The sequence below is a fragment of the Microbacterium sediminis genome (genome assembly GCF_004564075.1).
In the GTDB taxonomy this organism is placed as follows: Bacteria; Actinomycetota; Actinomycetes; order Actinomycetales; family Microbacteriaceae; genus Microbacterium; species Microbacterium sediminis.
In genome coordinates, this window is sequence record NZ_CP038256.1 from 848,013 (window position 1) to 1,073,900 (window position 225,888).

The window sequence follows — 225,888 nt, forward strand, 5'->3', positions numbered from 1 at the left end:
GCCTCCTCGGACGACGCCGAGGACGAGGCGGATGAGGGCGCGGCCGAGGACGACGAAGCGGCCTGACGCCGGTGCGCGGCGGGGCCGGATTGCGGTCCTCGCGCCGCGTGCGGTCCCTGCCCCTCGCTCACAGGGCCCGATGGGCGTGTCGGCGTCCACAGATCGGCCCGATGTCCCCCGCCGGCGGCGCCGGCGCGCTGGGCTGGGAGGGTGACCGACACCGCCTTCCCGCGCACCGCCGCCCCGATCGAGCTGCCCTCGCCCGCCCCGCCCACGCGACGCGGACCGCTGCCCCTCATCGCGTCGATCGTGCCGATCGTCGGAGCCGTCGTGATGTGGCTCGTCACGGGATCGGCGTTCATGCTGCTGTTCGCCGCGCTGGGGCCCCTCATGGCCGTCGCCGCCCTCGCCGACGCCGCGCGGGTGCGCCGACGCGAGCGCCGAGCCGCGGCGCGCGAGCTCGACGAGGCGTGCGAGCGCGCGGAGGGCGAGATCGCCCGCCGCCACGAGGCCGAGCGCCGCCTGCTCGAGGCCGCGCGGCCCGATGTCGTGACGCTGGCCGACGAGCGGGCGCCCTGGACGCGCGGGCCCGACGAGCTGGTGCTCGGGCTCGGCCGGGTGGCGAGCGCCGTGCGCGTCAGCGGCGGCGAGGGGGAGCGCGCCGAGCGCCTGCGCGCCCGTGCCGAGCGGATCGACCATGCCCCGGTCGCGGTGCCGGCGGTCGGCGGCGTGTGCGTGCAGGGGGAGCCGATCGCGGCCCGGGCGGTCGCGCGGGCGCTGCTGATGCAGCTGTGCCTGCGCGCGGGACCGGGCGAGTTGTCGGTCGTCGCCGTCCCGGCGGAGGAGGATGCGGCGTTCGCCGCCCTGCCGCATCGCCGCTCGCAGGCGCCGCTGCGCGCGGCCCTGACATGGGGCGCGGCACCGGCCGGCGCCGCCGACATCGTCATCGCGGCGGTCAGCCCGCGCGAGCCGGTGCCGGTCGGCTGCGCGCGGGTGCTCGAGCTCGAACCGGACCGGCCCCTGGCGGGGCGCGTGCTCGACGCGACGGCCGCCGCCGCGGGCGAGCCGGTCGAGCTCGTCGCCGAGGCCCTGTCTGCGGGGCAGGCCCGCGAGCTGTGCGAGGCGCTGGCGGGGCGGGTGAGCGGCGGCGTGCCCGCGCCGCTGGCGCTCGGCGAGCTCGCCGACCCGCCGGCCTCCGACCGCGGGCTCGCCGCCGTGATCGGGCGCGGGGTCGGCGGCGACGTCGTGGTGGATCTCGTCGCCGACGGCCCCCACGCGGTCGTGGTCGGCATGACCGGCGCGGGGAAGAGCGAGCTGCTGACCACGTGGGTCGCGTCGCTGTCGCGCCGGCTCGGGCCCGATCGCGTGACCTTCCTGCTGGCCGACTTCAAGGGCGGCACGGCGTTCGAGGCCCTCGCGGGCCTGCCGCACGTCGCCGGTGTCGTCACCGACCTCGACGGCGCCGGTGCGCGGCGGGCGGTCGAGAGCCTGCGGGCGGAGCTGCGCCGCCGCGAGGGCGAGCTCGCCCGGATCGGTGCGCGCGACGTCGCCGATCCGCGCGTCGCGATGCCGCGCCTCGTGATCGTCGTCGACGAGTTCGCCGCGCTGCTGCAGGATCACGGCGACCTCTCGGCGCTGTTCACCGACATCGCCGCGCGCGGACGGGCCCTCGGCATGCACCTCATCCTGGGCACGCAGCGGGCGGCCGGGGTGTTCCGCGACTCGCTGCTGGCGAACTGCCCGCTGCGGGTGGCGCTGCGGGTGACCGACGCGTCCGACAGTCGCCTGGTGATCGGCACGGACGGCGCCGCCACGCTCCCCGGCGACGCCGCATCGCGCGGCATCGCGCTGGTGCGCCGGGCGGGCGACGCCGCGCCGGTGACGTGCCGGATCGCCCGCACCGGCGTGGCCGATCTCGCCGCGATCGGCCCGGGCTCCGCGGCCCCCGACGCGCCCTGGCTGCCGCCCCTGCCGGGACTGCTGCCGCTGGCCGAGTTGCGGGCGCAGTCCGACGCGCCGCCCGGGATCCTCCTGGGGCTCGCCGATGAGCCCGATCGCCAGCGGCAGGAGCCGGTCCTGCTCCGCCACGGCGTGGATCGCGGCGTCGCGGTGATCGGCGCGGGCGGCACGGGCAAGAGCGCGGCGGTGCGGCTCATCGCCGACCAGACGAGACCGGGCGAGAGCCTGATCGTGCCGCCCGACGCGGAGGCGGCCTGGGACGCCGTCGAGCTGGCGCTGCGTGCCGCCCCGGCGGTCGTCGCGATCGACGACGTCGACGCCCTCCTGGGACGCTATCCCGCCGAGTACGCCGGCGAGCTTCTCGCGCGCCTCGAGACCCTCGCGCGCGACGCGGGAGCGCGCCGCTCGATGCTCGTGTGCACCGCGGCCCGCGCGTCCGGGCCGGTGGCGCGGCTGCTCGACCTGCTGCCGCGCCGGGTGATCCTGCCGCTGCCGTCGCGCGCCGATCACGTGGCTGCCGGTGGTGAGGGGGCCGAGTTCGCCCCGGGTCGCGGGCCCGGGCGCGCGGTGATCGACGGGCGCGAGGTGCAGCTCGCCTGGCCGGGCGAGCCTCGCGCCGACGGGGCGCCGGCGCCGGCGGACGCGATCTGGCACCCGGCCGCGCCCGTCACCGGGCTCATCGTGCGCGGGGCGGCATCGCGGGCCGCCGGATTCGCGCAGTCCTGGGGCCGCGGCGTCCGCGTGGTGGCGCTGGACGGGCTGGAGCCCGGCGCCCGGCTCGACGAGCTGACGGCCGGGTCGGCCCGCGTGGCGATCGCGGGCGACGGCGACACCTGGCTGCGCCACGCCACGCTGCTGCGCGACGTGCGCCGCACCGGCGAGCTGGTGTTCGGCGCCGAGTGCGCCGCCGAGCTGCGCACGATCGCGGGGGAGCGGGATCTCCCGCCCTACGCCCGTCCCCGCGCCTCGCGCGCGTGGCGGGTCGTCGAGGGCGCCGCGCCCGAGCGGGTGGTGCTGCCGTGAGTGCTCAGACGGTGGCGCGGATGCGGCCCACCGGCTCGCCGCCGCCGAGCACCGCGAACAGCGGGTCGGACGCGAGAGCGGCCTCCACCTCGACCGCGGGCAGCGCGCCCGCCTGCGCCAGCAGCGTGAGCGCGATCGCGCACGTGGCGCGGGCCCCGCCGTCGAGCACCTTGAGCGCGACCGTCGTGCCGTCGGGGGCGACCATGATCTGCACGGCCTCGGCGCCGATCTTCGAGAACACGCCGAACCGCTCGATGGCGAAGGTGTCGGTCAGGCCTGGGCCGGCGATCGCCCAGGGGTGCTCGCGCACCGTGCGCACGAGCGCGCCGGCGACGCGGTGCAGCCCGAACGGCGAGCGCTCCGACGCCGTGCCGATGCGGTGCATGCCGCGCGCGAGCGCCGAGAGCGGGAGGGCGTGGACGGGGGCGCCGCAGCCGTCGATCACGGTGGCCGCCACCTTCGTGCCGCCGCACAGGCGCTCCACCGTCTCGCGGATGTGCGCCTGCAGCGGGTGATCCGGGTGGAGGTAGCCCTCGGTGTCCCAGCCGGTGGCCACGCAAGCGGCGAGCATGGCGGCGTGCTTGCCCGAGCAGTTCATGCGGATGCGGCTCTTGCCCACGTGATCGCGGACGAGATCGTCGCGCGTGGCCTGATCGCCCGGCCAGGCCTCGGGGCAGCCGAGGTGATCCTCGGTGAGCCCGGCCTCGGCGAGCATGCCGCGGACCACCTCGACGTGCCGATCGGTGCCGCTGTGGCTGGCGGTCGCGAGGGCGAGGCGCTCGCCCTCCAGGGCCGCGCCGGCGGTGACGCTGGCGACCGCCTGGAACGGCTTCAGCGACGAGCGCGGCAGGATCAGCGCCTCGGTGTCGCCGAGCGCGCGGACGACATCGCCCTCCGGCCCCAGCACGATCGCCGCGCCCGCGTGGCGGGACTCGACGAATCCGCCCCGATCGGTCACGGCGAGTTCGACGGAATCGGTCACGGCGAGCGTCTCGAGCATGGACTCCAGCCTAGAACCTGGCGCCCCCGTGCCCCGAGGCGACCGCCGCCGGGCGTTGCGCGCGGCGGCGCGGCGGCCGAGGCCCCGCGCGACCTGCCAGACTGGCGCCATGACGGGCGAGCACTCCTACGCACTCACCACCACGTGGACGGGCAACCGCGGCACGGGCACCTCCGGGTATCGCGACTACGCCCGCGATGTCGAGATCGAGGTCGCGGGCAAGCCGGTGCTGCTGGCATCGGCCGACAAGCCGTTCCGCGGCGATCCCGGTCGCTGGAACCCCGAGGACCTCCTGCTGGCGTCGCTGAGCGAGTGCCACCTGCTGTCGTACCTGCACGCGTGCGTCGAGCGTGGCGTCGTGGTCACGTCGTACGTGGACGAGGCCGTGGGCACCATGCGGCAGGCGGGCAACGGCGGCCGCTTCGAGCGCGTCACGCTGCGGCCGCGGGTCACCGTGGCCGACGCGTCAATGGTCGACGACGCGATCGCCGCCCATCACGACGCGCACGAGTGGTGCTTCATCGCGAGCTCGGTCAACTTCCCCGTCGAGCACGAGGCGACCGTCGAGGTCGGCGAGGCGAGCGGCGCGCCCGAGGTGAGCGACTCGGCCGAGGCGAACGGCGCGGCGGAGGCGAGCGGCGCGGCGGGCTGACGCCGTGCGCGCCGCCGCGCGTCAGCGGCGCTCGTGCGGCAGCGCGCGCTTGATCTTCTCGATCGGCGTCTGCGCCGGCAGCTCGTTGTAGGCGTCGGCGAGCTCCTGCCCCGAGAGGGCGTGGATCGCCGCCATGATCTCGTCCGTCGCGGTGCGCCGCGCGCGACCCGACGAGGCGGGGCCGTGGTGCGACAGGTCGAGCGGCTCGCCGAACTTCACGACGACGCGCTCCTTGAGCGAGGGCATCTTGGCGCCCACCGGCATCACCTTGTCGGTGCCGATGAGGCCGATCGGCACCACGGGCGCGCCCGTCTGCAGCGCGAGGAACGCCACGCCGGTGCGGCCCTTGTAGAGCCGGCCGTCGCGCGAGCGCGTGCCCTCGGGGTGCAGCGCCACCGCCGCGCCCGAGTCGAGGATCTGCCGCTGGCGCTCGAGGGCGTCCAGGGCCGCCTGCCCGGCGCCGCGGTCCACGGGAACGGCGCCGACGGCCGTGAAGAACGCGCGCGAGAACCAGCCCTTCAGGCCGGTTCCGGTGAAGTAGTCCGACTTGGCCAGGAAGTGCACGGGGCGCGGCGCGGCCGCGATCGGGATCGCGATCGAGTCGATGAACGACAGGTGGTTGCTCGCGAAGATCACCGGACCCTCGGGCGGGATGTTCGACTTGCCTTCCACGCGGGGGCGGTAGATGGCGCGCGCGAGCGGGGCGATCGCGATGCGGCCGAAGGTGTAGAGCGCGCTCGGCTTGAGCGGCGTCGCGTCGGTTTCGCCCGGCTCGTTCGGGTTCGGGGCGCCGTCGGAGGTCATCCCTTCAGCCTACCCAGCGAAGATTCCCGGCCAGGAATGCGCGGGTGACGGAGCGCTGTCAGGCGACGCATCGAGAAGATGGGGGAGGATGGGTGCCGTCCCCGAACGAAGAGGTGCCTCCGTGCGACGTCGATCCGCTGCCCTGCTGTCCACCATGACCCTCGCGGTCCTCGCGCTCGCCGGCTGCGCCACCTCCGGGGACTCCACCGCCGAGCCCGAGCCCACGGGCACCCCCGCCGACCTGTGCGCGGCGGCGGCCGACTCGGGCCCCGCCGTCGAGGCGCTCACCGTCTCGGACGCGCCGCTGTCCGACGGCGTGGTCGAGGTCACCTTCGAGGCGCCCCTCACCGTGGACCAGTTCCAGCGCCAGGTCGTGGTCGAGGGCGACGGCGCCCCGCTCGAGGCCGGCCAGTTCGTCGACGTCGCGATCACCGGCTACGACGCCACCACCGGCGAGCTCGTCGGCACCGCCGGCTACAACCCCGGCGAGCAGCTGCCGCAGCAGATCTCGCCGGAGAGCACCCTCGGCATCGTGCTGGGCTGCGCTCCCATCGGGTCGCGCGTCGCGGCCGCCTACGTCGGCGGCACCGCCGAGGACGGCACCGAGGTGCCGCCCGCCGTCTACACCTTCGACGTGCTCGGCGTGACGCCCACGGCCGCCTGGGGCGAGCAGCAGGAGCCGGTCGAGGGCATGCCGACCGTCGAGCTCGCCGACGACGGCGCTCCGACCGTCACGATCCCCGAGGGTCTCGAGACGCCCGACACCACGCAGCTGGCCACGCTCAAGACGGGCGACGGCATCACGGTCGAGGACGGAGATCAGGTGATGGTGCAGTACACCGGCATCCGCGCCTCCAACGGCGAGGAGTTCGACTCCAGCTGGGCGTCGGGACCCATCGACTTCAACACCTCGGGCGTCATCGAGGGCTTCACGAAGGCGCTCGTGGGGCAGACGGTCGGCTCGCAGGTGCTCGCCGTCATCCCGCCGGCCGAGGGCTACGGCGAGGGCGAGATCAACGAGAACGACCTCACGGGCGAGACGCTGATCTTCGTCGTCGACATCCTCGCCACGCAGCACCTGGCCGCCGGCTGATCCACGCCATGCGCCGCATCCTCATCCTCGGATCGACGGGCTCGATCGGCACGCAGGCCCTCGATGTCGTCCGCGCCAACCCGCACCTGTTCGAGGTCGCGGGCCTGGCGGCGGGGCGAAACGGCGAGGCGCTGCGGGCGCAGGCCGAGGAGTTCGGCGTGTCCCGCACGGCGCTCGGGGCCGCGGAGGCCACGCGGCTCGTGCGCGAGGTCCCGGCCGACGTGGTGCTCAACGGCATCACGGGATCGGTCGGGCTCGGTCCCACGCTCGCGGCGCTCGAGGAGGGGCGCACGCTGGCACTGGCGAACAAGGAGTCGCTGATCGTCGGCGGCCCGCTCGTGAAGGAGCGGGCGGCCGAGGGGCAGATCGTGCCCGTCGACTCCGAGCACTCCGCCCTCGCCCAGGCTCTGCGCTCCGGCCGCGCCGACGAGGTGCGCCGGCTCGTGATCACGGCGTCGGGCGGCCCGTTCCGCGGCCGCACCCGCGACGAGCTCACCGACGTCACCCCGGCGCAGGCCCTCGCACACCCCACGTGGGACATGGGGCGGGTCATCACCACGAACTCCGCCACGCTTGTCAACAAGGGCCTCGAGGTGATCGAGGCGCACCTGCTCTTCGACGTGCCGTTCGAGCGGATCGACGTGGTCGTCCACCCGCAGTCGATCGTGCACTCCATGGTGGAGTTCGTCGACGGGTCCACGATCGCCCAGGCCTCGCCGCCCGACATGCGCCTGCCGATCGCCCTCGGCATGGCCTGGCCCGACCGGGTGCCGGGGGTCGGCGCGCCGATCGACTGGACGGCGGCCGCGAGCTGGACGTTCGAGCCCCTCGACGACGACGCGTTCCCGGCCGTCTCGCTCGCCAAGCGCGTCGGCGAGGCCGGGGCGACGTTCCCGGCCGTGTTCAACGCGGCCAACGAGCAGGCGGTTGACGCGTTCCACGAGGGCCGCCTGTCGTTCCTGGGGATCGTCGAGACGGTCACGCGCGTCGTGGAGGCGCACGAGCCCCCGGCGCAGCTGACGCTCGAGACGCTCGCGGCCGCCGAGCGTTGGGCCCGCGACGAGGCGGATCGCGCGATCGCGGGCGCCTGAGTTCAGCGGCCTCATCGGTGCCGCATGCGACGATAGATCACGATGTCGCACACGACCCCCAAGCGCCGGACGCCGCCCACGATGCTGCGTCCCGCCGCCCCGAACCGCCGCCTCCTGTCCGACGTCGCCGCGCATGTCGGCGGCCGCCTCGACGGGGAGGACACCGAGGTCTGCGGCGTCACGCTGTCGTCGACCGACCTGAAGCCGGGGGAGCTGTTCGTCGGCATCCGCGGCGCGAACCGTCACGGCGCGGAGTTCGCCGCCCAGGCGGCCGCGAACGGCGCGGCCGCGGTGCTCACCGATCACGAGGGCGCCGGGATCGCGGCGGCGGCCGGCCTGCCGATCGTGATCGTCGAGGACCCGCGCGGCGTGCTCGGCGACGCTGCGATGTTCGTGCACCGCACCGCGCCGGGCGAGGACCTGCCGCTGCTGTTGGGCACCACGGGCACGAACGGCAAGACGAGCGTCACGCACCTGCTCGAGGGGATCCTCACGCAGATCGGCGTGGTCGCGGGCGCCTCCACTTCGGCCGAGCGCGTCGTCGCCGGCGAGCGCGTGGTGTCGGGCCTGACGAGCCCCGAGGCCACGGAGTTCCACGCGCTCCTCGCGCTCATGCGCGAACGCGGCGTGAAGGCGTTCGCGGTCGAGGTCAGCGCGCAGGCGATCACCCGCCGCCGGCTCGAGGGCGTGATCTTCGACGTCGCCGCCTTCACGAACCTCACGCACGATCACCTCGACGACTACGGCGACATGGAGACGTACTACGCCGCCAAGCGGCCGTTCTTCACCGCCGCGCGGGCGCGCCGCGGCGTGGTCTCGCTCGACTCCGCCCCGGGCGCGCGCATCGTGGCCGACGCCGAGATCCCCGTCACGACGATCGCCACCCGCGGCATCGCGGAGACCGGCGCGATCGACCGCGCCGACTGGATCGTCGAGGTCACCTCCGAGGCGCAGAGCGGCACCGGCTTCGCCCTGGCCCACCGCGACGGCCGCCGCCTGGAGACGACCGTGCCCGTGATCGGCGCCCACATGGCCGCCAACGCGGGGCTCGCGATCGTGATGATGCTCGAGGCCGGCTACGCCTGGGAGCGGATCACGGCCGCGCTGGAGCGCGACGGCGGCATCCGTGCCTGGGTGCCGGGGCGCACGCAGCTCGTCAGCGGCTCCGAGGGCCCGGCCGTCTACGTCGACTTCGGCCACACCCCGGACGCGTTCGAGAAGACGCTCGCGGCCGTGCGCCGGGTCACCCCCGGCAAGGTGCTCATGCTCTTCGGCGCAGATGGCGACCGCGACACCCTCAAGCGCCCCGACATGAGCCGCGCGGCCGTCGCCGGCAGCGACATCACGGTGATCACCGATCACCATCCGCGGTTCGAGAACGCCGCCGACATTCGCCGCGTGCTCGTCGAGAGCGCCCGCGCCGCCGACCCGGATCACGAGATCCACGAGGTCTCGCCGCCGGAGGCCGCGATCGTCAAGGCCGTCTCGCTCGTCGGCCCGGGCGACGCGATCCTGTGGGCCGGTCCCGGGCACCAGAACTACCGCGACATCGAGGGCGTCCAGTACGCCTACTCGGCGCGCGAGCTCGCGCGACAGGCGCTCATCGACGCCGGCTGGCCCACGGGCGAGCGCGTCTGGCCGAACCCGTACGAGGGCTGAGCCGTGGAGGTGCTCTCGTTCATCCTCGGCGTGGTCGTGATCGTGCTCGGTCTCGGCCTGTCGATCGGTCTGCACGAGATCGGCCACCTCATCCCCGCCAAGGCGTTCGGCGTGCGCGTGGGCCAGTACATGATCGGCATGGGGCCGACCGTGTGGTCGCGGCGGTTCGGCGAGACGGAGTACGGGATCAAGTGGCTGCCGATCGGCGGCTACATCTCGATGGCGGGCATGTATCCGCGCAGCCGCGACGACGACGGTGCACGCGGCGGCCTGTTCGCCACGCTCGTGCAGGACGCCCGCGCCGCCAACGACGAGACGCTCGAGGGCACCGACGATTCGCGCGCGTTCTTCACGCTGCCCACGTGGAAGCGGATCGTCATCATGCTCGGTGGCCCCGCGATGAACGCGGTGCTGGCCGTCGTGCTGTTCACGATCCTCGCCACGGGCATCGGGCTGAACCAGAGCACGACGACGGTCGCCTCCGTGTCGGAGTGCGTGCTGCCCGCCGGCACGACGCAGACCGAATGCGGCGCCGACGACCCCGCCTCCCCGGCGGCGGCCGCAGGGCTGGAGCCGGGCGACACGATCGTGTCGATCGACGGCACGCCCGTGTCGACCTTCGCCGAGGCGTCCGCGATCGTCCGCGCTCACCCGGGCGACGAGATCGATGTCGTCGTCACGCGCGACGGCGCCGAGCACACCCTGCGCCTCACGCCGGTCCTCGCCGAGAACTCCTACGTGGGCGAGGACGGCGAGACGGTGGTCGCCGAGGTCGGCTTCGCCGGCTTCAGCCCCACCACGGAGCGCGTGCGGCAGCCGATCTGGAGCGGCGCGGAGACCGCGGTGGAGAACACCGGCGCCGTGCTCGGCATCGTCGCCCAGCTGCCCGTGCGGCTGTGGGACACGGCCGTCGACCTGTTCACGGGTCAGGAGCGCGACCCGAACGGCCCGATCAGCGTGATTGGCGTCGGTCGCATTGCCGGCGAGGTCGCGGCGACCGAGGCGCCGATCCTCGACCGCGTGGGCGTGATGATCGGCCTGCTCGGATCGATCAACATCGCGCTGTTCGTGTTCAACCTCATCCCGCTGCTGCCGCTCGACGGCGGGCACGTGGCCGTCGCGCTGTGGGACGCCCTGAAGCGCGGCTGGGCGCGCGTGTTCCGCCGCCCGCCGCCGCGCCCCGCCGACGCCACGCGACTCGTGCCGCTCACGCTCGTGGTCGTGGTGCTGCTCGTCGGCATGGGCGCGCTGCTGTTCGCCGCCGACATCTTCAACCCCGTGAGCCTCGGCGGCTGACGCCGCGTCAGCTCGTCAGGGCGTGCTCGGCGAGGCGCCCCAGCGTGCGGATCCCGTCGCGCGAGAGGATCGACTCCAGGTGCCCCTGGATGCTCGCGAAGCGCGGTCCGCGCAGCGCGTAGACGTCGCCGGTGGTGGGATCGGCGGCGATCTCGGTCTCGCCGGTGCGCGTGGTGCCGGCCTCGACCCGCGCCGTGAAGGTGTTGTAGAACCCGATCGCGGCGGGCTCGCCGAAGATGTCGACGGTCAGCTGCACGCCCTGGTGCGGGCTGTCCAGGGCGACCAGGTCGATGCCCGCGGCGTCGGCGAGGATCTGGTGGCTCAGGCACACCGCCACCAGCGGCAGCGCGCGCTCGCGGCGGTGGGCCACCACCTGCCGCATGCGGGCGATGCGGGGGTTCGCTGCGTCGCGGGGGTCGCCCGGGCCGGGGCCCGAGACCACGAGCTCGGCGGCGTCGAGCTCGGCGTCGGTCACCTCGGACCAGTGCGCGATCCGCACCTCGAGGCCGAGGTGGCGCAGCTGGTGGGCGAGCATCGTCGTGAAGCGGTCCTCCGCGTCGACCACGAGCGCGGAGTGACCCGCGAGCGGCCCCGCGCCCGGCGCCTGTTCCTCCAGCCAGAACGGCGCGAGGCGCGCGTTGCGCGACGCAAGCAGCTGGGCGATGTCGGGGTCGTCGGCGAGCCGGCGCGGCACCGCGGGCGCGTCGTCGTCGGCGGCCTTCGCGGCGCGCGGCACGGCGCCGATCGCCCCGAGCACGCCGGCGGCCTTGCCGTGCGTCTCGCTCACCTCGCCGTACGGGTCGGAGTGGCGCACGAGCGTCGCCCCGACGGGCACCCGCAGGCGGCCGTGCTCGAGGTAGGCAGTGCGGATGAGGATCGGCGCGTCCAGGTCGTGTCCGCCGTCGGCGTCGGGGGTGAACAGCGCCGCCACTCCGGAGTAGTAGCCGCGCGGGGTGGCCTCATGACGGCGGATCACCGTGTAGGCGTTCTGCATCGGCGATCCCGTGACCGTCGGCGCGAACATCGTCTCGCGCAGGATCTCGCGCGGGTCCAGGCGCGACGTGCCGCGGAGCATGTACTCGGTGTGGGTGAGGCGCGACATCTCCTTGAGGTGCGGCCCGGTGATGCGCCCCCCGTCGCTGCAGACGGCGCTCATCATCTTGAGCTCCTCGTCGACGACCATGAAGAGCTCCTCGGTCTCCTTGGTGTCGCGCAGGAAGGCCGACAGCGTCTCGACCGTGGCGCCTCCCTGCGGGTGGCGGAACGTGCCGGAGATCGGGTTCATCGTCACGGTGCTCGACCCGTCGCCGTTGGCCGTCGCGACCACGTGCGCCTCGGGGCTCGCGCCGACGAGGAGGCGATCGCCCGCCACGATGAGGAACGTCCAGTAGGCCCCGCGCTCGTGCTCGAGCAGCGCGCGGAACCAGGTCAGCGCCGCCGTGCGCGCGTCGGCGTCGACGCCGGCCACGTAGTCGCGGCGGATGACGAAGTTCGCCCCCTCGCCGCGCCCGATCTCGTCGGCGATGACGCGGCGCACGATCGCGGCGTACTCCTCGTCCGACAGATCGAAGCCCGCATCCGTGAGCGGAATGGTCGCGCTCGGCAGCGCCGCGAGCACCTCGTCGGCGCTCACGCGGCCGTGCTCGTCGACGAGGAGACAGCGCAGGGGAGTGCCGTCGTCCTCCGCCTCGAAGCCGCGCTCGCGCACCTGCCGGTACGGCACCAGGGCGAGCACCTCGCGCGGCGCGCCGTCCGGTCCGGTGAGCGGGATGTCGGCGAGCAGCTCGACATCGACGACCGGGCCGGTGAGGATCTCGACCTCGCCGCCGTCGCGGGCGATGAGCGCGAACGACGCATCGGGGTCGCCCGCGAGGCGGAGGGTGCGCTCGGCGGTCGTGGGTGCTGCTTCCATCAGGGGCTCACTTCGATGTGGGGCGGTCTTCCCGGAAAGCAGAACGACCGCCTGCGGTGGGCGGTCGTCTCGTTGTGCGCGAATGCGGCCCGCCTCAGGCGAGCCACCACCAGTTCTGGGTCACGTGCACGAGGTCACCGTATACGCGCCGCCCGTGCGGCGGCAAATCCGGCCGTCAGCTCGTGGCGCGCGCCAGCATCTGCCCCCAGCGCCTCGGGCTCGGCATGTGCTCAGCCCGCGGACAGCCCGCGTGGAACCGCGCGCGCGTAGGCTCTATGACGTGCCAGCTGTGAACCTCGGTATGCCTCGCGTCCCCGAAACCCTCGCTCCCCGCCGCAAGAGCCGGCAGATCCGCGTGGGCAAGGTGCTCGTCGGCGGCGACGCCCCCATCAGCGTGCAGTCGATGACGACGACGCCGACCACCGACATCAACGCGACCCTGCAGCAGATCGCCGAGCTCACGGCGTCGGGCTGCGAGATCGTGCGCGTGGCGGTTCCCAGCCAGGACGACGCCGATGTGCTGCACATCATCGCGAAGAAGTCGCAGATCCCCGTGATCGCCGACATCCACTTCCAGCCGAAGTACGTCTTCCAGGCGATCGATGCGGGATGCGCCGGCGTGCGCGTGAACCCGGGCAACATCCGCAAGTTCGACGACCAGGTCGGCGCGATCGCCAAGGCGGCGCAGGCCGCCGGCGTCTCGCTGCGCATCGGCGTGAACGCCGGCTCGCTCGACCGCCGCCTGCTCGAGAAGTACGGCAAGGCCACCCCCGAGGCGCTCGTCGAGTCGGCCGTCTGGGAGGCGAGCCTGTTCGAGGAGCACGACTTCCACGACTTCAAGATCTCGGTCAAGCACAACGACCCGATCGTCATGGTCAAGGCGTACCGCATGCTCGCCGAGCGGGGCGACTGGCCGCTGCACCTCGGCGTCACCGAGGCCGGTCCCGCCTTCCAGGGCACGATCAAGAGCGCCACGGCGTTCGGCATCCTGCTGTCCGAGGGCATCGGCGACACGATCCGCGTCTCGCTGTCGGCCCCGCCGGCCGAGGAGGTCAAGGTCGGCCACCAGATCCTGCAGTCGCTGAACCTGCGCGAGCGCAAGCTCGAGATCGTCTCGTGCCCGTCGTGCGGCCGCGCCCAGGTGGACGTGTACTCGCTCGCCGAGAACGTGACCGAGGGTCTGAAGGATGTCACCGTGCCGCTGCGCGTGGCCGTGATGGGCTGCGTCGTGAACGGCCCGGGCGAGGCCCGCGAGGCCGACCTGGGCGTGGCCAGCGGCAACGGCAAGGGCCAGATCTTCGTCAAGGGCGAGGTCATCAAGACGGTGCCCGAGGCCGAGATCGTCGAGACCCTCATCCAGGAGGCCCGTCGCATCGCCGACGAGATGGGCCCCGACGCCGGCATCGGCACCGCCCAGGTCGTCACTGCCTGACGTTGAGCGGGCGCGGGAGCCGCGCCCGCGGACGATATCGTGAGAGACATGCGCATTGTCCTCGACGACCTGACGGCGCCGGCGGTGCGCGACCTCATCGCGGAGCACCTCGACGAGATGCACGCCACGAGCCCCGCGGAGAGCGTGCACGCCCTGCCGCTGGCGGCCCTGGAATCGCCCGACGTGACGGTGTGGAGCGCGTGGGACGGCGACGAGGTGCTCGGCTGCGGCGCGCTGAAGGAACTGGACGCGGCGCACGGCGAGATCAAGTCGATGCGCACGCGCGAGGCCGCCCGCGGGCGCGGCGTCGGCGCGTCGATCCTGCAGACGATCCTGGCGGAGGCGGTCGAGCGCGGATACCGTCGCGTGAGCCTCGAGACCGGCAGCGAGGAGCACTTCGCCCCGGCCCGCCGCCTCTACGCCCGTCACGGATTCGTGGAGTGCCCACCGTTCGGCGACTACACCGACGACCCCCTCAGCGTCTTCATGACGCGCGAGCTGACCGGCGCCTGAGTCAGGCGAGGTGGGCGCCGGCGCCCACCGCGTACGCCTCGGCGACCCAACCGGCGAACTCCTCGTCCAGCTGCGCCGGCGACGTGATCGTGAGGTGGTGGACGAAGAGCCGGCTCGTGTAGGGCGCGACGTTCTGGACGCGCGGATCGTCGATCGCCCGCTGCAGATCGAGGTAGACGCGGATCCCCTTCGCCGTGGGGCGGGCGCCCGCGAAGCCGCGGCGCGTGCCCTTGAAGGTGATGGATGACTTCGACGGCGACACGGTGTAGGGCCCGCACGCCGCGACGAGCTCCTCGAAGCGGCGGTAGAGCGCGACGGACGCCTCCGGCTTGTCTCGCAGGTGCTCGTCGACGGTCCACTCGGTCATGAGCACGACCGTAGCGGGTACCGCCGACGGCGTCAGAGTGTCAGCTCGCCGCGGATCGTCGTGAGCGTGTCGCCCGCGACCCACACGGTCTGGCCCTCGCGCGAGACGTGAACGCGGCCACGTCGCTGGAGGGCGGTCCCCTGGGAGGCGACATACGACGAGGGCAGCACGGAGCCGGCGAGCCACTGCCCGAGCGCGGCGTTCAGCGAGCCGGTGACGGGATCCTCGCCGAGGCCCATGTCGGGGCGGCAGAACGCCCGCACCTCGATGGCGCACTCCGAGCCGTCCGGGTACGCGCCCACGACGCCGACGTCGGCCGGCAGCGCCGCGAAGTCCGGCGTGAGGGCCAGCACGGCCCGCGCGTCCGCGAGCCGGATGCCGACCCAGCCCGGTCCGTTATCGCACCAGGCCGCGTCGACGATCGCGTCGCGGGCGATGCCGAGCGCCGCGGCGATCCCGGCGAGGAGCGGTTCCTCGACCGGTCCGGAGCGCCGCAGCGCGGGCGCGGCGAACGCGAGCCGCCCGCCCACCCGGCGCAGCAAGACGAGGCCGACGCCGCACTCCTGCACGATCTCCTCGCCCGCGGGCGCGCCCCCGGCCTCGAGCCAGGCGTGCGCGGAGCCGAGCGTGGGGTGGCCGGCGAAGGGCAGCTCGCCGCCGGGGGTGAAGATCCGCAGCCGGTAGTCCGCGGCGGGGTCGGTCGGGCGCAGCAGGAACGTCGTCTCGGACAGATTGGTCCAGCGGGCGAACGCGGCCATCTGCGCGTCGGTGAGATCGTCGGCGTCGTGCACGACCGCGACGGGGTTGCCGAGCAGCGGCTCGGGGCTGAACACGTCGACCTGGCGGAACGGGAGGCGCATCCCCTCAGCGTGCCACGGAATCGCCGGGGCGGATCTCCACCGCGAACTCCTCGAGATGAGGCAGGTGCGCCCGCGCCTGCTCCTGCGCGGCGAGGCGGATCGCCTCGGCCTCGGCGAGCGTCGTGGCGGTCACCGTGAGGACCGCGTCGCCGTGCAGCCGGTGGCCGACCCACCGCAGGCGGAGGCGGTCGACCGAGCCGATGCCCTCCACGTGCGCGAGGGCGTGCTCGGCGCGGGTGAGCAGCGCCGGATCGATGCCGTCGAGCAGGCGCCGGCCGACGGATCGCACGGTGCCCACGAGAAGCGCGACAATCGCCGCCGCGATGAGGAGACCGACGATCGGATCGGCCAGCGGGAAGCCGAGCAGCACGCCGATGCCGCCGATCACGACGGCGAGCGAGGTGAACCCGTCCGTGCGCGCGTGCACGCCGTCGGCGACGAGAGCGGCGGAGCCGATCCGCCGTCCCACCCGGATCCGGTAGATCGCGACGGCCTCGTTGCCGAGGAAGCCGACGACCCCCGCCGTCATCACCCAGCCGACGTGCGAGATCGGCTGGGGGTCGATGATCCGGTCGATCGCCTGCCAGGCCGCCACGATCGCCGATGCGGCGATCGCGACCACGATCGCGAGTCCGGCCAGATCCTCGGCGCGTCCGAGGCCGTACGAGTAGGTGCGGGTCGGGCGGCGCCGGGCGAGCGAGAACGCGATCCACAGCGGCACGGCCGTGAGTGCGTCCGAGAGGTTGTGGATCGTGTCGGCCAGCAGGGCGACCGATCCGCTGAACGACACGATCACCGCCTGCGCGATCGTCGTGGTGAGCATGATGGCGAGGCTGACCTTGAGCGCGCGGACGCCGGCCGCGTGCGAGATCAGGGGGTCGTCGATCGCGTCCGCCACGTCGTGCGTGTGTGGCACGAAGACCTCGTGGAGGAACCCCCGCAGCCCCGTCGGGTGCGCGTGCTCCCCGTGGTCGTGGTCGTGGGCGGTCATGCCGAGGCCTGGTGGTGATGCCGAGGACGGCCGATCGTGTGCTCGGCCTGCTGGATGGCCTGGGTCACGAGCTGCGAGGCGTGCTCGTCCTCCAGCCGGTAGAACACGCGCTGGCCCTGCTGCCGCGTCGCGACGATGCGCGCCATGCGCAGCTTCGCGAGGTGCTGCGACACGGCGGCGGGGGACTTGTCGACGATGTCGGCGAGGTGATTCACCGACAGCTCGCCCGCCTGCCGCAGCGCGAGGACGATCCGCACGCGCGTCGCGTCGGCGAGCATCTGGAACACCTCGACGGCGAGCTCGACGAACGTGCTGTCGGGATCGATGCCGCATACCTTCGTATCTGCGTCCATACGCAGATACTTGCACATCGAAGCGCTTCCCCGGTGTGCTCTTGCCGGAGATCGCCGTCGGGAGGTGCGTTCGCGTCGCCCGCGCGTCTCCTCGCGGCACCAGCGCACTCGGGAACCGTGCGGTGCCCGGCGTCAGCTCACGTGCGCGGCGACCTCGGCGAGGAACCGATCGCCCAGGTCGTTGATCTTCGCGACGTCGCTGAGCGAGGTCAGCGGCAGGATGAACTCGTCCACGCCGCCGGCGGCGTACGCGGCCATCGTGTCCACGAGCTGCTGCGGGGTGCCGCCGATCGCCGGGCGACCCATGCGCGCGGCCTTCTCGGCGCCGTCGGGCTGCTGGAAGGTGAGCGCCTGGGTGGTGCGCCACAGGCTCTTCGGATCGCGCCCAGCCTTCTCGAGGGCGGCGGTGAAGATCTCGTTCTTCGGGGCGTACTGATCGGGCGTCGACCAGAAGTTCCACTCGTCGGCGTACTCGGCCACGAGCCGCGGCATGACCTTCTCGCCCTTGCCACCGATGAGGATCGGCAGGCTCGGGTGCGGCTTCGGGTTCAGCGACGCGTGCTCGAGCGTGTAGCGCTCGCCGGAGAAGTCCACGAAATTCTCGTCGCGCAGGCCCTTCCAGATCGCGAGGGCCTCGCGGAACCAGCGGATGCGGCTGGGCACGTCGCCGTACTCGATGCCGAACGCGCGGTGCTCGTTCTCCTGCCAGCCCGCGCCGACGCCGAGGACGAACTGGCCCTGGCTGATGTCGCTGATCGCCGCGCCCTGCTTGGCGACGACGCCCGGGTGGCGGTAGGTGTTGCCGAGCACCATCGATCCGATCCGGATCCCGGGCACGGTCGCCGCGAGCGCCGTCAGCTGCGTCAGGCACTCGCCGCGCGCGCCGTCGTTGGGCTCGTCGGTGTTGTCCATGAAGTGGTCCTCGAGCCACACGCCCCGCCAGCCGGCGTCGGCCGCGTGCGTCGCCGCGGCGAGGAGGTCGGACCAGGGCAGATTCGCGGGCAGCCAGAGCGAGAACTTCATGAAGCCCACGCTAGTTGACGGCGGCCCGCTGGCTCCGCCTCCGCTCCCCGGGAAGGCGTCAGCCGGCGAGCCGGAGCGCGACCTCGCCCGTGTCGATGCGGGTCGACTCCACGCGCACGCGGACGCGCGAGCCGGGGTCGGCCTTCTCGCGCACGGTCGCCGTGACGAACGGGTCGGCGATCTGCACGCGCGAGCCGCCCTTCGTCTCAGCGAGCACGATCGCATCCAGCACGTCGCCGATGCGCGCGTGCAGCACGGCGGCCTCGATCCGGTCGACCGCCCCGCCCTCGAGGCGGCTGGCGAGCCCTCCCGACTCCTGCATGATCGACGGCAGCTCGCCGAGCGACGCGCGGGCCCAGTCGGGGATCTCCCGCCCGTTCGCCGCGGCCTGGCAGATCGCCAGCGACCAGCGATCCACGAGCCGGCGCAGGGGAGCGGTGGCGTGCGCGTAGGGGGCGCCGATCGCCGCCTGCTCGACCTGCGCGGGCGGCTCGCCGTCGAACGCGGCGTAGCCGGCGCCGCGGAACAGCGCGGCCGCCGCCTGCAGCACGGCGGGCGTGGCGGGATCGGCCGGGTCGAGGCGCCGCAGGTACTCGCCGTAGTCGATGTCGTCGGGCCATGGCCGATCGAGCAGCGCTACCTTGCGGCGGAACTCCGCGAGGGCGTCGGGCTCCGCCGGCGGCAGCGTCCGCAGGATGCCCACGCGGGCGCCGAGCATGAGATCGGCGGCCGCCATGCCGGTCATGAGCGAGAGCTGCGCGTTCCAGTCCTCGACGACCAGGGGCGTGCGCCGGCGCAGCTCGTACCCGTGCTCGCCCTCCACGACCTCCTCCTCGGGGGAGTTGAGGCTGGCCCCGCCCCGCGCGGCCTCGAGCGCGATGCGCAGCGGCCCGACCGTCTGCAGGAGTGCGACCTCCTCGGGCGCGGAGCCGTCGTCGATGGCGGCCTGCGCCTCGGGGTAGCTCCACTGGCGCACCGAGCGCACCCACGCGCGCGTGAGCGTGGTGGACGCGACCGCGCCCTCGGCGTCGAGGGTGAACTGCCAGACGTAGGCGCGGCGGCGCTCGCCGGGCAGGAGCGACGAGGCGCCGTGTGACAGCACGAGCGGGTGCAGCGGCACCGATCCGTCGGGCGCGTAGAGGGTCTGCCCGCGGCGGCGGGTCTCGGCGTCGATCGCGCCGCCCGGGCGGACGACCGCCGCCAGGTCGGCGATCGCGTAGCGCACGACGAAGCCCTCGCCGGACCGCTCCAGGTGGAGGGCCTGATCGAGGTCTCGCGAGCCCTCCGGGTCGATCGTGTGGAAGGGCAGGTCGGTCAGATCGGGGCGGGCGTCGTCGGAGCCGTCCACCGCCGCGGCGTCGGCGACGGCGGCCGCCTCCGCCTCGGCGTCGGCGGGATACGCCTCCGGCAGCTCCAGCGTGCAGCGCAGCTCGGCGAGCGACTCGGCGAGCGCCCCTTGCACGGCGGACGGGGTCAGGTGCGCGTATCGGCCCGGCATGGGGCCAGCCTACGGGCGGGCGCCGCCCGATGGAGCGGCGCCCGCGCGCGGACGGCTCAGTGGATCGTGCCGGCGGAGTGGGCGTCGTCGCGGTCGACGTCGAGCGCCGTGCGGACCGCGACGCCGAGGGCTCGGGCGATCTCGGCCGCCGGCAGCGAGGGGGCGCCCTCCGGCGCGGTCTCGTCCGACCACGGCACGTGGACGAAGCCGGCCGTCGTGCCGGGGCGCTCCGCCGCGGCGTCGAGCGCGACGTACATCGCGTGGTTGCAGACGAAGGTCCCGGCCGTGTGCGAGACGGCGGCGGGGATGCCGGCCTCCGCGATCGCGCGGGCGATCGCCTTCACCGGGAGCGTGGCGAAGTACGCGGCGGGGCCGCCGGCGACGCTCGGCTCGTCGACGGGCTGGGCGCCGTCGTTGTCGGCGATCCGGGCATCGCGGAGGTTGATCGCCACGCGCTCGGGCGTCACCTGCGTGCGACCCCCGGCCAGCCCGGTGGCGATGACGACGTCGGGGGAGTGCTCGGCGATCAGCCCGCGCAGGGCGTCGCCCGCGGCGTCGTAGGCCACGGGCAGCACCGCGGTGACGAGCCGCTCGGCGCGATCCCACGCCCGCGCGACGTCGGCCACGGCCTCGCCGGACGGGTTGCGGGCGTCGCCGCCGAACGGCTCGAAGCCGGTGAGGAGCACGGTCGCCATCGTCCCAGCCTAGGGTCGCCGGCCGCGCCCGGGTCAGCGCGCGGCGAGGGCGGCCGCCTCCTCTCGGCGCGCGGCGAGGGCGGCCGCCTCCTCTCGGCGCGCGGCGAGGGCGGCCGCCTCCTCCCGGCGCGGGGCGCGGGCGGCATCGCGCTCGGCGTCCGCGGTGATCCGATCGAGCCAGGCCGCACGGCGCGCCTCGTCGGCGTGGCGCACATCGGTGAACCGCGAGGTGCGCACGGGGCGGATGCCGCAGAAGCGCATCGTCTGGTTGCGTACGTGCGTCACGGTGGAGTCGCCCGCGAGCGCGAGGAACCAGCGCGGCGAGTCGCTCGTGACGATCAGCCGCCCCGTGCGGCCGGCGAGGAGGCCCTCGGGCAGGCCGTTGGATCGATAGCGGTAGGTCACCTTCGGCAGCAGCACGCGGTCGAAGAAGCCCTTCAGCAGGGCCGGCACCGACGCCCACCACACGGGCGTGGCGACCACGATGTGCGAGGCCGCGAAGATCGCCTCGAGCGCCTCCTGCAGGTCGGGCTCCAGCTGCTGGTCGGCGTGATAGCCGCGGCGCAGCACGGGGTCGAAGTCGAGGTCGCGGACCGCGATCAGGCGCGCGTCGCCGTGCGCCTCGGCGTAGCGCCGGGCGAGTGAGGCGACGAGGGAGTCGGCGTCGGGGTGGCCGTCGATGACGAGGGTGCTCATGGTTCTCCGATCAATGTGGGCGGTGTCCAGATTCTGGGCACTGTCAGGATCCACTACGATCTTGCGCGTGTCAACTTCCGGTTCGCGCTATCACCACGGCAACCTCGCCGCGGCGCTGCTGGACGCCGCCGACGCGCTGCTGGCCGAGCGCGGATCGGCGGCGCTGAGCCTGCGCGAGGTGGCGCGTCGGGCGGGCGTGAGCCACAACGCGCCGTATCACCACTTCGCCGACCGGACCGCCCTGCTCAACGGCCTCGCCCAGCGCCACCTGCGCCGCATGCTCGACGCCCAGATCGCCGCCGTCGAGGCCGAGACCGATCCCGACGCTCGCGTCCGCGCCCTGGGGCTGGCGTACGTGGCGTACGCGCAGCGGCACCCGCACGGCTTCGCGATCGTGTTCGATCCGGAGATCTGCGATCCCGCCTCCCCGACGCCGGCGATGGCCCCGATGATCCGCGAGAACGAGGAGCTGCTGGCCGCGGCCGTCGCCGCCGTCGCGCCCGACCTCGACGAGGAGCGGCGCCGGCACGCCGAGGCCGGCTACTGGGCGCTCGTCCACGGCCTCGCGCACCTGTCGGTCGCCGGTCACATCCCGCCCGATGCGGCGGCGGCCTTCGACGCGCTCGTCGCGGCGATCCGCACGCGGGCGCCGCGTGCCGGCCGGGCGTAGGGGAGCGACCCGGCCGTAGGGCGATTCCGCGGATCCGGTCCGCAGCGGCGCCGGAACCCTGCGGCCGGCAACGTCGCGCCGGAGCGGGCACCGCGCGGCGGAGCGCGCGGGCGCGGGTGCCTAGACTTGAGCGGTGGTCACACGTCTCTCGCACTACTTCCTCCGCACGCTCCGTGAAGACCCGGCCGACGCCGAGGTCACGAGCCACCGCCTGCTCGTGCGCGCCGGCTACATCCGGCGCCAGGCGCCAGGCGTGTTCGCGTGGCTGCCGCTCGGCCTGCGGGTGAAGGCCAAGCTCGAGACCATCATCCGCGAGGAGATGGCCGCCTCCGGCGCGTACGAGGTGCACTTCCCGGCGCTGCTGCCGCGGGAGCCCTACGAGGCCACCGGCCGCTGGGACGAGTACGGCGACGCGCTGTTCCGCCTGCAGGACCGCAAGGGCGCCGACATGCTCCTGGCTCCGACGCACGAGGAGGTCTTCACCCTGCTCGTGAAGGACCTGTACTCGTCGTACAAGGACCTGCCGCTGACGATCTTCCAGATCCAGGACAAGTACCGCGACGAGGCGCGCCCCCGCGCGGGCCTGCTGCGCGGCCGCGAGTTCACGATGAAGGACGCGTACTCGTTCGACTACACCGACGAGGGGCTCGACGCGTCGTACCAGGCGCAGCGCGACGCCTACGAGCGCATCTTCCAGCGCCTCGGGCTCGAGTACGTGATCGTGCAGGCCGACGCCGGGGCGATGGGCGGCTCGCGCAGCGAGGAGTTCCTGCACCCCACGCCCGTGGGCGAGGACACCTTCGTGCGCAGCGCCGGCGGGTACGCCGCCAACGTCGAGGCGTTCACCACGCTCGCGCCGGAGCCGATCCCGTTCGACGGCAAGCCCGAGCCCGTCGTGTTCGACTCGCCCGGCACCACGACGATCGAGACGCTCGTCGCCCACGCGAACGAGGCCGTCCCCGGCGCCCCGGAGGGCGGCTGGACGGCCGCGCACATGCTCAAGAACGTCGTGCTGGCGCTGACGCACCTCGACGGCACCCGCGAGGTCGTCGTCGTGGGCCTGCCCGGCGACCGCGACGTCGACATGAAGCGCGTCGAGGTGGCCTTCGCGCCCGCCGAGGTGGAGCAGGCCAGCCCCGAGGACTTCGAGCGCAACCCGCTCCTCGTGCGCGGCTTCATCGGCCCGTGGACCGCGACCGGCCCGCTCCTGGGCGAGGACTCCGCCACCGCCATCCGCTACTTCCTCGACCCCCGCGTCGTGGACGGCACGACCTGGATCACCGGTGCCAACGCCGACGACGCGCACGTGTACGGACTCATCGCCGGGCGCGACTTCACCGCCGACGGCTTCCTCGAGGTCGCCACGGTGCGCGACGGCGACCCGGCCCCCGACGGATCGGGTCCGGTCACGCTCGCGCGCGGCATGGAGATCGGGCACGTGTTCCAGCTGGGCCGCAAGTACGCCGAGGCGCTCGGGCTCAAGGTGCTCGACGAGAACGGCAAGCAGGTCACCGTGACCATGGGCTCCTACGGCATCGGCGTGACCCGCATCCTCGCGATCATCGCGGAGCTGTCCAACGACGAGCGCGGCCTCATCTGGCCGGCCTCGGTCGCGCCGTTCGACATCCACGTGGTGGCGACGGGCAAGGGCGACGAGGCATACCAGCTCGCCGAGTCCGTGATCGCGCAGCTCGAGGCCGCGGGCAAGGACGTGCTCTACGACGACCGCCCCAAGGCCTCGCCGGGCGTGAAGTTCGGCGACGCCGAGCTGATCGGCGTGCCGCAGCTGCTCGTCGTCGGCCGCGGCGCGGCCGAGGGCTTGGTGGAGCTGTGGGACCGCCGCACGGGCGAGCGCGAGACCGTCCCGGTTGCCGACGCCGTGGCACGCCTGACCGCTTGATCGCCTGATCCGCCGCCGAAAGCCGTCGCGTGCCACGGGGCCGCGGCGGCTTTCGGCGTCCGAGGGGATCGGCCGCCGGCTGTTCACCGGGATGTCACACGCCCGTGCGAGCATCCAGGGACCTGTCCGATCTCCCGGGAGTGACTCCATGACCCGATCGCCCTTTGCCGCGCGCCGTCGCGCGGCAGCCCTCACCGCCGCGACGCTCGCCACGGGCGGCCTCGTCGCCCTCACGCCCCTCGCCGCCACGGCGGCGCCCGACGCGTCCGATGTCGTGATCAACGAGGTGTACGGAGGCGGCGGCAACAGCGGCGCCGCGTACCAGAACGACTTCGTCGAGCTGTACAACCCGACCGGGTCGGCGATCGACCTCGCCGGGCTCACGATCGACTACAAGTCGGCCGCCGGTGGATCGGGCGGCACCGTCGCGCTGCAGGGCACGATCCCGGCGCAGGGCTTCTTCCTCGTTCAGCTGGCGGCGGGCAACGGCAACGGACAGCCGCTGCCGGCGGCCGACCAGGTCGCCGCCTCGCCCAACCTCTCCGGCTCGACCGGCCGCGTGTACCTCCACGAGGGCACCGGACAGTACGCGGCGACGACGGGCGACCTCGCCGGCGCCGAGGGACTCGTCGACATGATCGGGTGGGGCAGCGGGGCCGTGGCGTTCGAGGGCGCGCCGGCCGCCGGCACCGCCAACGGCACGAGCACGCAGCGGGTGAGCGCGGGCGTCGACACCGACGTGAACGCGGCCGACTTCCAGACCGCGGCGCCCACGCCGCAGGCCGCCGGCACCGCGCCCGACCCGGAGCCCACGCCCGAGCCGACCCCGGAGCCCACGCCCGACCCCGTCGCCGTGCCGATCCGCGAGGTGCAGGGCACCGGCGCCGTCTCGCCGCTGCAGGGCCAGACCGTCACCGTCGAGGGCGTCGTGACCGCCGACTGGCGCGAGGGCGGCTTCAACGGCTTCGTGCTGCAGGACCCCGCGGGTGACCCGGCCGACGGCGCCTCCGACGCGGTGTTCGTCTGGGGCAACCGCGCCCGCGCCGAGATCGGCCAGAGCGTGCGCGTCACCGGCGCCGTGAGCGAGTACAACGGGCTCACCGAGATCACCGTCGACGCGCTCGAGGTGCTGCCGGCCTCGCTGGGCGAGGTCGCGCCGGTCACGGACTGGGCGGCGATCGCCACGCCCGAGGGCAAGGAGGCGCACGAGAGCGAGCTCGTGCTGCTGAACGACCAGCTCACGGTGACCGACAACTACGACGCCAACTACTACGGCACCTTCACGCTGGCCTACGGCGACGAGCCGCTGCGTCAGCCCACGGCCGACATCGACCCGCACGACACGGCGGCGATCGCGGCGGCCACGGCCGACAACACGGCGCGCTCGATCCTGCTCGACGACGCCAAGAGCACGAACTACAACACCGCCAGCAACCGGTCGATCCCGTTCGCGTACCTCACGCCCGAGACGCCGGTCTCGGTCGGCTCGCACGTCGACTTCGTCCAGCCGTTCGTGCTCGACTACCGCTACGACGCGTGGAGCCTGCAGCCCACCACGCCCGTCACCGGTGACGGCTCCGCGCACGTGACCTTCAGCGACGTGCGCGCCGCCAACGCAGCGCGCGAGGATGTCGGCGGCGACCTCGCCATCGCGACCTTCAACGTGCTCAACTACTTCCCGACCACGGCCGAGGAGTACGTCGAGCTCGGGCTGGGCAGCTGCACCACCTACAACGACCGCGACGGCAACCCGATCTCGGCGAACGACTGCGGCGACACCGGCCCGCGCGGCGCGGCGACCACCGAGAGCTTCGAGCGCCAGGAAACCAAGATCGTCAACGCGATCAGCGCACTCGACGCCTCGATCGTCTCGCTGGAGGAGATCGAGAACTCCGCGCACTTCGGCAAGGACCGCGACTTCGCGGTCGCCACGCTCGTCGCCGCCCTGAACGAGAAGGACGGCGCCGGCGTGTGGGCCTACGCCCCGAGCCCCGCGGCCGTTCCGGCCAGCGAGGACGTCATCCGCAACGCGTTCATCTACCGCACCGCGGACGTCGAGCGGGTGGGGGAGTCGGTCATCCTCACCGACGAGCCGGCCTTCTCGAACGCCCGCCAGCCGCTGTTCCAGGCCTTCAAGGCGGTGGGAGCCGACGACGCCGACGCGTTCCTCGTCGCGGCGAACCACTTCAAGTCGAAGGGCTCGGGCACCGATGACGGCACCGGCCAGGGCAACGCCAACCCCGACCGCGTCGCGCAGGCGCACGCGCTGGTGGCCTTCACGGCCGAGGTGCAGGCGGCCACCGGCATCGAGCCGGTGTTCCTCGCCGGCGACTTCAACGCCTACGCGGCCGAGGACCCCGCGCGCGTGATCGAGGCGGGCGGCTACACCAACCTGAACTACGCGCTCAACGGCGGTGAGGCCACGTACAACTACGACGGCCTCAACGGCTCGCTCGACCACGTCTTCGCCAACGCCGAGGCGCTCGAGCTCGTGACCGGTGTGGACGTGTGGCAGATCAACGCGCAGGAGCAGATCGCGTTCGAGTACAGCCGGTACAACTACAACGCGACCCTGCTGTACGACGAGAGCGTGTTCCGCGCGAGCGACCACAACCCGATCGTCGTGGGCCTCGACCTGCCCGAGCAGGAGCAGCCCGAGGAGCCGGGCCAGCCCGGCACCCACCCGGGTCAGGGCCACGGCGTCGACAAGGGCGACGGCCACCCCGGCAAGGGCAAGGGCGTGGACAAGGGCGAGGACCACCCCGGAAAGGGCTGGAAGAAGCGCGTCTGACCGCGATCACGAAGGGCCCGCTCCCGGGAGGAGCGGGCCCTTTCGCGTGCGCGCGGAGATGCGTTCCCGCCGAGAAGGCCTCGCGTTCCGCCGAGAAGGTATGAGAGATGGCGGTGTGGAGCGCGCCTTGGCAGCCATTTCTCATACCTTTCCGGGCCCCGGGCGCGCGTAGGGGGGGCTTGCGCCGCGCCGCGCGAGCCCGCTACGCGCGCGGTGCGTGGTGCAGGTGATCGCGGTGCTTGCGCGCCTGCCGCTGCGCCGCCCGTACGTCGATCGCGCCGGTGACGCTGCGCTCGTCGGTCCAGCACTCGATGCCCTCGACGTCGGGCATGCGGTCTCGCGTGAAGACGGGGTCGTGCCCCGCGCGGCGCTGCGCCGTGTAGTCGCGCAGCAGGCGGAACCCGATGCCCGACAGCAGCGCGAGCGCGACGAGGTTGGTCAGCGCCATGAGGCCCATCACGGCGTCGGCGAACGCCCACACCACCCCGGCCGAGAGCACGGCGCCGACCAGCACGGCGGCGACCACGAGCGCACGGTACGCGGTGAGGATCCGCGGGCTGGTCGAGATGAACTCGAGGTTGGACTCGCCGTAGTAGTAGTTGCCGATCACCGAGCTGAACGCCAGCAGGAAGATGATCGCCGCGAGCGCGACGAGCGAACAGCTGCCGAGTGACCGCTCCAGCGCGAGCTGCGTCAGCTCCAGGCCCCGCGGTGCGCCGCTCAGGTCGGGCACGGCCACCAGCACGGTGAACGCCGTGATGGAGCACACGAGGAAGGTGTCGAAGTACACCCCGAGCGACTGCACGAGGCCCTGCTTCACGGGGTGCGTGACGGCCGCCGCCGCACCGGCGTTCGGCGCCGAGCCGAGCCCGGCCTCGTTCGAGAACATGCCGCGCTTCACGCCGGTCATCACGATGAAGCCGAATGCGGCACCGACCATCTCGTTGAACCCGAACGCCTCGGTGAAGATCGAGGCGAAGGCCGCCGGCAGCTGCTCGAGGTTGACCGCGACGACCGCGAGCCCGATCAGCAGGTAGCCGAGCGCCATGATCGGGACGATCGCCTGCGTGAACGACGCGATCCGGCGCAGCCCGCCGAAGACGATGAGCGACGTCAGCGCCGCGATCACCACGCCGATGGCGAGCGGCACCCACTCCGGGGTGTCGAACCCGCCGCCCATCGTGCCGATCGCGCTGTCGATCGCGATCGTCATGGTGTTCGACTGCAGCGTGTTGAACGCGAACGGGAAGCAGATCAGCAGGAGCACCGAGAAGGTCACGCCGAGCCACCGGGCCTTCAGGCCGCGGGTCATGTAGTAGGCGGGGCCGCCGCGGAAGCCCGCCGCGTCGCGCACCTTGAACAGCTGCGCCAGGGCGGACTCGAAGAACGCCGACGCCGCCCCGATGAAGGCCATCGCCCACATCCAGAACACGGCTCCCGGACCGCCGATCGCGATCGCCGTGCTCACGCCCGCGATGTTCCCGGTGCCCACACGCGAGGCGGCCGAGATCGTGAACGCCTGGAACGACGAGACGGACTGCGGCCTGCCGTCGTCGTCGAGCGGGGTCTTGTCGGTGAGGGTTCGGAACATCTCCGGCAGCAGCCGGAACTGCACCACGCCCGAGCGGATGGTGAGGTAGACGCCGAGGATCGCGACGATGGGCAGCACCACCCACGTCCAGTACGCGTCGCCGACGGAGGCGAACCAGGTCTCCAGGGCCAGCAGGATGTCGTCCATCCCGACAGTCTGCCGGTGCGCGGGCGTCTGCACAGGATGGGGCGCCGGCCGCGCGCTATCTTGGAGGGATGTCGGCGAGCCGGATGCCGACGAGAGCTGAATAGGGAGGCCGCTGTGGACATCGATCTCGGGCTGTTGCGCACCGTCGAACGTGAGAAGGAGATTCCGTTCGACGAGCTCGTGCGGATCATCGAGCAGGCGGTGCTGACCGCGTATGAGAAGCACGTCTCCCAGATGGGCGAGGTGCCCGCCGGCGCCCGCGCCGAGCTGGATCGCAAGACCGGCCACGTGGCGATCCTCGTGCCCGTGACCGACGACGAGGGCGCCGTCATCGGCGAGGAGGAGTCCACGCCCGAGGACTTCGGCCGCATCGCCGCCTATGCCGCGAAGCAGGTCATCAGCCAGCGCCTGCGCGACATCGCCGACGACGCCGTGCTGGGGGAGTTCCGCGGCAAGGAGGGCGACATCGTCGCCGGCATCGTGCAGCAGGGCCCGAATCCCCGCATGATCCATGTTGACCTCGGCTCGGTCGAGGCGATCCTGCCGCCGGAGGAGCAGGTCCCGGGCGAGGACTACAGCCACGGCCAGCGCCTGCGCGTGTACGTCACGAGCGTGGCGAAGGGGCAGAAGGGGCCGCAGATCACCGTGTCGCGCACCCACCCCGGCCTCGTGCGCAAGCTCTTCGCGCTCGAGGTGCCGGAGATCGCGAACGGTCTCGTCGAGATCGCCTCGCTCGCGCGCGAGGCGGGCCATCGCACGAAGATCGCGGTGTTCGCGAAGGACCCGTCGATCAACGCCAAGGGCGCCTGCATCGGCGAGATGGGCCGCCGCGTGCGGGCCGTCACCGAGGAGCTCGGCGGCGAGAAGATCGACATCGTCGACTACGACCAGGAGCTGGCGACGTTCGTCGCCAACGCGCTCTCGCCCGCCAAGGTGACCTCGAGCTTCGTGCTCGACGCGTCCACGAAGGCCGTGCGGGCGCTCGTGCCGGACTACCAGCTGTCGCTGGCGATCGGCAAGGAGGGGCAGAACGCCCGCCTCGCCGCCAAGCTGACGGGCGCGAAGATCGACATCCAGCCCGACAGCATCATGGATTGATGACCGGCGTTCGCATCCGGTCCGAGGTGTAGGATGGAAGCCGTACGAACGTGCGTCGGCTGTCGCACGCGTGCCTCCCGGTCCTCCCTCCTTCGAGTGGTGGCTCGCGACTCCCAGCTCGTCGTGGACGAGCGGAAGTCGATGCCCGGGCGGGGCGCGTGGGTTCATCCCTCGCCCGAGTGCGCGGGGAACGCCATCCGGCGCCGCGCCTTCGTACGAGCTCTGCGCGTGTCGGGCCCGCTCGAGACGCAGACCTTCGAGGAATGGCTGAACAGCTATGGAAACCAAGTGAACGGCTCGAAATGAGACCCGTCCGCCTTTGATGGTCTGCCCCTGTCCGGGCAGGCCGCCCAGACAGGAGAATTGTGGCTAAACCACGCGTACATGAGATCGCAGCCGAGCTCGGCGTCGACAGCAAGGTCGCGCTCGCGAAGCTGAAGGATCTCGGCGAGTTCGTCAAGAGCCCGTCATCCACGATCGAGCCGCCGGTCGCGCGCAAGCTGCGCGCCGCGCTCGAGGCCGACGGCGTCGCGAAGCCGGCCGACGGCGGTGCCAAGCCCGGCGCGCCGCGCAAGACGCCGGCCCGCCCCGGCCCCGCACGTCCCGCCGCCAAGCCCGCGGCCCCCGCCCCGGCTCCGGCGGCGACCCCCGCGACCCCGGCCGCGGCCGCTCCGGCGCCCGCGCCCCAGGCCGAGGCTCCGGCCGCGCCGGCCGAGGCCAAGCCCGCCGCGACCCCGTCGTCGCCGCCGTCGCCCGGCGGATCCGCGCCGGCCCCCGGCCCGCGCCCCGGCGGTCCCCGCCCCGGCAACAACCCCTTCAACTCGGCCCAGGGCATGGGCAAGCGTCCCGCCGGTCCGCGTCCGGGCAACAACCCGTTCGCGTCCGCGCAGGGCATGGGCCAGCGCCCCACCCCGGGCAACATCCCCAAGCCCCAGCCCCCGCGCCCCGGCGCCCCGCGTCCCGGTGCGCCGCGCCCCGGCGGTCCCGGTCGTCCGGGTCGTCCCGGCGGTGCCGGTCGTCCCGGCGCGCCGTTCCAGCAGCGTCCCGGCGGACCCGGTCGCCCCGGTGGCGGCGGCGGCTTCCGTCCGGGCGGCGCCGGCGGTCCCGGTGGCGCGCCCGGTGGCGGTTTCCCCGGTCGTCCCGGCCCCGGTGGCCGCGGACGCGGTGGCACGGCCGGCGCGTTCGGCAAGGGCGGCGGCAAGTCCAAGCAGCGCAAGTCGCGTCGGGCGAAGCGTCAAGAGTTCGAGATGCGGGAGGCGCCGATCGTTGGTGGCGTCAAGGTCCCGCGCGGCGACGGCAACACGATCATCCGCATGCGCCGAGGCGCATCGATCGCGGACTTCGCCGACAAGCTCGAGGTCATCAGCGGCATGAGCGTGCCCCCGGGCAACCTCGTGACCGTGCTCTTCCACCTGGGCGAGATGGCCACGGCCACCGAGTCGCTCGACGAGGCGACCTTCGAGGTCCTCGGCGCCGAGCTCGGCTACAAGGTGCAGATGGTCTCGCCCGAGGACGAGGACAAGGAGCTCCTGGAGGGCTTCGGTCTCGACCTCGAGAAGGAGGAGCTGGAGGAGGACGAGGCCGACCTCGAGATCCGTCCTCCGGTGGTGACCGTCATGGGTCACGTCGACCACGGTAAGACGCGTCTTCTCGACTCGATCCGTCAGACCAACGTGGTCGCGGGTGAGGCCGGTGGCATCACCCAGCACATCGGTGCGTACCAGATCTGGACCGAGCACGAGGGCATCGAGCGCGCGATCACGTTCATCGACACCCCGGGTCACGAGGCCTTCACGGCCATGCGTGCCCGCGGTGCCGAGGTGACCGACATCGCGATCCTCGTGGTCGCCGCCGACGACGGCATCATGCCGCAGACGGTGGAGGCGCTGAACCACGCCCAGGCGGCCGGTGTGCCGATCGTGGTCGCGGTCAACAAGATCGACAAGCCCGAGGCCAACCCGGCCAAGGTGCGCCAGCAGCTGACCGAGTACGGCCTCGTGGCCGAGGAGTACGGCGGCGACGTGATGTTCGTCGACGTGTCGGCGCGCGAGGGCATCGGCATCCAGGACCTCCTGGACGCGGTGCTGCTCACGGCCGACGCGGGCCTGGACCTCACGGCCAACCCGAACAAGGCCGCGCGCGGTGTCGCCATCGAGGCGAAGCTCGACAAGGGCCGCGGATCGGTCGCGACCGTGCTCATCCAGTCGGGAACGCTGCGCGTCGGCGACGCGATCGTCGCGGGTACGGCCTACGGCCGTGTGCGCGCCATGATCGACGAGAACGGCGACGCCGTCACCGAGGCGGCCCCGTCGCGTCCGGTGCAGGTGCAGGGTCTGAACTCGGTGCCGCGAGCGGGCGACATGTTCATCGTCACCGATGAGGACCGCACCGCCCGTCAGATCGCCGAGAAGCGCGAGGCCGTCGAGCGCAACGCCCAGCTGGCCAAGGCCCGCAAGCGCATGTCGCTCGAGGACTTCACCAAGGCGCTCGAAGAGGGCAAGGTCGAGTCGCTCAACCTCATCATCAAGGGCGACGTGTCCGGTGCTGTCGAGGCGCTGGAGGAGTCGCTCCTCAAGATCGAGGTCGACGACTCGGTGCAGCTGCGGATCATCCACCGCGGTGTGGGTGCCATCACGGAGTCCGACGTGAACCTGGCCACGATCGACAACGCGATCGTGATCGGCTTCAACGTCCGCCCCGACACCAAGGCCCGCGAGGCCGCGGCGCGCGAGGGCGTGGACATCCGCTTCTACAACGTCATCTACAACGCGATCGACGACGTCGAGGCATCGCTCAAGGGCATGCTCAAGCCGGAGTACGAGGAGGCCCAGGCGGGTCTCGCGGAGATCCGCGAGGTCTTCCGCTCCTCGAAGTTCGGCAACATCGCCGGTGTCATCGTGCGCAGCGGTACGATCACGCGCAACGCCAAGGCGCGCGTCATCCGCGACGGCGTGGTGCTCGCCGATGGCCTGGCCATCGAGTCGCTGCGTCGCTTCAAGGACGACGTCACCGAGGTCAAGACCGACTACGAGGCCGGTATCGGCCTCGGCAAGTTCAACGACATCCAGGTGGGTGACGAGATCGAGACCATCGAGATGGTCGAGAAGCCTCGCGCCTGATCGGGAGTGAATCGATGATTGTGCCGGGCGGTCCTGCGACTGCCCGGCACAATCGTTCCCAGGGAGGGAATCATGGCTGGTGAACGCGTCGCACGCGTGGCCGACCGCATTCGCGTGGTCCTGTCGGAGCGCCTGCAGAAGGGCCTGCGCGACCCGCGGCTCGGCTTCGTGACGATCACCGACGTGCGCGTGACGGGCGACCTGCAGAACGCCTCGGTGTTCTACACCGTCTACGGCACCGACGAGGAGCGCGAGGGTACCGCGGCGGCGCTCAAGGCCGCCACGGGCATGCTCCGCAGCGAGGTGGGTCGCAAGCTCAACACGCGGCTGACCCCGACGCTCGAGTTCATTCCGGACGCGCTGCCCGAGGAGGCCTCGCACCTCACCGAGCTGTTGCGCCGCGCCCGCGAGCAGGATCAGGCGGTCGCGAGCCTCGCGAAGGACGCCCGGTACGCCGGCGATGCCGACCCGTACCGGCGCGACGAGGACGACGAGGACTGACCCGCGGCGGGCGGCCGTCAGGCGGGCACGTCCCGCCGGCGGAAGCCCCAGAAGGCCAGCGCCGCGAGCGCCGCGGCCACGGCCGACAGTCCCCACAGCGCGGGCGCCGCGGCGACCTGGTCGTCGGCGGCGCCCGTTCCCGTGAGCGGGTCCGGCGTCCACCAGAACGGCGACAGCGCGCGGACGGCGTCGGGCAGATCGAACAGGTCGGCGAACATGCCGACCACGACGCCCCACAGCACGGGCAGCCACGCCAGCCACGCCAGCCGCGGCAGCCACGCGTGCGCCGCCGCGGCCAGGCCGAGCGCCACGGCGGTCGCCGGAAGAAAGGCGGCGCCGAAGGCGAGGAGCTCTCCGGCGCCGGGCAGATCCTCCGCGCCGCTCGCCTCGGCGCCGAGCCACAGCAGCGCGGCGGCCGACATCACGAGCACTGCCGCGCCGGCCGCCGAGAGCGCCAGCTGCCCGCCCAGCCATCGCGCGCGCGAGACGTGCGTCGCGAGCACCGCCTCCGTGCGCCCGCTCGCCTCCTCGGCGCGCAAGCGCCCGATCGAGGCGATGCCCCACGCGGTCGCGCCGAGCGCCGCCAGCAGCACGAGCAGCGCGAAGAAGCCGTTCACGAGATCCGATCCGAGCACGGCGGCGTAGAGCGGGTTCCGCTGCAGCATGTCGTGAAGGTCGCCGAGCGATCCCATCACCGTGCCCGAACCCAGCCAGACCAGGCCCAGCCCGAGCGCGGTCCACATCAGCCCGATGCGCTGGGCGCGCCATGCCAGGCCCAGCGGCGAGGCGAGCAGGATCGAGGCGTGCGCGTGGCCGGGCCGGCTCGGCACGATGCCGGCGCCGAAGTCGCGACGCGTCGCGAGCCCGAACGCCGCGAGCAGCGCGACCGCAGCGGCGGCGACGAGCAGTCCGAGCGGCCACAACCGCAGGTCGACGAAGGCGCGCGTCTGCTGCACCCACGCGATGGGCGACAGCCACGACAGCCACGAGGTCTCGTCGGAGCCGGTCGCCGGGCTCTGCTGCGCGTCGCCGATCGCCCGCAGCGCGAACGCCGCGCCGAATACCGCGAGCGCCAGGCCCGTGGCGGTGCGCGCGTGCTCCACGAGCTGCGCGGCGGCGAGGGCGACCCCCGCGAACACCAGCCCCACCAGGCCCAGGCCGCCCGTCAGGGCGAGCGTGTCGGGCAGCGCCACGCCGCCGACGCCCACGATCACCGCCGTCGACCCGGCCGCGATCGCCGCCTGCACGAGGACCACGAGGAGGAGGGCCGCGGCGGCAGGGGCGTGGCGCCCCACCGGCGCCGCGCGCAGCAGCTCGGCACGGCCCGATTCCTCCTCGGCCCGCGTGTGACGGACGACCTCGAGGATCGACAGCACCGCGAGGGCGGCGGCCACCCACAGCGTCGTCTCCGCGACCAGCGCCACGCCGAGCGTGTAGTCGTCGAGGCCGTAGCCGGGCCCGGTCATCATGATCATCGCCGGGCTGCGCAGGATGAGCGCGCGATCGGCGAGGGTGCCCTCGTCGGCCAGCACCGCGAGCTCGCTCACGAACGCGACCCAGACGATCAGCATGACCGCGAGCCACACGGCCAGCCGGATCCGGTCGCGGCGCAGCGCGAGCCGCAGCAGGCGACCCGTCCCGGCGAAGGCGGTCACCGGGCGCCGCCCTCGCGATCGTAGAACCGCAGGAACAGCTCCTCGAGACTCGGCTCGCTGCCGTCGGCGTAGAGGGCCGAGCCGATGCGCAGCTGCTCGAGCGGGCCGTGCTCGACCGTGCGGCCGTCGCGGATGATCGTGACGGTGTCGCACAGCCGCTCCACCTCCGAGAGGATGTGCGAGCTCAGCAGCACGGCGGCTCCGCGGTCCCGCGCGGCGCGGATCTCGTCCTGGAACACCGCCTCCATGAGCGGATCCAGCCCGCTGGTCGGCTCGTCGAGCACGAGCAGCTCGGCGTCCGAGGCGAAGGCCGCGATGAGCGCCACCTTCTGCCGGTTGCCCTTCGAGTACGTGCGCGCCTTCTTGCGGGGATCGAGCTGGAAGCGTTCCAGCAGCTCCTCGCGCCGCACCCGATACCGGGCCGTCCGGGTCTCGGCGCGACCGTCGCGGAATCGCGCCAGCAGGTCGATCGCCTCGCCGCCCGACAGATTGGGCCACAGCGACACGTCGCCCGGCACGTACGCCAGGCGGCGGTGCAGCGCCACCGCATCGCGCCACGGGTCGCCGCCGAACAGCCTCGCCTCGCCGCCGGAGGCGCGCAGCAGGCCCAGCAGCACGCGGATCGTCGTGGACTTGCCCGATCCGTTCGGCCCGAGGAAGCCGGCCACCTCTCCCGCGCGGACCGTGAGATCCAGCCCGTCGAGCGCGCGCACGCGGCCGAAGCGCTTCACCAGTCCCGACACCTCGATGGGTTCCATGCCCTCATCCTGGCCCCGCGGGACCCGGGGGAGGAAGGCCGGGATCAGCGCGGCAGGTGCACGAGCTCGCCGTCCGACTCGATGAGCCCGTCGGACAGCAGCGAGAGGATCGCCCGGTCGCGCTGGGCGGCGTCGTGCCACCCGGCCAGGAGCGCCGCCTGCGGCACGGGCCCGGTCGCGTCCCGCAGCGCGCGCAGCACCGCGCCCCGGGCCTGCCGGTCGCTGCCCTCGTAGCGCGCCTGCTTGCGGCGCAGGTCGGGCGTCGACGGGGCGCCGGCCGCGCGCCACGCGCACAGGTCGCGGATCGGGCAGGCGTCGCAGCGCGGCGATCGCGCGACGCACACCACCTGGCCGAGCTCCATGGTCGCGGCGTTCATGAGCGCCGCCTCCTCGGCGGCCTCGGGCAGCAGGGCCGCCATGGCGTCGAGGTCGCGACGATGCGGCGGGCCGGGGTGCTCCGTGCCGTCGACCGCACGGGCGAGCACGCGGCGGGTGTTCGTGTCCACCACGGGGTGGCGATCGCCGTAGGCGAAGGCCGCCACGGCCCGGGCGGTGTAGTCGCCGATGCCGGTGAGGGCCAGGAGCGCGTCGACGTCGCGCGGCACGACGCCGTCGTGGCGGTCGCGGATCTCCACGGCCGCGCGGTGCAGCCACAGCGCGCGCCGCGGGTAGCCGAGGTTCGCCCAGGCCTTCACGGCCTCGGCGGGCGCCTCGCCGGCCAGCGCCGACGGCGTCGGCCACCGCGCCAGCCACGCCTCCAGCAGCGGGACGACCCGCGCCACCTGCGTCTGCTGCAGCATGAACTCGCTCACGAGAACGCCCCACGCGCCGAAGCCGGGCTCGCGCCACGGCAGCCGGCGGGCGTGGCGCCGGTACCACGGCACCAGGCGCTCGGCGAGGGCGGGTGACGGCATCCCTCCAGCCTACGATCCGGTCCGTGCGCGGCCCGTGACCGCGCTGCGACACGATCGCGATTCAACCGTGATGCGGACGCGTCCCGACCGTGACATTCGGTCGGTAGCGTCGAACGCATGATCCGGAAGAGCGCAGGTTTCCCGCTGATTCTGGGCGCGATCGTCGTCGCGTCCCTCGCGGGCTGCTCGACGACCTCTGGTGGGTCGACTCCGGCACCGGAGTCGCCGATGTCGTCGGCGCCCGTCGATTCCTCCAGCCCCACGCCCACCGACCCTCCCGTCAGCGCCGAGGACCAGGACCCGGCCGATCCCACCACCTGGGTGATCGACGGCGGCGCGGTCGGGGAGATCTCACTCGGCGACGACTACCTGGCCACGGCCGAGGACCTCGGCGACGGCTGGGACGAGACGTGCGAGGGGCTCACGGCGTGGGGCAACCCCGAGCTGAACGTCTTCTTCGTCGCCGGCTCCGACGGCACCATCGAGACGATCACCGTCGAGGGCCTCATCGGCGACCCGTCCGCCGGCCCGCGGACCCCCGACGGCATCGGGCTGGGCTCGACGCGCGACGAGGTTCGCACGGCGTACCCCACGGTCGAGGAGGTCGCGCCCGCCATCGGCGACGGCGTGTACTTGCGCCAGAGCGACGACGACCCCACCGACGGCGCACGGTTCTTCGAGTTCGCCGCGGGCGATGACCGCGTCTCGTCGATCACGCTGACCACGCGCGACGAGCCGCCGTACGAGCCCTGCGCCTGACCGCGCGGGTTCACGCGGCACGCGCCGCGTAGGCTGGACGTCATGCATGCGGGCGTCCTCCTTGTCGACAAACCCGGGGGGATGACCAGCCACGACGTGGTCTCCCGAGCCCGCAAGGCCCTCGGCACGCGCAAGATCGGCCACGCCGGCACCCTCGACCCGATGGCGACGGGGCTGCTGATCCTGGGCGTCGAGGGCGCCACCCGGCTGCTGACCTACCTCGTGGGCCTCGACAAGACCTATCTCGCGACCATCCGTCTCGGTGCCGAGACGACGACCGACGACGCGGAGGGCGAGATCGTGGCGACCGCCGCACCCGAGCGGATCGCCGCGATCGTCGACGACGCCATCGCGTCCGGGATCGCGGCGCTCACCGGCGAGATCTCGCAGGTGCCCAGCACCGTCTCGGCGATCAAGGTCAACGGGCGTCGCGCCTACGACCTGGCCCGGGCGGGGGAGCAGGTGGAGCTGAAGGCGCGGGAGGTCACGGTCTCGCGCTTCGAGGTGCGCCAGATGCGCCGCGCCGACGACGCGATTGAGCTCGACGTGGTCGTCGACTGCTCCTCGGGCACGTACATCCGCGCCCTCGCCCGCGATCTCGGCGCCGGTCTCGGCATCGGCGGGCACCTCACGGCGCTGCGCCGCACGCGGATCGGCCGCTTCGACGTCGACGACGCGATCGCCCCCGACGAGATCGACGCCTCGCGCCTGCGGGGAGCGGCCGAGGTGGCCGAGCGGGCCGTGGGCCGCATCGACGTGTCGGCCGACGAGGCGCGCGACCTGCGCCACGGCAAGCGTCTCGAGGGCGCGGCCGATCGGCTGCCCGGGACCGTGGCCGCCGCGATCGATCCCGACGGGCGGCTCGTCGGGATCGTCGAGCGCCGGGGCGCGGCGCTCAAGAGCGCCATGAACATGCCGGAGGGGGCCGAATGATCCTGTGGTTCACGATCGTGCAGGTGGCCGTGGCGGTCGTCGCGGGCGCCCTCTGCCTCGTCCTGGGGCTCGCGGGGCGGCGCCCGAGCGACCTCAGCGTCGGCGCGCTCGCGCTCGTCGAGCTGCTGCTGATCGTCCAGGTCGTCGTGGCGATCGTCGCGCCGCTGGCGGGCAACCCGCCCACGGGCGACCTGCTGGAGTACTGGATGTACCTCGTCTCGGCCGTGCTGCTGCCGCTCGCCGCGGTGGGCTGGGCGCTCGTCGAGCGCGGGCGCTGGAGCGTGGTCGTGATGGGCGTCGTCGGCCTGTCGATCGCCGTGATGGTGTGGCGCATGCAGGTGATCTGGACCATCCAGGTCGCGTGACGCACAGCCGGCTCACGACGCCCCGCGGCCTAGAATCGAAGCGCTATGACTGAACCCACGCGCTCCCGTCGCATCAGCGGCATCGGCACGATCCTGGTGTGGGTCTACGGCGTGCTCGCGCTCGCCGCGACCGGCCGATCGGTCTACCAGATGATCGCCCACTTCTCGCAGGCGCCCCTGCCGTACCTCCTCTCGGCGCTGGCCGCCGTGGTCTACGTGCTCGCGACCGCGGCGCTGGTCGTCTCGGGCAGCGCGGCCTGGTACCGCGTGGCGTGGGCGGCCGTGTCGTTCGAGCTGGCCGGTGTGCTCGTCGTGGGCACGCTCAGCGTGATGGCGCCCGACCTGTTCCACGCCGACGACACCGTCTGGTCGGGGTACGGCGCCGGGTACTACTGGATCCCGCTGGTGCTGCCGTTCCTCGGCATCTGGTGGCTCGCCACCCACCGCCCGGCGCCGGAGCGCGCCACCGCCTCGTCGCCCGCCGGGGTCGCGGGATGATCCTGTTCGAAGACGCCGCGGACATCCCGGCGGACTTCGGCGAGTCGATCGTCGCGATCGGCAAGTTCGACGGCGTGCACGCCGGGCACCGCGCCATCATCGAGCGCGTGCTCATCGCCTCGGCCGGCGGCGCGCTGCGCACCGTGGCCGTCACCTTCGACCGCAACCCGCTGGCGGTGCTGCGGCCGGAGAAGTGCCCGCGGCCGCTCGTGGGCAACGCCCAGAAGATCGAGCTGCTGGCCGCCACGGGCCTGGACGCCACGCTCATGCTGCGCTTCGACGAGGCCCAGGCGGCCGAGGAGGCCGGCGACTTCGTGCGCCGGGTGCTCGTGCACGCGCTGCGGGCCCGCCGCGTGCTCGTGGGGCGGGACTTCCGGTTCGGGCGCGGGGGAGCGGGCGACGTGGACCTGCTCCAGCGCCTCGGCCGTGAGCACGGCTTCGAGGTGGACGTGATCGACGACATCGCCAGCACGGGCGACGGCCGCCGGGTGTCGTCCACGTGGATCCGCGAGCTGCTGAGCGAGGGCGACGTGACCACGGCGGCGAAGCTGCTCGGCCGGCTGCCGTCGGTGACGGGCGAGGTCGTCCACGGCCTGCAGCGGGGCCGGGAGCTGGGCTTCCCGACCGCCAACCTCGGGCCCGACGCCGAGGGCTTCGTGCCGGCCGACGGCGTGTACGCGGGGTGGCTCGTGGTGCGCTCGGGCGGCACCGATCTGCGCCGCACAAAGTACCCGGCGGCGATCTCGGTCGGCGTGAACCCCACCTTCGGCGACGTCGACCAGTCGCAGGTGGAGGCCTACGTGCTCGACGAGACGGCGTTGGACCTGTACGGGCGGCGCGTGGACGTGCAGTTCCAGCAGCGCCTGCGCGGCATGGTGGCGTTCGAGGGCGTCGAGAAGCTCATCGCGCAGATGCACGACGACGTCGAGCGCACGCGCGCCCTGCTGCGGGCCTGAGCTCAGTACGAGCTGGTGTCCTCGGCACCCGTGGCGTCGTCGCCGGCCAGCCGCGCCCGCAGCTCGCCGAGGATCGTCGCGCTCGCGCTCGTGCCCAGGCGGGTCGCGCCCGCGTCGAGCATGGCGATCGCGGCGTCGAGGCCGCGCACCCCACCCGAGGCCTTCACCTGCACGGCGGGCGAGACGCTGGCCCGCATGAGGCGCACGTGGTCGACGGTCGCGCCGCCGCCCGCGAATCCGGTCGAGGTCTTCACGAACGTCGCGCCGCCCTCCTCGGTGAGGCGGCTGCCTCGTGCGATCTGCTCCTCGTCGAGATAGCTCGTCTCGAGGATCACCTTGCTGATGAGCCCGCCCGCGGCCTCGACCACGGCCGCGATGTCGTCGCGCACGTACGCGTCCTCGCCCGAGCGCAGCGCGCCGATGTGCACGACCATGTCGAACTCCGTGGCGCCCTCGTCGAACGCGCGGCGCAGCTCGGCGACCTTCGCCGCGGTGGAGGTGGTGCCGTGCGGGAAGCCGATCACCGTGCACACGCGCACGCCGCTGCCTTCGAGCCGCGTCACGGCGTAGCCGACGTCGCTCGGGCGCACGCACGCGCTCCACACGCCCCACTCCGCGGCGATGTCGAGCTCGCGGTCGACCTCGGCGCGCGTGAAATCGGGCTTGAGTACCGCGTGGTCGATGGTGGCGGCGATCTGGGCTTCGGTGTAGGTGCCGGGCATGCCTCCAGCGTACGCCGAGGGTGGACTGGGAATACCCCCGGGGGGTATGCTGTTGTCGATCTCGAAACCGAGAAAGGAGCGACCATGTCGCGCACGTATCTGATCGAGGGCATGACCTGCCAGCACTGCGCCGGTTCGGTGACCCGCGAGGTGTCGGCCGTGGAGGGCGTGGCGGTGGCCGAGGTCGACCTCGCCGCGAACACGCTCACCGTCGAGGGGACGGCCACCGACGAGGCGATCGCCGGAGCCGTGGCGGAGGCGGGCTACGCCGTCGCCGGCCGCCGATGAGCGCCGAGAGTCGCGGCGTCGTCCTCGAGATCGAGGGCATGACGTGCGCCAGCTGCGTCGCGCGGGTCGAGAAGCGGCTGCAGGCCGTGCCGGGAGTGGAGGCGGCGGTCAATCTCGCCACCGAGTCCGCCAAGGTGAGCGCCCCCGCGGCGGTCACCGCCGACGCGCTCGTGGAGGCCGTGCGCTCCGCCGGGTATGACGCGCGCGTCCGCAGCGACGAGAACGCCGCACACGACGCGCACGACCACGGCGCGCACGAGCACGGCGGGCACGTGCACGACGTCGAGGACGCGGCCGGCGCCACGCCGCTGCGCACGCGGCTGATCGTCAGCGCGGTGCTGGCGGTGCCCGTGCTGGCGGTCTCGATGATCATGCCGCTGCAGTTCCCCGGCTGGGAGTGGGCGATGATCGCCCTCGCGGCGCCGATCGTGCTCTGGGGCGGCTGGCCGTTCCACCGCGCGACGTTCGCCAACGCGCGCCACGGCGCGACGACGATGGACACGCTGATCACGCTGGGCACCTTCGCGGCGCTGCTGTGGAGCGCCTGGGCGGCGGCGACCGGCGGCCACGTGTACGTCGAGGTGGCGGCCGTGGTCACCGTCTTCCTGCTGCTGGGCCGGTTCATCGAGCAGCGATCGAAGCGGCGGGCCGGCGCGGCGCTGCGCGCTCTCATGGAGCTGGGCGCCGACGAGGTCACGCGCGCGACGGCGGACGGTCGCGACGGCGAGACGGTTCCCGTCGACGCGCTGCACGACGGCGATCTCTTCGTCGTGCGGCCGGGGGAGCGCATCGCCGCCGACGGCGTGATCGTCTCGGGCGACGCCGCGGTGGACGAGAGCATGATGACCGGCGAATCGGCGCCCGTGCACGCGGCGGCAGGGGATGCCGTCACGGGCGGGACGATCGCGACCGACGGCCGGCTCGTCGTGCGCGCCACGGCGGTCGGCGCGGCCACCCGGCTCGCGCACATGGCGCGACTCGTCGAGGACGCGCAGGCCCGCAAGGGCGCCGTGCAGCGTCTCGCCGACCGCATCTCGGGCGTCTTCGTGCCCGTGGTGATCGCCCTGGCGGCGCTCACCCTCGTCGGCTGGCTCGTGCTGGGCGGCAGCGTGGACCAGGCGCTCACGGCAGCGATCGCCGTGCTCATCATCGCTTGCCCGTGTGCCCTGGGGCTGGCCACGCCCGTCGCGGTGCTCGTGGGCACGGGCCGCGGGGCGCAGCTGGGCGTGCTCGTGACCGGCCCGGAGGCGATCGAGACCGCCGGGCGGCTCGACACCGTGGTGCTCGACAAGACCGGCACGGTCACGACCGGCCGCATGACCCTGCACGAGGTCATCCCGGCCGAAGGCACCACGCGCGAGGAGCTTCTCGCGCTCGCCGCCGCGGCCGAGAGCGGCTCGCAGCACCCGATCGCACGTGCCATCGTCGCGGCCGCGCCCGACGCGCCCGGCGCGAGCAGATTCCGCACCGCGGCCGGCCGCGGCGTGATCGCCGAGGTGGGCGGCCGCGAGGTGTTCGCCGGCAGCCTGGCGTTCGCCCGCGAGCGGGGCGCGCGCGTGCCGGATGCGCTCGTCGCGGCGGCCGAGCAGGCGGCGGGCAGTGTCGTGGTGGTCGGCTGGTCGTCGTTCGCGGGCATGTCGGCCACGGCACGCGGCGTGCTCGTGGTCGCCGACACCGTGCGCGACGACAGCGCCGCGGCCGTGACCGGCCTGCGCGCGCTCGGCCTGGACGTGGTGCTGCTCACGGGCGACAACGAGCGGGTCGCACGCGACATCGCCGCGCAGGTGGGCATCGACACCGTGATCGCGGGGGCGTCGCCCGAGGGCAAGATCGCCGAGATCGCGCGGCTGCGCGAGGCGGGGCATCGCGTCGCGATGGTGGGCGACGGCATCAACGATTCCGCCGCGCTCGCCGCCGCCGACCTCGGCATCGCGATGGGCGGCGGCACCGACGCCGCCCGGCACGCGAGCGACATCACGCTCGTGCGGGAGTCGCTCGGCGCCGTGGGCGACGCCGTGCGCCTGTCGCGCCGCATGATGTCCATCATCCGCGGCAACCTGTTCTGGGCCTTCGGCTACAACGTCGCGGCGATCCCGCTCGCGGCGCTCGGGCTGCTCAACCCCATGATCGCCGGGGCCGCGATGGCGTTCTCGAGCGTGTTCGTGGTGCTCAACAGCCTGCGCCTGCGGGCCTTCCGCTGAGCCCGCATCACGATCCGGCGGCGGCGAGGTCACGAAACCGCGCGCCTGTCCCCGGCGCGGTCCCCGCTCGATACGGTCGCGTCATGGAGATTCGCACGCGCCGCCTCGCCGCCGTCGTCCTGCCGCTCGTGATGCTCGGCGCGCTCGCCGCCTGCGCCCAGTCGCCGGACGGCGCGGCGCCGTCGTCCTCGGCGCCGACGAGCTCGGACCCGACCGCGACCGCGACCACGGAGCCGACGCCGACCGCGACCGCGACCCCGCCGGCCGACCCGGTCGGGTTCGCGGTGCCCGGGGCGTGCGAGGACGTGTGGACACCCGAGAAGTTCCAGGAGCTGTCGGCGTCGACCGTGCTGAACGATCCCGGCGTCACCATGCTCTCGACCGAGGTCGTCGAGGGCCTCGAGGTGCTCGATGTCGTCCCGCACCTGCGCTGCACCTGGGGAGAGCCGAGCGAGTGGGGGATCGCCACCACGGTCGCGGCCGTCGATGCGACGCAGACGGCGACGATCGTCGACGCGCTGTCTCGCGAGGGCTTCGTCTGCACGGAGGCGACCGTGCAGCGCTGCGAGCGCAGCCAGACCACGCCGAGCGACACCTCGGGCGCGCCCGACGTCACCCTGGGCGAGACGCACCTCATCGGCGAGGGCGGCTGGGTGGCCACGCACTGGTTGAACGCCGAGGTCGAGCCCGGCTACTCCGACTCGATCGCCGCGCAGCTCTGGGGCTGACGCGGCGATCGAGCTCCGGTCACCGGGGTGCCCAGAGGTCCGGCTTGCCGTCCTCGTCGGGCGCCAGCGCCCGTCCGTCGTCGGCGACGATCGGCTGCGGGTCCGCGCTCACGTACTCGAGCCGGACGTTGTTCAGATCGCCCTTGTCGGTGAACCAGAGGATCACGTTGCCCGCCTCGTCGACCGCCTGGCCGTTCTGACGGAAGCTGAGCAGGGCGAGCTGGCGCTTGCGCTCCTCGATGTCCGTGACGTTCATGAAGGCGATGTGGTGGAAGCCCTCGCCCTCGGCGGCGGAATGCGTCCCGGCCCCATGGAACTCCATGAGTTCGATCGCCGGCGACCCCTCGCGTGAGAACGAGATGCGCGCATCGTGTGCGTGCGGCTCCGGATCGCTCGCGTCGGTCCACGTCTGCGTGCGATAGCGGGCGATCGGGCTGAACGTGTACCCGGTGGCGAGCGACCATCGCTCGATCGCCTGCTCGAGGTCGGCGACCAGGAAGCCGATGTGATCGATGACCAGCGGCGTTGGGCGCGAGGTCATGACGCCCGCCTCGTCGGCTCGAAGACGGTCTTGATCTGGCTGGAGTCGTGCAGGTTCACGAGGCCGCGGCCGAAGTCGTCGAACCCCACGATGTCGGTCACGATCCCCTCGGTGCGGATCGCGCCCGACCTCAGGATCGCGACCGCCCGCTGCACCGCGTACGCCTGTGCGAAGGACCCCTTGATCGTCAGCTCGCGGGCGAAGATCTCGTAGGGGAACACCTTCGCCGTCGCATCCTCGCCCGCCAGGCCGTACACCAGCACCGTGCCGCCCGTGGCCGTCAGGCGCACCGCGAGCTCGAACACCGCCGTCGACCCGGTCGCCTCCACCACGGCATCGAAGCCCTTGGGGGCCAGCGCGCGAAGTGCGTCCTCGGCGGCGTCGGGGTCGCGGCGATCGATCTGCACCGTCTCGTCGATGCCGAGCCGACGGGCGAGCTCGAGCTTGCTCGCGGTCGGTGCGGCGACCACGACGCGCGCGGCCCCCGAGGCTCGCAGCAGCTGGGCGAGGATGAGCCCGGTCGGTCCGGCGCCGAACACGAGCACGTCCGATCCGGGGCGCAGCGCCAGCACGTCGGCGCCGTGCACGGCGCACGCCGTGGGCTCCGCAAGGCCGGCAGTGGTGACGTCCATGCCGGCGACGTCGATCGTCTTCGCCGCCTGCACGGCCACGTACTCGGCGAAGCCGCCGGCGTCGTTGCAGCCGAGCGAGACGAAGTTCTCGCAGAACAGCGCGCGTCCCGTCAGACACGGCTCGCAGTGCCCGCAGTGGATCGTGTTGTCCACGGCGACCACGGTGCCGATCGGCGGCGAGGTCACCCCGGGTCCGTGCTCGGCCACGCGGCCGAGGATCTCGTGGCCGGGGATCAGCGGCAGCTTGGCGATGAAGCCGCCGTGCAGCAGGTGCTCATCGGTGCCGCACACGCCCGTGCGGATGACCTCGAGCAGCACCTGCCCCTCCTGGGGGGTCGGCCGGGGGACCTCTTCGACCGCCCACTGGGCGCCTTCGCGGAATACGACCGCCTTCATCGGTACTTCCCTTCGTCGGGTACGGGGTACGACGTACGAGCCCCGGAGTATGTGGAGCGGGTGGGCCGGCCGAGTGATCGCGGCGCGGCGGTGTGGTCCGCCGGCGCACCGGCGGGCCGTGCGGTCACGCCGTGACGACGACCTTGATCTCGGTGCCGGTGCTCGCGAGGTCGAAGGCGTCCTGGGTGCGGGTGTACGGGAAGCGGCTCGACAGCATCACCGCGGGATCCACGGCGCCGGAGCGGATGATCTCGATGGCGGCCTCGTAGTCCTCCAGCACATACGTCGCCGAACCGAGGACGGCGATCTGCCGGTCCTGCACCGTCGGCAGGTCGATTTCGACGGGGCGGGACGGCACGCCCACGATGACGATCGTGCCCGCCTTGGCGACGATCGCCGTCGACGCCGACACCGTGCTCTGCACCGAGACGCAGTCGAAGATGACGTCGGCGGTCTCGCCGAGTGCCTCGCGCGCGTCGTCGACGAACGTGGCCGATCCCGCGTCGATCGTCGCGTCGGCGCCGACGCGAGCGGCGATCTCGCGCTTGCTCTCGAGCAGGTCGCTCATCACGATGCGGCGGGCGCCCGCCGCCCGGGCGGCCGCGAGCATGAGAAGGCCGATCGTGCCGCAGCCGTGGATGAGGACCGCCTTGCCGCGGATGTCGCCGGCGAGGCGGGCGGCGTGCACCGGCGTCGCGAGGGGCTCGATGAGCAGGGCCTGGTCGTCGGTGAGATCCTCGGGCACCACGCGCAGGCGGTCGGCGCGGATCGTGAAGGTCTGTGCCATGCCGCCCTCGCGGAAGCCGCAGCCGAAGAACTCGAGGTTCTCGCACACGTTCTCGTGGCCCGCCCGGCACGTCTTGCACGTGCCGCAGGGGAGCGTCGGCTCGGGCGTGACGCGCGTGCCGACGGCCAGTCCGGTGACATCGCTGCCGACCTCTTCGACGATGCCGACGACCTCGTGGCCCGGGTAGTACGGGATCTTCATCTGCGGGTGCCGGCCGTGGAAGGCGTGCGTGTCGGAACCGCACACGCCCGCCAGGCGCATGGCGACGCGCGCCTCGCGGGAGCCGAGCTCGCCGGCCTCCTCCTCGAGGATCTCGATGACTCCGGCGGAGGTGACTTTGGCGCGCCAGCGCTGAGTGTGGGAAGGGGTGGTGGACACGGTGTGCTCCTTTGCGATGGTCCGTCGTACGCGGCGACGTCGCCGAGTATAGGCGTAGCGTAACTATCAAAATAGCGGACAATCTCCGAACGATGGTTGATTAGATCGCCGCTCTCTGTAGTATGACTACGAACTTCGGCTCCGGACCCGGGCCGATCTCTCACAAAGATGTGAAGAAGGAGATTCGCTGATGAATCACATTCCTCGATCGACGAGGCGCCACACCCAGCAGGCAACCACCCGCGCCTTGGCGCTCGGTGTCGCAGCAGTCGCGGCTGTTTCGTTGAGCGCGTGCACTGCCGAACCGACGACGGGAGGAGGCGCCGATCCGGAGGACATCACGATCGGCTTCATCGTCAAGACGAACGCGAACCCGTTCTGGGTCTACATGCAGGAGAAGGCGAAGGAAGCTGCCGATGCGCACGGTGTCACCCTCATGACTGCCGCCGGGGAGGCCGACGGCGACAACGAGGGGCAGGTGGCGGCCATCGAGAACATGATGACGAGTGGGGTGGACGCGATCATCATCGACCCGAACGACAGCACCGCCATCGTGCCGACCCTCGAAGCGGCACAGGAGCGGGGCATCGCAACCTTCGCGGTCGACACGCAGACGGAGAACAACGAGGGTGTGCTCGGCACATGGGCCACCGATAACACCAAGGGCGGTGAGCTGCTGGGTCAGTACATGCGTGCCGTGTTCGATGAGCAGCACTCCGGCGAGGAGCCGCGCGTCGCGCTGCTTGATCTGCAGGAAGGGGTCACGGTCGGCGTGCAGCGCCGCACGGGGTTCCTTGAGGGGTTCGGCATTGAGCTCGATGGGCCGGAAATCGTCGGTCAGCAGTACACCAACGGCGACCAAAGCAAGGCACAGGCCGCGATGGAGAACATGCTCCAAGCCGCTCCGGACATCAATGTCGCGTACAGCATCAACGAGCCCGCGGGAACGGGCGGAGCCGAGGCGATCGCGTCGGCAGGCAAAGCCGACGGCATTCTGCTCGGCTCGATCGACGGGAGCTGCGACGGCGTGGCGATGGTCGAGAACGGCGCGTTCACCGCGACGGTGATGCAGTTCCCCGGACGGATGGCGGAGATGTCCATCGAGGCGGCCATCGAGTACCTCCAAAACGGCACCGAGCCAGAGATGCCCGAGTCGGGCTTTGTCGACACGGGAACGGAGCTCATCACCAACCAGGCGGTCGAAGGCGTTGAGTCCCAGGACACCGAGTGGGGCGCAGACAACTGTTGGGGTGACACGGGTGAGTGACGCCTCTCAGCGGGTGCGTGATGCGCCGAGCGGCAACAACGCCGACACGGTAGGCATGCCCCTGCCACCGCGCCGCGAGGGCCCCGGGCCGGTCGTGCGGACGATCGCGCTCGCCGCCCGGAATCCTTTCGCGGGGCCGCTCGCCGCGCTCGTCGTCCTCATTCTGATCTTCACTCTGGCGACGGACACCTTCTTCAGCGCTCAGAACTTCTCGGTGATCCTGCAACAGTCTGTGGTGATTGGCACCCTTGCATTGGGGCAGACCCTCATCATCCTCACCTCGGGTATTGACCTCGCGAACGGCTCCATTCTCGTCGTCAGCACGCTCGTGATGGCACAGCTGGCGCAGGGGCAACCTCCGGGGATCCAGATTCTTATCCTGCTTGTCGGCTTCGCGCTGAGTGCAGCGCTCGCAGCAGTCGCGGGCCTTCTGATCTCCCGGTTCCTGCTCCCGGCGTTCATCGTGACGCTCGGCATGTTCACGATGCTCACGGCGGGTGCCAGGCTTTACTCGCAGCGCACGCTCGTCGTGCCGGAGGGTGGGGTCCTGACGGTGCTCGGCTCAGGGGGGTACCTGTTCGGGGTATTCCAGGTCACGATCGGCGTATTTGTCGTGATCGCGTCGGTCGCGGTGCTGCACTACATGCTCACCCGCACAGCGTGGGGGCGTCACGTCTACGCCGTCGGCGGTAATCCGACGGCCGCCAGGCGCACAGGCATCAATGTGAGCCGCGTGCTGCTGGTCGTGTACATCCTCGCGGGGCTGCTGTACGCCCTAGCGGCGTGGCAGGCCTTCGGGCGTAGCCCCGCGACGTCGGCGAACGTATTCGCGAACGCCAACCTCGACACGATCAGTGCGGTGGTGATTGGCGGCACGTCGTTGTTCGGGGGTCGCGGCACGGTGGTCGGCAGCTACTTCGGCACACTCATCGTGCTCGTGCTGCAGTCCGGTCTGACTCAGATGGGGTTCGACGCGCTGTACCAGCAGGTCCTCACTGGTGCGCTCGTGATCGCGGCGGTCGCGCTTGATCAATTCACGCGGAAGGTGGAGCGGCTTGGCTGAGACAACGAAGAATCTGCAGGCCGTTGAGGCAGACCACGACGTCGTCCTACAGGCGAAGAACATTCGCAAGCAGTACGGGCACGTCGTTGCCATTCGCGACAGTGACTTCGAGCTGCGTCGTGGCGAGATTCTGTCGGTCATCGGCGACAATGGGGCTGGAAAGTCATCGCTCATCAAGGTGCTGTCCGGCGATGTCGTTCCGGACTCGGGACAGTTGTTCCTGAACGGTTCCGAGGTGGCGTTCCGTACTCCGAAAGACGCGCAGGCCGCCGGCATCGAAACGGTCTATCAGGACCTGGCGATGGTGCCGGAACTCGACATTGCTTCGAACCTCTTCCTCGGGCGTGAGGTGCGGCGTTCAGGACCGCTCGGGACGCTCCTGCGCACGCTCGACAGCAAGGCGATGCAGCGGCGCGCGCAGGAGAGCCTCGATGATCTCGGGATCTCGACCCTGCAGTCGATCACACAGAGGGTCGAGACTCTCTCTGGCGGCCAGCGCCAAACGGTCGCGGTCGCTCGCGCGGCGATCTTCGGCAGGAACGTCGTGATTATGGATGAGCCCACCGCAGCGCTCGGTGTCCGCGAGACGCAAGCTGTGCTCGACCTCATCCGCGCGATTCGCGATGCCGGTCGGTCTGTCGTGCTTATCAGTCATGACATCCCCTCCGTGTACGAGATCTCTGACCACATCCACATCCATCGGCTCGGCCGACGCATTGCGCTACGCAAGCCGTCGGATCAGCCGATGAACGATCTCGTCGGCATCATGACGGGGGCGTTGCCGCCCGAGTAAGTGAGCCCCGGAAACCCGGAAGGGCGGTGGCGGATCCTCGATCCTCCACCGCCCTTCTCGTGCGGCGCGATGCGCTCAGACGGTGCGCTCCTTCTTGCCGGTGACGATCTGCAGCAGCACCGCGGCGATGATGATGACGCCCTTGATGATGTCCTGCGGGTACGAGGGCACGGCCATGAGGTTCATGATGTTGCCGATCAGCCCGAGGATGAGCGCGCCCGCGACGGTGGGCAGCACGAAGCCGCGTCCGCCGGCGAGGCTCGCCCCGCCGATCACGACGGCGGCGATGGCGTCGAGCTCCTGACCGCTGCCGACGGTGGCGGCGCCGGTCGAGGCCCGTGCGGCGACGAACACACCTGCGAGCGCGGCGAGGCCGCCGGAGATCGCGTACGCCGACATCGTGTAGCGCTTCGTCGGCACGCCGGCCAGGCGCAGCGCGGTCTCGTTGCTGCCGATGGCGATGATCTTGCGCCCGAAGCCCGTGTAGCGGTGCACGACGAGGGCGCCGGCGACCAGCAGCAGCGTGATCCACAGGATCGGGTAGAACGTCGCCTTGCCCACGAGCAGGTCGAGGGTGCCGAACTCCGTCTTCACCGGCCGGCCGTTGGTGAGCACGAACGCCACACCGCGCGCGATGGTCATGGTCGCCAGCGTCGCGACGAAGCCCTGGATGCCGGCGTAGGCGACGAGCACGCCCGAGAACGCGCCGAAGGCGATGCCCACGACCACCGCGACGCCCGTGGCCACGGCGAAGTTCATGCTGAGATCGGTTACGAGGATCGCGGCCAGCGACGCGCCCAGCGCCATGATCGAGCCGACCGACAGATCGATGCCGCCGGTGAGGATCACGAAGAGCATGCCGACGGCCACGAGGATCGGTGCGGCCTGCTGCAACAGGATGTTGCGGAGGTTGACCTCCGTCAGGAAGGTGTCCGACAGGATCGCGCTGATCACGATCAGCAGGATCAGGATGATGAACGTGTTCCCGTTGATCAGGACGTTCTTCCAGTTGATTCGGTTCGTCATGCTCCCACTCACGCTTCCATCGCCAAGGCGATCAGGTTCTCTTCCCGAAGGTCTTCTCTGCCCAGCTCGCCGGTCACCCGGCCTTCACGCATGACGATCGCGCGATCGCACATGCCGATGATCTCCGTCATCTCGGAGGAGACCATGATGATTCCGATGCCACGCGCCGCCAGGGCGTTGATGATCGCGTAGATCTCGGTCTTCGCACCCACGTCGACGCCACGCGTGGGCTCGTCGAGGATGAGCACCTTCGTGTCGATGTCGAGCCACTTCGCGAGCACGATCTTCTGCTGATTGCCGCCGCTGAGGCTGCTGACGTGATCCTCGGTCGACCCGTACTTCGTGGAGACCCGCTTGAGCAGGTCGATCACGTGCTGGCGCTCGCGCTTGGGGTTGATGAAGCCGTTGCGCCGCTCCGAGACGAGGGTCGAGTTCATCCGGATGGACTGCTCGAGCACGAGGCCCTGGTTCTTGCGGTCCTCCGGCACGAAACCGATGCCGCGGCGGATCGCCTGCTTCGGATCGCGGAAGCTCACCTGCTCGCCGTCCAGCACGACCCGACCCTGGGCCGTGCGATCGAGGCCGAACAGCGCGCGCATCGTCTCGGTGCGGCCCGCACCCACCAGGCCGCTGAAGCCCAGCACCTCGCCCGGGTAGAGCCGGAACGACACGTCCTCCACGAAGCCCGCCGCCGAGAGCCCGTCCACCTCGAGCAGGGGAGCGCCCGTGCGGTCGACCTCCACGTCGCGGGTCGGGAACAGCTGCGAGATGCTGCGGCCGACCATCTTGGTGATCAGCTCGTCCTGCGTGATCGAGGCGGTCTCGAACACACCGACGCTGCGGCCGTCCTTCAGCACCGTGATGCGGTCGCTGATGCGGAACAGCTCGTCGAGGCGGTGCGAGACGTACACGATCGTGACGCCGCCGTCGCGCAGGCGCTGGATGACCTCGAGCAGCCGGTCGGTCTCGGCGTGGGTGAGCACGGCGGTCGGCTCGTCGAAGACCATCACGGTCGAGCGGCGGGCGAGCGACTTGCAGATCTCGATGACCTGCTGGTGTGCCACGCTGAGCTCGCTCACCTTGGCGCGCGGGTCGATCTGACCGAAGCCGACGCGCTCCAGCTCCTCGGCGGCGCGCGCGTAGAGGCTCTTCCAGTTGATGAAGGGGCCGGATGCGTCGTGGAAGTTGTCGATGAAGATGTTCTCGGCGACCGTCAGATCCGGGGCCAGCATGAACTCCTGATAGATGACGGAGACGCCGTGCTGGATCATCACGCGCGGGCTGACGTGATCGATCGTCGTGCCGTTCACACTGATCGTGCCGGCGTCCTTGCTGTAGGCGCCGGCGAGGAGCTTGAGCAGCGTCGACTTGCCGGCTCCGTTCTCGCCGATGAGCGCGTGGATCTCGCCGCGTCGGATGTCGAGCGACACGTCCTCGAGGGCGTGGACGCCGCCGAACGACTTGGTGATGTCGCGCATTTCGATGATGTGGTCAGACGTCATGTCGTCCCTCGCGTCGTGCGGTATGGGTGCCGCGGAAGAAGGAGGGCGGGGCAGCCGTCGCGGTCGCGATCGCTGCCCCGCCCGAGTGGATCAGAAGCCGAGGTCGTAGAACTCGTCCACGTTGTCGGCGGTGATCGCCTGCGGCTCCGTGAGCGTGATCTCGTCGAACGACTCCGGGTCGGCGCCGTCGACGAGGATCTGCTCGGCGATGTCGTACCCGCCCTCGGCGACGAGCGTCGGGCTGTTCAGACCCGTTGCGAAGTACTCGCCGGCCTTGATGCGGTCGAACGCCTCCTTCGCGCCGTCGGCGGCGGCGACGAGGTCGACGTCGCCGAGGCCGGCGTTGTCGAGCGCGGTCTTCGCGCCGAACAGCATCGAGTCGTTCTCGCCCAGCACCGTGGTGATGTCGGAGTTGGCCGTGATGAGGTCCTCCGACGACGTGAGCCCGAGCTCCTCGGTCCAGTTGCCCCAGCCCTGGCCCAGCACGCTGAAGCCGGCCTCCTCGTTGGTGGCGCTGCCCTTGCTGCTCAGCTGCGCCTCGAACTCGTCGGCCAGGTCCCACGCCTCGTCCTCGGACACGCCCAGGCGCGTCTCGAGGATGCCGGCGAACAGCCCCGTGCGGCGCTCCAGGCCCGCGACGTTGCCCTTCGCCCCGCTGATGATGATCGACCGGATCTCCTCGTCGCCCATCGCCTCGGCATAGGCCTTGCCGACCAAGCGGCCGTTCTGCTTGTTGTCCGAGTACACGGTCGTGACGTTCTGCGCGTCGTCGCTGATCCCGGAGTCGAGGTTGATGACCGGGATGCCGGCCTCCGCGGCGCGGTTGATCGCGGGGATCGCGGAGTCGTTGTCGACGGTGTCGGCGAAGATGAGGTCCTTGCCCTGCGAGATGAAGGTGTCGATATTGGTCGACTCCTGCTGTGCGTCGCCGTTCGCGTCGAGGACGGTCACCTCCCAGCCGCGCTCCTGGCCGAGGCTCTCGACGGCCTCTGCGAGCGCGACGAAGTACGGGGCGTCCTGCGCCTTGAGCGCGAAGCCGACCTCGATGGTGTCGTCGCCGCCGCCGGCCGTCGCGCAGCCGGTCATGGCGCCCACCGTCGCCGTGGCGAGAGCGAGTCCGAGCGCGATTCTCGTGTTCCGTTTCATGAAACACACCTCCTTGTGTTGAGTCACGCAGCGCGCGCGTCATCGCGCTGGGCGTTCCTGGTGTCGGGACCTGCGTCATCCGGCCGCCTCATCGGGACGGGAGTCTGCCGCGGGTAGTGATACTACCTCAGCGTGCGAGAAGCGCCTACGACTTGGCCATCTGATCCGCAAGCAGCGCCATTTTACGTAGTTCTGCTACCTCAGATGAGGCTGGATCCGCCATCCATGAGGAGCTCGGCGCCCGTGAAGTAGTCCGAGTCGTCGCCGAGGAGGAAGGCCACGGCGTGCGCGACCTCGAGCGGCGTCGCGAATCGGCCGAGCACCGTCTCGCTCTTCCACCGCTCGTGCATGTGCGCCTTGAGGTGGTTCAGCGGTGTGTCGACGTACCCGGGCGAGACGGCGTTGACCTTGACGCCGCGCGGCCCCCACTCGACCGCCAGTGACTTGGTGAGCCCGACGACGCCGGCCTTGGACGTGTTGTACACGCTCTGGCGCTGCGGGGTGTTGACGATGTGGTTGCCCGACATCGAGGCGATGTTGACGATCGCGCCGGTGCCGTGCCGCAGCAGCTCTCGGCCGAAGGCCTGGCAGCTGAGGAAGACCGAGCGCAGGTTCACGCCCATCACGCGGTCGTACAGGTCGACGGGGATGTCCTCCGCCGCGACGTCGTCCTCGACGATTCCGGCGCTGGTCACGAGGCTGACCGGGGTGTCCTCGTGCGCGTAGATCTCCCGGGCGGCCGCCTCGATCTGTGCGGCGTCCAGCAGGTCGAGCTGCCGGAACTCCACGCCGTCCGGAAGCGTCTCGGGGCGACGCGCGTCGAGTGCGATGACGCGTGCCCCCTGCGAGACGAGATGCGTGGCGATCGCCAGGCCGATGCCGCCGGCGCCGCCGGTGATCGCGATCCGCCGTCCGGTGAGTCCGCTCATGGAAGTGCCCTCTCGTGCCTGCGGGCGCCGCCGCAGACATCGGCATCGGCGCCCGGAATCGATTTGGAAGCAATACTACATTCAGCGCGCTCAGGGCGCGCGTTTCGTGGTGCTCCAGGGTGCATTTGCGCGATTCCCTGTAGTATCACTACTCGTACTTGACTCGAACTGACGAAATGGGATGCGTTCATGGGTGATCCGCAGCCGACCATCGACCAGCCTGTGCGCCTGGAGATCGATCCGAACGGTGAGATGACCGGCGGCTCCCGCCGGTACGACAAGCTCCTCGGCGATCTGGAGGGCCTCTACCGTGACGAGGACGCGTATCGGGCGCTGCTCGCGGAGCGCGGTGCGGACGCCCTCATGTACTACGTGTACGACCAGCGGTACCAGGAGGGCCCCGGCGCTCTCATCGTCGGCACGAGCACGCTCCTTCCCGGGACGGTGGGCGACGAGTACGCCATGACGCGCGGTCATCTCCACGCCATCAGCGATCGCGCGGAGCTCTACTACTGCCTCTCGGGGCATGGCGTCATGCTGCTGGACACGATCGATGGTCGCAGCGAGGCCGTGGAGCTCACGCCGGGCGCGGCGGTCAACGTGCCGGGGGAGTGGATCCACCGCAGCGTGAACGTGGGCGATGAGCCGTTCGTGACGCTGTTCAGCTACGCCGCCGATGCCGGCCAGGATTACGGCATCATCGCCGACGCCGGTGGCATGCGGACCCGCATCGTCACCGACGGAGACGGATGGAAGCAGGTCCCCAACCCGACGCACGTCGGTTACGCCCGGGAGCGCTGATCGTGTCGTCGATCGACCTGACCCGGCTCTCTCCGTCGCGGCTCATCCCCGTCATCGAGATCTCCGATGTCGCGGCGGCCGTGCCCCTGGCCGAGGCGCTGACCGAGGGCGGGATCCCGGTGGCCGAGATCACCCTGCGCACCCCGCAGGCCGTCGAGAGCATCGAGCGCATCCGCGCGGCGCTGCCCGACTTCCGCGTGGGCGCCGGCAGCCTCCTCAACGCGGCGCAGGTGCGTCGCGCCGCGGACGCGGGCGCGTCGTTCGGCGTCTCGCCCGGGCTGACGCCGCAGCTGATCGAGGCCGCGCGTGCCAGCGACCTCCCCTTCATCCCCGGCATCGCCACGATCGGCGAGGTGCTGCAGGGCCTGGAGCTGGGCGTGGAGCGCTTCAAGTTCTTCCCCGCGGGCAATCTCGGCGGCGTCGCGACCCTGAAGGCCTTCGCCGCCCCGCTCGCGCAGACCTCGGCGGCGTTCATGCCCACCGGCGGCATCACGCTCGACACCCTGGCCGACTACCTCGCCGTGCCGCAGGTGTTCGCCGTGGGCGGCTCGTGGATCGCGACCCGGGACCAGATCGCCGCCGGCGACTTCGCCGGGATCACCGAACGCGCCGCGCAGGCGGTCTCCCACGTCGCGCGGCTCGCCGCGGCCTGACCCAGCCGGACCCAGAGCACCAGGCGGCAGCACCGCCACATCCCAGAAGGACAGGACCTCATCCATGTATCCGACCCTCACCCCGAGGACGCTCACGCCGGCAGCGAAGCCGACGTTCTACTTCATCGGCGTCACAACCGGTCACTCCTCGATCCGCCGCGTCTTCCCCGCCTGGGCCGACGCGCTCGGCCTCGGCGACGTCGAGATGATGGGCATCGACGTGGCGATCCACGCGGATGCCGCCGACTACCGATCCGTCGTCACGTTCATCAAGAACGACCCGCTGAGCCTCGGCGCCCTCGTGACCACCCACAAGATCGACATCTTCGACGCGGCGCACGACCTCTTCGACGAGATCGACCCGCTCGCGACCCTCATGCACGAGATCAGCTGCATCTCCAAGTCGGACGGCCGGCTGTGCGCGAGCGCGAAGGACCCCATCTCCAGCGGCCACGCGCTCGACGCCTTCATCCCCGAGGGTCATTTCGCCCGCACGGGCGCGGAGCTGTGCGTCTTCGGCGCGGGCGGATCGGCGATCGCCATCGACTGGTACCTCTCGCAGCCGGCGCGCGGCGCCGACCGGCCCGCCCGGGTGACCGTGACGAACCGGTCGCAGCCGCGGCTGGACGCGCTGCGGGCGATCCACGAGCAGAGCGCGCCCGACGTGCCGCTGCGGCTGGTCCTCGCGGGCAGCGCGAGCGACAACGACGCCGTCCTGGCCGAGCTGCCGCCGCAATCGGTGGTCATCAACGCCACGGGCCTCGGCAAGGACGCACCGGGCTCGCCGCTCAGCGACGAGGCGCTGTTCCCCGAGGGGGCGCTGGCGTGGGACCTCAACTACCGCGGCGATCTCGTGTTCCTCGACCAGGCCGAGGCACAGCGTGCGGGCCGCGGCGTGGAGCCGGTGGACGGATGGATCTACTTCATCCACGGCTGGACCCAGGTGATCGCGGAGGTCTTCCACATCGACATCCCGCCCTCGGGCGAGCGCTTCGACGAGCTCGTCGCCATCGCGGCCGCGAGCCGGTGACCCCCATGGGCGCGGATCGCATCCTCGTCACGCCCCGCTCGCTGACCTCCGTGGACCCGAGCGGCATCCCCGAGCTCGCGCCGCTGCGGGAGCGCGGCTACACGATCGTCATCACCCCGGCCGGGCTTGTTCCCACCGCCGACGACCTCCGCGAGGCGCTGCCGGGCGTGGTCGGCTGGCTGGCCGGGATCGAGCCGATCACCGCCGACGTCCTGGCGGCGGCGCCCGATCTGCGGGTGATCAGCCGCAACGGCACGGGGAGCGAGAACATCGATCACGCGGCCGCGGAGGCCCGGGGCGTCGCCGTGCGCACCGCCCGCGGCGCGAACGCGCAGGGGGTCGCCGAGCTCGCGCTCGCGCACGTCATGAACGCCGTGCGCGAGCTGTCGTGGGCGAACGCCGCGCTGCACGAGGGCGGCTGGACGCGTGTGCGCGGGCGGGAGATCGCCGAGCTGAGCGTGGGGCTGGTGGGCCTCGGGGCGATCGGCGCGAAGGTCGCCGGCATGTTCGCCGCGCTCGGCGCGCGGATCCACTTCTTCGACCCCTTCGTGGCGGAGGCCGCCGGCTACGAGCGGCACGAGCGCCTGGCCGATCTGCTCGCGGCGTGCGACGTGGTGAGCCTGCACGTGCCGCCCACGGGCGACGGGCCGCTGATCTCGGTGTCTGAGGTCGACGCGATGCGCCGCGGCGCGATCCTCGTGAACACCGCGCGCTCGGCCCTGATCGACGAGGACGCCGTGCTTGCCGGGCTGGAGACCGGGCGCATCGGCTGCTACGCCGTCGACGCGTTCGACCAGGAGCCGCCGGCGCTCACGCCGCTGCTGCGCCACGAGCGCACGGTGATGACGCCGCACGCGGGAGGGTTCACCGGCGCGAGCGTGCGCCGCGCGACCGAACAGGCCGTCGCTCATATAATCGACTCACTCGAGACGGTGTGATCGTGCTTCCCCGGGAGGGAGCTCAGGCGGGAGTGTCAGCGGTGAGCTACGACCATCGTCTGCCCCTGCTCGAATACGTCGACAAGGCCAGCGAGCGGCTGAGCCGCTCGGAGCTCAAGGTCGCCGAGCTCGTGCTCGCCGATCCTCGGTTCGTGAGCCAGTCGACGATGGCGGTGGTCTCCGCCGCGTGCAAGGTGAGCGAGCCGACGGTCATGCGGTTCTGCACCTCGCTGGGGTTCGAGGGCTTCCAGCAGTTCAAGTTCGCGCTCATCGAGTCGCTCGCGCTCGGCCTGCCCTCGACGCTGTCGAGCATCACGCCCGACGATTCGGTCGAGACGATCACGACGAAGGTCTTCGACCACTCGATCAGCAGCGTCGACCGCGCGCGCCGCTTCATTTCGGTGGACGAGCTCACGCGCGCCGCGGATCTCATCATCGCCGCGCGCTCGATGCTGCTCGTCGGCCACGGCGCCTCGGGCATCATCGCGGCCGACATGGAGCAGAAGGCCGCGGTCCTGGGGCTGCCGTGCTCGGCGCCGTTCGACCCGCACCAGCAGTTCATGCTCGCGTCGACGGCGGGGGAGTCGACCGTCGTGATGGCGATCTCCAACACCGGCGAGACGCGATCGGTGATCGAGATCGCGCGCCTGGCGAAGGAGCGCGGCGCGAAGGTGATTGCGATGACGGGGAGCGACTCGACCCTCTCGTCGCTCGCCGATGTGGTGCTGGCCGTGAAGACCTTCGAGGACACCGACCTGTATACGCCCACCGTCAGCCGGCTCGCCGGCCTCGTCGTCGTCGACGTCCTCACCGCCGCAGTGTCGCTGCGACGCGGCACCGAGCATCTCGCGCACATCGGCGAGATGAAGGAGGGCCTGTCGCGCTACCGGCGCGAGTAGGCCCGCCGCGGTTCACGCCCGCGGCGAGAACGCCAGAACGCTCGCGGGGTTCGCGCGGAGGATGCGGTCGACCGCGGCGTCGCCGACCCGCTCCGCCAGGCGCGGCACGAAGCGGGCCGCCAGGTAGGCCAGCCCCGGCATGCCGCCGTAGGCCGCGTAGCGGGAGCGCCGCGCGACGTCGCCGCCCAGCAGCAGCCGGTCCCCGTGGCCGTCGACCACGCGGGCGGCGCACTCGATGATGGCCTCGTCGGAGTGGTACTGATGGCGCGCCGGGCCGTCGTAGCCGAGGTACGCCCCGGCGGCGGCGAGCTCGCGGTGCAGGCCGGAGTCGAGGTTGCGGTCCATGTGCGCCAGGATCACGCGATCCGCCGGCACGCCGAGGCTGTCCAGGAGCGCGAGCACCTCGAGGGTCGCCGAGCCGTGCTCGGTGTGGACCATGATCGCGACGCCGGTGCGCGCGTGGGCGCTCGCCGCCGCCGCGAGCACGCGGCGCTCGAAGTCGCCGATGTTCCAGAACCGGATGCCGGTCTTGACGATGCCCGCCCGCGGCGCGGGGCCGGCAACCGGGGCGGCCGGCTGCTCCCACGCGGGCTGGGTGAACCCCTCCGTGATCTCGCGGGTGAACAGCTCGGCGAGCGCCGATTCGTCGAGGGCGCGCACGGGGTGATCGTCGGGGTAGTGCCCGCCGTGGTGCGCGCCCGTGGCGTGCACCACGCGCAGGCCGGTGCGCCGGGAGATCTCGACGGCGTCGGAGACGCGCCGGCCGAGGCCGAGCGGGGTCGCGTCGACCATCGCGTCGATCCCGCTGGCCACGAACAGCTCCGCCTCGCGCCGCGAGCGCGCCGGATCGTCGAGCTCCTCGCCGCGCAGCAGCGGCGTCACCTGGAAGAGGTGCTCGTGGTAGTCGACGGCCCCGAGCGCGGCGGGGTCGATGTCGCCGAGGAGGGTGCGGACGATCGCGCTCACGGCAGCATCTCGAACCACGGCTCGACCCGGCGATACAGGTCCATGAACAGCTCGTACTGCTCGAGATACGCCGCCGCGGTCTGCGGCTGCGGCTCGACCGACTCGAGGCGGCCGCTCAGCGTGCGGGCGACGGCGAAGTCCGGGAAGATCCCCACGCCGACGCCGGCCACGACGGCGGCGCCCATCGAGGTGGCCTCGTCGACCAGATCACGCTTCGTCACGCGGCGGCCCCACACGTTGCTGAGGATCTCGAGCGTGAGGGCTCCGTTGGCGGCGCCGCCGATGGCATCGACGTTGTCGATCGTCCTGCCGTTCTCGAGGAACGCGAGCAGCCCCGTGCGGAGGTTGAACGCCACGCCCTCGAGCACCGCGCGCGTCAGATGCGCCGGCCCGTGGTGGCGCGCCAGGCCCGCGAACACGGCGCGTGCCCGCGGGTTCCAGTACGGCGAGCGCTCGCCGAGCAGGTGCGGCAGGAAGTAGAGGCCGTCCGCCGCGGCGCCGACGCCCGCGGCGCCGGCGAGCAGCTCCTCGTAGCGCGCCTCGCCGCCGGGGCGGAGGGTGTCGACGATCCATTGCAGCGACGCCCCGCCGGCCTGCATGGTGGCGGTCGGCACGAACCGGCCGGGAATGACGTGGTTGAACGTCATGCTGCGCATCTGCGGGTCGTGCAGGGGCTCCGGCGCGCTGAGCGAGACCCAGGACGAGGAGCCGAGGTAGGCGTAGGCGCCGTCGGACTCGTCGACGATGCCGGCGCCGAGCGCGCCCATCGGGCCGTCGCCGCCGCCCATCACGACCGGGATCCCGGCGATCAGGCCGGCCTCGGCCGCCGCCTCGCGCGTGACGGTGCCGATCACCGTCGTGGAGGGCACGATCTCCGGCAGCAGGCCGTCGACCCCGGCGGCCTCGACGAGCTCCGCCGACCAGGCCCCGTCAGCCTGGCTGTAGGCGTCGGTGCCCGAGGCGTCGGAGGGATCGGTCGCGAGGACGCCGGTCAGCCGGTACGCGACGTAGTCCTTCGCCTGCACGACCGTGACGGTGCGAGCGAAGCTCTCCGGCTCGTGCGCGCGGAGCCACATCAGCTTCGGCAGGGAGTACGTCGGATTGAGGCGGTGACCCGTGATCGTGTAGCCGCGCTCCATTCCGACCGCCTCGATGAGCGTCGCCGTCTCCGCGGAGGACCGGGTGTCGGCCCAGATGATCGCGGGTCGGACGACCTCGCCGCCGGCGTCGAGGGGGACCACGCCCATCATCTGCCCGGAGAAGGAGATGACATCGATGTCATCGGCGCGGACGCCCGCCCGCTCGAGCAGGCGCCGCGTGGCCTCGCAGGAGGCGCGCCACCAGTCGCCGGGGTCCTGTTCCGCCTTGCCGCCGGGCCCGAAATCGGTGTCGTAGGCGACGGTCACGCTGGTGATCAGCGTTCCCTCATTGCTCACCAGCGTCGCCTTGTTGCCGGTGGTCCCGAGGTCGTGGGCGAGGATCAACGCGAACTCCTTTGCGAGCGGAATCTCCGTGCGACGTCGCCACGGATGTAGTAACACTACCAACCTCACGTCCTCGGGCACCGTCGGCAGGCTCGCGACGCGAACGATTCTGCGGTTCCGGACCCCGATGCCCTAGACTTGAGGTGGCTCGCCGCCATCCGATCGACGCACAGCGCCGGGTGAGCGAGCCGAGCGCCTCACCGGTCGGATCCCGTCCCGGGTCATCCGGGCCGTTCTGCACGTGGGGCGCGCAGGTCTCTCGACGGCCGGCGGGACCGGTCGCATCCAGCTCAGGAGGAGCATGCCGACCACGGCACCCGCGCGACAGCGCAAGCGGCCCTCGTCCGCACGACGCGACGATGAAGCACCGCTGATCCCGATCCTCGCCCGCAAGGTGCGCGAGGTCGAGGCCAAGGCCCAGCGGAACAAGCTGGGCCCGACGAACCGCGTCAAGTTCCAGGTGATCGCGTTCCTCGTTCGCGAGGAGCGCGCCCGCGTCAAGGCGGACGCGGAGCTCACCGACGCCGCCCGCGCCGAGCTGCTCAAGCGCCTCGACGGCGTGGCGACGATCCTCGCCAAGACCGCGGCGCGCGACACGTCGCTCATCCAGCTGCTCGAGGCCGATCACGCCACCTCGCCCGTGGCTCAGCGCCTGCGCCGCGACTGGCTGCTCGACTCCGGGGCGGAGCTGCCGCCGGAGGAGCTCGTCATCTCCGACGCCAAGCCGGCCGCCGGCCCGGTTCCGCCCGTGGCCGCCGAGCGGGCGGTCACGCCGCCGCAGATCGAGTCGCGCATCGAGGCGAACCCGTTCCTTGCGCCCGACCTGACGAGCAAGCCCGCGTCGCAGCCGCGCCGTCGCCTGGACGGCTGGGAGCTGATGGGCCCGCTGTACAAGGCGTTCGAGACCGGTGCCGGCGGCGGCTCGGCCGTCATGGACCTTCCGCCCGTGCCGGAGTTCGACCACCTCTCGCCCAAGGGGCTCGAGGTCATGGTGCACCAGGCCCGCTTCCTCGAGGCCGTGCGGGCCGGGCACCGCTCGTTCCTGCTCGCCGACGAGCCCGGCCTCGGCAAGACCGCCGAGTCCGTACTGGCCGCCTCCGTGGCGAACGCCTATCCGCTCGTGGTCGTCGTGCCGAACGTCGTGAAGATGAACTGGGCGCGCGAGGTCGAGCGCTGGACGCCCCAGCGCCGCGCCACCGTCATCATGGGCGACGGGCAGGACGTCGACGCCTTCGCCGACGTCTTCATCGTCAACTACGAGATCCTCGATCGCCACCTCGGCTGGCTCGCCCGGATCGGGCTGCGCGGCATGGTCGTCGACGAGGCGCACTTCATCAAGAACCTCTCGTCGCAGCGCTCGCAGAACGTGCTCGCCCTCGCGCAGCGCATCCGCGAGACCACGCCCGGTGGCGACTCGCTGCTCATGGCCCTCACCGGCACCCCGCTGATCAACGACGTCGAGGACTTCGACGCGATCTGGCGCTTCCTCGGCTGGACCAACGGCGAGAAGCCGGGCCCGGAGCTCATGGACAAGCTCGAGGCGACCGGGCTCACGCCGGCCGACAAGGCGTTCTACCCCGCGGCGCGCGACGCGGTGATCTCGATGGGCATCGTGCGCCGCCGCAAGAAGGACGTCGCCGCCGACCTCCCCGACAAGCTCATCGCCGACATGCCGGTGCAGCTCGACGACGAGTTCGGACGCAGCATCCGCGAGGCCGAGCGCCAGCTCGCCGAGCGACTCGCGGCACGCTACCGCCGCATCGTCGAGGCGCGCGGCGACCGCGGGCTCGCCGAGGGCGAGATCGACGCCGACATCGTGCGCCTGGTCGCCCAGGGCGAGCTCGACGAGTCGAAGGCGGCCGGCACCGACGGCGACAACGTCTTCGCCATGGTGCGCCGCATCGGCCAGGCCAAGGCCGGGCTTGCGGCCGACTACGCGGCCCAGCTGCAGCGCTCGGTCGGCAAGGTCGTCTTCTTCGCCAAGCACATTGACGTCATGGACCAGGCCGAGGCCCTCTTCGCGGCCAACGGCATCCGCGCGGTGTCGATCCGCGGCGATCAGACGAGCGCGGCCCGCCAGGAGGCGATCGACGCGTTCACGAACGACCCCGAGGTCGGCATCATCGTCTGCTCGCTCACGGCGGCGGGCGTCGGCGTGAACCTGCAGGTCGCCTCGAACGTCGTGCTGGCGGAGCTGAGCTGGACCGCGGCCGAGCAGACGCAGGCGATCGACCGCGTCCACCGCATCGGCCAGGACGAGCCCGTCACGGCGTGGCGGATCATCGCCGCCCACACGATCGACACGAAGATCGCCGAGCTCATCGACCAGAAGCAGGGCCTCGCGGCCCGCGCCCTGGACGGCGAGGCGGTCGACCCGACGTCGAGCGATTCCGTGCAGCTGGCGGCCCTCATGCACCTCACGCGCGAGGCACTCGGCGGGGAGTGATGCGCCGGCTCGCGGGTCGCCCGTGAGGCCGCGCCCGCGGCGGCGATCCAGGCTCTAGGCTGGCGCCATGAAGATCGGAAACGTCACCTGCGTGCGGCAGTCGACCCGAACGGCTGTGGGGCGCGCATGAAGATCGGAATCTTGACCTCCGGCGGCGACTGCCCCGGCCTGAACGCCGTCATCCGCGGCGCGGTGCTGAAGGGCACCGAGACCTACGACATCGAGTTCGTCGGCATCCGCGACGGCTGGCGCGGGCTGGTGGACGCGGACTTCTTCCCGCTCACCCGCCACGAGGTGAAGGGCCTGTCGAAGGTCGGCGGCACCATCCTGGGCACCAGCCGCACCAACCCGTACGAGGGGGAGCGGGGCGGCCCCGAGAACATCGCCAAGACGATGTACGGCCACCGCCTGGACGGCATCATCGCGATCGGCGGCGAGGGCACCCTGGCGGCCGCGCAGCGCCTCTACAACGACGGCATCAACGTGCTGGGCGTGCCGAAGACCATCGACAACGACCTGCGCGCCACCGACTACTCGTTCGGCTTCGACACGGCCGTCAACATCGCCACCGAGGCGATGGACCGCCTGCGCACCACGGGCGACTCGCACCAGCGGTGCATGGTCGCCGAGGTGATGGGGCGCCACGTCGGCTGGATCGCGCTGCACTCCGGCATGGCCGCGGGCGCGCACATCATCTGCATCCCCGAGGTCCCGCTCTCGCTCGACGAGATCTGCGAGCAGGTGATCTCGGCCCACGATCGCGGCCGCGCACCGCTCGTCGTGGTGGCCGAGGGCTTCATCATGAAGGGCCAGGAGGAGGCCTACAGCGACAAGGGCCTCGACGCGTTCAACCGGCCGCGACTGGGCGGCATCGGCGAGCTGCTGGCCCCGCTGATCGAGCAGAAGACCGGCATCGAGACCCGCGCGACCGTGCTCGGCCACATCCAGCGCGGCGGCGCCCCCTCGGGCTTCGACCGCGTGCTCGCGACCCGGCTGGGCCTGCACGCGATCGACGCGCTCGTGGACGGCGCGTGGGGGCAGATGGTCGCCATGCAGGGGACGGAGATCGTGCGGGTCCCGTTCCAGGACGCCCTCGGCGAGCTCAACACCGTGCCGCTCTCGCGATACCAGGAAGCCGCCGCGCTGTTCGGCTGAGTCACCCGCCCGCGACACACGCGCCCGCGCCGAGACAGCGGCCAGACATCGCTGCCTCGGCGCGGGCGCGTCGTGCGTGTCGGTGCGTCAAGCGGCGACGAGACCGGCCGCGTCCCGGTCCTCGTCCTCGTACAGCTCCACCGGCTCGAGCAGGGAGCGGTAGACGCGCTCGTACCCCTCCGCCATCACGGCGAGATCGAAGCGCTGCTCGGCGTGCCGACGGCACTCCCGCGGGTCCAGCTCCTCGGCGGCCGCGATCGCCGCGGCCAGCTCACGCGGCCCGGCGTCGGGATCGACGACGACGCCCGTGTGACCGTGCGCCACGACCTCGGGCACGCTGCCGCGCCGGGTGGCGACCACGGGCGTGCCGCACGCCATCGCCTCCACCATCACCATGCCGAACGGCTCCTCCCACTGGATCGGGAAGACGAGGGCGCGCGCGGCCGCGAACAGCTCCCGCTTGAGCGCCGCGTCGGCCTCCCCGACGTACTCGGCATCGCGGCCGAGGCGCGGGCGGACCTCCGCGTCGAAGTACGCGTGCTCGGCGCGCTCGTTGAGCTTGCCGGCGAGCACGATCCGCCGCCCCGCCGCCCGGGCGGCATCGATCGCGAGGTGGGGCGCCTTGTCGGGGCTGAAGCGCCCGATCCACAGGAGGAGGTCGTCCTTGCGCTCGCGCAGGGGGAACGACGCCACATCGATCGCGTTGTGCACGGTCCCGCACCAGTTGATGCGCGGGTTCGCGCGCCGCTGCGCGTCGGAGATCGCGACCACCGACACGCTGCGGCCGAGCAGCTCGTGGTAGCGGCCGTTCTCTCCCGCGACCGGACCGTGCATCGTGACGACGGTCGGCGCGGCGCGGCCGCCGGCCAGCAGCGGGCCGCACAGCGTGTTGTCGTGGACGATGTCCACGCCGGCCTCCTCGAGCGCGCGCCGCGCGAACGCCGCGGCGATCGCCTCGGGCACCGGCTCGCCGAGGCGGGCGGTGGGCGGGGCGTCGTACGCGGCGTGGAACTCCTGGGCGCGCGTGCCGTTGGTGCCCGCGCCCACGAGCACGACCTCGTGTCCGCGAGCCACGAGCGCGTCGACGAGGCCCGCCACCACGGCCTCGGTGCCGCCATAGCCGGCGGGTGGCAGCGCGAACCACGGCGGGGCCACCATCCCGATGCGCAGCGGCGTGCGGGGCGACGCGTCGGCCCCCGGGGCCGGTGCCGTGATCGCGGACGGGGTCGTGAACGACATGGAACCTCCCTGCGTGGGGAGGCCGGCCGCAGCGGGCACAGCGAGGACCGCACTGGGCGGCGCCGCGGATGATCGTGCAGGCCGGCCTCCGAATCGGAGCGAAGCAAACCTGCAAATGCAGTTATAAGATACCTGCGACGAACGCGCAAGAAACGGCGAAGGGATCGCCGATGACCGAGGAACGAGGACGCACCGTGGGCGAGGACGCCGCGCGAGGCGACGGCAGGGCGACGGACCGGATCCTCTCGGACGAGCCGTTCTACACGATCGGGCAGGTCGCCGCCCTGCTGGGGGTTCCGGCCGCCCAGCTGCGCCGTCTCGACGCGCTCGAGATCGTGCAGCCCGACCGGTCCCAGGGCAATCAGCGCCGCTATTCGGCGGACGAGATCGAGCGCCTGCGCGAGGTGCTCGCACTGGGGGAGGAGGGGGTCACGCTGCCCGGCGTGCGGAGGATCCTGGAGCTGCGCCGGCGCGTCGACGAGCTGGAGGATCGGCTCGCGCGCCAGTCCGACGAGCTGGCGCGGGCACGTCGGTCGGCCGACGCGTCCTGACGCGGGGTCAGAGGATCGCGAGGGACGTGGCGCGCCAGCGGCGGTCCATGCCCTCCAGGCGCATCGCGATCGCGCGCGTGCGGCCCGGCATCGTCACCACGACGACCGCCTCGACGACCCCGTCCGCGGGCTCCGTGGAGCGGATGGATCGGATCGCGTAGCTCGGGTGGCGGGCCGGCTGGCGGCGCGCGCTGCGCGAGCGCTTGGCGAGGTTGGACCGCGTCAGCAGCGATCGGTACGGCTCCTCGTCCAGCCAGCGGGCCAGCTGCTCGGCCTCGCGCACGCCGGCCAGCACCTCGAGCACGCCGCGCGAGAGGCCCTCGAGCAGGGGCCGGGGATCCGGCAGGTCGCGCGTGCTGGTGCGCTGTCGCGCGAACATCTCGTCGACGTCGAGCGACGTGCGCGCGCGGCGCCTCGCGGGGTGGGGCAGGGGAACGGACATCGGGGCTCCTCTCTGTGTCCCTGCGCAGGGCGCCGGCGCGATCAGAAGTTAGTCGACCGTAGCGCGATGGCATTTATGCCTGTGAGCATCGCGCCTGTGGAGAACTACCCATTGCCAAACGCGATGGTCTACGGTCGTCGCGTGCGGTGGGACAGCTTCTTCCAGGACCTCGAGGACCAGCTCTCGGCGGAGTGGGACGCCGAGCGCGCCGCGCTGGACTCCGAGGCCGAGCGGCTGCGGATCGCGCGGCTCGGCCTGCGCGATCGCCTCCGCGCGCTCGCGGGCGGCGACGATCCGCTGGCCGTGGAGGTCGCCGACGGCACGCGCCACGAGCTGTCCGTCGCGGCGGTGGGGGCCGACTGGATCGCGGCCCGATCGCGCACGGCCCCCGGCGGCGTGCTGCTCGTGCCCCTGGCCGCGCTCACCGCCGTCGGCGCGGCCGAGCCCGTCCTGCTGCGCAGCGCGCGGGCGGTCGCGGCGCCCGACCGGATGGCCGATCGCATCACCTTCGGTTTCGCGCTGCGCGACCTCGCCCGCCGTCGCGTCCCCGTCACGCTCGGCGTGATCGGCGGGCGCGCGATCACCGGCACCCTCGATCGCGTCGGCGCCGACCACCTCGACCTCGCACTGCACGCGCTCGACGAGCCCCGGCGGCCGGCCGACGTCGCCGGTTTCCGCATCGTGCCGACGACGGCGATCGCGTGGGTGCGCGCCGATGCCGACACCGGCTCGGTGCTCGGCTGAGGCCGACGGGCGTCAGGGCCGCGGTCCGGTGCTGCCCCACAGCTCGGGGAAGCTGGCGATGCGCGACTCGTTCCACAGCGCCATCCGACGGGCCTCCTCGGCCTGCTCCTCCAGGTAGCGCTCGACGCTCGTCTGATCGATCCGCCAGACCGCGGGCGACCCCACGCGCAGGCCGCGCAGCCGGCCCTCGTGCACGAGGGCCATCACCGCGCTCACGTCGACGTCGAGGAGCTCGGCGACCTGTGCCGGCGCGAGGTGACGCGAGGGCACGGCTGCGTCGCCGTCTCCGAGTTCCGCCATGCCATCGATTATCCGCGCCGCACCTGAGACGCCGCGCAACTGTGGATAACTTCCGCGATCGGCGCGTCGCTTTTGCCACCATGGGCGCATGATCCGCAAACGCGCCTTCTGGAGCGACGCCCGGTTCTTCGTCGGCATCGCCCTGATCGTCGTCTCGGTCGCCGGCGTGTGGGGCGTCGTGGCCGCCTCGCGGCACACCGTGCCCGTGCTCGCCGCCTCCGCCACGATCGTGCCGGGGCAGACCGTCACCGCGTCCGACCTGCACGTCGTCGACGTGGGGCTCGGGCAGGTGGAGGGCCTGTACCTGACGCCGGAGCAGCTGGACGAGGGCGTGGTGGCGCAGCGGACGATCGGCGAGGGCGAGCTGGTGCCGGCCGACGCCGTCGGCTCGTCGGCCAGCGTGACCACGGTCGTCGTGCGCAGCGCGGCCGAGGTCCCCGGCGCCGTCGACACCGGCACGGCCGTGGAGCTGTGGGAGGCGCCCGCCACGGAGGAGGGGTTCGACCCGCCACGGGTGCTCGTCGCCGATGCCACCGTGGCGGCGATCGTGCGGGCGGACGGGGTCATGGCGGCCGGGCAGACCAGCGTGGAGCTCGTGGTCGAGCGGGCCGACGTCGGCGCCGTGCTCGCCGCGGTCGCGGCCGGCTCCGCGCTCTCGGTCGTGCCGACGGGCGGTGCCGGATGAGGATCGTGCTGGCGCTGGACGAGCCGCACGGCCCGCGGATCGCCGCCGAGCTGGAGGCCGACGGGCATCAGGTGCTCATCGCCGGCCCCGCGCTCGCGGTCGTGGCCGAGGCGATCGCGCCCGGCACCCGCGTGCACGAGGCGCTCGCCCCCGCGGAGCTCATGATCGTCGGCGCCGCGCGCGGCGTGCTGACGCCGGAGCTCGTGGCCGCGTGCGATCGACAGGCCGTGCGCATCGTCGCGCTCGCCTCGCGCCCCGCCGACGCGCGCCTGGCGGTGTCGTTCGGCCTCTCGGCGCCGCTGCCGCTCGAGTCGTACGCGCGCAGCATCGTCGCGGCCGCACAGGCGGGGATCGCGCCGGTCGCGGCGCCGCCGACGGGCCGCATCATCGCCGTGTGGGGGCCGCAGGGGGCGCCCGGCCGCACCACGGTCGCGGTCGAGCTCGCGGCGGCGCTGGGCTCGCGCGGACGGCGGGCGGCGCTCATCGACGCCGACACGCACGCGCCGTCGATCGCCGTCGGGCTGGGCCTGCCGGAGGAGAGCCCGGGCGTGGCCGCGGCGTGCCGGCGGGCGGCCACCGGTGCGCTCGACGCCGCCGAGCTCACGCGCATCGCCGTGCCGCTGGGCGGGGCGGGCACCGACGTCGACGTGCTCACCGGCCTGAACCGCCCGTCGCGCTGGCCGGAGCTCTCGGCCGGGCGCCTCGGTGCCGTGCTGGAGGCCGCCCGGACGTGGTCGCCGCAGACGATCGTCGATGTGGGCGCGCCGCTGGAGCGCGACGAGGAGATCGTGAGCGACCTGGAGGGGCCTCGGCGCAACGCGGCCACGCTGGCCGCGCTCGAGCACGCCGATCACGTGATCGCGGTGGCGACGGCAGATCCCGTCGGCATCGCCCGCTTCATCCGCGCGCACGCCGAGCTGCGGGCCCTCGTGGGGCAGACGCCGGTGCACGTGGTCGTGAACCGGCTGCGCACCGGCGCGCTCGGCGCCGACGCGCGCGGGCAGGTGCGGCGCGCCCTGGAGCGGTTCGCGGGCGTCGCCGACGTGGCGTTCCTGCCGCACGATCCCCGCGCCGCCGATGCCGCGCTGCTGGCCGCACGACCGGTCGCCCAGACCTCGCCGCGGTCCGCGCTGGCCCAGGCCGTGCGCCGGTTCGCCGCGCCCTTCGAGGCACCACTGGCGGCGGCCCCGGCCGACGGCGGGCGGGGCAGGGCCGGTGAGCGGCGGGGTGCCGAGGCCCGGCGGCGGCGCGAGCCCGGTGCCGACCGGCGGCGCGATGCGCGTCGGCAGGCGGCGTGACGCGCGGCCCCGTCGCGGCGGGGCGGCGAGCCTAGACTGAAGCGGTGTCGACCCTCAGTGATCTCGTCTCGGCCCAGGGCATCCAGAGCGAATCCGATATCGAATGGCTGCACAAGGTGGCCGCCGACGGACAGCTGCTGGCGGACCTGTCGTTCGCCGACATCGTGATCTGGGCGCCCACCGCCGACGACTCCTACCTGGCCGTGGCGCACGTGCGCCCCAGCAGCGCCGCCACCCTCTTCTACCGCGACATCGTGGGGGAGCGGATCCGGCCGCAGTGGCAGAGCCAGGTGCGCGAGGCCGTCGCCACGCTGAGGATCGTCGACTCGACCTCTCCCGAGTGGTTCGAGGAGACGCCGACGCGCGTGCGCGCGGTGCCGATCGTGCGCCGCGTCGACGACGAGCCGCGCGTGATCGGCGCGCTCACCCGCCACAGCAACCTCGGCGAGGTGCGGGCCCCCTCGCGCCAGCAGATCACGTTCAACGAGTGCGCCGACGAGCTGTTCGGCATGATCGCCACGGGCGGCTTCCCCGACCCGGACGCTCCCACCGGTGCCCGCCGCGGCGCGCCGCGCGCGAACGACGGCCTCATCCGGCTCGACGCGGACGGCGTTGTCACGTTCGCCAACCCGAATGCGCTGTCCGCGTTCAGCCGCCTCGGCTTCGGCGACGAGCTGGAGGGCGAGTCGCTCGCCGAGGTCACCGCCGCGCTCTCGGACGCCTCGATCGACGCCGACGAGTCGCTGCCCGTGGTGGCGTCGGGGCGCGCGCCGTGGCGCACCGACATCCAGGCGCGCGGCGTCACCGTCGCGCTGCGGACCATCCCGCTGCGCGAGAGCGGCCAGCGCGTCGGTGCCATCGTGCTCTCCCGCGACGTGACGGAGCTGCGCAGCCAGGAGCAGGAGATCCTCACCAAGGACGCCACGATCCGCGAGATCCACCACCGCGTCAAGAACAACCTGCAGACGGTCGCGTCGCTGCTGCGCATCCAGGCGCGGCGCACGCCATCCGAGGAGGCGCGCGACGCCCTCGGCCAGGCCATGCGCCGGGTCGCCTCGATCGCCGTCGTGCACGACACGCTCTCCGAGGGGCTCAGCCAGAACGTCGACTTCGACGTCGTGTTCGACCGGGTGCTGCGCCTCGTCGCCGAGGTCGCGGCCGCGCCGAACACCCTCGCGCGCACGCACCGCCGCGGCGACTTCGGCGTGCTGCCGAGCAAGTACGCCACCCCGCTGGCGCTCGCGCTGACCGAGATCGTCACCAACGCGGTCGAGCACGGCCTCAAGGACAGCGACGGCGATGTCGAGATCACCGCCGATCGCAGCGACGAGCGCCTCGTCGTCCGCGTGCGCGACACGGGCGCGGGCCTGCCGGCCGGGCAGGTCGGTCGGGGATTGGGCACCCAGATCGTGCGCACGCTCATCCAGGGCGAGCTCGGGGGATCGATCGACTGGACTTCGCCGGAGGGCGGCGGCACCGAGGTGATCGTCGACATCCCGATGCGCTGGATCGCGCGCTGACGAACGCGAAACGGCCCCTCCGGGGAGAGGCCGTTTCGAGGAAGCCTGTGGTCAGCTGGCGCGACGGGCGCGCGCGGCGCGGCGCTTCAGGGCGCGGCGCTCGTCCTCGCTGAGGCCGCCCCACACGCCCGAGTCCTGACCGGTCTCGAGGGCGTACTGCAGGCAGACCTCCGTGACGGTGCAGCGCGCGCACACCGACTTGGCCTTCTCGATCTGATCGATCGCCGGACCGGTGTTGCCCACCGGGAAGAAGAGCTCGGGGTCGACGGTGAGGCAGGCGGCCTTGTCACGCCAGTCCATGGGAATGCTCCTAGATATGGTGGTGGGAATCGGTTGATCCAGCGTGAACTCGGGTGGGGATTACGCTGAGATATGCCGCGAGCGTGGCTCGCTCCCACCACGCTGTGGGGAAACATACCGTTAACAAGTCTCTTACAGATGGAGACCTGAGTCAACGGTTTTCTGAATGAATCAAGAATCGGATTCCCGCATGAGCACTGCCTCCGCAGCCCCCGTCGTCGCGCGCCTGGCGGCCGCGATCCTCGCCCTCGAGGCGCTCGCCCTGCTGGCGCTGGCGGGCTGGCAGATCGTCGCGATGGCGGGCGGCGACACCGCCGAGCTGCCCACGGCGATCGCGCTGCTCGTCTTCACGATCGTCGCCGCGGTGGGGGTGGGCGCGTTCGCCGTCGCCGTGCTCACCGATCGCTCGTGGGGACGATCGGGCGGCATCGTGGCGCAGCTGCTGCTGCTCGCGGTGGCACTCGGCGCGCTCACGGGGCAGTACGCCCACCCGCTCGTCGCCCTCGCCCTCGCGGTGCCGGGCGCGATCGGCCTGATCCTGCTCATGCGCGCCGCGAAGGCGGCGCATCAGGCATCGGCGGAGTAGCCGCCGCGAGCTCCTGGGCCAGCAGCGTCGCGCCGGCGACGGCCGCCGGCATGACGGCGATCGCCCCGCCCGGCACGAGGAAGCACAGGTGCGTCGCCACGCCGAAGCCGAGCACCCGCGCCCGGGCGCCGCGCCGCAGCCGCCGGCGGTCCCGCGCCGTGAGCCCGCGGGCGGTGAGTCCGCGCTGGGTGAGCTCGTCGGCCAGTGTCCAGCCGCCCAGGGCGATGCCGACGACCGCGGCGAGCACCGCGCCCACGACCGGGATGAGGCCCACGAGCAGCGACAGCACGCCGATCCCGATGCCGCGGACCACGAGCGAGACGCCGTCGCCCGCCGCGCTGGCGAGCGAGTAGCGCGCATCGGGCACCGCGCCGCCGGTGGCCTGCTCCACCGATCGCCAGACGCGGTGGTACACCGGCTCGCCCACGAGGAGCGTCACGGCCGTGAAGGCGAGGACGGCCAGTGCGCCCGCACCGACGATCACCGCCAGCGCCACCACCACGCGCAGCGCCGTCGCCCAGAAGGGGTCCCAGGCGTCGGCGAACGGCGTGGCCCACTGCGCGATGCCCGGCAGCGCGAAGCCCAGCGTGATGAGCGCGGCGCTGAAGAGCACGGCCACCACGGCGGCCGGGATGAGTCCCGCCGCCATCAACCGGGGCGCGCGACGCCACCACCCGAACCCGCGGCCGAGGGTGGTGACGCCGCGCCAGAACTCCCGCATGCGGTCAGTCTAGGAACCGCTCACGCGAACCCGAAGAGGAACGGGAAGGCCAGCGCGACGACCGCCGCCCAGATCGCGTACACCGGCAGGAACGACGTCTGCCAGCGCTCGAGCGCGGCGAAACCGCCGCGGCGGCGCAGGAACCGCAGCGTCAGCCAGGCCTGCCACGCGAGGTGGACGAGCAGCAGCACGTTCAACCCCACGGCGGCGGTCTTGTTCGCACTGAGTCCCCACTCGGCGATCCGGGTGACCATGGCGGCGAGGGCCAGCAGGTCGACCGCGATCGCCACCGCGAGCATGCCGAGCTGCAGGGCGTCGAACGATGCCGGCGGGGCGAGGGCGTCGCGCGCCGAGATCGTGTACAGCGTCAGGGCCAGGACGAGGATGAGCACGCCGTCCATGAGGATGAGCAGGTCGCGATCGACGAGCGCCAGCGATCCGGCGGTGGCGAGGACGACGAGCATCCACAGCAGCGCGAGCGTCGACAGCGGCGTGAAGACCCGGGTGAGCACCGGCACGATGTTCTCGATCACGTTCTGCTTGGCCTCGACGAGCCATGCGGCCACGAGCACGGCGCCGGGGATGCAGATCCGCAGGATCCAGCCGACGGCGACGCTCGGATCCGTGCCGGCCAGCGAGAGCACGGCCCCGGTGAGCCCGATCAGCACCCCGCCGCCCAGGGCGAGGAGCACGTAGTACACGGCGAACTCGCCGGTGAAGCGCACCAGATCCATGCGCGCCGCGTGATCGCGCCAGCGGCCGCCCGCGTACGCGAGCCCGACCAGGCCCCAGGCCGCGACCGGGAGGTGGATGACCGTGAGCACCTCGGTCGTGCCGAGGGACTCGGGGAACGGCATGAGGACCTGGGCGGCCAGGAGCAGGGCGAACACCGCACCGAGGGCCAGGACGGTGCGCGCGGCGGCGTGGCGCTTCCACGCGAAGTACGCCGCGAGGAAGGCGAACACCACAGTCGGCAGGGTGCGGAAGAGGGCGTTGTTCGCGGCGATGCTGCCGAAGGGGCCGCCCCACGAGAACAGCAGGATGAGCACGACCACCGAGATCCCGGCTCCCGCGCCCAGCCCGATCGCGACGGCCGGCTCCCAGCGGCGCGCCGCGGGCTCGTCCTCGGTGACGGTGAGCTGCTTCCACATGCGCTCGGTGTGCTCGCGGGCGAACTCGCGCGAGATCGCGTCGCTGCCGCCCATGCGCTTGATCGCGACGAGGAAGGCCTCGTCGTCGGCCAGTCCCGCCGCCGCGAGGTCGTCGATCTGCGCGCGCAGGTGATCCTCGAGCTCGTCGAGATCGGCCGCGGCGATCGCCTGATGACGCTGCAGATAGCCGCGCCACTGGGCGACCTGCGCCTCCACCTCGGCGCGCATCACGCCCACGCCTCCGTCGCGCCGCCCGGCAGCGCGGGGCGCGAGTGCCAGACCTGCGTCATGACGTCGGCGACGACCTCCCACTGCGCGCGTCGCTCGGCCAGCTGCGCCCGCCCCGCGTCGGTGATGGCATAGTGCTTGCGGCGCCGGCCGGAATCCGAGGTGCCCCACGTGGCGCGCAGCAGACCGCCGCGCTCCAGCCGGTGCAGCAGGGGGTAAAGCATGCCGTCGGTCCACTCCATGCGCCCGCCCGACAGCTCGCTGACGCGCTTGAGGATCGCGTAGCCGTAGAGCTCGCCGTCCGCGAGGATCGCGAGCACGAGTGGGGTGGCGGAGGCCGCCACCAGGTCCTTGTCGATGCGCATCGCGCGCCTCCGATCATCCCTTGTGGTTCTAGGTAAAAGAAACCTAGCGCCTCTAGGTATCAACGCGAGCCTCGCGGCGCTGGGAATAGGCCGTGACGTGTGGCCGTTCAACTTGATACACCTGCACTCAACTTCTAAAGTTGATGATGCACCGCTCAAGTTTGGAGGACGAAGAATGCCCGACTTCCCTCAGGACGGTCTCGGAGCGTTCGACGAGTTTCTCGCCCGCTATCTGCAGGGCGAGCGTGCCCGCTCCGCGCGTTCCATCGACCTCAGCCGCTTCCTCAGCGCCCGCACCCAGGAGCTGCTGCAGCGCGCCGGCGCCTTCGCGCACGGGCGCGGCCAGGTCGAGATGGACGTGCTGCACGTGCTGCGCGTCCTGCTCGACGACGACACGGTGATGCAGGCCGTGCGCCGCGTGGGCGCCGACCCCGCCGCCCTGCGCGACGAGACGGAGCAGCGCCTGCCGCAGGCGGGCGCCCCTGTGCAGACGGCCGAGACGGTGATCACCGCCGCGGTGCAGCGCGCGATGTTCCACGCCTACCAGGTCGCCCGCTCCGCGGGGGCCACCTACATCGACCCCGAGCACGTGTTCTTCGCGCTCGTGCTGGCGCAGGACTCGCCCGCCGGACACGTCCTCGCCCAGTCGGGCGTGACGCCCGAGGCCCTCACGCAGGGCGCGCGCGAGACGGTGGCGGCGGAGGGCGCCGGCGAACCGGAGCCGCAGGGCGGGTCGATGCTCGAGAGGTACGGCACCGACCTCACGGCCCGCGCGCGCGACGGGCTGCTGGACCCCGTGATCGGCCGCGCCGACGAGATCGAGCAGACCATCGAGATCCTCTCGCGTCGCACCAAGAACAACCCCGTCCTCGTGGGTGAGGCGGGCGTCGGCAAGACGGCGATCGTCGAGGGACTGGCGCGCGCGATCGTGGCCGGCGAGGTGCCCGACCAGCTCAAGGACAAGCGCGTCGTCGCCCTCGACCTGCCCGCCATGCTCGCGGGGACCCGCTACCGCGGCGACTTCGAGGAGCGCCTGACGAAGACGATCGACGAGGTCGTCGAGCAGCGGGGCGAGCTGATCCTCTTCCTCGACGAGATCCACACCGTGGTCGGCGCCGGTGGCGGCGGCGACGGATCGATGGACGCGGGCAACATCCTCAAGCCCCGGCTGGCTCGCGGCGAGCTGCACCTCGTGGGCGCCACGACCCTCAAGGAGTACCGCACGATCGAGAAGGACGCCGCGCTCGAGCGCCGCTTCCAGCCCGTGCGGGTGGGGGAGCCCTCGATCGCCGACGCCGTGGAGATCCTGCGCGGCCTGCGGCCGGCGTACGAGGAGCACCACGGCGTGCGATTCACCGACGACGCCCTGCGCGCCGCGGTCGAGCTCGGCGACCGCTACCTGACCGAGCGCGTGCTGCCCGACAAGGCCATCGACCTCATCGACCAGGCCGGCGCCCGGCTGCGGCTCCGGCTGGGGGCGCCGGTGGACACGACGGCCCTGATGGAGCGGCTGGCCGCCCTGGAGTCGGAGAAGAACGCCGCGGTGGCGGCGGAGCGCTACGAGGAGGCCTCGCGCCTGCGCGACGAGATCGTCGAGACGCAGCGGCGGATCGACGAGGCCACCGCCTCGGGCACGCCCGCCGAGGCCGTGGTCGACGAGCCGGAGATCGCGGCGGTCGTCAGCCGCGCCACCGGCATCCCGGTGAACCGCCTGACCGAGAGCGAGCGCGAGCGCCTGGCGACCCTCGAGGACGAGCTGCACGCGCGCGTCATCGGGCAGGACGACGCCGTGCGGGCGGTCGCCCGGGCCGTGCGCCGCAGCCGCACCGGGATGGGCGATGCGCGCCGCCCGGTCGGCTCGTTCCTCTTCCTCGGCCCCACCGGCGTGGGCAAGACCGAGCTCGCCAAGGCGCTCGCCCAGAGCCTGTTCGACGACGAGGGCGCGATCGTGCGCTTCGACATGAGCGAGTTCGGCGAGCGTCACACGGTCGCGCGGCTGGTCGGCGCCCCTCCGGGATACGTCGGCTACGACGAGGCCGGACAGCTCACCGAGCGCGTGCGCCGCAACCCGTACTCGATCGTGCTCTTCGACGAGATCGAGAAGGCCCACCCCGACGTGTTCAACCTGCTGCTGCAGGTGCTCGACGACGGGCGCCTGACCGACGGCCAGGGCCGCACCGTCGACTTCCGCAACACCGTGGTGGTGATGACCTCGAACCTCGGTTCGGAGTTCCTCGCCGCGCGCGGGGGTGCGATCGGGTTCTCGGCGAGCGGCTCCGAGTACGACGAGAAGGACCTGCACGACCGCGTGATGGGGCGGCTGCGTGAGGCGATGCGCCCCGAGTTCCTGAACCGGATCGACGAGATCGTGCTGTTCCGCAAGCTCGACCGCGAGCAGCTGCGCCGCATCGTGGACCTGCTGCTCGGCGCCACGCGGAACCGGCTGTCCGCGCGCGAGGTGTCGCTCGAGGTATCGGACGCGGCGATCGAGTGGCTGGCCCAGCACGGCTACGAGCCCGAGTACGGCGCCCGGCCGCTGCGCCGGCTCATCCAGCGCGAGGTCGACGACCGCATCGCCGATCTGTTCGTGTCGGGCGAGCTGACCGACGGCGGCCGCGTGCGGCTCGACGCGCGGGACGGCGCGCTCGTCGTCACGGCCGACGCGCTCGTCCCGGCCTGACGGGCCAGCGAGACGGCAATCCCGCGCCGAGACAGCAACATCGCGCCGAGACGGTGGCCGGACGCCACCGTCTCGGCGCGAACATGCTGTCTCGCGGAAACTAGACTCTCCCGGTGACCACCAGCATCATCCTCGACGTCGACACCGGGGTGGACGACGCCCTCGCCATCCTCACCGCCGCGCTCTCGCCCGAGATCGAGCTCGTCGCGTGTACCACCACGTGGGGCAACGTGGACGTCGACACGGCGGCGCGCAACACCGCGTTCGTGCTCGACATGGCCGGGCGCTCGGATGTGCCCGTGGCGCGCGGCGCCGAGGGACCGTCGGACGGACGCACCGCCACCTTCTCGACCGAGGTGCACGGCGAGGACGGCCAGGGCGGTCACGCCGACACCTCGTTCGTGCCGGCCCTCGCCGACGAGACCGCCGTGGAGCTGATCCTGCGCCTGAGCCACGAGCGCCCCGGCGGGCTGCACCTCGTCGCGGTCGGCCCGCTCACGAACCTCGCCGCCGCGCTCGAGGCCGACCCCACCCTGCCCGAGCGGATCCGCGAGGTCACGATCATGGGCGGCAACTTCCTCGCGCCCGGCAACATCACCGCGGCGGCGGAGGCGAACATCTGGCACGATCCCGAGGCCGCCCAGCGCGTGGTCGAGGCCGCGTGGACCTGCACGTTCGTCGGGCTCGACGTGACGATGCGCGACATGCTCGAGGAGCACCACCTCGGCGCGCTCGCGGCCGGGGGAGAGATCGGGCGCTACTGCGCGCGCATCCTCGACTTCTACTACGACTTCTATCGCGGCGAGACCGGCCGCCGCTGCGCCGGCAACCACGATGCGCTCGCCGTGGGCATCGCGGCGGGCCTCGCGACCGTGTCGCTCGCGCCGGTGGTGCCGATCGAGATCGACACGACGCACGGCCCGAACCGCGGGCGCACGAGCGCCGACCTGCGCTCGATGCACCGGGGCTGGCCCGCGGTGGACGGCGCGCGCCACCGTGTGGTGCTGGCGACCGAGCCGGGCTTCACCGACCGGATGGTCGGGCTGCTCGCCGACGCCGCGGTGCCCGCGGTCGCCCGCTGACGGCACCCGCGGGTCACGCGGCCTGACCCTCGAGCTCTTCGTTGGTGAGGGGTGCGCCGATCAGCAGGCGCTTGGCGAGCGGCGAATCCTCCGCCGGCTCTCGACTGTCAGAAGCCACGGCGGGCGACATGACGCCTCCGGAGCGCGCCGTGCAACACGGCGTCGAGCCCTGGCGCGCACACCGCGCGGGGCCTAGCATCGGCATCAACCGGACAACGTCGTCCGGAAGAGGAGGATCCGATGGAATCGCAGGAGTTCGACGTCGTCGTGGTCGGCTCGGGGGCCGCCGGGCTCGCGACCGCGCTGGGAGCGATCGACGAGGGCCTGAGCGTGCTCGTCATCGAGAGCACGGAGCGTTGGGCGGGCAGCACGGGCATGTCGGGAGGCGGCCTGTGGCTGCCGAACAACCCGCTGATGCGGCGGGATGGGGTCGGTGACTCGCGCGAGGAGGCGCTGGAGTACCTCGCTCGCACGGTCGGCGACGGCGAGCGATCGGCATCGCCGGAGCGGCGCGCCGCGTTCGTGGACGGCGTCGATGACTACGTCACCACGGCCGAGCGGTACGGCGTGCGGTTCCTGCGTTCGAAGGACTACCCCGACTACTACCCGGAGCTCCCCGGCGGCAAGATCGGTCGGGCGCTCGAGTCACGGCCGTTCGACGCCAAGCGCCTCGGCGAGCTCGCCCGGACGCAGCGCGTGTCGATGCCGCTGCCGATGCTCACCGACGACCTGTGGCAGCTGCAGCGCTCGTGGGTGACGTTCGACGGGTTCCTCCGCGGCGTGCGGTTCGCCTTCCGCGTGCTCGGCGGCCTCGTGCGGGGCAAGCGGCTGACGGGGATCGGCGGATCGCTCACGGCGTCGCTCGGCCACGCGGTGTTCGTGCAGGGGAAGGTGCCGCTGTGGCTCTCGAGCCCGGCGCGGCGGCTGATCACCGAGGGCGACCGGGTGGTCGGCGTGGAGGTGGAGCGCGAGGGCGCGACGGTGATCGTGCGGGCGCGGCGCGGGGTCATGCTCGCCTCGGGCGGCTTCGATCACCACAGGGAGTGGCGCTTGCGCTACCACGGCATCGCGGGCAACCCGGCGGGCAACCCCGGCGGGCTCGGGCAAGGGCACGAGCTGGCGCGCGAGGTCGGCGCCGCGTTCGAGCTCATGGACGACGCGTGGTGGGGCGCCGCGGTGAAGCCGATCCGGGGCGGGTCGGCCGGGTTCATGGTGGGCGAGCGCGCGCTGCCGTACCAGCTCATCGTCGATGCGCAGGGCCGGCGGTTCGCGAACGAGGCGGAGTCGTACGTCGACCTCGGCCACCACATGCTCGAGCATGACCGCGGCGGCCGGTTCTGGCAGATCGGCGATGCGCGCTATGCCCGCCGCTACCTGCGCACCTTCGCCGTGGATCCGCGGGTGAACAAGGCGATGACGGCCGAGGGGATCCGCGTCACCGCCGACACGATCGAGGAGCTGGCGCCGCGGATCGGCATGGATACCGCGGTGCTGCGCGAGACGGTGGACCGCTTCAACGGCTTCGCGCGATCGGGCAAGGACCAGGACTTCCACCGCGGCGACTCGGCGTACGACCGGTACTACGGCGACCCCACGGTGCGGCCGAACCCCTGCCTGGGGCCGCTGGAGAAGGGGCCGTTCACGGCGTACGAGATGGTGGTGGGCGACCTCGGCACGAAGGGCGGCGTGGTCACCGACACCCACGCCCGGGCACTGCGCGAGGACGGCACGGTGATCGAGGGGCTCTACGCCGCCGGCAACGTCTCGGCCGCGGTGATGGGACGCACCTACCCGGGGCCGGGGTCGACGATCGGACCTGCGTCGGTGTTCGGGCTCATCGCCGCCCGCACGATGGCGCGCGGCTGATCAGTCCTTCAGGCGCACGAGGCGCTCGTGGCCGGTCTCCTCGAGCTCGGCGATGTCGCCGCGCGACTTCACGAAGTCGTTGAACGACCGGAACCCCAGCGCCTTCTCGCTGAACGACGGATCCATGCGGCGCATGTGCTGCTTCACCGCCGAGCTGTGCAGCCACTCGGCGTCGTCGCTCTTGCCCTGGCCCAGCTCGAGCGCGCGGCGCAGCAGGTGGGTGGCGGCATCCTGCGGGTCGACCTCGGGCTCGGCCTCCGGATCCTCCTCGACGGCCTTCTTGCGGCGCCGGCGGGGCTTGCTGGGCGCGGTCGGCTCGACGTCGGCGGGGACCTCGGGCTCCGCGGCGACGGCGGGCTTGGGCCGCTCCGGGCGCGTCACGCCGGGCAGGGAGTCGTAGGCCTCGAACTCGTCGCACGCGGCCGCGAGCGACTTCGCGGTCGATCCGGCCACGCCCACGCCGATCACGTAGCGGCCGAGGCGGCGGCAGCGCTGGGCGAGGGGGACGTAGTCGCTGTCGCCGCCGACGATCACCACGTGGGTGAGATCGGGCAGGCGGAACATGTCCTCCACCGTGTCGACGGCCAGGCGGATGTCCGCGCCGTTCTTGGCGTACGCGGCCGCCGGGAACAGCTGCACGAGGTCGACCGCGCGGGCGACGAGCTGCTGCCGGTACACGGCGTTGACCGGCGAGGACCAGTCCGCGTAGGCGCGCGTGAGCACGAGCGTGCCGAACGAGGCGGCGTAGTCGATGATCGCGCCGACGTCGATGGTCGCCAGCCGCAGCTTCTCGGCGACCTCCGGATCGGTCGGATCCTCGGCGATGCGCGCGCGGTCCTTGGAGTACGCGTTGCGCCCGTGGACGCGGTCGTACCAGCTCATCACGATGTTGTCGAAGTCCAGGTAGACCGCGACGCGGGAGTCGCTCACTTCGACTCCCCTCGGTCGCTCCGTGCATCGCGTGCGGGGATCCCGTCCGGCTCGGTGGGGTAGACGAGGCCGATCTGCCGGCGGATCTCGTCGAGGGCGCCCATGATCTCGACCGTCTGGTCGATCGGCAGGATGTCGCCGGCGAGGTTGCCCTCCGCCACCAGCTTCTCGGCGGCCAGCGCCTCGTACTGCATGCCGCGGCCCTGCACGCGCGACTCGTAGGTCTCGAGCACCGTGCCGTCGGGGGCGCGCAGCCGGAAGGTGGTCGGGCGGTAGAAGGCGCGGTCGATGTCGATGCGCGCCTCGGTGCCGATGATGTGCGCGGTCGTCGGGCCGGCCGCGCGCGAGGACGACAGCGTTGTGGAGAGCGCGCCGTCGCCGTGGGTCATGATCGTCGCGACCTCGGTGTCGGCACCGGTCTCGCCCAGGCGTGCGGTCGCGGTGATGCGCGTGGGGGCGCCGAGCACGTCCCACACGAACGAGATGGGGTAGATGCCCAGGTCCAGCAGCGCGCCGCCGCCGAGCGCGAGCGCGTTGAGGCGGTGCGCGGGGTCGGAGGGCAGCTTCTGGGTGTGGTCGGCGTGCACGGCGCGAATGTCGCCGAGGGCGCCGGCGGCGAGCAGCTCGCGGACGCGCACCATGTGCGGCAGCCAGCGCGTCCACATCGCCTCCATGACCAGCAGGCCCTTCTCGGCCGCCAGATCGCGCAGGGCGGCGGCCTCGGCGCGGTTGACAGTGAAGGCCTTCTCGACGAGCGCGTGCTTGCCGTTCTCGAGGGCGAGCTTGGCCGCCTCGAAGTGCATCGGGTGCGGCGTGCCGACGTAGATGATGTCGACGTCCGGATCGCCCACGAGCGCCTCGTACGAGGCGTGCACGTTGTCCACCTCGAAGTCGCGCGCGAACGCGTCGGCGCTCGCCGCGGTGCGCGAGCCGACGGCGCGCAGATCGAGGCCGGCCTGTCGCAGATCGCCCGCGAACGCCCGCGAGATGCCGCCCGTGGCGAGGATTCCCCAGCGAAGTCCAGTCATGCCCCGAGCCTACGCGGTCGCGCGGTGCGTCAGAGGGCGTCGAGGGCCCGGGCGAGGTCGGCGATGAGCTCGGACGGGTCCTCGAGGCCGATCGACAGGCGGATCGTCGCGAAGGAGATGCCGGCGGCCGTGAGCTGATCGCGCGTCATGTGGTTGTGCGTCATCGTGGCGGGATGACAGGCGAGCGACCGGGCGTCGCCGATGTTGGCCACGAGTCGGATCACGCGCAGCGCGTCGATGACCTTCTCGGCGCGCGCGTAGTCCGCCTCGTCGTCGCCGGTGGCGGCGAGGTCGAAGGCGAACACCGACGGCACGCCGCGGGGGAGGTACCGCTCGGCGAGCCCGTGCCAGCGGTTGGACGCCAGGCCGGGGTGGTGCACGGCGGCGACCGCCGGGTGGCTCTCGAGGAACGCGGCGACGGCGAGGCCGGAGGCGGCGTGGCGATCGACGCGGAGGTTGAGCGTCTCGACACCCTCGATGATCTGGAACGCGTTGAACGGGGACAGGGCCGGGCCGAGGTCGCCGACGTACTTCGACTTGATGAGCGTGATGAACGCCGCCTCGCGGCCGAACGCGTCCCACAGCGGCACCCCGCCGAAGCGGTGATGCGGCTCGCTGAGGGCGGGCCACTTCTCGGGCGAGGCCGAGAAGTCGAACGTGCCGAGATCCACGACGACGCCGCCGAGCGAGGTGCCGTGGCCGCCGAGGAACTTCGTGGCGGAGTGCACCACGATGTCGGCGCCGAACTCCCGCGGGCGCAGCAGCGCCGGGGTGGCCACGGTGTTGTCGATGACGAGGGGCACGCCGGCCTCGTGTGCGATGTCGGCGACGGCGCGCATGTCGAGCACCTGGGCCACCGGGTTGGCGACGCTCTCCGCGAAGAAGGCGCGCGTGGTGGGGCGCACCGCCGCGCGCCAGGCGTCGAGGTCGTCCTGATCGACGAAGGTCACGTCGATCCCGAGGTCGGCGAAGGTGTCGTGGAACAGATCGACGGTGCCGCCGTAGAGCTGGTGGGCGGCGACGATGTGGCCGCCGCGCCCCGCCAGGGCGAGCGTCGCCACGGCCGTCGCGGCCTGGCCGGAGCCGACCGCCGCCGCCGCAACGCCGCCCTCGAGCGCGGCCACCCGCTGCTCGAGCACGGCCTGGGTCGGGTGCGCGTTGCGGCTGTAGATGAAGCCCTTCTCGCGCAGGGCGAAGCGCTCGCGCGCCTCGCGGAGCGAGCGGAACTGGTAGGCCGACGACTGATGGATCGGCACCGCGACCGTCTGCTGCGCGACGGCGCCCGGCTCGTACCCGGCGCCGAGCTGGGCGGTGACGAAGCCTTCGGGCAGGGCGGGCGAGTCGTGCGTCATCCCTCCATCTTGAGGGATCGCCGCGCGCCGGCCGAACGCTCCGTCACACGGCGAAACGGGGCCCGGCATGCGCCGGACCCCGTTTCGCGACGGCTCACACCAGCGGCGGCACCTCGTAGCGGCGCGGGTTGCCGAACCGGTGCGCGGTGATCGACACCGCCTGCTCGCGCAGGAAGGTCAGCATCTCCACGCGGCCGGCCGAGACGACGGGGCCGTCGTAGACCGCGACGTTGGGGGCGCCGTCCGTCGCCTCGGCCACGGCCGCGCGCGAGGCGCCGAGCAGGCGCACGCGTCCCCCCGTGGCGGTCAGCCCGCGCAGGCGCTCCGCCCAGGCGACGGCGTCCTCCACCATCGCGGCGGCGCCGACGGAGGCGAGGTAGGCGGCAACGGCGGGCTCGAGCGCGGCGGCCGAGCTGACCGTGAGGGCCGAGCCGGCGCGGGCGCCGGCGGCGGCCACGCGGACGATCTCACGTGCGGGCGCGTCCTCGACCCGGATCGTGACCGGCACGGGCGCGTAGCGGAGCACGTTCTGCTCGAGCGCGAGGCCCTGCACGTCGCGCGCGACGCCGAACTCGTCGGCGAACGCCGCGACATCGGCGGCCAGCGCGGCCGCGAGCCACGCGTCGTCGCAGGCGGCCAGCGCCGCGCGCGCGGCGGCGTCGAGCGCGCCCGCCGCGGTCACGGGGGCGTCACGCCAGGTGCCCAGGCCGAACAGGTAGCTCGGACCGCCCGCCTTCGTGCCGGCGCCGACCGCCGACCTCTTCCAGCCGCCGAACGGCTGGCGCTGCACGATCGCACCGGTGGTGCCGCGGTTGACGTAGGCGTTGCCGGCCTCGATCCGCTCGAGCCAGCGGGCGACCTCGGCCTCGTCGAGCGAATGCAGGCCCGAGGTGAGGCCGTACTCGATGGCGTTGACGAGGTCGATCGCCTCGTCGAGCGTCGCCGCCGTCATGATCCCGAGTACGGGGCCGAAGTACTCCGTGAGATGGAACTCCGAGCCGGGGCGCACGCCGTCGCGGATGCCGGGGCGCCACATCGCACCGGCCTCGTCGAGCCTCTCGGGCTCGAGCAGCCAGCTCTGCCCGGGCTCGAGGGCCGTGAGCGCACGGAGGAGCTTGCCCTCGGCGGGGCCGATGAGCGGGCCGATGCGCGACGGACCCTCCCACGGGGCGCCGACCTCGTAGCCGCTGACCGCGTCGAGCAGCTGACGCCGGAAGCGCTCGCTCGTGCCGGCGGTGCCCACGAGGATCACGAGCGACGCGGCCGAGCACTTCTGGCCCGCGTGGCCGAACGCCGAGTACGCGACGTCCTTCGCCGCGAGGTCGAGATCGGCCGACGGGGTGACGATGATCGCGTTCTTGCCGCTCGTCTCGGCCAGCAGCGGCAGGTCGCGGCGGAAGGATCGGAACAGCTCGGCGGTCTCGTAGCCGCCGGTGAGGATGACGCGGCCCACCCGCTCGTCGGCGACGAGCTGCGCGCCGAGGGCGCGGTCGGCGAGGGTCACCAGGCGCAGCACCTCGCGCGGCACGCCGGCCTCCCACAGCGCCTCGGCGAGCACGGCACCGCAGCGGGCGGACTGGCTCGCGGGCTTGAGGATCACGGCGGAGCCAGCCGCCAGGGCGGCGAGCGTGGATCCCGCGGGGATCGCGACGGGGAAGTTCCACGGCGGCGTCACCACCGTGAGGTCGACCGGCTCGAACGCGGCGCCGTCCACGCCCGCCAGCGCCCGGGCGCTCTCGGCGTAGTAGTGCGCGAAGTCGATCGCCTCCGACACCTCGGGGTCGCCCTGCTCGATGACCTTGCCGGCCTCCGCGCCCATCACCTCCAGCAGCTCCGCCCGGCGCGCCTCGAGCACGTCGCCGGCGCGGTGCAGGATCGCGGCGCGTCCGTCGGAGCCGAGGTCGCGCCAGGCGGCCGCCGCGCTCACGGCGCCCGCGATCGTCTCGTCGAGTTCGGTGGCGGTGCCGATCCGGCGCGCCGCGAGGGTGTCGACGCCGAGGGTCGACGACGCCATGCGCGCGCGGATGCCCGCGGCCCACTCGCGGTTGGGCGCCAGCGCCGGATCGGTGTCCGGCGTGTTCTCGAACCGATCCGTGGGCGCCGCCGGAGCCGGCAGCTGCCGGTTCTGCACACGGCGGGGTGCCGGCACCTCGGTGGGGATCGCCGCTACCGAGCGCAGGAAGCGGTCCTTCTCGCGCTCGAACAGCGCGGGGTTCGTGTCGAGGTCGAAGACGGCCGACATGAAGTTGTCCTGGCTCGCGCCCTCCTCGAGGCGGCGGATCAGGTACGCGATCGCCACGTCGAACTCGTCGGGGTGCACGACGGGCGTGTACAGCAGCAGCGAGCCGACGTGGCGGCGCACGACCGCGGCCTGCGCGGTGGCCATGCCGAGCAGCATCTCGAACTCGACGCCCGCGGTGGCGCCGCGGCGCTGGGCGAGCAGGTGCGCGAGGGCGATGTCGAACAGGTTGTGCCCCGCGACGCCGATCTTGACGTGCGCGACGCGCTCCGGGTGCAGGGCGTAGTCGAGCACGGCCTTGTACGAGGCGTCCGTGGCCTGCTTCGACTCCCAGGTCGCCAGCGGCCAGCCGTGGGCCTCGGCGTCGACCTGCTCCATGGGCAGGTTCGCGCCCTTGACCACGCGGACCTTGATGGGCGCGCCGCCGCGGGCCACGCGCGCGGCCGACCACTCCTGCAGGCGCATCATCGCCCCCAGCGCGTCGGGCAGGTAGGCCTGCAGCACGATGCCGGCCTCCAGGCCGAGGAACTCCGGGCGATCGAGGATCGTCGTGAAGACCGCGATCGTCAGGTCGAGGTCCTTGTACTCCTCCATGTCGAGGTTGATGAACTTCCCGCCGCGGCGGGCCGTCTCGTACAGCGGCAGCAGGGCCTCGACGGCATCGGCCACGGCCTCGTCGAACGCCCACGGGCTGTGCGGCGCCACGGTGGACGAGACCTTGATCGACACGTAGTCGACGTCGTCGCGCTCCAGCAGGCGCGCCGTGCTGGCGAGGCGCCGGGCGGCCTCCTCGCGGCCGAGGATCGCCTCGCCGAGCAGGTTGACGTTCAGTCGGGTGCCGTCGCCCTGGATCCGCTCGAGCGCGGCGCCGAGCTTCTCGTCGCGCGCGTCGACGATGAGGTGGCGCACCATGCGGCGCAGCACGGCACGGCTGGCGGGCACGACGACGCCGGGGAGCGCGGGCGCGAACAGGGCGCCCAGGCGGATGAGGGCGCGCAGGGGAGCCGGCAGGAAGCGGGGGATGAGGGGGACGAGCTCGGTGAGGGCGTGGGCGGCCACGCGCGTGTCCTCGGGGCGCACGACGCCGTCGACGAAGCCGACGGTGAAGGCGAGGCCGTTCGGATCGCGCAGCACGCCGGCGAGGTTCCTGGCCGACGCGTCGACCTTCTCGGTGCGGGCCTCCTCGAGCCAGGTGCGCACGAGCGCGATGGCCTCGGCTGCGAGATCCGCGTCGATGCGTGCGGGCGACGACTCGGGCTGCGGGTGGGGGACGGGCGACGCGATCGTCATCCGGGCTCCTCGGTTCGGGCGGAGGGGGACGCTACATCGTCGCGTGCGCGATCGTGTGAAAAAAGCACCACTTGCCGAACGGATCCTTTCGCTACGATCGAACGATGCGCGAGGGCTGGAACATGCGCCGGCTGCAGCTGCTGCGCGAGCTGCAGCTGCGCGAGACGATCACCGCCGTGGCGGCCGCGCTGGGGTACAGCCCGTCGACCGTGTCGCAGCAGCTCGCCCAGCTGGAGCGCGAGGTCGGCACCGCGCTGCTGCAGCCCGAGGGGCGGCGCGTCCGGCTGACCGCGAACGGGGAGCTGATCGCGGCCCACGCGGCCCGGGTGATGGCGCTGGAGGAGGACGTCCGCGGCCGGCTGGAGCCCGAGGTGACGGCGATGACCCGGGTGCGCGTGGCGAGCATCCAGACCGTCGGCCGAGCGATCGTGCCACGCATGCTCGAGATCCTCGCGGCGTCGCACCCCGCGCTGCGCGTGGAGGTGGCGGTCGTGCCGCCCGAGCACGCGCTGTTCGAGCTCGAGGCGCGCGGGTACGATCTCGTGATCGCCGAGCAGTACCCCGGGCACACCCGCGAGCGGCGGGTCGGGCTGGATCGGCAGCTGCTCTGGCACGACGCGATCCGGCTCGCGACCGCTCCCGGCGACGACGTCCGCACCCTCGCCGACGCGCGCGACCGGTCGTGGATCATGGAGCCCGAGGGCACGGCGGCGCGCGCCTGGGCCGTGCAGCAGTGCCGCGCCGCGGGGTTCGAGCCGGACGTGCGCTTCGAGGCCGACGACCTGCTCGCCCACATCCGCTTCATCGCCGCGGGGCACGCGGTGGGGATGCTGCCCGGCCTCGCCCTCGTGGGCGACGAGGACGCGGTGCGCACGCTCGATCTGCCGGGCGCGCCCGATCGCGAGATCTTCACGACGGCGCGCGAGTCGTCGGCGGCGAGCCCCGGCGTGCGCGCGGTGCGCGCCGCGCTGCGCGAGGCGATCGCGGCGCGGTGAGCCCGGGTGCGCTTGAATGAGCGCGTGGATGAGGACGCCGAGCTCGCGCAGCTCCAGGCGCGCGCCTACGGGCCGGACGCCGACATCGATGCGGCCGGGGCCGCGCGGCTGCGGGAGCTGCAGGAGCGGGCCCGGGCCGCACGCTCGGCCGCGCTGGCGACCGCCCCGACCGAGGCGCCCGTGACCGTGGCACCGGTGGCGGCCCCCGCGCCGCCGTCCGAGCCCGAGCCGTCGTCGCCCGGGGCGCCGGCGCGGCCCGAGCCCGCGGGCGACGCCCGGCCGGCGGCGGCGGAGGTGGAGGCCCCCGCGCGGGGCTGGTGGCGTCGTCCGGCGGTGATCGCCGCCGTGGGTGCGCTCGCGGGCGTCGCCCTGGCGGGCGGCGTGGGCGCGGCGATCACGGCCGGCGCCGCGCCCGACGCGATCCTGGCGATCGAGCCCGAGGGGCGCGCGGCGACGGTGTTCGGGGGCTTCGGCGATGCCACGGTGTTCGAGCTCTATCACGGCATCGACGTCAGCTCCACGACGCAGGCCGGATCCACGTGCCTGCACGTGTACTACGACTTCGTCGACGAGGGCGGCGGCACGGCCGCCTTCGGGGACTCGCGCTGCGCCCCCGACGGCGCCGCCGTGATCGCCGAGGTCTGGGTCGGCGAGAGCCCGTACGGATGGTCGTCGGGTGAGCTGGAGGACGTCCGCTCGGGCACGTTCCTGCGGTTCCAGCTCGACGGCGACGTCGTCAAGGTCTGGCGGTTCGACCCGCCCGCGCCGACCGAGACGCCGGCGGGGAGCTGATCAGGGCACGACGACGAGCTTGCCCGGCGCGCCCGCCTCGACGGCGCGGTGGGCGTCGGCGGCCTCGTCGAGTCGGAAGCTGCGTCCGAGCTCGATGCTGAACCGGCCCGCCGCGAGCATCGCCAGAGCGATCGGCACGGCCTCGGCGCGCAGCTGGTTCTGCTGCGGCGTCAGGGGGTGCGGCGACCCGCCGCCGAAGGCGCGGATGCCGAGGTCGCCGGCCTTCGGCCCGGCCACGATCGTGGCGATGCGGGTGCGGTCCGCGAGCAGCTCGAGCGACTGGGCGAGCGCCTCGTCGGTGCCGGCGCAGTCCAGGATCACCGTCACGCCGTCGGGCGCGAGGGAGCGCACCGCGTCGATCAGGCCCGGCCCGTAGGCGAGCGGCTCGGCGCCGAGACCGGCGACGCGATCGGCGCGTTCGGCGCTCGTCGTGGCGATGACGCGAGCCCCCCACAGCGCGGCGAACTGGATCGCGGCCTGACCCACCGAGCCGGAGCCGCCGTGGATGAGCAGCGTGTCGTCGGCGCGCACGGCGAGCGAGCGCAGCGCCTGGTAGGCGGTGCCCCACGGGATCGGGATGCCGGCGCCCTGCGCCGCCGTCACGCCCGCCGGCCGGAAGGTCAGCTTGTCGGCATCGATGGCGATGTCGGTCGCGTAGGCGCCCTCGGCCCCGCGGAAGACGACCGGATCGCCCACGCGGAACCCGTCGACGCCCTCGCCGACGCTCGTGACGTGCCCGGCGCCGTCGGCGCCGGTGCCCCGCGGCTCCGTGAACGGCGGCGAGGGGCGGATCCCCGCCCGCAGCTTGGTGTCGATGGGGTTCACGCCGGCGGCCTCCACGCGGACGGTGACCTGACCGGGGCCGGCGACGGGATCGGGGACCTCCGCCACGCGAAGGACCTCAGGACCGCCGAGTTCGCTGTACTGCACTGCACGAGCCATGAGTCCGAGCTTAGGACGCCCGGACGCGGATCGGCCCGCCCTCGAGACGAGGACGGGCCGATCGGGCGACGGCGCTTACAGCGCGTCGATGGCGGCGTTGAAGGTCGCCGACGGGCGCATCACGGCCGAGGTCTTCTCGGCGTCGGGGCGGTAGTAGCCGCCGATGTCGGCGGGCTTGCCCTGGACGGCGATGAGCTCGTCGACGATCGTCTGCTCCTCGGCGGCGAGCTTCTCGGCCAGCGGCGCGAAGGCCGCGGCCAGCTCGGCGTCGGCGGTCTGCTTCGCCAGCTCCTGCGCCCAGTACAGGGCGAGGTAGAAGTGCGAGCCGCGGTTGTCGATCGTGCCGAGCTTGCGGCCGGGGGAGCGGTCCTGCTCGAGGAACGTGCCCGTGGCGGCGTCGAGGGTGTCGGCGAGGACCTGGGCCTTCGCGTTGCCCTCGCTCTGCGCGAGGTGCTCGAATGAGGCGGCCAGCGCGAAGAACTCGCCGAGCGAGTCCCAGCGCAGGTAGTTCTCCTCGACCAGCTGCTGCACGTGCTTCGGCGCCGATCCGCCGGCGCCCGTCTCGAACAGGCCGCCGCCGGCCATGAGCGGGACGATCGAGAGCATCTTCGCCGACGTGCCGACCTCGAGGATCGGGAACAGGTCGGTGTTGTAGTCGCGCAGCACGTTGCCCGTCACCGAGATGGTGTCGAGGCCCTGGCGCAGGCGGTCCAGCGAGAACTTCGTCGCCTCCGCCGGCGCCATGATCCGGATGTCGAGGCCGTCTGCGTCGAGCTCGGGCAGGTACTCCTTCACCTTGGCGATGAGGTTCGCGTCGTGGGCGCGCTTCTCGTCGAGCCAGAACACCGCGGGGGTGTCCGACAGGCGGGCGCGCGTGACGGCGAGCTTGACCCAGTCCTTGATCGGGGCGTCCTTGGTCTGGCAGGCGCGCCAGATGTCGCCGGTGCTCACCTCGTGGCTGAGCACGACCTCGCCGGCGGCGTTGACGATGCGCACGGTGCCGGGCGCGGCGATCTCGAACGTCTTGTTGTGCGAGCCGTACTCCTCGGCCGCCTGCGCCATGAGGCCGACGTTGGGAACGGTGCCCATGGTCGCCGGGTCGAGGGCGCCGTTGGCCTTGCAGTCGTCGATCACGGTCTGGTAGACGCCGGCGTACGACGAGTCCGGGATCACGGCGAGGGTGTCCGCCTCCTTGCCGTCCGGGCCCCACATGTGCCCGCCCGAGCGGATCATCGCCGGCATCGAGGCGTCGACGATCACGTCGCTGGGCACGTGCAGGTTGGTGATGCCCTTGTCGCTGTTGACCATCGCGAGGGCGGGGCCCTCGGCGAGGCGGTCCTCGAACGCGGCCTTGATGGCGGCGCCGTTGGGCAGCCCGGCGAGGCCCTCGAAGATCGAGCCGAGGCCGTCGTTCGCCGAGAGGCCGGCGGCCTCGAGCTCGGCTCCGAACTTCTCGAACACCGGCGCGAAGTAGGCGCGCACGATGTGGCCGAAGAGGATCGGGTCGCTGACCTTCATCATCGTGGCCTTGAGGTGTGCGGAGAACAGCACGCCCTCGGCCTGAGCCTGGGCGACCGCCTCGGCGAGGAACGCGTCGAGCGCGGCGGCGTTCATGAACGTGGCGTCGATCACCTCGCCCTCGAGGACGGGCAGCGACTCCTTGAGCACGGTGACGGTGCCGTCCTCGGCCACGTGCTCGATGCGCAGCGTGTCGGCGGCGGGCGAGACGAAGGACTTCTCGTTGGAGAAGAAGTCGTCCTTGCCCATGGTCGCGACGCGGGTCTTCGAGTCGGCGCTCCAGGCGCCCATCGAGTGCGGGTGGGCCTTCGCATAGGCCTTCACCGCGCCGGGCGCGCGGCGGTCGCTGTTGCCCTGGCGGAGCACGGGGTTGACGGCCGAGCCCTTGACCTTGTCGTAGCGGGCGGCGATGTCCTTCTCGTCCTCGGTCTGCGGGTCCTCGGGCAGGTCCGGCACGTCGTAGCCGAGGGCCTGCAGCTCCTCGATCGCCGCCTTCAGCTGCGGCACCGATGCCGAGATGTTGGGGAGCTTGATGATGTTGGCGGTCGGCTCGAGGGCCATCTCGCCGAGCTCCGCGAGGGCGTCGCCGACGCGCTGCTCGTCGGAGAGGCGCTCCGGGAACTGCGCCAGGATGCGGCCCGCGAGCGAGATGTCGCGGGTCTCGAACTCCACACCCGCCTTCTTGGCGAAGCCTGCGATGATCGGCAGCAGCGAGTACGTCGCCAGCAGCGGCGCCTCATCGGTGTGGGTGTAGATGATCTTCGACATGCGGTGGCGCTCCAGTGATCGGGAATGTGCCGGGTAATTTATCTCGATATCAAGATACCTGAGGCGGGTCCGCGGACCCTCACCCATCCTTCCGGTCGCCCGCGCGAGGGGCAACTCGCGCGGCTACAGCTGGGCGATCCCGCGCACGATCGCCGATACCGCGCCCGCACCCGCGATCGTGAACGCCGCGGCGCGGGCGACGCGCGGCGGCACCCGGCGGGCGAGCCACGCGCCCAGGCCCACGCCGCACAGCACGGTGGCGACGATGACGGGGAAGATCCACGGCGGCGGCAGCTGGGCGAGCGTCGTGGTGCCGGTGGCCAGCTTCGCGCCGACCGACACGATGCCCATGGTCGCAAACGTCGGCTGCAGGGTGGCGGCGAAACCCGACTGATCCCAGCGCGTCAGGCGCGCGTGGATCGCCATCGCCGGCGCGGCCACGCCGGACGCGGTGTTGAGGAAGCCGCCGACCAGGCCCGTCGCGAGCGAGAGTGCGGGGGTGCGCACGTGCGGCAGCCGGGGCGTCGCCAGCGTGAGCGCGAGCGCCGCGAGCACGACCGAGCCGATGAGGATGCTCAGCCAGGCACCGTCCATCATCCCGACGAGCAGCGCGGCCGGCACCGCCCCGACGATCACGCCGGGGACGAACAGGAGGTACTGCCGCCACTGCACGCGGGCGATCACCGACAGCATGATCAGCACGCCGGAGACGATCGTCGTCGCATTCGTCACGAACACGCCCACCACCGGGCCCAGCGCGATTGCCAGCACGGGGGCGACCACGAGCCCCACGCCCATGCCGGCGACGCGCTGCAGCACCGTGCCCACGAGCACCGCCGCCACGATCGCGACGACGACTCCGGCAGACACCCCGCCAGCCTAGGCGGGTGCAACCGGTCACCGGGCGCGCCGCGGGAAGGTCGTGGTCGCCGGACGAGCCGGGGAGGTCGCCCTGCAGGCAGCGCGGTCGCCGTGCCCGGAGGCCGCGCTGCTGTCACGCCAGCGGAAGGGCCGCCAGGAACGCGTCGAAGTGGCTGTACCAGATCGTGTGGGCCGCGCCCGGGACATCGCGCACGTCGATGCCGGCGGCGCGCAGCCGGGCCGCCTCGTCGTCCGGGATGTCGTCGCTGGGGCAAGGGCGGACCACGACAGCTCCGCGCGGGAGTGGCCACGAGCCACCGGGAGCGGCCGAGGCGGCCGCCGCCGTGTCGGGATCGAACTGCTCCGCTGCGCGCGCCTCGCGCTCGGCATCGTCGGGCGAGTAGTACGACCGCGCCAGGAGGCGTTCCCGCGTGCGCTCCGCTCGTGCGCGTGCGTAGTGCGCGCGGGCGCGCTCGCGATCGGCGCCGCCCGGGAACGACGTCGGCGAGTCCACGATCACGAGCCGATCGGCGGTGAGCCTGGACGCCGCGGCGGAGAGGACCAGGCCTCCGTACGAGTGCCCGATCGCGAGGTCGGGTGCGTCAGCGCCCGCCTCGCCGGCCGTCCGGAGCAGGGCCTCCGCCGCGCGTTCCACGGTGAGCTGCGGGTCTCGAGGGGACTGCCCGTGGCCGGGAAGACCGATCGCGAGGGCCCGGAAGCCTCGAGCCGCCAGCGCCTCTCCGACACGCGTCCAGCTCTCGGAGGACCCGAACATGCCGTGCACGAGCAGCGCCGTGCGATCACCGGAGCCCCACTCTCGCGTGTGCAGCATCAGCCGTTCCGTCCGTCGAGGAAGGAGGGATCCACGCGCCCGATCATCATCGCCACCGCGGGGGACGCGCCCGAAACGTGGAGCGTCACCTCGGGGTGCTCTCGGTGCCAGACGCGGAACAGCTCGTCCGCGAAGCCCTGTCCGATCAGTCCGAGGCCCGTGAAATCGAGCGTGACCTCCGTGAACTTCTCAAGCCCGGCGGCGAAGCGCTTCGCCTCGCTTCGGCTGATGAACTCGCCCTCGGCAGGCGTCAGCCTCACCACGGGGGTCGTGCGGACGAACGCGAGGTCCTCATCGGTGTACGCGGCGAAGACATCGGCGAGGCCCCGCGCGGTGTCCGCGTCCAGAGCGAGGCGCACGACGGTGCCTGTTGCGTGGGAGCTGCCGGTGGCGATGTCGTCGATGCGGTTGTCGACGATGAATCGGAGCCCGTTCGCCGAGAGGTCGAAGAGGTCGACGGCCTTCGAGGTGAAGAAGAGGCCCTCGCCCGCATGTCGCGAGGGCGCCGTCGTCCGTTTGCCCTTCGTGAGCTCGACAAGGCTGTCGAGGACGCTGGGCAGGGCGAAGCCCTCTCTGATCGTCTCGAAGACGCCGACGCCGTCGTCCTGCACGGTGACGCGGATGTTCCGGTCGTCGAGCTCGCAGGAGACGGTCACCTCGCTGCCGCGCGAGTGATCGATGGCGTTGTTCACCGTCTCCGTCACGGCGTACGCCAGGATCGTGCGCGCACTGTCGGGGAGGGGATCGAGGCGATCATCGAGCCAGGTGCGCAACGATCGCCACACCTCGTCCTCTTCCAGCCCGGCCAGGCGGTGCGTCTGTGTCCACTCCGCGCTCGGCGTGGCGCGCGCATCGGTGTACGCATCCCATTCCGCACGAAGTCGTACGGGATCGAATCGTCGGTGGCCGCCCGGGGTCGTCGTGGAGGTCAGGATCCCGCGGTTGGCGAGTTCGCGGACGGTGCTCGTCGAGACACCGAGGATGTCCGCGGCTGCGCCGATCCCGACTCGCGATGACGAAGAGCCCATGGTGCCTCCGTTGATTTCTATAGATTCAACGATGATTCTTCCACGGGCTCGCATGGGAATCTACATAAATCTATATGTCACCGAAGCGCCTTCTGGATGCGCTGCACCGAGACGGCCTCGGCGGTGCCCAGGCGCTGGGCGAACAGGCTCACGCGCAGCTCCTCGAGCAGCCAGCGGGCGGCGACCAGCTGCGGGGGAGCATCGGCGGGGAGCGGGATCGCGCCGCCCGCCTCGGCGAACGCGGCGGCGGCGCGCTCGTACTCCGTCATCCACGCGCGGTCGCGGCCCGGGTTGTCGGGGAGCTGCTCGAGGCGGATCCGCGCGCCCTCGAGGTAGCGCGGCAGGTGGCGGAGGCGATCGAGGCCGGTCGCGAGCACGAATCCGGGGTGCACGAGCCCGGCCAGCTGCCCCCGCACGTCGTTGAGCGCGCCGAGCAGCGTCATCGAGTTGGCGCGCTTCATCGCCTTCTCGACCTCGCGGGCGGCCGTGAGGATCCGCGCCACGAGAGACACCGTCGCGAGCACGTCGTCGACCGATCCGCGACTCACCTCGTCGCGCACCGCCTCGAACTGCGCGCGCGTGCGGACGGGGCCGTGGCGATCCAGCACGGCGTCGGCGACGGCCGCGCGGCAGTCCTCGATCACGGCGCGGGCCGACGCGTACGGCGAGGCGGCGAGGGCGAGCTTCTCGTTCGCGGTGAGGTGCTCCTGGATGTACGACACCGGGCTCGGCACCTGCAGCAGCACGAGGCGGCGCACGCCCGCGCGGCTCACTCGGCGTGCGGCCTCGGCCGTGGCCTCCACGCGGATCTCGACGCTCTCCTTGCGGTCGACGAGCGCGGGATAGCCGCGGACCACGCCGCCGGCCACCTTGGTGTCGACCACCTCGGGCAGCTCGCCGAGGTCCCAGTCGGTGAGGCCGGTGCGCTCGATCGAGGCGTGGATCGTCGTGGCCTCGGCCACGCGGCCCGCGCCCTTCGGAGCGCGCGAGCCGGCGCGATCCAGCTGACGGGCCACGCTGTCGCGGGCCTTGCCGGCCAGCCGCTGCTGCAGGGTCGCCAGGTCGCGATCCGACGCGAGGGCGCGGCCGCGCTGATCCACCGCGCGGAACGACATCTTCAGGTGCTCCGGCACGCGGTCGAGCTCGAAGGCGTCGGCTCCGACCGGCTGATTCGCCTGCCGTCGCACGAGCCGGGCGAGCACGTCCGCGAGCGTCGCGGCCGGGCGTCCGGCGTGATCCTCCGGACCCTGGCCCGCCAGTTCCTCCGAGAACCTCGCGGCCCAGTCGGCCGCCGGCACCACGTGGCGCCGGATGGCCTTCGGCAGCGCCTTGAGCATGGCGGTGATGAGCTCGTCGCGCATGCCCGGAACCTGCCAGTCGAAGCCCGCCGGCTCGATCTGCGCGAGCAGGGGCAGGGGGATCACGACCGTGACGCCGTCGTCCGGGGCGCCCGGCTCGAACCGGTAGGCCAGGCCGAGCGTCTGATCGCCCTGCGTCCACTTCGTGGGGAAATCGCGGGCATCCGACGTGGCGGCGCCGTCGACGAGGTCCTGCTCGCGCATCGTCAGCAGCTTCGGCTGACGGGCCACGCCCTCGCGCCACCACGCCTCGAACGAGCGCACGTCGAACACGTCCTGCGGGATCCGCTCGTCGTAGAACGCGTAGACGGCCTCGTCGCCGGCGAGGATGTCGCGGCGGCGCTCGCGCTCCTCGAGCTTCTCGAGCCGGCGCCGCAGCTCGGCGTTCTGGCGCAGGAACTGGGTGAGGTGCTGCGGCAGGACCGAGGGATCCCAGTCTCCCTCGACGAGGGCGTGACGCAGGAACAGGTCGCGGGCGCCGGGGCGATCCACACGGGCGAACTGGATGCGCCGACGCGGCACGATCTCGACGCCGTACAGCGTGACCTTCTCGTATGCCACCGCCGCCCCGGCGTCCTTCGACCAGTGCGGCTCGCTCACCTGACGCTTGGCGAGGTCGCCGGCCAGCGGCTCCGCCCAGGCCGGATCGATGCGGGCGACGGTGCGCGCGAACAGCCGCGACGTCTCCACGAGCTCGGCGGCCATGACGGCCTGCGGCCGCTGCCGGCGCAGCGCCGAGCCGGGGAAGATCGAAAAGCGGATGCCGCGCGCGCCGCGGTACTCCGCCGGGGCGGGGCGGCGATCCTTGGGGGCGGCCTTGGCGTCGCGCGTATCGAGTGTGCCGATCTGCGAGAGCAGGCCCGCGAGCAGGGCCCGGTGGATCGCCTCGCCCTGGGGGTGGCCGGACTCCGGGGTGCTCCGTGACCTCGACGCGCTCGCTTCGCTCGCTTGCTCGGTCCGTCTCCGCTTCGCGGCTTCGCCGCTCCGGTCGACGAGCGATTCGGACCCGCGCTTCGGCTTGGGGAGCATGCCGCGCAGCTGGCGGTGCACGTCGAACCACTCGCGCACGCGCACGTAGTTGAGGAACTCGCTGCGGCACAGCCGGCGGAACGCGCTCGAGCCCAGGGCGCGCTGCTGCTCGCGCAGGTGGTCCCACAGCTTCAGCAGGCCCAGGAAGTCGCTGGCGGGGTCGGCGAACCGCGCGTGCGCCTGATCCGCCTGCTCGCGCTGATCCTCCGGCCGCTCGCGCACGTCCTGGATCGACAGGCCCGCGACGATCGCGAGCACCTCCTCCTGCACGCCCGTGCGCCCGGCCTCGATGAGCATGCGCGCGAAGCGGGGGTCGATCGGCAGCCGGGCGATGTCGCGGCCGATGCGCGTCAGGCTCGGCTGCCCGCGGCCCAGGCGCACCGCCCCGAGCTCCACGAGCAGGTCGAGCGCCGCCTTCACGCCGCGCGAGTCGGGCGGGGTGAGGAACGGGAACTCCGTGATGTCGCCGAAGCCGAGCGCGAGCATCTGCAGGATGACCGAGGCCAGCGACGTGCGCAGGATCTCGGGCTCGGTGAACTCCGGCCGCTTCTCGAAGTCCTCCTCGGAGTAGAGGCGGATCGCGATGCCGTCGCTCGTGCGGCCGGCGCGGCCCGACCGCTGCTGCGCCGAGGCCTGCGAGATCGGCTCGATGGGCAGGCGCTGCACCTTGGCGCGGTTCGAGTAGCGCGAGATGCGCGCCGTTCCCGTGTCGATCACGTACTTGATGCCCGGCACGGTGAGCGAGGTCTCGGCCACGTTCGTGGCGAGCACGACGCGGCGCCTGACGCCCGCGACGGTGGATCGCTCGAACACCCGGTGCTGCTCGGCGGCGCTCAGGCGGCCGTAGAGCGGGAGCACCTCCGTCGGCGCGGCCTGGTTCGCGAACGCGCCCCGCACCGCATCGGCGGCGTCGCGGATCTCGGCCTCGCCGGGCAGGAACACGAGCACGTCGCCCGGCGCCTCGCGGTCGAGCTCGCGCAGGGCCGCCACGATCGCCGACACCTCGTCCTGCGGCTCGGCGTCTCGCGCCGGTCGTTCCTCGGCCTCGTCCACGAGCGGCCGATAGCGGATCTCCACGGGGAACGTGCGGCCTGAGACCTCGATGATCGGCGCCGGCGTGCCGTCGGCGGCGGCGAAGTGGCGGGCGAACGACTCCGGATCGATCGTCGCCGAGGTGATGACCACCTTCAGGTCCGGCCGCTCGGGCAGGATCCGACGCAGGTAGCCGAGGAGGAAGTCCACGTTGAGCGATCGCTCGTGCGCCTCGTCCACGATGATCGTGTCGTAGCGGCGCAGTAGCCGGTCGCGGTGGATCTCGTTGAGGAGGATCCCGTCGGTCATCAGCGCGATGCGGGTCGCGTCGGAGATCTGATCGGTGAAGCGCACCTTGTAGCCGACGATCCCGCCGAGCTCCACCTGCAGCTCCTCGGCCACGCGCTCCGCGATCGTGCGCGCGGCGAGCCGGCGCGGCTGGGTGTGCGCGATCCGCGTGCGCCCGAGCTCGAGGGCGATCTTCGGCAGCTGCGTCGTCTTGCCCGACCCGGTCGCGCCGGCCACGATCACGACCTGGTTCTCGCGCAGCGCCGCCGCGATCTCGTCCCGCGCGGCGCTGACGGGCAGCTCCGGGGGATAGGTGATGATCGGCTCGGGCATAGCCCTCCAGTCTATGGGCCGATCCACAAGGCTCTGGCGTTCAACAGACGTTCCTGGTTCCGTAACACGCATGACCCACGCGAACCCGCAGACTGTCCGGATGACCCGCCGACTCGTCATCGTCGTCCGAGCCGACCCCGTGATCTGCGGGCATTCCGGCGAAGCCCGCAACCTCGCCGAGGCCGCGCTGCTGCGCGGATTCGACGAGGTGCGGATCGTCACGTGGCCCATCGAGCGCCTCGAATCCGCCGGACTGCCCCTCAAGCCGCTCGACTCCGTGCTGCCGTACAGCGAGGGCATCCACGTGGAGCGTCCCGAGCCGGTCGGCGACTACAAGGTGGTCGACGGGCGCTACATCGGCGGGCTCATCGGGCGCCTCGTGGAGCTGTTCACCGACGGCGTTCCGACCGTCGCGATGTCGCTGTACCTGTCGCCGCACACCACGGCCGTCACCGACGCCGTCGAGGTCGCGCGCCGCACGGGGCTGCCGGTCAACGTGATCACCGTGGCGGAGGCCGTGGGCTCGGACATCACCAACGTGGTGCGGCAGTGCATCGAGGCCGACCGCTTCGGCGCCGCCGCGCACGTGCTCGAGTCGTACCTCGCCAGCGACGTCTGCGTCGCCGTGAGCCAGTACACCAAGGACCTCATCGTCGAGGAGGCCCGCCACCTCGACACCAAGCACGGCACGAGCTACGCGGCCCGCTGCGAGGAGAAGGTGGCGATCTCGTACCCCGCGATCAACGCGGCGCTGTTCGTCGGCCTCGAGCCCGAGGACGTCGACCGCCACCTCGCCGCCCGCGGGCTCGAACGCGACGGGTACGTGTTCTACCTCTCGCGGCTGGCGCGTGCCAAGGGCGTCGACGACCTCATCGCGGGCTTCGCCGCCGCCGAGGCCGCGACGGACCGGCAGCTGGTGATCGCCGGGCGCGGCCCGGAGGAGATGGAGCTGCGGGCGATCGCCGCCGCGTCGCCGGCCGCCGACCGCATCCGGTTCCTCGTCGACGTGGACGACGCGGAGAAGCCGTTCCTCTTCGCGGGCGCGGCCGCGTACGTGCTGCCGACCAAGCCGCGGCCGGAGTTCATCGAGACCTTCGGCATCGCGCTCGCCGAGAAGGCGCTCTCCGGCGGCGGCCCCGCGATCACGACGCTCACCGGCGGCGTGGGAGAGGCCGTGGGCGACACCGCGATCATCATCGACGTCGACGCCCCCGAGCAGATCGCCGCGGCGATCGACCGGGCGCTGTCGATGGGGTCCGCCGAGCGCGCGGAGTGGGAGGACCGGGCGCGCGAGTACGCGCTCCAGTTCGACCGCGCCAGCGTCTTCGATGCGCTGTTCGAGCGCGTCACCGCCGTCGAGGCGGAGCGCGAGCGGGTGCGCGCGGCGTCGTGAGCGCATGGCCGGGTCCTAGGCTGGGGACATGACCGTTCCCACCGTGAAGCTCAACTCCGGTTACGAGATCCCGCAGCTCGGTTTCGGCGTCTTCCTCGTGCCCCCGGCCGAGGCCGAGAAGGCCGTCAGCGAGGCGCTCGAGGTCGGCTACCGCCACATCGACACCGCCGCCATCTACAAGAACGAGGAGGGCGTGGGCGCCGCGATCGCGAAGAGCGGCATCCCGCGTGAGGAGCTCTTCATCACGACGAAGCTCTGGAACGACCGCCAGTCGGGCGAGCAGCCGCACGACGCGATCCGCGAGAGCCTCGACAAGCTCGGCCTGGAGTACGTCGACCTCTACCTGACGCACTGGCCCACGCCGCAGCGCGACACCTACTCGAACGCCTGGCAGAAGCTCATCGAGATCCGCGACGCGGGCCTGTCGCGCTCGATCGGCGTCTCGAACCACCTGCCCGAGCACCTCGATCGCATCGTGAAGGACACCGGTGTCGTGCCGGCCGTCGACCAGATCGAGCTGCACCCCGCCTACCAGCAGGCCGACGTCCTCGCCTGGGGCGAGGCCAACGGCATGAAGATCGAGTCGTGGGGTCCGCTGGGTCAGGGCAAGTACCCGCTGTTCGAGAACCCCGCCGTCGCCGCGGCCGCCGAGGCGCACGGCAAGACGCCGGCGCAGGTCGTCATCCGCTGGCACCTGCAGCGCGGCTTCATCGTGTTCCCCAAGTCGGTGCGCACCGAGCGCATGGCCGAGAACTTCGACGTCTTCGGCTTCGAGCTCACCGCCGCCGAGATGGACGCGATCACCGCGCTCGACCCGGGCGACGGTTCGGGCCGCGTCGCCTCGCACCCGTCCGAGGTCAACTGATCCGATCGGATCGCACGGGCCGGCTCCCTCGGGGGCCGGCCCTTCGCGTTGCTCGCGGGCGGGTCGCGGTGCTCGGGGTCAGATCCAGCCGGGCAGCCACATGTGCAGCCACCACAGCCGGTACGGCTCGAGGATCCCCGTCGACAGCGGCAGGAAGTACAGCGCCGACGCGAGCGCGATCACGACGAAGCCGGACGAGACCATGCGCCAGGCGCGGGTCTGGCGGGCCGCGTACCGGGCGGCGTCGACCCGCTCGCGCGGCGTCGGGTCGGGCAGCAGCACCGGCTCGCGGTCGCGGCAGAGCCACTGGAGCGCCAGCGCGACCGCCAGGCACACGTACGGCAGCAGGGCGATCGAGTAGAACTGGAACGTCGTGCGCTGCGGGTAGAGCAGCCACGGCACCCACGTGATCGCGAACCCGGCCAGCGGCACCGTGAAGCGGGCGCTGCGCGTGCGCACCGCGACGACGGCGAGGAACACGATCGCCGCGATCCCGGGGTACCACGCGATCGGATTGGGCAGGCTCGTGATCACGCCCATGCAGTCGTCGCTCCACGCGCACGTCGCCTCGCCGACGGCGGGGTGATCCACCCACATCGCGGTGGGGCGCTGCAGCAGCGGCCACTGCCACGCCGGGCTCGCGTAGGGGTGGCCGCTCGTGAGCCCCACGTGGAAGCCGTACACCGACGAGTGGTAGTTCCACAGCGCGATCAGCGGGTTCGGATCGGACTGGCGGTCGTAGCCGCCGGCCGTGAACAGCCATCCCGACCACGAGGCCAGGTACGTCACCGCCGCGATCGGCACGAGCAGCACGAACGACGCCGGCCCCTGCCGGACGATCGCGCTCGGCAGCCAGCCCTCGAAGCCGGCGCGGCGGCGCTCCAGCGCGTCGGTGGCGACGAGCCACAGGCCCACGCCGGCCAGCGCGTACAGGCCCGACCACTTCACCGCCGTCGCCGCGCCCAGCGCGACGCCCGCGGCGAGGACCCACGGGCGCCGCCACAGCACCGGACCGAACACCGAGTCGGGCGCGCTCTCGATCCGCTTGCGCACCTGCGTGCGATCGATCACGACGAACAGCACCGCGATCAGCACGAACAGCGCGAGGAAGTTGTCCAGCAGCGCCACCCGGCTCATCGAGATGCCGAGCCCGTCGACCGCGAGCAGACCGCCCGCGACCGCGCCGACCGCGATCGATCCCGACACCCGCCGCCCGATCGCGTACAGCACGGGCACCGCGGCGATGCCGGCGAGCGCTACGGCGAAGCGCCACCCCCAGCCGCTGTCGGCGCCGAACAGCGCCATGCCCAGCGCGATCAGCCACTTGCCGAGCGGCGGATGCACCACGTACGACGGATCGCTCGAGAACGCGCCGGTCTCGCCCGCGACGAACCGGGCGTCCCCGTCGTCGGGCCACGTGCCCTCGTAACCGAGGTTCCACAGCGACCAGGCGTCCTTGACGTAGTAGGTCTCGTCGAACACGAGCTCGTGGGGGTGCTGCAGGGCGATCAGCCGCGGCAGCGCGGCGATCACCGTCAGCAGCAACGGCGCGAGCCACTCCCACGCGCGCGCCCGGATCCTCACCCCGCCAGCCTATGGGCGCCCCGCCGATGCGTGCGGGATTGCGCGGGGGGTCGGGGGCGGGGCGGGGGTGCGCCTGCGATTCCGCGCAGATCTGCGATTCGGCGCAGATCGCGCGGCTGCGGCTGCGCTGTTGTGCAGATCTGCGCTGCAACGCCGGCGTCCGGGCAGGATCAGGACGCGCGGCGGCGGTGCAGACCGCGCGCGATGGCCGCCGTGATGAGTTCCTGCACGGTGGCCCAGTCGTCCATGACCTGGCGATAGCCGACGCGGATCACGTGGTAGCCGGCCAGACGGAGCCGGGCATGTGGGGTGCCGCTGCGCTGCAACGTAGATCTGCGCTGAAACGCCGGCGCGCACGCGGGGGCGAGCCGAGGCCGCGAACCCCTAGAACACCTCGCGGTGGGTGAGCTGCTCGGTGCCGATGATGCGGTGGCGCACGGCGGCGGAGAGCTGGTCGACGATGATCGTGACCACCACGGTCACCAGCAGGGCGATGCCCGCGCGCGCCCACTCGCGGCCGTTGAACAGCTGGTCGAAGAGGAAGCCGATGCCGCCGAGCCCGAGCATGCCGAGGATCGCGCCGGCGCGGATGTTGACCTCGAACCGGTACAGCCAGAACGACACGATCTCAGGCATCACCTGCGGCAGCATGCCCCAGCGCAGCACCGACAGGCCCGAGGCGCCGGTGGCGCGCAGCGCCTCGACGGGACCGGGGGAGAGGTCCTCGAGCGCCTCGCTCGTGAGCTTGCCCAGGGTGCCGACCGATCCGATGCCGAGCGCGATCGCGCCGGCGGCCGGGTGGAAGCCGAACAGGGGCAGCAGGAACACGATCGCGAGGATGAACTCCGGGATCGCCCGGATCACGTTGAGCAGGGTGCGGGTGATCCACACGAGCCATGCCGGGGCGACGTTGCGCGCGGCGGCGAAGCCCAGCGGCAGCGACAGGATCGCGCCGATGAGGGTGCCGATCCAGGCGATCGAGAGCGAGTCGAGCATGAAGTCGAACGCGACCGCCCACCACTCCCGCTGCGGATCGGCGAACGGGTTGGCCCAGAATCCCTCGGTGAGCAGACGCGCGTAGGTGACGAGCCGCTCGGGCAGGCCGAGCAGGGCCGCCCAGTCGGCACGCAGCGCCACGGCGCAGCCGATGACGACGGCCGCCACGGCGACGAAGGCGATGGTCGCGGGCACCTTGGAGGGCGCGGCGGGGCGGGGCGTGCTCACATCAGCCTCTTCCGCAGGGTCTGCGACGCGACGTCGAGGACGATCACGATGACGATGAACCCGACCACGACGGCCGACACGTTGTCGTAGTTGAACCGGGCCCGCTCGACGTTGAGCACCGAGCCGATGCCGCCCGCGCCCACCATGCCGATGATCGCCGACGCGCGCAGGTTGATCTCGAACACGTACAGCACGTACGAGAAGTACCCGGGCCACACCTGCGGCAGCACGGCCGCGACGATGCGCTGCATCGTGGATGCGCCCGCGGCGTCGGCGGCCTCGAGCGGGCCGCGGTCGACGGCGTCGATCGTCTCGCTCGTGAGCTTGGCGATGATGCCCATGTTGAAGATCACGAGCGCGAGCACGCCCGCCAGCGACCCGATCCCGACCATCGCGACCATGAGGTACGCCCACCCGATCTCGGGCAGCGACCGCAGCACCGACAGGATCGCGCGCACGACGCGGAGGAACCACGGGGAGCGGTTGGACGTGTGCGAGCCCATCAGGGCGAAGACGAGGCCGAGCAGGGCGCCCGCGAAGGTCGCGATCACCGCCATGAGCAGCGTCTCGAGCCACTGCGGCCATACCTGCGCCATGAACGCCCAGTTCGGGGTGAGGTACTGCTGCACGATGCCCCAGGCGCGCGGATTGCCCTCGAAGAACGGCGCGAGGGTGAAGTCGATCTGGATCGCCGACCACACTGTCATCGCGACGGCCACCACGCCGGCGACGACGAAGAACGGGCGCGGCGCGGGCCGCCGCGGGCGGGCCGGGGCCGTCATGCGTCGGGACCGTCGGGGAGATCCACCTGGGCGGCGGCCGAGCCGGGCAGGACGTCGGCCGACGAGAGCGGCCGGCCGTAGATCTGCTCGAACACGGCGTCGTCGGTCTGGGCCGGGGTGCCGTCGAACACGACCCGTCCCGCCCGCATGCCGATGATGCGGTCGGCGTAGCGCGTGGCGAGGTCGAGGAAGTGCAGGTTCACCACCACCGTGATCCCCAGCTCGCGGTTGATGCGCTGCAGGTCGCGCATGACCATGTCGGCGGTGGGCGGGTCGAGCGACGCGACCGGCTCGTCGGCCAGGATCACCGACGGCTCCTGCGCGAGCGCGCGGGCGATCGCGACGCGCTGCTGCTGCCCGCCGGAGAGGGCGGACGCGCGGTTGTACGCCTTCTCCACGATGCCCACCCGTTCGAGGGCCTGGAACGCCCGCTCCGTGTCGGCCTTGCGCCACCAGCCGAACAGCGCGCGCCACCACGGCGTGGCGTGCAGCCGGCCCGTGAGCACGTTGCTCAGCACCGTGGAACGGGGCACGAGGTTGAACGACTGGAAGATCATGCCCACGCGGGCGCGCAGGCGACGCAGGCCCCGGCCCGCGGCGCCGTCCACGCGGAAGCCGTCGACCTCGAGGGTGCCCGAGCTCGTCGGCACGATGCCGTTGATCGTGCGGATGAGCGTGGACTTGCCGGCGCCGGAGAGCCCCACCACGACGACGAACTGGCCGTCGGGGATCTCGAGGCTGACCCCGTCGAGGCCCTTCGTGCCGGTGGGATAGAGGACGGAGACGTCGTCGAAGCGGATCACGTGTGCAGCGCCTTTGGTTCGGTTGCGGGCCCCGCCGCGCCGGGGCCCGCGGGGGATCACTCGCCGAAGTTCGCCTCGACCTGGCGTGCGGCATCGAGCGCCTCGAGATCGGCCGGGACGAGGCCCTCGATGTTGTACACCGCGTCGAGCACGGCGAGACCCTCCTCGGTCTCGGCGACCGCGAGGAAGGCGTCGGTGATCTTCTGCTGCCATTCCTCGGAGAGGTCGGCCGACACCGCGATGCCGTCGTTGGGGATGTTCTGCGACCAGGCGAACACCGTGACGTCCTGCCCGATCGTCGGGCGCTCCGCGACGACCTCCTCGCGGGCGTCGTCGAAGCTGACGCCCACCGTGGCGTCGCCGTCGTCGACCGCGATCACGGCGTTCGGGTGCCCGCCGGCGAAGACCGCGCCGGTGAGGGCGAACGGGTCGAGGCCGGCCACCTCCTGCAGCTGTGTGGCGGGGTAGTAGTAGCCCGAGGCCGACCCCTCGTCCACGAACGCAATCTTCTCGTCCTGCGTGATGAGCTCGAGCGCCTCCTCGCCCTTCGGGCCCTCGACCTCGTCGGCGTCGGTGCCGTTGCAGAACGTGAAGACGCCGTCCTCGGTCTCCTTCTCGACGACCTCGTCGAGGCAGAACCGATCGGTGTCCTTCGTGTACCACTGCGTGACGTAGGTGTCCGATCCGTAGCGGACCGACTGCAGCACGGGGACGGCCCCCGCCACGTCGGCCGCCTGCACGAGCGCGATGGGGCCGAACATGCCGATCTGCGCCTGGCCCGCCTGCATCGCCGTCACGAGCGCGGCATAGTCGGTCGACACGTTCGTGGTCACCGGGATGCCGAGTTCGTCCGAGAGCAGGTCGCCCAGTTCCTGGGCGTCGACGACGAGCTGGTCGACGTCCTGCGAGGGCACGAGGCCGAGGACGAGCTCCTCGGGGGCGTCGCCGTCTCCGCCGCTCGGCGCGTCGCCGCCCGCGCAGCCGGCGAGGGCGAGGGCGAGGGTGGCGGCGGCGGTGACGGCCGCGGCGCGGCGCTTCGTGAACAGACGGTGAGTCAAGATCTCTCCTCGATCGTGGCGCGCAACGGCGCGAGGACGGTGCGCGGGACGCGCGCACTGCGAATCTAGCCGCCGGACCCAGCCGTTCAGGATCCGTTCACAAGGATGTAACCGGCCGTGCCGCGTCGAGTCCGGCCCAGGATCGGATGAACGGGATGAGCTCCTCGAACGAGCGCGCCCGCACGTCGGGATCGCCCTCGACCCGATCGAACGGATCGATGAGCGCCGTGGACGCCCCGCGCTCGAGCGGGACCGACAGGTCGTTGAGGAAGATGTCGCCCACGCTCAGCACGGTGTCCTTGGCGACGGGATGACCCAGACCGTCGAGGATCGCGCCCAGGCCCGCGGGCTTGCCCGCATCGGCGATCACCTCGTCGAACGCGCCGTCGAGGCCCAGGCGCACGAGCATCCGGTCGAGGCCGTGCGGCGGCGCGTTGGTGACGAGCAGCAGGCGCGTGCCGGCGGCGCGCAGCTCGTCGAGCAGCGGGCGCAGACCCTCGGGCGCACGCGTGTCGAGGCCGGTGTCGGCCAGCTGCCGGCGCGCCTCCATGAACGCGGCCTGGAGGGCCGAGATCGGCACGCCCTGTGTGGTCGCGCGGCGCTGCACGGCGATGTAGCCGTCGGGCGCGCCCTCGAACTCCTCCATCGCCTCGCCGCCGCAGTACCGCTCCACCCGCTCGGCGAGGTCGGCGAGGTCCGGGTGCAGCCCCGCGGCCTGGCGCGCGTACACGAGGGCGGGGCCGTGGCCCACGCACACCGTGCCGTCGAAATCCAGGATCAGGGAGCGCTCGGTCACCTCCGAAACGCTACCCGTACGCTGGATCGGTGATCATCCTCGCGGCGACGCCCATCGGCAACCTCGGGGACGCCTCGCGTCGCCTCGTCGAGGTGCTCGAGGCGGCGCCCGTCGTGGCGGCCGAGGACACCCGCACGGCGCACCGGCTGTTCCTCGCGCTGGGGATCGAGAACCGGCCGCGCCTGATCGCCCTGCACGACCACAACGAGAAGCAGGTGTCCGCGGAGCTCGTGGAGCGGGCGCGCGAGGAGGACCTCGTCGTGCTGACCGACGCGGGCATGCCGACCGTCAGCGATCCCGGCTACGGCCTCGTGGCCACCGCCGTGGCCGCGGGCGTCGAGGTCACGGCGATCCCCGGGCCCAGCGCGGTGCTCACCGCGCTCGCCGTCTCCGGGCTGCCGACGGACCGGTTCACCTTCGAGGGCTTCGTGGCCCGCAAGCCGGGGGAGCGATCGCGGGCGCTGGCGGCGCTGGCCGCCGAGCCGCGCACGATGGTGTTCTTCGAGGCCCCGTCGCGCGCGGCGCAGACCCTCGCCGACATGGCGGCGGCGTTCGGCGGCGACCGCCGGGCGGCCGTGGCGCGCGAGCTGACGAAGCTGCACGAGGAGGTCGCCCGGGGCACGCTCGCCGAGCTGACCGCGTGGGCCGAGGCGGGCGTGCGCGGCGAGCTCGTCATCGTCGTCGCCGGCGCCGCACTGCGCGAGATCTCGGGGGACGACGCGCTCGCTCAGGTGCAGGCGCTGGTTGCCGGCGGTGCGCGGCTGAAGGAGGCGGCCCGTGAGGTCGCCGAGGCGACCGGGCTGTCGTCGCGCGAGCTGTACCAGGCCGCGCTCGCCGCGCGGTGAGCGCGCGAATGTGACGATCGCCGGCTCCCGCGAGGCGCCGGGGCGGCCGCGCGAAACACGGAGCGCGCCCGCAACTAGACTTCTCGGGTGACTTCCGGGCGCTCTTTCTACATCACCACGCCGATCTACTACCCGAGCGATGTGCCGCACATCGGGCACGGGTACACGACCGTCGCCGTGGACGCGCTCGCCCGCTGGCACCGCCAGGGCGGCGACGACACGTGGATGCTCACCGGCACCGACGAGCACGGCCAGAAGATGATGCGCGCCGCCGCGGCCAACGGCGTGACGCCGCAGGAGTGGGTCGACAAGCTCGTCACCGAGGCCTGGTTCCCGCTGCTGAAGACCCTCGATGTCGCCAACGACGACTTCATCCGCACCACGCAGGAGCGTCACGAGACCGCGGCCGCGAAGTTCTGGCAGGCGATCTACGATCGCGGCTACGTGTACGCCGGCGAGTACGAGGCCCTCTACTGCGTGGGCTGCGAGGAGTTCAAGCCCGAGAGCGAGATCGTCGACGGCACCGGCCCCTTCGAGGGCCTGAAGGTCTGCGCGATCCACTCCAAGCCGCTCGAGCTGCTGCACGAGAAGAACTACTTCTTCAAGCTCAGCGAGTTCCAGGACCGCCTGCTCGAGCTGTACCGCGAGCGCCCCGACTTCGTGCAGCCGGAATCGGCCCGCAACGAGGTCGTCGCGTTCGTGCAGCAGGGGCTGAAGGACCTGTCGATCTCGCGCTCGGCGTTCGACTGGGGCATCCCGATCCCGTGGGACGCCTCGCACGTGCTCTACGTGTGGATCGACGCGCTGCTGAACTACGCCACGGCCGTCGGCTACGGCGCGGATCAGGAGACCTTCGACCGCCGCTGGCCCGGCTACCACGTGGTCGGCAAGGACATCCTCCGGTTCCACGCCGTGATCTGGCCCGCCATGCTCATGGCCGCGGGGCTGGACGTGCCGCGCGGCGTGTTCGCGCACGGCTGGCTGCTCGTCGGCGGCGAGAAGATGTCGAAGTCCAAGGCCACCGGCATCGCGCCGGAGACCCTCGTCGACACGTTCGGCAGCGACGCGTTCCGCTTCTACTTCCTCTCGGCGATCGCGTTCGGCCAGGACGGCTCGTTCTCGTGGGAGGACATGGCGGCGCGCTACCAGGCGGAGCTCGCCAACGGCTTCGGCAACCTCGCCTCGCGCACCGTCGCCATGATCGGCAAGTACTTCGACGGATCGATCCCCGAGCCGGCCGCGTACACCGACGCCGATCTGCGCATCCAGCAGGTCGTCGCGAAGGCCGCCAGCGAGGCGGACGCCGCGATCGAGAAGTTCCGGATCGACCAGGCGATCGACGCGATCTGGACGATCGTCGACGAACTGAACGGCTACATCACCGACAACGAGCCGTGGGCGCTGGCCAAGGACGAATCGCAGCGCGATCGCCTCGCGACCGTGCTCTACACGTGTGCCGAGGGACTGCGGGCGTTGGCTGTGCTGCTCTCGCCGATCATGCCGCAGTCGACGGCCAAGCTGTGGACCGCGCTCGGGGCCGAGGCCGCGCTCGGCGAGCTCGCCGCGCAGGACGTCCGCGCCGCCGGCGAGTGGGGCCGGCTCCCCGCCGGTGCCGCGGTGGGCAAGCTCGAGCCGCTGTTCCCCCGCATCGAGAGCGAGTGAGGGCCGCGGTGTCGGGCAACGGCGCCGTGGGAGAGGGCGCGCGCGAGACGTACGTCGAGAAGCGATCGACGAAGGGCCGCAAGGATCTGTCGCACCCGGAGGCGCCCGAGCCCCTCGCGGTGCCGGTGTACGACAACCACTGCCACCTCGAGATCGAGGACGGCGACGATCCGCTCTCGCTCGACGAGCAGCTGGAGCGCGCGGTCGCCGTCGGTATCCACGGCGTCGTGCAGGCCTCCGGCGACATCGAGTCTTCGCGCTGGGCAGTGGCCGCCGCCGAGCGGCACCCGCGCGTGCTCGCCGCCGTGGCGATCCACCCCAACGACGCCCCCGCCTACGCGGCGGCCGGGCGCCTGGACGAGGCGATCGCGGTCATCGACGAGCTGGCCGCGCACCCCCGGGTGCGGGCGATCGGGGAGACGGGGCTCGACTTCTTCCGCACCGACGAGGACGGGCGGCCGGCCCAGCAGGCCGCGTTCGAGGCGCACATCGACATCGCGAAGAAGCACGGCATCGCCATGCAGATCCACGATCGCGACGCCCACCGTGCGGTGCTCGACACCCTGCACCGCGTCGGCGCGCCCGAGCGCACGGTGTTCCACTGCTTCTCGGGCGACGCCGAGATGGCACGCGAGGCCACGGAGATGGGCTGCTACCTGTCGTTCGCGGGGAACATCACGTTCAAGAACGCGCAGAACCTCCGCGACGCGCTCGCCGTCACGCCGCGCGACCGCATCCTCGTCGAGACCGACGCCCCGTTCCTCACCCCCGTGCCCTACCGCGGCCGCCCGAACGCGCCGTACCTCGTGCCGCTCACGATGCGGTTCCTCGCTGCCGAGCTCGGCGCCGACCTCGACGAGCTCTGCGCCCAGGTCGCCGCCAACACCCTCGCGGTCTACGGGGAGTTCTGAGCGAGTCGAGGCCTACAGCCCCTGCTCTCGACTCGTCGCTTCGCTCCTCGCTCGAGCAGTCTCCGCTCGCTTCGCTCGGTCGACGGGCCCGGGTGGTTGTGGCTCGTGGTGAGCCGCAGGCACCACGGGCTCGTCGACCGGAGCGGCGCAGCCGCGGAGCGGAGACGGGTCGAGCGAAGGGTGCGCAGCGCCCGGAGTCGAGGCCGAGGGGTTGAGGCTCCGCTGTCCGCTCGGGCTACGGCGCCGAACGGATCTCGGCACGCACCGGCACGGGCTCGTCGACCGGAGCGGCGCAGCCGCGGAGCGGAGACGGGTCGAGCGGAGCGCCGGAGGCGCGGAGTCGAGGCCGAGGGGTTGAGGCCCCTGCTCTCGACTCGTCGCTTTGCTCCTCGCTCGAGCCGTCTCCGCTCGCTTCGCTCGGTCGACGGGCCCGTGGGGCTCTCGCTCGTGATGAGCCGCAAGCACCACGGCTCGTCGACCGGAGCGGCGCAGCCGCGGAGCGGAGACGGGTCGAGCGCAGGGCGCGCAGCGCCCGGAGTCGAGGCCCAGGGGCTGAGGCCCCCGCTCTCGACTCGTCGCTTTGCTCCTCGCTCGAGCCGTCTCCGCTCGCTTCGCTCGGTCGACGAGCCCGGGTGGTTGTGGCTCGTGGTGAGCCGCAGGCACCACGGCTCGTCGACCAGAGCGGCGCAGCCGCGGAGCGGAGACGGGTCGAGCGGAGCGGCGGAGGCGCGGAGTCGAGGCCGAGGGGTTGAGGCCCCGCTCTCGACTCGTCGCTCTGCTCCTCGCTCGAGCCGTCTCCGCTCGCTTCGCTCGGTCGACGGGCCCGTGGGGCTCTCGCTCGTGATGAGCCGCAAGCACCACGGCTCGTCGACCGGAGCGGCGCAGCCGCGGAGCGGAGACGGGTCGAGCGAAGGGCGCGCAGCGCCCGGAGTCGAGGCCGAGGGTTGAGGCCCCCGCTCTCGACTCGTCGCTTTGCTCCTCGCTCGAGCCGTCTCCGCTCGCTTCGCTCGGTCGACGGGCCCGCAGGCTGCACGGCTCGTCGACCGGAGCCGAGGCTACGGGAGCGGCGCCTCGCTCAGCACCCCGCCGCGGAGCTCGAGGGTGAGGTCCGGTTCCAGGCGGCGCAGGAAGGCGTCGTCGTGGCTCACGACGAGCACGGCGCCGCGGAACGCCCGGAGCGCGTCGAGCAGCTGATCGGCGGTCTCGATGTCGAGGTTGTTCGTCGGCTCGTCGAGGATCAGCAGCTGCGGCGGGGGATCGGCGAGCAGCAGCCGCGCGATCGCCACGCGGAAGCGCTCGCCGCCCGACAGCGACGCGATCGGCCGATCCGCCGACGTCCCGCGGATGAGGAAGCGGGCGAGCCGGTTGCGCAGCTGCGCCGCCGGCACACCCGGCGCCGCCGCATGCACGGCGTCGAAGGCCGAGGCGGCGTCGTCGAGGCCGTCGATGCGCTGCGGCAGGTACGCCACGCGGTCGGTGTGCAGCCGCGAGGTGCCCTCGCCGCGCAACAGGGCCTCGAGCAGGGTCGTCTTGCCCGCCCCGTTCGGGCCGATCAGCGCGACGCGCTCGGGACCCTGGACGATCCACTCGCGTTCGCCGTCGGACAGCGTCGCGATCCGGCGCCCCGCGGCGACGGCCGGATCGGGCAGGTCCACGTGGATCGCCTCGTCCTCGCGCACCCGCCGCTCGGCGAGATCGAGCGCGGCGCGCGCCGAGTCCTCCTTCTCGCGTACCTCGCCCCGCAGTCTGCCGGCCGACACCTGGGCCTCGCCGGCCTTCAGCTTCATGATGATCTTCGGCCGGCGCAGGTTCTCGTAGTCCGTCTTGGCGTAGCGCTGCCGCCGCGCGATCTTCGTCTCCGCCTCGATCCGCTGCCGTTTCTCCTTGGCGAGGACCTTCCTCGCATCGACCTCGGCCTGCCGCGCGGCCTCCTGCTCGGCCTCCAGCGCGGCCCGCCACTGCGAGTAGGGGCCGCCGAACACGCTGAGCCCGCCGTCGTACAGCTCGGCGGTCTCGTCCATGAGCTCGAGCAGGTCGAGGTCGTGCGAGACGACGATCAGCGCCCCGCGCCACGCGCGCACGAGGTCGTGCACGCGCCGGCGGGCGTCGCGGTCGAGGTTGTTCGTCGGCTCGTCGAGCAGCGTGATGGCGGCGCCGCGCAGCCGGATCCCCGTGAGCGCCGCGAGCATCGCCTCGCCACCGGAGAGCTCGCCCACGCGGCGGTCGAGCATGTCCGGCGCGAGCCCGGCCTCGGCGAGCGCGGCCTGGGCGCGCGCCTCGATGTCCCAGTCGTCGCCGACCTCGTCGAAGCGCGCGGGGTCGACGTCGCCGGCCTCGATCGCGCGGACGGCGTCGAGCCGCTCGGCCACGCCGAGCAGCTCGGCCACGCGCATCGCCGTGTCGAGCGTGATCTTCTGGGGCAGGTAGGCGACGTCGCCGTCGGCCGTGATGCGGCCCGACGTCGGGGTGAGCTCGCCGGCCGCCAGGCGCAGCAGCGTGGACTTTCCGGCGCCGTTGCGCCCGACGAGGCCGGTGCGCCGGTCGCCGAACGCGCCGGAGAGCTCATGGAGCCCGACGGACCCGTCGGGCCAGGTGAAGGAGAGATGGTCGAGGACAAGAGCAGGCATGAGACCTCCCGGGGTTCAGAGCAGGGGTGCGCTGATACCGGGCAGGGGTGCCTGCGGGGCTCGGAACGAGCATCGACGGATCAGCGCGAGGGGCGCTGCGCGATGCTCCGAAACCGGAGTCGACGATCAGCGCGGATTACGCGAAGACGTCGATGAGCTTCAACGGTTCGTTCCGATCGTCGGGGACAGGTCGCGTCGATTGTACGCGTACGCGCGCGCCGTCCGTCAAGGTCGGGCCTGCGAGGATGGAGGCAATGGATACCTCGCTGCGTGATCGGATCGCCGGCACCGGCAGCGACCCGGACGGCCTGTACGACGCCTTCGTCGGCTGGGCGGCCGACGGCGGCGTGACGCTGTACCCCGCGCAGGACGAGGCGGTGATCGAGCTCGTCAGCGGTGCCAACGTGATCCTCGCCACCCCGACGGGCACGGGCAAGTCGCTCGTCGCCGTCGCGGCGCACGCCGTCAGCATGGCGCGCGGCGGGCGCAGCTACTACACGGCCCCGATCAAGGCGCTCGTGAGCGAGAAGTTCTTCGCCCTCGTGGAGCTGTTCGGCGCGGAGAACGTGGGGATGGTCACGGGCGACTCCTCCGTCAACCCCGACGCGCCGATCGTGTGCTGCACGGCCGAGATCCTCGCGAACATCGCGCTGCGCCGCGGCGCCGACGCCGAGGTGGACCTCGTGGTGATGGACGAGTTCCACTACTACGGCGATCGCGAGCGCGGCTGGGCCTGGCAGGTGCCGCTCCTGCTGCTGCCGCGCGCGCAGTTCCTCCTGATGTCGGCCACGCTGGGCGACACCACGGCGATCGAGGACGACCTCACCCGGCGCACCGGCCGCGCCACGACGCTCGTGGCGGGCGCCGAACGACCCGTGCCGCTGCACTTCTCCTACGAGAAGAAGCCGGCCCACGACGTGGTCGAGCGGCTGCTGGAGGAGGGCGAGGTGCCGGTGTACATCGTCCACTTCTCGCAGGCCGCCGCGATGGAGCGCGCGCAGGCGCTCTCGAGCGTCAAGGTCGTCTCGCGCGAGCAGCGCGACGCGATCGCCGAGGCGATCGGCGACTTCCGCTTCACGACCGCGTTCGGCAAGACCCTCTCCCGGCTCGTGCGTGCCGGGATCGGCGTGCATCACGCCGGCATGCTGCCGCGGTACCGCCGACTCGTCGAGACGCTCGCCCAGCGCGGTCTGCTGCGCGTCATCTGCGGCACCGACACGCTCGGCGTCGGCATCAACGTGCCCATCCGCACCGTGCTCGTCACGGCCCTGTCGAAGTACGACGGCACGCGCATGCGGCGCCTGTCCGCGCGCGAGTTCCACCAGATCGCGGGGCGCGCCGGACGCGCGGGCTTCGACCCGTACGGCAACGTGATCGCCCTCGCCCCCGATCACGAGATCGAGAACGAGCAGGCCCGCCGCAAGGCCGGGGACGACCCGAAGAAGCTCAAGAAGATCACGAAGAAGAAGGCGCCCGACGGCTTCGTGAACTGGAGCGAGGAGACGTTCGAGCGGATCGTGCAGGCGCAGCCCGAGCCGTTGCAGCCGCAGCTGCAGATCACCTCCGCCATGCTCATCAACGTCATCGGGCGCGGCGGCGACGTCTTCGCCCACGTGCGGGCGCTCGTCTTCGACAACCACCAGCCGCCCGCCCAGCGCTATGCCCTCGCCCGGCGGGCGCTGGCGATCTTCCGCACCCTGCGCGAGGCGGGCGTCGTCGAGGTCGTGGACGGCGAGATCCGCCTGGTGGTCGAGCTGCAGCCCAACTTCGCCCTGAACCAGCCGCTGTCGCCGTTCGCGCTCGCCGCGATCGACCTGCTCGATCCCGGCGATGCGCCGGGCGGGGCCGGCACGGGCCACTACGCCCTCGACGTCGTCAGCGTGATCGAGGCGACCCTCGACGACCCGCGCCAGATCCTGTCCCAGCAGGAGTACCGGGCGCGCGGCGAGGCCGTGGCGGCCATGAAGCGCGAGGGCATGGAGTACGACGAGCGCATGGAGGCGCTCGAGGAGGTCACTTATCCGAAGCCGCTCCGGGAGCTGCTGGAGCAGGCCTACGGGGTGTTCGCCTCGAGCCAGCCGTGGATCCGCGACTTCGAGCTCAAGCCCAAGTCGGTCGTGCGCGACATGTACGAGCGGGCCATGAGCTTCGCCGAGTTCGTGAACTGGTACCAGCTCGGCCGCAGCGAGGGCCTCGTGCTGCGCTACCTCAGCGACGCCTACCGCGCGATCCGTCAGACGGTTCCGGCGGACGCCCGCACCGAGGAGCTCGAGGACATCATCGCCTGGCTCGGCGAGCTCGTGCGGCAGGTCGACTCGAGCCTCGTGGACGAGTGGGAGGCGCTCGCGGCCGGTGCCGACGTGAGCACCGAGCCGGATGCGCTGCCGCCCGCACCGCCCTCGCTCGTGGCGAACCGGCGGGCGTTCACCGTGCTCGTGCGCAACGAGCTGTTCCGTCGCGTGCAGCTGGCGGCGCTCGAGCGCGACGAGGAGCTGCAGGAGCTCGACCCGCAGATCGACTGGCCCGCGATTCTCGACGCGTACTACGCCAATCACGACGAACTGCTCACCGGGGGAGCGGCGCGCTCGCCCGCGCTGTGCCGGATCACCGAGGAACCGGGCGTCTGGCGCGTCGAGCAGACGCTGGACGACCCGGCGGGCGACCACGACTGGCGCATCCGCGCCGAGGTCGATCTCGCGGCCAGCGACGAGCAGGGCGCGGCGGTGATCACCGTGACGGAGGTCGTGCGTCTCTGATCGACCGCGCCGCGACCGCGCTCCGATCATCGCATCAGGCGCCGAATGGGATGATGGCGGGATGACCGTGACGCTGCTCGGCCCGTCGGAGATCCGCACCCTGGCCGCCCGACTCGACGTCACCCCCACGAAGAAGCTCGGGCAGAACTTCGTGGTCGACGCGAACACGGTGCGCAAGATCGTGCACGCGGCGCGCGTGACCTCCGACGATCGCGTGGTCGAGGTCGGTCCCGGTCTCGGATCGCTGACGCTCGCGATCCTCGAGACCGGCGCGACCGTGACGGCGGTCGAGATCGATCATCGCCTCGCCGCGGAGCTGCCGGCGACCGCGCGCGCCCACGGCGTCCCGGACGGGGCGTTGACCGTGGTCGACGCCGACGCGCTGCGGGTGACCGAGCTGCCGGGCGACCCTCGCGTGCTCGTGGCGAACCTGCCGTACAACGTCTCGGTGCCGGTGCTGCTGCACTTCATGGAGACCTTCCCCACGATCGACCGCGGCGTCGTCATGGTGCAGGCCGAGGTCGGCGAGCGCCTGGCGGCGGCCCCCGGCAGCAAGGTCTACGGGGCGCCGAGCGCGAAGGCCGCCTGGTACGGCCCGTGGCGCCTGGCCGGCACGGTGTCGCGGCAGGTGTTCTGGCCGGTGCCGAACGTGGACAGCGTGCTCGTCGCGTTCGAGCGCGACCCCGAGCCGCGCGGCACCGAGGCCGAGCGCGAGGCGACGTTCCGCATCGTCGACGCCGCGTTCCAGCAGCGCCGCAAGATGCTGCGGCAGGCGCTCTCCGGCGTGCTGGGCGGCTCCGCGGCGGCCGCCTCGGAGGTGCTCGAGCGGGCGGGCGTCGAGCCGACGGCGCGCGGCGAGGCGCTCACGATCGCCGACTTCCACCGGATCGCCCGGGCGCTCTGAGGCGACACGCCACCGGGCGGATTCGTCCGCGGCCGTCGATAGGCTGACGGAGGGGCCGCACGCTGCGGCCGAAGGGAGCCGACGTGGCCGAGGCGAAGCGATTCCGCACGACCGACGACATCGACGATCTCCACCGCCCGTACGCGGCGGCGCACGATCGCTACGCCCGTAACGATTACCGTCAGGTGGGCGGGACCGGGCTGTACCTGCCCCCGATCTCGCTGGGGCTGTGGTGGAACTTCGGCGACAACGTGCCGATCGACAACCAGCGGCGCCTGCTGCGGCACGCCTTCGATCGCGGCATCACGCACTTCGATCTCGCGAACAACTACGGGCCGCCCTACGGCTCGGCCGAAAAGAACTTCGGCCGCATCTTCGCCGAGGACTTCCGCCCGTACCGCGACGAGCTCATCATCTCGTCCAAGGCCGGGTACGACATGTGGCCCGGGCCGTACGGCGACCGCGGCTCGCGCAAGTACCTCCTCGCCAGCGCCGAGCAGTCGCTCACCCGGATGGGTCTGGAGTACGTCGACATCTTCTACTCCCACCGCGAGGACCCGCAGACGCCGCTCGAGGAGACGATCGGCGCGCTCGACACGCTCGTGCGGCAGGGCAAGGCGCTGTACGCGGGCATCTCGTCGTACTCGGCCGCCGCCACCGCGGAGGCCAAGGCCATCGCCCGGTCCCTGGGCACGCCGCTGGTGATCCACCAGCCGTCGTACAACATCCTCGACCGCTGGATCGAGGACGGCGTGACCGACGTGCTGGCCCGCGAGGGGATGGGCGCGATCGCGTTCGTGCCGCTCGCGCAGGGGCGCCTGACGTCGAAGTACCTCGGCGACGGCACCGCCGAGCGCGCGCAGCAGCGCCGCTCGCTGCCGGCCGGCCGCCTGCCGCAGCGCGCCCTCGAGCTGCTGCGTGGGCTCGACGAGATCGCGCGCGAGCGCGACCAGTCCCTCGCCCAGATGGCCCTCCAGTGGGTGCTGCGCGACCCCGTGGTCGCGTCGGCGCTCATCGGCGCCTCGCGCACCGAGCAGATCGACGAGAACCTCGGAGCGCTCGATGCCCCCGCCCTGACCGCCGAGGAACTGGAGCGCATCGACGCCCTCGTCGACGGCGCCGGCCCCGAGGTGTGGACCGAGCCCGCGAGCACGGAATGAGAACGCGCCCATGAGCCTCGCCGAGACCTTCGCCCCGGTGCGGGTGCGCGCGCCCGGTAAGATCAACGTGTTCCTCGAGGTCGGCTACCTCCAGGACGACGGCTACCACGAGCTCGCGACCGCGTTCCAGGCGGTGTCGCTCTTCGAGGACGTCGTCGCCAGCCCTGCCGAGGGCTTCTCGATGGCCGTGACGGGCTCGGTCGCGCTCGACGGCGTGCCCGTCGACGACCGCAACCTCGCCCTGCGCGCCGCCCGCCTGCTCGCGGCCGAGACCGGCTACGAGGGCGGCGTGCACCTCGACGTGCACAAGCAGGTGCCCGTGGCGGGCGGCATGGGCGGCGGATCGGCCGACGCGGCAGCGGCGCTCGTGGCCTGCGACGCGCTGTGGGAGACGGGCCTGTCGTCGACCGACCTGCAGCGCCTCGCCGCGCGGCTGGGCGCCGACGTGCCGTTCGCGCTCATGGGCGGCACGGCGATCGGCGCCGGCCGCGGCGACCGCCTCAGCCCGGCGCTGGCCCGGGGCCGCTTCGACTGGGTGCTCGTCGTGAGCGACGAGGGCGTCTCGACCCCCGCCGTGTACGGCGAGCTCGACCGTCATCGCGAGCGGCACCGCGTCGACATCGGCCCCATCCGCGACGTTCCCGAGGTCGACGCCGACGTGTTGCACGCGCTGCGCGCCGGGGACGCCCGCATGCTGGCGTCGTCGCTGCGCAACGACCTGCAGGCGGCCACGCTGCACCTGCGGCCGGACCTGGCCCCCGTGCTGGAGCAGGGCGAGGAGTGGGGCGCGCTCGCCGGCATCGTCTCGGGCTCCGGGCCCACGCTGGCGTTCCTGTGCGGATCGCCCCAGGAGGCGCTCGACCTGCAGACGCGACTGAGCGGCGCCGGGCACGAGGCCCTGCACGTGCACGGCCCCGTGCACGGCGCCCGCGTGGTGCCCTGAGGCCCCTCTTCGCGCCGCGCCCGCCCCGATGTCGGTGCACGGCGGTATCGTCGTGACCACGCCCGAAACCGACATGTCAGGAGGGGCGATGAAGGCACTGTGGCGCGACCACGTGGTCGCAGAGGCACCGGACGATGAGCTCGTGAAGGTCGACGGGGCCTGGTATTTCCCGCCGACGGCCGTCGACCGCGATCTGCTCGTCGAGTCGCCGACGCCGTACACGTGCAGCTGGCGCGGCGAGATCCAGTACTACTCGATCGAGGCCGACGGCGAGGTCGAACCGGATGCGGCGTGGTGCTACCCGACCATGCCGCAGGAGGCGATCGACCGGATCGGGCTGGACGCGCGGGAGTACATCGCGTTCTCGCCCGCGGTGACCCTGGTCTGAGCCGCCGATGATCGAGTTCCGATCCGTCCGCAAGGAGTACGCGGACGGGGTCGTCGCCGTGGCCGACGTGAGCCTCGTGGTGCCCTCGCACAAGACCGTCGTGCTCGTCGGCTCGTCCGGCTCGGGCAAGACCACGCTGCTGCGCATGGTGAACCGGATGGTCGATCCGACCAGCGGCGCCGTCCTCATCGACGGCGAGGACGTGCAGGATCGCGACCCGGTGCGGCTGCGGCGCAGCATCGGCTACGTGATGCAGAGCGCCGGCCTGCTGCCGCACGTGCGGGTGATCGACAACATCGCCACGGTACCGCTGCTCAACGGCGTGCCCCGGGCCGAGGCCCGCGAGCGCGCCCTCGAGCTCATGGACACCGTGGGCCTCGACCGCGCGCTCGCGCGGCGCTACCCGGCGCAGCTCTCCGGCGGGCAGCAGCAGCGCGTGGGCGTGGCGCGCGCGCTCGCCTCCGATCCGAACATCCTCCTCATGGACGAGCCCTTCGGCGCGGTCGACCCGATCGTGCGCCGCGAGCTGCAGCAGGAGCTGCTGCGCCTGCAGGCGGAGCTCGGCAAGACGACCGTGTTCGTCACCCACGACGTCGACGAGGCGTTCCTGCTCGGCGACGAGGTCGTGATCCTCGCCGAGCGCGGGCGGATCGTGCAGCAGGGCAGCCCGGCCGAGATCCTCGAGAACCCCGCCGACGACTTCGTGCGGGAGTTCGTGGGGCTGGTCGACGGACGCCGCGAGATGACCCTGCGCGAGAGCGCGCAGGGCACCGTCGTGGTCGACGGGTCCGGGCGGGTGCAGGGCCTGCTGCGCGCCGCATCGCGGGGCGGACCGGGGGAGCGGAGCGGGTCGTGAGCTGGACGATCGCGAACCTCGGACTCATCGCCGAGCTGACGCTGGAGCACCTGCGCCAGAGTCTGCCGCCGATCGCGTACGGCCTGCTGCTGGCCGTGCCGCTCGGGTGGGTCGCACATCGCTTCCGCCGGGTGCGCGGGCTCGTGCTCACGGTGACGGGCGTGCTCTACACGCTGCCGTCGCTCGCCCTGCTGCCGCTGCTGCCCGTGGTGTTCGGCATCAGCGCGCTGAGCCCGCTGAACCTCGTGCTGGCGCTGACGATCTATGCCGTCGCGATCCTCGTGCGCTCGGTGGCCGACGGCTTCGACTCCGTCGACGACGACGTGCGCCGCGCCGCCGTGGCGACCGGCTTCGGGCCGCTGCGCCGGTTCTGGGCCGTGGAGCTGCCGCTGGCCGGCCCCGTGATCCTCGCCGGGCTGCGCGTGGCGGCGGTGAGCACGATCTCGCTCACCACGGTCGGGATCCTCATCGGCGTCACCAACCTCGGCTACCTGTTCACGAACGGCTTCCAGCGCCGCATCGTCGAGGAGCTCCTCGCCGGCGTGGTGGCGGTGGCGCTCGTCGCGCTCGTCGTCGACCTGCTGCTCGTGCTGGCGGGGCGGGTGCTGCTGCCCTGGACGGCCGCCGCGGGCGGGTCGTCGCGCGCCCGCCTCGCGACCACCGGGGGGCACGGATGAACCTCGTGCTCGACGCCCTCGCGTGGCTGTTCTCGCCGGATCGGCTCAGCGGGTCGAACGCCCTGCCCGCCGCCGTGCTGGCGCACCTGTTCTACACATTCGTGTCCGTCGCGATCGCCGCGGCCATCGCCATCCCGCTCGGATGGCTGATCGGGCATACGGGGCGGGGACGCGAGTTCGCGGTGGCCCTGTCGGGCGCGGCGCGGGCCATTCCGTCCTTCGGCCTGATCCTGCTCCTCGTGCTCCTGCTGGGCGTCACGCGCAAGCCCGAGGCGGCGATCATCGCCTTCGTGCTGCTGGCGATCCCCTCCATTCTTGCCGGGGCATACACCGGCCTCGAGGCGATCGACCGGCACACGATCGACGCCGGCCGCGCCATGGGCATGACCGGCTGGCAGGTGCTGTGGCGCATCGAGGCGCCGCTCGGGCTGTCGCTGCTCGTGGGCGGCCTGCGCTCGGCCGTGCTGCAGGTGGTGGCGACGGCCACCCTCGCGGCCTACGTGAACCTGGGCGGCCTCGGCTACGACATCATCCAGGGCATCCAGCTGCGCCGGTTCGACCAGGTGCTGGGCGGCGCGATCGTCGTCGCCCTGCTCGCCCTGGTGCTCGACGGCGTCTTCGCCCTGCTCCAGCGCGCGGCCCGCCCGCGCGGCTCCGCGCATCCCCACACCCCCTGATCCCTCCACCAGAAGAAGGCGAACACCATGAAGACACGTCAGACCCTCGCCCTCGCGAGCACGGCGCTGCTGGGCCTCGCGCTGGCCGGCTGCGCCTCGTCCGATCCGCTCGCGCCCGCCGGCGAGTCGCCCAGCGACGGCGGCTCCGGCGACACCATCGTCATCGGCTCGCAGGCGTACTACTCGAACGAGATCATCGCCGAGATCTACTCGCAGGCCCTCCAGAACGCCGGGTTCGAGGTCGAGGAGAAGTTCAACATCGGCCAGCGCGACGCCTACATGCCGTCGCTGGAGAGCGGCGAGATCGACCTGTTCCCCGAGTACAGCGGCAGCCTGCTGCAGCAGCAGTACGACCCGGAGACCACGGCGCGCACGCCCGACGACGTGTACGCCGCCCTCGTCGAGGCGCTGCCCGAGGGCCTCACGGCGCTCGAGCAGTCCGCCGCCTCCGACCAGGACTCCTACACCGTGACCGCGGCCTTCGCCGAGGAGCACGGGCTCGAGACGATCGCCGACCTCGCCGACGTCGAGGGCGAGCTCACCCTGGGCGGCCCGCCCGAGCTCGAGGAGCGCCCCTACGGGCCCGCCGGCGCGAAGGAGATCTACGGCCTGGACCTGGCGTTCTCGGCCACGGGCGACACCACCGTCGAGGATCTGCTCGCCGGCACGATCCAGGTCGCCGACGTGTTCACGGCCGACCCGCGCATCCAGACCGAGGACCTCGTGCCGCTCGAGGACCCCGAGGGCCTGTTCCTCGCCTCGAACGTGGTGCCGATCGCATCCAGCGACATCGCCGACGAGATCGCCGAGGTGATCGATCCGATCAGCGCCGCGCTCACCCCCGAGGGCCTCGTCGCGCTCAACGTGCAGAGCGTCGAGGAGCAGATGTCGCCCGAGGACATCGCCGCGGGCTGGCTGGAGGAGCAGGGCCTGCTCTGAGTCGCCCGGGCCGCCGCGCACGGGGTCCCGCTCTCTCGGAGGGCGGGACCCCGTCTCGCATCGCGGTCGCGCGGAGTGCATAATGAGGCCGTCATGTGACCGTGCACATCACGGCCCCGCGCGACCGAGGACGGTCGCGCCCCAGAGCATCGGCGGTGTCGAGTGGAAGTCCGAGATCGGGCGCCCGAGAGGGGGCGCGTTCCGAGCATCCGCGACGTCGCGCGCCTGGCCGGCGTCTCGCATCAGACGGTCTCGCGCGTCCTGAACGACCACCCCAGCATCCGGCCCGAGACCAAGGACCGCGTGCTCGACGCGATCGCCGTGCTCGACTACCGGCCCAACCGGGCCGCCCGCGCGCTCGTGACGAGCCGATCCGACGTGATCGGCGTGCTCTCGGCCACCGTGGGGGAGTTCGGGCCCACGTCGTCGATGGCCGCGATCGAGGAGGCCGCCCGCGTGGAGGGGTACTCGGTCACCACCCTCAACCTGCCCGACACGGGGCCCGACGCGATCGGCGCCGCCGTGCGTCAACTCGTGCGCGAGCAGGTGAGCGGCATCGTCGTGCTCGCGCCGCAGGTGCGCGTCTTCCACGTGCTGCGCGGCCTCGCGATCGACGTGCCGTTCGTCAGCCTGCAGACCGCGTCGGGGGCGACGGCGGACACGCTCTCGGCCGATCAGGTGGCCGGCGCCCGGCTCGCCACGCAGCACCTCATCGACCTCGGCCATCGCGACATCGTGCACCTGGCCGGGCCGCAGGACTGGATCGAGGCCGAGTCGCGCATGCGCGGCTACCTCGACGCGCTCTTCGACGCCGACCTGCCGACGATCCCGCCGATCCGCGGCGACTGGACGGCCGACTTCGGCCACTTCGCCGGGCTCGAGCTGGCCCGCCGCGGCGACATGACCGCGGTCTTCGCCGCCAACGACCTCATGGCCATCGGCCTCATGCACGGCTTCCGCGACGCGGGCGTCGACGTGCCGGGCGATGTGAGCGTGGTCGGCTTCGACGACATCCCCGTCGCCGCGCACGTGTGGCCGACGCTCACCACGATCCACCAGGACTTCCCCGAGCTTGGCCGCCGCGCGATCGCGCTGCTGCTGGCGGAGATCCGTGGCGAGCAGCGCCCCGTCTTCGGGCCCCTCGCGCCGCGCATGCTCACGCGCGACTCCTCGGCCGCGCCCGGCCGCCGCTGATCGGCCCCCAAAGTCCGCACGTCTCTGCGGAATCGGGCGTTCGGCGGGGCGGACTCGACACAGACGTGCGGACGTGCAGCGACCCCACCCGGGGAGCGTTCTTGACATCTCGCCGTAACAGGCGCATGATCTTCGACGGAATGTGAACGGTCACATTCCTCGTCACACGAAGACGATCCCTGGACAGCGAGGTCGAAGGTGCCAGACCAGGAACTGCGCACGGCGAACATCCCGGCCGTGTCGCCCCCCATCCTCGAGATGCGCGACATCTCGAAGGAATTCCCCGGCGTGAAGGCGCTCAGCCACGTGAACCTCACGGTGCACGCGGGCGAGATCCACGCCATCTGCGGCGAGAACGGCGCAGGCAAGTCGACGCTCATGAAGGTGCTCTCGGGCGTGTACCCCTACGGGACGTACACGGGCGACATCCTCCTGCGCGGCGAGGAGATGCGCTTCAACGACATCAAGGCCAGCGAGCGCGCGGGCATCGCGATCATCCACCAGGAGCTCGCGCTCATCCCGGAGCTCTCGATCACCGAGAACATCTTCCTCGGCAACGAGGTCCGCCGCGGCCTGGCCATCGACTGGGCCGAGGCGCGGCGTCAGGCGGTCGACCTGCTCGCCCGCGTGGGCCTGCGTGATGACCCCGACACCCAGATCAAGCACCTCGGCGTCGGCAAGCAGCAGCTCGTCGAGATCGCCAAGGCGCTGCACAAGAACGTGCAGCTGCTCATCCTGGACGAGCCGACGGCGGCGCTGAACGAGGACGACTCGCAGCACCTGCTCGACCTCATCCTGGGCCTGAAGGCCAAGGGCATCGCGTCGATCATCATCAGCCACAAGCTCAACGAGATCGAGCAGATCGCCGACGAGATCACGATCATCCGCGACGGCCGCACGGTCGAGACGCTCGACGTGGGCCGCGGCGAGATCAACGAGGACCGGATCATCCGCGGCATGGTGGGCCGCTCGCTCGAGAGCCGCTACCCCGACCGCACGCCCGAGATCGGCGAGGTCTTCTTCGAGGTGCGCGACTGGGTCGTGCAGCACCCCGCCGTCCCCGAGCGCATGGTCGTGAAGGGCTCGAGCATCGAGGTGCGCCGCGGCGAGATCGTCGGCATCGCCGGCCTCATGGGCGCCGGCCGCACCGAGTTCATGATGAGCGTGTTCGGCCGCTCCTACGGCAACTACATCTCCGGCACGATCATCAAGGACGGCCAGGAGATCGTGCTGCCCGACGTGGCGAGCGCGATCCGTCACGGCCTGGCCTACGTGAGCGAGGACCGCAAGGTGCTCGGGCTCAACCTGCTCGACACCATCAAGCGCTCGATCGTCAGCGCCAAGCTGTCGAAGATCGCCCGGCGCGGCGTGGTGAACGACGACGCCGAGCACGGCATCGCCGAGGACTACCGCACGCGCCTGCGCATCCGCACCCCCAACGTCGAGACCGGCGTGGGCACCCTCTCGGGCGGCAACCAGCAGAAGGTCGTGCTGGCCAAGTGGATGTTCACCGATCCCGATCTGCTCATCCTCGACGAGCCGACCCGCGGCATCGACGTGGGAGCGAAGTACGAGATCTACACGATCATCAACGAGCTCGCCGCGGCCGGGAAGGGCGTCATCGTCATCTCGAGCGAGCTGCCCGAACTGCTCGGCATCTCCGACCGCATCTACACCGTTTTCGAGGGCCGGGTCACCGACTGCATCCCGGCCGACCAGGCGACCCCGGAGGCACTCATGCGCAGCATGACCTCCCTGAACGAGAAGGCACACGCATGACCGACGGCACGACCGAGCACAAGGGCTTCCGGCTCAGCGACCTGCGGGAGATGTTCGGCGGCAGCACATCGGCCGGACGCCAGCTGGGCATCCTCGGCAGCCTCGTGGTGATCATCGCGTTCTTCCAGATCGCGACGCTCGTCACCCGCGGGCAGGGCCTCGTGCTCACGCCCGGCAACCTGCAGAACGTGGTCAACCAGTACTCCTACATCCTGATCCTCGCGATCGGCATGGTGATGGTCATCATCATGGGCCACATCGACCTGTCGGTCGGATCGGTGGCCGCCTTCACGGGCATCATCGTCGCCAAGGCGATGACCGAGGGGAACGTGCCCTGGGGCCTGGCGATCCTGCTCGGCCTCGTCGTCGGCGCGCTCGTGGGCGCCTGGCAGGGCTTCTGGGTGGCGTACGTGGGCGTGCCCGCGTTCATCGTGACGCTCGCCGGCATGCTTATCTTCCGCGGCGCGAACCAGGTGGTCGGCCAGTCGACCACGGTGTCCGTGCCCCGCGACTACACGGTGATCGGCGCCGGCTCGCTCGGCGAGCTGCCGATCGGCCTGCCGTTCAACGTGCCCACCATGATCCTCGCCCTCATCGGCGTGGCCTGGATCGCCTTCAACGAGTGGAACCTGCGCCGCCGCCAGCGCAAGATGGGCGCGCAGCGCGCGGCCGCCTGGGTGAGCATCGTGAAGGTCACCGTGCTCGCCGTGGTGATCCTCATCGCGGGCTGGCTGTTCGCCACGGGCCGCGAGGGCACGAGCTTCCCGATCTCGGGCATCATCCTGCTCGCGCTCGTGATCGCGTACTCGTTCCTCACCAACCGCACGGTGTTCGGTCGTCACATCTACGCCGTCGGCGGCAACCGCCAGGCGGCGCGGCTGTCGGGTGTGAAGGACCGCTGGGTCGACTTCTTCGTCATGATGAACATGTCGATCCTCGCCGCCGTCGCGGGCATGATCTACGTGGCCCGCGCCGTCGGCTCGGGCCCGCAGGATGGCAACGGCTGGGAGCTCGACGCGATCGCCTCGGTGTTCATCGGCGGCGCGGCCGTCTCGGGCGGCATCGGCACGGTGATCGGCTCGATCATCGGTGGACTCGTGATGGCGTTCCTCAACAACGGCCTCCAGCTGCTCGGCGTCGGCGCCCAGTGGGTGTCGATCATCAAGGGCCTCGTGCTCCTGCTCGCCGTCGCGATCGACGTGTGGAACAAGTCGCAGGGCCGCCCCTCGGTCACGGGCTTCATCATGAAGCGCTTCCGCCGCGCCGACGAGGCCGACTTCTCGGCCCTGCCCCCGCAGGCCGTGACCCCCCAGACCACCGGCACCCTCGCCGGCCAGGACGAGACCGTCGGCAAGCGCTGACGGCTCTCACACAGCACCTCATTTCAACGAGGAGAAGGTGACGAATCACATGAAGAAGCTCGTACTCTCGGCAGCGGCCCTGTTCGCTGTCGGTGCGCTCGCGCTGAGCGGCTGCTCGTCGGAGCGCGGCGGGTCCGGCGACGGCGCGGGTGACGGCGACGGCGCGACCGGTTTCGAGGCCGGCGCGCGCATCGGCATCGCCCTGCCCGACAAGACCAGTGAGAACTGGGTCCTGGCCGGCGACCTGTTCACCGACGGTCTGGAGGCCGCCGGCTTCGAGGCCGACGTGCAGTACGCCCCCGCCAGCAACACCGTGGCCGAGCAGCAGAACCAGATCCAGTCGATGGTGACGTCGGGTGCGAAGGTCATCGTGATCGGTGCGAAGGACGGCAAGCAGCTCGCGACGCAGGTGGAGGCCGCCAAGGCCGCCGGCGCGTACGTGATCGCCTACGACCGCCTCATCGAGAACACCGAGGCCGTCGACTACTACGTCGCCTTCGACAACTTCAAGGTCGGACAGCTGCAGGGCCAGGCCCTGCTCGAGGGCCTCGAGAAGAACGCCGGACACGGCGCGCCGTACAACGTCGAGCTGTTCTCGGGCTCGCCCGACGACGCCAACTCGGCCGTGTTCTTCGACGGCGCGATGGACGTGCTCCAGCCCAAGATCGACGACGGCACCCTCGTGGTGCAGTCGGGTCAGACCGAGATCGGTCAGACCGCGACGCAGGGCTGGCTGGCCGAGAACGCCCAGGAGCGCATGGACGCGATCCTCACCTCGACCTACAGCGACAAGGAGCTCGACGGCGTGCTGTCGCCGAACGACACCCTCGCCCGCGCGATCCTCACCTCGGTCGACCAGGCCGGCAAGAAGCAGCCGGTCGTGACCGGTCAGGACTCGGAGGCCGAGTCGGTCCGCTTGATCATGGAGGACCGCCAGTACTCCACGATCAACAAGGACACCACCCTCCTCGTCGAGCAGACGATCAAGATGATCGAGCAGCTGCAGGCGGGCGAGGAGGTCGACGTCAACGACACCGAGCAGTACGACAACGGCGTGAAGGTCGTGCCGTCGTACCTGCTCGACCCGGTGATCGTCACGAAGGAGAACGCCGCCGAGGCGTACGCCAACGTGCCGAGCCTGCTCGAGATCGTCGAGTCCTACTGATCTGAGCACCACGGGAGGGCGTCGGGCTTCGGCCCGGCGCCCTCTTCGCGTTTCCGATCACTCCGCGGGCAGCTGCAGCCGGCGGCATCGTCGCCGATCGCCCAGGTGGCGATGCGTACGATCGAGGGGACATGACAGAGGGATCGGCGAGGAGCGGGCGCCCCGGCGCCGCCTCCGCCGCACCGTCGGCGCGACCGTCCGCTTCCGGGCACCTGCACGCCGGACCCGCGCTGCCGCTCCCGCCCGCGGTGCGCGACGCCGCGCCCGCGGGGGCGATGTGGGCCTCGGCCGCGATCGCGTGGATCGGGTCGATCGCGACGGCGCTGCTGTTCGCGTGGCTGGGGGCCATGATCGACGGCGAACGGCCGGGCGCGGGGCCCGCGGTGCTGCTCGCCGCGATCGCGGCCGCGTGCGCGGGCATCGGTCCGTGGCTGTCGCAGCGGGTCGGCGCCGAGGCGGAGCGGCGGCTGCGGCAGGCCGTGGTCGGCCGCGTGTTCCAGCTGGGCGTGGCGCGCACCGCGGGGCGGTCGGGCACGCTGCTCTCCATCGCGACCGACGCGGTCGAGCGCACCGCCCACTATCGCGGCGGGTTCCTCGGCCCGATCCTCGGCGCCCTGACGACGCCGCTCGTCGTGCTGGGGGTGATGGCGCTCACGGCCGACGCCGTCACGGCCGGCTGGCTCGCGCTGCTCATCGTGCTCGTGCCCGTGCTGATCGGCGGCTTCCGGCGCCTCGTGCGCCCGATCGGCGGCGCGTACCGCCGCACGCAGGCGCGGCTCACGGCCGGCTTCCTCGAGGCGATCCAGGCGCTCGACACCCTCGTGTACGCGCGCGCGGCCGAGCGCGTCGCGCGCGACCTGGCCCGCCGCGGCGAGGAGCACCGCCGCGGTCTCATGCGGATGCTCGCCGCCAACCAGCTGCTCATCTTCGTCGTCGACGCCGCCTTCTCGCTCACGGTGGTGGTCGCGGCCACGGTGATCGCCTCGCTGCGCGCCGCGGACGGATCGATCTCCGCCGGCGCTGCGGTCGCGATCGTCCTCATGACGGTGCTCGTGATCGGCCCCGTCGACGTGATCGGCCAGTTCTTCTACATCGGCATCGGCGGCCGCGCGGCCCAGCAGCAGATCGCCACCCACCTGGGGGCCTCGAGTCGTGACCACGGGGAGGGCGCTTTCGACTCCGGTCGCTCCGCGACCTCCGCTCAAGCCGTCTCCGCTCGCTTCGCTCGGTCGACGAGCCGTGCGGCGCACGGCGCGTCGGGCTCGTCGACCGGAGGGCGCGCAGCGCCCGGAGCGGAGACGGGTCGAGCGAGCGAAGCGAGTCGAGACCACGCGCACGGCGCGTCGACGGATCGGGCCGCAAGGGTTACGGGCTCGTCGACCGGAGGGCGCGCAGCGCCCGGAGCGGAGACGGGTCGAGCGAGCGAAGCGAGTCGAGACCACGCGCACGGCGCGTCGACGGATCGGGCCGCAAGGGTTACGGGCTCGTCGACCGGAGGGCGCGTAGCGCCCGGAGCGGAGACGGGTCGAGCGAGCGAAGCGAGTCGAGACCACGCGATCGTCCTCGATCGCGTTACGGCCGGGTACGGCGGCGCCCCCGTGCTGCGCGACCTCTCGCTGCGCATCGAGCCGGGGGAGCGGGTCGCGCTCGTGGGGCCCAGCGGCATCGGCAAGTCGACGGTGAGCGCGCTCGTGCAGGCCCACCTCGTGCCGTCGGCCGGCAGGGTGCGCGTGGACGGCCTCGACACGGCGTGGGCCGACGCCGACGCCGTCCGCTCCCGCCTCGCGGTCGTCGAGCAGCGCCCGTTCCTGTTCCTCGGCACGATCGCCGAGAACCTGCGCATGGCGGATCCCGCCGCCTCCGACGAGCGGCTGTGGCACGCGCTCGCCGTGGCCGGGCTGCGCGCGGAGGTCGAGCGGATGCCCGACGGGCTCGACACCCTGGTCGGCGAGCACGGCGCGCTGCTCTCGGGCGGTCAGGCGCAGCGGCTCGCGATCGCCCGCGCGGCGCTGCGCGATGCGCCCATCCTGCTGCTCGACGAGCCGACCTCGCAGGTCGACCTGGCAGGCGAGGCGGCGATCCTGGAGGCGCTGGACCGCCTGGCCGCCGGCCGCACGGTGCTGATGATCGCCCACCGCCCCGGCGCGATCCTCGCGGCCGACCGCGTCATCGACCTCGGCGCCGAGCTGCGCCGTGCCCGCGACGGGGAGGCGAACGCATGACCGCCCCCACCGGCCGGCTCGATCTGGCCCGCTGGCTCGTCGGCCACACGCGTCGGCTGCTGCCGCCGTTGGCCGCCGCCGTCGTCGCGCGCATCGTGAACCAGCTGCTGGGCGTGGCGCTCCTCGTGCTCGCGGCCACCGCCGTCGTGCGTGCCGCCGCGGGCGACGAGCTCGCCACCGGCCCGCTGCTGCTGTGGCTCGTCGGGATCGCGCTGGCGAAGGCGCTGCTGCGCTACCTCGAGCACTTCGTCGGCCACGGCGTGGCGTTCGCGGCGCTGCAGCGGCTGCGCGAGCTGCTGTTCGCGCGACTGATCCCGCAGGCGCCGGCCGCCACGCAGGGCAGGGCCGGTGCCGAGCTGACCGCGCGCGCCACGCGCGACATCGATCGCGTCGAGGTGTTCTTCGCGCACACCCTGCCGCCCGCGGTGTCGGCCGTGGTCGTGCCGATCGCGGCGCTGGCGTGGCTGGGCGCGACGGTCAGCGGTCCGCTCGCGCTCGCGACCGCGCCGTTCGTGCTCGCCTCGCTCGTGGTGCCGCTCGCGGCGGGATCGGCCACGTGGCGCGCCGCCCGCCGGGTCGCCGACGCGCGCGGCGCGCTGGCCGCGCGGCTCGGCGACGACATCCAGGGCGTGCGCGAGGTCCTCGCGCTCGGCGCCCCTCCGGAGCGCCTGGCGGGGCTGGACCGCACCGATCGCGCGCTCGCGGCGGCGCGGTCGGCCGCGGGTCGGGTGCAGGCGCTGCGCGGTGGCGCCACCGTGCTGCTGCAGGGGCTCGGGCTGATCGCCGTGGCGCTGGTGGGGTCAGGCACCGGGGCGCCGGCGTCGACGCTCGCCGTGGCGCTCGCGACGGCCGTGGCGCTGTGGGGGCCCACGCGCGGCATCGACGACTTCGCCACCAACCTCGACGCGTCCTTCGCGGCCGCGGAGCGCATCCGCCGCATCATCGACGGCGAGCCCGCGGTGACCGATCCGGCCGCGCCCGGGCCCTCGCCGGCGGACGCCGCCCTGGAGCTGCGGGACGTGACGGTGCGCCACGGCGGCGTCGCCGCGCTCGATCGCGTCTCGGCCCGCTTCGCGGCCGGCGCCTGGAGCTACGTCGTGGGCGTCTCCGGCAGCGGCAAGTCCACGCTCGGATCGCTGCTGCCGCGCGGCCGCGACCCGCAGGCCGGCGCGGTGACCCTGGGCGGCGTCGACGTCCGCGCCCTGCCGCTGGGCGAGCTGCGGCGCCGCGTCGCGATCGTGTCGCAGCGGCCCACGCTGCTGTCGGGCACGATCGCCGAGAACCTGCGCCTGGCCTCGCCCGATGCGGGGGAGGACCGGCTGCGGGCCGCGCTTGCCGACGTCGCCCTCGACGCGTGGATCGACGGTCTGCCGGAGGGCCTGCACGCCCCGGTCAGCGCCCGCGGCACGTCGATCTCGGGCGGCCAGCTGCAGCGCCTCGCCGTGGCGCGGGCCCTCGTCGCCGATCCCGAGATCCTCGTGCTCGACGAGGCCCTGAGCCAGCTCGACGGCCCGACCGCCGACCTCGTCCGCCGCCGCCTGCGCGATCGGCACGCGGGCCTCACGGTCGTCGAGATCACGCACCGCGCCGATCTGATCCCCGACGACGCCGCGGTGCTCGTGCTCGACGCCGGCCGGGTGGCCGAGTCCGGCCCGGCCGGCTCCCTGCGCGCGGCGGCCGGTCCGTTCGCCCGGCTCGAGGCGCGGGCCTAGCGGCGCGCGCGTCCAGATGCAGAAAACGGTCCGATGGCGCAGTGCCACCGGACCGTTTTCCGCGTTCGGAGCCGATCTCAGCCCAGGTTGACCGCCATCTCGTTCGGGGCGGCGGGCAGCGCCTCGCTCTCGGCGACGACCTCGCCGGTGGCCAGGTCGACCGCGATCACGCGATCGTTGGCGACATCGGCGATGTAGGCCGTCTCGCCGTCGGTGGTCATCGCCGGGTGCGGCTCCTGCCAGTCGGACGGGCCCTGCCACGGGTCGATGACGGGGTGCGCCGCCGTGATCTCGCCGCTGGCCGGGTCGAGCACGTGGATCGCGCCGTCGGTGCCGAGGATGTAGGCCAGGTCCTCCGGCCCGCGGACGACGCCGCGCCACGTGTACTCGACGCCGTCGAGCTCGACGACCTCGTAGGTGCGGGCGGCCGTGTCGATCAGCGCCACCTCGTGCAGCAGGTAGCCCTCGGCGTCGGGGTCGTGCTTGTAGTCGCCGACGACGATCGGGCTCGTCTCGCTCACGTAGGCGTTGCCCATGCGGCCGTACGCGTCGGGCGCCGTGAACTTCTCGAACGCGCCGTCCTGGTACAGCAGCGCGCCGTTCTCGCAGCCGAAGATGACGGCCTCGTCCTGCGCCGTGCCCTCGCCGTGGATGCCGGGGCACTCGTCCGAGATCGCGATCTCGTCGTAGTGATCGTCGTGCGGCTCCAGCGCGACGGCACCCGAGCGGCTCGTCGCGTCGCCGACGGTCGTCACGAGCGTGCCGTCCTCGAGCACGATCGACACGCCGTGGTGGGCGGCGTCGGCCCGGTGCGTGGTGACCTCCGGCAGCTGTGCGCCTGCGAGCTCGACGAGCGCGTCGGTGTCGAAGATCGTCGTCTCGCCCGTGCCGTCGGCGTACAGCACCGTCTTGCCGCCGTGACGCACCACGTGGCCCGCCGCCTCGGCCGGGAACTCGAGATCGGTCAGCTCGGGCGCCTGCGTGTCGAGCACCTGGAACCCGGTGGAGGTGGTCACGAGCACGTTGCGCCCGTCGCCGACCGCGTTCAGGCGCGTGAACGCCTCGCTGGAGAACTCCTCGACGACCTCGAGCGTCGCGCTGTCGAGCACGAGCACGGAGCCGTCGACCGACACGGCGAGGCGCTCGCTGGGCTCGACGGCCGCGGCCGCGTCGCCGGTGGGCTCCCCGGACGTCGCGCCGCCGGCCTCGCTCGCCGTGCCGCAGCCGGCGAGCAGCAGGAGTGCCGCCACCGATCCGGCCACGGCGAGCGTGGGCTTTCGCAGGGATGTCTTCCTCATGGTGTTTCCTTTCTGGGAATGGTCAGGGGGTCAGGCCGTCGGCGATGAGCCGCGTGTTCGCGCGCATCATGTCGAGGTAGGTCGGGGCGCCGCCGTCGGGCTCGGTGAGCGACTCGGTGAACAGCGAGACGACGTCGACGTCGATGCCCACCTCGCTCGCCAGCACCTGCATGAGGCGGTCGGGCTGCGAGGAGTCGGCGAAGATCGTCGGCACTCCCGTCGTCTCGATCGCCGTGGCGAGCTCCTCGAGGTCGGCCGCGGAGGGCGAGGCGAGGGTGGTGCCGCCGGGCACGGCCGCGCCGACGACGGTGAAGGCGAACCGCTCGGCGAGGTAGCCGAAGACGTGGTGGTTGGTCACGAGCGCGCGGTTCTCGGCCGGAATCGCGGCGAACGCCTCCGTCATCTCGTCGTCCAGCACCGCCAGTTCCGCGCGGTACGCGTCGGCGTTGGCCGCGATCTCGTTCGCGTCGATCCCGTCGATCTCGCCGAGCGCGCGCTCGAGGGCGTCGACGACGTCGACCATGCGGGCGGGGTCCGTCCAGAAGTGCGGATCGGCGGAGCCCTCGGCGTAGTCCACGACGTCGATGTGCTCGCCCGCGACGAAGCGCGCCGCGCCCGCCGTCGCCGCCGTCTCGAGGTGCTGCTCGACGTTCTCCTCGAGCCCGAGGCCGTTCGAGACGAGCAGATCGGCCTCGGCGAGCGAGGCGGCCTCGCGCGCCGAGATCTCGAAGGAGTGCGGGTCGGCATTCGGCTTCATCAGGGTGGTCACCTCGCCGGCGTCGCCGACGAGCGCGGCGGTGACGTCGCCGAGGATGTTCGTGGTCACGACGATGCGCGCGGGCGCGGCGCCGCCGGCGGGCGCGCACCCGGCGAGCGCCGTCGCGGCCAGCGCCGCGAGCGCGACCAGCGCGACGGGGCGGGCGCTCATCGGCCGACCTCGATCGCGAGGGCGTGCGGCAGGGCGAGCTCGCGGGCCACCCGCGCGCCGTCGGCGTAGTCGATCTCGTAGACCACGCCGGCGTCGGGCGCCGCCAGGTACGCGCGCTGCGCGTCGACCGTGAGGGTCGCATCGGCGGAGGCCGTCAGCGGATCGGTGCGGCCGCGCTCGGTGCCGTCGGGGCCGTAGACGCGCACCCGCCCGTCGGCGTCGAGCGCCACGACGTTCTCCGCCGCGTCGTCGGCCGCGACGACCGCGCGCAGCGGCGCGTCGACGGCGACCTCGGTCCAGGCGCGCTCGCGGGTGTCGAGCAGCAAGAACGCGGGGCCGTCCGTCAGCCCGGCCACGGTGGGCCGGTTCTTGCGCCCGGCGAACGCGGTGGCGCGCTCGGCGCCCGCGGGGTAGGCGATGCGCTCGGCCGCGACGCCGTCGCCGTCGGCCGTGACGAGCACGGCGCCGTCGGCGCAGCCGATCACCGTGCCGACGCGGGTGACGATCGAGCCCGAGGGCTCGGCGCAGGCGAACTCGTCGACCCGCGCGCCGGTCTCGTCATACACGATCGCCGAGGCGGTGGCGACGATCGCGAACTCGCCGGCGGGCGCGACGATGCCGGCGGCGGCGCCGGTGTCGACCCGGAAGCGCTCGACGATCTCGCCCTCGCCGAGGGATTCCATGTCGAGCACGACGGCCTCGCCCGAGCCGGCGAAGAACAGCCCCGTCGACGTCGCCGTCGACAGCGGCGGCGTGGTGACCGTGACCGGGCCCTCGCCGGCGATCGAGCCGACGACCGCGGGATCCGCGCGGTAGTAGTGGAAGTGATCGCCGTGGTCCCACGTCCAGGCCCCGCCGTCGACGATGTCGACGCCGTCCTCCGTCGTGACGAAGGCGTAGCGGCCGTCGCTGGCGATCGCCGCGGGGGCGCCGATCGTCCCGACCGCCCGGGTCTCCTCGGTGAGGAGATCGAGCATCGTCACCGACCCGTCGCCGGCGATCGCGAGCAGGCGCGACTGCGCCTCGCTCATCTCGGCGGCGCCCTCGACGGCGCCGTGGCCCGCGGGCTCCGAGCCCGCCGGCGTCGGTGGGGCGCCCGCGGGAGCGGCCGTGCAGCCGGCGAGGATCACCCCCAGCGCGGCGAGGGCGGACAGGGCGGGGACGGTGCGGGTCATGCGGCGACGCTTTCGCTGATCGGGGACGGGGAATGCGGGGCGGTGCGCTCGCGCGCGCGGGAGATCCCCGCCCGGGCGAGCGCCGAGAGGCCGGCGAGCACGATCGCGGCGAAGGCGATGCTCGGCCCGGCGGCGGTGGCGGCGTACCACGACACGAGCAGCCCCGACACGACGGCGGCGACGCCGAAGGCGGCCGCGAGCGCCATGGTGGAGGGGATCGACCGGGTCCAGCGGCCGGCGGCGACGGCCGGGGCCAGCAGCATGCCGACCACGAGCAGCGAGCCCACCGCCTGATACGAGGTGACGATCGCGAGGGTCACGAGCCCGGTCAGCAGCACCTGCGCGAGCTGCGGGCGCAGCCCGAGGGTCTGGGCGACGCGCGGGTCGAAGGCGGCCGCGACGAACGCGCGGTGGAACCTCGCGGCGATGGCCGTCGTCGCCGCGAGCGCCGCCGCGAGCAGGGCGATGTCGCCCCAGCCGATCGCGAGGACGTCGCCGAAGAGCATGACGGTGGCGTCGGTGGCGAAGCTGCGCGCGTGCGACACGATGATGACACCGAGCGAGAGCATGCCCACGAACAGCAGCCCGATGCTCGTGTCGTACGAGAGTCGGCCGCGGCGCTGCAGCAGGCCGATGGCGGCGCTCATGCCGGCCGCGCTGACGGCGCCGCCCACGAGCGGCGGCAGGCCGAGCAGCGTGGCGATCGCGACGCCCGGCAGCATGCCGTGTCCGATCGCCTCGCCGAGGAACGCCATGCCGCGCGTGACGACCCACGTGCCGACGATCGCGCACACGCCCGCCACGAGGACGCCGCCCAGGAGGGCGCGCACCATGAACTCGGCGGCGAAGGGGGACAGGAGCAGAGACACGAGTCGAGACCCTACATGGAAATGAGAACGGTTATCAAATAGGGTGGAGAGCGTGTCCTGTCTTCTCTGCGCCACCGGCATCTGTTTCGCCTACGACGACGTCGACGTGCTCCACGAGGTCGACGTCGCGCTGGACGCGGGCCGCCTCACCGCGATCGTCGGGGCCAACGGATCCGGAAAGTCCACGCTCGTCGAGGTGCTCGCCGGCGTGCGCGCGCCCCGTGCCGGCACAGTCGACCGCCGCGGCGACGTGGCCCTCATCGTGCAGCGGGTCCGCATCCCCGAGACCCTGCCGTTGACCGTGCGCGAGACCGTCGCGATGGGCACGTGGGGGCGCCGGCGCCCGCGCCGCCTCGCCGAGGCGCTCACCGACGAGGCGCTCGAGCGGGTCGGCCTGGCCGCCCTGGGGAGGCGATCGATCCACGCCCTCTCGGGAGGGCAGCGGCAGCGGGCGCTCATCGCGCAGGGCATCGCGCGCGAGGCGGAGATCCTGCTGCTGGACGAGCCAGCCGCCGGCCTGGATGCCGACAGCCGCGAGCGCACGCGCGAGATCCTCGCCGCGGAGGCGCGCCGCGGCCGCGCCATCGGCTGGGTCACCCACGACGAGGAGGACGTCGCCCGCGCAGACGCCGTCGTGCGCCTCGAGGTCGGCCGGCTCGTCGCCTGAGCCGCCCGGCGATCAGCCGTCGAGCTGCTCGCCGAGCTCCAGCCAGCGCTCCTCCAGCTCGGCGGTCTCGGCCTCGAGCGCGCGCAGCGCGTCGTTGAGGGCCGAGAGCCCGGCGAAGTCGGAGCTGTCGTGCGCGGCCATGTCGGCGTGGATCGCGGCGATCCGCTGCTGCAGGGTCTGCAGCTTGCGATCGATCGAGGCGAGCTCCTTCTCGGCCGCGCGGCGCTCGGCGCCGGTGAGGCCCGCGGGGGCCGCGGCGGCGGGTGCGGAGGCGACGGCGCGGGCGCCCTCGGCAGCCGATCGCGGCGCCGCGGCCTGGGCGGCGCGCAGCCGCAGGTACTCCTCGACGCCGCCGGGCAGGTGGCGGAACCGGCCGTCGAGCACGGCGTACTGCTGGTCGGTCACGCGCTCGAGCAGGTAGCGATCGTGCGAGACCACCAGCAGCGTGCCCGGCCACGAGTCGAGCAGATCCTCCATCGCGGCCAGCATGTCGGTGTCGAGGTCGTTGCTCGGCTCGTCGAGGATCAGCACGTTGGGCTCGTTCAGCAGCACGAGCAGCAGCTGGAGGCGGCGCTTCTGCCCGCCGGAGAGGTCCTTCACGGGCGTCGACAGCTCGGACGAGCGGAAGCCCAGCCGCTCGAGCAGCTGCGCGGGGGTGAGCTCCTTGCCGCCCGAGACGTACGTCGAGCGCTGCTCGGCGAGGATCTCGCGCACGCGGCGGTCCATCACCGCGTCGAGCTCCGCCAGCCGCTGGTCGAGGTATGCCACCCGCACGGTCTTGCCGCGCTTGACCCGGCCGCTCGTGGGCTCCACGGTGCCGGCGACCAGGCCCAGCAGCGTGGACTTGCCGGCGCCGTTGGGGCCGAGGATGCCGGTGCGCTCGCCCGGCGCGATGCGCCACTCCACGTCGCGCAGGATCTCGCGCCCGTCGTAGCTCACGCCCGCGTCGAGCAGATCGACGACGTCCTTGCCGAGGCGGGCCGTGGCCAGCTGCGCGAGCTGCACCGAGTCGCGCACGGGCGGCTCGTCCTCGATGAGCTGGTTGGCCGCCTCGATCCGGAACTTGGGCTTCGAGGTGCGGGCGGGCGCGCCGCGGCGCAGCCACGCGAGCTCCTTGCGCATGAGGTTCTGGCGCTTCTCCTCGGCCACCGCGGCCTGCCGCTGGCGCTCGACGCGCTGCAGCACGTACGCCGCGTAGCCGCCCTCGAACGGGTCGACGATGCCGTCGTGCACCTCCCACATCCGCGTGCAGACCGCGTCGAGGAACCAGCGATCGTGCGTCACGAGCAGCAGCGCGCCGGTGTTCGCCGCCCAGCGCGTGCGCAGGTGCTCGGCGAGCCAGGCGATGCCCTCCACGTCGAGGTGGTTGGTCGGCTCGTCGAGCGCGATGACGTCCCAGTCCTGCACGAGCAGCCGGGCCAGCGCCACGCGGCGGCGCTGGCCGCCCGAGAGCGTCGACACGCCGGCCTCGAGATCGAGATCCGCCGTCAGGCCCGAGAGGACGTCGCGGATGCGCGCATCGCCGCGCCACTCGTGCTCGGGGGCGTCGCCGACGATCGCGTGGCGCACGGTGTCGCTCTCGGTGAGCTCGTCGGTCTGCGCGAGCATGCCGACCCGCAGGCCGCCCCGGCGGGTCACGCGGCCGTCGTCGGGCTCGGCGCGCCCGGTGAGGATGCGCATGAGCGTGGACTTGCCGTCGCCGTTGCGCCCCACGATGCCCACGCGGTCGCCGTCGGCGACCCCCACGGTCACCCCGTCGAGGATCACCTTCGCGGGGAACTCGATGCGGAGGTTCTCGCCGCCCAGCAGGTGTGCCATCAGGTCAAGCGTAAGCGGTGTGGCAAACGAGGAATGCCCCGTCCGATGGACCGGAACCACCCCCACGCGCATCGCGCCTAGTGGCGAGTTCGACCGAGACATCGCAAGAAGCGATGAAGCTGCGGTCAGCTGCCAGCAAGGATGGTCTCCAACCGCTCAACGATCGGCTGCCAGTACGTCCACTCATCCTGAATGGTCCGCTGGCCCGGTCTCCCTTTCCCGCTGAAGCGATGCCTGTCAGCGTCGCGCGTCAAGAACACCAAGTCCCCCTGGAGTCTCACGACGCCTTGAGCTTGGAGAAATGCCAGAACCTCATGCAGCTTTTCGGCTTTGACTGGCTGGCGACCTTGCAACTTCATGAAGAACGTTGCGCGCCCATCATCGTGACCGTGAGTGCGGGCCAGGTTCTGAAGTTTGCTGAGGAAACGGATGCTTCGCGACTGAGGATCGATGGTCTCCTCTTCTTCGAGTGAATCGCGATAGTCGATCCAGGGAAAAACCAGCGGGACATTGTCGTCAACGACTAGCTCGAAGGCGTCAGTGCTTGGGGCTACCGAGACCAGCGCAGGCAGTGTGAGATCAGTTCCGGTGACCTCGAACCGAATGTCGGCCGTCTCATCCGCGCCCGCGCTGGTCGTTCTCGCGAATCGGGCTTCGTTTCCCTCAATGCGAAGCGACTCGCACCTGATGTAGAGGTCTGGCCCGATCATCCTCCCGCTGTCCAGCGAAGGAATGCGTATGCCTCCCGAGGTTGATATCGTGAGCGACTCGAGAGGGCCGATCAGCGAAACATGGTCAGGATCAGTCGGAATGAGCGTGAAGTCGAGGGAAAGTTGCCCACTTGGTCGCGTAACTTCCATTCGTCCGACGAGCTCAAGCTCTTCACCGTCAGATGCCGTCACTGTTGCTGCACTTCCGACGGATTCGCCCGCAAGGATGGAGGAGTGGAGCGCGGCGAACTGAGTCTCGTCGACGAGAATATTCGCTCCGCCAGCCACAGCCGACACGAGGTCGAAGAGCAGACCTGAACTGTTGCCCACCTCCAGCAGGGTGCCTGACGGGAGTCCCTTATCTAGGTGATCGGCGGCGGCGAAAGCCGCAAAAACCACGCTCGCCCAGTTCTCCTCCGACCGAAATGGGTGCTGATCGAGGAAGGTCCGGAGTTGCTTTCGGTACTCGAGCCTCGTGGCGGGATCGGCAATTGCAGCCAGCGAGGGCTCGGGGGTTCCTGCTAGGGCGTGTCTCCCAATAGGCGTTGCCAGGTGAGGATCGCGCAGAGGGTGACGCCGGCACGGTAGGTGATCGCGAGCTTGTCGTAGCGCGTCGCGATGCCGCGCCACTGCTTGGCGAGGGCGAAGAACCGCTCGACGACGTTGCGGCCCTTGTAGGCGGCGGCGTCGAGCCCGGGTGGCCTGCCACCCTTGCTGCCGCGCCGTTTCCGGGCGGCGGCCTGGTCGCGCTTGTCGGGGATGACGGCCTTGATCCCGCGGCGGCGCAGTTCGGTGCGGATCACGCCGGTCGCGTAGGCGCGGTCCGCGATCACCGCCTCGGGCCGGGTGCGCGGCCTGCCTCTCCCGTGCCGGGGGACGTGGATCTGAGCGAGCACCTCGGCGAGCATGGCGCCGTCGTTACGCTGCCCGCCGGTGACGATCATCGCCAACGGTCGGCCGTGCCCGTCGACGGCCTGATGGATCTTCGTCGTCAGCCCGCCGCGGGAGCGGCCGATGCCGTGACCGGGCGGCTCAATCTCGTGCCAGGGCAGATTCTTGTGATTCGATCCCGCCCCCTGTGTCCTGCTCCGGGCGGGTGGTGTTCGTCGCGTGCTGATGCGCACGCGCGATCGTCGCGTCCACCGACACCGCCCAGTCGATCTTCCCCGCCGCGTCCGCCTCCGCGAGAATCCGCGTCAGCACACGGTCCCAGGTGCCGTCCCCCGCATAACGGCGGTGCCGCTTCCACACCGTCTGCCACGGCCCGAACTCATCGCGAGGCAGATCACGCCACGGGATCCCCGTGCGAAACCGGTACGCGATGCCCTCCACGACCCGACGGTTGTCGCCGAACGGGTGACCGCGACGCCCCTCGTTCGACGGCAGCAACGGCTCGATCCGCTCCCACTGCTCATCCGTGAATACCCGATACCGCGAACCCGTCGACCTCACCCGACCAGACTGCCGCGAGCCTCACTCTCCATATGGGAGACACGCCCTAGGTCGTGCCATAGCCACTCGACCTGTTCCTTGGGGGTGTAAACGGCGTCGGCCGCAAGGCCCAAGTCAGCCGCGAGTTGCGCAAGCTTGCTCTGGTCACGCTCCAGTAGCCCGTGCAGGATGCCACGAAGGACCTCGATGTGTCGGGATCCGCTCGTGCTCGAGGCGAATTCCTGAGCAAGTTTGTAGTGATTTTGCTCGTCCAGCAAGACAGTGGCGACAGCGTCAAGGACCGGCGCGTACCCGACGAATGTTTCCGCCGTGCCGTCATCGACAGATCCCGCGAGTGCGGCGAGTAGAGCGTCGCGGGCGTGCGTGTAATACGGACCATCGACTGACGCTGACCTATCTCGCTCTTGCACGCGGCCATCAATATATCTCTTCTGCGATGCCGTCGGGAAGTGTGACACCTCCAGCCACGCTATGGTCCGTCCGTCATCGGCGAGTTTGAGCCATACCTCTTCGAGGGTGCGGTCGCGTCCAAACAGGATCAGTGTGAGGCCGCGGGCGCCCGCCTCGGAAATCGCCTCAATAAACTCATCCCAAGACTGTGCCGAGACGCGCGCTCTCGCCTCATCGAGCGAGTCAATAAGGACGGTGGCTCGTGGGCGCGAGCCAAGCTCACCTATCGCGTCGACGGTTCCGCAATAGGAGCTCAGCGCAAGGGGCAAGGCAGCCTTGCCAACCGCAGCGTCCTTCTCGAGTCGCCAGAGCGGCGCCTCCAGCCGCGAAGCGAGTTCAGTGGCAGTCCGAGACTTGCCTGCTGCGCCGCGAGCCGAGACGAGTATGACCTCCGCCTCGAGATCGTTCATGCCTTCCTTTGCGACCAGTATGGGGTCTACGAAGAACCCCGGGTCCGCTGGGATGGAGAACGCATCCGTTCCGTTGCCGGGGAAGCCTGACCCCTGCAGAGCGCCGACGAGTTCGGCGAAGGCAATTTCGATCACCCGCTTAGCTTGCCAGGTTCGGTGACATATACGGGGCGCGGCGCCTCGGATGTACGTGGATCAATCAGACGAAGTCACGAACTCGCAGATTCCTGCCCAACGGGATCTCTCGGGAATGTGCGCACGACGAGCTCATGTTCGACGAACCTCCTTGCGCCACGTTGCTCTGGTGCGATTCGATCGGAGCGCGGCGATTGCTCGGTCGATGGAGGATCGAGGAGAGCGCGGCTGGGACGGCCGCCGTAACCCGGCAGGGCCGACGGATCGCGGATTCAGGCCTCGGTCTCGAAGCTCAGGGCAAGGTGTCGCAGCAGGGCCGCCAGGCGCGTGCGCTCGGCGGGGGAGAGCTCGCGCAGCAGCTCGGCCTCCGCGTCCATGAGGCGCGTGATCGCGGCGTCGACGCGGATCCGCCCCTCCTCCGCGAGCGTGACGAGCACGCTGCGGCCGTCCTCGGGATCGGCCTCGCGGTGGACGAGCCCGCGCTGGACGAGCTTGTCGATCCGGTTCGTCATGGTGCCGCTGGAGACCAGCGTCTGCTGGAGCAGCTGCTTGGGGCTCAGCTGATACGGCTCGCCCGCTCGGCGCAGCGCCGAGAGCACGTCCCACTCCCACGGCTCGATGTCGGTGCGGTCGAACGCGTCGCGCCGCGCGCGGTCCAGGTGGCGCGAGAGGCGATCGACGCGCGAGAGCACTTCCATGGGCGAGAAATCCAGATCGCTGCGCTGGGCGCGCCACGCGTCGACGATCCGGTCGACCTCGTCAGTGGCACCCATCCGTCCATTATCGCGCGTGAGAGGATGAATGCTCAGCGGCCCCGGGCTCCCGCGCGGTCGCGGTCCGCCATGGTGTAACGGCAGCACGACAGCCTTTGGAGCTGTGAGGACCAGGTTCGAATCCTGGTGGCGGAGCATGATGCACGAGAATCTCGCGATCGTCGTCCTCGCCGCGGGCGCCGGGACGCGCATGAAGTCGAAGACGCCCAAGGTGCTGCATCGGATCGGCGGGCGCCCGCTCGTCGGGCACGTGCTGCACACAGCCGAGGCGCTGGGGGCCCAGGTGATCGAGGTCGTGGTGCGCCACGAGCGCGACCGCGTGGTCGAGACGGTCTCGGGCTTCCCGGGCGTCACGATCGTCGATCAGGACGAGCTGCCCGGCACGGGTCGCGCGGTGCAGCTGGCCGTCGACGCGCTGCCGGGCGACTTCGACGGCGACGTGCTCGTGCTCTCGGGCGATGTGCCGCTGCTCGACGCCGACGCGCTCTCGGCGCTGATCGCCGAGCACCGCGCCGCCCGCGCGGAGGCGACGGTGCTCAGCGCCACGCTCGACGATGCCACCGGGTACGGCCGCATCGTGCGCGGCGCCGACGGCGGCGTGGAGCGGATCGTCGAGCACCGCGACGCCTCCGACGAGGAGCGGGCGATCAACGAGATCAACGCCGGCGTCTACGTCTTCCGCGCCGCGGGCCTGCGCGAGACGCTGCCGCGGCTGGCGGCCGACAACGCCCAGTCCGAGCTGTACCTCACCGACGTCGTCCGCCTGCTGCGCGAGGCCGGGCGCGCCGTCGCGGCCAGCGTCGCGGCCGACGCGCGCGTGGCACTGGGCGTGAACGACCGCGCGCAGCTGTCCGAGGCGGCCCGGATCCTCAACGACCGCATCGTGCGGCGTTGGCAGCTCGAGGGCGTGACGATCCAGGATCCCGCCACGACGTGGATCGACGACACCGTCACGCTGGCGCCCGACGTGACGATCCTGCCCAACACGCACCTCGTCGGCGCGACGATCGTGGCCGAGGGCGCGACGATCGGTCCCGACACGTCGCTGACCGACTGCGAGGTGGGGGAGGACGCCGTGATCCGCCGCTCCGACGCCACCCTCGCGGTGTTCGGCCCCCGCAGCACGGTGGGCCCGTTCGCCTACGTGCGCGCCGGCACCACGCTCGGCGAGGGCGGCAAGATCGGCACCTTCGTCGAGAGCAAGAACTCGCAGATCGGCGACGGCAGCAAGGTGCCGCACCTGTCCTACGTGGGCGATGCGACGATCGGCAAGCACGTGAATCTGGGCGCGAGCACGATCACCGCGAACTACGACGATGTGAACAAGCACCGCACGGTCATCGAGGACCACGTGCACACCGGCACGCATAACGATCTGGTGGCGCCCGTTAGACTGGGAGCCGGCGCGAAGACGGGTGCAGGAGCGGTCATCCGCAAGGATGTCCCGGCCGGTGCACTCGCCCTCAGCGTGGCACCCCAGCGCAACGTCGCGGGGTGGGTCGAGACGAATCGAGCGGGTACCGCAGCGGCCGATGCCGCCCGCGAGGCACGCGAAACAGAAGAGGCAGCCCGTGGCGCAGAAGAAGAAGGTTGAACTCGACCGCGATCGCGGGATCGCTCCGGGAGTCGTCGCCAAGACGAAGAAGCGCCTGGTCGTCGTCACCGGGCGCGCGCACCCCGAGCTGGCCCAGGCGGTCGCCGGCCACCTCGGCATCGAGGTGGCGCCGACCGAGCACCGCACCTTCGCATCGGGCGAGATCTACACGCGCTTCGAGGTCTCGATGCGCGGCACCGACGTCTTCCTGATCCAGTCGTTCGGCCAGAACGTGAACGAGGATCTCATGGAGATGCTCATCATGCTCGACGCGCTCAAGCGCGCCTCGGCCAAGCGCGTGACCGTCGTCGTGCCGTACTACCCGTACTCGCGCCAGGACAAGAAGGGTCGCGGCCGCGAGCCGATCTCGGCCCGCCTCATCACCGACCTCATCGCCACCGCCGGCGCCGACCGCATCATGAGCGTCGACCTGCACGCCTCGCAGATCCAGGGCTTCTTCGACGGCCCCGTCGATCACCTCTTCGCCAAGCCGGTGCTGCTGAACCACTTCATCGAGACGCTCGACGCCGACGACCGCGAGACCCTCACGGTCGTCTCGCCCGACATGGGCCGCGTGCGCGTGGCCGACCAGTGGTCGGACTCGCTCAACGCGCCCCTCGCGATCATCCACAAGCGCCGCGACCCGAAGGTCGCCAACCAGGTGACCGTGCACGAGATCGTCGGCGAGGTCTCCGGCCGCACCTGCCTGCTGGTGGACGACATGATCGACACCGCCGGCACCATCGTCAAGGCCGCGCAGGCCCTCAAGGCCAGCGGCGCGCGCAAGGTGATCGTGGGCGCGACGCACGCCATCTTCAGCGACCCGGCCTCGGAGCGGCTGCAGGACGATGCGATCGACCGCGTGGTCGTGACCGACACGGTGCCGGTGCCGCCGGAGCGCCGCTTCGACAAGCTCACGGTGCTCTCGAGCGCCCCGCTGCTCGCCCGCGCGATCCGCGAGGTCTTCGACGACGGCTCCGTGACGAGCATGTTCGACGGCGCCGCCTGACTCAGGCCGGGGCGGACCGGGACGTTGCGCCGTGTGCCCTGGCTGCGCGGGTGCGGCGGGTGCGGCGCGTAGGCCGTCCGTCGGCCGTTTCGCGCGCTTGAGCGGAGATCCGCGTTCGGACGGTGGAATGGGCGGGTTTCCGTCCGCACGTGCGCGGATGTCCGCTGTTGTGTGTGCGCGATCCTTGCGAGTGCGTGGTCTCGCCCGCTCGGCTGCGGGTGTCCGCTCCTTCCTCGTGCGGCACCTGCGGGCGCCGGTCTTGCGCGCCGCCTCTCCGCGGCGCCGTCCGTCGGCCGTTTCGCGCGCTTGAGCGGAGATCCGCGCCTCGGCGGTGGGATGGGCGGGTTTCCGTCCGCCCGTGCGCGGATGTCCGCTGTTGTGCGTGCGCGATCCTTGCGAGTGCGCGGTCTCGCCCGCTCGGCTGCGGGTGTCCGGTCCTCCTCGTGCGGCACCTGCGGGCGCCGGTCTTGCGCGCCGCCTCTCCGCGGCGCCGTCCGTCGGCCCTTTCGCGCGCTTGAGCGGAGATCCACGCCACGGCGGTGGGATGGGCGGGTTTCCGTCCGCCCGTGCCCGAATGTCCGCTGCTGTGCGTGCAGGGACCTGCGCAATGCGGCCTCGCGCGGGGTTCACCGGTTCCGTCGGCCAGGTGCCGCACGCGGGCTGCGATCCGCGCGGCGACGGGCGGATGCGCCGGCTTTCGTCGGTCGGGGTGCGGATGTCCGTCCGCGTGCGGTCGCGCATCCGACCGTGAGCGCCCGGCGCCGTGGGTTCACGCGCGCGGCGCTCGGTGGAGGCCCTGCGCGATTGCGCGGACGATGCGATCCTGCACCGCCGGCCAGTCATCCTCGATCTGCCGGATGCCGATGCGGATCACGTGATAGCCCATGAGCTTGAGGCGCGCGTCGTGCGCGATGTCGGCCTCGCGCTGGGCTCCGACGTGGTGGCCGCCATCGATCTGAATCACGAGCCTGTCGCCGATCAGGATGTCGACGGGGCGGTCCAGCAGCACGACCTGCTGGAGGATCCGCTCCTTGAGCCACCGCAGACGGTCGACGACGATCGTCTCGCCTCCGGAATCCGACAACGTGCTCGCGGACGCCGCGATCTCGCGGGCACGGGGACCGAGCCGGAGCCGACGCATCGCCTCGAGATGGATCACCTTCTTCCGTGCCGCCGACTCCCAGATCGCGAGCGCGTGCTCGCGGGGCAGGCAGTTCGCCACGAGTGCGAGCACGTTCTCGACGGGGTCAATGAGCGCGTGGGGCTGCCTCGGAACCACGGGCTTTGACCAATGGACGATCGCGCGCTCCGCCTCGATCGGCGGTACGCGCGCGTTCGGTCGCGCCGCGACGTGGTGCACGGGAGCGTGCGGAACCCACAGACCGAGCCGCGCGGCCTGCGTGACGCAGGTGACGACGACGCCGGCACGCGCCGCGGTGACGAGCATCGGATCCGCGCGCGGCGTTGCCACCCAGCCGCGGCGGGGCCGCTGCAGAACACCGAGGCGCACGGCGCCGTCGATGTCATACCGGCTGAAACCGCGGCGAATCAGCGCCGACGTCGGCGTCACGTCGCCGAGCTCTCGGACCTCCGAGCTGATGTCCCTCATGCAGCCACCTTGCCGAAGCGGTCCGCCCGTGCGGGGCGGAACCCCGGTGGATGTGGATGGATGTCCGTCGCCGGTGGCCTGTGGACGGGCGACAGGGGACGAGGCGTGCCGCGACACGACATCACCCGGGCGGAGGATCTGCGCTGCTCGGAGGCGATCGGCATCCGGTCGGCCGAATTCGCGGGAATGCCGCCGCCCGAGTGCGAATCCGCTTCCGTGCGCGCGGGAGCTCCTTGCGTGCGAGCGGCCACGTGAGGTGGCACCCCGGGTGGACGCAGACCCGCGCCGGGGCGGAGGATTCCTGCCGTCGGAAGGCGTTTCGCGTTCCGGCGGCCGAATGTGCGCGGAATCAGCCGCCCGAGTGCGAATCCCCTTCCGAGCGCGCGGGAGCTCCTTGCGTGCGAGCGGCCACGTGAGGTGGCACCCCGGGTGGACGCAGACCCGCGCCGGGCGGAGGATTCCTGCCTTCGGGAGGCGTTTCGCGTTCCGGCGGCCGAATGTGCGCGGAATCAGCCGCCCGGGTGCGAATCCCCTTCCGAGCGCGCGGGAGCTCCTTCCGTGCGCGCGGGAGCTCCTTGCGTGCGCGCGGTCACGTGAGGGGAGCCGGGTGGCGGCAGACCCGCGCCGGGGCGGAGGATTCCTGCCTTCGGGAGGCGTTTCGCGTTCCGGCGGCCGAATGTGCGCGGAATCAGCCGCCCGGGTGCGAATCCCCGCCGCGGCGCGCGGGAGCTCCTTCCGTGCGCGCGGGAGCTCCTTGCGTGCGAGCGGCCACGTGAGGCGGCACCCCGGGCGGACACAGACCCGCGCCGGGGCGGAGGATTCCTGCCGCCGGAAGGAGTTTCGCGTTCCGGTGGCCGAATGTGCGCGGAATCCGCCGCCCGGATGCGAATCCCCGCCGCGGCGCGCTGAACGTCCCGCCACAGCGCGCAGAACGCCCGCTACAGCGCGCCGCCCCCTGCCGTGCGCGCAGAACGTCCGCCACAGCGCGCCGCCCCCGCTGCAGCCCGGCCGCCTGCGCGCCGGCGCCGCCCTGCCGCGGCACCGGCCACTCGACGGCGCCGCCTGACTCAGGCCGGGCGGGCCGGGAGGCGCACCTCGAAGGTGGTGTCGCCCGGGGTGCTGCGCACGCCGATCGTGCCGTGATGGGCCTCGACGATCGCCTTGGCGATCGCGAGCCCCAGGCCGGTGCCGCCGGTCTTGCGCGCGCGCGACACGTCGCCGCGCGCGAACCGGGTGAACAGCTCCTGCTGCAGCTCGGGCGAGATGCCGGGGCCGTCGTCGTGGACGGTGAGCACGGCGCGCGTGGCGCCGCCGCTGCCCTCGCGGTGCACGCCGAGCGTCACCTCCGTGCCGGGCGGGGTGTGCGTGCGGGCGTTGGCGAGCAGGTTCAGCACCACCTGGCTGAGCCGCGCGGCGTCGCCCGCCACGATCACCGGCTCCTCGTCGACCTCCACCCGCCAGGCGTGGCCGGGGGCAGCGACTTGCTGATCGGCCAGCGCCTCGACGGCCACCTGGGTGAGGTCGACGGCGTCGACGACGATCTCGGTGCCCTCGTCGAGCCGCGCCAGCAGCAGCAGGTCCTCGACGAGGGAGGTCATCCGGATCGACTGCGCCTGGATGCGCTCGAGCGACTGCTCGGTGGTGTCGCTGAGGGCGGGATCGCGCAGCGACAGCTCCGAGTAGCCCCGGATCGAGGCCAGCGGCGTGCGCAGCTCGTGGCTCGCGTCGGCCACGAAGCGGCGCATGCGGTCCTCGTTGCGCTGGCGCTCGTCCAGCGACGCGTCCACGTGATCCAGGAGCGTGTTCAGGGCGGCGCCCACGCGCCCGATCTCGGTGCGCGGATCGGCCTGCTCCTCGGGCACGCGATCCTCGATCGACACGGATCCGGCGTGCAGCGGCAGCTTCGCCACGCGGGTGGCGGTGTCGGCCACGGCGCGCAGGGGCCGCAGTCCGCGATGGATCACGGCGGTGATCGCCCCGCCGAGCAGCAGCAGGCCGCCGGCGGTGACGACGCCGATCGTCCACAGCATCTCGCCGATCGTCTCGCGGACGTCGGCGGTCGAGACGCCGATCAGGTACACACCGTTCATGACGCGCCCGGGCGCCACGCGGAACTCTCCCTGCCCCTCGACCGTCACGGTCGTGGCGCGCGGGGTCTGGTCGACCCGCACGCCGTCGAGCTGATCGGCATCGAGGGCCTCCACGTGCGGCCCGTCGGTGATCGCCCCGGAGATCGCGCCCGAGGAGCCGGAGATGACGATGAGGATCGTGCCGGGCAGGGTGGGCCGGTTGGCGAGCTGCGAGGCGGCGTCCTGGTTCGGGGTCACCCACGTCACGGCGCTGTCGGCCAGCGACTCGACCTGCTGCGAGAGAGACGACTCGAGCACGCGGCCCAGGACGAAGCTCATCACCGCCGAGACCACCACGAGGATGAGCGCCACGATCGAGAAGACCGTGAGCATGAGCTTGGTCTGGAACTGCATCGGCGGCCGGCCGCGCGCGGGCGCCTCGGCGGTCGCGGGGCGCGGATCCTGCGCGCGGGCGTCGGTCACTGCGGGGCCTTGATCATGTAGCCGGCGCCGCGGATGGTGTGGATGAGCGGCTCGCGGCCCGCGTCGATCTTCTTGCGCAGGTACGAGATGTACAGCTCGACCACGCTGGATCGACCGCCGAAGTCGTACTGCCACACCCGATCGAGGATCTGCGCCTTCGACAGCACGCGGCGCGGGTTGCGCATGAGATAGCGCAGCAGCTCGAACTCCGTCGCGGTCAGCTCGATGGGCTCGCCGGCGCGCTCGACCTCGTGGCTGTCCTCGTTGAGGCTGAGGTCGCCCACGCGCAGGATGGGATCGGCCTCGGCGGCGTGCACCCCGGTGCGGCGCATGAGGGCGCGCAGCCGCGCCACGACCTCCTCGAGGCTGAACGGCTTGGTGACGTAGTCGTCGCCGCCGGCGGTCAGACCTGCCACCCGATCCGAGACGGCGTCCTTCGCGGTGAGGAACAGGATCGGCACATCGTCGCCGGCCTGGCGCAGCCGCTGCATCACGGCCAGGCCGTCGAGGTCGGGCATCATGATGTCGAGCACGATGGCGTCGGGGTCGAACTCCTTGGCGGCGTGCAGCGCCTCGAAGCCGCTGCCGGCGGTGCGCACCGCCCAGCCCTCCATCTTCAGCGCCATCGACAGCAGGTCGGTGAGCATCTGCTCGTCGTCGACGACGAGCACCCGGACGGGCGATCCGTCGGCGCGGGTGAGGGCGGGATGAGCGGCGGTCATGGCTCCCATTCTGCGCGCCGACCTATGCGTTTCCTATGGCGCGAGCTATGCCTCCGCTGTGAGATGCGCGGATCGCGGCGTCCATAGCGTCGCCATAGCCGCGTCATCGGGCTCCCATCACCGCGATTCCTAGCGTCGAAGCCGTCAACCTCGGAAAGGAGCCGAATGTACGGCAGATACCTGCGGCGGGAACTCGCCGGCCGCAAGAAGCAGACGATCATCGTGGCCTCGGGCCTCGCCGTCGCCATCGCCCTCGTGATGGTGGTGGGGGCGCTCTCGAACGGCGTGCGCGATGCGCAGGCCGCGGCGCTGGAATCCGTCTACGGCGTGGGCACCGACCTGACCGTCACGGGCGCCGCGGCGGAGCCGGGGGAGGACGGCGGCCAGCGGTTCGAGTTCGGCGCCGAGGACGGCGCCACCGACGACGAGGGCACCACCCAGGTGAGCCAGTCGCGGCTCACGGTCGAGAGGGGGCGCTCCACGCTGGAGGCGTCGGCCGTCGAGACCGCGCTGTCGACCGACGGCGTCGCGGCAGCCTCGGGCGCGCTCGCCCTCACGAGCATGGAGTTCGACGGGCAGCTGCCCTCGCCGCCGAGCGACGCGAGCGCCGACGCCGACGCTGCGGCGCCCGAGGGCCAGGCGCCGCAGGGCGGCATGGGCGGCGGATTCGGCGGCGGCTCGTTCGAGCTCGACCAGACGAGCGTGCTGGGCGTCGAGCCCGATGCCGCGACGGTCGGGCCGCTCTCGTCGGTGTCGCTGTCGGAGGGCCGGGCCCTCGAGGCGGCGGACGCCGGCGCCTCCGTGGCCGTCGTCGACGCCGCCTACGCCACGACGAACGACCTCGCGGTGGGCGGCACGGTCGAGCTCGGCGGCGAGGAGTTCGAGATCGTCGGGATCGTCGCCTCGGCATCGGATGCCGCCGACACCGCGGCCGACCTGTTCATCCCGCTCGACGTGGCACAGGAGCTCTCCGGCGCCGGCGACGTCGTGTCGACGGTGTACGTGCAGGCGTCCTCCGCGGGCGACATCTCGGCCGTCCAGGAGGCGCTGGCCGCGGAGCTGCCCGACGCCACCGTCAACTCGCAGAGCGACCTGGCCGACACGGTGTCCGGCTCGCTGTCGAGCGCCTCGGCGCTCATCACCAGCCTCGGCATCTGGCTGTCGATCGTCGTGCTCGCGGTCGCCGTGCTGCTGGCGGTCCTGTTCACGATCTCGGGCGTCTCGCGACGCACCCGCGAGTTCGGCACGCTGAAGGCGCTCGGCTGGACCAACGGCCGCGTCGTGCGGCAGGTGGCGGGGGAGTCACTGGCCCAGGGCCTCATCGGCGCCGCGGCCGGCGTCGTGCTCGGCCTGGTGATCACGATCGCGATCGACGTGATCCGGCCGACGGTCTCGACGACGCAGGCGGCCGCGGGCGGTCCCGGCGGCATGGGGCCGGGCGGCATGGCGGCCGGTCAGACCGCCGGCGAGATCGTGCTCAGCGCGCCGCTGAGCCTCGGGATCGTTCTGGCCGCGGTCGGTCTCGCCGTCGCGGGCGGCCTGCTGGCCGGCGTGATCGGCGGCTGGCGCGCCGCTCGCCTCAGCCCCGCCGAAGCTCTGCGTGCGGTCGCCTGACCGCCGCCCTCACCGAAGGAGAACCGACATGACCACTCTCTACGAGCTGCGCGACGTCACGAAGACCTACGCGCAGAAGCAGCGATCCGTCACGCCCCTGAAGGCTGTGGACCTCGAGATCGCCGACGGCGACTTCGTGGCGATCCAGGGCCCCACCGGCGGCGGCAAGTCCACGCTGCTGCAGCTGCTCGGCGCGCTCGACACCCCGACGTCGGGCACCGTGCGCCTGGGCGAGACGGAGCTCTCGCGCGCCGGGCACGCGGTGCTCGGGCGCATCCGCGCGGAGCGCATCGGCTTCGTGTTCCAGGGGTTCAACCTCATTCCGACGCTGACCGCGCGCGACAACGTCGACATGGGGCTCGAGCCGCTGGGCCTGGCCGCCACCGAGCGCGCCCGGCGCGTGACCGAGGCGCTCGAGCAGGTCGGCCTGGCCGATCGCGGCGATCACCTGCCGAGCGAGCTGTCCGGGGGCCAGCAGCAGCGCGTCGCGATCGCCCGCGCGATCGCCAAGCGGCCCGCCGTGCTCCTGGCCGACGAGCCGACCGGCAACCTCGACGAGCAGACCCGCGACGAGATCATGTCGCTCCTGGAGGGGCTGAACGCCGCGGGTCTGACCCTCATCCTCGTCACGCACGATTCCGCCGTCGCGCACCGCGCGCGCCGGCGGCTGCGTCTGGCGAAGGGCACGGTGACCGACATCACGCGGTGACCATCGCGGGCGCGAGGGCGGCGGGCGTTGCGCATCGTCGCCCTCGCGCGGTGGCGCTCAACCGCGGCGGATGAAGTACCAGTTCGCGAGCAGCCAGACGGCCGCCAGGAGCAGGAGCATGGCCGCGCTGATCAGCGAGAACAGGGGATCGTCGACGACGATCGACACGACGAACTGCGCCATCGACGCGAGCAGCGCGGCGACGCCGACCGCGGCGAGCGCCTTTCCGGCCGCCGCGCGATCGCGCTCGTCGGCGAACTCGAGGGCGTTCACGCGCTCCAGGTCGCCCGCACCGCGGCGCCGGGCGAAGGCCGAGGCGAGCGCGCCGAGCACGGCACCCACGATGAGGATGATGCCGGGCGTGACCCGGTCGGCCACGATGAGCCAGATGCCGAACACCGCCATCGCGCCGTAGATGACGGTGTTGAGGATCGAGATGGGCCAGCGGAACCGCTTGCCGGGCTCAGGCGTCGACATCGAAGACCTCCTCGACCGTGGTGCCGAAATAGCGCGCGAGGTGCACGGCGAGCGTGAGGGAGGGGTCGTACCGCCCCGTCTCGATCGCGTTGATCGTCTGCCTCGAGACGCCCACCGCGTCGCCGAGTGCCTGCTGCGACAGGCCGCGATCTCCGCGCAGCTCCCTGACCCTGCTCTGCACGCTCACTCCGTGACTCATATGTAAAGCACACTTGACACCGTCGGAGATGTCAAGCAAGCTTGTCATGTCAAGGCCACTTTACACCTCACGGGAGCCCCTCCATGTACGACGCACTGGTCGCCTTCACCGAGTCCCTTCCCGCCTGGGCACACTGGCTCGGGGTGATGCTCGTCTCCGCCATCCCCTTCGTCGAGTCGTACTTCGGCACGCTCATCGGCGTGCTCGCGGGCGTCCCCACGGTCGTCGCCGTGATCGCCGCGATCATCGGCAACGTCGTCTCGATGCTCGCCTTCGTCTTCGCCGGCGCCGGCGCCCGACGCAAGGTGCTCGCCGGCCGCGGTCCGGGCGAGGGGGAGCCGGAGCTGTCGCCGCGCAAGCAGCGGTTCAAGAAGATGTTCGACCGCTTCGGGGTGCCGGGGGTGAGCCTGCTCGGCCAGACGCTGCTGCCCTCCCAGATCACCTCCGGCCTGATGGTCTCGTTCGGCGCCAGCCGCAACCAGGTGATCTTCTGGCAGATCCTCTCGATCATCATCTGGGCGATCGCCTTCGCCGTCCTCGGCAACCTGGGTCTCGTCGCGCTGCGCTGAGCTCTCGACGTCGCGCGGCCGGTACCCGGGGAGGGCACCGGCCGCGTCGTCGTGACCGGTTCGCGTGTCGGAGGTGCGCGCTAGCGTGCGTGCCATGACGACGACTCACGACGATCTGCGCGCCGGACTGACCGGCACCGTGGTCACCGCGTCCGATCCCGACTGGGACGACGCGCGGCTGTTCCACTCGGGCATCGGCGAGCCCGACCTCATCGTCCGCCCGGCCGACATCGACGACGTGCGCGCGGCGGTGACCTACGCCGCCCGCGCCGACCTGCCCGTCGTCGTGCGTGGCGGCGGGCACAGCGCCTGGGGCTCCGTTCCGGGCGGCATGACGATCGACCTCTCGGACCTGCGCGACATCGCCGTCGACGGCACGCGCGTGCGCGTCGGCGGCGGCGCCACGTGGGGCGCGGTGGCGGCGGCGATCGCCCCGCGCGGTCTCGGCATCAGCTCGGGCGACACCGCATCGGTGGGCGTGGGCGGGCTCACCCTCGGCGGCGGCATCGGATGGATGGTGCGGGCCTGGGGGCTCGCCGCCGATCAGCTCGTCGGCGTGCAGCTGGTCACGGCCGCCGGCGATGTCGTCGAGGCGACCGACGCCACCGAGCCCGAGCTCCTGTGGGCGCTGCGCGGCGGCGGCGGCAACTTCGGGGTCGTCACCCGATTCGACTTCGAGGCGCACCCGCTGCCGGCCCTCGTGTGGGTCGAGCTGGCGGTCGCCGGCGACGCCCGCCCCGCGCTGCGCGCGCTGCGTGACGTGCTGCGCGACGCCCCGCGCGAGCTCACCGCCACCTACATGGACGTGCCGGCCATGGATCCGAGCGCGCCTCCCGGCGCATCCATCACGGCATGCTGGCTGGGCGACGAGGCCGACGCCCGCCGGCTGCTGGCGCCGGTGCTGGCCGCCCCCGGCGTCACCGAGGTCGCGTTCGGGCCCGCCGCCTACCCGGAGATCCTGGCCGACATGCCGCCGGCCGACCCCGCGCGGCCGGCGCCCGGGTTCGTCGGCGGCAACACGCTGCTCGTCGAGCTGGACGACGACGTGATCGACCGGCTGGTGGCGTTCCGCGAGGCGCAGCCGGCGTCGGTGGTGTTCCTCCGGTCGCTCGGCGGCGCGTACGGCGACGTCGCCGCGGCGGCCACCGCGTTCCCCGCGCGCGGGGCGACGTGGTTCGCGATGGCCGGCGCCTTCGACGGGCCGCACCTCGACGGCGCCGAGCGGGCGCGCGTCGAGGCGGACTGGGCGGCGATCGCGCGGGAGGGTGCCGGCGTGTACGGCAACTTCCTCACCACGACCGATCCCGCGGTGGCGGCCACGCTGTATCCCGCCGACACGATGGCGCGGCTGAGCCGGGTCAAGCGCGCCTGGGACCCCGGCAACGTGTTCCGCCGCAACCACAACGTCCGGCCCGCCTGAGCGGACCGGACGTCGGGGGAGCGGGCGGGGCGCCCGTCAGTGCGTGTCTTCCGCCTCGATCTCGGTGCGGTCGCCCGACCACAGCGTGTGGAAGGTGCCCGGCTTGTCGATGCGCTTGTACGTGTGGGCGCCGAAGAAGTCGCGCTGCCCCTGCACGAGAGCGGCCGGCAGGCGGTCGGCCCGGATGCCGTCGAAGTACGCGAGCGACGACGAGAACGCCGGCGAGGGGATCCCCGCCTGGGCGGCCGCCACGACGACGCGGCGCCAGGCCGCCTGGGCGCGCTCGAACACCTCGACGAAGTACGGCGCCGTCATGAGCACCGGCAGGTCGGGCGTGGCGGCATAGGCGTCGCTGATGCGGTTGAGGAACTGCGCGCGGATGATGCAGCCCGCGCGCCAGATCTTCGCGATCGCGCCGAGGTCGATGTTCCAGCCGTACTCGGCCGCGCCCGCGCGGATCTCGTCGAAGCCCTGCGAGTACGCCACGATCTTCGATGCGAACAGCGCCAGGCGCACGTCCTCGATGAACGCGTCGACGTCGTCGACCTGGAAGGCCTCCTGCGGGCCGGGAAGCTCGGCGGCGACGGCGCGCTGCTCGGGGTGCGACGACAGCGAGCGGGCGAACGTGGCCTCGGCGATGCCCGAGACGGGCACGCCGAGCGAGAGGGCGGTCTGCACCGTCCACGCGCCCGTGCCCTTGGCGCCGGCCTGGTCGAGGATCACGTCGACGAGCGGCTTGCCCGTCTCCCCGTCGACCTGGCGGAGCACCTCGGCGGTGATCTCGATGAGGTACGACTCCAGCTCGCCGGTGTTCCACTCGGCGAAGACGTCGGCGATCTCGGCCGGCGACTTGCCGGTGCCGCGGCGGATGAGGTCGTACGCCTCGGCGATCAGCTGCATGTCGGCGTACTCGATGCCGTTGTGCACCATCTTCACGAAGTGCCCGGCGCCGTCGTGGCCCACGTGCGTGACGCACGGCTCGCCCTCGGCGACGGCGGCGATCGACTTCAGGATCGGCCCGAGCGTGACCCATGACTCGTCGGAGCCGCCCGGCATGATCGAGGGCCCGTGCAGCGCGCCCTCCTCGCCGCCCGAGATCCCGGCGCCGACGAAATTGATCCCCGTCTCGCGCACGGCCTTCTCGCGGCGGATCGTGTCGGTGAACAGCGCGTTGCCGCCGTCGACGATGATGTCGCCCGGCTCGAACACGTTCACGAGCTCGTTGATGACGGCGTCGGTGCCGGTGCCGGCCTTGACCATGATGATCGCGGTGCGCGGCTTGGTCAGCGCCGCCGCGAACTCCGTGTAGTCGTAGGTCGGGATGAAGCCGGCCTCGGGGTGCTCGGCGATGAGGGTGTCGGTCTTCTCACGGCTCCGGTTGTACACCGCGACGGTGTTGCCCTCGCGGCTGGCGAGGTTGCGCGCCAGGTTGGACCCCATCACGGCGAGGCCCACGACTCCGATGTTGGCGGTGGCGGCCATGGCTCAGTCCTTGCGGTAGCCGGCGCGGCCGAGCGAGAAGAACGCTCCGACGATGGTGACGGCGGCGATGGCGGACACTCCGCCGATCACCCAGGCAACGACATGCGACAGCGCGGCGGCGTCGAGCATTCGGCAACTCCTTCTGGGGACGGATCGCTCCGAACGGAGCGCGCTCCCAGGCTATCGCCCGACGAGGCCGATTCGGCGTGCGCCCGACACGTCGGGTAGCATAGGGGAGACCTCGGCGAGGGATCTTCGTGCGTGCGCGCGGCGAATCCGTAATCGACGCGGTGATGCGGGCCCGGTGGCTCTCCTCACGCGTTGCGTTCGAGTCGAGAAAACACAGACCACCACGGCGAACACGCATCGCCGTGTGCACGAGGAGAACATCAATGTCCGAGAACTTCACCCTGAACGCGGACGTCCGCACCGAGTTCGGCAAGGGCTTCGCCCGCCGTCTGCGCGCGGCCGGCAAGATCCCCGCCGTCATCTACGGCCACGGCGGCGAGCCCGTCCACGTCGCCCTCCCGGGCCACGAGACCGCGCTGATCGTGCGCCACGCCAACGCGCTCATCGAGCTGTCGATCGAGGGCAAGCAGGAGCTCGTGCTCGTCAAGGACGTGCAGAAGGACCCGGTGCGCCAGGTCATCGAGCACATCGACCTGATCGTCGTGAAGCAGGGCGAGAAGATCACCGTCGACGTGCCGATCGTCGTCACGGGCGAGTCGTTCCCCGGCACCATCCACACGCTCGAGACCACGTCGCTGTCGGTCGAGGTCGAGGCGACCCACATCCCCGAGCACTTCGAGGTCTCGGTCGAGGGCCTCGAGGACGGCGCGCACATCACGGCCGGCGACGTCACCCTGCCGCAGGGCGCCTCGCTCGTCACCGACGCCGAGACGCTCGTCGTCGCCATCTCGACCCCGCGCGGCGAGGTCGAGGCCGAGGGCGAGGAGTCGGCCGACGAGACCGCGGCCGCGGAGTCGGCCGAGTAAGTCGGAACAGCTTTTCCGGAAGGGGGTGCGGCATCACGTCGCACCCCCTTCCGCCGTCGTAGGAGCGAACCCATGGCCGAGACGTGGCTGGTGGTCGGACTCGGCAACCCCGGGCCGAAGTATGAGCTGACGCGACACAACGTCGGCCAGATGGTCATCGACGAGCTCGCCGATCGGATGAGCGCGTCGTTCACGCAGCAGAAGCAGGCGGGCGCGCGCGTCGCCGAGGGGCGGCTGCGCATGGGTGGCGCGAAGATCATCGCGGCCAAGCCGAACTCGTACATGAACGTCTCGGGCGGCCCCGTCTCGTCGCTCGCGCGGTTCTTCAAGATCGAGCCGGACCACGTCATCGTCGTCCACGATGAGCTCGACATCCCGTTCGACACGATCAAGCTCAAGATCGGCGGCGGGCACGGCGGCCACAACGGGGTGCGCGACGTGGCCAAGGCGCTCGGCACGCCGGAGTTCACCCGCGTGCGCGTGGGCATCGGTCGCCCGCCCGGGCGCCAGGACCCCGCCGACTGGGTGCTCGATCCTTTCGGGGCCACCGAGCGCAAGACGCTGCCGATCCTCATCGCCGACGCCGCCGACGCCGTGCAGCTGATCATCGAGGACGGCCTCACCGCGGCCCAGCAGAAGGCCCACGCCCCCAAGGCGTGATGTCCAGCCGGGGCCGAGGCGCGCCCGCCTAGACTGATCCGGTGACTGTTCACGGGATTCCGCGCGCCCTCGACCGCTCCGAATCCTTCCGGGACGCCCTCGCGAACTCCGGTGTCGACGCCGACTTCTCGCTCGTCGACGGGCTCGACGCCCCCGCGCTGGCGGCCCTGCTCGACCGCCGCAGCGCCGCCGGCCGGCCCGGGGCGCTGCTGGTGATCGCCCCCACGGGCCGCCGCGCGGACGCGCTCGGTGCCAGCCTGCAGTCGCTCGTGCCCGGGGCGACCGTGCTGAGCTTCCCCGCCTGGGAGACCCTGCCGCACGAGCGGCTCAGCCCGAGCGCCGAGACCGTCGGCCGTCGGCTCGAGACGCTGCGCACCCTGGCGGCCTGGGACGGGACCGCGCCGATCGTCGTGACGGCGTCGGTCCGATCCGCCGTGCAGCCGCTCGCCGCCGGCCTCGCCGACGTCGAGCCCGTCGTTCTCGCCCCGGGCTCGCGCGGCCGCGAGCTCGACGAGATCGTCGAGGCGCTCGTGGAGCGCGCCTACACCCGCGTCGACATGGTCTCGCGCCGCGGCGAGTTCGCCGTGCGCGGCGGCATCCTCGACGTCTTCCCGCCCGTGGCGGAACACCCCTACCGCGTGGAGTTCTTCGGCGACGAGGTCGATGCGATCCGGGCGTTCTCGGTCGCCGACCAGCGATCGCTGCCGGGCGAGGTGGCGCGGGTGGAGCTCGTCCCCAGCCGCGAGCTGCTGCTGACCGCGCAAGTGCGCGAGCGGGCACGCTCGCTGCAGGGGCGGTTCCCCGGGATCGCCCAGATGCTCGAGAAGATGGCCGAGGGCATCCCCTCCGAGGGCATGGAATCGCTCACGCCCGTCGTCGCCGGCCCCCTCGTGTCGCTGGCCAGCTACCTGCCCTCGGGCGCCGCCGTCGCGCTCGTCGATCCCGAGCGCGCCATCACGCGCGCGCTCTCGCTCGCCGAGACCAACCGGGAGTTCCTCGAGGCCGCTTGGAACGCGGCGACGAGCGGCGCGAGCGCGCCGGTGGACCTGGAGACGGGCGACTTCCTCACGATCGGACGGCTGCGCGATGACGTGCGATCCGGCGGTGGCGTGTGGTGGACGCTGAGCCCCTTCGACTCGGGCGCCGCCGACATGGCCGACGAGTTCGCCGAGGCCGAGCTCGACGTCGAGACCGACGCGACGGTGCGGGTGCGCGGGTCGGTCGTGCCCTCGTTCCAGGGCAACGTCGACGGGGCCACGGAGCACATCGCCGACCGCGTCCGCGCCGGCTGGGCCGTCGTCGTGGTCGCGGAGGGCGCGGGCCTCGTGGAGCGGGCGCGCGACGTGCTGAGCGAGCGGGGACTGGCCGCCCGCATCGTCGACACCCTCGACGACGCGCCAGAGGGCGGCGTCGTCACGCTCGTGCGGGGCGCGATCGAGCAGGGCTTCGAGTCGGAGGAGGCGCGCCTCGCGGTCCTCAGCGAGAACGAGTTCTACGGCCGCACGATCGGCGGCACGAACCGCGGCCCCAAGAAGCTCGCGAGCCGGCGTCGCAACGTCGTCGACCCGCTGCAGCTGAAGCCGGGCGACTTCGTCGTCCACTCCACGCACGGCATCGGCCGGTTCGTGGAGATGACCAAGCGCCAGGTCTCCAGCGGCGGCCGCAACGCCGTCAAGACCGAGCGCGACTACCTCGTGCTCGAGTACGCGCCGTCCAAGCGCGGCTACCCGGGCGACAAGCTCTACGTGCCGACCGACCAGCTCGACCTGCTGTCGAAGTACGTCGGCGGCGAGAGCCCGCAGCTGTCCAAGATGGGCGGCAGCGACTGGTCGCAGGCCAAGAGCAGGGCCCGCAAGGCCGTGCGCGACATCGCCGTCGAGCTCGTGAAGCTCTACTCGGCGCGCATGGCGGCCAAGGGGCACGCGTTCGGGCCCGACACGCCCTGGCAGCGCGAGCTCGAGGAGGCGTTCCCCTTCGCCGAGACGCCCGACCAGCTGCAGACCATCGACGAGATCAAGCGCGACATGGAGCGCCCGATCCCGATGGACCGCCTGCTGTCGGGCGACGTGGGCTTCGGCAAGACCGAGGTCGCCGTGCGCGCGGCGTTCAAGGCGATCCAGGACGGCAAGCAGGTCGCGATGCTCGTGCCGACCACGCTGCTCGTCAAGCAGCACCTCGAGACGTTCACCGAGCGCTTCGCCGGCTTCCCCGTGAAGGTCAAGCCGCTCAGCCGGTTCCAGACCGACAAGGAGGCGCGCGAGACGATCCAGGGCCTCCTCGACGGATCGGTCGACATGGTGATCGGCACGCATCGCATCCTCACCGAGGGCGTGACGTTCAAGGATCTGGGCCTGCTCATCGTCGACGAGGAGCAGCGCTTCGGCGTCGAGCACAAGGACGCCCTGAAGAAGCTCAAGACCAACGTCGACATCCTCGCGATGAGCGCGACGCCCATCCCGCGCACCCTCGAGATGGCCGTGACGGGCATCCGCGAGATGTCGACGCTGGCCACGCCGCCGGAGGATCGCCACCCGATCCTGTCGTACGTCGGCCCCCGCAACGACAAGCAGCTGGCCGCGGCCATCCGCCGCGAGCTGCTGCGCGAGGGTCAGGTGTTCTACGTGCACAACCGCGTGCAGTCGATCAACTCCGTCGCGGCCCACCTCGCCGAGCTCGTGCCCGAGGCGCGGATCGCGGTGGCGCACGGCAAGATGGGCGAGCACCAGCTGGAGCAGGTCGTCGACGACTTCTGGGAGCGCAAGTTCGACGTGCTCGTGTGCACGACGATCATCGAGACCGGCATCGACATCACCAACGCCAACACGATCATCATCGACCGGGCCGACAAGTACGGCCTCGCCCAGCTGCACCAGCTGCGCGGGCGCGTGGGTCGCGGCCGCGAGCGCGCCTACGCGTACTTCGTGTACGACGAGAACAAGCCGCTCAGCGAGACCGCCGCCGACCGCCTGCAGACGATCGCGGTGCACAACGACCTCGGCTCGGGCATCCAGGTGGCCATGAAGGACCTCGAGCTGCGCGGTGCGGGAAACCTCCTCGGCGCCGAGCAGGCCGGCCACATCGCGGGCGTCGGCTTCGACCTGTACCTGCGCATGATCGGCGAGGCCGTGGCGACGTTCCGCGGGGAGGAGACCGACGGCCCCGTCGAGCTGCGCCTCGAGCTGCCGGTGGACGCGCGCATCCCCGAGTCCTACATCGACAGCGAGCGCCTGCGCCTGGAGGCGTATCAGAAGCTCTCGGCGGCGGCCGCCGTGTCGTCGCCGGACGACGCGATCGACCTCGTCGTCGAGGAACTGACCGACCGGTACGGCGAGCCACCGGCCGAGGTGCAGGGGCTCGTGCGGGTGGCGCGCCTGCGTCGCCGCGCTGCGAAGGCCGGGCTGGCCGATGTGGTGGCGATGGGCAAGAACCTGCGCATCGCGCCGGCGAAGCTGCCCGACTCGATGAAGGTGCGCGTGCAGCGGCTGTACCCGGGAGCCAAGATCCTCGCCGGGGGAGAGGCCATGGTCGTGCCGCTGTCCACGCGGATCGAGCCGGGCGACGACGCGGCGCTCATCGACTGGGTCGCGCAGCTGCTCGACGCCATCTTCCCGGTGCCCGAGAAGGCCGAGCCGGCGGGAGCGGCGGCGTCCGACGGGTAGGCTGGGTTCCTGGTGTGCCGGGAAGTCTGGTCGGCGTCGCGCGTGATCCGCGCGCGAGAGTCGACCCCGAAAGGACCCGATGAAGCTCCTGCGCTCTGAGCGTTTCCCCGCCTTCCTCCTGCTCGGCGCCGCCGTGCTCGGCCTGCTCGTGGCCAACCTGCCGTTCGGCGGGGCCGTGATCGAGGCCAGCCACGCGCACCTGGCCATCCCCGGCACCGGCCTCGATCTGTCGATCGCGCACTGGGTGAGCGACTTCCTGCTCGCGATCTTCTTCTTCGGCGCGGCGATCGAGCTCGTGTACGAGATCACGAGCGGGCAGCTGAACAGCGTCAAGCGCGCCCTCACGCCCGCGATCGCCGCGGCCGGCGGCGTGATCGTGCCGATCGCGATCTACTTGCTCATCGCCGGGCACGACCCCGCCACGGCGGGCGGCTGGCCGGTGCCGACCGCCACCGACATCGCCTTCGCGCTCGGGGTGCTCGCGATGTTCGGCAAGGGACTGCCGTCGAAGGTGCGCGTGTTCCTGCTCGCGCTCGCGATCATCGACGACATCGTCGGGATCATCTTCATCGCGGTGCTCTTCGCGCACGACCTCGACCTCGGCAGCCTCGCGATCGCGCTGGTGCTCGTCATCGCCTTCGCGGTGGTGAGCCGGTACCTGAACCCCCGCAACCGCGCCGTGCTCGTGCCGATCATGATCGTGCTCGGGCTGGGCGCCTGGGCCTTCACGTACCTGGGCGGCATCCACGCCACGATCGCCGGTGTGCTCCTCGGCGTCGCGATCCGCCAGAACACCGGCATGCACGCCCGTCACGTGCTCGAGCCCTGGATCAACGGGCTCATCCTGCCGGTGTTCGCGTTCTTCGCGGCGCTCGTGATGATCCCGCAGGTGTCGGTGTCGGAGCTCTCTCCCGCGCTGTGGGGCATCCTCGTCGCGCTGCCGGTGGGCAAGATCATCGGCATCTCGGCCGCCGGCTGGCTCGCCGTGCGCCTGAACCGGACCAAGGGCGAGGAGCCCGCCATCCACTTCGCCGACATCGTCGCCGCGGGTGCCCTGGGCGGCATCGGCTTCACGGTGTCGCTCCTCATGGCGAACCTCGCGTTCGCGGACGACCCCGCGATCAAGGACCAGGCGATCCTCGGCGTGCTCGGCGGATCGCTCATCGCGCTCGCGCTGTCGGCCGTGCTCGTGTCGTGGCGCGCCGCGCACCACCGTCGGCTGCAGCGCGAGGGCACCGAGCCCGCCGAGCCTGAGGTGCACCACGCGCCCGACGAGATCCACGGGCAGCTGGAGTAGGCCTACTCCGCGGCGCGGATCTCGTCGGCGAGCTCGCGGACGCGGCCGCGCAGCGCGCGCTCGGCGTCCCAGCCGCGGGCGCGGGCGAGCGCGACGAGGCCGAGCAGGGTGTCGCCGAGCTCCTCCTCGCTCGCCGGCAGCGCCTGCATGCCGTCGGCCTGCTCGATCGCCTCGGCCGCCGCGATCTCCCCGAGCAGCTCGCGGCCGACGCCCACCTGCTCGCCCTTGCCCAGCAGCTTCTGCGCGAGAGCGAGCGACGGCATCCCGGCCGCGACGCCGTCGAGCACCGACGTGCGCTCGCGCTTCTCGGCCGCCTTGGCCGCGTTCCACAGCTCCAGCACGCGCTCGGGCGTCTCGGCCGTCTCGTCGCCGAAGACGTGGGGGTGGCGGCGGATCATCTTGTCGTTGAGCCCGCGGGCGACGTCGTCGATGTCGAACGGATCGTCGGCACGCGAGGCGAGCTCGGCGTGGAACAGCACCTGCCACAGCAGATCGCCGAGCTCCTCGCGCATCTCCGCGCGATCGCCGCGCTCGACCGCATCGACCAGCTCCGCCGACTCCTCGATGAGGTACGGGATCAGCTCCTCGTGGGTCATCTGCTGCGTCCACACGCAGCGATCCCGCACCTGCCGCATGGTGTCGGCCGTCCGCTTCAGCTCGTCCCCGAATCCGCTCACCTGCCCATCCTGCCGCGTAAGTCCGCAAGTCTCTGTCGAATCCGGTCCGCGGAACGCGCGGATCTGACACAGACTTGCGGATTTCCGGGCGATCCCGACCTGAGAGAATGGACGGGCTATGGCTTCCGTGAATGCGCCGCGCGGCATGCGCGACTTCCTCCCCGCCGATAAGGCCCGCCGCGAGCGGGTGCTCTCCGTGATCCGCGAGCGCTACCGCGCCCATGGCTTCGACGAGATCGAGACCCCGGTCGTGGAGGAGTACGCGCGCCTGCACGCCGGGATCGGCGGCGACAACGAGAAGCTCGCCTTCAACATCCTCCGCCGCGGCCTGGACGCGGAGGCGATCCGCGCCGCCGCCGAGGACCCCGCCGCGCTCACCGACCTGGGCCTGCGCTACGACCTCACCGTGCCGCTGGCCCGCTTCTACGCCACGCACCGCGCGGAGCTGCCCACGGTCTTCCGCTCGATCCAGATCGCGCCCGTGTGGCGCGCCGAGCGCCCGCAGAAGGGCCGCTACCGCCAGTTCGTGCAGTGCGACATCGACATCATCGGCGACGAGACCGCGCGCGCCGAGGCCGAGCTGATCGTCGCCTCGCTCGACACGCTCGCGGCGCTCGAGCTCGAGGGCGCGAGCGTCCGGATCAACGACCGCCGCGCGCTCGACGCGATGCTCGACGCGTTCGGCTTCGCGGTCGACGAGCGCCCCGGCGTGCTCATCACGATCGACAAGCTCGACAAGATCGGTCCCGCCGGCGTCGCCGCCGAGCTGCGCGAGCGCGGCGCCACGGCGGCCGCGGTCGACGCGTTCGAGGCGTTCCTCACCCGGCCGCAGACGCGGGAGTACCTGCCGTTCGGCGAGGCACAGATCCGCAAGGCCCTGCCGGAGGGCGTCGGCGCCGAGGTCATCGCGCACCTCGTGGGCATCGGCGAGGCCGTCGCGGCCGCCCGCGCCGAGATCGACCCGCCGCTCGTGTTCGACCCGTTCCTCGTGCGCGGCATGGGGTACTACACCGGCACGATCTTCGAGCTCGCGCACCCCTCGGTGAGCTATTCGCTCGGCGGCGGTGGGCGCTACGACGGCATGATCGGCCGGTTCCTCGGCCAGGACGTGCCGGCGGTCGGGTTCTCGATCGGCTTCGAGCGGATCGTCGATCTCGTCGCGCTCGCCGACGCCGGCGCCGCGCCGGCGGTCGTGCTCGTGCACGATCGCGACGTGCCGGTCGCGGAGCTCGTGGCCCTCAAGGCCGCGCTCGTGGCCGAGGGATCGCGCGTGCGCCTGGAGCGGCGCACCAAGAACCTCAAGGCGCTGCTGGCCCGGGCCGAGGCGGACGGCTACACGGCGTTCGCGTCGGTCGCGGCCGGCGCCACGCGCGAGGCGCTCGAGCTCAAGCCGCTCGGCTGAGCCCGCGGCCTTGCCCCGCACGGGCGGCGGCCGCCAGACTCGCGGTGACGAAGGGGGCGCGATGGCGCAATCGCTGTACCTGTGGTTCCCGGGCAACGCCGCGGAGGCGCTCGCGTTCTATCGCGACACCTTCGGCGGGGAGCTCGAGCTGCACACCTACGCCGAATTCGGCCGGGCCGACGGTCCGCCGGATGCGGTGGCGCACGGGACGCTGTCGGGGCCGGTGAGCCTGTACGGGTGCGACGCCGGCGGCGACGAGGACGCGGTCGTGATGACCGGGATCAGCGTCGCCCTGCTCGGCGCCGCCAACGCCGAGACGTCGCGCCGGTGGTTCGCCGCCCTGAGCGAGGGTGGTCGCGTCATCGACCCGCTGCAGCGGCGACCCTGGGGCGCGCACGACGGCCAGGTGCGCGATCGCTACGGGGTGCGCTGGCTCGTCGGCTTCGAGGACTGAGCGCTCAGAACCCGATCGGCGTCACCGGCGCGAGGGTCCGACCCCGCAGCCGCTCGAGCACGAGGCGCTCGTGCGGGACGACGGGATCGGGGAGGGCGTCCAGCGCGAACCAGCGCAGGTCGGAGGCCTTGTCCTCCTGCAGCACCGGGTCGCCCGTCCACCTCGAACAGGCGAAGAAGAAGTCGACGCGTTCGTCGATCGCCGCGCCCTCGCCTGTGCGATGCTCGATCGTGAGGAACTCCAGATCCTCCGGCGCGACCGCGACGCCCAGCTCCTCGGCGGCCTCGCGCGCGGCCGCGGCCAGCACCGACTCGCCCTGCTCGACGTGCCCGGCCGCCCCGGCCGCCCAGTGCGCGTCGTAGTACCCGGTGCCGGCGCGCAGCTGCAGCAGCACCTCGTCCCCGCGGCGCAGGAACACGTAGGCGGCGGGGATCACGGTGAAGCGGCCGTGCTGGGCGGCATAGGCCTCGGTGTAGCGCTCGGTCATGCCTCCATCCTCGCGCCCAGGCCGCCCCGCGCCTGCGATTGCGCGCAGACCTGCGTTGCCGCGCACCACGGGGCGCGTGGGGTGCGCCGAATCGCAGATCTGCGCCGGAACGCCGGCCACGCACACGAGCCGGGCCCCGGCCCCGGCCCCGGTCAGATCCCGGCGAGCTCGAGCACGACGCCGGCCGCGGCGCCCACGAGCACCACGGCCCACGGCGGCAGCTTCCAGGCCACGAGCAGCACGAAGCAGCCGAGCGCGACCGTGAAGCTGCCGGCCCCGGTGATCGCGGTGGTGAAGACGGGATCGTAGAGGGCGGCGGCGAGGATGCCGACGACGGCGGCGTTCGCGCCGTTCATGAGGCCCTGGCCGTTCGTGCTCGCCCGCAGCGCGCCCCAGAACGGCAGGGCGGCGATGAGCAGCAGGAAGCCCGGCAGGAAGATCGCGACCAGGGCGATCACCGCGCCGAGAAGGCCGCCCGCGCCGTTGCCGCTGGCGGCACCGAGGAACGCGGCGAAGGTGAACAGGGGGCCGGGCATCGCCTGCGCGGCGCCGTAGCCCGCGAGGAACTCGGGCGCCGTGACCCAGCCCGTCGCGACCACCTCGGCCTCGAGCAGCGGCAGCACCACGTGCCCGCCGCCGAAGACGAGCGCGCCGGCGCGGTAGAAGGCGTCGGCCAGGGCCGCCGCCGGGGCGCTCGTGGCCACGGCCACGAGGGGGAGCGCGATGAGCAGGGCGACGAACGCCGCCAGCGAGGCGATCCCCGCCGCGCGCGAGACGGGCACGCGCAGCGCCGCCGGCGCCGACGCCGAGCGGGGCCGGCACAGCAGCAGCCCGACGACGGCGCCGAGCGCGATCGCGATGAGCTGCCCGGAGGCGCTCGCCGCCAGCAGCGCGATGCCGGCCGCGCCGGCGGCGATCGCGGCGCGGGTGGGATCGGGTGCGAGCGTGCGCGCCATGCCCCACACGGCCTGCGCGACGATCGCGACGGCGACGATCTTCAGCCCCTCGAGGATGCCGGCGCCGACGGGACCCTCGAACAGTGCGGCGCCGAACGCGAACGCGACCATGAGCACCGCGGAGGGCAGGGTGAAGGCCAGGAACGCCGCGAGCGCGCCGAGCGGACCGGCCCGCAGCAGCCCGATCGCGAAGCCGACCTGGCTCGATGCCGGCCCGGGCAGGAACTGGCACAGCGCCACGAGATCGGCGTACGCCCGATCGTCGAGCCACCGGCGCCGATCCACGAACTCGGTGCGGAAGAAGCCCAGGTGTGCGACCGGCCCGCCGAACGAGGTCACCCCGAGCGTGAGGAAGGCCCGCGCCACCTCCCACGCGGATCCGCGCGCCGTCGTGTTCACGCGGGGAGTGTACCGGGGCGAGATGGCGGGCACGGATTGACGCCATTGTTCTATTGCAAATAGAATAAGTGCGAAGGGGGGCGAGATGCTGCTGAGGATCGATCCGACGCGAGACGAGCCGGTGTACGCGCAGCTCGCGGCGTCGATCCGCGCCGACATCGCCGCCGGCCGCGTCGGTGCGGGGGAGCGGCTGCCCTCGGCCAAGGACGTTGCGCGCGCCCTGACCGTCAACCTGCACACGGTGCTGCACGCGTATCAGGTGCTGCGCGACGAGGGCCTCATCTCGATGCGGCCCGGGCGCGGCGCCGTCGTGGCCGAGCGCGGCGCGGCCGTCGCCGCGCTGCTGCCCCAGATCGCGCGCCTGGCCGCACGGGCCGACGAGCTCGGCATCGACCGCGACACGCTCGCCTCGCTCGTGCGCGACGCGAGCGCCGACGACCGAGACGCGAGCACCGACGACACGGAGAGGGGAGAGGGCACATGACCACGCTCACGAGGGAGGCCGCCCGACGGCGCTACGCGACGATCGCGCTCGCGATCCCGCTCGCCGTCCTGGCGCTGCTGCTGGCGGCGCAGGCGGCACTGCTGCCGCTGCTGCCCGATCCCGTGGCCTCGCACTGGGGGCTCGCGGGGGAGCCCGACGGCTTCAGCGCCCCGTGGACCCTGCCGCTGGTCACCGCGGGCGCGGGCATCGTCGTCACTCTGCTCATCGGCCTCGCGCCGTACCTGGCGGACGTGCCGCCGGCGCGCGGCGGCGCCATGAGCTACCGGCTGCTGGCCGCGCTCGTCTGGGCGGAGACCGGATTCATCGGCACCCTGATGATCGCCACCTTCGTACCGCAGATCGGGCTGGACGACGCCCGCGACGCGCGGCTGCCGGGCTGGTGGGCGCTGATCGGCGTCGCGATCGCCGCCGTCCTGGCGCTGCTCGCGTGGCGCCTCGTCGTGGAGCCGCCCCGGGCGGGCGAGGACCCCGAGCAGCCCGCGCCGATCGCGCTGCGCGCGAGCGAGCAGGCGGTGTGGCTGCGCACCGCGTCGATGAGCGGGGCGGGCATCGCGCTCGCCGCGACGGCGGCCGTCGTGACCGTGGGCGCCGCGGCGCTCGCCGCGCACGCCGATCTGCGCGTGGACGGGGCGATCGGCGGCGGGACGCTCCTGATCATCGCCGTCGCGCTCCTGCTGATCGCGGTGCTGGCCGCCGGCACGGCGTTCCGCGTGCGGGTGGACGGCGACGGGCTCGACGTCCGCGCGCGGATCGGATGGCCGCGCGTCCGCATCCCGCGCGATCGGATCCGCTCGGCCGCCGTCGTCGACGTCAATCCGATGGGCGAGTACGGCGGATGGGGCTGGCGCTACAGCGTGAACTCCGGGTGGGGTGTCGTCCTGCGCGCCGGGGAGGCCCTGCGCGTCGTCCGCACGGACGGGAAGGCGTTCACGATCACCGTCGACGACGCCGAGACGGGCGTCGCCCTGCTCAACGGCCTGATCGCCCGCGACGCGAAGGAGACGGGCCGATGACCACGCCCGGTCCCACCCCGCAGGCGCGCGTGCCGTGGAATGCCGTGTCGCTGTTCACCGCGATCGTGCTGCTGCTCGGCTGGCTCGTGGTGCTGCCGCTGTGGGTCGGCGCGGGAGCGGCATCTCCGCTGGCGCCGCTGCTCGCGTCGGCCATGATGTGGACGCCGGCGGTGGCCACGCTCATCGTCGTCGCGGCGATGAAGATCCCGCGCCGCGACGTCTGGCGCTTCCTCGGCGTCTGGCCGCTGCGGCCGTGGCGCCGGACGGTCGGCTTCGCGATCGGCGCGCTGCTGGGTCCCATCGCCATCACGCTGCTCGTCGTCGCGGTGTCGGCCTGGTTCGGGCTGGTCGAGCTCGACCTCGTGCACTTCTCTGGCTTCGCCGCGCAGCTCGCCGCGAGCGGCGTGGACCCCGCCGGCCTGCCGCTCGGGACGATCGTGCTCACCCAGCTGCTCACGGTGCCGATCGCGGCCGTCGTCCCCAACGCGCTGCTGGCCCTCGGCGAGGAGATCGGCTGGCGCGGCTGGCTGCTCACCGCGCTGCGGCCGTGGGGCACGTGGCCCGCGCTCGTGCTGACGGGCGTCATCTGGGGCCTCTGGCACGCGCCGCTCATCCTGCTCGGGCACAACTTCGGCCGCACCGACGTCACGGGCGTGCTGCTCATGATCGGCGGCTGCGTCGCGTGGGGCGTGCTGCTGGGCTGGACCCGGCTGCGCACCGGATCGGTCTGGCCGGCCGTGTTCGCCCACGGCGCGCTGAACGCGGTTGGCGGCATCGTGCTGGTGCTCGCCGAGGCCGGGCAGCCGATCGATCTCGCCGTGGTCGGTCCGCTCGGGCTCGTCGCCTGGGCCGTGATCGCCGTGATCGTGGCCGTGATGACCGCGGCGGGAGCGTTCCGCGACGCGGGCACCGACGCGCAGCTGGGGGAGCGACCCGCGGGGGCTTGACCCGCGCCGCCCGACCCGGCTGGGATGGCGTCATGGCCGAATCCTCGCCCGCGTCCTGGGCCGCCGCCGACCGCTACCTCGCCGAGACCCTCGTCGGCCACGACGCCGCGCTGGAGGCCGTGCTGGCATCGCAGCGGGCCGCCGGCCTGCCCGAGATCGAGGTGGCGCCCGTGGCCGGCAAGCTGCTGCACCTGCTGGCGCGGATCAGCGGCGCCCGGCGGATCCTCGAGATCGGCACGCTGGCCGGCTACTCGACGATCTGGCTCGCGCGGGCGCTGCCCGACGGCGGCGAGGTCGTCACCATCGAGGCCGAGCCGGCGCACGCCGAGGTCGCCCGCGCCAACATCGACCGCGCGGGGCTCGCCGATCGCGTCGACATCCGCGTCGGCGGGGCCTCCGAGGTGCTGCCGACGCTCGTGCCCGGATTCGACCTCGTGTTCATCGACGCCGACAAGGAGCGCAACACCCTCTACCTCGATTGGGCCGCGCGCCTCGGCCACCCCGGCACCGTCGTCGTGGTCGACAACATCGGGCGCGAGGGCGAGATCGTCGACCCCGACTCCGCCGATCCGAGGGTGCGGGGCACGCGCGCGGGGTTGGAGATGCTCGGCACCGATCCCCGCTTCGAGGCCTCGGCGCTGCAGACCGTCGGGATCAAGGGCTGGGACGGCATCGCGCTCGCCGTCGTGGTCTGACCGGCATCTCGCCGCGGCCCGCGACAGGCGCCCCGACCGCTCCCCGGCGCGGCTCGCGCGCGGCTAGGCTGGACGGCGGATCAGATCACGTCGTATCCACCTCTAAGGAGTCATTCCGTGGCACAGATCGAAGCAGTTGGCGCTCGCGAGATCCTCGATTCTCGCGGCAATCCCACGGTCGAGGTGGAGGTGCTGCTCGACGACGGAATCGTGCAGCGCGCCGCCGTCCCGTCGGGCGCATCCACCGGGGCCTTCGAGGCCTACGAGCTGCGCGACGGCGACAAGGCCCGCTACGGCGGCAAGGGCGTGCTGAAGGCCGTCGACGCCGTGCTCGACGAGCTCGGCCCGGCCATCGAGGGCCTCGACGCCTCGGACCAGCGCGTCATCGACAGCGTGCTGCGCGAGGTCGACGGCACGCCCAACAAGAAGCGCGTCGGCGCCAACGCCATCCTCGGCGTGAGCCTGGCCGTCGCCAAGGCCGCGGCCGACAGCGCCGACCTGCCGCTGTTCCGCTACCTCGGCGGCCCGAACGCGCACGTGCTGCCCGTGCCGGCCCTCAACGTCATCAACGGCGGCGAGCACGCCGACAACGGCATCGACATGCAGGAGTTCTTCCTCGTGCCGCACGGCGCCGAGTCGTTCGCCGAGGCGCTGCGCTGGGGCGCCGAGACGTACCACGTGCTCAAGAAGGAGCTGCTCGCGGGCGGCTTCGCCACCGGCCTGGGCGACGAGGGCGGCTTCGCCCCCGACCTGCCCAGCAACCGCGAGGGCCTCGACTTCCTCATCGGCGCGATCGAGAAGGCCGGCTTCACCCCCGGCACCGACATCGCGGTGGGCCTGGACGTGGCCGCGACCGAGTTCTTCCAGGACGGCGTCTACACGTTCGAGGGCAAGGAGTGGTCGAGCGAGAAGCTCATCGGCTACTACGAGGAGCTCCTTGCGGGCTACCCGCTCGTGACGATCGAGGACGCCCTCGCCGAGGACGACTGGGAGGGCTGGAAGGCCCTGACCGACGCGATCGGCGGCAAGGTGCAGCTCGTGGGCGACGACCTGTTCGTCACCAACCCGGAGCGCCTCAAGCGCGGCATCGACCTGGGCGTCGCGAACTCGCTGCTGGTGAAGGTGAACCAGATCGGCACGCTGACCGAGACGTTCGACGCCGTCTCGATGGCGCACAACGCCGGCTACACCGCCATGATGTCGCACCGCTCGGGCGAGACCGAGGACACGACGATCGCTGACCTGGCGGTGGCCGTGAACTGCGGTCAGATCAAGTCCGGCGCGCCCGCCCGCAGCGACCGCGTCGCGAAATACAATCAGCTTCTGCGCATCGAGGAGGAGCTGGGCGACGCGGCGGTGTTCGCGGGCCGCGGCGCCTACCCGCGCTTCCAGGGCTGAGAGACACCACGCGGAAGGGGGAGCTGATGGCGAGATCGGCTCCCCCTTCCCGTCCCCCGGCGCGGACGGTCGCGACCGCGCGGGAGTGGCTCGGCGGGATCCGCCTGTCCGGGTTCACGATGATCATGCTCGGGCTCGTCGTGCTCGGCGCGTTCGTGCTCGTGCCCACCGTCGGCACCTACGTGGAGCAGCGACAGAAGATCGCGGCGCTCGAGCAGGCGGTGCAGCTCACGGCCGAGGAGATCGCCGACCTCGAGGCCGAGCAGGCGCGCTGGCAGGACCCGGCCTACATCACGACCCAGGCGCGCGAGCGGCTCTTCTACGGCAAGCCCGGAGAGGTCGTGTACCTCATCGACAACGACCTCGACGAGTCGGAGCTCCCGCGCGACGCGGAGCCGGTGAGCGATCAGGCCGAACAGGCCGAGGCCGACTGGATGGGGCAGCTGCTGCGCTCCGTCGTCGCCTCGGGGCTGACCGAGACCGCCGTGGGGCCGGACGGCGAGTAACGGTCCGGTCCCGACGCGGGCGCCTCTGCCGATTGCCAGCGAAGCCGCCCTAGCCTGGAGACGTGACGACGCCGCCCTTCGCCCCCGTGACGCCCGCCGACATCCGGGTCGTGTCGAGCCAGCTGGGCCGCGAGGCGCGCGGCGTGGTCGGGATCGCCGCCCGATGCGTGTGCGGCAATCCGACCGTCGTGTCCACGACGCCGCGCCTGGCGGACGGCACGCCGTTCCCGACGTTCTACTACCTCACCCACCCGGCGGCGACGGCGGAGATGTCGCGGCTCGAGGCCGCGCAGGTCATGGTCGGGATGAACGAGCGCCTGCAGGCCGACGCGGAGCTGCGCGAGGCCTACCGGCGAGCGCACGAGGCGTACCTCGCCGATCGCGCGCAGTTCGGCGACGTGCCCGAGATCGACGGCGTCTCGGCCGGCGGCATGCCCACGCGCGTCAAGTGCCTGCATGCGGTGCTCGGGCACGCGCTCGCCGCGGGCCCCGGCGTGAACCCCTTCGGCGACGAGGCGCTGGCGCTGTCGGCATGGTCGCCCGAGCGGTGCGAGTGCGACGAGCCGGGGGCGGCCCGCACGGACGGATCCGAGGATGACGCGTAACGTCGGCCGCCTGCGCGTGCCCGCGATCCTCGCCGGAGCGATCGCGGCGGTGGTGCTGCTCACCGGGGCCGCGACGCCCGCGCCGACGCCCTCGCCCTCGGGCACGGCCGATCCCGACGCCGACCCGATCCGCGAGGCGGAGTACTGGCTCGACGACTACGGCATCACCGAGGCCTGGAAGACCACGCGCGGCAAGGGCGTCACGATCGCCGTGATCGACACCGGCATCGCGGCCGGGTCGGAGCAGCTCGACACCGCGGTGACCGACGGCATCGACGTCTCGGGCGTCGGCAGCGCCGACGGGCGCACGCCGGTGGGGGCACAGGACAGCAGCCACGGCACGCTCGTCGGATCGGTGGCCGCGGCCCGCGGCACGGGCCCCGACACGGGCTTCATCGGCGTCGCGCCGGAGGCGCAGCTGCTGTCGGTCTCGGTCGGCTTCGGCGCATCGGCGGCGGTGCCGTTCGTCGATCAGGTGCCGGAGGCGATCACGTGGGCCGTCGATCAGGGCGCCGACATCATCAACCTCTCCTGGACGACGAACACCCTCAGCTGGGACGAGTCGTGGGACGAGGCGTTCCTGCACGCCTTCGAGAACGACGTGGTGATCGTCGTGGCGGCGGGCAACCGCGCGGCCGGCACCCGCGTGGTCGGCGCGCCCGCGACCATCCCGGGCGTGCTCGTCGTGGGTGGCGTGGACGAGAACGGCAAGGCCAGCGTCGAGGCGTCGACGCAGGGCATCACGATCGGCGTCGCCGCTCCCAGCGAGAAGCTGCTCGGTGTGGCCCCCGACGGGCGTGTGGTGTCGTGGAAGGGTACGAGCGGCGCGGCGCCCATCGTCGCGGGGATCGCCGCGCTCATCCGCTCGGCACACCCCGAGCTCGACGCCGACAACGTGATCAACCGCATCATCCAGACCGCCGACCCCGTGGCGGGCACGACGCCGCCGGATCCCGAGTACGGCTACGGGCTGGTCGACGCCGCGGAGGCCGTGACGGCGAACGTGCCGATGGTCGCCGACAACCCTCTGGTGGACGTCGAGCTGGAGGAGTGGATCCGGCTGTATCGGCGCGGCGACGCGGCCCCCGCGCCGACGCCGACGATCGGCGACGTCGAGGTGCCGCCGCTGCCGCCGGCCGAGCCGCCCACCGAGGCGGGGCCGCCCTGGCTGCCCTCGCCCGATTCGCTTCGCGAGGGCACGCTGCCGCTGATCGCCGGAAGCGCCGCTGGTATCCTTGTCACGCTCGGCCTCGTCGCTGTCGTCCGACGCATTCGCAAGGCGCGCTCGCGCCCGTCCGGCAACACACAGTCAAGGAGTTCGTAACTCGTGCCCAGGATTCTTATCGTCGGCGGTGGATACGCCGGTTTCTACACCGCGTGGCAGCTCGAGAAGCACCTTCGCAAGGGCGAGGCCGAGGTCGTCATGGTCGACCCGCTGCCGTACATGGCGTACCTGCCGTTCCTTCCCGAGGTCGCCTCGGGCGCGATCGAGCCCCGTCACGCCGTGGTCTCGCACCGCCGCCACCTGAAGCGCACGAAGATCGTCAACGCGAAGGTCACGAAGATCGACCACGCGAACAAGACCGCCACCATCGCGCCCGAGGGCGGCGAGGCGTACGAGCTCGCGTACGACCACGTCGTGGTGACCGCCGGCTCGGTCTCGCGCACGTTCCCGATCCCCGGCATCGCCGACAACGCGATCGGCATGAAGTCGATCGAGGAGGCCGTCGCCGTGCGCGACACCCTCATCAAGAACTTCGAGCGCGCCGCGGCGCTGCCCAAGGACAGCGAGCTGCGCAAGCGCCTGCTCACCGTCGTGGTGGTCGGCGGCGGCTTCGCCGGCATCGAGACGTTCGCCGAGCTGCGCTCGTCGGCCTCGGCGCTGCTCGAGAAGTTCCCCGAGATCTCGTTCGACGAGACGCAGTTCCACCTCATCGAGGCGATGGGCCGCATCATGCCGGAGGTCTCGCTCGAGACCGCCGAGTGGGTGCTCAAGGACCTTGCCAAGAAGGGCGCCTACGTGCACCTCGACACGCAGGTGGCCGACGCCACCGGCGGCGTGGTCAAGACGAACACGGGCGAGGAGTACCCGAGCGACCTCATCATCTGGACGGCCGGCGTCATGGCCAACCCCCAGGTGGTGCGCGGCAGCGACCTGCCGACCGAGCCGCGCGGCCGCATCACCACGCAGGCCGACCTGCGGGTGATCGACGCCGACAAGAACGTGGTCGAGGGCGCCTGGGCCGCCGGCGACATCGCCGCCGTGCCCGACAAGACCGGCGGCCTGCCCGACGGCACCTGCGTGCCCAACGCGCAGCACGCCGTGCGCCAGGCCAAGCGCCTCGCCAAGAACCTCACCGCCGTGCTGCGCGGCGAGGCCCCGGTGGACTACGAGCACAAGAACCTCGGTGCCGTCGCCGGCCTGGGCCTGTACAACGGCGCGTTCCAGTCGGGCAAGCTCGCCATCAAGGGCTTCTTCGCCTGGGTCGCCCACCGCGGCTACCACGGCCTGGCCATGCCCACGTGGGAGCGCAAGTGGCGCGTGATCTGGGGCTGGGTGCACAACTTCTTCCTCGGCCGCGACCAGGTCCAGCTGAGCGCGACCCAGAAGCCGCGCGCCTTCTTCGAGGAGTTCGCCTCGCGTCCGAAGCCCGCCGTCGAGGAGACGCCGGCCCCGGCCGCCGCTCCGGCGGAGGGAGAGAAGGTCGCCGCGAGCTGATCCGTCCGCCGAGAGGGCGCTCATCCCCTAGCGTGGGTGAGCGCCCTTTCGCATCCCCCCGTAGCCCAATTGGCAGAGGCAGCCGACTTAAACTCGGCCCAGTCTCGGTTCGAGTCCGAGCGGGGGGACGGCGTCGCGATCCGGGGTCCCACGGGGCCTGGCGGGAATACGCGGCACCGCCCGAGACTTGATTCCTGAGCGTCCGTGCGCGGCGCGGTGAGGGAGGCGGGATCATGGGCGGGCTGGAGATCACGGTTCTGCTGGGAGCCTCGGTGCTGGCCGGCGCGCTGCTCGCGCCGCGGCTGCGCATCGCGACGCCGCTCGTGTTCGTGCTGCTGGGTCTGCTGCTCGGCTTCGTGCCGTCGCTGCGCGGGATCGAGCTGCCGCCGGAGACGGTGCTGCTGCTGTTCCTGCCGGTCATGCTGTTCTGGGAGAGCCTCACGACGTCGCTGCGCTCGATCCGCCGCGACCTGCGCGGCATCGTGCTCATGAGCACGCTGCTGGTCGTGCTGACCGCGTTCGCGGTGGCCGGCGTCGCGCACCTGCTGGGCGTGCCGTGGGAGGCGGCGCTCATCCTCGGCGCCGCCGTCGCGCCGCCGGATGCCACGGCCGTGGCCGCGCTGGGGCGCAGCCTCCCGCGGCGCAACTTCACGCTGCTCAAAGCCGAGAGCCTCACCAACGACGGCACGGCGCTCGTCGTCTACGCGATCGCCGTGGGCCTGGCCACGGGCGGCTCGTACACGCCGTGGACGATCACGGGCATGGTCGCGCTGTCGTACCTCGGCGGGATCGCCGCGGGGATCGTGACGGCGATCGCCGCGTACCTGCTCATGAGCCGGCTGCGCTCGGCGCTCACCATCAACATCGCGCTGCTGCTGACGCCGTTCGCCGCGTTCCTCGCCGCCGAGATCATCCACGCGTCCGGGGTCCTCGCCGTGGTCGTCGCCGGGCTGATCAGCGCGTACCTCGGCCCCCGGATCAGCACCGCCGCCTCGCGCCGCCAGCGCGACGCGGTGTGGCCGCTGGGAGCGTTCCTGCTCAACGGGGCCCTGTTCGTGCTCATCGGCATCGAGGTGCAGGCCGTCATCCGCACGATCGACCTGCGCGACGTGGGGTGGCTGCTGCTCGTCACGCTCGCCGCGTGGGGCGTGCTGCTCGTGGTGCGGTTCGGGTTCCTGTGGGCGTCGGCGATGCTCATCCGCCTGCTCGATCGCCGCCCGTCGCAGCGGCTGCGGCGCATGTCGAACCGCGCCCGCGCGGTGAGCACCGTGGCGGGCTTCCGCGGCGCCGTCTCGCTGGCGATCGCGCTGTCGATCCCCCTCGGCGAGGGGGCCGGCGCGGTGGACGGGCGCAACGAGGTGATCTTCGTCACCGCCGGGGTGATCCTGCTGACGCTGCTCGTGCAGGGCCCGCTGCTTCCCGCCGTCGTGCGCTGGGCGCGGCTGCCGGCCGACACCGCCGCCGAGGAGGAGCTGCAGCTCGCGGAGCGGTCGATCACCGGCGCCGCGCTCGCCCGCATCGAGGAGATCGCGGCGGACGTGGGCATCAGCGACGAGGTGCGCGAGCGCCTCACCCGCGACTACTACGAGGCGCTGGAGCTCGCCAACGCCCGCGTCCAGGCGCGCGTGGACCGCGAGATCGAGGCGCTGGACGCGATGATCGACACGCGCGATCCGGATGCCGACGCGGAGGGGGAGCTGCAGGGCGCCGTGGTCGCTGTGGGCACGGCGGTGGTCTCGCCGCTCGCGCGCAACGAGGAGTACACGCGGCTGCGCCTGGCGGTGCTCGACAGCAAGCGCGAGGTGCTCGTGCGCCTCACGCGCGACGGCGCGGTCGACGACGACGTGGCCCGGCGCATCCACACGCGGCTCGATGTGGAGGAGGTCCGGCTGCGCGGACCGGAGTCGCTGGAGTGACGGGTGCGGGCGCCCACGCCGCGACGTGGGCGCCCGCCGATCGTCACGCCAGGCGGGCCAGCAGCGCGCGGGCCACCGAGGCCGACGACTGCGAGTTCTGACCCGACACCAGGGCGCCGTCCTCGACGACGTGATCGGCCCACGGCGCGGCGGTGTCGACCGTCACACCCTGCTCGCGCAGCGTCGACTCGAGCAGCCACGACGCCGCGTCGGCGAGCCCGCCCTGGCGCTCCTCCTCGTCGGTGAACGCCGCGACCGTGCGGCCGCGGGCGGCGAGCGCGCCGTCGGCGTCGCGGGCCGCCAGCAGGGCGGCGACCCCGTGGCACACGAGCGCCAGGGGAGTCTCGTCGCGCAGGGCGGCGGCGATCAGCGCGCCCGACGTCGGGTCCGCGGCGAGATCCTCCATCGGGCCGTGGCCGCCGGGGTAGAACACGGCGTCGTAGTCGCCGAGCGCGACCTCCTCCAGAGGCAGCGGGCGGGCGAGCCCCTCGATCGCCTCGATCGCGGCCCGGGCGTCCGGGTCGGCCTCGAGCGATGCGGCATCGATCACCGGCTCGACCCCGCCCGGGGTCGCGAACGCGACGCGGTGCCCGGCCTCGGTGAGTATCCGGTAGGGGGTCAGCAGTTCCTCGGCCCAGTAGCCGGTCGGGTGCTGACGGCCGTCGGCGAGGGTCCAGGAGCGCGCTCCCGTGACGACGAACAGAACGGTGGACATGGCGATCCTCCAGGGGACGGTGTGCGGCTTCCGGTCGGGAGCCTCGACGGGGGAAACGATGTGCCGGCGCCGGTTCTTCCGATAGCTTCGGGATATGAGCCATAGATCTGCCGATGGGCTGGATCATCTGCCGCTGTGGCGGACGTTCCTCGCCGTGCACGCGTCCGGGTCGGTCTCGGGCGCCGCGCGCACGCTGGGGATCACGCAACCGACGGTCACCGCCCAGCTGCAGGCGCTGGAGCGGATCGTCGGGGCCCGGCTCTTCGACCGCGGCGCGCGCGGGGTCACCCCGACGCCGCTCGCCGAGGATCTCGCCTCGCGCCTGGCCGCGCCCTTCACGGCCGTTGCGGCGGCCCTCGCCGGCGTCGATGCCGACGCACAGCCGCCCGTGCGCGTGGGTGCGGCGGCCGAGCTGCTGGCCGAGATCGCGATGCCCGCGCTGGCGCCGCTCGTCGCGCAGGGTGTGCGCGTGCGGGCGGTGCCCGGCCTGAGCGCCGATCTCGTCGATGGCGTCCGCGCCGGCGCGCTGGACCTGACAATCGCCACCGAGCGCCCGGCCGGGCGTCGCGTCGCCGCGGAGCCGCTCACCGACGAGACCTTCGTGCTCGTGACGGCGCCGGGCGTCGTGCCCGACGGCGCGGGATCGCCGGAGGTGCTCGAGGCCCTGCCGTTGCTCGCGTACGCGCACGACGTGCCGATCCTGCGCCGGTACTGGCGGCACGCCTTCGGACGGCGCCTCGAGCGGGAGCCGGCCCTGATCGCCCCCGACCTGCGCGCGCTCCGGGCGGCGGCGATGGCGGGTGCGGGGCTGGCGGCCCTGCCGCATCACCTCTGCCGCGACGCCCTCGCCGACGGTCGCCTCGTCGACGTGCACCCGACCGACGACCCGCCCATCAACACGCTCTACCTCGTCACCCGCGCCGGCGCGGTCCCGCCGCACGTGGAGCGCGTCCGCGCGGCGCTGTCCGCCGCGATCGTGACCGCCCTGGCGTGAGCCGGGGGTCAGGAGGGCGAGCGGCCGGAGAGGGCGGCGCGCAGCGCCTGCTCGGCCGCGTCGCCGGCGTGGGCGGCCTCGGCGTTCTCGGCGCGCACGGCCTCGACGATCTCGGCGCGCTGGATGCGCGTCTCGCGCGGGGCGCGGATCCCGATGCGGATGCTGTCGCCCTTCACATCGAGGACCGTGACCTCGACATCGTCGCCGATCAGCAGGCTCTCGCCGATCCGCCTCGTCAACACCAGCATCGGTTCAGACTATCGGCCGCGGGTGGCTCCCGCGTCAGGACTCACGCGGCAAGCGTCTGCTGATCGCGCACGACCCCGACCGTCTCGATCGCGAAGCCCCCCGCGGTGGCCTCGTTGTACGAGAGCACGGGGAGCCCGTCGGTCTGCGCGGAGAGGAGGCGGCGCACGGCCGGGCGCAGCGTCGGGGCGCACACGAGCACGGGCTCGCCGCCGGCGGCCGGATCGAGCTCGGCGACCGTCTGCTTGACCGACTGCACCACCTGCTCGATGCGGCTCGGATCCAGCACGATGTGCGTGCCGTCCTCGCCCGAGCGCATGCCTTCGAGCATCGCCTGCTCCAGCAGCGGCGCGATCATGACCACCCGCAGCGTGCCCTCGTGGGCGAAGCGCGCCGCGATCGCCGGTCCGAGCGCGGCGCGGGCGGCCTCGATGAGCCCTTCGGGGTCGGTGGAGGTCTTGGCCCGCAGCGCGAGCGCCTCGTAGATGCGGGCGAGGTCGTTGATCGGCACCCGCTCGGCGAGCAGCCCCGTGAGCACGCGCTGGATCTCGGCGAGCGAGAGCAGCGCGGGCGTGAGCTCCTCCACCGCCGAGGGGCTGATCTCGCGCAGCCCGTCGGTGAGCTGGCGCACGTCCTCGCGGCTGAGCAGCCGGGCGGCCGAGGCCTGCACCACGTCGGAGAGGTGGGTGACGATGACGCTGGCCCGGTCGATCACCGTGGCGCCGGCCATCTCGGCGCTGTGGCGCATCTCGAGCGGGATCCACTTGCCCTCCAAGCCGAACACCGGGTCGAGCACCGTCTTGCCGGGGAGGCTGTCGAGGTCGCCGCCGAGGGCGAGCACGGAACCGGCCGGCGCGATGCCGCGGCCTGCCTCGACGCCCGCCACGCGGATCGTGTACGTGGACGGCGGCAGATCGATGCTGTCGCGCGTGCGGACGGGCGGCACGAGGAAGCCCAGGTCGAGGGCGATCCGGCGGCGCAGCGCCTTGACGCGCGCGAGGAGGTCGTCGGGGCCGCCCGTGACGAGGTCGACGAGGTTGGGCGCCAGGAGGATCTCCAGGGCGTGCACGCGCATGCGCTCCATGAGCTCCTCGGGCCGGTCGCTCGGCGCGGCGGCCGCCTGCACCTCGTCGCGCTCGGCCGTGCGCTTGGCCTCGGAGGCCTTGATGCGCTGGGCCGCGAGCAGCAGGCCGGCGCCGATCAGCACGAACGGCAGCATCGGCATGCCGGGGATGAGGGCCATCACGATGGCCGCGCAGCCGGCGATCATGAGCGCGATGCGCGACTGGGTCAGCTGCGACGACGCCGCCTGGCCCATCTCGTGCTCGGTGTTCGAGCGCGTGACGATCATGCCGGTGGAGACGGCCATGAGCAGCGCCGGGATCTGCGTGACGAGCCCGTCGCCGATCGTCAGCAGGCTGTAGGTGCTCAGCGCCTCGTCGATCGGCATCTCGTGCTGCAGCATGCCGATCGCGATGCCGCCGATGAGGTTGATGACGATGATCACCAGCCCGGCGATCGCGTCGCCCTTGACGAACTTCGACGCGCCGTCCATCGCGCCGTAGAAGTCGGCCTCCGCGGCCACCTCGGCCCGTCGCTCGCGCGCCTCGACGTCGGTGATGAGGCCCGCGTTGAGGTCGGCGTCGATCGCCATCTGCTTGCCGGGCATGGCGTCGAGGGTGAAGCGCGCGCCGACCTCCGCGACGCGCTCGGCGCCCTTGGTGACCACGACGAACTGGATGACCACGAGGATGAGGAACACCACGGCGCCGATGATGAGCGAGCCGCCCACGGCGATCTCGCCGAACGCGTGGATGACCTCGCCCGCGTACGCCTCGCCGAGCACCAGGCGCGTGGAGGCGACGTTCAGGCCGAGCCGGAACAGCGTCGCCACGAGCAGCAGCGACGGGAACACCGAGAAGTCGAGCGGCTTCTTCGCGAACATCGTCGTGAGCAGGATCACGAGCGCGAACATGATGTTCATGATGATCAGCACGTCGAGCAGCGGCGGCGGCACCGGCACGACGAGCAGCATGATGATGCCGACGACGCCGACGGGGACGGCCAGGGACTTCAGGACGGTTCTCATGCGGGCCTCGCGGTGGGGGTGGGGGCGGGACGGTCGGGCATGGTGTGCACGCCGCGCGCGGAGCCGCGGCGCCTGAGGGCGGCGACGAAGACGAGCACGCGGGCGACGGCGGTGTAGAGGTCGGGCGGGATCTCCTGGCCGAGCTCGCACGCGGCGTGGATCGCGCGGGCCAGGGGGATGTCGCGCACCATCGGCACGCCGGCCTCGGTGGCGCGCTCGCGGATCTTCTCGGCGATCGCCCCCGCGCCCTTCGCGACGACGCGCGGGGCGGCCTTGCCGGCCTCGTAGGTGAGGGCGACGGCGACGTGCGTGGGATTGACGAGCACGACGTCGCTGCCGGCGACGGCGGCGATCATGCGGTTGCGGCTCATCGCCAGCTGGCGCGAGCGGCGCTGCTGGCGGATGATCGGGTCGCCCTCGGAGCTCTTGTGCTCCTGCTTCGCCTCCTGCTTGGTCATGCGGGTGTGCTTGGTGTTGCGGCGCATGACCACGAGCACGTCGACGAGGGCGAGCGCGACGCCCACGGCCACCGCGACCCACAGCACGGCGGCGGTGGCGTCGGCGGCCTCGGTGATGAGCCGACTGATCGAGTGGCCGCCGCTCGCGGCGAGCACGGGCAGCAGGCCCGCGATGACGAGCCACACCGCCCCGCCGATCGCGAGCGTCTTCAGCAGCGCCTTCGCACCCTCCCACAGCGCCTGCAGCCCGAACAGCCGCCGCACGCCGGCGACGATGTTGAACTGCTCACCGCGCATCGGCACGCCGCGCAGGTGGATGCCGCCCTGCGACACGGCCCCGAGGACGGTGGCGATCACGACGGCCGCCAGCAGCGGTCCCAGCGTCGAGCCGATGGAGGCGATGGCCTCGCCGACCAGGGCCACCGCCCGCTCCGGATCGGGCTCGCGCACGATCGATCCGACCGCGAGGAACTGGCCCGTGGCGGCGGAGGCGCCGTCGCCGACGGCCGTCGACATCAGCGCGCCGGCCGCGGCGATGCCCACCCAGGCGGTGAGGTCCTGGCTGCGCGAGATGCGGCCCTTGCGGTGGGCCTCCCGCAGCTTGCGCTCGGTGGCCTTCTCGGTCCGCTCGCCGCTGTCCGCGTCGCTCACGAGCCCACACCCCCCATCAGGCTCAGGGCCTGGCGCACGAGGGCGTCGACGATGCCGGGAAGGGTGAGGAAGACGACGCCGGCCAGCACGAGGGTGAGCATGATCTTCAGCGGGAACCCGAGCGCGAAGGCGTTGAGCGCCGGCGCCACGCGGGTGACGAGGCCGAGCCCGGCGTCGGCGAGGAAGAGCACGAGCACGAGGGGCCCGGCGATCTGCACGGCGGCGAGCATGAGCTGGCCGGCCACGCCCGTGAGCAGCTCGGCGGGCCCGGCGATCTGGAACACGCCGTCCACGGGCACGGCATCGAAGCTGCGCGCGAGGCCGGCGATGATCAGCTGGTAGCCGTCCGAGGCGAACAGCAGCACGATCGCCGTCATCTGGAACAGGCGGGTGAACTGCGCGCCGTTGATCATCGACTGCGGGTCGAAGGCCTGTGCGAGCTGGAAGCCGCCGAACACGTCGATGAGGCTGCCGGCGGCCTGCACCGCCGAGAACACGGCCAGCACGAGCAGGCCGAGCAGCGCCCCCGTCACGAGCTGCAGCACGAGCGCCCCGAAGAAGCCGGCCGTCTCGAGCGGCGTGTAGTCGGGCGCGACGGCGGTGCCGATCGCGAGCGAGAGCCCGATGCCGAGCATCGCCTTCACGCGCGCGGGGATCGCGCCGTGCGAGAACGGCGGGGCGATCATGAGGAACGCCGTGATCCGGACCGCGGCGAGCATGGTCGCCTCCAGCCAGGCGAGATCGACCGGGATGTTCACGTCAGCCGCCCGCGAGCAGTCCGGGGATGCGGGCGAACATCTCGTTGGTGAACGCGATGATCTCGGCGATCATCCAGTTGCCGCACACCAGCAGGGCGATGCCCACGCCGATGAGCTTGGGCACGAACGAGAGCGTGACCTCCTGCACCTGCGTGATCGACTGCAGCAGCGAGATCGCGAAGCCGACCACCAGCGCCGTGATGAGCAGGGGAGCGGCCAGCTTGGCGCCGACGATCAGCCCCTGCATGCCGATGTCGAGGACCGCCTCCGGGGTCATCCCGTGCCCCCGTACGACTCGATGAGCGAGCGGATGATCAGGCCCCAGCCGTCGACGAGGATGAACAGCAGGATCTTGAACGGCAGCGAGATCATCACCGGCGGCAGCATCATCATGCCCATCGCCATGAGCGCCGAGGCGACGACGAGGTCGATCACGAGGAACGGGATGAAGATGACGAAGCCGATGATGAACGCCGCGCGCAGCTCGCTGATCATGAACGCCGGGATGAGCGTGTACATCGGCACGCTCGCCGGGTCGTCGGGGTTGGGCTGATCGGAGGCGCGCGTCATGAGCGCGATGTCCTCCTCGCGCGTGTAGAGCAGCAGCCACTCGCGCAGCGGGTTCTGGCCCACGTCGACGGCCTGGGTGAAGGTGAGGGTGCCGTCGATGTACGGCTGCACCGCGATCTGGTTGATGTCGGTCAGCACGGGCCACATGATGAACAGCGACAGGAACAGCGATAGGCCCGCGAGCACCTGGTTCGGCGGGATCGAGGGCAGCGACAGCGCGTTCCGTGCCAGCGCGAGCACGACGAAGATCTTCGTGAACGAGGTCATCATCAGCAGCAGCGCGGGCGCCACCGACAGCAGCGTGATCCCGAGCAGCGTGAGGACCGACGACGAGGGCGACCCGTCGACGCCGAAGATATCGACGCTCATCGCGCGCGCCGCAGGGCCTGCGCCGTCTGCCGCCAGGTCGCGGGGGAGAGGATCGAGCCGCGCAGGAGATCGAGCTCCTCGTGGCTCGCGCGGCGATCCCGCCGCAGCGGGGCGTGGTCGGGCCGCGGCGCCTCGGGCAGCGGCTCGGCGGGGGCGGTCGCGGGGGCCGAGATCTGATGCGGGGCGCGGTCGCGGTCGATGACCGACACGCCCTGCTCCGTCACGCCGAGCACGTAGCGGGTGCCCTCGACCTCGACGACGACGAGCTGCGCCTTGCCGCCGAGGGCCTGCCGCGAGACCACGGTGATCCCCGCGCCCGGCTGCCCCGTGCGCTTGGTGAGGCGCCGCTGCAGGTACCAGAGCAGGCCGAGCACCGCCGCGAGCGAGACCGCGACGCGCAGGGCCAGCAGCAGATCGTCCAGCTCAGACCTCGGCGTTCTCGAGGATGCGGGTGATCCGCACCGCGTAGTCCTGGTCGACGACGACGATCTCGCCGTGGGCGATGAGCCGGCCGTTGAGCTTGATGTCGGCGGGGGCGCCGGCCGAGCGGTCCAGCTCGACGATGCGCCCGGGTGCGAGGTCGAGCACGTCGCGCACGGCCATGCGGGTGCGGCCGATCTCGACCGTGAGGTCCATCTCGACGCCGGCGATGCGCTGCAGGCGGCGCGACGGCACGGTGGCGCTGCCGGCGGCGGGCACCTGGCTCACGCGGACGGCGAGGCGGCCGACCGTGCGGCCGGTCTCGTCCTGCAGGTCGAACACCTTGGCCTGCGGGTGGGCGAACAGCGCCGAGGCGTCGCCGATGCGGGTCTCGCGCAGCACGCCGGGGCCGAGCGTGGCCGCCGCGGCCTCGATCGCCTCGTGCAGCCGGTCCTCGAGCGGCGCCTCCGGCTGGCCGTCGGCGAGGATGTCGTGGTCCAGGATCAGCGCGGCCAGCTCGGCGCCGGCCTCGCCGACGTACGACACGATGATCGCGTCGCCGGTGTCGCTCGTGGCGTGCGAGGCGCTCGCGGTGATCTCGGAGGTGGTGGGCAGGCGCGCGGCGAACGCGGCGGCGACGGCGGACTCGTGGGCGATGGGGGTCACCGTGGCTCCTCGGAGGGGACGGGCTCATCCGGCGCGGATGCGGCCGGCAGGGACGTGATGACGCAGGCGAGGCGGGCCCCGCTCGCGCCGACGGCGGCGGTGGCGACGGCGACGTCGCCGGCGACGAGATCGAGCGGGCGGTCCTCGGCGTGCGGGATGCGGATGAGGTCGCCCACCTGCAGCCCCAGCACGTCGGCCGGGCGGACGGCGACCGGGGTGAGCCGCAGCGCCAGCTCCAGCGGCGTCTGCTCCACCTGGCGGCGCACGAGGCCCGGCGCGAGGGCGGGCGGGGCGGCCGGCGACGCGCTGGTCAGCCGCTCGAGCACCAGCTCGGCCGGCAGCATGACGCTCGCCGGGACGGTGCGCTCGCCGAGGCGCAGCGAGAACCGGGCGACGATGACGAGGTCGGCGGCCGAGGCGAGCTGCGCGAACTGCGGGTTGTACTGGATGCCGCTCACCGTGAGTCCGGCGGGAAACAGCCCCGTCAGGGCGTGCGAGAGGTGCTCGAGCACGCCGGTCATGAGGTGCCGGATCAGGGCCTGCTCGATGGGGGTGAGGGGGCGCTCCTCGGTGACCTCGACCGGGCGCCCGCCGACCATCTGGATGATCCACGACAGCGCCGCCGACAGCGGGAACTGCACGATGCTGCTGGCCTCGTGGTCGGGCACGGAGCCGACCACGACGGTGGTGGTCTGCGGCAGCCCGTCGGCATACTCGGCGTAGGTCTGCAGGTCCACCGATTCGACGGCGACGTGCGCGCGCAGGCGGATCTTGTCGGTCAGCTGCGTGGCCCACTGGCGCGCAAAGGTCTCGAACGCCAGTTCGAGGGCGCGGGAGTGCTCGCGGGCGAGGGTGGCGGGACGACCGAAGTCGTACACCTCGATCGCCGCCTCGGGAGGGGCCGCGGGAGCGCGCACGTCGATGACCACGAACCCGACTATCGGGCGCGTGGGCGCGTGCGTTAGGCGTGCGTGACGGATCACCCGGGCGGCGCTGCCGCCGTCACGCTGGGGATGAGGGCTCGCACCTCCTCTTCCGCGTTGCTGAGCACGACGATGTCGACGCGTCGGTTGCGCGCGAGGGCCGCGTCGTCGGTCCCCTCGGCGATGGGCCGGGTGTCGCCGAAGCCGACCGCCTGGACGCGATCGCCTCGCAGCCCGTCGGCCTCGACGAGGTGCCGCAGCACCTGGGTGGCGCGGCCGGACGACAGCTCCCAGTTGGTGGGGAACGGCGCGACCGGTGCCCGGTAGTCGGCGTGGCCCTCGATCGAGATCTCGTTGTCGACCTCCACGAGCACGCCGCCGAGCGCGTCGAGCACCGCGACGGCCTTGTCGCTGAGCACCGTGCTGTTGGTCTGGAAGAACGTCTCCGCGCCCACCAGCCCGACGGTGAGGCCCCGGTCGTCGATGACGAACTCGGCGGTGCCGGCGAGCCCCCGGGCCTCCAGGGCGCCCTCGAGCCGCGAGCGCAGCTCCTCGAGGTGGTCCACCTCGGCCTGCGCGGCGGCGAGATCGGTGTTGGCCGCGTGGCCGCCGTCCTCGGCCTGCAGCTCCTCGGGCAGCACGAGACCGGCGGTGTCGACGTCCTCGCTGGGCTCCTGGCCGAAGCCGGTGGCGAGCGAGTCGCGCAGCTGCTCGAACTTCTGCTGGTCCACGCTCGACATGGCAAAGAGCACGATGAACAGGCACATCAGCACCGTGATCATGTCGAGGTACGAGGCCATCCAGCGCTCGTCCGGGCCGTCATGGCCCCCCGACGAATGATCGACCGCGTGGCGGCGGCCCCCGCGGCGCGCGCTCATGACGCCTCGATCGACTCCGGCAGCGGTCGCTCGGCCTTGGCCGCGGCGGGCCGATCGGCCACGAGCGCCTGCAGCCGCTCGGCGACGAGGTGCGGCGGGTTGCCGGCCTGCACGGCGAGCATGCCCTCCATCACGAGCGTCATGCGCTCCAGCTCGAGCTCGCCCAGGCGCTGCAGGCGGTTGCCGATGGGCAGCCACAGGAAGTTGGCCGACAGCAGGCCCCACAGGGTGGCGACGAAGGCCGCGGCGATCATGGGGCCGAGGGTGTCGGGGGCGTCCAGCTGCTCCAGCACGTGCGTGAGCGAGACGACGGTGCCGATGATGCCGACGGTCGGGGCGTAGCCGCCGAGGGTGGCGTAGAAGCGCGAGGCGGTGCGATTGCGGGCGGCGGTCGAGGCGATGTCGTCCTCGAGCACCATGCGCAGCTCGTCGGCGTCGGTGCCGTCGGCGATGCTCTGCAGCGCGCGGCGGGCGAACGGGTCCTCGACGTCGGGCACGAGCTGCTCGAGCGAAAGCAGGCCCTCGGCGCGCGCCTTCTCGGCGTACTCGACGACCTGGTCGATCATCGAGGCCGGGGTGCGGCGGTCGCCGCGCACGGCGCGCGGCAGCGCCTTGACGGCCGCGAGCGCATCGCGCACGGTCGCGCTCGCGATGCCGACGGCGATCGTGCCGCCGAAGACGAGGATCATCGGGGCCGGCAGGAACAGGGCGGCCAGGCTCGCGTGCTCCAGCGTGATCATCGCGTAGAGCGAGCCGAACGCCAGCACGATGCCGGCGATGAAGGCGAGGTCCATCAGCCGATCACCCCCGCGACGTCGCCGGAGCGGCGCATGTCGGAGGCCGCCGCGAGGACCCGCGAGCGGTAGCCGGTGATGCGGTCGATGACCTCCTGCATCGGCTCCAGGACGATGAAGGTCGCTCCGTCCACCATGACGAGCGTGGTGTCCGGCGACTCGTGAATCCGCTCGATGAGATCCGGATTCACGGCGAACCGGGTGCGGTTCAGGCGCGTGACGACGATCATGGCTCCATCCTGGAAAAATGCACGCTGCCCCTCATGGGCGGCGAGGTGACGACCTCCCCCCGAAGGCCGTCGAGTGTCACTGTCGGCCGTCGGGGGGAGCGCGTAAGGCGGGTCAGCGCTTGAGGTTGGTCAGCTCCTGGAGCACCTCGTCGCTCGTGGTGATGATGCGGGCGTTCGCCTGGAAGCCGCGCTGCGCGACGATGAGGTTGGTGAACTCCTGCGAGAGATCGACGTTCGACATCTCGAGCGAGCCGCTGATGAGCGAGCCCATGCCCTCGACGCCGGCGGTGCCGACCTGCGCGGCGCCGGAGTTGACGGTCGGCACGTAGCGCGAGGAGCCGACCTTCTCCAGGCCGCCGGGGTTGACGAACGTCGCCAGCGCGACGCGCGCGAGCACCTCGGTCGCGCCGTTGCTGAACGTGCCGACGAGGCTGCCGTCCTCCGACAGCGCGTACGACTGCAGCGTGCCGGCGGGGTGGCCGTCCTGGCCGTCGATCTTGAGCGTCGACAGCTCGGCGTAGCCGGTGATCGACGACAGGTCGATCGTGATGGTGCCGACCGTCAGCGTGCCGCCCGCGGTGAGCTCGCCGTCGGTGAACTGCAGCTCGGCGCCCGCGGTGCCGCTGGCGACATCCCAGCCGGCGGCGGTGCGGGTGAACTCGAGCGCGAGGGTGGAGGCGTCGCCCTCGGCGTCGTAGATCGTGATGTCGCGCAGCAGCGTCGCGCCCTCCTCGGCGTCGGAGGGCAGGTTGCCCGTGACGCGCGCGGTGGTCGTGGCCGCGGCGGGCGAGATGGCGCCGACCGGCAGCGTGATGTCGCCGATCGCCGCGCCGGGCGCGATCTGCCCGTCCTGCGCCGTCCAGCCCTGCACGAAGGCGCCGTCGGCGGTGACCATGCGGCCCTGCGCGTCGAACGAGAACGCGCCGTTGCGGGTGTACGAGGTCTCGGCCCCGGCGCGGGCGACGAAGAAGCCGTCGCCGGCGATCATGAGGTGCGTGGGCACGCCGGTCGACTGCGCCGCGCCCTGCGCGAAGTTCGTGGTGATCGCGGCGACCTGCACGCCGAGGCCGACCTGGGCCGGGTTGCTGCCGCCCGTGTCGTCCTGCGGCAGGCCCGAGTTGCGCACGAGCTGCGAGAGCGTGTCCTGGAACTCCACCGAGGAGCCCTTGAAGCCCGTGGTGTTGACGTTGGCGATGTTGTTGCCCGTGACATCGAGCATGGTCTGGTGCGAGCGGAGGCCGGAGATTCCGGAGTAGAGCGAGCGGAGCATGGCTGCCTTCTTTCAGGAGTGGGGGATCACGGGGCGGCGACGCCGGCGACGGCGTCGAGCGGGACGGTGATGTCGCCGATGGACACCTGCGGGGTGCCCGAGGCGAAGGAGACCGACGACACGACGCCGGTGTGGGTGGCGCCCTCGGCGTCGAGGTAGGAGATCTCGCGGCCGATGAGGTCGGTGGCGGCCTGGCGCATCGTGAGCGCGAAGGTCTCGGTCGAGGTGGACGACAGCGCGGTGAGCTGCTCCATCATCGCCAGCTGCGTGCTCTGGGCGATCATCTCGTTGGTGTCCATGGGCGAGGACGGGTCCTGGTTCTGCAGCTGCGTGACCAGCAGCTGCAGGAACACCTCGGAGTCGAGGGTCTGCTTGCGCTCGGTGGATCCGGTCGAGCCGGTGTACAGGCCGCTCGCGGAGACGGGTTCGACGGTGGGCATGGGGCCTCCGGATCAGGCGAGCACGTCGAACGACGTGGCGGTGTGGGAGAGGGGGACGATCGGGGCGGCGACGGGCACCGGCACGGCCTCGCGGGCGACCGGCCCGCGCGGCGACGCCTCGCCCTGCGAGCGACCGGAGCCGCCGTCGCGGGCAGCCGATCCGGTGTCGGCGCCGGACTGCGCGGTGGCAGAGCCGTCGCCCGAGGCCAGGGTGAGCGACGCGTGCGGGGCCGCCGCGGCGAGGTCGCGGCGCAGGTCGCCGAGGATGTGCCGGATCGCGTCGCGACCGGCGTCGGACGGCGCCAGCAGCTCGATCCGCATGACGTCGCCGCTGATGTGCGCGCGGACCGTGACGGGGCCGAGGTCATCGGGCGAGACGGTCAGCGTGAGCTGGTGATCGCCGTCGCCGGCCTGCGCCAGCGAGACGAGCGGCGGCGACAGCTGCGGCGCGAGCGCCGGCCGCGGTGCGGTGGCGGCGGCCGGGGCCGAGGCGGCCCGCGTGTCCGGCGCGCTCGCCGGGGCGGCGGTGGCGACCGCGAGGTCGTCGCGGCGCGACGGGGCGGGGTCGTCGGAGGTCGGCGCGACGGGGGTGGCCATCGCCGCGGCCGCCGCGGCCGAGGCCACGAGGGCCGGGGCCGGGGTGGCGACCGCGGCCGTGCTCGCCGCCGCGGCGCGGGCCTCGAGCGCGGCGGCGATCGGCGCGAGCGTGGCGCTCAGCGAGCCGAGCGCGTCGTCGCCGGCGGCGTCCGCTCCGCCCGCGAAGAGCACCTGCATGACCGAGAGCAGATCGGACGACGGCAGCGACGTCAACCCGGCCAGCGACGCCGTCGCCGGGGCGGCCTCGCTCGCGGCGGGCACGACGCGGCGGATGGTGCCGATCTCCGACGGCGAGAGGTAGTTGTCGACCAGCTGCACGTCCTTGCCGGGGCGCGGGGCGTGGATGATCTTGCCGTCGCCGGCGTAGATGACGATGTGCCCCTCGTCCTTCGTGACGATGAGGTCGCCCGGCTGCGCCTCCTCGAGCGAGGGCACCTCCACGCCGATGTCGGCCTGGTCCTGGACGACGCGCGGGGCGTCGATGCCGAGGTCGGCGAGCACGCGCTGCACGAGGCCCGAGCAGTCCATGCCGGTCTCGTCCTCGCCGCCGAACACGTACGGCACCCCGAGGTACTGCGTCGCCTGCTCGACGATGTCCTCGCCCGTGACGCCATCGCTCGTGTCAGGCAGCGCCCCGAGCGTGCGCAGCGCGCTGGCGAAGTCGGTGGCCGTCGTGCCGGCCGCCTGCGCGGTGCCGGTGGCGGCGCCCGTCGAGGCCGCCGGGTTCGCGAGCTCCTGGATGAGCGACTGGATCGTGCCGATCCGCTCGCTGATGGCTGCGACGCTCATGCCGCCCCCTCCTGTCGTGCCGATGCGATGGCCCAGCGGCCGGTGGCGATCTCGTCGAGCGCGGACTGCTCGGCCCGCAGCTCGCCGCGCCGCTCGCGCTCGCGGTGCGCGGCCTCGAGCTTCTCGAGCCCGAGGGCGCGGCGCTTGGCCTCGGTGTGCGCGCGGCGGGCCGCGTCGACATCGTCGCGCTGGGCGTCCGCGATGAGGGCGAGCTCGCCGATGCGGGCGCGCGCCGCCGCGCGGGAGGCGGCGATCGCCGCGAGCGAGCGCACGTCGACGGCGGCGTCCGCGCTGTCGGCGAGCGCGGTGCGCGTGCGATGCTCGCGGGCCTCGGACTGGCGGGCGGTCACGGCGGCGCGCGAGAGCCGCTCGGCAGCGGCGCGCTCCTGCACGCCGCGCAGCCGCAGCAGGCCGGCGAGGGAGAACGGCGGGGTCATCGTGCCTCCTCGGGGACGGGAGCGGGGGACGGGGTGTGCTCGAAGGCCGTCACGAGGCGGGCGAGCCGCGCCCAGGCCTCCGGGGCCGGGCACACGTCGTCGAGCGCCTGCGTGAGGAACGCGGTGATCGCGTCCTCGTGCGCCACCGCCGCGTCGACGCGCGGGTTGGCGCCGGGCTGGTACGCGCCGATGTCGAGCAGGTCGCTCACGGAGCGCCGGGCGGCCATCACGCTGCGCAGCGACGTCGCCAGGCGCCGCTGCTCGGCCGTGGTCACCTTCGAGGCCACGCGCGAGATCGAGCCGAGCACATCGATCGCGGGGTGGTGCCCCGTCACGGCGAGCGCGCGGTCGAGCACGATGTGCCCGTCGAGGATCGAGCGGGCCGCGTCGGCGATCGGCTCGTTGTGGTCGTCGCCGTCGACGAGCACCGTGTACAGGCCCGTGACCGATCCGCCGCTGGCCGTGCCGGCGCGCTCCAGCAGCCGGGCCAGCACCGAGAACGTCGAGGGCGGGTAGCCGCGCGTGGCGGGCGGCTCGCCCGCCGACAGGCCGATCTCACGCTGCGCCATGGCCACGCGCGTGAGCGAGTCCATCATGAGCACCACGTGGGCGCCCTCGTCGCGGAACGCCTCGGCGATGCGGGTGGCCGTGAAGGCGGCGCGCAGGCGCGCCATGGCGGGCTGATCCGAGGTGGCCACCACGACGACCGACCGCGCGAGCCCCGCGGCGCCGAGGTCGTCCTCGAGGAACTCGCGCACCTCGCGGCCGCGCTCGCCGACGAGGGCGATGACGGCGACCTCCGCCTCGGTGCCGCGGGCGATCATCGACAGCAGCGACGACTTGCCCACGCCCGACCCGGCGAACAGGCCCATGCGCTGGCCGCGGCCGACCGTGGTGAGGGTGTCGATGGCACGCACGCCGAGCGAGAGCGGCAGGGCGATGCGATCGCGGTCGAGGGCGGCGGGCGGCTCGTTGTCGAGCACCACGCGGGGCGCGTCGATCGGGCCGCGGCCGTCGATCGGGCGGCCGAGGCCGTCGAGCACGCGGCCGAGCAGCGCGCGGCCGGCCGGCACGCGCAGCGGCCCCCCGGCGGCGCGCGCGGGGGCGCCGGCGGTCAGGCCCGTGACGGGAGCGAGCGGCATGCATCGCGCCCCGTCCGCGCCCGTGGCCACCACCTCGGCGGCGATGCCGTCGCCGAGCGTGACGAGATCGCCCACGGCGCTGTCGAGGCCGCGGACCTCCACGCCGAGGCCCCGCACCTGCGACACGCTGCCGACCCGCTCCGGGCGGACGGCCTCGAGCACCTCGGACCAGCTCACGGCGCACCCCCGTCGTCGCCGCGCAGCGCGCGCCGGGCGCGGTCGAGCGCGGCACCGATGCGCGCGTCGATGCGGCCCTCGGCCAGCACGGCGATCGCGTCGCCCTGCGCGAGGGTGGCGTCCGGCGTGAGCACGACCCCCTCCGGTGCCTGGTCGCGCAGCGTCTCGGCGTCCACGGGGTTCAGCCGCAGCTCGCGCACCTCGGCGGGATCGACATGCGCCAGAACGCGGCGCAGCGCGGCGCGCGTGTCGTCGCGCAGCTCGCGGGCGAGGATCGCCTCGGCCAGCTCGATCGCCAGGCGCTCGAGCTCCTGCTGGCTCGCGGCGGCGAGGGCGCACTCGCGCTCGGCGAGCGACGCGGCGGCCGCGTCGATCGCCACGAGGGCCTGGCCGATCCGGCGCTCCTGGCGGATCCGCTCCTGCTCCCGCTCGCGCTCCTGCTCCTCGCGGACGATCGCCGCCGACTCGGCCGCCACGCGCATCCCCGCCGCGTGCCCGGCCGAATAGCCGCGCACGCGCGCCGACTCGAACTCGCGCTCGAGCTCGGCGCTGTGGCGGGTGATCCGGGGGAAGACCACCGAGGTGAACGGGGCGGACGGCGCGTCAGTAGACATACTCGTCCTCGTCGGTGCGGTGCACGGTGATCTCGCCGCCGGCGGCGAGCGAGCGGATCGTGCGGACGATCTCGGCTCGCGCCTCCTCGACCTGCGACATGCGCACGGGTCCCATGATGCGGATCTCGTCGTCGAGCACCTCGCGGTTGCGCTCCGAGACGTTCTTGCGGATGACGTCGGCGATCGCCTGGTTCACGCCCTTGAGCGCCAGGGCCAGCGTGCGGATGTCGACCCCGCGCAGCACGCGCTGGGCGTCGCGGTCCTCGAGCTTGACGATGTCGGCGAACGTCACCATGCGCGAGCGGATCTCCTCGGCCAGGCCGGTGTCGCGATCCTCGATGCTCGACAGCAGCGCCTTCTCGATCGCCGCGTCGGAGCGGTTGATGATCTCCACCAGCGGCTGCACGCCGCCCACGGCCTCGGTCGACTCGCGCATCGCGAACACCCCGGTGCGGGTGCGCATCGTCTCGGCGACCACCGCGATCGCCTCCTGCGTGGCCGATCCCATGGTCGCGATCGACTGGGCCACGTCGGTGCGCAGCGGGTCGGGGAGCGCGGCGAGCACCTGCGCGGCGTTGCTCGTGCGCAGGTGGGCGAGGATCAGCGCGATCGTCTGCGGCAGCTCGGCCTCCAGCAGCGTGGCGAGCTGGTCGGGGTCGGCGGCGTTGAGGAACTCCAGCGAGGTGCCGGCCATGTGCGAGCTCACGCGCGTGAGCACGCCGGCCGCCCGCTCGGCGCCGAACGAGGCCTCCAGCAGCGACGCCGCCACGTCGCGCCCACCACGGGCCGGGGGCAGCTGCCCCGCGGCGATCCGGTGGAACTCGCGCAGCGCCCGCGCCGTGGTGGAGGTGTCGGGCCGGCGCATGCGGATGATCTCGGCCGCCAGCTCCTCGGCCTCGGTCTCGGTGAGGTGCTTCATCACCTCGACCGCGCGGGCGCGGTCGAGGTTCATCATGACGACGGCGGCCTTCTGCGGGCCGCTGAGCTCGCTCACGCGTCCACCGTCTCGCCCATGAGCGCCCGCAGCGCCTCGGCGGTCTTCTCGGGGTCGCGGCGGGCGAGCGCCTCGAGCTCGACGCGGTGGCGGGCGAGCGACTGCTGGTCCGGCTCCGGCTCGGGGTCCGGCTCGATCTCGAGGGGAACGGTCGGGGCCGCCGACTCGAGCGACGGGGTGGTGCCGGGGAACAGCTCCGGCTCCTGCTGCTGCGTGAGCAGCAGGGTCGGGGTCTCGTCGAGCGCGAGCATCGGCTCGGTCTCGGCCGCGCGGCGCCGGCGGGCACGCACGGCGAACACGATGACGGCGGCCAGCAGCGGCAGGCCGATCGCGGCGGCGATGAGGGCCGTCGTCATGAGCTCGTGCGCGCGCTGGGCCTCCTCGTCGGCGCGCGCCTGGGCGAGGGCGGCCTGGGCGGCGTCGGCGTCGGCCGTGCTGAAGGCCATGGTCGCGACGGTGACCTCGTCGCCGCGGTCGGGGTCGACGCCCGCCGCGGTGGCCACGAGGTCCTCCAGCTCGCCGACGTTCAGGCCCGCGGCGGCGTCCTCGTCCACGGCGACCGACACCGTCTGGCGCGTCACGGCGCCGGGCGGGGTGGTGGTCTTCTCGGTGGACTTGTTGATCGCGTTGCTGCGGTTCGTCTCGGTCGACTCGTACGTGCCGTCGCCGCCCTCGGTCGGCACGGCGATGTTGTCGGGGCCGAGCACGCCCGTGCCGGTGCCGCCACCGGTGTACGACTCGGTGCGGGTCTGCTCCTCGGTGGGGAGGGCGTCCTCCGGCGTCGTGTAGGTCTCGTCGACCCGCTCGCTCGTCTCGTTGGACATCTCGGCGGCGACGCTGACCGTCGCGTTGCCGGCGCCCACCACGCGGTCGAGCATCTGCTGCACGCTCGCGGCCACGCGCGTCTCGTACTCGGCGGCCTGCTGATCGGAGCTTCCCGTGGTGCCCACGCCCACGGCCGAGAGGGTCTCGCCGGACTGATCGATCACGGCCACGTTCTCGGGCTTCATGCCGCTGATGGCGGCCGCCGTGAGGTGCACGATCGCGTCCACCTGCTGGCGGTCGAGCGTGGCGCCCGACTGCGTCTCGACGAACACCGAGGCGGTCGGGTCGATCGTCTCGCTGACGAACACGCTCTCCTCGGGGATCGCCAGCTGCACGGACGCGCCGGTCACGCCGTCGAGCGACGAGATCGTGCGGGCCAGCTCGCCCTCGATCGCGCGCTTGTACGTGACGGACTGCTGGAACTCGCTCGTCGTCACGCCGAGGTCGTCGAGGAGCGTGTAGCCGTTGGTGCCCTCGCCGGGCAGGCCGGCCGCGGCGGCGGCGAGGCGCTGGTCGTAGACGTCCTGCTCGGGCACGAGCACGGTGCTGCCGCCGTCGGCCAGCTGGTAGTCCACGCCGGCCGATTGCAGCTGCTCGACCACCGCGCTGGCGTCGGCGGCGGCGAGGCCCGTGAACAGCGGGGCGTACTGCGGGCGCATGAGCCAGCTGCCCAGCGCCACGGCGCCGAGGGCGAGCACGGCCACGCCGATGATCGCGATCGTGCGCTGCGCGAGGGTGAAGCCCGAGATCGCGCTCCGGATGCGGCCGAAGAAGCCGGTGACCGCCTGCGGCATCAGGCCTGCATCCTCATGATCTCGGTGAACGCCTCGACGCCCTTGTTGCGCACGGCGGCGACGAGCTCGAGCGTCACCGAGGCGCGCGTCGAGGCGATCATCGCCGAGTGGATGTCATCGAGGTCGCCCGTGACGGCCGCGACGGCCAGCTCGTTCGAGGTGGCCTGCAGCGAGTGCAGCTCGTCGATCGCGCCGGTGATCGCGTTGGCGAAGCCGGTGCCGTCGGTCTGAGCGGCCGGGGGCGTCGGCAGCAGCGCGTCGGCGGCGCCGGCGAGGGAGTCGATGGCGTCGATGGGCATCAGTTGCGTCCGATCTGCAGGGCCGCTTCGTACGAGGTCTTCGCGCGATCCACGACCGCCGCGCTGGCCTGGTAGCCGCGCTGGGCGAGGATCAGCTGGCTCATCTGCGAGGCCAGGTCGATGTCGGGCAGGCGCACGTAGCCGTCCTCATCCGCGAGCGGGTGATCCGGGTCGTGCACGAGGCGCCCCTCCGCGTCGCCCAGCTCGATGCCGGCGACGTAGACGCCCGGGGTGTCGCCGTCGGTCTCGACGACGACGTAGCGCTCCTGGAAGGCGGCGCCGTCGGTGGGGGCGGCGGTGTTGATGTTGGCGATGTTGTCGCTGAGGGCGTCGAGCCACTTGCGGTGCACCGTGAGCCCGGTGCCGGCGATGCCGATCGCGTCGAAGGTCATGGGTTCCTCCTCACGACGTGGTGCGCAGCGCCGTGCGCACGCCGTTGAACGAGCCGCCGATCGCCTGGGTGGCGAACTGGTAGCGCAGGACCGTGTCGATGTTCGACAGCGTCTCGGTGTCGAGGTTGACGTTGCTGCCGTCCAGGCGGGTCGGCTCGAGCGACTCGGCCGTGGTCGCGGCGACCACACCGGATCCCTCCGCCACGGACTCGGCGAGGGCGTCCTCGAAGAGCACGCGCTTGGCGTGGTAGTTCGGCGTGTTGACGTTCGCGATGTTGTCCGCGATGGCTCGCTGGCGCTGGGAGAGCCCATCGAGCGCACTGGTGAGCGCGCGGATGGTGACCGATTCGAACACAGACTCCGGCTTTCGACGTCCTGTGGGAGGGCCGATCCGTGGCCCGAGGGGCGAGCGATCCGTGCTCTGTCGAGATCTATCGGCCGATCGTCGCCCGCCGTTAGGAGTCAGCCGGCCCGATCGAGATAGACGGGTCGGTCGTCGCCCGTGGGCACCCGGCGCAGCGCGACCAGCTGGGCGAGGGTCTCGTCGCGCGCGGCCGCGAGCGCCGCGATCCGCTCGCGCTGCGCCTCGAGCACGCGGCCCGCGCGGTCGGCGAGTTCGGGCGGCAGGGGAGCGGCCGGCGGCGTCCACGCGCGTGGCTCGCCCGCGAGGTCCTGCTCGAAGCGGTCCAGCAGCGCGGCCCACTCGCGGCGGGCCGCCTCCTCAGGCACTGGCCTGCACCGGCTGCGCGGCGCCGCCGACCAGGCGGGCGGCCTCGTGCCAGGCGTCGCGCAGCGGGGCGATCAGCTCGCGGCACTGGCGCGTCCGCTCCGCGTCGCGCTCGATGTTGGCCGCGATGAGCGTGTCGGTGAGGTGCGCGTACAGGGCGCGCAGGTCGGCGCTGCCGTCCCAGGCGTCGGTGAGCGAGGCGTGCAGCTCGGCGACGATCGCCTGCGCGTGCAGGAGGTGCGTCGACGCCTCGGCCCACGCGCTCGCGGCCTGCGCGGTCTCGGCGCGCTCCACGTCGAGCATCAGCCGGTCGTAGAGCATGGTCACGAGCCGCTCGGGGGTGGCCGAGAGGATCGCGTCGCGCTGGTAGCGCTGCTGCGCGGCGCGCAGCTGGGCGAGGCGGGCGGCGGGGGCGGACGCGGTCATGACTCATTCCCCTTGCTGTAGGTCGGCAGCGAGGCGATCTGCTGCGACAGATACGTGGACTGGGCGTTCCACTGCGCCATCATCGTCTCCATGCGCAGGAACTGGGCCTCGAGGGTGGCGCGGCGCTTCTCGAGGCGCACGTCCATGCTCTCGATCTGCCGATCGAGCGAGCGCACCTCGGACTGCTGCCCGGTGATGCGCGTGGTGAGGAAGCCCTCGTAGCGGTCGGAGTAGGTCGTGCCGACCTCCTCGACGCGGCCGGCGATGCCGGCGAAGAACGCCTCGACGCGGGCGGGATCGGCGGCCATCGCGTCGGCGAACGCCTCCTCGTCGAAGGTGAGCTCGCCGTAGCGGTCGACGGAGATGCCGATGCTGGACGGCGAGACGCCGTCGATGGGGGCGATGACGGCGTTCGCGAGCGCGTTGCGCAGGCCGCGCACGGTCGAGTCGCCCGTGTAGACGCCCAGCACGGTGGTCTCGCCCTCGGCGACGGTGGCCTTCGAGCCCGTGTCGATCCGGTTCAGCACCGCGGAGATCTCGTCGATGAAGGTCTTGACGGTCTTGGCCGAGGCGGCGGTGTCGACCGTCACCGAGAGCGAGACCGGCTCGGCCTGGGCCGTGCGCACGGTGACGTCGACGTCGGGCAGCAGGTCGGTGAAGGTGTTCCTCGCGCTCGTGATGGTCTGCTCGGCGGCGGTGCCGGCGTAGAGACGGATCGCGGCGTCCTGGCCCTGCTGGGTGACGGCGGCACCGGCCTCGGTGGCCAGGTCGGTGGCGGTGCCGGCGGTGACCTCGGCGGCCGTGCCGCGGAACACCTGGAAGGCGCTCGCGGCGCCGGTGGAGTTGGCCACGAGCTGCAGCCGGTAGATCGGGTCGCCGTTGGCGTCGGTGCCGCCGCGCACGGTGGTGGCGGTCACGGGCACGCCGGCGTCGTTGATCGCGGCGGCGATCTCGGTGAGGGAGGTGCCCTGCGCCGTGATCTCGTGCAGCTCCCCGGCGCCGTCGACGATCGTGAGCGTCGCGGGCTCGGTGGGCCACTGCGCGTACCCCGCGGAGACCACGGTGTGGGCCTTCGCGACCCGGTCGACGACGACGTCGAGCGAGGAGGCCTGGGCGCCGGGGCGGGCCGTGACCGAGACGGCGTCGCTTGAGGCGGTGGAGGTGAAGGCGGCCAGCGCCGTGGCCGACGTGAGGTCGCCGGCGCGCGTGGTGAGGGTCTGCAGCTGCGAGTTCAGGGCCTGCAGGTTCGAGACGATGACGCCGCGGTCGTCCGCCTTCTGCTGCAGCAGGATGCGCGGGATCGCCTGCACCTCCATGAGGGCATCGACCATCGCCGCGGTGTCGAGACCGGACGCGAGACCGGGGAACGAGATCGAGGGCAACGCGGGCGCCTTCCGTGATCAGGGGCGGTGCGGTGGCGGGGAGGTGGCGAATGCCCTGGACGGGTCGGGTACACCGTCCAGGGCATTCACGGGGATCAGCCCAGGAGCTGCAGAACGCCCTGCGTCGACTGGTTCGCCTGCGCGAGCATGGCGGTACCGGCCTGCGAGAGGATGTTCTTGGCGGTGTACTTCACCATCTCCTGCGCCATGTCGGTGTCGCGGATGCGCGACTCCGCGGCCGACAGGTTCTCCGACGAGACCGACAGCGAGCGGATCGACGACTCGAGGCGGTTCTGCTGCGCACCGTAGTCCGCACGAGCCGTCGAGATCGACTTGATGGCGGTGTCGAGAGCGGTGAGGTTGGTCGCCGCGTCCGCAGCCGGACCGTCAGCCGACGCGGTGCCCGGGTTGAGCAGGAGGAGCTGGCTCGCGCCGTCGGCATCGGTGATGCCCGACAGGGCGGCGCCGATGTCCTTGAGCGCGATGACGATCTGGTTGTCCTCGCCGGACCCTGCGCCGACCTGCACCGAGAAGTTCAGCGCCGCGCCGGCTCCCTGGCCGTCACCCTTCAGCAGCTTGATGCCGTTGAACTCGGTGTTGTCGACGATGCGGTCGAGCTCCTTGGCAAGGGCGCCGATCTCGCCGTCGATCGCCGAGCGGGCGTCCGGGCTGTTCGTGTCGTTGGCACCCTGAACGGTCAGCTCGCGCATGCGCTGCAGGATGTCGTGGACCTCGGTCAGGGCGCCTTCCGCGGTCTGGATGACCGAGATGCCGTCCTGGGCGTTGCGCTGGGCCTGGTTCAGACCGGTGACCTGCGCGCGCAGGCCCTCGGAGATCGCCAGACCGGCAGCGTCGTCGGCCGCGCGGTTGATGCGAAGACCGCTGGAGAGCTTCTCCATCGACTTCGACAGGTCGTTCTGCGTGTTCGACAGGTTGCGGTACGCGTTGAGCGCCGCGATGTTGGTGTTGACTGCAAGACCCATGGTGATTCCTCCGTGAATGGGTGGTGGTGCGGAGCCCGTCCGTGAGCTCCACAGGGTGCTATCGGCCGCCCGGGCCGATGCGTTAGGCGCCGGTCAGGCCTCGGCGGCGCGCGGCAGGAAGGCGTGGGCGAAGCGCCGCCCGCCGGCCGCGATGCGGTCGAAGTACGCCTCGCGGGCCGAGGCCGACACGCGCGAGGTGGGCGTGGCCGAGGCGACCGGCTCGTCGGGGAAGTAGCGGTCCATGGCGTCGCGCAGCAGGCGCAGCGCCTCCGAGCGCTGCTGCGAGACCGCGGAGTGCGAGACGCCCAGCTCCGCGGCGACGTCCTTCACGGGGCGGTCCTCGAAGTACACGGCGCGCACGATGAGCTGCATGCGCTCCGGCAGAGCCGAGATCGCGTGTTCGAGCAGCTCGTGGCGCTCGCCCGTGATGGCGGCCTCCTCGGGCAGCGGCGCGACTGCCGCGACCTCGTGCACGTCGGGCTCGTCGATGCTCGTGACCGTCCGCGCAGCGTCGGCCAGGCTCTCGGCCACCGTGGCGGTGTCGACGCCCATGGCGCTGGCGATCTCCTCGGTGGTCGGCGTGCGGCCGAGGCCGGTGGCGAGGGCGTCGCGCACCGCCGTGGTCTCCTTCACGCGACGGCGGATGCCGCGCGATGCCCAGTCCATCGATCGCATCTCGTCGGCGAAGGCGCCGAGGATGCGGCGGCGGGCGTAGGCGCCGAAGGGCACGCCCAGCTCGGGATCGAACGCGTCCGCCGCGGTGACGAGGGCGAGGGCGCCCGCCGCGGCGAGTTCCTCGCGGGGGATGTGGGTGGCACGCGCATGGAGCTCTGCGGCCAGGTAGCCGACCAGGGGGAGGTTGTCGACGATGAGTTGATCGCGCTCCGAACGCGTCATCGGTGGCCGCCTTTCAAGGGGGGAGGATAGGGCGGGACATCGGATCTTCAATTGCGGGTACCCGGGTAGCTGTCCCCATCGATTTGGGGAGAACTACCCATGCACGATCGTTACCGTATCGGTCAACCGGCCGACAGTGTCAACTACCGATCGTCGAAAGGCGTGTCGCGGCCCGGGGGAGCAGGGAATGGGGAATGGGAGCCAACGAACTGTCAACGCGTCTGTGGCGCGAGCGTGAACTCTTGGAGACGCTGCTGTTCAAGCTGGAGGAGCAGCAGCTCATCCTCGCAGCCGGCCGCTCGCGCTGGGTCGATCGCGCCGCGAGCGAGGTGGACGCCGCCGTCGAGCGCATGCGCCACGCGGGCCTCGAGCGCGCCATCGAGGTCGTCGAGGTGGCCCGCGAATGGGGTGCGCCGGCCGACGCCACGCTGCGCGAGCTCATCGCCCACGCGCCCAACGAGGCCTGGAGTCAGGTCTTCGTGGATCACCTGCGCGCCATGACGGCGCTCGCCGGCGAGGTCGCCGCGGTGCGCGACGCGAACGAGATGCACCTGCGCGCGGCCCTGCGCGCGGCCCAGGAGGCCATCGCCGGCCTCGGGGTGCGCACCGGCGAATACGGCGCCGACGGCGCGACTGCCCGGGGAGACTCCGTTCCCCGGCTGCTCGATACGGACCTGTGACGAAGGAGAGACCTTGTCGACTTTCAGCGGACTGAACACCGCCGCCTCCGCGCTCGCGGCGGCGCGGCGCGGCATGGACGTCACGGGCCAGAACATCGCCAACCAGACGACGGCGGGCTACACCCGGCAGCGCCTGGAGACCTCGGCGCTCGCCTCGATCGCCCAGTCGGGCCGCTTCAGCACCGGTGCCGTGCCGGGGCACGGCGTGTCGATCGACGGCCTCGCGCGGCTCGGCGACGCGCTGCTCGATGCCCGCGTGCGCGATGCCGTGGGGGCCTCGGCGTACTGGAACACGCGGGCGCAGGTGGCCAAGGCCGCCGAGTCGGCCATGGCGGAGCCGACCGAGGCGGGCCTGGCCACGACGCTGACGCGGTTCTGGACGGGGTGGCAGGATCTCGCCAACTCCCCGGACTCCGGCGCCGCCGCGGCCGTCGTGCTCACCAACGCCGAGACCCTCGCCTCGGAGATCGCCGCCGGCTACACCTCGGCGAGCACGCAGTGGTCCGATGTCCGCGCCGGCGTGGACCGGACCGTCACCGAGATCAACACCGCCGCCGACCAGATCGCGCAGCTGAACCGCGAGATCCGCGACGCGCTGAACGCCGGGCGCTCGGCCAACGAGCTCATCGACCGGCGCAACGTCATCGCCGAGGGCGTCTCGAGCGCCGCCGGTGCGCAGGCGACCGTGGAGGCCGACGGCACCCTCACCGTGCGCATCGACGGCAACGCCCTCGTCTCGGGCGTCGAGGCGCGGCACCTCGTCGTCTCGGGCCCCCAGGGCGTCGCGGCCGGCGAGCCCGTCACGGTGGCGTGGGCGCATCGCCCCGACGTGCCGCTCGCCTCGGTGGGCGGCGAGCTCGGCGGTGCGCTGTCGGTGCTCGCTCCCGCCGACGAGGGCGGCACGATCGCCCGGCTCGCCGAGACCTACAACGCGCTCGCGACGTCGCTGGCCGCGACGGTCAACGCCCAGCACGCCGCCGGCGTCACCTCGGACGGCACCGCGGGCGGCGCCTTCTTCGACCTCTCCGCGCCCGGCCCCGCGGCACTCGCCCTGACCGTCGCGCCCACCGGGCTCGACGAGCTCGCGATCGGCAAGCCCGGCGCCGGGGCGCTCGACGCCTCCAACGCCGACGCGATCTCGCAGCTAGGCAGCGGCGCGGGTTCCCCCGACGCGCTGTGGGCCGACTTCGTCACGAGCTTCGGCGTGGCCACCGCCGGCGACGTGCAGCGGGCGACGGTCGCCGAGGTCGCGGCCACGACCAGCGCCATGGCGCAGCAGTCGGTCGCCGGCGTGGACGGCGACGAGGAGACGATGAACCTGCTGACCTACCAGACCGCCTACCAGGCGGCCGCCCGTGTGCTCACGGCGGTCGACGAGGCGCTCGATGTCCTGATCAACCGCACCGGCCTGGTCGGCCGCTGATCCGCACCGGAAAGGGCCCCCGATGATCTCCCGCGTGACCGCGCAGACGATGTCCCAGGCGTCGCTGCGCAACCTGCAGTCCAACCTCAGCGCCCTCGCGCGCCTCCAGGAGCAGGCGACCTCGCAGCGCGCCTTCCTCGCGCCGTCCGACAACCCGTCGGCCGCCGCCACCACGCTCGCGGTGCACGCCGCGCAGGACCGCAACCAGCAGCACGCGCGCAACATCGACGACGCCATCGCGTGGGTGGCCACCGCTGACTCGGCGATCAGCGAGAGCACCACGCTGCTGCAGCGCGTGCGCGTGCTCACCGTGCAGGGCGCCAACGACGTGTCGATGGACGCGACGGCGAAGGAGGCCATCGCGGTCGAGCTCGAGGGGCTGCGCGACGAGCTGCTCGCCCGCGCGAACACGAGCCTGCTGGGCCGATCGGTGTTCGCCGGCACCTCCGACGCCGGCCGGGCGTTCGAGCCCGACTACACGCACAACGGCGTGCCCGGCGCGGAGGTCACGCGCCGCATCGCCGACGGGGTGTCGGTGCGCGTCGATGCGGACGGCGCCGCGGTGTTCGGCGAGGGCGATCAGTCGGTGTTCGCGCTCATCGACGACATCGTCGCCGACCTGCGCGGCGGCGTGAACGTCGGCGCCCGGCTCGACCAGATCGACGAGCGCATGACGGCTATGCTCAGTGCCCAGGGCGCCATCGGCGCACGTCAGGCCCAGATCGAGCGAACGCAGGAGGCCACGCTGGACGAGTCCGTGTCGCTCGAGACGCGCCGCTCCGCGGTGGAGGACGTCGACTCCGTCGAGATCCTCGTGCAGCTGCAGGCGCAGGAGCTCGTCTACCGCTCCGCGCTGCAGGTGACGAGCCGCGTGCTGCAGCCGACGCTCATGGACTTCCTGTCGTGAGCGCGGCCGTCTCGTTCGTCGCCCCGCCGCCCGGCCTCGACCCGCACACCGACTTCGAGCTCGCGCCCGTCGACGGCGCCGACGGGCTGTTCTCCCTCCGCGCGGCGGCGCAGCCCGAGCTGCGCATGTACCTCGTGGATCCGCGCGGCGTCGTGGCGGACTACGCGCCGGTGCTGACCGACGAGCAGGCCGACGCGATCTCGCTCACCTCGGCCGACGACGCCCTCGTGCTCGTCGTGGCCAACCCGGGCGCCGACGGCGTGCACGTGAACCTGCTGGCCCCCGTGGTCGTGAACACCGCCACCGGATCGGCCGCCCAGGTGATCCTGGAGGGGCAGGACCTCCCCGTCCGCGCCCCGCTCGCCTGACTCAGCCCTCGGGACCCCGGCCCGCGTCGAACTCCGACCGGTAGCGGGCGTCGGCCTCGGCCAGCAGCTCCTCGGCCAGGCGCGCCACCGGCACGGCGTCGGCCAGCAGCGGCTCGCAGTCCGGACCGCGCGCGACCACGCGGCCCTCCAGCACCCAGGCGAACCGCTCGGGGTTCGACTCGGCGAGGTGGCGGTACTGGCACAGCTGCCGCGCGAGCCAGTCGGCCACCGGGCGCGTCCACCACGGCTCCGGATCGAGCGGGTTCACCGACAGCCCCGGCAGCTCGAGCCCGCTCTCGGTGTCGATGCTGCCGCCGCCCCGATCGGAGGACGGGCCCTCGGAGTAGCGCACGTGCAGTCCCGGGCGCTCGCGCACGAGCCGCTCGAGCTCCTCGAGCGAGCGGATCGGCGGGCGCGCGAACGCCTCCAGCGCCAGGACGTCGCCCGTCATGCGGATCCCCTCCGCGTCGTCACAGCGACGGATCGAGCACGACCTTGATGCATCCGTCCTCCTTCCGCTGGAAGATCCGGTACATGTCGGGCGCCTCCGAGAGCGGCACGCGATGCGTCGTCAGGTCGGTGGTGCCGAGCGGATCGGCGGGGTCCTCCACGAGCTCGACGAGCTGCGGCACCCACCGCTTGACGTTGCACTGCCCCATGCGGAGGGTGAGCTGCTTGTCGAACATGGTCTTCATCGGCAGGGGATCGGCCTCGCCGGCGTAGACGCCGCTGATCGAGACGGTGCCGCCGCGGCGGACCAGGTCGATCGCCGACAGGAGCGCCGCCGTCCGATCCAGGCCCATGTGATCCATGACGGGCCGGCTGATCGCGCCGGGCAGCGAGCCCAGCGCCAGGTGCGCGGCGTGGACCATCGGGTTCCCGTGCGCCTCCAGCCCCACCGCGTCGACGACCGCGTCGGCGCCGCGCCCGCCGGTCAGCTCCCGCACGCGCTCGGCGACCTGCTCGGGGGCGCACACGGCCACGCCGTGCCGCCGGGCCATCTCCCGCCGCTCGTGCACGGGATCGACCGCGAGCACCTCGAGGCCCTGGTGGCGGGCGATGCGCGAGGCGAACTGCCCCACGGCCCCCAGGCCGAGCACGACGAGCGTGCCGCCGTCCGGCACGTGCGCGTACTGCACGCCCTGCAGCGCGGTGGGCAGCACGTCGCTGAGGAACAGGTAGCGCTCGTCCGGCAGCTCCACGCCGACGGGGATGGTGTTGTAGTCCGCCAGCGGCACGCGCAGCAGCTCCGCCTGGCCGCCGGGCACTTGCCCGTACAGCTTGGTGTAGCCGAACAGCGCCGCGCCCGTGCCCTGCTCCGTCACCTGCGTCGTCTCGCACTGCGACTGCAGCCCGTGCCGGCACATCCAGCAGTGCCCGCAGGCGATGTTGAACGGCACCACCACCCGCTGCCCCACGCGCAGCGACGTGATCGCCGACCCCACCTCCTCGACGACGCCCATGGCCTCGTGGCCCAGGATGTCGCCGCGGTCCAGGTAGGGGCCCATCAGCTCGTACAGGTGCAGGTCGGACCCGCAGATCGCCGTCGACGTGATCCGCACGATCGCATCGGTCGGCTCCTCGATGCGCGGATCCGGCACCTCCTCCACGGACACCCTGCGGCGTCCCTTCCACGTCAGAGCTCTCATCGCGCTTCCTCGGTTCTCTCGCCTCGGTCAGGTGATCCGCACGCGGCTCATCACGAACCCGGATCGGGGCAGGGTGGGGAACCGCCGCAGGTCGACCCCGAGATCCTGCGGCGGCACGTCGTAGGTCATGCGGCGGGTGAGCAGCCGCACGGTCTCCTCGAGCAGCTCGATCGTCAGCGGCTCGCCGGGGCAGCGGTGTCCGGTCGCGTAGTCTCCCGCGCCCTGGGCGATGAGTGCATCGGCGCCGCGGGCCGCGGGGCCGCCCGCCTCGTGCCGCTCGGGCCGGAACGCGAGCGGATCGGACCAGACGGCCGGGTCGCGATGGGTGGCGAAGATGTCGAGCGCCACCATCTCGCCGGGAGCGAAGCGCTCGCCGCGCCACTCCAGCTCCCGCACGGCGCGTCCCGCGACGAGCGGGAAGAAGGGCGCCGTCCGCCGCACCTCCTGCACGAACCCGCGCAGGTGCCGCTCCTCCCCGGCGCGGAATCGCTCGGCCCATTCGGGGTGGCGGTGCAGGGCGAGCGCGGCGAAGACGACGAACCGCCCCGCGGCCACCGTGGGGCGCAGCAGGTTGATCAGCTCGATGGCGGCGACCTCGTCGCTCAGGCCGCTCCCGTCCGCGTCGCGGTGGTCCAGCAGCCGCGCGACCACCCCGTGCGCGCCGCGCCGGCGGCCGTCGCGGATGAGCCCGCGCGCCCAGCGCTCGGTGCGGCGACGGCGCCAGCGGCCCCACCAGTTGCGCGGCCCGAACCCCCCGGCGCCGTCGAGCATGGCGAGGAACTCGATCGTCCGGGCGCGGGCCGTGCGCTGGTTCAGCGGCAGATCGGCCCAGCGGCACACGGCCCGCGTGAGCACGCCGGCGACGGCGCGATGCAGCTGCACGGTGTCGCTCGCCTGCCACGTGGGCAGCGCGGCCCCCCAGTCCTCGCGCAGCGCCTCGACCAGCCGCGCGCGCCCCGGCTCGTCGAGCACGTCGAGGAAGAGGCCCTTGCGCGCGTGGTGGGCCGCGCCCGACAGCTGCTGCACGCTGCCGACGTCCTGCAGCGAGTGCAGCACCGACGGCGGCAGCGCGCCGACGCGGGTGAAGCGCTCGCCCTCGGCGAAGAACCGGGCGCCGTCGACGCCCCGCACGAGCGTCGCGGGCATGCCGCCCAGGCGCGCCCGGAAGGCGTCGGAGCCGAGCCGCTCGAAGCGGCGCGCGCCGAAGGCGTACCCGTCGGCCAGGAACCCGATCGTGCTGTCGCCCCGCAGCCGGGGAATGGCGGCCGCCGTCATCCGGTGGTCGCCAACGCGTAGATCGTGAGCATGATGCCCACGCCGACCACCGCCATCGCTCCCAGCAGCGATGCGAACAGCACGCTGCGCCGATGCCCGAGCGGCAGGGCCAGCGCGACGGCGACGAGGGCGGCGAACAGCACCACCTCGGCGACGATGCCGGCCCACGCGATCCAGCCCACGTCCGCGATCGATGCCGCGAACAGCGCGATGCACACCACGCCGAGCAGTCCCGCGGGAACGAGCCACCACACGGCCTTTCCACCGCGGCGCTCGTCGCGCGCGTCGGCCCGCGCCGAGCGACGCGGGCGCTGGATGCTGTTCACGGGGCGGGCCGCCGGGGTGCCGCCGACCTCGCGGTCTCGCGTGCGCATCGAGCCGTCGCCCTCGCGGGTTCCGACGCCGGGGATGTCGTTCTGGCTGCCCACGTTCTGGACGGGCGCGCGATCGTCGGGCGTGATGCGCGGAGCGGCGGCGGCACCGGTGTCGGCGCCGCTGCCGCCCGCGGGGATCTCCTCGCGCATGATGGCTCCGCGTCTCATCGATCCTCGGGCGAGACGTCACCCTGTCCCTCGTCGCCGAGGTCGATGAGCGCGGGATCCTCGCCCTGCGATTCCGGCTGCTCCTCCGAGCCGGGGAGGTCGTCGAAGGGGACCTCGTCCCCCTCGTCGGGGATCTCCGCCGGGTCGGCACCCGTCCCGGTCACCTCGGGGTCGAGATCGCCGTCCCATTCGCGCTGCGCGGGGTCGGCGGCCGGGTCCTGCGTGACCGACGTGTCGTTCTCGGTGAAGTTCTCGAGCGGGTCCTCCACGGCGGCCGCCCGCTCGCGCCCCTCGTCAGCTGCATTCGTCATGGCAACGTCCCCTTCCAGGTGTCGGTTCGTGCCCCCTCAGCGTGGCGCCGGGCGCGGCCGGCACGGCAGGGGGTTGATTCCTCCGCGCGCCCGTTGTAGCCCGCCCCGGCGGCGCTATCACGCACCCACCGACCGCGACAAGGGGGAGGCCGCGGCGCCGGACGTGGCGCAGGATCGGGGCATGAGCGACGCACGATCCCTCTGGCACGCGACCGCCCCGCCGATCCCCGTCGATGCCGAGCCGCCGCGCGAGAGCGAGGTCGTCGTCGCCGGCGGGGGACTGGCCGGCATCGCCACCGCGCTCGCGCTCGCCGAGCGGGGACGCCGGGTCGTCGTGCTCGAGGCCGAGCGCCTCGGCGCGCGCACCACGGGCGGCACGACCGGCAAGCTGAGCCTGCTGCAGGGCACCGTGTACGGCACCATCCGGCAGCACGCCGGCGACGAGGTGCTGCGCGCCTACCGCGCGGGCAATGCCGCGGCCCAGGAGTGGATGCGCGAGCGCCTCGCCGGCGCGCCCGGGGCGATCGAGCGGCGCGACGCCGTCACCTACGCCACGACCGACGACGGCGTGGAGGCGCTCGAGCGCGAGGCCGAGGCGCTCGACGCCGCCGGGGTCGAGGCCGAACGGCACGTCGCCGAGCGGCTCGGCCTGCCCTTCGAGGTCGCGGCCGCGCTGCGGCTGCCCGACCAGGACCAGCTGCACCCCATCCTGGCGCTCGCGGCGCTCACCGCGCGCCTGCGGCGGGCGGGCGGCATCGTCGTCGAGCGATGCCGGGTCCGCGATGCGGAGGTCGACGACGACGGCGTGCGGGTGCGCACCGACCGCGGCGAGATCCGCGCGCACCGCCTCGTGCTCGCCACGGGCACGCCGATCCTCGACCGCGGCCGCATGTCGTCGCGACTGTCGGTCTCGCGAGAGTTCGCGGCCGCGTACCGGCTTCCGGACGCGGTGCGCCCGCCCCGCGCGATGCACCTCTCGGTCGATCCCGTGCCGCGCTCGCTGCGGTCGGCGCGCGGGCTCGACGGCGAGCCGGTGCTCGTCGTCGCCGGCGACCCGTTCACGCCGGGGCGCGACGACGACACGCGCGAGCGTCTCGACGCCCTCGACCGCTGGGTGACCGAGATCTACCCGCGCGCCTGGCGGATCACGTGGTGGGCCGCGCAGGACTACCGCACCACCTCGGCGCTGCCGCACGCCGGGCCCGTGCCCGGCACCGACGAGAGGATCCTCGCCGCGACGGGGTTCGCCAAGTGGGGGATGACCAACGCGGTCGCCTCCGGGCTCGCGATCGCGGGGGTCCTCGACGACGACGAGCCGGACTGGGCGGCGCGGCTGCGCGAGCACCGCATCGGCCTGCGCGATGTCGTCGACGCGGTGGGGCTGAACGCCTCGGTGGCGGGAAACCTCGTGCGCGGCTGGGTCGCGCCGGACGACGACGGCGCCGAGGCGCGCGTGGAGCGCCGCGACGGCGACATGGTCGCGGAGGCGCGGGTGAACGGGCGCATCTGCGCCGTGTCGGCGGTGTGCACGCACCTCGGCGGCATCGTGCGGTGGAACACCGCCGAGCGCACGTGGGACTGCCCGCTGCACGGCTCGCGCTTCGCGCCGGACGGCCGCGTGATCGAGGGGCCGGCCACCGACGACCTGGCTCCCGCGACGTCACACTGAGTCACGCGGGGCCCCGGCGCGCCCCGACCCGCGCGCGAGGACGTACGGTCGATGTATGCGCACGAACGAGATGTCCCGATGAGCGTCGAGCTGGGCGATCGCTTCAAGGCGGTCTTCCGCGAGCACCCGGCGGCCGTCACCCTGCTGACGGCGCTGACCCCGCGCGGCCCCGTGGGGCTGACGGCGTCGAGCCTCGCCTCGGTGGCCGCGGATCCGCCCGCGGTGTCGTTCTCGGTGACGCGCGCGACGGGCTCGGCCGGCGGCATCCTCGCCGCCCCGGAGCTGTCGATCCATCTGCTCGGCGCCCAGCACGCCGCCACGGCGCTGGCGTTCTCGCGCTCGGGCGAGGAGCGCTTCACCGCCGCGCAGGGCTGGGAGTGGGACGCGGAGGGGCGCCCCGTGCTGCCCGACGCGCGCGCCCGGCTGCGCTGCCGCATCATCGACACGCTGCGCGTGGCCGACTCGTCGCTCGTCGTCGCCGAGGTCCTCGACATCGTGATCGGCCCGCCCGCGCCGCCGCTCGTGTACCGCGATCGCACCTTCCACGCCTTCGACGTCGCCGCCGGCGTGCTCGACCCCACGCAGCCGCAGCACCGCTGAGGTCAAGGTTCGTCACATCGGCGGAAGCGTCGCCGGCCCGGGTTAGCGTGAAAGGGCCTCGCGGCGGTCCGGGCGGTCCCGGGCACCGGCTCATAACCGGGTGCGTGGCGGGTTCGACTCCCGTCGCCGCGTCCAGTTTTCGGGAACACGCGCGCGCGAGACGTGGTTGCATGAGGGCATGACCGCTCTCGACCGCGTCCCCGACGCCTACCGCCGCCTGCTCGAGCTCCCGCTCTACGGCCACCTCGGCACGATCCGGCCGAACGACACCGTCCAGGTGAACCCGATGTGGTTCGAGTTCGACGGGGAGCACGTGCGCTTCACGCACACCACGTTCCGGCAGAAGTACCGCAACCTGCAGCACAACCCCTCGATGTCGCTGTCGATCACCGATCCCGACAACCCGCTGCAGTACCTCGAGGTCGCCGGCCGTCTCGTCGACGTCGTGCCCGATCCCGAGGGTGCGTTCTACGTGCGGCTGCAGAACCGCTACGGCAACCCGAGCCAGACCCCGCCGAAGGACTCGCCGGATCGCGTGATCCTCGTGATGTCCATCGAGCGGACCACCCACCAGTGAATGGAGAGCACCACATGACCCGCATCGCCGTCATCGGAGGCACCGGCTACGCCGGCGGCCACATCGTCCGCACCGCCGCGGACCGAGGTCACGAGGTGATCTCGTACAGCCGCACGCTGCCCGAGACGCCCGCGCCCGGTGTCGAGTACCGCGAGGCCGACTTCACCGACGCCGAGGCCGCGCGCGCGATCGTCGCCGACGCCGATGTCGTGATCGTGTGCGCCGCCCCGCGCGGCGACATGGAGGGTCGCGTCGAGGGCGCCGTCGCGCAGCTCGCCGCGCTCGCGGCCGAGGCCGGGGTGCGCCTGGGCGTGATCGGCGGCGCCGGTTCGCTGCTCGTGTCCGAGGGTGGCCCGCGCGTGATGGACGGCCCCGACTTCCCCGCGGCGATCCTGCCCGAGGCGCAGGAGGCCGGCCGTATGCTCGACGCGCTGCGCGCCGACGACAGCGGGCTGGACTGGTTCTACGTCAGCCCCGCGGCGGGCTTCGGCTCGTTCGCGCCGGGCGAGCCGCGCGGCACCTACCGCGTGGGCGGCGACGTGCTGCTCGTCGACGAGGCGGGTGAGTCGTTCGTCTCGGGCGCCGACTTCGCGACGGCCCTCGTGGACGAGATCCAGGAGCCGGCGCACCGCCGCCAGCGCTTCACCGTCGCGTACTGATCCCCACAGCGCGGAGCGATCCCTCGGGTCGCTCCGCGCTGGCATGTCCGAGCCGAGGGCATTCGCCCGACGCGAGGGCGATTCGCGCGATCTGGTCGTCTCTCGGGCGATACCCCTCGGCTCGGAACGGAACTTACCCCCGCCGGAGCGGCGCGGATCACCTGAGACGATGGAGGCATGACCGATCCGAACGCCTCCGCCAACCTGACGCGCGAGGAGACCGCCGCCCGCGCCGCCTCGATCACGCTCCACGAGGTGCACGTCTCGCTCGATCTGACCGAGGCGAAGGACCCGGAGCGCTCGGGCTTCCCGACCGCGAGCACGTTCTTCCTCGAGGCGGCGACGCCCGAGACGTGGGTCGACTTCCTCGGCGAGGACGTCGTGGCGGTCACGGTGAACGGCGCGGACATCCCGGTGGACTGGGACGGCGCGCGCGTGCGGATCACGGGCCTGGAGCCCGGGCGCCGCAATGTCGTGCAGGTGCGCGCGGTCGGCGCCTACAGCCGCTCGGGCGAGGGGCTGCACCGCTTCGTCGACCCGGCCGACGGCGAGACGTATCTCTACACGCAGTTCGAGCCGGCCGATTCGCGGCGGCTCATGCCGGTGTTCGAGCAGCCCGACATGAAGGCGCGGTGGCAGTTCAGCGTCGCGGCCCCGCGGGAGTGGATCGTGCTGTCGAACCAGTCGATCGCGCACCACACCAGCGACGACGCGCAGTACCCGCTCTTCCACGAGACGCTGCCGATCTCGTCGTACATCACGGCCATCGCCGCGGGCCCGTACCACCGCGCGGAGGGGGAGTGGACCCGCGGCGACCAGACCGTGCCGCTCGGCGTGCTGTGCCGCGCGTCGCTGGCCGAGCACCTCGACGCCGACGAGATTCTCGAGATCACCCGGCAGGGCCTGGACTTCTTCACCGACGCGTTCGGGTACCCGTACCCGTGGGGAAAGTACGACCAGATCTTCGTGCCGGAGTACAACCTCGGCGCGATGGAGAACCCCGGGCTCGTGACCTTCACCGAGGCGTACGTGTTCCGCGGCGCCGCCACCGACGCGCAGCGCGAGGCGCGGGCCAACACGATCCTGCACGAGATGGCGCACATGTGGTTCGGCGACCTCGTGACGATGCGCTGGTGGGACGATCTGTGGCTCAAGGAGTCGTTCGCCGACTACATGGGATCGCACGCCTCGGTCGCCGCGACGCGCTTCGCCGACGCGTGGGCGTCGTTCGCGAACCGCCGCAAGGCCTGGGCGTACCAGCAGGATCAGCTGCCGACGACCCACCCGATCGTCGCCGACATCCCGGATCTCGAGGCCGCGAAGCTCAATTTCGACGGGATCACCTACGCCAAGGGCGCCTCGGTGCTCAAGCAGCTCGTCGCGTTCGTGGGCGAGGAGGCGTTCTTCGCCGGGGCGCGGGCGTACTTCCGGGCGCACGCGTTCGGCAACACCACGCTCGACGACCTGCTCGCGGCGCTGGGGGAGGCCTCGGGCCGGGACGTGCGGGCATGGTCGCGCGCGTGGCTCGAGACCACCGGCATGTCGACGCTCTCGCTCGAGGACGGCGCGCTCGTGCAGACCGATCCGCGCCCCCACCGCCTGCGCGTGGGCCTGTTCGATCTGACCGAGGGCCGCCTGGAGCGCCGCGAGTCGGTCGAGCTCGACATCGCGGCCGCGCGGACGCCGGTCGATCTGCGGGGCGCCGACCTCACCCTGATCAACGACGGCGACCTCACCTACGCGAAGGCCCGGCTGGACGCCCGGTCGCTCGCCACCGTGGAGGAGGCGCTGAGCGGGCTGGGCGACACCCTCGCCCGCGGCCTCGTCTGGTCGCAGCTGTGGAACGCCACGCGCGACGCCGAGCTGTCGCCGCAGCGCTACCTCGCGATCGTCGCCCGCCACGCCCCGCGCGAGACGAACGCGGCCCTCCTCGCGGGCGCGATCGCGAACGCCGCCTACACGGTGAACCATTACCTGCCGGAGCACGAGCTCGCCGGCGCCCGCGCCGCGTGGCTGGAGACGGCCTGGCGGGCGATGATCGACGCGACGCCGGGCAGCGACGCGCAGCTGGCCTGGGCGCGCGCCGTCGGCCACGCCGCCGCGTACGCCGACGGGCGCGCCGCCGAGCTGCGGGCGATCCTCGGCGGCGACGCTCCCGCGCCCGAGGGCCTCCGGCTTGACCCCGATCTGCGCTGGGCGTGGATGCAGGGCCTCGCGGCGTCGGGGGCCGTCGACGCCGACGCCATCGAGGCCGAGCGGCGCCGCGACGACACGATGTCGGGCCGCACGGCGGCCATCGAGGCGCTGGCGGCCCGGCCCGACGCCGACGTCCGCGCCGCCGCCTGGCGCGCGGCGTGGGACGACGCGACCCTCAGCAACGATCACCTCGGCGCGACGATCGCCGGCTTCCGCGCCGGCGGCCGCCGCGACCTCATCGCGGGCTTCGACGCGGAGTACTTCGAGCGGATCCTGCCCACCTGGCGCACGCGATCGATCGAGATCGCCCGCCGCCTCGTGGCCGGGATGTTCCCGGCATCCGACTCCACCGACGCCGCCGACGCCTGGCTCGAGGCGCACGCCCACGCGCCGGCGTCGCTGCGCCGCATCGTGATCGAGCAGCGCGACCACCTCGCCCGCGACCTCCGGGTGCGCGCCGCGGCCTCCCGACCGTAGGGCGTCGGAAGGGGCCGCCCGGGAGATCCCGGACGGCCCCTCGCGCGGTGGTTACTCGGCCGTGACCGTCACCAGGGTGCGGATCGACGAGTCGCCGTAGCGGACCGAGCCGTAGTATGTCGCGCCCGGCTCCAGGCCGCTCCAGCTCACGTTGAACGTCGCGTCCTGGCCGTTGACGACGGGCAGCGGGTTCGGCGCGGCCTCGAGGCCCTCGCCCGGCGAGGCGACGGCGGCATCGAGCGTCCACGTGAACGGGTCCTCGTACGCGTAGACGTGCGCCTCGACGAGGTACGTGCCGGCCGTCGGGGCCGTGAGCACGACCTCCTCATCGGCCGATCCGGTGGCCGACTGCCACATCTCGTAGTAGCGCCAGTCGGTGTCGCTCACCACCCGGTACACGAACAGGTCGAGGTCCGAGGCGGCGTCGTCCGACGAGTCCTGCACGAAGCGCGCCAGGTCGGCGCCCTCCGGCACGGTCACGAGCGCGTACGAGTGACCGTCCTCGGCCGCGCCGGTGGTCTCGTCGCCGTCGATCAGGCGCTCGGCCTTGGCCAGGCCCGCGGTGTGCAGCGCGAGGTCGCCGGTCACGCCCGAGGTGATGCCCACCTCGAGCGATCCCTCGGTGCCCGTGCCGGTGACCTCGGCCGGAGCCGTGGCCGTGACCGGGTAGACCGCGATCGGCGAGCGGACGTCGTTCGTGCCGCCCGTCCAGGTGAGGAACCCGGTCGTCCACTGCTCCGCGGGGGCGTCGGCCTTGGCGAAGGTGACCGTGAACGTCGCGCTCTCGCCGTCGGCGAGGGTCACGGTCGACGGCTCGACGGTGACGTCGATGCCCGGGACCTCGGCGGTGGCGGTGTAGGTGCCGGCCTCGGTCGCGGTGATCGTGCGGGTGATCGTCTCGGGCGCCGACAGCGAGCCGATGCCGATGGAGGCGAGGTTCAGGTCGCTCGGCGCGACGAGGTCCTCCTCCGGGAGTCCGAAGTTCGCCAGGCCGAGGCCCTGCAGGTACCCGGCCCAGTCGATCGGGCCGCTGCTGTAGACCAGCGACGGCTCGAACATCTTGGTCGGGTCGACGTGCCCGGCGCCCTGCGCGAACGGATCGGTGTTCGGCGAGCCGTCGCCGTTCACGGTGTCGTACGCGGTCGTCATCAGCGCCGATTTGATGTCGGCCGGCGCCATCGTCGGGTGCTCGCCCAGGTAGAGGGCGCCGAGACCGGCGACATGCGGCGACGCCATCGAGGTGCCCGAGAGGATGCCCCACGTGGGGGCCTCCTTGCTGCCGTTGGTCGTGGCGGCGAGGATCGCGACACCGGGCGCCGAGACGTCCGGCTTGATGACGTCGTTGGTCTCGGCGTTCATCGGGCCGCGGCTCGAGAAGCCGGCCACCTGCGGGGTGGGCGTGACGACGTCGGTGATGTTGTCGCTGTGCAGCGTCGCCACCGGTGCGGCGGCGTCGCGGGAGTAGGCGACGATCGCCGCGCGGTACTCGGCGGCGACGTGCACGGTCGGCACCGAGTGGAAGTCGTTGTCGAGCGACTCGCCGGGGGCGACGTTCGTCAGGATCGCGCCGATGCCGCCGGACTCGGCGACCTCCTGCGACTTCTCCACGCGCGCGTTGCTGCCGCGGTCGCAGATGACGATCTTGCCGGCCGCGGCCGCGTCGTCGACGCTGCCGAGCAGGCACAGGGCGGCGTCGGAGGCCGCGGCACCGGCGGCGGGGATGTCGCCCGCGTACACCACGTCGCCCGTGACGGTCTGTCCGTCCGGCACCGAGACGGTCACGCCGGGGGCGGTGAACCCGTCGCCCAGCTCGACCGTGCCCTCCCACGTGGGGATCGTCGACGCGGCCACCGTGGTGTACCACGGCGAGGCGTGATCGGCGGTGGCGGCACCGGGACCGGAGTTGCCGGCGCTCACGGCGACGAACACGCCGGCCGCGGCCGCGTTGTAGAACGAGATGTCCTCGGGGCTGAGCACGGTCGTGGCCGAGCCGCCGCCGATGGAGTAGTTGATCACGTCGACGCCGTCGCGCACCGCGGTATCGATCGCCGCGGTGAGGTCGCTGAGCGCGCAGCCGTCGTCATCGGTGGTCGACGGGTCGGGCCCGTTCCAGCACGCCTTGTAGGCGGCGATCTTCGCCGCCGGGGCCACGCCCGTGATGGCGCCGAAGTCCACGCCCGAGACGGTCGCGTCCACGCCGAAGTTGCCGGCGGCCGTGCTCGCGGTGTGCGAGCCGTGGCCGTCGCCGTCGCGCGGCGAGAGGTAGTCGTCGTCGGTCACGGCCTCGAAGCCCTCGCCGAACCACTGCGCGCCGATGATCTTGGTGGAGTAGTCGTGCTTGTCCCACTCCTCGCCGGTCACGATCGTGCTGCGGAACTCGCCGCCGTCGGCCTTGGGGAACACGATCTCGGTTCCGGTCGTGTACGGCTCACCCGCGGGGGTCTGCTTCTGCTTCTTGAGCTTCTCGCCGGCGAACGAGGGGTTCTCGGGAGCGATGCCGGTGTCGACCACCCCGACCACGATGCCCTCGCCCGCAGTCTCGACGCCGCCCGTGGCCTCCCACACGCCGCCGCTGCCGTCGGCCGATCCCAGGCCGAGGAACTCGGTCGACGGCACCGCATCGACCGTGCGGATCTCGTCGGGGAAGACGCCCAGCACGGTCTTGTCGGCGCGCAGGGTCGCGACCTGCTCGGCCGTCAGCTCCGCGGCGAAGCCGTTGGCCGTCACCTGGTAGGTGGTGTCGGGCGTGACACCGATCTCGTCGGCGACCTGCTGCTGCTTCTTCTCGAGGTGCTCGATGTACTTCTGCGCGTTCTTGGTGTGAGCGTCGAGCTTGTTGCCCTTCGCCGGCTTGGTCGCCTCGATCCCGGGGACACCGCCGTCGTACGTCGCGAGCGCGTCCTCCGCGAACAGCACGATGTAGCGGCCGTCCTCGGCGGTGACGGGCGCGATGGGCTTCACCTCCTCCACGGCGGCATGACCGGCCAGGGCCGAGGTCGCGGTGAGCGCGAGGGCGAGCGTGAGCGCCGCCGCCGCGCGCGGGAGAGGTCGTGTCATCGGTGCCTCCTGCGGAAAGGGAATGCGGGCGTGATCGCCGGCACAGTGGCGCCGAATCTAGCTCACAGGTGTGACACAGATCGACACATCGGCGGGTACCCTCACCGGGTATCCCCGGGGAGAGCGACGATCGCGGCCGCCTCGTCCACCGTGTCGACGAGGTGGATGTGTGCCTCCATCGGCCGCCCCTGGGCGAGCGCGCGCAGCAGCGGCCAGGCCGGCAGCGTCTCGGTCCAGTGCCGCCGCCCGACCAGGACCATCGGGGCGATCCGGTCCTCGGTGGCGTAGTAGTTCTCGCAGGCGTCCTGGAAGATCTCCTGCACCGTCCCGCCCGCGCCGGGGAGGAACACGATGCCCGCGCCGCACAGCTCGAGCAGGATCGCCTCGCGCAGTGCGTTGCGGAAGTACTTCGCGATCGCCGTGGCGAACAGGTTGGGCGGCTCGTGGCCGTAGTGCCACGTGGGCACGCCGAGCGACTCGACGGCGCCGGGGAAGCGCTCGCGCACGGCGCGCGCCGTGTCGACCCAGGCGTCGGCCGAGGGGTGATACGACGGGGCCGGGGCGAGCATCGCGATCGCCTCGGCCAGGTCCGCCTCGGGGCGATCCGCCAGGCGCGCACCGAGGTTGACGGCCTCCATGGCGCCGGGCCCGCCGCCGGTGGCGACCGTCGCGGTGCCGCCCAGCAGGCGCCCGAGCCGCGCCGCGTCGGCGTAGTCCGGCTCGCCGCGGCGCAGCGCGTGCCCGCCCATCACGCCCACGAGCCGCCGGCCGCGCGCCCAGCGGTCCAGCGCGGCGTCGATGCCCTCGTCGTGCAGCGCCCGCGCCAGCGCGGCGTCGGGGGAGGTGCGCTCGTGCTGCCAGGCGTAGGCGCGGGCATCGAGCGTGCGGGCGTACGGCGTGGTGTCGTACAGCTCCTCCGCGGTGTAGAGCGCGTCGCGGTGCGGGTCGATCGGCGTCTCGCGCACCGACGGCAGGATGAGCGCTCCGCGCAGGGCGTGGTGCTCGGCGTCGTCGCCGGCGAACGCGCACCCGGCGAAGGTCGTGCGCGAGGTGTCGCAGCGCCGCAGCCGATCGGAGTGCCCGCGCAGGTCCAGGCCGACGAGCCGCCAGCCGTGCAGGCGGCGCGCGCCGGCGTCGAGGCGCCGGTCGAGCTCCGCGAGCGACTCGACCGTGATGATCCGTCCCCGTGTCGGCCTCATGCGCCCATCCTGCCGCAGCCATCGCGCGGTGCCGGGTCGGCCCGGCGTAGGCTCGCCGCGTGACCTCTTCGATCCTCATCACCGTCGACGAGCTGGCCGCCGCGCTGGCGGGGCCCGTCCCGCCGGCCGTGCTCGATGTCCGGTGGGTGCTGGGCCGCACCGACGGCCGGGAGCGCTACGCCGAGGCGCACATTCCGGGCGCCGTCTACGTCGACCTCGATGCCGAGCTGTCGGGCCCGCCGTCGGCGGCGGAGGGCCGCCACCCGCTGCCGACCGAGGCGGCGCTGCAGGAGGCCGCCCGCCGATGGGGCGTCCGCGCGGATCGGCCGGTCGTCGTCTACGACGGAGGCGGCAACTACGCCGCCGCCCGCGCGTGGTGGCTGCTGCGCCACGGCGGGCTCGCCGACGTGCGGATCCTCGACGGCGCGCTGCCGGCATGGATCGCGGCCGGGCACGCCACCGCGGCGGGGGAGGAGACGCCCGAACCGGGCGACGTCGAGATCCGCTTCGGCGCGCTGCCGGTGCTCGGCATCGACGACGTGGCCGGCTTCGAGGGGGCGCTGATCGACGCGCGGGCCCCCGAGCGGTACCGCGGCGAGACCGAGCCGATCGATCCGGTCGCCGGCCACATCCCGGGCGCGCTGAACCTGCCCTCGACCGGCAACGTCGATGAGCGCGGCTTCTTCCACGCGCCCGAGACGCTGCGGGCGCGCTTCGAGCCCGCCGCGGCGCACGATGCGCGGATCGCCGCCTACTGCGGCAGCGGCGTGTTCGCCTCGCACGCGGTCGCGGCTCTCGCGATCGCCGGGCACGAGGCCGCACTGTACCCGGGATCGTGGAGCCAGTGGTCGAACGACCCCTCGCGGCCCGTCGCCACGGGCGACGCCGACGACGAGCGGATCACGCCCGGGGTCTGATCCGCGCCCGGCGCGCGGCGGGCTATCGCGCCGTGCGCGGCCGCCGTTAGGGTCGACAGGGGGCCCACGAGGGGCGCCCGGAAGGGGGCGACATGACGGACGCAGGCCTGAGCCGGATCTCGGGGCGGGTGATCGGGATCGCGATCGCCGCCGCGCTCGGCGGCTTCCTCTTCGGGTACGACACCTCGGTGATCAACGGCGCGGTCGACGCGCTCGCTGCCGACTTCGACCTCGGCGCGGGCCTGAAGGGCTTCTCGGTCTCGATCGCGCTGCTCGGCGCCGCGCTGGGTGCCTGGTTCGCCGGCTCCATCGCCAACCGCTGGGGCCGCGTGCCCGTCATGCTGCTGGCCGCGGTGCTGTTCTTCGTGTCGTCGATCCTCTCGGGCCTCGCGTTCAGCGTGTGGGACCTCATGATCTGGCGCGCCGTCGGCGGCATCGGCGTCGGCGCCGCCTCGGTGATCGCCCCCGCGTACATCGCGGAGGTCTCGCCCGCGCGCATCCGCGGTCGCCTCGGCTCGCTGCAGCAGCTCGCGATCGTGCTCGGCATCTTCGCCGCGCTGCTGACCAACGCGCTGCTGGCCGCCACCTCGGGCGGGGCGGCCGAGACGTTCTGGCTCGGCATCGAGACGTGGCGGTGGATGTTCATCGCCGAGGCCGTCCCCGCGGTGGTCTACGGCGTGATGTCGCTGCGGCTGCCCGAATCGCCCCGCTACCTCGTGCGCAAGGGCGACTACGACAAGGCGTCGCAGGTGCTGCTCGACTTCAGCGGCGAGCCCGACGTGAACCTCAAGATCCAGCAGATCAAGGACTCGCTCAATCTCGAGAAGCGCGAGTCGATGGCCGACCTCCTCGGCCCGGCGCTGGGCCTCAAGCCCATCGTGTGGGTGGGCGTGCTGCTGAGCGTGTTCCAGCAGTTCGTCGGGATCAACGTCATCTTCTACTACTCCACGACGCTGTGGCGCTCGGTCGGCTTCGACGAGAACAGCGCGCTGCTGACGAGCGTGATCACGTCGGTGACGAACATCGTCGTGACGATCGTCGCGATCCTGCTCGTGGACCGGGTCGGCCGCAAGGCGCTGCTGCTGGCGGGCTCGGTGCTCATGACGATCTCGCTGGGCGTGATGGCGCTGGCGTTCTCGTTCGCCACCACGGCCGCCGACGGATCGGTGGCGCTCGAGGGTGCGTGGTCGATCATCGCCCTCATCGCGGCGAACCTCTTCGTGGTCGGCTTCGGCACCACGTGGGGCCCGGTCGTGTGGGTGCTGCTGGGCGAGATGTTCCCCAACCGCATCCGCGCCAGCGCCCTGGCCGTGGCGGCCGCGGCGCAGTGGGTGGCGAACTTCGCGATCTCGACGACCTTCCCGTGGCTCAGCGGCATCTCGCTCACCCTCGCCTACGGGCTCTATGCGGCGTTCTCGGCGCTGTCGTTCTTCTTCGTCTGGCGCCGGGTGCGCGAGACCAAGGGCATGGAGCTCGAGTCGATGGACGACCGCTGAGATTCATCCCCGGGCAGTCGGCGCGCCGGGGGTGTCGCTGGAGGCCTGCCGCGGGGGCGTGCTTACCCTGGGTAGGCCATGATCCGGTTCGAGCACGTCACCAAGCGCTATAAGGGAACGGCGTCTCCCGCACTCGACGACGTCTCGTTCGAGGTCCAACGCGGGGAGTTCGTCTTCCTCGTCGGCGCCTCCGGATCGGGAAAGTCGTCGTGTCTGCGGCTGATCCTCCGCGAGGGGGTGCCGTCGTCGGGGCAGATCGTCGTGCTCGGGCGCGACACCAAGAGCCTCTCCAACCGGCGCACCCCGTACTTCCGCCGCCACATCGGCTCGGTGTTCCAGGACTTCCGGCTGCTGCCGTCGAAGAACGTCTTCCAGAACGTCGCGTTCACGCTGCAGGTGATCGGCGCGTCGCGCGCCATGATCAAGCAGGCCGTGCCGGAGGCGCTCGGACGCGTGGGCCTGCAGGGCATGGAGAAGCGCATGCCGCACGAGCTGTCGGGCGGTGAGCAGCAGCGCGTCGCGATCGCCCGCGCGCTCGTGAACCGGCCGCAGCTGCTGCTCGCCGACGAGCCCACGGGAAACCTCGACCCCGGCACCTCGACCGACATCATGGAGCTGCTCGCGTCGATCAACGCGTCGGGCACGACGATCGTCATGGCCACGCACGAGGCCGCCTTCGTCGACCGCATGCAGCGTCGCGTGATCGAGCTCTCGGGCGGCCGCCTCGTGCGCGACGAACGCCACGGCGGCTACGGCGACACGTCGGTGATCCAGCGCCTCGAGCCCGAGATCGAGAAGGGCGCGGCCGCCGTCGCCGCCCTCACGGCCGTGCTCGAGGTGCAGCGCGAGGTGCAGGGCCGCCTCGACGCCACCGGCCGCGCCGATGTCGCGCCGCGTCCCGAGACGGCCGCGCCTGCCGCGCCGCCCGCTTCCGCCCGCGACGCCGCGATCCCGCCCGCGACGGAGCCTGCGCGGCCCGCCGCACCCGAGCCCGCGCGGCCGGCGAACGAGCCGGCTCAGCCCGCGAGCGAGCCGGCGCAGCGCGACGTGCCGCCCGTCGCGCCCCCTGTGCCGCCCGTCGCGCCGCCGGTGCCGCCGGCTGCGGCCCCGCGCCCCGAGCCCGCGCGGCCCGCGAACGAGCCGGCTCGGCCCGCGAGCGAGCCGGCGCAGCGCGACGCGCCGCCTGTGGCGCCCCCGGTGCCGCCCGTCGCGCCGCCGGTGCCGCCGGCTGCGGCCTCGCGCCCCGAGCCCGCGTCGCCGCGGCCGGAGCCCGCGCCGCGCCCGGAGCCCGAGGAGCGCCCGGCCGCCAGCCGGTTCGCGCCGCCCGCGGCCCCCGTGAGCGAGCCCGAGTCGGACACCGACGATCCGCTGCCGCCCGACGTTCGCCGCGCCCGCCCGCGGCCGGTCTCGGAGCAGGCGGAGCACGTGGAGGAGCTCAGCTTCGCCGAGCGCCTGGGCCTGCGGCGCGATGACGACGACGAGGAAGTGGGGCCGACGGCATGAGGCTCGGGCTCATCATGGGCGAGGTCCTCACCGGCCTGCGCCGCAACGCGTCGATGGTGGTGTCGGTCGTGCTCGTCACGTTCGTGTCGCTCACGTTCGTCGGCGCCGCGATCCTCATGCAGTCGCAGATCGGCACGATGCGCGAGTACTTCCAGGACCGCGCGCAGATCGAGATCTACATGTGCTCGTCGCTGCCGGTCTCCGACACGTGCACGGGCGGTGTGGCGACCGAGGAGCAGGTCGCGGCGGTCGAGGCGGAGCTGACCTCCGACACGCTCTCGCCGGTCATCCAGCGCTTCACCTACAGCTCGCCCGCCGAGGAGTACGCCTCGTTCGTCGAGAACTTCCCCGATCAGGCGGACCTGCTCACCGAGGAGCAGACCAACGGCATGTTCCGCGTGACGCTCGTGAACCCCGAGGATCCCCGCCAGGCCGACGTGATCGCCGAGGCGTTCTCGGGCGTGGCCGGCGTCGAGCTCGTCAGCAACCAGATCGAGCACCTCGAGCCGCTGTTCGCCGCGCTGACGATCGCCACCTACATCGCGGTCGGCATCGCCGCGCTCATGCTCATCTCGGCCGTGCTGCTCATCGGCACCACCATCCGCCTGTCCGCCTACGCGCGGCGCCGCGAGGTCGGCATCATGCGGCTCGTGGGCGCGTCGAACCGCTTCATCCAGACGCCGTTCGTGCTCGAGGGCGTCGTGGCGGCCTTCCTCGGCGCACTACTCGCCAGCGGCGCGGTGATCGCGATGGTGCACTTCGGCGTGAACGGCTACCTCGCCACGAACATGGCCACGGTGCCGTGGGTGGGCATGGGCGACGCGTTCATCGTGGTGCCCGTCATCATCGCGATCGGGGTGATCCTCGCCGCCGTCTCGGCCGGCTTCGCCATCCGCCGCTGGCTGCACGCCTGACGCGTTCGTCGGATCGGCCCGCCACGGGGTAAGGTGAAAGGCTGTTCTGCCGAGACCCCGGGAGGTGATCAGGATGGCGAAGGAGAAGGGCGAGAAGGTCGTCGCACTCAATCGGCGTGCCCGCCACGAGTACACGATCGAGAAGACCTACGAGGCCGGACTGGTGCTCCAGGGGACCGAGGTCAAGTCGCTGCGCGAGGGCCACGCGAACCTCACCGACGGCTACGCCTACATCGATCGCGGCGAGGCGTTCCTCGACCAGGTGAGCATCCCGCAGTACTCCAACGGCACGTGGACGAACCACGCGGCCAAGCGGATCCGCAAGCTGCTGCTGCACAAGGACGAGATCGCCAAGCTCGCGCGCAAGGCCGCCGAGGGCGGCTACACGCTCGTGCCGATGAAGCTGTACTTCGTCGACGGCCGCGCCAAGGTCGAGATCGCGGTCGCGAAGGGCAAGACGCAGTACGACAAGCGGCAGACCCTGCGCGAGCGCCAGGACCGCCGCGAGGCCGAGCGGGCGATGCGCACGCGCAACCGCATGGGCGAGTGACTCCCGCGCAGCCCACAGGCATATATGCCACCCCTGGCCGGGCCCTACGCTCGGCGCATCGGATCACCGGATGCGGGGAGGGCGGATGCAGGCGCTGGTCGCGGCGGCATACCTTGCGTTCGGCGTCGCCTCGCTGGTGCTGATCCGCAGCGACCTCGCCGAGCATCGCCTGCCGAACGCCGTGGTACTGCCCGCGACGGCCGTCGTCGGCGCCCTGCTCACCCTCGCCTCCATCGCGGCCGGTGACACCGCGGCGGTCGGGCGTGCGGCGGCGGGCGCCCTCGCGCTGGGCGCGTTCTACGCCGCCCTGTGGGCGATCGGGCGCGGGCGCGGCATGGGCGGGGGAGACGTCAAGCTGGCCCTGCTGGTGGGCCTGTTCCTGGGCTGGCACGGCTGGCCCGAGCTCGCCCTCGGCGGGGCGGCCGCGTTCGTCGTGGGCGGCGCGAGCGCCCTGGCGCTCATCGCCGCGCGGCGAGCGACGGCGCGGACGCACATCGCGTTCGGGCCCTTCATGCTGATCGGCGCATGCCTCGGTCCGATCCTCGTCTGAGCCCCTCTAGACACGAACGGGCGTCGCCGCAAGGGGTGATCGCCGGCGCCGGCGGTGTCCTAGGGTATGGGCATGCGAGCGGTCGGGGAGTGGGTGCGGCGCGTGCTGGCGTGGGCGCTGAGGCTGCGGGTCGTGCGATCCTTCCTGCTCTTCTCCGAGAGCAACGGCGGCGTCCTGGCCGGCAGCATCACCTTCCGCGCCCTGTTCTCGCTGTTCGCCGCCGTGCTGCTGGGCTTCTCCGCCGCCGCGATCTGGCTGCAGGGGCGCCCCGAGCTGTGGGACGCGCTCGTGTCGGCCATGAACAACGTCATCCCGGGCCTGGTCGGCGGCGCGGGCAGCGTCATCGACGTCCGGCAGCTGCAGAACGCACCGGGATCGATCACCATCGCGGGAGTCATCGCGGTGCTCGGGCTCATCTGGGCCGCCATCGGGGCGATCCAGACCACGCGCACGGCGATCCGGATGATGGCGGGGACCGCGCACGACACGGCCT

The 225,888-nt window shown here is 72.5% G+C and carries 207 protein-coding genes, 3 tRNA genes and 3 pseudogenes (2 of these 213 running past the window's edge); 108 read left to right on the top strand and 105 right to left on the bottom strand.

Annotation, left to right across the window (positions count from 1 at the left end; translation table 11 throughout):
• Together E3O41_RS04055 and E3O41_RS04060 are read left to right on the top strand one after the other, a co-directional pair.
• Window positions 1–66 carry the 3' end of a PP2C family protein-serine/threonine phosphatase gene (locus E3O41_RS04055; protein ID WP_067025771.1) on the top strand. The gene continues 774 nt to the left of window position 1, outside the view, so the window shows 66 of its 840 coding nt (coding positions 775–840); its start codon lies off the left edge, out of view; it ends in the stop codon at window positions 64–66.
• A 144-nt stretch (window positions 67–210) separates the two neighbouring features.
• On the top strand, window positions 211–2,982 hold the full coding sequence (locus E3O41_RS04060) for an FtsK/SpoIIIE domain-containing protein (protein ID WP_067025773.1): 2,772 nt from the start codon (window positions 211–213) through the stop codon (window positions 2,980–2,982).
• 4 nt (window positions 2,983–2,986) lie between these two features.
• Here E3O41_RS04060 and E3O41_RS04065 read toward each other — a convergent pair whose 3' ends face one another.
• Window positions 2,987–3,982 (bottom strand): asparaginase, encoded by a 996-nt coding sequence (locus tag E3O41_RS04065; protein WP_067025776.1) that lies wholly within the window; start codon window positions 3,980–3,982, stop codon window positions 2,987–2,989.
• A gap of 109 nt (window positions 3,983–4,091) precedes the next feature.
• Between E3O41_RS04065 and E3O41_RS04070 the strand changes: the two genes are divergently transcribed.
• Window positions 4,092–4,634 carry an OsmC family protein gene (locus tag E3O41_RS04070; protein WP_067025778.1) on the top strand — a complete coding sequence of 181 codons (543 nt, stop codon included), beginning with the start codon at window positions 4,092–4,094 and terminating at the stop codon, window positions 4,632–4,634.
• A gap of 21 nt (window positions 4,635–4,655) precedes the next feature.
• Here the strand turns inward: E3O41_RS04070 and E3O41_RS04075 are convergent, their stop codons facing one another.
• The gene (locus tag E3O41_RS04075) at window positions 4,656–5,438 is read right to left on the bottom strand and encodes a lysophospholipid acyltransferase family protein (RefSeq protein WP_135012037.1); all 783 of its coding nucleotides are present in this window, start codon (window positions 5,436–5,438) and stop codon (window positions 4,656–4,658) included.
• A gap of 121 nt (window positions 5,439–5,559) precedes the next feature.
• On the opposite strand from E3O41_RS04075, the gene E3O41_RS04080 reads away from it, so the two are divergent.
• Genes E3O41_RS04080 through E3O41_RS04095 form a run of 4 tightly spaced genes read left to right on the top strand, consistent with a single transcriptional unit; the run spans window position 5,560 to window position 10,577 of the window.
• Complete coding sequence (locus tag E3O41_RS04080) at window positions 5,560–6,531, top strand: FKBP-type peptidyl-prolyl cis-trans isomerase (protein WP_083990900.1); 972 nt, start codon at window positions 5,560–5,562, stop codon at window positions 6,529–6,531.
• Window positions 6,532–6,539: 8 nt separating this feature from the next.
• Complete coding sequence (gene dxr, locus E3O41_RS04085; RefSeq protein ID WP_067025784.1) at window positions 6,540–7,622, top strand: 1-deoxy-D-xylulose-5-phosphate reductoisomerase; 1,083 nt, start codon at window positions 6,540–6,542, stop codon at window positions 7,620–7,622.
• A gap of 42 nt (window positions 7,623–7,664) precedes the next feature.
• Window positions 7,665–9,281: a Mur ligase family protein gene (locus tag E3O41_RS04090; protein ID WP_244927269.1), complete on the top strand. Its 1,617-nt coding sequence runs from the start codon at window positions 7,665–7,667 to the stop codon at window positions 9,279–9,281.
• Window positions 9,282–9,284: 3 nt separating this feature from the next.
• A complete protein-coding gene (locus tag E3O41_RS04095) occupies window positions 9,285–10,577 on the top strand; it encodes a M50 family metallopeptidase (RefSeq protein ID WP_067025786.1) in 1,293 nt (430 codons plus the stop codon).
• A gap of 7 nt (window positions 10,578–10,584) precedes the next feature.
• On the opposite strand, the gene E3O41_RS04100 is transcribed toward E3O41_RS04095, so the two are convergent.
• On the bottom strand, window positions 10,585–12,489 hold the full coding sequence (locus E3O41_RS04100; RefSeq protein WP_067025788.1) for an anthranilate synthase family protein: 1,905 nt from the start codon (window positions 12,487–12,489) through the stop codon (window positions 10,585–10,587).
• Between the two features lie 280 nt (window positions 12,490–12,769).
• Between E3O41_RS04100 and ispG the strand changes: the two genes are divergently transcribed.
• Window positions 12,770–13,921 carry a flavodoxin-dependent (E)-4-hydroxy-3-methylbut-2-enyl-diphosphate synthase gene (gene ispG, locus E3O41_RS04105; protein WP_173849898.1) on the top strand — a complete coding sequence of 384 codons (1,152 nt, stop codon included), beginning with the start codon at window positions 12,770–12,772 and terminating at the stop codon, window positions 13,919–13,921.
• Window positions 13,922–13,969: 48 nt separating this feature from the next.
• Window positions 13,970–14,434: a GNAT family N-acetyltransferase gene (locus E3O41_RS04110; protein ID WP_067025792.1), complete on the top strand. Its 465-nt coding sequence runs from the start codon at window positions 13,970–13,972 to the stop codon at window positions 14,432–14,434.
• A gap of 1 nt (window position 14,435) precedes the next feature.
• On the opposite strand, the gene E3O41_RS04115 is transcribed toward E3O41_RS04110, so the two are convergent.
• The 8 genes from E3O41_RS04115 to E3O41_RS04150 form a co-directional block, all read right to left on the bottom strand.
• Window positions 14,436–14,801: a DUF5655 domain-containing protein gene (locus E3O41_RS04115; RefSeq protein ID WP_135012040.1), complete on the bottom strand. Its 366-nt coding sequence runs from the start codon at window positions 14,799–14,801 to the stop codon at window positions 14,436–14,438.
• 32 nt (window positions 14,802–14,833) lie between these two features.
• A complete protein-coding gene (locus E3O41_RS04120; protein WP_067025794.1) occupies window positions 14,834–15,661 on the bottom strand; it encodes a PhzF family phenazine biosynthesis protein in 828 nt (275 codons plus the stop codon).
• A 4-nt stretch (window positions 15,662–15,665) separates the two neighbouring features.
• Window positions 15,666–16,652 carry a cation diffusion facilitator family transporter gene (locus E3O41_RS04125; RefSeq protein WP_067025796.1) on the bottom strand — a complete coding sequence of 329 codons (987 nt, stop codon included), beginning with the start codon at window positions 16,650–16,652 and terminating at the stop codon, window positions 15,666–15,668.
• The gene (locus tag E3O41_RS04130) at window positions 16,649–17,005 is read right to left on the bottom strand and encodes an ArsR/SmtB family transcription factor (protein WP_067025798.1); all 357 of its coding nucleotides are present in this window, start codon (window positions 17,003–17,005) and stop codon (window positions 16,649–16,651) included. Before E3O41_RS04130 ends, E3O41_RS04125 begins: the two co-directional genes overlap by 4 nt.
• Before the next feature lie 132 nt (window positions 17,006–17,137).
• On the bottom strand, window positions 17,138–18,028 hold the full coding sequence (locus E3O41_RS04135; RefSeq protein ID WP_067025800.1) for an LLM class flavin-dependent oxidoreductase: 891 nt from the start codon (window positions 18,026–18,028) through the stop codon (window positions 17,138–17,140).
• Window positions 18,029–18,086: 58 nt separating this feature from the next.
• Entirely contained in the window at window positions 18,087–19,526 is a 1,440-nt protein-coding gene (locus E3O41_RS04140) for an RNB domain-containing ribonuclease (RefSeq protein ID WP_067025802.1), read from the bottom strand.
• A 56-nt stretch (window positions 19,527–19,582) separates the two neighbouring features.
• On the bottom strand, window positions 19,583–20,221 hold the full coding sequence (pcp, locus tag E3O41_RS04145) for a pyroglutamyl-peptidase I (RefSeq protein ID WP_173849899.1): 639 nt from the start codon (window positions 20,219–20,221) through the stop codon (window positions 19,583–19,585).
• 33 nt (window positions 20,222–20,254) lie between these two features.
• Window positions 20,255–20,917: an NAD(P)H-dependent oxidoreductase gene (locus E3O41_RS04150; RefSeq protein ID WP_135012042.1), complete on the bottom strand. Its 663-nt coding sequence runs from the start codon at window positions 20,915–20,917 to the stop codon at window positions 20,255–20,257.
• 67 nt (window positions 20,918–20,984) lie between these two features.
• Between E3O41_RS04150 and E3O41_RS04155 the strand changes: the two genes are divergently transcribed.
• From E3O41_RS04155 to E3O41_RS04165, 3 genes are all read left to right on the top strand, one after another.
• Window positions 20,985–21,587: a TetR/AcrR family transcriptional regulator gene (locus tag E3O41_RS04155; RefSeq protein WP_067025806.1), complete on the top strand. Its 603-nt coding sequence runs from the start codon at window positions 20,985–20,987 to the stop codon at window positions 21,585–21,587.
• Between the two features lie 133 nt (window positions 21,588–21,720).
• The gene (locus E3O41_RS04160; protein WP_067025808.1) at window positions 21,721–23,487 is read left to right on the top strand and encodes a proline--tRNA ligase; all 1,767 of its coding nucleotides are present in this window, start codon (window positions 21,721–21,723) and stop codon (window positions 23,485–23,487) included.
• Window positions 23,488–23,635: 148 nt separating this feature from the next.
• Window positions 23,636–26,278 carry an ExeM/NucH family extracellular endonuclease gene (locus E3O41_RS04165; protein WP_162303966.1) on the top strand — a complete coding sequence of 881 codons (2,643 nt, stop codon included), beginning with the start codon at window positions 23,636–23,638 and terminating at the stop codon, window positions 26,276–26,278.
• Window positions 26,279–26,480: 202 nt separating this feature from the next.
• Here the strand turns inward: E3O41_RS04165 and E3O41_RS04170 are convergent, their stop codons facing one another.
• Window positions 26,481–28,016 carry an alanine/glycine:cation symporter family protein gene (locus tag E3O41_RS04170; protein WP_135012046.1) on the bottom strand — a complete coding sequence of 512 codons (1,536 nt, stop codon included), beginning with the start codon at window positions 28,014–28,016 and terminating at the stop codon, window positions 26,481–26,483.
• Between the two features lie 114 nt (window positions 28,017–28,130).
• Between E3O41_RS04170 and nusA the strand changes: the two genes are divergently transcribed.
• The 4 genes from nusA to rbfA all read left to right on the top strand — a co-directional run bounded on the left by nusA (window position 28,131) and on the right by rbfA (window position 32,734).
• Window positions 28,131–29,114, top strand: coding sequence for a transcription termination factor NusA (gene nusA, locus E3O41_RS04175; RefSeq protein WP_067025816.1), 984 nt, complete (start codon window positions 28,131–28,133; stop codon window positions 29,112–29,114).
• 33 nt (window positions 29,115–29,147) lie between these two features.
• A complete protein-coding gene (locus E3O41_RS04180; RefSeq protein ID WP_083990903.1) occupies window positions 29,148–29,420 on the top strand; it encodes a YlxR family protein in 273 nt (90 codons plus the stop codon).
• 59 nt (window positions 29,421–29,479) lie between these two features.
• Window positions 29,480–32,233, top strand: coding sequence for a translation initiation factor IF-2 (infB, locus tag E3O41_RS04185; protein ID WP_067025818.1), 2,754 nt, complete (start codon window positions 29,480–29,482; stop codon window positions 32,231–32,233).
• Window positions 32,234–32,305: 72 nt separating this feature from the next.
• On the top strand, window positions 32,306–32,734 hold the full coding sequence (gene rbfA / locus E3O41_RS04190) for a 30S ribosome-binding factor RbfA (protein WP_067025820.1): 429 nt from the start codon (window positions 32,306–32,308) through the stop codon (window positions 32,732–32,734).
• Between the two features lie 17 nt (window positions 32,735–32,751).
• On the opposite strand, the gene E3O41_RS04195 is transcribed toward rbfA, so the two are convergent.
• From E3O41_RS04195 to E3O41_RS04205, 3 genes and pseudogenes are all read right to left on the bottom strand, one after another.
• Window positions 32,752–34,389, bottom strand: coding sequence for an ABC transporter permease (locus tag E3O41_RS04195; protein ID WP_067025822.1), 1,638 nt, complete (start codon window positions 34,387–34,389; stop codon window positions 32,752–32,754).
• Window positions 34,390–34,475: 86 nt separating this feature from the next.
• A pseudogene (locus tag E3O41_RS04200) lies at window positions 34,476–35,147 on the bottom strand (ABC transporter ATP-binding protein); the annotation flags it as partial.
• A 44-nt stretch (window positions 35,148–35,191) separates the two neighbouring features.
• A complete protein-coding gene (locus tag E3O41_RS04205; protein WP_135012048.1) occupies window positions 35,192–36,061 on the bottom strand; it encodes an HhH-GPD family protein in 870 nt (289 codons plus the stop codon).
• A gap of 117 nt (window positions 36,062–36,178) precedes the next feature.
• On the opposite strand from E3O41_RS04205, the gene E3O41_RS04210 reads away from it, so the two are divergent.
• The 5 genes from E3O41_RS04210 to E3O41_RS04230 all read left to right on the top strand — a co-directional run bounded on the left by E3O41_RS04210 (window position 36,179) and on the right by E3O41_RS04230 (window position 39,572).
• On the top strand, window positions 36,179–36,820 hold the full coding sequence (locus E3O41_RS04210) for a hypothetical protein (protein WP_135012050.1): 642 nt from the start codon (window positions 36,179–36,181) through the stop codon (window positions 36,818–36,820).
• An 81-nt stretch (window positions 36,821–36,901) separates the two neighbouring features.
• Window positions 36,902–37,753: a tRNA pseudouridine(55) synthase TruB gene (gene truB / locus E3O41_RS04215; RefSeq protein ID WP_240482343.1), complete on the top strand. Its 852-nt coding sequence runs from the start codon at window positions 36,902–36,904 to the stop codon at window positions 37,751–37,753.
• Window positions 37,750–38,118 carry a hypothetical protein gene (locus E3O41_RS04220; protein ID WP_067025832.1) on the top strand — a complete coding sequence of 123 codons (369 nt, stop codon included), beginning with the start codon at window positions 37,750–37,752 and terminating at the stop codon, window positions 38,116–38,118. The genes truB and E3O41_RS04220 overlap by 4 nt, the downstream gene beginning before the upstream one ends.
• A gap of 45 nt (window positions 38,119–38,163) precedes the next feature.
• Window positions 38,164–38,616, top strand: coding sequence for a hypothetical protein (locus E3O41_RS04225; protein WP_067025834.1), 453 nt, complete (start codon window positions 38,164–38,166; stop codon window positions 38,614–38,616).
• Window positions 38,613–39,572, top strand: a complete 960-nt coding sequence (locus tag E3O41_RS04230) for a bifunctional riboflavin kinase/FAD synthetase (protein ID WP_067025836.1) — start codon at window positions 38,613–38,615, stop codon at window positions 39,570–39,572. The genes E3O41_RS04225 and E3O41_RS04230 overlap by 4 nt, the downstream gene beginning before the upstream one ends.
• A 2-nt stretch (window positions 39,573–39,574) precedes the next feature.
• Here the strand turns inward: E3O41_RS04230 and deoC are convergent, their stop codons facing one another.
• On the bottom strand, window positions 39,575–40,294 hold the full coding sequence (gene deoC / locus E3O41_RS04235; RefSeq protein WP_067025838.1) for a deoxyribose-phosphate aldolase: 720 nt from the start codon (window positions 40,292–40,294) through the stop codon (window positions 39,575–39,577).
• Window positions 40,295–40,378: 84 nt separating this feature from the next.
• On the opposite strand from deoC, the gene E3O41_RS04240 reads away from it, so the two are divergent.
• The 3 genes from E3O41_RS04240 to E3O41_RS04255 all read left to right on the top strand — a co-directional run bounded on the left by E3O41_RS04240 (window position 40,379) and on the right by E3O41_RS04255 (window position 43,511).
• Complete coding sequence (locus tag E3O41_RS04240; RefSeq protein ID WP_067025840.1) at window positions 40,379–40,582, top strand: heavy-metal-associated domain-containing protein; 204 nt, start codon at window positions 40,379–40,381, stop codon at window positions 40,580–40,582.
• Window positions 40,579–42,783 carry a heavy metal translocating P-type ATPase gene (locus E3O41_RS04245; RefSeq protein ID WP_067025842.1) on the top strand — a complete coding sequence of 735 codons (2,205 nt, stop codon included), beginning with the start codon at window positions 40,579–40,581 and terminating at the stop codon, window positions 42,781–42,783. Before E3O41_RS04240 ends, E3O41_RS04245 begins: the two co-directional genes overlap by 4 nt.
• Window positions 42,784–42,866: 83 nt before the next feature.
• Window positions 42,867–43,511, top strand: a complete 645-nt coding sequence (locus tag E3O41_RS04255; RefSeq protein WP_083990904.1) for a hypothetical protein — start codon at window positions 42,867–42,869, stop codon at window positions 43,509–43,511.
• Between the two features lie 19 nt (window positions 43,512–43,530).
• Here E3O41_RS04255 and E3O41_RS04260 read toward each other — a convergent pair whose 3' ends face one another.
• From E3O41_RS04260 to E3O41_RS04270, 3 genes are all read right to left on the bottom strand, one after another.
• The gene (locus E3O41_RS04260; protein WP_067025844.1) at window positions 43,531–44,052 is read right to left on the bottom strand and encodes a VOC family protein; all 522 of its coding nucleotides are present in this window, start codon (window positions 44,050–44,052) and stop codon (window positions 43,531–43,533) included.
• Window positions 44,049–45,080, bottom strand: coding sequence for a zinc-dependent alcohol dehydrogenase family protein (locus E3O41_RS04265; protein ID WP_135012054.1), 1,032 nt, complete (start codon window positions 45,078–45,080; stop codon window positions 44,049–44,051). The genes E3O41_RS04260 and E3O41_RS04265 overlap by 4 nt, the downstream gene beginning before the upstream one ends.
• Before the next feature lie 124 nt (window positions 45,081–45,204).
• Window positions 45,205–46,245: a zinc-dependent alcohol dehydrogenase gene (locus tag E3O41_RS04270; protein WP_067025849.1), complete on the bottom strand. Its 1,041-nt coding sequence runs from the start codon at window positions 46,243–46,245 to the stop codon at window positions 45,205–45,207.
• A 190-nt stretch (window positions 46,246–46,435) separates the two neighbouring features.
• Here E3O41_RS04270 and E3O41_RS04275 point away from each other — a divergent pair, with 190 nt between their 5' ends.
• The 3 genes from E3O41_RS04275 to E3O41_RS04285 are packed head-to-tail and all read left to right on the top strand — an operon-like array spanning window position 46,436 to window position 49,368.
• Window positions 46,436–47,512 carry a substrate-binding domain-containing protein gene (locus E3O41_RS04275; protein WP_135012056.1) on the top strand — a complete coding sequence of 359 codons (1,077 nt, stop codon included), beginning with the start codon at window positions 46,436–46,438 and terminating at the stop codon, window positions 47,510–47,512.
• Window positions 47,505–48,575: an ABC transporter permease gene (locus tag E3O41_RS04280; RefSeq protein ID WP_218939258.1), complete on the top strand. Its 1,071-nt coding sequence runs from the start codon at window positions 47,505–47,507 to the stop codon at window positions 48,573–48,575. Before E3O41_RS04275 ends, E3O41_RS04280 begins: the two co-directional genes overlap by 8 nt.
• The gene (locus tag E3O41_RS04285) at window positions 48,568–49,368 is read left to right on the top strand and encodes an ATP-binding cassette domain-containing protein (RefSeq protein WP_240482345.1); all 801 of its coding nucleotides are present in this window, start codon (window positions 48,568–48,570) and stop codon (window positions 49,366–49,368) included. The genes E3O41_RS04280 and E3O41_RS04285 overlap by 8 nt, the downstream gene beginning before the upstream one ends.
• A 75-nt stretch (window positions 49,369–49,443) precedes the next feature.
• Here E3O41_RS04285 and E3O41_RS04290 read toward each other — a convergent pair whose 3' ends face one another.
• The 4 genes from E3O41_RS04290 to E3O41_RS04305 all read right to left on the bottom strand — a co-directional run bounded on the left by E3O41_RS04290 (window position 49,444) and on the right by E3O41_RS04305 (window position 53,971).
• On the bottom strand, window positions 49,444–50,394 hold the full coding sequence (locus tag E3O41_RS04290) for an ABC transporter permease (protein WP_067025854.1): 951 nt from the start codon (window positions 50,392–50,394) through the stop codon (window positions 49,444–49,446).
• 8 nt (window positions 50,395–50,402) lie between these two features.
• Window positions 50,403–51,896 carry a sugar ABC transporter ATP-binding protein gene (locus E3O41_RS04295; protein WP_067025855.1) on the bottom strand — a complete coding sequence of 498 codons (1,494 nt, stop codon included), beginning with the start codon at window positions 51,894–51,896 and terminating at the stop codon, window positions 50,403–50,405.
• A 90-nt stretch (window positions 51,897–51,986) separates the two neighbouring features.
• Window positions 51,987–53,042 (bottom strand): substrate-binding domain-containing protein, encoded by a 1,056-nt coding sequence (locus tag E3O41_RS04300; RefSeq protein ID WP_067025857.1) that lies wholly within the window; start codon window positions 53,040–53,042, stop codon window positions 51,987–51,989.
• A 200-nt stretch (window positions 53,043–53,242) separates the two neighbouring features.
• Window positions 53,243–53,971, bottom strand: a complete 729-nt coding sequence (locus E3O41_RS04305) for an SDR family NAD(P)-dependent oxidoreductase (RefSeq protein WP_067025859.1) — start codon at window positions 53,969–53,971, stop codon at window positions 53,243–53,245.
• Window positions 53,972–54,160: 189 nt separating this feature from the next.
• On the opposite strand from E3O41_RS04305, the gene E3O41_RS04310 reads away from it, so the two are divergent.
• The 5 genes from E3O41_RS04310 (at window position 54,161) to E3O41_RS04330 (ending at window position 58,292) form a co-directional block, all read left to right on the top strand.
• Window positions 54,161–54,772, top strand: a complete 612-nt coding sequence (locus E3O41_RS04310; RefSeq protein WP_067025861.1) for a glucose-6-phosphate isomerase family protein — start codon at window positions 54,161–54,163, stop codon at window positions 54,770–54,772.
• 2 nt (window positions 54,773–54,774) lie between these two features.
• Window positions 54,775–55,425, top strand: coding sequence for a bifunctional 4-hydroxy-2-oxoglutarate aldolase/2-dehydro-3-deoxy-phosphogluconate aldolase (gene eda / locus E3O41_RS04315; protein WP_205631750.1), 651 nt, complete (start codon window positions 54,775–54,777; stop codon window positions 55,423–55,425).
• A 64-nt stretch (window positions 55,426–55,489) separates the two neighbouring features.
• On the top strand, window positions 55,490–56,455 hold the full coding sequence (locus E3O41_RS04320; protein ID WP_067025863.1) for a shikimate dehydrogenase family protein: 966 nt from the start codon (window positions 55,490–55,492) through the stop codon (window positions 56,453–56,455).
• Window positions 56,456–56,460: 5 nt separating this feature from the next.
• Window positions 56,461–57,393 carry an NAD(P)-dependent oxidoreductase gene (locus E3O41_RS04325; protein WP_067025866.1) on the top strand — a complete coding sequence of 311 codons (933 nt, stop codon included), beginning with the start codon at window positions 56,461–56,463 and terminating at the stop codon, window positions 57,391–57,393.
• 41 nt (window positions 57,394–57,434) lie between these two features.
• Window positions 57,435–58,292, top strand: coding sequence for a MurR/RpiR family transcriptional regulator (locus E3O41_RS04330; RefSeq protein ID WP_067025869.1), 858 nt, complete (start codon window positions 57,435–57,437; stop codon window positions 58,290–58,292).
• Window positions 58,293–58,304: 12 nt separating this feature from the next.
• Here E3O41_RS04330 and E3O41_RS04335 read toward each other — a convergent pair whose 3' ends face one another.
• Both E3O41_RS04335 and xylB read right to left on the bottom strand, forming a co-directional pair.
• On the bottom strand, window positions 58,305–59,258 hold the full coding sequence (locus E3O41_RS04335; RefSeq protein WP_067025871.1) for a phosphotriesterase family protein: 954 nt from the start codon (window positions 59,256–59,258) through the stop codon (window positions 58,305–58,307).
• On the bottom strand, window positions 59,255–60,742 hold the full coding sequence (gene xylB, locus E3O41_RS04340) for a xylulokinase (protein ID WP_067025873.1): 1,488 nt from the start codon (window positions 60,740–60,742) through the stop codon (window positions 59,255–59,257). The genes E3O41_RS04335 and xylB overlap by 4 nt, the downstream gene beginning before the upstream one ends.
• 301 nt (window positions 60,743–61,043) lie before the next feature.
• Between xylB and E3O41_RS04345 the strand changes: the two genes are divergently transcribed.
• Together E3O41_RS04345 and E3O41_RS04350 are read left to right on the top strand one after the other, a co-directional pair.
• Entirely contained in the window at window positions 61,044–63,188 is a 2,145-nt protein-coding gene (locus E3O41_RS04345) for a DEAD/DEAH box helicase (protein WP_135012060.1), read from the top strand.
• A gap of 126 nt (window positions 63,189–63,314) precedes the next feature.
• Entirely contained in the window at window positions 63,315–64,343 is a 1,029-nt protein-coding gene (locus tag E3O41_RS04350; RefSeq protein WP_083990923.1) for a 6-phosphofructokinase, read from the top strand.
• Between the two features lie 87 nt (window positions 64,344–64,430).
• On the opposite strand, the gene E3O41_RS04355 is transcribed toward E3O41_RS04350, so the two are convergent.
• Window positions 64,431–65,582 (bottom strand): glycosyltransferase family 4 protein, encoded by a 1,152-nt coding sequence (locus E3O41_RS04355; protein ID WP_067025875.1) that lies wholly within the window; start codon window positions 65,580–65,582, stop codon window positions 64,431–64,433.
• A gap of 170 nt (window positions 65,583–65,752) precedes the next feature.
• On the opposite strand from E3O41_RS04355, the gene E3O41_RS04360 reads away from it, so the two are divergent.
• Complete coding sequence (locus E3O41_RS04360; protein WP_099566295.1) at window positions 65,753–66,133, top strand: MerR family transcriptional regulator; 381 nt, start codon at window positions 65,753–65,755, stop codon at window positions 66,131–66,133.
• A 7-nt stretch (window positions 66,134–66,140) separates the two neighbouring features.
• Here the strand turns inward: E3O41_RS04360 and E3O41_RS04365 are convergent, their stop codons facing one another.
• Window positions 66,141–66,575 (bottom strand): Rv3235 family protein, encoded by a 435-nt coding sequence (locus E3O41_RS04365; RefSeq protein WP_067025877.1) that lies wholly within the window; start codon window positions 66,573–66,575, stop codon window positions 66,141–66,143.
• 66 nt (window positions 66,576–66,641) lie between these two features.
• Here E3O41_RS04365 and E3O41_RS04370 point away from each other — a divergent pair, with 66 nt between their 5' ends.
• Window positions 66,642–67,319: a hypothetical protein gene (locus E3O41_RS04370; protein WP_240482346.1), complete on the top strand. Its 678-nt coding sequence runs from the start codon at window positions 66,642–66,644 to the stop codon at window positions 67,317–67,319.
• A 12-nt stretch (window positions 67,320–67,331) separates the two neighbouring features.
• On the opposite strand, the gene E3O41_RS04375 is transcribed toward E3O41_RS04370, so the two are convergent.
• Entirely contained in the window at window positions 67,332–67,619 is a 288-nt protein-coding gene (locus tag E3O41_RS04375) for a helix-turn-helix domain-containing protein (protein WP_067025880.1), read from the bottom strand.
• An 88-nt stretch (window positions 67,620–67,707) separates the two neighbouring features.
• On the opposite strand from E3O41_RS04375, the gene E3O41_RS04380 reads away from it, so the two are divergent.
• From E3O41_RS04380 to E3O41_RS04390, 3 genes are read left to right on the top strand one after another with little or no spacing between them, the layout of a single operon-like run.
• Window positions 67,708–68,304, top strand: a complete 597-nt coding sequence (locus E3O41_RS04380) for an SAF domain-containing protein (RefSeq protein ID WP_067025882.1) — start codon at window positions 67,708–67,710, stop codon at window positions 68,302–68,304.
• The gene (locus tag E3O41_RS04385; RefSeq protein ID WP_083990909.1) at window positions 68,301–69,602 is read left to right on the top strand and encodes a CpaE/TadZ family protein; all 1,302 of its coding nucleotides are present in this window, start codon (window positions 68,301–68,303) and stop codon (window positions 69,600–69,602) included. The genes E3O41_RS04380 and E3O41_RS04385 overlap by 4 nt, the downstream gene beginning before the upstream one ends.
• A gap of 44 nt (window positions 69,603–69,646) precedes the next feature.
• A complete protein-coding gene (locus tag E3O41_RS04390) occupies window positions 69,647–71,122 on the top strand; it encodes a sensor histidine kinase (RefSeq protein ID WP_067025887.1) in 1,476 nt (491 codons plus the stop codon).
• Window positions 71,123–71,173: 51 nt separating this feature from the next.
• Here the strand turns inward: E3O41_RS04390 and E3O41_RS04395 are convergent, their stop codons facing one another.
• Window positions 71,174–71,422: a WhiB family transcriptional regulator gene (locus tag E3O41_RS04395; RefSeq protein ID WP_067025888.1), complete on the bottom strand. Its 249-nt coding sequence runs from the start codon at window positions 71,420–71,422 to the stop codon at window positions 71,174–71,176.
• Between the two features lie 190 nt (window positions 71,423–71,612).
• Between E3O41_RS04395 and E3O41_RS04400 the strand changes: the two genes are divergently transcribed.
• Window positions 71,613–72,008, top strand: coding sequence for a histidine kinase (locus tag E3O41_RS04400; protein WP_067025890.1), 396 nt, complete (start codon window positions 71,613–71,615; stop codon window positions 72,006–72,008).
• Here the strand turns inward: E3O41_RS04400 and E3O41_RS04405 are convergent.
• From E3O41_RS04405 to E3O41_RS04415, 3 genes are read right to left on the bottom strand one after another with little or no spacing between them, the layout of a single operon-like run.
• A complete protein-coding gene (locus E3O41_RS04405) occupies window positions 71,965–72,729 on the bottom strand; it encodes an EI24 domain-containing protein (protein ID WP_067025892.1) in 765 nt (254 codons plus the stop codon). The genes E3O41_RS04400 and E3O41_RS04405 overlap by 44 nt on opposite strands.
• Before the next feature lie 20 nt (window positions 72,730–72,749).
• Window positions 72,750–74,108, bottom strand: a complete 1,359-nt coding sequence (locus E3O41_RS04410) for a permease prefix domain 1-containing protein (RefSeq protein ID WP_067026040.1) — start codon at window positions 74,106–74,108, stop codon at window positions 72,750–72,752.
• A complete protein-coding gene (locus E3O41_RS04415) occupies window positions 74,108–74,473 on the bottom strand; it encodes a PadR family transcriptional regulator (protein ID WP_067025894.1) in 366 nt (121 codons plus the stop codon). The genes E3O41_RS04410 and E3O41_RS04415 overlap by 1 nt, the downstream gene beginning before the upstream one ends.
• Before the next feature lie 175 nt (window positions 74,474–74,648).
• On the opposite strand from E3O41_RS04415, the gene E3O41_RS04420 reads away from it, so the two are divergent.
• From E3O41_RS04420 to E3O41_RS04430, 3 genes are all read left to right on the top strand, one after another.
• Window positions 74,649–77,153 carry an ATP-dependent Clp protease ATP-binding subunit gene (locus E3O41_RS04420; protein WP_067025896.1) on the top strand — a complete coding sequence of 835 codons (2,505 nt, stop codon included), beginning with the start codon at window positions 74,649–74,651 and terminating at the stop codon, window positions 77,151–77,153.
• Window positions 77,154–77,266: 113 nt separating this feature from the next.
• Window positions 77,267–78,235: a nucleoside hydrolase gene (locus E3O41_RS04425; protein ID WP_135012062.1), complete on the top strand. Its 969-nt coding sequence runs from the start codon at window positions 77,267–77,269 to the stop codon at window positions 78,233–78,235.
• Window positions 78,236–78,475: 240 nt separating this feature from the next.
• Window positions 78,476–80,101, top strand: a complete 1,626-nt coding sequence (locus E3O41_RS04430) for an FAD-binding protein (RefSeq protein WP_135012064.1) — start codon at window positions 78,476–78,478, stop codon at window positions 80,099–80,101.
• Here E3O41_RS04430 and E3O41_RS04435 read toward each other — a convergent pair whose 3' ends face one another.
• The 4 genes from E3O41_RS04435 to E3O41_RS04450 form a co-directional block, all read right to left on the bottom strand.
• Window positions 80,102–80,983: an NYN domain-containing protein gene (locus E3O41_RS04435; protein WP_067026042.1), complete on the bottom strand. Its 882-nt coding sequence runs from the start codon at window positions 80,981–80,983 to the stop codon at window positions 80,102–80,104.
• A 44-nt stretch (window positions 80,984–81,027) separates the two neighbouring features.
• Entirely contained in the window at window positions 81,028–82,059 is a 1,032-nt protein-coding gene (locus E3O41_RS04440; RefSeq protein WP_135012066.1) for a Gfo/Idh/MocA family protein, read from the bottom strand.
• Window positions 82,060–82,088: 29 nt separating this feature from the next.
• Window positions 82,089–83,411 carry an O-acetylhomoserine aminocarboxypropyltransferase/cysteine synthase family protein gene (locus E3O41_RS04445; protein WP_205631751.1) on the bottom strand — a complete coding sequence of 441 codons (1,323 nt, stop codon included), beginning with the start codon at window positions 83,409–83,411 and terminating at the stop codon, window positions 82,089–82,091.
• Window positions 83,412–83,505: 94 nt separating this feature from the next.
• On the bottom strand, window positions 83,506–86,940 hold the full coding sequence (locus tag E3O41_RS04450; protein WP_067025904.1) for a bifunctional proline dehydrogenase/L-glutamate gamma-semialdehyde dehydrogenase: 3,435 nt from the start codon (window positions 86,938–86,940) through the stop codon (window positions 83,506–83,508).
• Window positions 86,941–87,044: 104 nt separating this feature from the next.
• Between E3O41_RS04450 and E3O41_RS04455 the strand changes: the two genes are divergently transcribed.
• Both E3O41_RS04455 and E3O41_RS04460 read left to right on the top strand, forming a co-directional pair.
• Window positions 87,045–87,935: a LysR family transcriptional regulator gene (locus tag E3O41_RS04455; protein ID WP_067025906.1), complete on the top strand. Its 891-nt coding sequence runs from the start codon at window positions 87,045–87,047 to the stop codon at window positions 87,933–87,935.
• Window positions 87,936–87,959: 24 nt separating this feature from the next.
• Window positions 87,960–88,727, top strand: a complete 768-nt coding sequence (locus tag E3O41_RS04460) for a hypothetical protein (protein ID WP_067025908.1) — start codon at window positions 87,960–87,962, stop codon at window positions 88,725–88,727.
• On the opposite strand, the gene E3O41_RS04465 is transcribed toward E3O41_RS04460, so the two are convergent.
• The 6 genes from E3O41_RS04465 to hrpA form a co-directional block, all read right to left on the bottom strand.
• A complete protein-coding gene (locus E3O41_RS04465; RefSeq protein ID WP_067025910.1) occupies window positions 88,728–89,669 on the bottom strand; it encodes a quinone oxidoreductase family protein in 942 nt (313 codons plus the stop codon).
• Window positions 89,670–89,744: 75 nt separating this feature from the next.
• Complete coding sequence (locus tag E3O41_RS04470) at window positions 89,745–91,955, bottom strand: NADP-dependent isocitrate dehydrogenase (RefSeq protein ID WP_067025912.1); 2,211 nt, start codon at window positions 91,953–91,955, stop codon at window positions 89,745–89,747.
• Between the two features lie 123 nt (window positions 91,956–92,078).
• A complete protein-coding gene (locus E3O41_RS04475) occupies window positions 92,079–92,825 on the bottom strand; it encodes a sulfite exporter TauE/SafE family protein (protein ID WP_067025914.1) in 747 nt (248 codons plus the stop codon).
• Between the two features lie 124 nt (window positions 92,826–92,949).
• Window positions 92,950–93,648, bottom strand: coding sequence for an alpha/beta fold hydrolase (locus E3O41_RS04480; protein ID WP_083990911.1), 699 nt, complete (start codon window positions 93,646–93,648; stop codon window positions 92,950–92,952).
• A complete protein-coding gene (locus tag E3O41_RS04485; protein WP_067025916.1) occupies window positions 93,648–94,676 on the bottom strand; it encodes an STAS-like domain-containing protein in 1,029 nt (342 codons plus the stop codon). Before E3O41_RS04485 ends, E3O41_RS04480 begins: the two co-directional genes overlap by 1 nt.
• Window positions 94,677–94,753: 77 nt before the next feature.
• On the bottom strand, window positions 94,754–98,716 hold the full coding sequence (hrpA, locus tag E3O41_RS04490; protein WP_135012068.1) for an ATP-dependent RNA helicase HrpA: 3,963 nt from the start codon (window positions 98,714–98,716) through the stop codon (window positions 94,754–94,756).
• Between the two features lie 100 nt (window positions 98,717–98,816).
• Between hrpA and E3O41_RS04495 the strand changes: the two genes are divergently transcribed.
• Together E3O41_RS04495 and E3O41_RS04500 are read left to right on the top strand one after the other, a co-directional pair.
• Complete coding sequence (locus E3O41_RS04495) at window positions 98,817–100,109, top strand: glycosyltransferase (RefSeq protein ID WP_099566296.1); 1,293 nt, start codon at window positions 98,817–98,819, stop codon at window positions 100,107–100,109.
• 28 nt (window positions 100,110–100,137) lie between these two features.
• Window positions 100,138–100,974, top strand: coding sequence for an aldo/keto reductase (locus E3O41_RS04500; RefSeq protein WP_067025922.1), 837 nt, complete (start codon window positions 100,138–100,140; stop codon window positions 100,972–100,974).
• 78 nt (window positions 100,975–101,052) lie between these two features.
• Here E3O41_RS04500 and E3O41_RS04505 read toward each other — a convergent pair whose 3' ends face one another.
• From E3O41_RS04505 to E3O41_RS04530, 7 genes are all read right to left on the bottom strand, one after another.
• Window positions 101,053–102,558, bottom strand: a complete 1,506-nt coding sequence (locus E3O41_RS04505) for a dolichyl-phosphate-mannose--protein mannosyltransferase (RefSeq protein WP_067025923.1) — start codon at window positions 102,556–102,558, stop codon at window positions 101,053–101,055.
• A 170-nt stretch (window positions 102,559–102,728) separates the two neighbouring features.
• Complete coding sequence (locus tag E3O41_RS14105) at window positions 102,729–102,884, bottom strand: hypothetical protein (protein WP_158231521.1); 156 nt, start codon at window positions 102,882–102,884, stop codon at window positions 102,729–102,731.
• Between the two features lie 58 nt (window positions 102,885–102,942).
• Window positions 102,943–103,782, bottom strand: coding sequence for a phosphonate ABC transporter, permease protein PhnE (phnE, locus tag E3O41_RS04510; RefSeq protein WP_135012070.1), 840 nt, complete (start codon window positions 103,780–103,782; stop codon window positions 102,943–102,945).
• Window positions 103,779–104,564: a phosphonate ABC transporter, permease protein PhnE gene (gene phnE / locus E3O41_RS04515; RefSeq protein ID WP_135012072.1), complete on the bottom strand. Its 786-nt coding sequence runs from the start codon at window positions 104,562–104,564 to the stop codon at window positions 103,779–103,781. Before phnE (E3O41_RS04515) ends, phnE (E3O41_RS04510) begins: the two co-directional genes overlap by 4 nt.
• Window positions 104,561–105,367 carry a phosphonate ABC transporter ATP-binding protein gene (phnC, locus tag E3O41_RS04520; RefSeq protein ID WP_067025929.1) on the bottom strand — a complete coding sequence of 269 codons (807 nt, stop codon included), beginning with the start codon at window positions 105,365–105,367 and terminating at the stop codon, window positions 104,561–104,563. The genes phnE (E3O41_RS04515) and phnC overlap by 4 nt, the downstream gene beginning before the upstream one ends.
• Before the next feature lie 56 nt (window positions 105,368–105,423).
• Complete coding sequence (phnD, locus tag E3O41_RS14260; protein ID WP_135012074.1) at window positions 105,424–106,425, bottom strand: phosphate/phosphite/phosphonate ABC transporter substrate-binding protein; 1,002 nt, start codon at window positions 106,423–106,425, stop codon at window positions 105,424–105,426.
• Window positions 106,426–106,522: 97 nt separating this feature from the next.
• On the bottom strand, window positions 106,523–107,221 hold the full coding sequence (locus E3O41_RS04530) for an HAD family hydrolase (protein ID WP_158231522.1): 699 nt from the start codon (window positions 107,219–107,221) through the stop codon (window positions 106,523–106,525).
• Between the two features lie 29 nt (window positions 107,222–107,250).
• Between E3O41_RS04530 and rsmI the strand changes: the two genes are divergently transcribed.
• The 3 genes from rsmI to E3O41_RS04545 all read left to right on the top strand — a co-directional run bounded on the left by rsmI (window position 107,251) and on the right by E3O41_RS04545 (window position 110,639).
• Window positions 107,251–108,066, top strand: coding sequence for a 16S rRNA (cytidine(1402)-2'-O)-methyltransferase (rsmI, locus tag E3O41_RS04535; RefSeq protein WP_067025932.1), 816 nt, complete (start codon window positions 107,251–107,253; stop codon window positions 108,064–108,066).
• Between the two features lie 87 nt (window positions 108,067–108,153).
• Window positions 108,154–109,728, top strand: a complete 1,575-nt coding sequence (gene metG, locus E3O41_RS04540) for a methionine--tRNA ligase (RefSeq protein ID WP_067025934.1) — start codon at window positions 108,154–108,156, stop codon at window positions 109,726–109,728.
• An 8-nt stretch (window positions 109,729–109,736) separates the two neighbouring features.
• Complete coding sequence (locus E3O41_RS04545; RefSeq protein WP_420845466.1) at window positions 109,737–110,639, top strand: TatD family hydrolase; 903 nt, start codon at window positions 109,737–109,739, stop codon at window positions 110,637–110,639.
• Between the two features lie 1,055 nt (window positions 110,640–111,694).
• Here E3O41_RS04545 and E3O41_RS04550 read toward each other — a convergent pair.
• Window positions 111,695–113,266, bottom strand: coding sequence for an ABC-F family ATP-binding cassette domain-containing protein (locus E3O41_RS04550; protein ID WP_135012076.1), 1,572 nt, complete (start codon window positions 113,264–113,266; stop codon window positions 111,695–111,697).
• A gap of 254 nt (window positions 113,267–113,520) precedes the next feature.
• Here E3O41_RS04550 and E3O41_RS04555 point away from each other — a divergent pair, with 254 nt between their 5' ends.
• The 15 genes from E3O41_RS04555 (at window position 113,521) to E3O41_RS04625 (ending at window position 131,999) form a co-directional block, all read left to right on the top strand.
• Window positions 113,521–116,022, top strand: a complete 2,502-nt coding sequence (locus E3O41_RS04555) for a DEAD/DEAH box helicase (RefSeq protein ID WP_135012078.1) — start codon at window positions 113,521–113,523, stop codon at window positions 116,020–116,022.
• A 61-nt stretch (window positions 116,023–116,083) separates the two neighbouring features.
• Window positions 116,084–116,926: a 16S rRNA (adenine(1518)-N(6)/adenine(1519)-N(6))-dimethyltransferase RsmA gene (gene rsmA / locus E3O41_RS04560; RefSeq protein WP_067025940.1), complete on the top strand. Its 843-nt coding sequence runs from the start codon at window positions 116,084–116,086 to the stop codon at window positions 116,924–116,926.
• An 83-nt stretch (window positions 116,927–117,009) separates the two neighbouring features.
• Window positions 117,010–118,086 carry an aldo/keto reductase gene (locus tag E3O41_RS04565; protein WP_135012080.1) on the top strand — a complete coding sequence of 359 codons (1,077 nt, stop codon included), beginning with the start codon at window positions 117,010–117,012 and terminating at the stop codon, window positions 118,084–118,086.
• A gap of 10 nt (window positions 118,087–118,096) precedes the next feature.
• Window positions 118,097–119,029, top strand: a complete 933-nt coding sequence (locus tag E3O41_RS04570; protein ID WP_135012082.1) for a 4-(cytidine 5'-diphospho)-2-C-methyl-D-erythritol kinase — start codon at window positions 118,097–118,099, stop codon at window positions 119,027–119,029.
• A 52-nt stretch (window positions 119,030–119,081) separates the two neighbouring features.
• On the top strand, window positions 119,082–119,417 hold the full coding sequence (locus tag E3O41_RS04575; RefSeq protein ID WP_338060478.1) for a DUF427 domain-containing protein: 336 nt from the start codon (window positions 119,082–119,084) through the stop codon (window positions 119,415–119,417).
• A 7-nt stretch (window positions 119,418–119,424) separates the two neighbouring features.
• Window positions 119,425–120,273 carry an ABC transporter ATP-binding protein gene (locus tag E3O41_RS04580; RefSeq protein ID WP_067025950.1) on the top strand — a complete coding sequence of 283 codons (849 nt, stop codon included), beginning with the start codon at window positions 119,425–119,427 and terminating at the stop codon, window positions 120,271–120,273.
• Window positions 120,270–120,950: an ABC transporter permease gene (locus E3O41_RS04585; protein ID WP_135012084.1), complete on the top strand. Its 681-nt coding sequence runs from the start codon at window positions 120,270–120,272 to the stop codon at window positions 120,948–120,950. The genes E3O41_RS04580 and E3O41_RS04585 overlap by 4 nt, the downstream gene beginning before the upstream one ends.
• On the top strand, window positions 120,947–121,627 hold the full coding sequence (locus E3O41_RS04590) for an ABC transporter permease (protein WP_067025953.1): 681 nt from the start codon (window positions 120,947–120,949) through the stop codon (window positions 121,625–121,627). Before E3O41_RS04585 ends, E3O41_RS04590 begins: the two co-directional genes overlap by 4 nt.
• 27 nt (window positions 121,628–121,654) lie before the next feature.
• Complete coding sequence (locus tag E3O41_RS04595) at window positions 121,655–122,566, top strand: ABC transporter substrate-binding protein (protein ID WP_067025955.1); 912 nt, start codon at window positions 121,655–121,657, stop codon at window positions 122,564–122,566.
• A 162-nt stretch (window positions 122,567–122,728) separates the two neighbouring features.
• Entirely contained in the window at window positions 122,729–123,760 is a 1,032-nt protein-coding gene (locus E3O41_RS04600) for a LacI family DNA-binding transcriptional regulator (RefSeq protein ID WP_067025957.1), read from the top strand.
• Window positions 123,761–124,018: 258 nt separating this feature from the next.
• Window positions 124,019–125,539, top strand: coding sequence for a multiple monosaccharide ABC transporter ATP-binding protein (gene mmsA, locus E3O41_RS04605; RefSeq protein ID WP_179954886.1), 1,521 nt, complete (start codon window positions 124,019–124,021; stop codon window positions 125,537–125,539).
• The gene (locus tag E3O41_RS04610) at window positions 125,536–126,900 is read left to right on the top strand and encodes an ABC transporter permease subunit (RefSeq protein WP_067025959.1); all 1,365 of its coding nucleotides are present in this window, start codon (window positions 125,536–125,538) and stop codon (window positions 126,898–126,900) included. The genes mmsA and E3O41_RS04610 overlap by 4 nt, the downstream gene beginning before the upstream one ends.
• Window positions 126,901–126,949: 49 nt before the next feature.
• Window positions 126,950–128,065, top strand: a complete 1,116-nt coding sequence (locus E3O41_RS04615) for a substrate-binding domain-containing protein (protein ID WP_067025961.1) — start codon at window positions 126,950–126,952, stop codon at window positions 128,063–128,065.
• A gap of 131 nt (window positions 128,066–128,196) precedes the next feature.
• Window positions 128,197–130,287 (top strand): ATP-binding cassette domain-containing protein, encoded by a 2,091-nt coding sequence (locus tag E3O41_RS04620; RefSeq protein WP_135012088.1) that lies wholly within the window; start codon window positions 128,197–128,199, stop codon window positions 130,285–130,287.
• Complete coding sequence (locus E3O41_RS04625) at window positions 130,284–131,999, top strand: ABC transporter ATP-binding protein (RefSeq protein WP_067025965.1); 1,716 nt, start codon at window positions 130,284–130,286, stop codon at window positions 131,997–131,999. Before E3O41_RS04620 ends, E3O41_RS04625 begins: the two co-directional genes overlap by 4 nt.
• 77 nt (window positions 132,000–132,076) lie before the next feature.
• Here E3O41_RS04625 and aztD read toward each other — a convergent pair whose 3' ends face one another.
• The 4 genes from aztD to aztB are packed head-to-tail and all read right to left on the bottom strand — an operon-like array spanning window position 132,077 to window position 136,269.
• Complete coding sequence (aztD, locus tag E3O41_RS04630) at window positions 132,077–133,297, bottom strand: zinc metallochaperone AztD (RefSeq protein WP_067025967.1); 1,221 nt, start codon at window positions 133,295–133,297, stop codon at window positions 132,077–132,079.
• Window positions 133,298–133,319: 22 nt separating this feature from the next.
• A complete protein-coding gene (gene aztC / locus E3O41_RS04635) occupies window positions 133,320–134,225 on the bottom strand; it encodes a zinc ABC transporter substrate-binding protein AztC (RefSeq protein WP_067025973.1) in 906 nt (301 codons plus the stop codon).
• Complete coding sequence (locus E3O41_RS04640) at window positions 134,222–135,400, bottom strand: hypothetical protein (RefSeq protein WP_067025975.1); 1,179 nt, start codon at window positions 135,398–135,400, stop codon at window positions 134,222–134,224. The genes aztC and E3O41_RS04640 overlap by 4 nt, the downstream gene beginning before the upstream one ends.
• Window positions 135,397–136,269, bottom strand: coding sequence for a zinc ABC transporter permease AztB (gene aztB / locus E3O41_RS04645; RefSeq protein WP_067025976.1), 873 nt, complete (start codon window positions 136,267–136,269; stop codon window positions 135,397–135,399). The genes E3O41_RS04640 and aztB overlap by 4 nt, the downstream gene beginning before the upstream one ends.
• Before the next feature lie 52 nt (window positions 136,270–136,321).
• Here aztB and aztA point away from each other — a divergent pair, with 52 nt between their 5' ends.
• On the top strand, window positions 136,322–136,936 hold the full coding sequence (gene aztA, locus E3O41_RS04650; RefSeq protein WP_067025977.1) for a zinc ABC transporter ATP-binding protein AztA: 615 nt from the start codon (window positions 136,322–136,324) through the stop codon (window positions 136,934–136,936).
• Window positions 136,937–136,948: 12 nt separating this feature from the next.
• On the opposite strand, the gene E3O41_RS04655 is transcribed toward aztA, so the two are convergent.
• The 5 genes from E3O41_RS04655 to E3O41_RS04675 form a co-directional block, all read right to left on the bottom strand.
• Window positions 136,949–138,754: an ABC-F family ATP-binding cassette domain-containing protein gene (locus tag E3O41_RS04655; RefSeq protein WP_135012090.1), complete on the bottom strand. Its 1,806-nt coding sequence runs from the start codon at window positions 138,752–138,754 to the stop codon at window positions 136,949–136,951.
• A gap of 125 nt (window positions 138,755–138,879) precedes the next feature.
• On the bottom strand, window positions 138,880–139,863 hold the full coding sequence (locus tag E3O41_RS04660) for a hypothetical protein (RefSeq protein ID WP_135012092.1): 984 nt from the start codon (window positions 139,861–139,863) through the stop codon (window positions 138,880–138,882).
• A gap of 122 nt (window positions 139,864–139,985) precedes the next feature.
• Window positions 139,986–140,916 (bottom strand): IS5 family transposase gene (locus E3O41_RS04665; RefSeq protein ID WP_416375843.1). Its coding sequence is split into 2 segments (ribosomal slippage): window positions 139,986–140,540 and window positions 140,542–140,916, totalling 930 coding nucleotides; the frame shifts between segments, so codons are not numbered across the junction.
• Window positions 140,913–141,911: a hypothetical protein gene (locus E3O41_RS04670; RefSeq protein ID WP_135012094.1), complete on the bottom strand. Its 999-nt coding sequence runs from the start codon at window positions 141,909–141,911 to the stop codon at window positions 140,913–140,915. The genes E3O41_RS04665 and E3O41_RS04670 overlap by 4 nt, the downstream gene beginning before the upstream one ends.
• Before the next feature lie 272 nt (window positions 141,912–142,183).
• Entirely contained in the window at window positions 142,184–142,684 is a 501-nt protein-coding gene (locus E3O41_RS04675; protein WP_067028129.1) for a MarR family winged helix-turn-helix transcriptional regulator, read from the bottom strand.
• A 63-nt stretch (window positions 142,685–142,747) separates the two neighbouring features.
• Between E3O41_RS04675 and E3O41_RS04680 the strand changes: the two genes are divergently transcribed.
• The 3 genes from E3O41_RS04680 (at window position 142,748) to E3O41_RS04690 (ending at window position 145,287) form a co-directional block, all read left to right on the top strand.
• Window positions 142,748–142,819: transfer RNA gene (locus tag E3O41_RS04680), tRNA-Gln, on the top strand.
• Window position 142,820: 1 nt separating this feature from the next.
• Window positions 142,821–144,278, top strand: a complete 1,458-nt coding sequence (glmU, locus tag E3O41_RS04685) for a bifunctional UDP-N-acetylglucosamine diphosphorylase/glucosamine-1-phosphate N-acetyltransferase GlmU (RefSeq protein ID WP_067028127.1) — start codon at window positions 142,821–142,823, stop codon at window positions 144,276–144,278.
• Window positions 144,256–145,287, top strand: coding sequence for a ribose-phosphate diphosphokinase (locus tag E3O41_RS04690; RefSeq protein WP_067028126.1), 1,032 nt, complete (start codon window positions 144,256–144,258; stop codon window positions 145,285–145,287). Before glmU ends, E3O41_RS04690 begins: the two co-directional genes overlap by 23 nt.
• 769 nt (window positions 145,288–146,056) lie before the next feature.
• Here the strand turns inward: E3O41_RS04690 and E3O41_RS04695 are convergent.
• From E3O41_RS04695 to E3O41_RS04705, 3 genes are all read right to left on the bottom strand, one after another.
• On the bottom strand, window positions 146,057–146,857 hold the full coding sequence (locus E3O41_RS04695; RefSeq protein ID WP_240482487.1) for an endonuclease domain-containing protein: 801 nt from the start codon (window positions 146,855–146,857) through the stop codon (window positions 146,057–146,059).
• Between the two features lie 1,106 nt (window positions 146,858–147,963).
• Complete coding sequence (locus tag E3O41_RS04700; RefSeq protein ID WP_338060493.1) at window positions 147,964–149,448, bottom strand: sensor histidine kinase; 1,485 nt, start codon at window positions 149,446–149,448, stop codon at window positions 147,964–147,966.
• Window positions 149,445–150,170, bottom strand: a complete 726-nt coding sequence (locus E3O41_RS04705) for a response regulator transcription factor (protein WP_067028122.1) — start codon at window positions 150,168–150,170, stop codon at window positions 149,445–149,447. The genes E3O41_RS04700 and E3O41_RS04705 overlap by 4 nt, the downstream gene beginning before the upstream one ends.
• A 165-nt stretch (window positions 150,171–150,335) precedes the next feature.
• Between E3O41_RS04705 and E3O41_RS04710 the strand changes: the two genes are divergently transcribed.
• Together E3O41_RS04710 and E3O41_RS04715 are read left to right on the top strand one after the other, a co-directional pair.
• Window positions 150,336–151,784 (top strand): ABC transporter permease, encoded by a 1,449-nt coding sequence (locus E3O41_RS04710; RefSeq protein WP_067028121.1) that lies wholly within the window; start codon window positions 150,336–150,338, stop codon window positions 151,782–151,784.
• Window positions 151,785–151,812: 28 nt separating this feature from the next.
• On the top strand, window positions 151,813–152,493 hold the full coding sequence (locus tag E3O41_RS04715) for an ABC transporter ATP-binding protein (protein WP_067028119.1): 681 nt from the start codon (window positions 151,813–151,815) through the stop codon (window positions 152,491–152,493).
• A 57-nt stretch (window positions 152,494–152,550) separates the two neighbouring features.
• Here E3O41_RS04715 and E3O41_RS04720 read toward each other — a convergent pair whose 3' ends face one another.
• Complete coding sequence (locus E3O41_RS04720) at window positions 152,551–152,970, bottom strand: hypothetical protein (RefSeq protein ID WP_067028117.1); 420 nt, start codon at window positions 152,968–152,970, stop codon at window positions 152,551–152,553.
• Complete coding sequence (locus E3O41_RS04725) at window positions 152,957–153,151, bottom strand: helix-turn-helix transcriptional regulator (protein ID WP_173849918.1); 195 nt, start codon at window positions 153,149–153,151, stop codon at window positions 152,957–152,959. The genes E3O41_RS04720 and E3O41_RS04725 overlap by 14 nt, the downstream gene beginning before the upstream one ends.
• A gap of 101 nt (window positions 153,152–153,252) precedes the next feature.
• On the opposite strand from E3O41_RS04725, the gene E3O41_RS04730 reads away from it, so the two are divergent.
• Both E3O41_RS04730 and E3O41_RS04735 read left to right on the top strand, forming a co-directional pair.
• Window positions 153,253–153,738 (top strand): hypothetical protein, encoded by a 486-nt coding sequence (locus E3O41_RS04730; protein ID WP_067028113.1) that lies wholly within the window; start codon window positions 153,253–153,255, stop codon window positions 153,736–153,738.
• Between the two features lie 94 nt (window positions 153,739–153,832).
• Entirely contained in the window at window positions 153,833–155,158 is a 1,326-nt protein-coding gene (locus tag E3O41_RS04735; RefSeq protein ID WP_067028111.1) for an FAD-binding oxidoreductase, read from the top strand.
• A 36-nt stretch (window positions 155,159–155,194) separates the two neighbouring features.
• On the opposite strand, the gene gndA is transcribed toward E3O41_RS04735, so the two are convergent.
• Together gndA and E3O41_RS14490 are read right to left on the bottom strand one after the other, a co-directional pair.
• Window positions 155,195–156,640 carry an NADP-dependent phosphogluconate dehydrogenase gene (gene gndA, locus E3O41_RS04740; protein ID WP_135012096.1) on the bottom strand — a complete coding sequence of 482 codons (1,446 nt, stop codon included), beginning with the start codon at window positions 156,638–156,640 and terminating at the stop codon, window positions 155,195–155,197.
• Window positions 156,641–156,643: 3 nt separating this feature from the next.
• Window positions 156,644–156,769 (bottom strand): hypothetical protein, encoded by a 126-nt coding sequence (locus E3O41_RS14490; RefSeq protein ID WP_276204039.1) that lies wholly within the window; start codon window positions 156,767–156,769, stop codon window positions 156,644–156,646.
• 263 nt (window positions 156,770–157,032) lie between these two features.
• On the opposite strand from E3O41_RS14490, the gene E3O41_RS04745 reads away from it, so the two are divergent.
• The 4 genes from E3O41_RS04745 to E3O41_RS04760 all read left to right on the top strand — a co-directional run bounded on the left by E3O41_RS04745 (window position 157,033) and on the right by E3O41_RS04760 (window position 163,251).
• Window positions 157,033–157,635 (top strand): 50S ribosomal protein L25/general stress protein Ctc, encoded by a 603-nt coding sequence (locus E3O41_RS04745; RefSeq protein ID WP_067028107.1) that lies wholly within the window; start codon window positions 157,033–157,035, stop codon window positions 157,633–157,635.
• Between the two features lie 72 nt (window positions 157,636–157,707).
• The gene (gene pth, locus E3O41_RS04750; protein WP_067028103.1) at window positions 157,708–158,295 is read left to right on the top strand and encodes an aminoacyl-tRNA hydrolase; all 588 of its coding nucleotides are present in this window, start codon (window positions 157,708–157,710) and stop codon (window positions 158,293–158,295) included.
• A gap of 41 nt (window positions 158,296–158,336) precedes the next feature.
• A complete protein-coding gene (mfd, locus tag E3O41_RS04755) occupies window positions 158,337–161,954 on the top strand; it encodes a transcription-repair coupling factor (protein ID WP_135012098.1) in 3,618 nt (1,205 codons plus the stop codon).
• 79 nt (window positions 161,955–162,033) lie between these two features.
• Window positions 162,034–163,251, top strand: a complete 1,218-nt coding sequence (locus E3O41_RS04760; protein WP_067028100.1) for a Na+/H+ antiporter NhaA — start codon at window positions 162,034–162,036, stop codon at window positions 163,249–163,251.
• A 2-nt stretch (window positions 163,252–163,253) separates the two neighbouring features.
• Here the strand turns inward: E3O41_RS04760 and E3O41_RS04765 are convergent, their stop codons facing one another.
• On the bottom strand, window positions 163,254–163,886 hold the full coding sequence (locus E3O41_RS04765) for a nucleoside triphosphate pyrophosphohydrolase (protein ID WP_173849917.1): 633 nt from the start codon (window positions 163,884–163,886) through the stop codon (window positions 163,254–163,256).
• Window positions 163,887–164,073: 187 nt separating this feature from the next.
• On the opposite strand from E3O41_RS04765, the gene hisS reads away from it, so the two are divergent.
• A complete protein-coding gene (gene hisS, locus E3O41_RS04770; protein ID WP_218939262.1) occupies window positions 164,074–165,330 on the top strand; it encodes a histidine--tRNA ligase in 1,257 nt (418 codons plus the stop codon).
• A gap of 61 nt (window positions 165,331–165,391) precedes the next feature.
• Complete coding sequence (locus tag E3O41_RS04775) at window positions 165,392–165,784, top strand: VOC family protein (protein ID WP_067028096.1); 393 nt, start codon at window positions 165,392–165,394, stop codon at window positions 165,782–165,784.
• A gap of 4 nt (window positions 165,785–165,788) precedes the next feature.
• Here E3O41_RS04775 and E3O41_RS04780 read toward each other — a convergent pair whose 3' ends face one another.
• Together E3O41_RS04780 and chrA are read right to left on the bottom strand one after the other, a co-directional pair.
• The gene (locus E3O41_RS04780) at window positions 165,789–166,271 is read right to left on the bottom strand and encodes an NUDIX domain-containing protein (protein WP_135012102.1); all 483 of its coding nucleotides are present in this window, start codon (window positions 166,269–166,271) and stop codon (window positions 165,789–165,791) included.
• Between the two features lie 152 nt (window positions 166,272–166,423).
• The gene (chrA, locus tag E3O41_RS04785; protein ID WP_067028092.1) at window positions 166,424–167,626 is read right to left on the bottom strand and encodes a chromate efflux transporter; all 1,203 of its coding nucleotides are present in this window, start codon (window positions 167,624–167,626) and stop codon (window positions 166,424–166,426) included.
• 85 nt (window positions 167,627–167,711) lie between these two features.
• Here chrA and E3O41_RS04790 point away from each other — a divergent pair, with 85 nt between their 5' ends.
• The 11 genes from E3O41_RS04790 to E3O41_RS04840 all read left to right on the top strand — a co-directional run bounded on the left by E3O41_RS04790 (window position 167,712) and on the right by E3O41_RS04840 (window position 177,930).
• On the top strand, window positions 167,712–168,110 hold the full coding sequence (locus E3O41_RS04790; RefSeq protein ID WP_067028090.1) for a GntR family transcriptional regulator: 399 nt from the start codon (window positions 167,712–167,714) through the stop codon (window positions 168,108–168,110).
• Window positions 168,107–169,144, top strand: a complete 1,038-nt coding sequence (locus E3O41_RS04795) for a DUF1648 domain-containing protein (protein WP_067028088.1) — start codon at window positions 168,107–168,109, stop codon at window positions 169,142–169,144. The genes E3O41_RS04790 and E3O41_RS04795 overlap by 4 nt, the downstream gene beginning before the upstream one ends.
• A complete protein-coding gene (locus E3O41_RS04800; RefSeq protein ID WP_067028086.1) occupies window positions 169,141–170,091 on the top strand; it encodes a CPBP family intramembrane glutamic endopeptidase in 951 nt (316 codons plus the stop codon). Before E3O41_RS04795 ends, E3O41_RS04800 begins: the two co-directional genes overlap by 4 nt.
• A 32-nt stretch (window positions 170,092–170,123) precedes the next feature.
• Window positions 170,124–170,786, top strand: a complete 663-nt coding sequence (locus tag E3O41_RS04805) for an O-methyltransferase (RefSeq protein ID WP_067028084.1) — start codon at window positions 170,124–170,126, stop codon at window positions 170,784–170,786.
• A gap of 117 nt (window positions 170,787–170,903) precedes the next feature.
• Window positions 170,904–172,184 (top strand): phosphopyruvate hydratase, encoded by a 1,281-nt coding sequence (eno, locus tag E3O41_RS04810; protein ID WP_067028082.1) that lies wholly within the window; start codon window positions 170,904–170,906, stop codon window positions 172,182–172,184.
• A 26-nt stretch (window positions 172,185–172,210) separates the two neighbouring features.
• Window positions 172,211–172,690, top strand: coding sequence for an FtsB family cell division protein (locus tag E3O41_RS04815; RefSeq protein WP_067028080.1), 480 nt, complete (start codon window positions 172,211–172,213; stop codon window positions 172,688–172,690).
• A 62-nt stretch (window positions 172,691–172,752) separates the two neighbouring features.
• Entirely contained in the window at window positions 172,753–173,295 is a 543-nt protein-coding gene (locus tag E3O41_RS04820; RefSeq protein WP_067028076.1) for a DUF501 domain-containing protein, read from the top strand.
• Window positions 173,285–174,619: a S8 family serine peptidase gene (locus tag E3O41_RS04825; protein WP_067028074.1), complete on the top strand. Its 1,335-nt coding sequence runs from the start codon at window positions 173,285–173,287 to the stop codon at window positions 174,617–174,619. The genes E3O41_RS04820 and E3O41_RS04825 overlap by 11 nt, the downstream gene beginning before the upstream one ends.
• Window positions 174,620–174,622: 3 nt before the next feature.
• Window positions 174,623–176,014, top strand: a complete 1,392-nt coding sequence (locus E3O41_RS04830) for an NAD(P)/FAD-dependent oxidoreductase (protein ID WP_067028072.1) — start codon at window positions 174,623–174,625, stop codon at window positions 176,012–176,014.
• Between the two features lie 54 nt (window positions 176,015–176,068).
• Window positions 176,069–176,142: transfer RNA gene (locus tag E3O41_RS04835), tRNA-Leu, on the top strand.
• 105 nt (window positions 176,143–176,247) lie between these two features.
• Complete coding sequence (locus tag E3O41_RS04840; protein WP_067028070.1) at window positions 176,248–177,930, top strand: Na+/H+ antiporter; 1,683 nt, start codon at window positions 176,248–176,250, stop codon at window positions 177,928–177,930.
• A 43-nt stretch (window positions 177,931–177,973) separates the two neighbouring features.
• Here the strand turns inward: E3O41_RS04840 and E3O41_RS04845 are convergent, their stop codons facing one another.
• On the bottom strand, window positions 177,974–178,645 hold the full coding sequence (locus tag E3O41_RS04845) for a type 1 glutamine amidotransferase domain-containing protein (RefSeq protein WP_067028068.1): 672 nt from the start codon (window positions 178,643–178,645) through the stop codon (window positions 177,974–177,976).
• A gap of 94 nt (window positions 178,646–178,739) precedes the next feature.
• Between E3O41_RS04845 and E3O41_RS04850 the strand changes: the two genes are divergently transcribed.
• Entirely contained in the window at window positions 178,740–179,639 is a 900-nt protein-coding gene (locus E3O41_RS04850; RefSeq protein WP_067028067.1) for a LysR family transcriptional regulator, read from the top strand.
• Between the two features lie 8 nt (window positions 179,640–179,647).
• Here E3O41_RS04850 and csrA read toward each other — a convergent pair whose 3' ends face one another.
• The 28 genes and pseudogenes from csrA to E3O41_RS04990 all read right to left on the bottom strand — a co-directional run bounded on the left by csrA (window position 179,648) and on the right by E3O41_RS04990 (window position 201,876).
• On the bottom strand, window positions 179,648–179,887 hold the full coding sequence (gene csrA / locus E3O41_RS04855; RefSeq protein ID WP_067028065.1) for a carbon storage regulator CsrA: 240 nt from the start codon (window positions 179,885–179,887) through the stop codon (window positions 179,648–179,650).
• A gap of 41 nt (window positions 179,888–179,928) precedes the next feature.
• Window positions 179,929–181,974, bottom strand: coding sequence for a flagellar biosynthesis protein FlhA (locus E3O41_RS04860; protein ID WP_067028063.1), 2,046 nt, complete (start codon window positions 181,972–181,974; stop codon window positions 179,929–179,931).
• Window positions 181,971–183,083, bottom strand: coding sequence for an EscU/YscU/HrcU family type III secretion system export apparatus switch protein (locus tag E3O41_RS04865; RefSeq protein ID WP_135012104.1), 1,113 nt, complete (start codon window positions 183,081–183,083; stop codon window positions 181,971–181,973). The genes E3O41_RS04860 and E3O41_RS04865 overlap by 4 nt, the downstream gene beginning before the upstream one ends.
• A complete protein-coding gene (locus E3O41_RS04870) occupies window positions 183,080–183,841 on the bottom strand; it encodes a flagellar biosynthetic protein FliR (RefSeq protein WP_135012106.1) in 762 nt (253 codons plus the stop codon). The genes E3O41_RS04865 and E3O41_RS04870 overlap by 4 nt, the downstream gene beginning before the upstream one ends.
• Before the next feature lies 1 nt (window position 183,842).
• Complete coding sequence (gene fliQ, locus E3O41_RS04875; RefSeq protein WP_067028057.1) at window positions 183,843–184,118, bottom strand: flagellar biosynthesis protein FliQ; 276 nt, start codon at window positions 184,116–184,118, stop codon at window positions 183,843–183,845.
• Window positions 184,115–184,780: pseudogene (gene fliP, locus E3O41_RS04880) on the bottom strand (flagellar type III secretion system pore protein FliP); the annotation flags it as partial. The gene fliQ and the pseudogene fliP, both read right to left, overlap by 4 nt.
• A complete protein-coding gene (locus tag E3O41_RS04885; RefSeq protein WP_083991051.1) occupies window positions 184,777–185,154 on the bottom strand; it encodes a FliO/MopB family protein in 378 nt (125 codons plus the stop codon). The pseudogene fliP and the gene E3O41_RS04885, both read right to left, overlap by 4 nt.
• Window positions 185,155–185,203: 49 nt before the next feature.
• Entirely contained in the window at window positions 185,204–185,866 is a 663-nt protein-coding gene (gene fliN, locus E3O41_RS04890; RefSeq protein WP_067028051.1) for a flagellar motor switch protein FliN, read from the bottom strand.
• Window positions 185,863–186,795, bottom strand: a complete 933-nt coding sequence (locus E3O41_RS04895; RefSeq protein WP_083991050.1) for a FliM/FliN family flagellar motor switch protein — start codon at window positions 186,793–186,795, stop codon at window positions 185,863–185,865. Before E3O41_RS04895 ends, fliN begins: the two co-directional genes overlap by 4 nt.
• A gap of 50 nt (window positions 186,796–186,845) precedes the next feature.
• Window positions 186,846–187,589 carry an OmpA/MotB family protein gene (locus E3O41_RS04900; RefSeq protein ID WP_067028049.1) on the bottom strand — a complete coding sequence of 248 codons (744 nt, stop codon included), beginning with the start codon at window positions 187,587–187,589 and terminating at the stop codon, window positions 186,846–186,848.
• Between the two features lie 74 nt (window positions 187,590–187,663).
• Complete coding sequence (locus E3O41_RS04905; RefSeq protein ID WP_067028048.1) at window positions 187,664–188,461, bottom strand: motility protein A; 798 nt, start codon at window positions 188,459–188,461, stop codon at window positions 187,664–187,666.
• A complete protein-coding gene (locus E3O41_RS04910) occupies window positions 188,461–188,691 on the bottom strand; it encodes a flagellar FlbD family protein (protein WP_067028046.1) in 231 nt (76 codons plus the stop codon). The genes E3O41_RS04905 and E3O41_RS04910 overlap by 1 nt, the downstream gene beginning before the upstream one ends.
• A 112-nt stretch (window positions 188,692–188,803) precedes the next feature.
• Window positions 188,804–189,961, bottom strand: a complete 1,158-nt coding sequence (locus E3O41_RS04915; RefSeq protein WP_135012110.1) for a flagellar hook protein FlgE — start codon at window positions 189,959–189,961, stop codon at window positions 188,804–188,806.
• Between the two features lie 26 nt (window positions 189,962–189,987).
• Complete coding sequence (locus E3O41_RS04920; RefSeq protein WP_067028042.1) at window positions 189,988–190,401, bottom strand: flagellar hook capping FlgD N-terminal domain-containing protein; 414 nt, start codon at window positions 190,399–190,401, stop codon at window positions 189,988–189,990.
• Window positions 190,402–190,413: 12 nt separating this feature from the next.
• Complete coding sequence (locus tag E3O41_RS04925; protein WP_067028040.1) at window positions 190,414–191,787, bottom strand: NlpC/P60 family protein; 1,374 nt, start codon at window positions 191,785–191,787, stop codon at window positions 190,414–190,416.
• Entirely contained in the window at window positions 191,784–192,224 is a 441-nt protein-coding gene (locus E3O41_RS04930; RefSeq protein WP_067028038.1) for a flagellar FliJ family protein, read from the bottom strand. The genes E3O41_RS04925 and E3O41_RS04930 overlap by 4 nt, the downstream gene beginning before the upstream one ends.
• Entirely contained in the window at window positions 192,221–193,543 is a 1,323-nt protein-coding gene (locus E3O41_RS04935) for a FliI/YscN family ATPase (protein WP_067028036.1), read from the bottom strand. Before E3O41_RS04935 ends, E3O41_RS04930 begins: the two co-directional genes overlap by 4 nt.
• Window positions 193,540–194,157 carry a FliH/SctL family protein gene (locus E3O41_RS04940; protein ID WP_083991048.1) on the bottom strand — a complete coding sequence of 206 codons (618 nt, stop codon included), beginning with the start codon at window positions 194,155–194,157 and terminating at the stop codon, window positions 193,540–193,542. The genes E3O41_RS04935 and E3O41_RS04940 overlap by 4 nt, the downstream gene beginning before the upstream one ends.
• Complete coding sequence (gene fliG / locus E3O41_RS04945) at window positions 194,147–195,112, bottom strand: flagellar motor switch protein FliG (RefSeq protein WP_425325888.1); 966 nt, start codon at window positions 195,110–195,112, stop codon at window positions 194,147–194,149. Before fliG ends, E3O41_RS04940 begins: the two co-directional genes overlap by 11 nt.
• 35 nt (window positions 195,113–195,147) lie before the next feature.
• Window positions 195,148–196,770 carry a flagellar basal-body MS-ring/collar protein FliF gene (fliF, locus tag E3O41_RS04950; protein ID WP_067028028.1) on the bottom strand — a complete coding sequence of 541 codons (1,623 nt, stop codon included), beginning with the start codon at window positions 196,768–196,770 and terminating at the stop codon, window positions 195,148–195,150.
• Window positions 196,770–197,069: a flagellar hook-basal body complex protein FliE gene (gene fliE / locus E3O41_RS04955; protein WP_067028026.1), complete on the bottom strand. Its 300-nt coding sequence runs from the start codon at window positions 197,067–197,069 to the stop codon at window positions 196,770–196,772. The genes fliF and fliE overlap by 1 nt, the downstream gene beginning before the upstream one ends.
• Complete coding sequence (locus tag E3O41_RS04960) at window positions 197,069–197,461, bottom strand: flagellar basal body rod protein FlgC (protein WP_067028024.1); 393 nt, start codon at window positions 197,459–197,461, stop codon at window positions 197,069–197,071. Before E3O41_RS04960 ends, fliE begins: the two co-directional genes overlap by 1 nt.
• Window positions 197,462–197,471: 10 nt before the next feature.
• Entirely contained in the window at window positions 197,472–197,816 is a 345-nt protein-coding gene (gene flgB / locus E3O41_RS04965) for a flagellar basal body rod protein FlgB (RefSeq protein WP_067028021.1), read from the bottom strand.
• Between the two features lie 107 nt (window positions 197,817–197,923).
• The gene (locus E3O41_RS04970; RefSeq protein ID WP_067028020.1) at window positions 197,924–198,190 is read right to left on the bottom strand and encodes a hypothetical protein; all 267 of its coding nucleotides are present in this window, start codon (window positions 198,188–198,190) and stop codon (window positions 197,924–197,926) included.
• On the bottom strand, window positions 198,183–198,614 hold the full coding sequence (fliS, locus tag E3O41_RS04975; protein ID WP_067028018.1) for a flagellar export chaperone FliS: 432 nt from the start codon (window positions 198,612–198,614) through the stop codon (window positions 198,183–198,185). Before fliS ends, E3O41_RS04970 begins: the two co-directional genes overlap by 8 nt.
• Entirely contained in the window at window positions 198,611–199,996 is a 1,386-nt protein-coding gene (gene fliD, locus E3O41_RS04980; RefSeq protein WP_240482486.1) for a flagellar filament capping protein FliD, read from the bottom strand. Before fliD ends, fliS begins: the two co-directional genes overlap by 4 nt.
• Before the next feature lie 95 nt (window positions 199,997–200,091).
• Window positions 200,092–200,979 (bottom strand): flagellin N-terminal helical domain-containing protein, encoded by an 888-nt coding sequence (locus E3O41_RS04985; protein ID WP_067028016.1) that lies wholly within the window; start codon window positions 200,977–200,979, stop codon window positions 200,092–200,094.
• Between the two features lie 93 nt (window positions 200,980–201,072).
• The gene (locus tag E3O41_RS04990) at window positions 201,073–201,876 is read right to left on the bottom strand and encodes a sigma-70 family RNA polymerase sigma factor (RefSeq protein WP_067028014.1); all 804 of its coding nucleotides are present in this window, start codon (window positions 201,874–201,876) and stop codon (window positions 201,073–201,075) included.
• 242 nt (window positions 201,877–202,118) lie between these two features.
• On the opposite strand from E3O41_RS04990, the gene flgN reads away from it, so the two are divergent.
• Genes flgN through E3O41_RS05010 form a run of 4 tightly spaced genes read left to right on the top strand, consistent with a single transcriptional unit; the run spans window position 202,119 to window position 205,254 of the window.
• Window positions 202,119–202,556 carry a flagellar export chaperone FlgN gene (gene flgN / locus E3O41_RS04995; protein WP_240482485.1) on the top strand — a complete coding sequence of 146 codons (438 nt, stop codon included), beginning with the start codon at window positions 202,119–202,121 and terminating at the stop codon, window positions 202,554–202,556.
• A 13-nt stretch (window positions 202,557–202,569) separates the two neighbouring features.
• On the top strand, window positions 202,570–203,979 hold the full coding sequence (gene flgK, locus E3O41_RS05000; protein ID WP_067028011.1) for a flagellar hook-associated protein FlgK: 1,410 nt from the start codon (window positions 202,570–202,572) through the stop codon (window positions 203,977–203,979).
• 34 nt (window positions 203,980–204,013) lie between these two features.
• Window positions 204,014–204,886, top strand: coding sequence for a flagellar hook-associated protein FlgL (gene flgL, locus E3O41_RS05005; RefSeq protein ID WP_244927270.1), 873 nt, complete (start codon window positions 204,014–204,016; stop codon window positions 204,884–204,886).
• Entirely contained in the window at window positions 204,883–205,254 is a 372-nt protein-coding gene (locus E3O41_RS05010) for a flagellar assembly protein FliW (protein ID WP_135012114.1), read from the top strand. The genes flgL and E3O41_RS05010 overlap by 4 nt, the downstream gene beginning before the upstream one ends.
• Before the next feature lies 1 nt (window position 205,255).
• Here E3O41_RS05010 and E3O41_RS05015 read toward each other — a convergent pair whose 3' ends face one another.
• From E3O41_RS05015 to E3O41_RS05035, 5 genes are read right to left on the bottom strand one after another with little or no spacing between them, the layout of a single operon-like run.
• On the bottom strand, window positions 205,256–205,705 hold the full coding sequence (locus E3O41_RS05015) for a DUF6098 family protein (RefSeq protein WP_135012116.1): 450 nt from the start codon (window positions 205,703–205,705) through the stop codon (window positions 205,256–205,258).
• A 19-nt stretch (window positions 205,706–205,724) separates the two neighbouring features.
• The gene (locus tag E3O41_RS05020) at window positions 205,725–206,903 is read right to left on the bottom strand and encodes a zinc-dependent alcohol dehydrogenase (RefSeq protein ID WP_135012118.1); all 1,179 of its coding nucleotides are present in this window, start codon (window positions 206,901–206,903) and stop codon (window positions 205,725–205,727) included.
• Between the two features lie 27 nt (window positions 206,904–206,930).
• Complete coding sequence (locus E3O41_RS05025) at window positions 206,931–208,178, bottom strand: cytochrome P450 (protein ID WP_067028001.1); 1,248 nt, start codon at window positions 208,176–208,178, stop codon at window positions 206,931–206,933.
• Window positions 208,175–208,720 carry a hypothetical protein gene (locus E3O41_RS05030; RefSeq protein ID WP_135012120.1) on the bottom strand — a complete coding sequence of 182 codons (546 nt, stop codon included), beginning with the start codon at window positions 208,718–208,720 and terminating at the stop codon, window positions 208,175–208,177. Before E3O41_RS05030 ends, E3O41_RS05025 begins: the two co-directional genes overlap by 4 nt.
• The gene (locus E3O41_RS05035) at window positions 208,717–209,031 is read right to left on the bottom strand and encodes a hypothetical protein (protein WP_067027997.1); all 315 of its coding nucleotides are present in this window, start codon (window positions 209,029–209,031) and stop codon (window positions 208,717–208,719) included. Before E3O41_RS05035 ends, E3O41_RS05030 begins: the two co-directional genes overlap by 4 nt.
• Window positions 209,032–209,212: 181 nt before the next feature.
• On the opposite strand from E3O41_RS05035, the gene E3O41_RS05040 reads away from it, so the two are divergent.
• From E3O41_RS05040 to pepN, 6 genes are all read left to right on the top strand, one after another.
• Window positions 209,213–210,700, top strand: a complete 1,488-nt coding sequence (locus tag E3O41_RS05040) for an FAD-dependent oxidoreductase (RefSeq protein ID WP_067027995.1) — start codon at window positions 209,213–209,215, stop codon at window positions 210,698–210,700.
• A gap of 78 nt (window positions 210,701–210,778) precedes the next feature.
• The gene (locus tag E3O41_RS05045) at window positions 210,779–211,300 is read left to right on the top strand and encodes a flavin reductase family protein (RefSeq protein ID WP_067027993.1); all 522 of its coding nucleotides are present in this window, start codon (window positions 210,779–210,781) and stop codon (window positions 211,298–211,300) included.
• A 59-nt stretch (window positions 211,301–211,359) separates the two neighbouring features.
• Window positions 211,360–211,435, top strand: a tRNA-Met gene (locus tag E3O41_RS14110).
• Between the two features lie 43 nt (window positions 211,436–211,478).
• Window positions 211,479–211,877, top strand: a complete 399-nt coding sequence (locus E3O41_RS05050) for a PPOX class F420-dependent oxidoreductase (protein WP_067027991.1) — start codon at window positions 211,479–211,481, stop codon at window positions 211,875–211,877.
• A gap of 14 nt (window positions 211,878–211,891) precedes the next feature.
• Window positions 211,892–212,536, top strand: coding sequence for an NAD(P)-dependent oxidoreductase (locus tag E3O41_RS05055; RefSeq protein ID WP_067027989.1), 645 nt, complete (start codon window positions 211,892–211,894; stop codon window positions 212,534–212,536).
• 177 nt (window positions 212,537–212,713) lie between these two features.
• Entirely contained in the window at window positions 212,714–215,209 is a 2,496-nt protein-coding gene (pepN, locus tag E3O41_RS05060; protein WP_067027988.1) for an aminopeptidase N, read from the top strand.
• A gap of 51 nt (window positions 215,210–215,260) precedes the next feature.
• On the opposite strand, the gene E3O41_RS05065 is transcribed toward pepN, so the two are convergent.
• Both E3O41_RS05065 and E3O41_RS05070 read right to left on the bottom strand, forming a co-directional pair.
• Window positions 215,261–218,266, bottom strand: coding sequence for a S8 family serine peptidase (locus E3O41_RS05065; protein ID WP_135012122.1), 3,006 nt, complete (start codon window positions 218,264–218,266; stop codon window positions 215,261–215,263).
• A 101-nt stretch (window positions 218,267–218,367) separates the two neighbouring features.
• Window positions 218,368–219,465: an LOG family protein gene (locus tag E3O41_RS05070; RefSeq protein WP_067027986.1), complete on the bottom strand. Its 1,098-nt coding sequence runs from the start codon at window positions 219,463–219,465 to the stop codon at window positions 218,368–218,370.
• A gap of 59 nt (window positions 219,466–219,524) precedes the next feature.
• On the opposite strand from E3O41_RS05070, the gene E3O41_RS05075 reads away from it, so the two are divergent.
• The 7 genes and pseudogenes from E3O41_RS05075 to E3O41_RS05105 all read left to right on the top strand — a co-directional run.
• Window positions 219,525–220,382, top strand: a complete 858-nt coding sequence (locus tag E3O41_RS05075) for a sulfurtransferase (RefSeq protein WP_205631768.1) — start codon at window positions 219,525–219,527, stop codon at window positions 220,380–220,382.
• A gap of 92 nt (window positions 220,383–220,474) precedes the next feature.
• Window positions 220,475–221,878, top strand: a complete 1,404-nt coding sequence (locus E3O41_RS05080; RefSeq protein ID WP_067027979.1) for a sugar porter family MFS transporter — start codon at window positions 220,475–220,477, stop codon at window positions 221,876–221,878.
• Window positions 221,879–221,956: 78 nt separating this feature from the next.
• Window positions 221,957–222,970: pseudogene (gene ftsE / locus E3O41_RS14510) on the top strand (cell division ATP-binding protein FtsE); the annotation flags it as partial.
• 407 nt (window positions 222,971–223,377) lie between these two features.
• Window positions 223,378–224,295, top strand: coding sequence for a permease-like cell division protein FtsX (gene ftsX / locus E3O41_RS05090; protein ID WP_135012124.1), 918 nt, complete (start codon window positions 223,378–223,380; stop codon window positions 224,293–224,295).
• 73 nt (window positions 224,296–224,368) lie between these two features.
• The gene (smpB, locus tag E3O41_RS05095; protein ID WP_067027973.1) at window positions 224,369–224,845 is read left to right on the top strand and encodes an SsrA-binding protein SmpB; all 477 of its coding nucleotides are present in this window, start codon (window positions 224,369–224,371) and stop codon (window positions 224,843–224,845) included.
• An 85-nt stretch (window positions 224,846–224,930) separates the two neighbouring features.
• Complete coding sequence (locus E3O41_RS05100; RefSeq protein ID WP_244927271.1) at window positions 224,931–225,395, top strand: prepilin peptidase; 465 nt, start codon at window positions 224,931–224,933, stop codon at window positions 225,393–225,395.
• Between the two features lie 72 nt (window positions 225,396–225,467).
• Window positions 225,468–225,888, top strand: the beginning of a protein-coding gene (locus tag E3O41_RS05105) for a YihY/virulence factor BrkB family protein (RefSeq protein ID WP_067027969.1). It continues 617 nt past the right edge of the window; 421 of the gene's 1,038 nt are visible here — the first part of the coding sequence; its start codon is at window positions 225,468–225,470; its stop codon lies beyond the right edge, outside the window.

What these genes read in the sequence shown, in the direction of transcription:
- E3O41_RS04065 (WP_067025776.1), bottom strand. Translation starts at nt 3,982, where the DNA reads ATGCTCGAGACGCTCGCCGTGACCGATTCCGTCGAACTCGCCGTGACC.
- E3O41_RS04070 (WP_067025778.1), top strand. Translation starts at nt 4,092, where the DNA reads ATGACGGGCGAGCACTCCTACGCACTCACCACCACGTGGACGGGCAAC.
- E3O41_RS04075 (WP_135012037.1), bottom strand. Translation starts at nt 5,438, where the DNA reads ATGACCTCCGACGGCGCCCCGAACCCGAACGAGCCGGGCGAAACCGAC.
- dxr (WP_067025784.1), top strand. Translation starts at nt 6,540, where the DNA reads ATGCGCCGCATCCTCATCCTCGGATCGACGGGCTCGATCGGCACGCAG.
- E3O41_RS04090 (WP_244927269.1), top strand. Translation starts at nt 7,665, where the DNA reads ATGTCGCACACGACCCCCAAGCGCCGGACGCCGCCCACGATGCTGCGT.
- E3O41_RS04100 (WP_067025788.1), bottom strand. Translation starts at nt 12,489, where the DNA reads ATGGAAGCAGCACCCACGACCGCCGAGCGCACCCTCCGCCTCGCGGGC.
- E3O41_RS04110 (WP_067025792.1), top strand. Translation starts at nt 13,970, where the DNA reads ATGCGCATTGTCCTCGACGACCTGACGGCGCCGGCGGTGCGCGACCTC.
- E3O41_RS04115 (WP_135012040.1), bottom strand. Translation starts at nt 14,801, where the DNA reads ATGACCGAGTGGACCGTCGACGAGCACCTGCGAGACAAGCCGGAGGCG.
- E3O41_RS04120 (WP_067025794.1), bottom strand. Translation starts at nt 15,661, where the DNA reads ATGCGCCTCCCGTTCCGCCAGGTCGACGTGTTCAGCCCCGAGCCGCTG.
- E3O41_RS04125 (WP_067025796.1), bottom strand. Translation starts at nt 16,652, where the DNA reads ATGACCGCCCACGACCACGACCACGGGGAGCACGCGCACCCGACGGGG.
- E3O41_RS04130 (WP_067025798.1), bottom strand. Translation starts at nt 17,005, where the DNA reads ATGGACGCAGATACGAAGGTATGCGGCATCGATCCCGACAGCACGTTC.
- E3O41_RS04135 (WP_067025800.1), bottom strand. Translation starts at nt 18,028, where the DNA reads ATGAAGTTCTCGCTCTGGCTGCCCGCGAATCTGCCCTGGTCCGACCTC.
- E3O41_RS04140 (WP_067025802.1), bottom strand. Translation starts at nt 19,526, where the DNA reads ATGCCGGGCCGATACGCGCACCTGACCCCGTCCGCCGTGCAAGGGGCG.
- pcp (WP_173849899.1), bottom strand. Translation starts at nt 20,221, where the DNA reads ATGGCGACCGTGCTCCTCACCGGCTTCGAGCCGTTCGGCGGCGACGCC.
- E3O41_RS04150 (WP_135012042.1), bottom strand. Translation starts at nt 20,917, where the DNA reads ATGAGCACCCTCGTCATCGACGGCCACCCCGACGCCGACTCCCTCGTC.
- E3O41_RS04165 (WP_162303966.1), top strand. Translation starts at nt 23,636, where the DNA reads ATGACCCGATCGCCCTTTGCCGCGCGCCGTCGCGCGGCAGCCCTCACC.
- E3O41_RS04170 (WP_135012046.1), bottom strand. Translation starts at nt 28,016, where the DNA reads ATGGACGACATCCTGCTGGCCCTGGAGACCTGGTTCGCCTCCGTCGGC.
- E3O41_RS04180 (WP_083990903.1), top strand. Translation starts at nt 29,148, where the DNA reads ATGGAAGCCGTACGAACGTGCGTCGGCTGTCGCACGCGTGCCTCCCGG.
- rbfA (WP_067025820.1), top strand. Translation starts at nt 32,306, where the DNA reads ATGGCTGGTGAACGCGTCGCACGCGTGGCCGACCGCATTCGCGTGGTC.
- E3O41_RS04205 (WP_135012048.1), bottom strand. Translation starts at nt 36,061, where the DNA reads ATGCCGTCACCCGCCCTCGCCGAGCGCCTGGTGCCGTGGTACCGGCGC.
- E3O41_RS04210 (WP_135012050.1), top strand. Translation starts at nt 36,179, where the DNA reads ATGATCCGGAAGAGCGCAGGTTTCCCGCTGATTCTGGGCGCGATCGTC.
- truB (WP_240482343.1), top strand. Translation starts at nt 36,902, where the DNA reads ATGACCAGCCACGACGTGGTCTCCCGAGCCCGCAAGGCCCTCGGCACG.
- E3O41_RS04220 (WP_067025832.1), top strand. Translation starts at nt 37,750, where the DNA reads ATGATCCTGTGGTTCACGATCGTGCAGGTGGCCGTGGCGGTCGTCGCG.
- E3O41_RS04225 (WP_067025834.1), top strand. Translation starts at nt 38,164, where the DNA reads ATGACTGAACCCACGCGCTCCCGTCGCATCAGCGGCATCGGCACGATC.
- E3O41_RS04230 (WP_067025836.1), top strand. Translation starts at nt 38,613, where the DNA reads ATGATCCTGTTCGAAGACGCCGCGGACATCCCGGCGGACTTCGGCGAG.
- deoC (WP_067025838.1), bottom strand. Translation starts at nt 40,294, where the DNA reads ATGCCCGGCACCTACACCGAAGCCCAGATCGCCGCCACCATCGACCAC.
- E3O41_RS04240 (WP_067025840.1), top strand. Translation starts at nt 40,379, where the DNA reads ATGTCGCGCACGTATCTGATCGAGGGCATGACCTGCCAGCACTGCGCC.
- E3O41_RS04245 (WP_067025842.1), top strand. Translation starts at nt 40,579, where the DNA reads ATGAGCGCCGAGAGTCGCGGCGTCGTCCTCGAGATCGAGGGCATGACG.
- E3O41_RS04255 (WP_083990904.1), top strand. Translation starts at nt 42,867, where the DNA reads ATGGAGATTCGCACGCGCCGCCTCGCCGCCGTCGTCCTGCCGCTCGTG.
- E3O41_RS04260 (WP_067025844.1), bottom strand. Translation starts at nt 44,052, where the DNA reads ATGACCTCGCGCCCAACGCCGCTGGTCATCGATCACATCGGCTTCCTG.
- E3O41_RS04265 (WP_135012054.1), bottom strand. Translation starts at nt 45,080, where the DNA reads ATGAAGGCGGTCGTATTCCGCGAAGGCGCCCAGTGGGCGGTCGAAGAG.
- E3O41_RS04275 (WP_135012056.1), top strand. Translation starts at nt 46,436, where the DNA reads ATGAATCACATTCCTCGATCGACGAGGCGCCACACCCAGCAGGCAACC.
- E3O41_RS04290 (WP_067025854.1), bottom strand. Translation starts at nt 50,394, where the DNA reads ATGACGAACCGAATCAACTGGAAGAACGTCCTGATCAACGGGAACACG.
- E3O41_RS04295 (WP_067025855.1), bottom strand. Translation starts at nt 51,896, where the DNA reads ATGACGTCTGACCACATCATCGAAATGCGCGACATCACCAAGTCGTTC.
- E3O41_RS04300 (WP_067025857.1), bottom strand. Translation starts at nt 53,042, where the DNA reads ATGAAACGGAACACGAGAATCGCGCTCGGACTCGCTCTCGCCACGGCG.
- E3O41_RS04305 (WP_067025859.1), bottom strand. Translation starts at nt 53,971, where the DNA reads ATGAGCGGACTCACCGGACGGCGGATCGCGATCACCGGCGGCGCCGGC.
- E3O41_RS04310 (WP_067025861.1), top strand. Translation starts at nt 54,161, where the DNA reads ATGGGTGATCCGCAGCCGACCATCGACCAGCCTGTGCGCCTGGAGATC.
- E3O41_RS04320 (WP_067025863.1), top strand. Translation starts at nt 55,490, where the DNA reads ATGTATCCGACCCTCACCCCGAGGACGCTCACGCCGGCAGCGAAGCCG.
- E3O41_RS04325 (WP_067025866.1), top strand. Translation starts at nt 56,461, where the DNA reads ATGGGCGCGGATCGCATCCTCGTCACGCCCCGCTCGCTGACCTCCGTG.
- E3O41_RS04345 (WP_135012060.1), top strand. Translation starts at nt 61,044, where the DNA reads ATGCCGACCACGGCACCCGCGCGACAGCGCAAGCGGCCCTCGTCCGCA.
- E3O41_RS04350 (WP_083990923.1), top strand. Translation starts at nt 63,315, where the DNA reads ATGAAGATCGGAATCTTGACCTCCGGCGGCGACTGCCCCGGCCTGAAC.
- E3O41_RS04355 (WP_067025875.1), bottom strand. Translation starts at nt 65,582, where the DNA reads ATGTCGTTCACGACCCCGTCCGCGATCACGGCACCGGCCCCGGGGGCC.
- E3O41_RS04360 (WP_099566295.1), top strand. Translation starts at nt 65,753, where the DNA reads ATGACCGAGGAACGAGGACGCACCGTGGGCGAGGACGCCGCGCGAGGC.
- E3O41_RS04365 (WP_067025877.1), bottom strand. Translation starts at nt 66,575, where the DNA reads ATGTCCGTTCCCCTGCCCCACCCCGCGAGGCGCCGCGCGCGCACGTCG.
- E3O41_RS04370 (WP_240482346.1), top strand. Translation starts at nt 66,642, where the DNA reads ATGGCATTTATGCCTGTGAGCATCGCGCCTGTGGAGAACTACCCATTG.
- E3O41_RS04375 (WP_067025880.1), bottom strand. Translation starts at nt 67,619, where the DNA reads ATGGCGGAACTCGGAGACGGCGACGCAGCCGTGCCCTCGCGTCACCTC.
- E3O41_RS04380 (WP_067025882.1), top strand. Translation starts at nt 67,708, where the DNA reads ATGATCCGCAAACGCGCCTTCTGGAGCGACGCCCGGTTCTTCGTCGGC.
- E3O41_RS04385 (WP_083990909.1), top strand. Translation starts at nt 68,301, where the DNA reads ATGAGGATCGTGCTGGCGCTGGACGAGCCGCACGGCCCGCGGATCGCC.
- E3O41_RS04395 (WP_067025888.1), bottom strand. Translation starts at nt 71,422, where the DNA reads ATGGACTGGCGTGACAAGGCCGCCTGCCTCACCGTCGACCCCGAGCTC.
- E3O41_RS04400 (WP_067025890.1), top strand. Translation starts at nt 71,613, where the DNA reads ATGAGCACTGCCTCCGCAGCCCCCGTCGTCGCGCGCCTGGCGGCCGCG.
- E3O41_RS04405 (WP_067025892.1), bottom strand. Translation starts at nt 72,729, where the DNA reads ATGCGGGAGTTCTGGCGCGGCGTCACCACCCTCGGCCGCGGGTTCGGG.
- E3O41_RS04410 (WP_067026040.1), bottom strand. Translation starts at nt 74,108, where the DNA reads ATGCGCGCCGAGGTGGAGGCGCAGGTCGCCCAGTGGCGCGGCTATCTG.
- E3O41_RS04415 (WP_067025894.1), bottom strand. Translation starts at nt 74,473, where the DNA reads ATGCGCATCGACAAGGACCTGGTGGCGGCCTCCGCCACCCCACTCGTG.
- E3O41_RS04420 (WP_067025896.1), top strand. Translation starts at nt 74,649, where the DNA reads ATGCCCGACTTCCCTCAGGACGGTCTCGGAGCGTTCGACGAGTTTCTC.
- E3O41_RS04430 (WP_135012064.1), top strand. Translation starts at nt 78,476, where the DNA reads ATGGAATCGCAGGAGTTCGACGTCGTCGTGGTCGGCTCGGGGGCCGCC.
- E3O41_RS04435 (WP_067026042.1), bottom strand. Translation starts at nt 80,983, where the DNA reads ATGAGCTGGTACGACCGCGTCCACGGGCGCAACGCGTACTCCAAGGAC.
- E3O41_RS04440 (WP_135012066.1), bottom strand. Translation starts at nt 82,059, where the DNA reads ATGACTGGACTTCGCTGGGGAATCCTCGCCACGGGCGGCATCTCGCGG.
- E3O41_RS04445 (WP_205631751.1), bottom strand. Translation starts at nt 83,411, where the DNA reads ATGACGCACGACTCGCCCGCCCTGCCCGAAGGCTTCGTCACCGCCCAG.
- E3O41_RS04450 (WP_067025904.1), bottom strand. Translation starts at nt 86,940, where the DNA reads ATGACGATCGCGTCGCCCGTCCCCCACCCGCAGCCCGAGTCGTCGCCC.
- E3O41_RS04455 (WP_067025906.1), top strand. Translation starts at nt 87,045, where the DNA reads ATGCGCGAGGGCTGGAACATGCGCCGGCTGCAGCTGCTGCGCGAGCTG.
- E3O41_RS04465 (WP_067025910.1), bottom strand. Translation starts at nt 89,669, where the DNA reads ATGGCTCGTGCAGTGCAGTACAGCGAACTCGGCGGTCCTGAGGTCCTT.
- E3O41_RS04470 (WP_067025912.1), bottom strand. Translation starts at nt 91,955, where the DNA reads ATGTCGAAGATCATCTACACCCACACCGATGAGGCGCCGCTGCTGGCG.
- E3O41_RS04480 (WP_083990911.1), bottom strand. Translation starts at nt 93,648, where the DNA reads ATGCTGCACACGCGAGAGTGGGGCTCCGGTGATCGCACGGCGCTGCTC.
- E3O41_RS04485 (WP_067025916.1), bottom strand. Translation starts at nt 94,676, where the DNA reads ATGGGCTCTTCGTCATCGCGAGTCGGGATCGGCGCAGCCGCGGACATC.
- hrpA (WP_135012068.1), bottom strand. Translation starts at nt 98,716, where the DNA reads ATGCCCGAGCCGATCATCACCTATCCCCCGGAGCTGCCCGTCAGCGCC.
- E3O41_RS04495 (WP_099566296.1), top strand. Translation starts at nt 98,817, where the DNA reads ATGACCCGCCGACTCGTCATCGTCGTCCGAGCCGACCCCGTGATCTGC.
- E3O41_RS04500 (WP_067025922.1), top strand. Translation starts at nt 100,138, where the DNA reads ATGACCGTTCCCACCGTGAAGCTCAACTCCGGTTACGAGATCCCGCAG.
- phnE (WP_135012072.1), bottom strand. Translation starts at nt 104,564, where the DNA reads ATGACGGCCCCGGCCCGCCCGCGGCGGCCCGCGCCGCGCCCGTTCTTC.
- E3O41_RS04550 (WP_135012076.1), bottom strand. Translation starts at nt 113,266, where the DNA reads ATGCCTGCTCTTGTCCTCGACCATCTCTCCTTCACCTGGCCCGACGGG.
- E3O41_RS04555 (WP_135012078.1), top strand. Translation starts at nt 113,521, where the DNA reads ATGGATACCTCGCTGCGTGATCGGATCGCCGGCACCGGCAGCGACCCG.
- rsmA (WP_067025940.1), top strand. Translation starts at nt 116,084, where the DNA reads ATGACCGTGACGCTGCTCGGCCCGTCGGAGATCCGCACCCTGGCCGCC.
- E3O41_RS04570 (WP_135012082.1), top strand. Translation starts at nt 118,097, where the DNA reads ATGAGCCTCGCCGAGACCTTCGCCCCGGTGCGGGTGCGCGCGCCCGGT.
- E3O41_RS04580 (WP_067025950.1), top strand. Translation starts at nt 119,425, where the DNA reads ATGATCGAGTTCCGATCCGTCCGCAAGGAGTACGCGGACGGGGTCGTC.
- E3O41_RS04590 (WP_067025953.1), top strand. Translation starts at nt 120,947, where the DNA reads ATGAACCTCGTGCTCGACGCCCTCGCGTGGCTGTTCTCGCCGGATCGG.
- E3O41_RS04595 (WP_067025955.1), top strand. Translation starts at nt 121,655, where the DNA reads ATGAAGACACGTCAGACCCTCGCCCTCGCGAGCACGGCGCTGCTGGGC.
- mmsA (WP_179954886.1), top strand. Translation starts at nt 124,019, where the DNA reads ATGCGCGACATCTCGAAGGAATTCCCCGGCGTGAAGGCGCTCAGCCAC.
- E3O41_RS04610 (WP_067025959.1), top strand. Translation starts at nt 125,536, where the DNA reads ATGACCGACGGCACGACCGAGCACAAGGGCTTCCGGCTCAGCGACCTG.
- E3O41_RS04615 (WP_067025961.1), top strand. Translation starts at nt 126,950, where the DNA reads ATGAAGAAGCTCGTACTCTCGGCAGCGGCCCTGTTCGCTGTCGGTGCG.
- E3O41_RS04620 (WP_135012088.1), top strand. Translation starts at nt 128,197, where the DNA reads ATGACAGAGGGATCGGCGAGGAGCGGGCGCCCCGGCGCCGCCTCCGCC.
- E3O41_RS04625 (WP_067025965.1), top strand. Translation starts at nt 130,284, where the DNA reads ATGACCGCCCCCACCGGCCGGCTCGATCTGGCCCGCTGGCTCGTCGGC.
- aztD (WP_067025967.1), bottom strand. Translation starts at nt 133,297, where the DNA reads ATGAGGAAGACATCCCTGCGAAAGCCCACGCTCGCCGTGGCCGGATCG.
- aztC (WP_067025973.1), bottom strand. Translation starts at nt 134,225, where the DNA reads ATGAGCGCCCGCCCCGTCGCGCTGGTCGCGCTCGCGGCGCTGGCCGCG.
- E3O41_RS04640 (WP_067025975.1), bottom strand. Translation starts at nt 135,400, where the DNA reads ATGACCCGCACCGTCCCCGCCCTGTCCGCCCTCGCCGCGCTGGGGGTG.
- E3O41_RS04655 (WP_135012090.1), bottom strand. Translation starts at nt 138,754, where the DNA reads ATGGCACACCTGCTGGGCGGCGAGAACCTCCGCATCGAGTTCCCCGCG.
- E3O41_RS04675 (WP_067028129.1), bottom strand. Translation starts at nt 142,684, where the DNA reads ATGGGTGCCACTGACGAGGTCGACCGGATCGTCGACGCGTGGCGCGCC.
- glmU (WP_067028127.1), top strand. Translation starts at nt 142,821, where the DNA reads ATGATGCACGAGAATCTCGCGATCGTCGTCCTCGCCGCGGGCGCCGGG.
- E3O41_RS04705 (WP_067028122.1), bottom strand. Translation starts at nt 150,170, where the DNA reads ATGACCGCCGCTCATCCCGCCCTCACCCGCGCCGACGGATCGCCCGTC.
- E3O41_RS04710 (WP_067028121.1), top strand. Translation starts at nt 150,336, where the DNA reads ATGTACGGCAGATACCTGCGGCGGGAACTCGCCGGCCGCAAGAAGCAG.
- E3O41_RS04715 (WP_067028119.1), top strand. Translation starts at nt 151,813, where the DNA reads ATGACCACTCTCTACGAGCTGCGCGACGTCACGAAGACCTACGCGCAG.
- E3O41_RS04720 (WP_067028117.1), bottom strand. Translation starts at nt 152,970, where the DNA reads ATGTCGACGCCTGAGCCCGGCAAGCGGTTCCGCTGGCCCATCTCGATC.
- E3O41_RS04730 (WP_067028113.1), top strand. Translation starts at nt 153,253, where the DNA reads ATGTACGACGCACTGGTCGCCTTCACCGAGTCCCTTCCCGCCTGGGCA.
- E3O41_RS04735 (WP_067028111.1), top strand. Translation starts at nt 153,833, where the DNA reads ATGACGACGACTCACGACGATCTGCGCGCCGGACTGACCGGCACCGTG.
- gndA (WP_135012096.1), bottom strand. Translation starts at nt 156,640, where the DNA reads ATGGCCGCCACCGCCAACATCGGAGTCGTGGGCCTCGCCGTGATGGGG.
- E3O41_RS14490 (WP_276204039.1), bottom strand. Translation starts at nt 156,769, where the DNA reads ATGCTCGACGCCGCCGCGCTGTCGCATGTCGTTGCCTGGGTGATCGGC.
- E3O41_RS04745 (WP_067028107.1), top strand. Translation starts at nt 157,033, where the DNA reads ATGTCCGAGAACTTCACCCTGAACGCGGACGTCCGCACCGAGTTCGGC.
- pth (WP_067028103.1), top strand. Translation starts at nt 157,708, where the DNA reads ATGGCCGAGACGTGGCTGGTGGTCGGACTCGGCAACCCCGGGCCGAAG.
- E3O41_RS04760 (WP_067028100.1), top strand. Translation starts at nt 162,034, where the DNA reads ATGAAGCTCCTGCGCTCTGAGCGTTTCCCCGCCTTCCTCCTGCTCGGC.
- E3O41_RS04765 (WP_173849917.1), bottom strand. Translation starts at nt 163,886, where the DNA reads ATGCGGCAGGTGCGGGATCGCTGCGTGTGGACGCAGCAGATGACCCAC.
- hisS (WP_218939262.1), top strand. Translation starts at nt 164,074, where the DNA reads ATGCGCGACTTCCTCCCCGCCGATAAGGCCCGCCGCGAGCGGGTGCTC.
- E3O41_RS04775 (WP_067028096.1), top strand. Translation starts at nt 165,392, where the DNA reads ATGGCGCAATCGCTGTACCTGTGGTTCCCGGGCAACGCCGCGGAGGCG.
- E3O41_RS04780 (WP_135012102.1), bottom strand. Translation starts at nt 166,271, where the DNA reads ATGACCGAGCGCTACACCGAGGCCTATGCCGCCCAGCACGGCCGCTTC.
- E3O41_RS04790 (WP_067028090.1), top strand. Translation starts at nt 167,712, where the DNA reads ATGCTGCTGAGGATCGATCCGACGCGAGACGAGCCGGTGTACGCGCAG.
- E3O41_RS04795 (WP_067028088.1), top strand. Translation starts at nt 168,107, where the DNA reads ATGACCACGCTCACGAGGGAGGCCGCCCGACGGCGCTACGCGACGATC.
- E3O41_RS04800 (WP_067028086.1), top strand. Translation starts at nt 169,141, where the DNA reads ATGACCACGCCCGGTCCCACCCCGCAGGCGCGCGTGCCGTGGAATGCC.
- E3O41_RS04805 (WP_067028084.1), top strand. Translation starts at nt 170,124, where the DNA reads ATGGCCGAATCCTCGCCCGCGTCCTGGGCCGCCGCCGACCGCTACCTC.
- E3O41_RS04815 (WP_067028080.1), top strand. Translation starts at nt 172,211, where the DNA reads ATGGCGAGATCGGCTCCCCCTTCCCGTCCCCCGGCGCGGACGGTCGCG.
- E3O41_RS04825 (WP_067028074.1), top strand. Translation starts at nt 173,285, where the DNA reads ATGACGCGTAACGTCGGCCGCCTGCGCGTGCCCGCGATCCTCGCCGGA.
- E3O41_RS04840 (WP_067028070.1), top strand. Translation starts at nt 176,248, where the DNA reads ATGGGCGGGCTGGAGATCACGGTTCTGCTGGGAGCCTCGGTGCTGGCC.
- E3O41_RS04845 (WP_067028068.1), bottom strand. Translation starts at nt 178,645, where the DNA reads ATGTCCACCGTTCTGTTCGTCGTCACGGGAGCGCGCTCCTGGACCCTC.
- E3O41_RS04850 (WP_067028067.1), top strand. Translation starts at nt 178,740, where the DNA reads ATGAGCCATAGATCTGCCGATGGGCTGGATCATCTGCCGCTGTGGCGG.
- csrA (WP_067028065.1), bottom strand. Translation starts at nt 179,887, where the DNA reads ATGCTGGTGTTGACGAGGCGGATCGGCGAGAGCCTGCTGATCGGCGAC.
- E3O41_RS04860 (WP_067028063.1), bottom strand. Translation starts at nt 181,974, where the DNA reads ATGAGAACCGTCCTGAAGTCCCTGGCCGTCCCCGTCGGCGTCGTCGGC.
- fliQ (WP_067028057.1), bottom strand. Translation starts at nt 184,118, where the DNA reads ATGACCCCGGAGGCGGTCCTCGACATCGGCATGCAGGGGCTGATCGTC.
- E3O41_RS04900 (WP_067028049.1), bottom strand. Translation starts at nt 187,589, where the DNA reads ATGGCCTCGTACCTCGACATGATCACGGTGCTGATGTGCCTGTTCATC.
- E3O41_RS04905 (WP_067028048.1), bottom strand. Translation starts at nt 188,461, where the DNA reads ATGGACCTCGCCTTCATCGCCGGCATCGTGCTGGCGTTCGGCTCGCTC.
- E3O41_RS04910 (WP_067028046.1), bottom strand. Translation starts at nt 188,691, where the DNA reads ATGATCGTCGTCACGCGCCTGAACCGCACCCGGTTCGCCGTGAATCCG.
- E3O41_RS04915 (WP_135012110.1), bottom strand. Translation starts at nt 189,961, where the DNA reads ATGCTCCGCTCGCTCTACTCCGGAATCTCCGGCCTCCGCTCGCACCAG.
- E3O41_RS04920 (WP_067028042.1), bottom strand. Translation starts at nt 190,401, where the DNA reads ATGCCCACCGTCGAACCCGTCTCCGCGAGCGGCCTGTACACCGGCTCG.
- E3O41_RS04925 (WP_067028040.1), bottom strand. Translation starts at nt 191,787, where the DNA reads ATGAGCGTCGCAGCCATCAGCGAGCGGATCGGCACGATCCAGTCGCTC.
- E3O41_RS04930 (WP_067028038.1), bottom strand. Translation starts at nt 192,224, where the DNA reads ATGACCCCGCCGTTCTCCCTCGCCGGCCTGCTGCGGCTGCGCGGCGTG.
- E3O41_RS04940 (WP_083991048.1), bottom strand. Translation starts at nt 194,157, where the DNA reads ATGTCTACTGACGCGCCGTCCGCCCCGTTCACCTCGGTGGTCTTCCCC.
- fliG (WP_425325888.1), bottom strand. Translation starts at nt 195,112, where the DNA reads ATGATGAACCTCGACCGCGCCCGCGCGGTCGAGGTGATGAAGCACCTC.
- fliF (WP_067028028.1), bottom strand. Translation starts at nt 196,770, where the DNA reads ATGCCGCAGGCGGTCACCGGCTTCTTCGGCCGCATCCGGAGCGCGATC.
- fliE (WP_067028026.1), bottom strand. Translation starts at nt 197,069, where the DNA reads ATGCCCATCGACGCCATCGACTCCCTCGCCGGCGCCGCCGACGCGCTG.
- E3O41_RS04960 (WP_067028024.1), bottom strand. Translation starts at nt 197,461, where the DNA reads ATGACCTTCGACGCGATCGGCATCGCCGGCACCGGGCTCACGGTGCAC.
- fliS (WP_067028018.1), bottom strand. Translation starts at nt 198,614, where the DNA reads ATGACCGCGTCCGCCCCCGCCGCCCGCCTCGCCCAGCTGCGCGCCGCG.
- E3O41_RS04985 (WP_067028016.1), bottom strand. Translation starts at nt 200,979, where the DNA reads ATGGGTCTTGCAGTCAACACCAACATCGCGGCGCTCAACGCGTACCGC.
- E3O41_RS04990 (WP_067028014.1), bottom strand. Translation starts at nt 201,876, where the DNA reads ATGACGCGTTCGGAGCGCGATCAACTCATCGTCGACAACCTCCCCCTG.
- E3O41_RS05015 (WP_135012116.1), bottom strand. Translation starts at nt 205,705, where the DNA reads ATGACGGGCGACGTCCTGGCGCTGGAGGCGTTCGCGCGCCCGCCGATC.
- E3O41_RS05020 (WP_135012118.1), bottom strand. Translation starts at nt 206,903, where the DNA reads ATGAGAGCTCTGACGTGGAAGGGACGCCGCAGGGTGTCCGTGGAGGAG.
- E3O41_RS05025 (WP_067028001.1), bottom strand. Translation starts at nt 208,178, where the DNA reads ATGACGGCGGCCGCCATTCCCCGGCTGCGGGGCGACAGCACGATCGGG.
- E3O41_RS05030 (WP_135012120.1), bottom strand. Translation starts at nt 208,720, where the DNA reads ATGAGACGCGGAGCCATCATGCGCGAGGAGATCCCCGCGGGCGGCAGC.
- E3O41_RS05035 (WP_067027997.1), bottom strand. Translation starts at nt 209,031, where the DNA reads ATGACGAATGCAGCTGACGAGGGGCGCGAGCGGGCGGCCGCCGTGGAG.
- E3O41_RS05040 (WP_067027995.1), top strand. Translation starts at nt 209,213, where the DNA reads ATGAGCGACGCACGATCCCTCTGGCACGCGACCGCCCCGCCGATCCCC.
- E3O41_RS05045 (WP_067027993.1), top strand. Translation starts at nt 210,779, where the DNA reads ATGAGCGTCGAGCTGGGCGATCGCTTCAAGGCGGTCTTCCGCGAGCAC.
- E3O41_RS05050 (WP_067027991.1), top strand. Translation starts at nt 211,479, where the DNA reads ATGACCGCTCTCGACCGCGTCCCCGACGCCTACCGCCGCCTGCTCGAG.
- E3O41_RS05055 (WP_067027989.1), top strand. Translation starts at nt 211,892, where the DNA reads ATGACCCGCATCGCCGTCATCGGAGGCACCGGCTACGCCGGCGGCCAC.
- pepN (WP_067027988.1), top strand. Translation starts at nt 212,714, where the DNA reads ATGACCGATCCGAACGCCTCCGCCAACCTGACGCGCGAGGAGACCGCC.
- E3O41_RS05065 (WP_135012122.1), bottom strand. Translation starts at nt 218,266, where the DNA reads ATGACACGACCTCTCCCGCGCGCGGCGGCGGCGCTCACGCTCGCCCTC.
- E3O41_RS05070 (WP_067027986.1), bottom strand. Translation starts at nt 219,465, where the DNA reads ATGAGGCCGACACGGGGACGGATCATCACGGTCGAGTCGCTCGCGGAG.
- E3O41_RS05080 (WP_067027979.1), top strand. Translation starts at nt 220,475, where the DNA reads ATGACGGACGCAGGCCTGAGCCGGATCTCGGGGCGGGTGATCGGGATC.
- ftsX (WP_135012124.1), top strand. Translation starts at nt 223,378, where the DNA reads ATGAGGCTCGGGCTCATCATGGGCGAGGTCCTCACCGGCCTGCGCCGC.
- smpB (WP_067027973.1), top strand. Translation starts at nt 224,369, where the DNA reads ATGGCGAAGGAGAAGGGCGAGAAGGTCGTCGCACTCAATCGGCGTGCC.
- E3O41_RS05100 (WP_244927271.1), top strand. Translation starts at nt 224,931, where the DNA reads ATGCAGGCGCTGGTCGCGGCGGCATACCTTGCGTTCGGCGTCGCCTCG.